This window comes from Sphingobacterium paramultivorum, from assembly GCF_014109745.1.
Classification (GTDB): Bacteria; Bacteroidota; Bacteroidia; order Sphingobacteriales; family Sphingobacteriaceae; genus Sphingobacterium; species Sphingobacterium paramultivorum.
Genome location: NZ_CP058555.1, coordinates 461371 through 692056 on the forward strand (window position 1 = coordinate 461371; position 230686 = coordinate 692056).

General features: G+C 41.0%; 162 protein-coding genes (2 of these 162 running past the window's edge). 129 read left to right on the forward strand and 33 right to left on the reverse strand.

Features of this window, described 5'->3' with window-relative positions; genetic code table 11:
- A protein-coding gene (locus tag HS960_RS01785; RefSeq protein ID WP_153846222.1) for a hypothetical protein crosses the window boundary here: on the reverse strand, window positions 1-584 show its 5' portion. Its footprint begins 121 nt before the window's first position; the window shows 584 of its 705 coding nt (coding positions 1-584); its start codon is at window positions 582-584; the stop codon falls past the left edge of the window.
- A 134-nt stretch (window positions 585-718) separates the two neighbouring features.
- On the opposite strand from HS960_RS01785, the gene HS960_RS01790 reads away from it, so the two are divergent.
- From HS960_RS01790 to HS960_RS01835, 10 genes are all read left to right on the forward strand, one after another.
- Complete coding sequence (locus HS960_RS01790) at window positions 719-1096, forward strand: hypothetical protein (RefSeq protein ID WP_153846221.1); 378 nt, start codon at window positions 719-721, stop codon at window positions 1094-1096.
- 83 nt (window positions 1097-1179) lie between these two features.
- Window positions 1180-2034, forward strand: a complete 855-nt coding sequence (locus HS960_RS01795) for a FixH family protein (RefSeq protein ID WP_182331113.1) — start codon at window positions 1180-1182, stop codon at window positions 2032-2034.
- A gap of 42 nt (window positions 2035-2076) precedes the next feature.
- On the forward strand, window positions 2077-2568 hold the full coding sequence (locus HS960_RS01800; RefSeq protein ID WP_153846219.1) for a c-type cytochrome: 492 nt from the start codon (window positions 2077-2079) through the stop codon (window positions 2566-2568).
- Window positions 2569-2577: 9 nt separating this feature from the next.
- On the forward strand, window positions 2578-2964 hold the full coding sequence (locus tag HS960_RS01805; RefSeq protein WP_153846218.1) for a hypothetical protein: 387 nt from the start codon (window positions 2578-2580) through the stop codon (window positions 2962-2964).
- A gap of 40 nt (window positions 2965-3004) precedes the next feature.
- Window positions 3005-3871, forward strand: a complete 867-nt coding sequence (locus HS960_RS01810) for an AraC family transcriptional regulator (RefSeq protein ID WP_182331114.1) — start codon at window positions 3005-3007, stop codon at window positions 3869-3871.
- 249 nt (window positions 3872-4120) lie between these two features.
- Window positions 4121-4687, forward strand: a complete 567-nt coding sequence (locus tag HS960_RS01815) for an RNA polymerase sigma factor (RefSeq protein ID WP_159727858.1) — start codon at window positions 4121-4123, stop codon at window positions 4685-4687.
- A 143-nt stretch (window positions 4688-4830) separates the two neighbouring features.
- A complete protein-coding gene (locus tag HS960_RS01820; protein WP_159727856.1) occupies window positions 4831-6036 on the forward strand; it encodes a FecR family protein in 1206 nt (401 codons plus the stop codon).
- A 178-nt stretch (window positions 6037-6214) separates the two neighbouring features.
- On the forward strand, window positions 6215-9448 hold the full coding sequence (locus HS960_RS01825; protein WP_182331115.1) for a SusC/RagA family TonB-linked outer membrane protein: 3234 nt from the start codon (window positions 6215-6217) through the stop codon (window positions 9446-9448).
- 2 nt (window positions 9449-9450) lie between these two features.
- A complete protein-coding gene (locus HS960_RS01830) occupies window positions 9451-11202 on the forward strand; it encodes a RagB/SusD family nutrient uptake outer membrane protein (RefSeq protein ID WP_153846214.1) in 1752 nt (583 codons plus the stop codon).
- Window positions 11203-11708: 506 nt separating this feature from the next.
- Window positions 11709-11882 (forward strand): hypothetical protein, encoded by a 174-nt coding sequence (locus HS960_RS01835; RefSeq protein WP_167512259.1) that lies wholly within the window; start codon window positions 11709-11711, stop codon window positions 11880-11882.
- Window positions 11883-11914: 32 nt separating this feature from the next.
- Here the strand turns inward: HS960_RS01835 and HS960_RS01840 are convergent, their stop codons facing one another.
- Window positions 11915-12673 (reverse strand): TIGR03915 family putative DNA repair protein, encoded by a 759-nt coding sequence (locus HS960_RS01840; protein ID WP_153846213.1) that lies wholly within the window; start codon window positions 12671-12673, stop codon window positions 11915-11917.
- The gene (locus HS960_RS01845; RefSeq protein ID WP_153846212.1) at window positions 12673-13926 is read right to left on the reverse strand and encodes a putative DNA modification/repair radical SAM protein; all 1254 of its coding nucleotides are present in this window, start codon (window positions 13924-13926) and stop codon (window positions 12673-12675) included. The genes HS960_RS01840 and HS960_RS01845 overlap by 1 nt, the downstream gene beginning before the upstream one ends.
- Before the next feature lie 182 nt (window positions 13927-14108).
- On the opposite strand from HS960_RS01845, the gene HS960_RS01850 reads away from it, so the two are divergent.
- Entirely contained in the window at window positions 14109-14615 is a 507-nt protein-coding gene (locus tag HS960_RS01850; protein WP_182331116.1) for a pyridoxamine 5'-phosphate oxidase family protein, read from the forward strand.
- Window positions 14616-14707: 92 nt separating this feature from the next.
- On the opposite strand, the gene HS960_RS01855 is transcribed toward HS960_RS01850, so the two are convergent.
- Both HS960_RS01855 and HS960_RS01860 read right to left on the reverse strand, forming a co-directional pair.
- A complete protein-coding gene (locus HS960_RS01855; protein ID WP_112376008.1) occupies window positions 14708-14860 on the reverse strand; it encodes a lmo0937 family membrane protein in 153 nt (50 codons plus the stop codon).
- Window positions 14861-14913: 53 nt separating this feature from the next.
- Window positions 14914-15438 (reverse strand): ClbS/DfsB family four-helix bundle protein, encoded by a 525-nt coding sequence (locus HS960_RS01860; RefSeq protein WP_310440931.1) that lies wholly within the window; start codon window positions 15436-15438, stop codon window positions 14914-14916.
- Window positions 15439-15787: 349 nt separating this feature from the next.
- Here HS960_RS01860 and HS960_RS01865 point away from each other — a divergent pair, with 349 nt between their 5' ends.
- From HS960_RS01865 to HS960_RS01900, 8 genes are all read left to right on the forward strand, one after another.
- On the forward strand, window positions 15788-16237 hold the full coding sequence (locus tag HS960_RS01865) for a protein-disulfide reductase DsbD N-terminal domain-containing protein (RefSeq protein ID WP_075993535.1): 450 nt from the start codon (window positions 15788-15790) through the stop codon (window positions 16235-16237).
- 194 nt (window positions 16238-16431) lie between these two features.
- Window positions 16432-17049, forward strand: coding sequence for a hypothetical protein (locus HS960_RS01870; RefSeq protein WP_159727848.1), 618 nt, complete (start codon window positions 16432-16434; stop codon window positions 17047-17049).
- Between the two features lie 25 nt (window positions 17050-17074).
- Window positions 17075-17671 (forward strand): outer membrane beta-barrel protein, encoded by a 597-nt coding sequence (locus tag HS960_RS01875; RefSeq protein WP_159727845.1) that lies wholly within the window; start codon window positions 17075-17077, stop codon window positions 17669-17671.
- Between the two features lie 217 nt (window positions 17672-17888).
- Window positions 17889-20603, forward strand: a complete 2715-nt coding sequence (locus HS960_RS01880) for a GH116 family glycosyl hydrolase (RefSeq protein ID WP_182331117.1) — start codon at window positions 17889-17891, stop codon at window positions 20601-20603.
- The gene (locus HS960_RS01885; protein WP_159727841.1) at window positions 20600-21178 is read left to right on the forward strand and encodes an RbsD/FucU domain-containing protein; all 579 of its coding nucleotides are present in this window, start codon (window positions 20600-20602) and stop codon (window positions 21176-21178) included. The genes HS960_RS01880 and HS960_RS01885 overlap by 4 nt, the downstream gene beginning before the upstream one ends.
- A gap of 128 nt (window positions 21179-21306) precedes the next feature.
- Window positions 21307-22518: a GTP-binding protein gene (locus tag HS960_RS01890; protein WP_159727839.1), complete on the forward strand. Its 1212-nt coding sequence runs from the start codon at window positions 21307-21309 to the stop codon at window positions 22516-22518.
- A 224-nt stretch (window positions 22519-22742) separates the two neighbouring features.
- Window positions 22743-25481 carry a DNA ligase D gene (ligD, locus tag HS960_RS01895; protein ID WP_182331118.1) on the forward strand — a complete coding sequence of 913 codons (2739 nt, stop codon included), beginning with the start codon at window positions 22743-22745 and terminating at the stop codon, window positions 25479-25481.
- Between the two features lie 207 nt (window positions 25482-25688).
- A complete protein-coding gene (locus HS960_RS01900; RefSeq protein WP_075993530.1) occupies window positions 25689-26375 on the forward strand; it encodes a class I SAM-dependent methyltransferase in 687 nt (228 codons plus the stop codon).
- On the opposite strand, the gene HS960_RS01905 is transcribed toward HS960_RS01900, so the two are convergent.
- Complete coding sequence (locus tag HS960_RS01905) at window positions 26359-27336, reverse strand: hypothetical protein (RefSeq protein WP_153846204.1); 978 nt, start codon at window positions 27334-27336, stop codon at window positions 26359-26361. The two genes, HS960_RS01900 and HS960_RS01905, sit on opposite strands and share 17 nt — an antisense overlap.
- Window positions 27337-27569: 233 nt before the next feature.
- Between HS960_RS01905 and HS960_RS01910 the strand changes: the two genes are divergently transcribed.
- Window positions 27570-28631 (forward strand): sensor histidine kinase, encoded by a 1062-nt coding sequence (locus HS960_RS01910; RefSeq protein WP_070568077.1) that lies wholly within the window; start codon window positions 27570-27572, stop codon window positions 28629-28631.
- Window positions 28628-29341, forward strand: coding sequence for a LytR/AlgR family response regulator transcription factor (locus HS960_RS01915; protein WP_153846203.1), 714 nt, complete (start codon window positions 28628-28630; stop codon window positions 29339-29341). The genes HS960_RS01910 and HS960_RS01915 overlap by 4 nt, the downstream gene beginning before the upstream one ends.
- Window positions 29342-29354: 13 nt before the next feature.
- Here the strand turns inward: HS960_RS01915 and HS960_RS01920 are convergent, their stop codons facing one another.
- Complete coding sequence (locus tag HS960_RS01920; RefSeq protein WP_153846202.1) at window positions 29355-29594, reverse strand: hypothetical protein; 240 nt, start codon at window positions 29592-29594, stop codon at window positions 29355-29357.
- Between the two features lie 540 nt (window positions 29595-30134).
- Between HS960_RS01920 and HS960_RS01925 the strand changes: the two genes are divergently transcribed.
- Complete coding sequence (locus HS960_RS01925; RefSeq protein WP_182331119.1) at window positions 30135-32579, forward strand: PIG-L family deacetylase; 2445 nt, start codon at window positions 30135-30137, stop codon at window positions 32577-32579.
- Between the two features lie 84 nt (window positions 32580-32663).
- Here HS960_RS01925 and HS960_RS01930 read toward each other — a convergent pair whose 3' ends face one another.
- Complete coding sequence (locus HS960_RS01930) at window positions 32664-34955, reverse strand: family 20 glycosylhydrolase (protein WP_159727832.1); 2292 nt, start codon at window positions 34953-34955, stop codon at window positions 32664-32666.
- A gap of 292 nt (window positions 34956-35247) precedes the next feature.
- Here HS960_RS01930 and HS960_RS01935 point away from each other — a divergent pair, with 292 nt between their 5' ends.
- From HS960_RS01935 to HS960_RS02005, 15 genes are all read left to right on the forward strand, one after another.
- Window positions 35248-39324: a hybrid sensor histidine kinase/response regulator transcription factor gene (locus HS960_RS01935; RefSeq protein ID WP_182331120.1), complete on the forward strand. Its 4077-nt coding sequence runs from the start codon at window positions 35248-35250 to the stop codon at window positions 39322-39324.
- Window positions 39325-39686: 362 nt separating this feature from the next.
- A complete protein-coding gene (locus HS960_RS01940; RefSeq protein WP_182331121.1) occupies window positions 39687-42809 on the forward strand; it encodes a SusC/RagA family TonB-linked outer membrane protein in 3123 nt (1040 codons plus the stop codon).
- Window position 42810: 1 nt separating this feature from the next.
- The gene (locus HS960_RS01945) at window positions 42811-44661 is read left to right on the forward strand and encodes a RagB/SusD family nutrient uptake outer membrane protein (protein WP_145327888.1); all 1851 of its coding nucleotides are present in this window, start codon (window positions 42811-42813) and stop codon (window positions 44659-44661) included.
- 12 nt (window positions 44662-44673) lie between these two features.
- The gene (locus tag HS960_RS01950; RefSeq protein ID WP_159727828.1) at window positions 44674-45351 is read left to right on the forward strand and encodes a DUF3823 domain-containing protein; all 678 of its coding nucleotides are present in this window, start codon (window positions 44674-44676) and stop codon (window positions 45349-45351) included.
- A gap of 109 nt (window positions 45352-45460) precedes the next feature.
- Window positions 45461-47374 (forward strand): family 43 glycosylhydrolase, encoded by a 1914-nt coding sequence (locus HS960_RS01955; RefSeq protein WP_182331122.1) that lies wholly within the window; start codon window positions 45461-45463, stop codon window positions 47372-47374.
- A 28-nt stretch (window positions 47375-47402) separates the two neighbouring features.
- Window positions 47403-49901: a sugar-binding domain-containing protein gene (locus tag HS960_RS01960; protein ID WP_202883736.1), complete on the forward strand. Its 2499-nt coding sequence runs from the start codon at window positions 47403-47405 to the stop codon at window positions 49899-49901.
- Between the two features lie 249 nt (window positions 49902-50150).
- A complete protein-coding gene (locus tag HS960_RS01965; RefSeq protein WP_182331123.1) occupies window positions 50151-50942 on the forward strand; it encodes an alpha/beta hydrolase in 792 nt (263 codons plus the stop codon).
- A gap of 127 nt (window positions 50943-51069) precedes the next feature.
- Window positions 51070-52920, forward strand: coding sequence for an FAD-dependent oxidoreductase (locus HS960_RS01970; RefSeq protein WP_182331124.1), 1851 nt, complete (start codon window positions 51070-51072; stop codon window positions 52918-52920).
- A gap of 24 nt (window positions 52921-52944) precedes the next feature.
- Window positions 52945-54372 (forward strand): DUF5009 domain-containing protein, encoded by a 1428-nt coding sequence (locus tag HS960_RS01975; RefSeq protein WP_182331125.1) that lies wholly within the window; start codon window positions 52945-52947, stop codon window positions 54370-54372.
- A 1-nt stretch (window position 54373) separates the two neighbouring features.
- Complete coding sequence (locus HS960_RS01980) at window positions 54374-55690, forward strand: MFS transporter (RefSeq protein ID WP_182331126.1); 1317 nt, start codon at window positions 54374-54376, stop codon at window positions 55688-55690.
- A 5-nt stretch (window positions 55691-55695) separates the two neighbouring features.
- The gene (locus tag HS960_RS01985; RefSeq protein WP_153847158.1) at window positions 55696-56385 is read left to right on the forward strand and encodes a GDSL-type esterase/lipase family protein; all 690 of its coding nucleotides are present in this window, start codon (window positions 55696-55698) and stop codon (window positions 56383-56385) included.
- A complete protein-coding gene (locus tag HS960_RS01990; RefSeq protein ID WP_153847157.1) occupies window positions 56382-57101 on the forward strand; it encodes a GDSL-type esterase/lipase family protein in 720 nt (239 codons plus the stop codon). The genes HS960_RS01985 and HS960_RS01990 overlap by 4 nt, the downstream gene beginning before the upstream one ends.
- On the forward strand, window positions 57098-58036 hold the full coding sequence (locus HS960_RS01995) for a DUF4434 domain-containing protein (RefSeq protein WP_159727818.1): 939 nt from the start codon (window positions 57098-57100) through the stop codon (window positions 58034-58036). Before HS960_RS01990 ends, HS960_RS01995 begins: the two co-directional genes overlap by 4 nt.
- Window positions 58037-58171: 135 nt before the next feature.
- Window positions 58172-59338 carry an AGE family epimerase/isomerase gene (locus tag HS960_RS02000; RefSeq protein WP_153847155.1) on the forward strand — a complete coding sequence of 389 codons (1167 nt, stop codon included), beginning with the start codon at window positions 58172-58174 and terminating at the stop codon, window positions 59336-59338.
- A 10-nt stretch (window positions 59339-59348) separates the two neighbouring features.
- Entirely contained in the window at window positions 59349-61190 is a 1842-nt protein-coding gene (locus HS960_RS02005) for a carbon starvation CstA family protein (protein ID WP_182331127.1), read from the forward strand.
- Window positions 61191-61227: 37 nt separating this feature from the next.
- Here the strand turns inward: HS960_RS02005 and HS960_RS02010 are convergent, their stop codons facing one another.
- Window positions 61228-62457, reverse strand: a complete 1230-nt coding sequence (locus tag HS960_RS02010; protein ID WP_182331128.1) for an ROK family protein — start codon at window positions 62455-62457, stop codon at window positions 61228-61230.
- A 313-nt stretch (window positions 62458-62770) separates the two neighbouring features.
- On the opposite strand from HS960_RS02010, the gene HS960_RS02015 reads away from it, so the two are divergent.
- From HS960_RS02015 to HS960_RS02035, 5 genes are all read left to right on the forward strand, one after another.
- Window positions 62771-65980, forward strand: a complete 3210-nt coding sequence (locus HS960_RS02015) for a SusC/RagA family TonB-linked outer membrane protein (protein WP_159727816.1) — start codon at window positions 62771-62773, stop codon at window positions 65978-65980.
- A gap of 23 nt (window positions 65981-66003) precedes the next feature.
- Window positions 66004-67707, forward strand: a complete 1704-nt coding sequence (locus tag HS960_RS02020; protein ID WP_182331129.1) for a RagB/SusD family nutrient uptake outer membrane protein — start codon at window positions 66004-66006, stop codon at window positions 67705-67707.
- A gap of 18 nt (window positions 67708-67725) precedes the next feature.
- The gene (locus tag HS960_RS02025) at window positions 67726-69393 is read left to right on the forward strand and encodes a DUF5018 domain-containing protein (RefSeq protein ID WP_182331130.1); all 1668 of its coding nucleotides are present in this window, start codon (window positions 67726-67728) and stop codon (window positions 69391-69393) included.
- Window positions 69394-69464: 71 nt separating this feature from the next.
- Window positions 69465-70655, forward strand: a complete 1191-nt coding sequence (locus tag HS960_RS02030; RefSeq protein WP_182331131.1) for a copper amine oxidase — start codon at window positions 69465-69467, stop codon at window positions 70653-70655.
- Complete coding sequence (locus tag HS960_RS02035) at window positions 70655-71530, forward strand: hypothetical protein (protein ID WP_153847150.1); 876 nt, start codon at window positions 70655-70657, stop codon at window positions 71528-71530. The genes HS960_RS02030 and HS960_RS02035 overlap by 1 nt, the downstream gene beginning before the upstream one ends.
- 122 nt (window positions 71531-71652) lie before the next feature.
- Here HS960_RS02035 and HS960_RS02040 read toward each other — a convergent pair whose 3' ends face one another.
- From HS960_RS02040 to mgtA, 3 genes are all read right to left on the reverse strand, one after another.
- Entirely contained in the window at window positions 71653-72351 is a 699-nt protein-coding gene (locus HS960_RS02040; protein ID WP_182331132.1) for a type 1 glutamine amidotransferase domain-containing protein, read from the reverse strand.
- A gap of 132 nt (window positions 72352-72483) precedes the next feature.
- Window positions 72484-73059, reverse strand: a complete 576-nt coding sequence (locus HS960_RS02045) for a Crp/Fnr family transcriptional regulator (protein WP_182331133.1) — start codon at window positions 73057-73059, stop codon at window positions 72484-72486.
- A 365-nt stretch (window positions 73060-73424) separates the two neighbouring features.
- A complete protein-coding gene (gene mgtA, locus HS960_RS02050) occupies window positions 73425-75977 on the reverse strand; it encodes a magnesium-translocating P-type ATPase (RefSeq protein ID WP_182331134.1) in 2553 nt (850 codons plus the stop codon).
- A gap of 692 nt (window positions 75978-76669) precedes the next feature.
- Between mgtA and HS960_RS02055 the strand changes: the two genes are divergently transcribed.
- The 9 genes from HS960_RS02055 to HS960_RS02095 all read left to right on the forward strand — a co-directional run bounded on the left by HS960_RS02055 (window position 76670) and on the right by HS960_RS02095 (window position 96286).
- Window positions 76670-79924 carry a SusC/RagA family TonB-linked outer membrane protein gene (locus HS960_RS02055; RefSeq protein WP_182331135.1) on the forward strand — a complete coding sequence of 1085 codons (3255 nt, stop codon included), beginning with the start codon at window positions 76670-76672 and terminating at the stop codon, window positions 79922-79924.
- A 19-nt stretch (window positions 79925-79943) separates the two neighbouring features.
- A complete protein-coding gene (locus HS960_RS02060) occupies window positions 79944-81752 on the forward strand; it encodes a RagB/SusD family nutrient uptake outer membrane protein (protein WP_182331136.1) in 1809 nt (602 codons plus the stop codon).
- 23 nt (window positions 81753-81775) lie between these two features.
- Window positions 81776-82624 (forward strand): metallophosphoesterase family protein, encoded by an 849-nt coding sequence (locus tag HS960_RS02065; protein WP_182331137.1) that lies wholly within the window; start codon window positions 81776-81778, stop codon window positions 82622-82624.
- A 231-nt stretch (window positions 82625-82855) separates the two neighbouring features.
- Entirely contained in the window at window positions 82856-86017 is a 3162-nt protein-coding gene (locus HS960_RS02070; protein ID WP_182331138.1) for a SusC/RagA family TonB-linked outer membrane protein, read from the forward strand.
- Between the two features lie 24 nt (window positions 86018-86041).
- Window positions 86042-87907, forward strand: a complete 1866-nt coding sequence (locus HS960_RS02075) for a RagB/SusD family nutrient uptake outer membrane protein (protein ID WP_182331139.1) — start codon at window positions 86042-86044, stop codon at window positions 87905-87907.
- Window positions 87908-88476: 569 nt separating this feature from the next.
- Window positions 88477-90522 carry a DUF5054 domain-containing protein gene (locus tag HS960_RS02080; RefSeq protein WP_182331140.1) on the forward strand — a complete coding sequence of 682 codons (2046 nt, stop codon included), beginning with the start codon at window positions 88477-88479 and terminating at the stop codon, window positions 90520-90522.
- A gap of 10 nt (window positions 90523-90532) precedes the next feature.
- Window positions 90533-92980, forward strand: a complete 2448-nt coding sequence (locus tag HS960_RS02085) for a hypothetical protein (RefSeq protein WP_202883737.1) — start codon at window positions 90533-90535, stop codon at window positions 92978-92980.
- A gap of 94 nt (window positions 92981-93074) precedes the next feature.
- Window positions 93075-94688, forward strand: coding sequence for a glycoside hydrolase family 43 protein (locus HS960_RS02090; protein WP_182331141.1), 1614 nt, complete (start codon window positions 93075-93077; stop codon window positions 94686-94688).
- 245 nt (window positions 94689-94933) lie between these two features.
- Window positions 94934-96286: a MutS-related protein gene (locus tag HS960_RS02095; protein ID WP_182331142.1), complete on the forward strand. Its 1353-nt coding sequence runs from the start codon at window positions 94934-94936 to the stop codon at window positions 96284-96286.
- A 196-nt stretch (window positions 96287-96482) separates the two neighbouring features.
- Here HS960_RS02095 and HS960_RS02100 read toward each other — a convergent pair whose 3' ends face one another.
- Window positions 96483-97739: a DUF2264 domain-containing protein gene (locus HS960_RS02100; protein WP_182331143.1), complete on the reverse strand. Its 1257-nt coding sequence runs from the start codon at window positions 97737-97739 to the stop codon at window positions 96483-96485.
- A gap of 318 nt (window positions 97740-98057) precedes the next feature.
- Here HS960_RS02100 and HS960_RS26730 point away from each other — a divergent pair, with 318 nt between their 5' ends.
- The 6 genes from HS960_RS26730 (at window position 98058) to HS960_RS02130 (ending at window position 104955) form a co-directional block, all read left to right on the forward strand.
- Entirely contained in the window at window positions 98058-99953 is a 1896-nt protein-coding gene (locus HS960_RS26730; protein ID WP_189683208.1) for a glycoside hydrolase family 97 protein, read from the forward strand.
- A 213-nt stretch (window positions 99954-100166) separates the two neighbouring features.
- Complete coding sequence (locus tag HS960_RS02110; protein WP_182331144.1) at window positions 100167-100739, forward strand: RNA polymerase sigma-70 factor; 573 nt, start codon at window positions 100167-100169, stop codon at window positions 100737-100739.
- A 34-nt stretch (window positions 100740-100773) separates the two neighbouring features.
- Complete coding sequence (locus tag HS960_RS02115; protein ID WP_182331145.1) at window positions 100774-101670, forward strand: aldo/keto reductase; 897 nt, start codon at window positions 100774-100776, stop codon at window positions 101668-101670.
- Entirely contained in the window at window positions 101667-102839 is a 1173-nt protein-coding gene (locus HS960_RS02120) for an enolase C-terminal domain-like protein (RefSeq protein ID WP_182331146.1), read from the forward strand. The genes HS960_RS02115 and HS960_RS02120 overlap by 4 nt, the downstream gene beginning before the upstream one ends.
- A gap of 23 nt (window positions 102840-102862) precedes the next feature.
- Entirely contained in the window at window positions 102863-104422 is a 1560-nt protein-coding gene (locus HS960_RS02125) for a sodium:solute symporter family transporter (protein WP_182331147.1), read from the forward strand.
- 101 nt (window positions 104423-104523) lie between these two features.
- Window positions 104524-104955 (forward strand): L-rhamnose mutarotase, encoded by a 432-nt coding sequence (locus tag HS960_RS02130; RefSeq protein ID WP_182331148.1) that lies wholly within the window; start codon window positions 104524-104526, stop codon window positions 104953-104955.
- Here HS960_RS02130 and HS960_RS02135 read toward each other — a convergent pair.
- Window positions 104942-105823, reverse strand: a complete 882-nt coding sequence (locus HS960_RS02135) for an AraC family transcriptional regulator (protein WP_153847123.1) — start codon at window positions 105821-105823, stop codon at window positions 104942-104944. The genes HS960_RS02130 and HS960_RS02135 overlap by 14 nt on opposite strands.
- A gap of 349 nt (window positions 105824-106172) precedes the next feature.
- Here HS960_RS02135 and HS960_RS02140 point away from each other — a divergent pair, with 349 nt between their 5' ends.
- The 9 genes from HS960_RS02140 to HS960_RS02180 all read left to right on the forward strand — a co-directional run bounded on the left by HS960_RS02140 (window position 106173) and on the right by HS960_RS02180 (window position 125423).
- Complete coding sequence (locus HS960_RS02140) at window positions 106173-108401, forward strand: hypothetical protein (protein ID WP_182331149.1); 2229 nt, start codon at window positions 106173-106175, stop codon at window positions 108399-108401.
- Between the two features lie 54 nt (window positions 108402-108455).
- A complete protein-coding gene (locus tag HS960_RS02145) occupies window positions 108456-110735 on the forward strand; it encodes a hypothetical protein (protein WP_182331150.1) in 2280 nt (759 codons plus the stop codon).
- Between the two features lie 60 nt (window positions 110736-110795).
- Window positions 110796-112724 (forward strand): right-handed parallel beta-helix repeat-containing protein, encoded by a 1929-nt coding sequence (locus tag HS960_RS02150; protein WP_182331151.1) that lies wholly within the window; start codon window positions 110796-110798, stop codon window positions 112722-112724.
- Window positions 112717-112983 carry a hypothetical protein gene (locus tag HS960_RS02155; protein ID WP_182331152.1) on the forward strand — a complete coding sequence of 89 codons (267 nt, stop codon included), beginning with the start codon at window positions 112717-112719 and terminating at the stop codon, window positions 112981-112983. Before HS960_RS02150 ends, HS960_RS02155 begins: the two co-directional genes overlap by 8 nt.
- Before the next feature lie 56 nt (window positions 112984-113039).
- A complete protein-coding gene (locus HS960_RS02160) occupies window positions 113040-115355 on the forward strand; it encodes a GH92 family glycosyl hydrolase (protein WP_182331153.1) in 2316 nt (771 codons plus the stop codon).
- A gap of 147 nt (window positions 115356-115502) precedes the next feature.
- The gene (locus HS960_RS02165; protein WP_182331154.1) at window positions 115503-117695 is read left to right on the forward strand and encodes a glycosyl hydrolase family 95 catalytic domain-containing protein; all 2193 of its coding nucleotides are present in this window, start codon (window positions 115503-115505) and stop codon (window positions 117693-117695) included.
- A gap of 139 nt (window positions 117696-117834) precedes the next feature.
- Entirely contained in the window at window positions 117835-119994 is a 2160-nt protein-coding gene (locus tag HS960_RS02170; protein WP_153847116.1) for a glycoside hydrolase family 3 C-terminal domain-containing protein, read from the forward strand.
- Between the two features lie 64 nt (window positions 119995-120058).
- Window positions 120059-122575 (forward strand): beta-galactosidase GalB, encoded by a 2517-nt coding sequence (gene galB, locus HS960_RS02175; RefSeq protein ID WP_159727784.1) that lies wholly within the window; start codon window positions 120059-120061, stop codon window positions 122573-122575.
- Window positions 122576-122579: 4 nt separating this feature from the next.
- The gene (locus HS960_RS02180; protein WP_182331155.1) at window positions 122580-125423 is read left to right on the forward strand and encodes a beta/alpha barrel domain-containing protein; all 2844 of its coding nucleotides are present in this window, start codon (window positions 122580-122582) and stop codon (window positions 125421-125423) included.
- 198 nt (window positions 125424-125621) lie between these two features.
- Here HS960_RS02180 and HS960_RS02185 read toward each other — a convergent pair whose 3' ends face one another.
- Window positions 125622-127397: a family 43 glycosylhydrolase gene (locus tag HS960_RS02185; protein ID WP_182331156.1), complete on the reverse strand. Its 1776-nt coding sequence runs from the start codon at window positions 127395-127397 to the stop codon at window positions 125622-125624.
- Between the two features lie 94 nt (window positions 127398-127491).
- Here HS960_RS02185 and HS960_RS02190 point away from each other — a divergent pair, with 94 nt between their 5' ends.
- Entirely contained in the window at window positions 127492-127749 is a 258-nt protein-coding gene (locus tag HS960_RS02190) for a hypothetical protein (RefSeq protein WP_182331157.1), read from the forward strand.
- Between the two features lie 11 nt (window positions 127750-127760).
- Here HS960_RS02190 and HS960_RS02195 read toward each other — a convergent pair whose 3' ends face one another.
- A complete protein-coding gene (locus tag HS960_RS02195) occupies window positions 127761-128807 on the reverse strand; it encodes a hypothetical protein (protein ID WP_228280178.1) in 1047 nt (348 codons plus the stop codon).
- Between the two features lie 594 nt (window positions 128808-129401).
- Here HS960_RS02195 and HS960_RS02200 point away from each other — a divergent pair.
- The 4 genes from HS960_RS02200 (at window position 129402) to HS960_RS02215 (ending at window position 132537) form a co-directional block, all read left to right on the forward strand.
- Window positions 129402-130169, forward strand: a complete 768-nt coding sequence (locus HS960_RS02200; protein ID WP_153847111.1) for a pentapeptide repeat-containing protein — start codon at window positions 129402-129404, stop codon at window positions 130167-130169.
- 344 nt (window positions 130170-130513) lie between these two features.
- Window positions 130514-130852: a PadR family transcriptional regulator gene (locus HS960_RS02205; protein ID WP_153845752.1), complete on the forward strand. Its 339-nt coding sequence runs from the start codon at window positions 130514-130516 to the stop codon at window positions 130850-130852.
- The gene (locus HS960_RS02210) at window positions 130849-131523 is read left to right on the forward strand and encodes a hypothetical protein (RefSeq protein WP_153845753.1); all 675 of its coding nucleotides are present in this window, start codon (window positions 130849-130851) and stop codon (window positions 131521-131523) included. The genes HS960_RS02205 and HS960_RS02210 overlap by 4 nt, the downstream gene beginning before the upstream one ends.
- Window positions 131524-131541: 18 nt before the next feature.
- The gene (locus tag HS960_RS02215; RefSeq protein WP_153845754.1) at window positions 131542-132537 is read left to right on the forward strand and encodes a hypothetical protein; all 996 of its coding nucleotides are present in this window, start codon (window positions 131542-131544) and stop codon (window positions 132535-132537) included.
- A 291-nt stretch (window positions 132538-132828) separates the two neighbouring features.
- On the opposite strand, the gene HS960_RS02220 is transcribed toward HS960_RS02215, so the two are convergent.
- Window positions 132829-133941, reverse strand: coding sequence for an alpha/beta hydrolase family protein (locus tag HS960_RS02220; protein ID WP_202883738.1), 1113 nt, complete (start codon window positions 133939-133941; stop codon window positions 132829-132831).
- 473 nt (window positions 133942-134414) lie between these two features.
- Between HS960_RS02220 and HS960_RS02225 the strand changes: the two genes are divergently transcribed.
- The 9 genes from HS960_RS02225 to HS960_RS02265 all read left to right on the forward strand — a co-directional run bounded on the left by HS960_RS02225 (window position 134415) and on the right by HS960_RS02265 (window position 149123).
- Window positions 134415-135815 (forward strand): inorganic phosphate transporter, encoded by a 1401-nt coding sequence (locus tag HS960_RS02225; RefSeq protein ID WP_182331158.1) that lies wholly within the window; start codon window positions 134415-134417, stop codon window positions 135813-135815.
- Window positions 135816-135896: 81 nt separating this feature from the next.
- Window positions 135897-136730, forward strand: coding sequence for a universal stress protein (locus tag HS960_RS02230; protein WP_153845756.1), 834 nt, complete (start codon window positions 135897-135899; stop codon window positions 136728-136730).
- A 251-nt stretch (window positions 136731-136981) separates the two neighbouring features.
- Complete coding sequence (locus HS960_RS02235) at window positions 136982-137530, forward strand: sigma-70 family RNA polymerase sigma factor (RefSeq protein WP_182331159.1); 549 nt, start codon at window positions 136982-136984, stop codon at window positions 137528-137530.
- Between the two features lie 60 nt (window positions 137531-137590).
- A complete protein-coding gene (locus tag HS960_RS02240) occupies window positions 137591-138643 on the forward strand; it encodes a FecR family protein (protein ID WP_182331160.1) in 1053 nt (350 codons plus the stop codon).
- A gap of 109 nt (window positions 138644-138752) precedes the next feature.
- Window positions 138753-142088 (forward strand): SusC/RagA family TonB-linked outer membrane protein, encoded by a 3336-nt coding sequence (locus HS960_RS02245; protein ID WP_202883739.1) that lies wholly within the window; start codon window positions 138753-138755, stop codon window positions 142086-142088.
- Window positions 142089-142105: 17 nt separating this feature from the next.
- Complete coding sequence (locus HS960_RS02250; protein ID WP_159727766.1) at window positions 142106-143734, forward strand: RagB/SusD family nutrient uptake outer membrane protein; 1629 nt, start codon at window positions 142106-142108, stop codon at window positions 143732-143734.
- A 61-nt stretch (window positions 143735-143795) separates the two neighbouring features.
- Window positions 143796-145319: a hypothetical protein gene (locus HS960_RS02255; RefSeq protein ID WP_182331161.1), complete on the forward strand. Its 1524-nt coding sequence runs from the start codon at window positions 143796-143798 to the stop codon at window positions 145317-145319.
- 6 nt (window positions 145320-145325) lie between these two features.
- Window positions 145326-147317: a hypothetical protein gene (locus HS960_RS02260; RefSeq protein ID WP_182331162.1), complete on the forward strand. Its 1992-nt coding sequence runs from the start codon at window positions 145326-145328 to the stop codon at window positions 147315-147317.
- A 219-nt stretch (window positions 147318-147536) separates the two neighbouring features.
- Window positions 147537-149123 carry a glycoside hydrolase family 16 protein gene (locus tag HS960_RS02265; protein WP_202883740.1) on the forward strand — a complete coding sequence of 529 codons (1587 nt, stop codon included), beginning with the start codon at window positions 147537-147539 and terminating at the stop codon, window positions 149121-149123.
- A gap of 58 nt (window positions 149124-149181) precedes the next feature.
- On the opposite strand, the gene HS960_RS02270 is transcribed toward HS960_RS02265, so the two are convergent.
- Entirely contained in the window at window positions 149182-149937 is a 756-nt protein-coding gene (locus HS960_RS02270) for a helix-turn-helix domain-containing protein (protein WP_182331163.1), read from the reverse strand.
- Window positions 149938-150098: 161 nt separating this feature from the next.
- A complete protein-coding gene (locus HS960_RS02275; RefSeq protein ID WP_182331164.1) occupies window positions 150099-151355 on the reverse strand; it encodes a hypothetical protein in 1257 nt (418 codons plus the stop codon).
- Window positions 151356-151499: 144 nt separating this feature from the next.
- Between HS960_RS02275 and HS960_RS02280 the strand changes: the two genes are divergently transcribed.
- The 3 genes from HS960_RS02280 to HS960_RS02290 all read left to right on the forward strand — a co-directional run bounded on the left by HS960_RS02280 (window position 151500) and on the right by HS960_RS02290 (window position 153378).
- Window positions 151500-152066, forward strand: coding sequence for a Crp/Fnr family transcriptional regulator (locus HS960_RS02280; RefSeq protein ID WP_159727756.1), 567 nt, complete (start codon window positions 151500-151502; stop codon window positions 152064-152066).
- Between the two features lie 52 nt (window positions 152067-152118).
- Entirely contained in the window at window positions 152119-152568 is a 450-nt protein-coding gene (locus tag HS960_RS02285; protein ID WP_159727754.1) for a DoxX family protein, read from the forward strand.
- Window positions 152569-152667: 99 nt separating this feature from the next.
- Window positions 152668-153378, forward strand: coding sequence for an HAD family hydrolase (locus HS960_RS02290; RefSeq protein ID WP_159727752.1), 711 nt, complete (start codon window positions 152668-152670; stop codon window positions 153376-153378).
- Between the two features lie 77 nt (window positions 153379-153455).
- Here HS960_RS02290 and HS960_RS02295 read toward each other — a convergent pair whose 3' ends face one another.
- The 3 genes from HS960_RS02295 to HS960_RS02305 form a co-directional block, all read right to left on the reverse strand.
- Window positions 153456-155987, reverse strand: a complete 2532-nt coding sequence (locus HS960_RS02295; RefSeq protein WP_182331165.1) for an outer membrane beta-barrel family protein — start codon at window positions 155985-155987, stop codon at window positions 153456-153458.
- A 148-nt stretch (window positions 155988-156135) separates the two neighbouring features.
- Window positions 156136-156825 carry a LytR/AlgR family response regulator transcription factor gene (locus HS960_RS02300; protein ID WP_153845767.1) on the reverse strand — a complete coding sequence of 230 codons (690 nt, stop codon included), beginning with the start codon at window positions 156823-156825 and terminating at the stop codon, window positions 156136-156138.
- Window positions 156815-157855, reverse strand: a complete 1041-nt coding sequence (locus HS960_RS02305) for a sensor histidine kinase (RefSeq protein ID WP_182331166.1) — start codon at window positions 157853-157855, stop codon at window positions 156815-156817. The genes HS960_RS02300 and HS960_RS02305 overlap by 11 nt, the downstream gene beginning before the upstream one ends.
- Window positions 157856-158164: 309 nt before the next feature.
- On the opposite strand from HS960_RS02305, the gene HS960_RS02310 reads away from it, so the two are divergent.
- The 3 genes from HS960_RS02310 (at window position 158165) to HS960_RS02320 (ending at window position 160702) form a co-directional block, all read left to right on the forward strand.
- On the forward strand, window positions 158165-159121 hold the full coding sequence (locus HS960_RS02310; RefSeq protein WP_182333074.1) for an aldo/keto reductase: 957 nt from the start codon (window positions 158165-158167) through the stop codon (window positions 159119-159121).
- A gap of 19 nt (window positions 159122-159140) precedes the next feature.
- Entirely contained in the window at window positions 159141-159623 is a 483-nt protein-coding gene (locus tag HS960_RS02315; protein WP_159727748.1) for a YdeI/OmpD-associated family protein, read from the forward strand.
- 92 nt (window positions 159624-159715) lie between these two features.
- Window positions 159716-160702: a Gfo/Idh/MocA family protein gene (locus HS960_RS02320; RefSeq protein WP_182331167.1), complete on the forward strand. Its 987-nt coding sequence runs from the start codon at window positions 159716-159718 to the stop codon at window positions 160700-160702.
- 159 nt (window positions 160703-160861) lie between these two features.
- Here HS960_RS02320 and HS960_RS02325 read toward each other — a convergent pair whose 3' ends face one another.
- The gene (locus HS960_RS02325) at window positions 160862-161845 is read right to left on the reverse strand and encodes an aldo/keto reductase (protein ID WP_182331168.1); all 984 of its coding nucleotides are present in this window, start codon (window positions 161843-161845) and stop codon (window positions 160862-160864) included.
- 331 nt (window positions 161846-162176) lie between these two features.
- On the opposite strand from HS960_RS02325, the gene HS960_RS02330 reads away from it, so the two are divergent.
- Window positions 162177-163859: an FAD-binding dehydrogenase gene (locus tag HS960_RS02330; protein WP_182331169.1), complete on the forward strand. Its 1683-nt coding sequence runs from the start codon at window positions 162177-162179 to the stop codon at window positions 163857-163859.
- 91 nt (window positions 163860-163950) lie between these two features.
- On the opposite strand, the gene HS960_RS02335 is transcribed toward HS960_RS02330, so the two are convergent.
- Window positions 163951-164820 (reverse strand): DMT family transporter, encoded by an 870-nt coding sequence (locus tag HS960_RS02335; protein WP_153845773.1) that lies wholly within the window; start codon window positions 164818-164820, stop codon window positions 163951-163953.
- Window positions 164821-165167: 347 nt separating this feature from the next.
- Here HS960_RS02335 and HS960_RS02340 point away from each other — a divergent pair, with 347 nt between their 5' ends.
- Together HS960_RS02340 and HS960_RS02345 are read left to right on the forward strand one after the other, a co-directional pair.
- On the forward strand, window positions 165168-166451 hold the full coding sequence (locus HS960_RS02340) for a Gfo/Idh/MocA family protein (RefSeq protein WP_153845774.1): 1284 nt from the start codon (window positions 165168-165170) through the stop codon (window positions 166449-166451).
- Window position 166452: 1 nt separating this feature from the next.
- Window positions 166453-168228, forward strand: coding sequence for an alpha-L-fucosidase (locus tag HS960_RS02345; protein ID WP_200845553.1), 1776 nt, complete (start codon window positions 166453-166455; stop codon window positions 168226-168228).
- Between the two features lie 11 nt (window positions 168229-168239).
- Here the strand turns inward: HS960_RS02345 and HS960_RS02350 are convergent, their stop codons facing one another.
- Window positions 168240-168581, reverse strand: a complete 342-nt coding sequence (locus tag HS960_RS02350; protein WP_159727742.1) for a winged helix-turn-helix transcriptional regulator — start codon at window positions 168579-168581, stop codon at window positions 168240-168242.
- Window positions 168582-168658: 77 nt separating this feature from the next.
- Here HS960_RS02350 and HS960_RS02355 point away from each other — a divergent pair, with 77 nt between their 5' ends.
- Entirely contained in the window at window positions 168659-169408 is a 750-nt protein-coding gene (locus HS960_RS02355; RefSeq protein WP_159727740.1) for an SDR family oxidoreductase, read from the forward strand.
- Between the two features lie 161 nt (window positions 169409-169569).
- Here the strand turns inward: HS960_RS02355 and HS960_RS02360 are convergent, their stop codons facing one another.
- The 3 genes from HS960_RS02360 to HS960_RS02370 all read right to left on the reverse strand — a co-directional run bounded on the left by HS960_RS02360 (window position 169570) and on the right by HS960_RS02370 (window position 172353).
- Window positions 169570-170409, reverse strand: coding sequence for a cold-shock protein (locus tag HS960_RS02360; protein ID WP_159727738.1), 840 nt, complete (start codon window positions 170407-170409; stop codon window positions 169570-169572).
- Window positions 170410-170504: 95 nt separating this feature from the next.
- Window positions 170505-171440 carry a helix-turn-helix domain-containing protein gene (locus tag HS960_RS02365; RefSeq protein WP_159727736.1) on the reverse strand — a complete coding sequence of 312 codons (936 nt, stop codon included), beginning with the start codon at window positions 171438-171440 and terminating at the stop codon, window positions 170505-170507.
- Window positions 171441-171510: 70 nt separating this feature from the next.
- The gene (locus HS960_RS02370; RefSeq protein ID WP_153845779.1) at window positions 171511-172353 is read right to left on the reverse strand and encodes an SDR family NAD(P)-dependent oxidoreductase; all 843 of its coding nucleotides are present in this window, start codon (window positions 172351-172353) and stop codon (window positions 171511-171513) included.
- A 214-nt stretch (window positions 172354-172567) separates the two neighbouring features.
- On the opposite strand from HS960_RS02370, the gene HS960_RS02375 reads away from it, so the two are divergent.
- The 4 genes from HS960_RS02375 to HS960_RS02390 all read left to right on the forward strand — a co-directional run bounded on the left by HS960_RS02375 (window position 172568) and on the right by HS960_RS02390 (window position 176190).
- Window positions 172568-172822: a hypothetical protein gene (locus HS960_RS02375; RefSeq protein WP_159727734.1), complete on the forward strand. Its 255-nt coding sequence runs from the start codon at window positions 172568-172570 to the stop codon at window positions 172820-172822.
- Window positions 172823-173280: 458 nt separating this feature from the next.
- Complete coding sequence (locus tag HS960_RS02380; protein WP_182331170.1) at window positions 173281-174522, forward strand: quaternary amine ABC transporter ATP-binding protein; 1242 nt, start codon at window positions 173281-173283, stop codon at window positions 174520-174522.
- Between the two features lie 2 nt (window positions 174523-174524).
- Window positions 174525-175352 (forward strand): ABC transporter permease, encoded by an 828-nt coding sequence (locus tag HS960_RS02385; protein WP_075993479.1) that lies wholly within the window; start codon window positions 174525-174527, stop codon window positions 175350-175352.
- A 1-nt stretch (window position 175353) separates the two neighbouring features.
- Window positions 175354-176190, forward strand: coding sequence for a glycine betaine ABC transporter substrate-binding protein (locus HS960_RS02390; protein WP_159727730.1), 837 nt, complete (start codon window positions 175354-175356; stop codon window positions 176188-176190).
- Between the two features lie 71 nt (window positions 176191-176261).
- Here the strand turns inward: HS960_RS02390 and HS960_RS02395 are convergent, their stop codons facing one another.
- Window positions 176262-176522: a hypothetical protein gene (locus tag HS960_RS02395; protein ID WP_046675378.1), complete on the reverse strand. Its 261-nt coding sequence runs from the start codon at window positions 176520-176522 to the stop codon at window positions 176262-176264.
- 185 nt (window positions 176523-176707) lie between these two features.
- On the opposite strand from HS960_RS02395, the gene HS960_RS02400 reads away from it, so the two are divergent.
- From HS960_RS02400 to HS960_RS02475, 16 genes are all read left to right on the forward strand, one after another.
- Window positions 176708-177694 (forward strand): helix-turn-helix transcriptional regulator, encoded by a 987-nt coding sequence (locus HS960_RS02400; RefSeq protein WP_182331171.1) that lies wholly within the window; start codon window positions 176708-176710, stop codon window positions 177692-177694.
- A gap of 160 nt (window positions 177695-177854) precedes the next feature.
- Complete coding sequence (locus HS960_RS02405; protein WP_182331172.1) at window positions 177855-178679, forward strand: siderophore-interacting protein; 825 nt, start codon at window positions 177855-177857, stop codon at window positions 178677-178679.
- Window positions 178680-178694: 15 nt separating this feature from the next.
- Window positions 178695-180044 (forward strand): MATE family efflux transporter, encoded by a 1350-nt coding sequence (locus tag HS960_RS02410; RefSeq protein WP_182331173.1) that lies wholly within the window; start codon window positions 178695-178697, stop codon window positions 180042-180044.
- Between the two features lie 118 nt (window positions 180045-180162).
- Complete coding sequence (locus HS960_RS02415; protein ID WP_182331174.1) at window positions 180163-183384, forward strand: SusC/RagA family TonB-linked outer membrane protein; 3222 nt, start codon at window positions 180163-180165, stop codon at window positions 183382-183384.
- Between the two features lie 12 nt (window positions 183385-183396).
- On the forward strand, window positions 183397-184890 hold the full coding sequence (locus HS960_RS02420) for a SusD/RagB family nutrient-binding outer membrane lipoprotein (RefSeq protein WP_182331175.1): 1494 nt from the start codon (window positions 183397-183399) through the stop codon (window positions 184888-184890).
- Window positions 184890-187352, forward strand: coding sequence for a phosphocholine-specific phospholipase C (locus HS960_RS02425; RefSeq protein WP_202883741.1), 2463 nt, complete (start codon window positions 184890-184892; stop codon window positions 187350-187352). The genes HS960_RS02420 and HS960_RS02425 overlap by 1 nt, the downstream gene beginning before the upstream one ends.
- Before the next feature lie 195 nt (window positions 187353-187547).
- The gene (locus HS960_RS02430; protein ID WP_075994892.1) at window positions 187548-188264 is read left to right on the forward strand and encodes a response regulator transcription factor; all 717 of its coding nucleotides are present in this window, start codon (window positions 187548-187550) and stop codon (window positions 188262-188264) included.
- A 10-nt stretch (window positions 188265-188274) separates the two neighbouring features.
- Complete coding sequence (locus tag HS960_RS02435; protein WP_182331176.1) at window positions 188275-189633, forward strand: HAMP domain-containing sensor histidine kinase; 1359 nt, start codon at window positions 188275-188277, stop codon at window positions 189631-189633.
- 124 nt (window positions 189634-189757) lie between these two features.
- Window positions 189758-190240 carry a hypothetical protein gene (locus HS960_RS02440; protein WP_153845788.1) on the forward strand — a complete coding sequence of 161 codons (483 nt, stop codon included), beginning with the start codon at window positions 189758-189760 and terminating at the stop codon, window positions 190238-190240.
- Between the two features lie 69 nt (window positions 190241-190309).
- Window positions 190310-191311 carry an ABC transporter transmembrane domain-containing protein gene (locus HS960_RS02445; protein ID WP_153845789.1) on the forward strand — a complete coding sequence of 334 codons (1002 nt, stop codon included), beginning with the start codon at window positions 190310-190312 and terminating at the stop codon, window positions 191309-191311.
- Window positions 191301-192662, forward strand: coding sequence for an HlyD family secretion protein (locus HS960_RS02450; protein WP_182331177.1), 1362 nt, complete (start codon window positions 191301-191303; stop codon window positions 192660-192662). The genes HS960_RS02445 and HS960_RS02450 overlap by 11 nt, the downstream gene beginning before the upstream one ends.
- Before the next feature lie 7 nt (window positions 192663-192669).
- Entirely contained in the window at window positions 192670-194100 is a 1431-nt protein-coding gene (locus HS960_RS02455) for a TolC family protein (RefSeq protein WP_159727710.1), read from the forward strand.
- A gap of 129 nt (window positions 194101-194229) precedes the next feature.
- A complete protein-coding gene (locus HS960_RS02460; RefSeq protein WP_159727709.1) occupies window positions 194230-194748 on the forward strand; it encodes a hypothetical protein in 519 nt (172 codons plus the stop codon).
- Window positions 194735-195235 carry a hypothetical protein gene (locus tag HS960_RS02465; RefSeq protein WP_070567934.1) on the forward strand — a complete coding sequence of 167 codons (501 nt, stop codon included), beginning with the start codon at window positions 194735-194737 and terminating at the stop codon, window positions 195233-195235. Before HS960_RS02460 ends, HS960_RS02465 begins: the two co-directional genes overlap by 14 nt.
- Window positions 195219-195968 carry a YoaK family protein gene (locus tag HS960_RS02470; RefSeq protein WP_075993467.1) on the forward strand — a complete coding sequence of 250 codons (750 nt, stop codon included), beginning with the start codon at window positions 195219-195221 and terminating at the stop codon, window positions 195966-195968. The genes HS960_RS02465 and HS960_RS02470 overlap by 17 nt, the downstream gene beginning before the upstream one ends.
- 162 nt (window positions 195969-196130) lie before the next feature.
- On the forward strand, window positions 196131-197594 hold the full coding sequence (locus HS960_RS02475) for a glycoside hydrolase family 76 protein (RefSeq protein ID WP_182331178.1): 1464 nt from the start codon (window positions 196131-196133) through the stop codon (window positions 197592-197594).
- Between the two features lie 52 nt (window positions 197595-197646).
- Here the strand turns inward: HS960_RS02475 and HS960_RS02480 are convergent, their stop codons facing one another.
- Window positions 197647-198426 carry a response regulator transcription factor gene (locus HS960_RS02480; protein WP_159727703.1) on the reverse strand — a complete coding sequence of 260 codons (780 nt, stop codon included), beginning with the start codon at window positions 198424-198426 and terminating at the stop codon, window positions 197647-197649.
- A 2-nt stretch (window positions 198427-198428) separates the two neighbouring features.
- Window positions 198429-201584, reverse strand: coding sequence for a sensor histidine kinase (locus HS960_RS02485; RefSeq protein WP_182331179.1), 3156 nt, complete (start codon window positions 201582-201584; stop codon window positions 198429-198431).
- Between the two features lie 173 nt (window positions 201585-201757).
- On the opposite strand from HS960_RS02485, the gene HS960_RS02490 reads away from it, so the two are divergent.
- The 9 genes from HS960_RS02490 (at window position 201758) to HS960_RS02530 (ending at window position 217593) form a co-directional block, all read left to right on the forward strand.
- A complete protein-coding gene (locus HS960_RS02490) occupies window positions 201758-202918 on the forward strand; it encodes an aldose epimerase family protein (protein WP_153845795.1) in 1161 nt (386 codons plus the stop codon).
- A gap of 201 nt (window positions 202919-203119) precedes the next feature.
- Window positions 203120-206311, forward strand: coding sequence for a SusC/RagA family TonB-linked outer membrane protein (locus HS960_RS02495; protein ID WP_182331180.1), 3192 nt, complete (start codon window positions 203120-203122; stop codon window positions 206309-206311).
- Between the two features lie 4 nt (window positions 206312-206315).
- Entirely contained in the window at window positions 206316-208139 is a 1824-nt protein-coding gene (locus tag HS960_RS02500) for a RagB/SusD family nutrient uptake outer membrane protein (protein ID WP_182331181.1), read from the forward strand.
- A 10-nt stretch (window positions 208140-208149) separates the two neighbouring features.
- A complete protein-coding gene (locus HS960_RS02505; RefSeq protein ID WP_159727692.1) occupies window positions 208150-208824 on the forward strand; it encodes a DUF3823 domain-containing protein in 675 nt (224 codons plus the stop codon).
- 2 nt (window positions 208825-208826) lie between these two features.
- Window positions 208827-210872, forward strand: coding sequence for a beta-L-arabinofuranosidase domain-containing protein (locus HS960_RS02510; RefSeq protein WP_182331182.1), 2046 nt, complete (start codon window positions 208827-208829; stop codon window positions 210870-210872).
- 40 nt (window positions 210873-210912) lie between these two features.
- The gene (locus HS960_RS02515; RefSeq protein WP_228280180.1) at window positions 210913-212757 is read left to right on the forward strand and encodes a glycoside hydrolase family 2 protein; all 1845 of its coding nucleotides are present in this window, start codon (window positions 210913-210915) and stop codon (window positions 212755-212757) included.
- 90 nt (window positions 212758-212847) lie between these two features.
- Window positions 212848-215322 (forward strand): glutaminase family protein, encoded by a 2475-nt coding sequence (locus HS960_RS02520; RefSeq protein ID WP_182331183.1) that lies wholly within the window; start codon window positions 212848-212850, stop codon window positions 215320-215322.
- Window positions 215323-215363: 41 nt separating this feature from the next.
- Window positions 215364-216464, forward strand: coding sequence for a family 43 glycosylhydrolase (locus HS960_RS02525; protein WP_228280182.1), 1101 nt, complete (start codon window positions 215364-215366; stop codon window positions 216462-216464).
- A gap of 67 nt (window positions 216465-216531) precedes the next feature.
- Complete coding sequence (locus HS960_RS02530) at window positions 216532-217593, forward strand: acyltransferase family protein (RefSeq protein ID WP_182331184.1); 1062 nt, start codon at window positions 216532-216534, stop codon at window positions 217591-217593.
- Here the strand turns inward: HS960_RS02530 and HS960_RS02535 are convergent.
- Window positions 217585-218529, reverse strand: coding sequence for an alpha/beta fold hydrolase (locus HS960_RS02535; RefSeq protein WP_182331185.1), 945 nt, complete (start codon window positions 218527-218529; stop codon window positions 217585-217587). The genes HS960_RS02530 and HS960_RS02535 overlap by 9 nt on opposite strands.
- Before the next feature lie 427 nt (window positions 218530-218956).
- Here HS960_RS02535 and HS960_RS02540 point away from each other — a divergent pair, with 427 nt between their 5' ends.
- From HS960_RS02540 to HS960_RS02570, 7 genes are all read left to right on the forward strand, one after another.
- On the forward strand, window positions 218957-220462 hold the full coding sequence (locus tag HS960_RS02540) for an ankyrin repeat domain-containing protein (protein ID WP_159727682.1): 1506 nt from the start codon (window positions 218957-218959) through the stop codon (window positions 220460-220462).
- Window positions 220463-220480: 18 nt separating this feature from the next.
- Window positions 220481-220966 (forward strand): DUF2271 domain-containing protein, encoded by a 486-nt coding sequence (locus HS960_RS02545; protein ID WP_075993457.1) that lies wholly within the window; start codon window positions 220481-220483, stop codon window positions 220964-220966.
- Window positions 220967-220980: 14 nt separating this feature from the next.
- Window positions 220981-223179, forward strand: coding sequence for a PepSY domain-containing protein (locus HS960_RS02550; protein ID WP_182331186.1), 2199 nt, complete (start codon window positions 220981-220983; stop codon window positions 223177-223179).
- Between the two features lie 87 nt (window positions 223180-223266).
- Window positions 223267-224250 (forward strand): FAD:protein FMN transferase, encoded by a 984-nt coding sequence (locus tag HS960_RS02555; RefSeq protein WP_202883742.1) that lies wholly within the window; start codon window positions 223267-223269, stop codon window positions 224248-224250.
- A 230-nt stretch (window positions 224251-224480) separates the two neighbouring features.
- The gene (locus HS960_RS02560) at window positions 224481-225038 is read left to right on the forward strand and encodes an RNA polymerase sigma factor (RefSeq protein WP_202883743.1); all 558 of its coding nucleotides are present in this window, start codon (window positions 224481-224483) and stop codon (window positions 225036-225038) included.
- A 12-nt stretch (window positions 225039-225050) separates the two neighbouring features.
- The gene (locus HS960_RS02565; RefSeq protein WP_075993453.1) at window positions 225051-225389 is read left to right on the forward strand and encodes a hypothetical protein; all 339 of its coding nucleotides are present in this window, start codon (window positions 225051-225053) and stop codon (window positions 225387-225389) included.
- 607 nt (window positions 225390-225996) lie between these two features.
- Window positions 225997-226452 carry an Hsp20/alpha crystallin family protein gene (locus HS960_RS02570; protein ID WP_153845809.1) on the forward strand — a complete coding sequence of 152 codons (456 nt, stop codon included), beginning with the start codon at window positions 225997-225999 and terminating at the stop codon, window positions 226450-226452.
- Window positions 226453-226654: 202 nt separating this feature from the next.
- Here the strand turns inward: HS960_RS02570 and HS960_RS02575 are convergent, their stop codons facing one another.
- A complete protein-coding gene (locus HS960_RS02575) occupies window positions 226655-227236 on the reverse strand; it encodes a DUF4126 domain-containing protein (RefSeq protein ID WP_182331187.1) in 582 nt (193 codons plus the stop codon).
- A 266-nt stretch (window positions 227237-227502) separates the two neighbouring features.
- On the opposite strand from HS960_RS02575, the gene katG reads away from it, so the two are divergent.
- From katG to HS960_RS02590, 3 genes are all read left to right on the forward strand, one after another.
- Window positions 227503-229782: a catalase/peroxidase HPI gene (katG, locus tag HS960_RS02580; RefSeq protein WP_182331188.1), complete on the forward strand. Its 2280-nt coding sequence runs from the start codon at window positions 227503-227505 to the stop codon at window positions 229780-229782.
- 310 nt (window positions 229783-230092) lie between these two features.
- Entirely contained in the window at window positions 230093-230494 is a 402-nt protein-coding gene (locus HS960_RS02585; RefSeq protein WP_088162261.1) for a hypothetical protein, read from the forward strand.
- Between the two features lie 82 nt (window positions 230495-230576).
- On the forward strand, window positions 230577-230686 hold the start of the coding sequence (locus HS960_RS02590; protein WP_088162260.1) for a hydrogenase maturation nickel metallochaperone HypA/HybF. Its footprint extends 235 nt past the window's final position; only the first 110 of its 345 coding nucleotides appear in the window; it begins with the start codon at window positions 230577-230579; its stop codon lies off the right edge, out of view.

The window sequence follows — 230686 nt, forward strand, 5'->3', positions numbered from 1 at the left end:
CTTAAGGTGGTCTTTGAGCTCAGTAGTGTTCCTTTTCCATGGACTTCGTTTATGTCAACAGGGTTGATGGAGGAAAAATGTTTTTCTAGCATTTTCGGGATTTCGCGAAAATTGATGCAATTTTCGTAAATAACGACCTTTTTACTTGTTTTTATCAAGGGTAAAAGGACTTTCGCTATCCATCCTGGCTTTTCTGACGCGATTTGCAATGCCGGTTGTGTCAGATAAAAGCTGAACTGCGCCTGGTCGTCGCTGTGGTAGTTGCTGTAGATAATGGTCTCGATAATTTCCCAGGAGATAAATTGGGTTGTTTTTAGCAAAGGGATTTGATAGGATAGGCCTTTATGATCGGATGTTACACTTTCCTGTTGGGCGATCTGTTGTGTTATGGTTTTCTCGGATACTCGAAATCCAACGGTCATACCGTACAGGATAATACCTGGGAATAGTATGAAAAGTCCAGAAACGACATAAGCTCCCACAACTTTGCTGTTATGAACCATCATCAATATGGTCAAAGCTATTCCGATGCAGATAAACAGCCCAAGTAATAATTTAATGACTAAAAGAGGATTAAACTTCATTTGCTCAAAGCACGTGATTTTTAGCTAAATGTACTAAAACTTCTTGATGTTTTAGAAAACATTTGGGCGTTTTGAAAAGAGGCAGTTCGTTGCTGGTATGTCAATAATTAGTATATTTGCTGCACTAGCGATACATGAAAGCGAAACAATTGATATGGATTCTACTGCCGCTGATGCTCCTGCAGAGCTTCTCGTCGGTATGGCTATGGACTGTTTTTGAATTTAACAGAGATTATATCGCTAAGAATGAGTGTATCAATCGATTCAACGAAAAGGCACTTTCCTGTAGAGGACAATGTATTTTGATGAAGAAAATGCGTGAACATGAGGAGAAGGAACAAAAGAATCTGGAATCTCGTATAATCGACGTTGTATTTATCAATAATCAGCAATGTTTTAACCTTGATATCGCTTTTTTTGAAGAAGCAGCTGCGGAGACCTTACTTCCAGCATATCAGACAAACTATAGCTATAGACCAATCTTTACTATTTTTCATCCACCTTTGGTTTAAGTCATTTTGCTTTTCGTACGGGCTGTCGGCATGTTGACTGATGGCAGGTACTGTCTATTTTCAAAAGATTTAAATCAATACATATGAATTTATATTCCCGTGTAAGGACTGTCGGGGGCGTGATATTACTGCTACTCGCGTTTTCAGTTGCTTTTTCAACTTCATCCTGTACTGCCGATCATTCAAAAAAGAACGGTAAGAATGCTACGGATTTTATCCTGCCTAAGGAGTCCGATCTGGTCCGTGTAGCGGATACGGTTTGGGATTTTACCAATTATACCATATATGCGGATGCCAAACTCAACAATAAATATCATACCATTTATCTGCGTTTAAGAGATACTTCGGGAAATCCGATCAATGACAAATCCCTTGATTTCTATCCAGAAATGAGTATGGGACGTATGAAGCATGGTGGCCCCTTTGAACATCCCGTCGCGCTCGGCGAAGGCTGGTATAGAGGCCCAATGGTTTTTATTATGGCAGATATCCCGCAGATGGGAAAGGGCTGGCAATTACATACGATACGTAGTCACAATCGCATAAAAGATACAGTTGCCATCAAGATTCCGGTTACTGCAGCAGCAACCATGCGAACAATGAGCTCAGGAACTAGAGATGATAGCCGCATATTTATTTCCTGCCTATTGCCTGATAGCGTAAAGCAGGGAAAGCATCCGATCCGATTTTTAATGAATAAAATGGATGGTCATCATTTTCCGGTATTAGATCATTATGTCATTAAACTAAAGACCAATAGGCCTACTACGGAAACGGGGTCTTCGGAAAATTTTGCTGCTGAAAGTACAGGTAATGGTTACTATGAAGGCACGGTTAATTTTTCTATGCCTGGTCGTTGGGAAGTCATTGTCGAACTATGGAAAGAGGGCAAAAAATCAAATCAGGATGATATAAAATATCTGGTGCAGGTCACTTAACACAAACAGAATTTATTTTACCAATATACTTAAACAATAAAAATGAAAAAGAGAATCAACGTAATCCTGGGCTGTTTCGGTTTTGTAGCTATACTGGCGTGTAGCGGAAATGAGGGGACAAAAGCCAAGAAAGAAGATGGTGCCCAGCAACCTTCCGTAGCTGAGCCCGCGGCCATGCTCGATTATAAAACAGAGGGATCCAAAGGTGTAGGAACCATTACCTCCTTTGAACACAAACCCTTTGATGCGCAGCTTGCAAATAGGGGGGTAGAACTATTTGTGTCGAAATGTGCAATGTGCCATAGTTTTGATCGCACATTGGTAGGCCCATCGCTGGACGCTGTCATCAAACGTCGTACCCCGGAGTGGATTATGAACATGATGCTGGATCCGGCAACCATGCTGGAGAAGGATGCCGACGCGAAAGTACTTAGTAAGGAATATGGTTCGCCAATGATTAGTTTGGGCTTGAAGCAGGAAGAGGCACGTGCCATTTTAGAATATTTGCGCGAACGTAATAGCACAACAAAATAGATCGGATCAATGAAGTCTCAGCGCTGTAGATGGTGGTTTTGTATGACAATGGCTTGGGCAATATGTGTGCAGGCAACCAATCTGTTGTGGGCATTTATTGAATTTGAGTGCAATCGCACCTATATCGAGCAAAATCTCTGTGTCAATCGTTTTGAACCGGCAGTGAGCTGTAAAGGCTTCTGTTTCCTTAGCGAAAAAACGGTTGAACAAAAGGATGTGAACAATGTGCTCGCCAAAATGAAGGGGATGGAAATATTGGTCTTTGTGCAGTATGTGAAGGAAATCTTGCTGTGCTCTCCAATAGTACCTGCTGTGAAGACTGTCTATCCGAAAGACTTTGCCTCCGATACCTTCGGAGGTATACTACCTGAAATTTTTAGACCGCCAATCATTTGATTATTCCACAAATATTTTTTTACAGAATAATCATAAAGAAATGGTAATACGAAAAGAGAAACTAGATTTTCTAAAATTAGAAGATATTGATTCCGCTTCGAAGGGAATCGTTATTATGCCTATAGCAGCTTTTTTACAAGCTAAAGCAAATCAAAATACGCTCCATCTAAGATCTTTTTATACCCTTTTGTTTATCAAGAGTGGTGAACTGTCTATGGTAGCGGATCAGAGCGTACAGATTATAGCTGGCCATGATATAATCAGCATAAATTCAAATTGTGTGTGTAGTTTTCAGGCAGGTTCGTCTGTAGAAGGATACAGTGTCTTATTTACAGAATCTTTTTTCATGGAAAGGCAGAACACTGCCGTAAGAAACTTCTTTCATTTTTTAAGGAGTAGATGTAAGCACGCTTTTGTGCTCTCAAAAGAAGATATGATCAGTTGTCTACATATAGTAAGTTTGATGGAAACAGCTTATAATCCAGTCAAGTTGAGTGCTCACGGTGTATTGAGCCGCTACTTAACCATGCTGCTCCAGATTTTGGGACGGCAAATCGTGGTCGATCATGTGGCTGTAAAGCAGGAGGAAGATGACGATAAAATCCGAAGTTTCGAATCTTTGGTTAATAGTCATTATGCGCAGCAGCGTTATCCGTCATTTTATGCAGCGCAATTGAATATATCGATCAACTATCTTAATCGGATTTGTCGAAAAAAAAGATCGACGAGCTGCGGTACTATTATCCGTGGACGCATACTATTGGAGGCCGAGCGACTGCTTTATCATACTTTTAAAACTGTAAAAGAAATTGCCTTTGAACTTGGTTTTGAAAATGTACCATATTTCAGTACATTTTTTAAAGCAAATAAAGGAATGAGTCCTGAGGAGTTTAGGAAAAATTGTTGATGTAAATATGACTAAAAGCCTTTTTCATGTAGTTGAAAAAGGCTTTATTTTTCCATTGTAGCATCTTCCTGGATCTTCACAAAAAGAATAAAAGTGTATTTTCCATTTCCTTTTTATATTTTAGTAGTAAGATTCAACCAATTATCTTCTATTACCAAAAAGTATTGAGATAAATTTATGTTCGCTTAACAGTAAAGTTAAATGGACATCGTTTATTTATCCATATTTTTTTACGATAAGAAACAACCGATGAGTTTAAAGGAAATGCCTATTGAAATAAATACGTTCACTCTTTTCCAGCAAGGAAATGAGCAGGCTTTTCGACGTGTGTTTGAAAAATATCAGCCACAGATTTTTTCACGCGCATTATATTTCTCAGGTCAGTTGGAAGAGGCAGAAGAAATTACACAGGAAGCCTTTGTGCAGTTACATCGTTATCGTGAAAAAATAAACACTCCGGAATCAATTTATCCCTTTTTATATCGCGTTGCCAAACGTATGGCTATTTCTGGATTTAGGCGAAAGGTATTGCGTGATCAATATGAACTCGATCAACATGCGGATTGGGAAGAAGCTGGACAGGCATTGGCACAACAACTGGACTACCGTGAGCTTCAACAAGAATTGGAAAAAATCATCGGAGAACTTCCTGAACAGCAGCAGCGTATCTATCGTCTTAATAAGCTGGAAGATCATAGTTATCAAGATATTGCCGAACAGGTGGGGCTATCCAAAAATACGGTGCGCAATCATCTGGCCCTGGCAAGTAAATTTGTCCGTCTTCGTCTGGACAAGATTTTTCTGTTTTTTTTGTAGCATAAAGCATCTTTAACGTAAGTAATAGTAACCTGGACAGCCAAGGGTTGATGCCGCTTTTATTATTTTTTAAATACTTTACAATTCCATTGGTACATCTTTCTTTTTCGTTCGATTAGTTAGTATAGAAGAGCAAAGAAAGCATGAATGAAAATAAGGAGTACAACGAACTGATCAAAAAATATAGAAGAGGTTCTTGTAATGCGGCGGAGATCAAACGGATTCGGGAGTTGGTAAATGACCCTAAGTTTATTGCTGCTTTGGAAGAGCAGTGGGAAAAGGGAGAGCATGTTGTCGAGGAGACAGCTATCGACAAAGAGCGACAATTTCAGCACATTTTATCCCGTATAAGGGCGGATAGGAAAATTGGAGCTATTCCCGCCGTGGATAGCGTCGTAGAGCCAAGGCGTTTGTGGCTTAAAGTGGCAGCTTCTGTTATTTTAGGCGCTTTTGTAGCTTCACTATATTTTTATTTGCAGCAACCCTCTATACAGACTGTCGAAAGAAGATTGGCCAGCCAAGATTCGGCCGTGGTACCGGGAAGGCAGACAGCTCAGATCCTATTTGATGATGGAACCGCTGTCGATCTTGAGAAAATCATTGGAGATACTACCATCGTGCGCACATCGTTTACTGTTCGTAAAACCAAAGACGGAAAAATTACCTACCATTTCCCGCAGGGGCAAGCTGAAAATAAATTGGTGTATAATACGATTGTGACACCTAAAGGCGGTGAGTACAAATTGGTGCTTCCCGATGGTACACAGGTGTGGCTCAATGCTATGACGAAAATTCGCTACCCCATCAATTTTCGGGCGCAGATTCGGGAGGTTGATCTGGAAGGTGAAGCTTACTTTGAGGTCACAAAGGTCATGAATGGAGGCAAACGCGTTCCTTTTATAGTGAAAACGGGTGGGCAGTCGTTGGAGGTGCTAGGGACAGCTTTTAATATCTCCAGTTATAATCAGCAGGTAGTCACTACACTTACTGAAGGAAAAGTGAAATTGACCTATGCGGGAGCCCAAGTTGGCGAGAAGTTCCTGATACCCAATGAACAGTCACGATACGATATCAAGAAAGCTGTATTTACCAAAGCTGTGGTTGATCCTTTTTACTTCATGGCATGGAAAAATGGAAATTTTGCCTTTGACAATGCTTCGATCTATGAGGTGATGGAGGCAATTAGCCGCTGGTATGACGTCGAAATCCGCTATCATGGTAATTTGGAAAAAGTTCGTTTTTCGGGTTCTATATCCCGATATGAAAATATCGATAAACTGTTGAAAACAATCGCTCTAGCCGGGGGTGTCCGCTTTGAGCGGAAGGAAAGGAGGGTAGAGGTGATGTAACAGGAAAAAAACAGGAGTGTTGGAAGCACTCCTGTCTAATTGATGGATTTTGGATAAATCCTAGATTGATAGATCAAGTCGCTTATTATTAATTTATCAACCAATGCAAATTTATAAAAAAAATCGGGCTCGCGTTTTCCCGATGAAGGAAAACGTATGCTTTAAAATTCCAATTTCAATGAAATTGTCTATTGCTTTGCCGCTCTTATTTGCCGCAAATATGCATGTCGGAGCGATGACTTACGCGCAAAAGGTAAGTTTATCCATGAAAAATGCCAAACTATCTACCGTTCTCAAAGACCTACAAAAGAAAAGTGGTGTTAATATTTTCTTTAACGAGTCCATCTTTTCGGAAGATAGGCTTGTCAATGTAAATTATAGAAATGTACCATTTAACGATGTATTGGAAGACATCTGTAAGCGATACAAGATCGATTACAAGCGTGTAGATAATAATATTGTATTGAATCGCACCGCGGTTGCCTTGTCGAAAACAGAAGACATTCGGATGAATATTCAGAAACGGCAGATCACAGGGATAGTCAAATCGGTAGACGGTAAGGGTCTTGCTGCTGTAACGGTAACAGAAAAAGGAATGGGCAATAAGACCAGTACCCAAGCGGATGGGAGCTTCCGAATTGAGGTACAAAGCCAAAATCCTGTTCTTCAGTTTACGATCGTAGGTTACCAGGCTAAAGATGTCGCTGTCAATAATAACAATGTATTGACTGTTCAATTGGATACGGTGATCAATGCAATGGATGAGGTTGTCGTTGTGGGATATGGAAAGCAGACGAAGCAGGATCTAACAGGTTCTGTCAATCAGTTGGATGAAAAGAGTTTCAGACAGGGAGCGGTCATCTCGGCCGATAATCTAATTCAAGGTAAAGTTCCCGGCGTGCGTGTAGTAGGGAACAGCGGCGAGCCAGGCGGTGGCGTGGATGTAACGATTAGAGGGGTAGGTTCTATCCGCAGTGGCAGTACACCGCTATTTGTTGTTGATGGAGTACCCTTGAGCAATGAAAATGTGAGTCCTGGTGGTCAGGATATCGGTTTTGGTTCAAGTAGACCTAAAAATCCACTGAATTTTCTGAATACAAGCGATATCGAATCCATTACGGTACTTAAAGATGCTTCAGCAGCGGCAATTTACGGGGCGAGAGGTTCTAACGGCGTGGTGATTATTACGACAAAAAAAGGCAAGAAGGGGGAGGCCAATCTAACGGCTGATTCGTATCTGGGATTTTCTTCGGTGGCTCATAAAGTAGATGTGATGTCTGCCGAACAATACCGCAGTGCAATAAAAGATAAGGCTTTTGATCACGGTAGTAACACCGATTGGCAGGATGTGGTCTATCGTACGGCAAAAACAAGGAACAATTCCCTCTCCTTTTCAAAAGCAAGTAGTACAGGTAATTATTATGTGTCTGCCGCACAAATGGACCAGCAGGGGATTGTACAGAATAGTGATTTTAGACGAACTTCTGCTCGTGTTAATGCTTCCGAATCTTTTTTGGATGATAAAAGGCTTACGGTTGGATTTAACCTTACGGCTAGTGAAACCAAAGATATTGGTGTGCCGACAAGTGACAATACGGGGGCATTTGGCCAATTGATTACACATACCTTGATGGCAAATCCTACCCGTTCGGTATTTGATGACAAAGGGAATTTTACAAATTTTAATATGAATGCGCATTACAACCCGATGTATCTGTTGGATATCTATCGGGATAATACGCGGACACTGCGTGCATTAGGTAATTTGGATATTTCTTTTCGCATTATCGATGGGCTGGTATACAAGTTCAATTTGGGAATTGACCGCGCCATGGGTGAACGGAATACAACTATTTTCCCCAATATTACCGACCTCAATCCCCGAGGAAGATTCATGAAATATAATCAGAATTCGAAAAATACCCTGCTCGAGCATTACCTGAATTATAGTAAACTGATCGATAAACATAAAATTGAAGCTTTAGCGGGATTTTCCTATCAGAAATTTGATAATGGAGGAAATGGTTATACCATTGATGGTATCGCAAATAAGGGGGAAGGTGTACTTCCTGAAAATAATCCGGGCTACGCTGGGCGTCCAACAACAGCGACAGGTTTTTCTCAGGAGAATGAACTGCAGTCCTATTTTACACGTGTAAACTATAGTTATGACAATCGTTACCTGTTGACAGCTTCCTTGCGTGCCGATGGATCGACCCGGTTCGGAAAGAATAACAAATATGGCTATTTTCCTTCATTTGCCTTGGGCTGGAATATCGCGAAGGAAAACTTTCTGAAAGAGACCAATTGGCTGAATGACTTGAAATTCAGGGCCAGTTGGGGGAATACGGGTAATCAAGAAGTGCAGAATAAGATCACCAAAGCGAGTTATTCCTTGGCAGCTGGCAATGGCTATTACATGAATGACGATCTTGCACTGGTCAACGGCGTATCTGTCAATCGTACACCCAATCCAAATTTAAAATGGGAGGTTGTGACACAAACAAACTTCGGTGTTGATTTTGATTTATGGAAAGGTAAATTGTACGGAACATTGGAATACTACAATAAAACCACCACAGATGCAATATTAAATATCCCTTCGCAGGTATTGAGTCCTACGGCCGATATTTGGGTCAATATCGATGGTAAATTGGTAAATAAAGGATTTGAGTTTTTACTCGGATCAAAGTTGATCAATAAGGAAGGATTTAGCTGGACAGTGGATGTCAATGGCGCTACACTGCAAAATAAGATCCAAGATTTGCCAGTATCCGAAATTCTTTCTGGCGCTATTGCAGGACCGGGGCAATCTGGTGTGAACGTCAATATTTATAAGAGCGGATATGCTGCCGGCTCCTTTTATTTATGGGATTATGAAGGAGTAGATGATAAAGGTAATTACCAATATAGTGACCAGCGTCGAATTATCGAAGGGGCTTTACCTAAATTTACCTACGGTCTGAACAGCCAAATGTACTATAAGGCATTTGATTTTTCTTTTTCATTTATTGGACAGTTGGGCGGTTATAATTTTAATAATATGGCGATGAATGCCTTGAATATTAATAATCTGGCATCGGATAGAAACGTGTCCAATAGGTATTATGCGCCCAATATCAGTCCTTCCAATAACCCGCAGATTTCAACGCTTTACCTCGAAAAGTCTGATTTTATTCGTCTTAATTCTGTTCGTTTAGGCTATACGATACCTTTGGTCAGCAAGAGATGGGTTCAATCCGTTGGATTGTACGTAACGGGACAGAACCTATGGACGGTAACAAAATATTCGGGATATGATCCGTTAATCAACAGCCCGCGTGTAAGTAACGGCAACCAGTCACTGGGGGTTGATTATACGGCCTATCCTTCGGCGAAGACATTTTTATTTGGTGCAACGATTAAATTTTAGTGATGAAAAAGATTTTTTTTAATAAATATATCCTCTGCCTATCCTTTATGTTGCTTTTAGGTAGTTGTACAAAGTTGGATGAACAGGTACTCGATGAGGTTCTTGGTGACGATGCTTCAAATCCCGAAGGCGCATTGGCCGCGGCTTATGATCGTCTGGGAAAAGGAACTTTTGTTGATCATGGTGGTGTTTTTGCCCTCCAGCAATATACCACTGATGAAGCTATTTTGGCAACCCGTGGAAGCGATTGGGGGGATGGCGGTAAATGGCGTTCGATGCATGAATTTACCTGGACACCAGATAATGCCATTGTCACGGACAATTGGAATATGTTAACCAATGGAATCACACGAGCAATGACGGCGGTTAAAGCTGTGACTGAGTCAAATATCCCACAAAAAAAGCTCTTTCTTGCAGAATCCAAAGGACTACTGGCATTCTATATGTATACGGTTCTGGATTTGTATGGTCAGGTTCCTTATAGAGACCCTTTGAATGAACGGGCACCTTTGGAAATAAAAAAGGCGGCCTCCACTATTGATGAACTGATTGTAGAAGTCGAGAGCTTACTTCCTGATTTGGCTTCATTGGGCGATCAATCCACCCACAATGGTCGATTTACCAAAGAAGCAGCCTACGGTTTATTAACACAGATGTATCTCAATCGCGCTGTTTTTAAAAACAGGATGGCAAATACCTATGAATTTACCGAGAAAGCTGCTTCTGGTGATGGAACAGATATGGATAGGGTCATCTATTATTCTTCACTGCTGATCAATTCTTCAAAATTCCGTTTGGAAAGCAACTATTTTAATAGCTTTTCCATTAAAAATGAGAAAGGCCCAGAGCTAATCTGGGTAATTACACAGAAAATCGATAAGATCAGAAATGGATCCAATTCTTTTGCTTATGTCTGCGTCGAACGTAACCAGCGACCTACTCCGGTAAATCGTGGTACCAATGCAGCCTGTATCACACCTGAATTTTATGCGACGTGGAATGGAAATCATGATGATCCACGTTTCTCAAGAAAGTATCAATATGGCGACGGTACTTGGTTTTATAATGATCGGGAGCAAAGTGTTCCATCGACAGATATTGTACCGGGGACAAATCTGATGTGGTTTCATTTTAACCGCGGTATTATTGAAGGCCAACAGTATGGACCAAAGCTGACTGCAAATGGGGCTTTTGAAATGACCGCAGACGGACGTATTAAGGTATCGCAATTGTCTATGGAGAAAAGCGCTGGTACAAAGATGGTATTTACTCCAGAACTCAATTTTGACGATCCCAAACAGGCTGTCTTTAAGCAAGATCAAATCAATCGTGGTGTTCGGGTTTTTAAATATGAATACGATCCCGGAGACGGCAATGGCTCAAGTAATGTCGATATTCCATTGGTGCGCCTTGGTGCAATTTACACAATGCGTGCCGAAGCTTATTTCAGAAAAGGAGAAGTGAATTTGGCGCTCAATGATATTAATAAATTACGTTCATCACGCACGAGGGAGTCACTCTATGGAAGTGAACCTGGGAAGACAATTTCCTCTTTAAATGCGGGCGATCTTTACCGTGAAATTGCTTTTGAAACGTACTGGGAGCTGCTTCGCCGCCCACAAATGATACGTTTCGGAAAGTATGATCTGCCTTATAGTGCCAAACCGGCAACACAACCGTTCAGGCGTTTGTTTCCGATTCCACAAAGTGTCATGGATGTGACGAAGGATTTTAAACAGAACGAAGGTTATTAAAAACGGGGTCCTTAATAAAATACTCCCCTATTCCTTAATAGGGGAGTATCAAATACTATTGAGACCGCTGGATTTCCTTTGTGTATCTTGGTGAACCAACCTTATTTTTTCTTTTCCGATTTTTCCTTACCATCAACAGGTAAATCCAATATAGCCATTAATAATAGATAATAACCTTTTTCCAATCCTATTTTTTGTGCTTTTTGGTGTATAGTGTCCATATCTTTAGTTAATTATTGTTTAAATTCTATTTTGCTATTTGGGTAAACAGAATCAAATGCTGTACCCAAAAGCTTCCCTTGGTCCGTTAACCGTATTTTTAGGGTGTAAATAACGTAGCGCATTCACTTTATGACAAAAAAATACGGACTACTCAAGTATTTAATGCAGTGAACGTATCGGACGTATCCGCAGTGAGATGTAAAAAGTACATGAACGTCATTGCTGTAAAACATTTTCAAGGCCAGTATTGTCATACTTCCAATTAATAATTAAAACAGGTATTTATGAAAAAGATAATTCCATTTGCGCTCATGTCGAGTTTATTGGTGCTCGTGTCGAGCTGTGCAGCAATTGAAGGTATATTTAAAGCTGGTGTGTGGTCGGGCATCCTATTGGTTGTTGTCGTCGTCGCTATTGTCATTTGGTTGGTGAGCAAGCTGTTTGGCGGATCAAAATAATGATATGAATAGGATTTTCGCTAATTCGGGACTTATTGTTTTTCGACGAGATATTTCCAGTAACGTTTGGGAACATGTCTTAAGTGAAGCTTCAGGTTTTTGCGTGATTCAATAGAGGTACTCTTAAAATAAGTCTTCCAGAGATGCTGATAATCTTTTTCTTGAGGGTCGAGATCCACTTCTAGCTGATATGGATCTTGAACCTCATGTGTATTGTTGTTGGATACCTCCAAGATATTTTTGCCATCATAATGGAAGCCATAGTTTCGCCGTATATCATAAATTAACCAGCACTGGTCGGCGAATCGATTTTTAAAGAAGTCTACAACCAGAGGAATCACATTGAAATCGGGTTCAACGATGGCTGTGTAGAGATTATCGTTAGACTTGACAAATCGGATAAAAGCTTTCATGCGGTGTCGTTCGCGGCTGATCTTTTTGATCGTCTGATGGATACGGAGTATAGGTGGGTATCCATAATTGCGTATATCCAATTTTCCCCTTCGAAAAAGTTCAACGATCAGTCGAAATCCATTGAGCCATTCCGATTGATTATCGGACAAAAAGTTAAGATAAAAAATTTTTGTTTCTTGTGCTCCGAGTATCTTTTCCATTCCCACTAAAATGCGCATGGCTTTTTTTACATCAGTATGAACCTGTCGCTTCTCCGAAAAAATATTAATTTCCATGGACTTTTCTGTTGTAGGAATGCTATCAAATTCTTTCCGTTCAAAGGCCTCAAATACACAACAGAGGTATCCGGAATAACTTCCGTCAAAAATATAGTCCATTAGAAAAGTGTTAGCTGGGTATTGGAAGCCGTGACCTGTGCACGGGGATTAGTTTCAAGAATAGACTTTCTGATGTTTTCGGGATAGTGGAAGCCTCCAGCGATGAGTGTATCCTGGCAAACCATAAAATATTTGGCACGATTATAGGCAATTCCTATTTTTCGAAGTTGATATTCCTTTAATTTCCCATATTTGCGCGACTGCACAATTTTGTTTGCGGATTGCCTGCCAATACCGGGGATTCGGATAATCCACTCATACGTAGCGCTGTTGATGTCGATGGGAAAGAATTGTGGGTTGCGTAGCGCCCAAGCAAGCTTAGGGTCTATTTCTAGATCGAGATGTTGATGCGTGCTGTTGAGTATTTCATGAAGCGAAAAACCATAAAACCGAAGTAGCCAATCTGTCTGATAAAGTCTGTTTTCACGTACAAGAGGTGGTGATGTCCCAATTTGGGGAAGGTTGGAATCGGTCGCGTTGATGGGAATATAACCCGAATAATAAACCCGTTTGAGATTGTAATCTTTATAGAATGTATTGGCGGTCTGCATAATCTGTAGGTCGCTCTCTGGAGTTGCTCCAATAACCAGCTGTGTACTTTGGCCTGCTGGTACAAACAAGGGTGTTTTCTTGTCTTTTTTTCTATCCTGCCGAAGGTTTAGGATTTCATTTTTAATAATCGCTAGAGGCTCGCGAACGGATTGATGATCCTTTTCGGGAGCAACTAGCTTGAGTCCCTCCTCAGTGGGAATTTCGAGGTTCACACTCATCCGGTCAACATATAGGCCTGCTTCTTTTAATAACGATTCACTCGCACCCGGAATGGCCTTGAGATGGATGTAACCATTAAACCGTTCTTCCGTCCGAAGTTTCTTGACGACCAACATTAAGCGTTCCATGGTGTAGTCGGCAGATTTGAAAATACCCGAACTTAAAAAAAGACCCTCAATATAATTACGACGGTAGAAGTTCATGGTCAATTCGACAACTTCCTTCACCGAAAATGCTGCCCGTTGTACGTCATTGCTTCGTCGGCTCACACAAAATGAACAGTCGTAGATGCAATAATTAGTCATTAAAATTTTTAGCAGGGAGACGCAGCGACCATCTTCGGTGTAGGTATGACAAATGCCACTAGTCGATGAATCACCTATACCACCACTATTTTTTCGTTTACTTCCGCTTGAGCTGCAACTTACGTCATATTTAGCGGCATCAGCTAATATTTGCAATTTATCATCAAAACCAAACATGATTTATTCTCTAATATTCCGATGTAAAATTACTAATATTATTAGTATTAAAAGTGCGTAAAATTACTTGATTTGCCTTTTTTTATTCGTACTTTTCCCCTTTCACTGCTGAAGATAGCCTGAATTTGCTAAAAAAATAAACGATTTTCTACAGGATACTGTTCCTTAATAAACGACATATTATGGCAGAGAATAATTTAAATAACAAAGAAGCTTTAGATAAGCTTAAAGCAATTGTAGACCAAATCGATGTGGGAACAGTGTGTTCATTCCCAGCTGAATCGGAGTATCCACATGGGGTTCCAATGAGTAGACAAGAAGTAGACGAAGATGGAGATATTTGGTTTATTTGTTCTGCTGAGAGCGATACCTTTAAGAATATCGCACAGAACCCAAAAGTTTCCTTATTTTATGCGGACCCAAAACACTACACCTTTCTAAGTATAAATGGTGAAGCGAGTCTTTCGCGAGATCAGGAAAGGACAAATCGTTACTGGAACAAAATGATGGAAGGATGGTTTGAGAAAGGTAAGGAGGATCCCAATATCCGATTGTTGCGTGTTACGCCTAAAGATGCTCATTATTGGGATTCAGACTCCAATATGATTGTCAACCTGTTTAAGATGCTAAAAGTTAGACTAACAGGTGAAACGGAAGATATAGGTAAAGAAGGAGATCTGAATATTTAAGTTCCTTAGTTAAAGAATTTACAGCAAATACAAGCTCCTCAGCATTAAAAATGAGGAGCTTTTTATCGTAATCAATAAACTGCTTACAGTCTTCACGCGTTTCCTTTAATTACACGCAGAAGCACTGCAATGATAGCGATAACCAAAAGAATATGAATTAGCCCTCCGCCAACAAATCCGCCAAAAAAACTGATTGCCCATATCAGGACCAAAATAACAGCGATAGTATATAATAGATTTCCCATAGTAATGATTATATGTGTTTATTGAATAACAATATTTATCCAGCGATGGTTTACTATTTTTTCTCTTTTTTCCACTTGCGGATTCTCCCGACTGCATTTTGATAAGGTGAAGCGGTGTTAAATTGAATCATTCTGCCTAAGGTCCATTTTCCATACCAGGTTACACCATACAGCTGCATGTTTGTTTTTTGCTCAAGGAGTTCCACAATTGTTAAAACAGTTTGATCTAGTTTTGCGCACAAAGTCGTAAAATCGAGGTCGGAATAATCCTGATAAAATTTTTGAGCCAGTTTGCCTAGTTCATTCCATTTAAAACCAGTCTCCGGAAAATCAACCTCTTTGTCATCTTCACTTTTCTTATTCCATTTGAGAACCAGCTCACCCCAGCCAATTAAATAGGAAATTAGATTATTTATACTCATTACTGTTCCTTTAGCATGACCCTGGAGTATAAGAAGATTAGTTTGATCGACTGGAATATCGGAAAGTTCACAGACAAGCTTGCTGTAATTTGTACGTATAGCTTGAAGGAGTTCGTCTTTTGTGGTTGGTATAGCCATGGCATAAATGTGAATCATGCATAAGATACAGATTATTATGTAAAATTGATTAGCTCGGGATGGAGTCGTAGAGCAGAACGCGTTCACAAGCTCGCAACAGACAATGTTTGACAATTCCCTTTGTTTTAGTCTGATAGCCTTTTTTGGATATATTACTGGAATTGAAAAAACTGAGCCTCTAAAAGTGTAAAAAATATGGTTTAATTATTATTTTTTGATAAAATTTATTGTTTTATTGTGATCATGTTGTGTTTTATTCTGTTTATAGCGAATATTGTTGTAAGCATTTAAGTGGTGTTTTTTACAGAAAAAATACTGTATGAAATGTGCTGCCGATGAAATAATAAACTGAAAAATTGATACAAACATGAAAAAGATTTTATTGTTAGTGACCGTGGTTATGTTCGCCGTTTCGGGCGCATTCGCTCAGATCCATAAACCTGTAAAATGGACTGTGGCCAGCAAAAAATTGAACAACAAGGAAGCTATGGTTTACGTGAAGGCTACCATTCAAGATGGTTGGCACATTTACTCTCAAAATGTAAAAGACGGAGGACCAATTCCAACATCTTTCAATTTCAGTAAAGCCGCTGATTATGCGTTGGTAGGTAAGACTGCTGAACCAAAACCAAAGATTAAACACGAAGAGGTTTTCAAAATGGATGTAGGATACTTTACAAATGAAGTGATCTTTCAGCAAAAAGTTTCGCTCAACAAAGGAACTGCAACAGTAAAAGGTACAGTGGAATGGCAAGCTTGTGACGCTTCACAATGTCTTCCTCCCGATGAATATGCTTTTGCTGTAACGATCAAATAATGTCATAAATAACAGCAATTAACCATCTAAAGCGATTTGGTGCTTGGGATAATTGATAGAAAAAGGAAAATTTAAGGATAAAGGCGAGGTATGATTACCTGGCCTTTTTTGTTTAAAGGCCCTTTGGTATAAAAAATAGCCCCTTTGGTATAATATGTTAAATCTATTTTTTACGGAATTTTAGTTTTGTTTAAATGGATTACACAAACTTACTTCAGCAGGCAGATCTTTTTTTAGTGCAGAGTTACCGCGAGAACCACAATCCACAACTGTGTTTTCACACGATTGATAGGGTTCGTGATATTGTAAATGCGGTAGTTATCCTGAGTGAAAAGTATAGCTTGACGGTCGAAGATAAATTCGTCGTAAATTGTGCCGCTTATTTTCAGGATATAGGTTATCTATTTGAAGGGGTAAAAGGAACCCGTCAGAGGAGCGCATCTGCAGCAAGGTGTTTTTTACAGGAACATTTGGTTGCAGAGTCCGTAATCAAAAAAGTTGAAATGTGCATTTTTGCAACAAGGCCCTCGAAAAAGCCAGAAAATCTGCTGGAGGAAATAGTTGTGGATGCGGTCTCATTTCATTTGGGGAGTAAAAGTTTTGTTGACCTTAATCAAAGGATGTATCTGGAGGTAAATTATAGGAAAAATCAGGTGGTCGATGAGCGCATCTGGTATGCTCTTACCCTAGTCTTCTTGCGAAATCATGCTTACTTTACACTGGAAGCCCGAATATTGAAGGAAAGTATAAAGAAAAATAATATAGCCTATTTTGTGAAGTTGCAAATTACAGGAAAACAGTTATTGGTCTAATGTAATGATGTGTTTTATGGTAAAAATGATAAAGATAGATCGATTAAAGTTGAAACATTGTACACTAGTTTGTTTTTTGATCGTGGGATTGTTCGGTTTCAAGACCGCATGTTACGGACAAATAGGGTTTGGACTTCGGGTTGGTGGTAATATTTCGCGTGCAAGTGGGAATGCATTTGGCGCCAATAGAATGGGATATCAATTGGGTGGAGATTTGATATTTGGGCTTAATAGCAAGATGGATATTCAAGTTGAACCTAGTTATAATTTAACCAGAATACGTGTTAATGACAACACAGCTTCCCTTTCCGGAGGTTTGTCCAAAGGGACTCGTTCGCTGAAATATCTCAACACTCCGGTGTACCTTAAAGTTAATTTTACAAGAAAATTTTCCATCCTGGGCGGTCTAGACCTTAATATGTTGCTCAATGACGACGCTTATAAACTCAATGATGGAAAACCAGCGTTCAACAGTCGTACACGGATAGGCTACGCATTAGGGATAGACCTTGGCGCGCTGTATTTTAGATACCGACAGTTCAAAAAGAATAATAAAATCGTAGACAACTGGGATGCACATATTGACCAGTATCAACTGGGATTTAAAGTGCGTTTGTTTTAAGCTAATAGTTCCACTGGTAGGTAACCTTTACAGACTTTCCTGTGCTGTAAGCTGAGCCGCTCTGATTTTGCTACATCAGGCGGCTTTAACTTTTTTAATGATTTACTATTTGTTGTGGGGATGTTTATTGCTGGATATCAAGGATATTTCAATATCTTGTGCAGACAAACCAATAGTTCCTTCCACTCAATTCGGGACGGCAATAAATTATAAACGAATGGACAGAAGAAGTTTTTTTAAGAAAGCCAGTTTAGTTAGCCTGAGCGTATTGGTCAGCAAATTTCCTGTATGGTCAAATACCGTATTTGCCTGGGAAAAACCTGTTCACAACATTCCAGAGGTAAAAGGTCTCAGCAGGCAATGGTTTGATTCGCTGTATGAAAAGGGAGAAAAAATCACCTATCGAAAAAGTAAAAACGAGCTTCGGTACATTGGAATGCCTGTAGGTGGTTTACATTCGGGTACGGTCTATATAGGAGGTGATGGTCGGCTATGGCTGTGGCAGATATTTAATACGGCTTATGATGGTGAGCGCGAGGGGATAGAGCCCAAAAATGTGCAATGGAACAATGGAAAAGAATTGGTCACTGTACGGCCGAGGGATGGATCTGCTTATATTGAGCCTGCTATAGCAGACAACCTGCGGAGTATGGAACAGGGCTTTGCGATTTCGACCTTAGTCGACGGAAAGCAGGTTATCAAGGAGCTTAGGGAAAACCACTGGGATGAGGTTGCATTTGAAGCAACATATCCAACATGTCTAATAACCTATAGCAGTATCGATTTTCCATTGGATGTGGTGTTGGTAGCCTATTCACCATTTATTCCTTTGGATCAGGATAACTCTTCTTTGCCACTTACCACCATACATATCGAATTGCAGAACAAGGGCGACGCGCCGGTCGATGTAACGGTCACGGGCTGGATGGAAAATGGTGTACATAAAGGACGGAAAGATTTTGATACTGTACACAAACGCTCTTTCCTCGCGGAACATGCCGATACTCAAGTGTTGCTTTTTAGTTGCGATCAGGTTCCTACTCAAGCCATGGAAGCTGGCGACCATGGATCAATGGCTTTTACCTGTATTGATATAGAAGCGCAACCCACGACGAGGTTACAGGAATGGCCTGTAAAACCGCAGGAGGTAAAGGCAGATAGGGTGGATTCGACCGTCGATTTTTCGGATTTGCAAGTAGGTGCCTTTACGGTAAAACGGACAATAAAAGCGAAGGCGACAAGCCAAATTTCTTATGCAATATCCTGGTATTTTAACAATCCACACCCTAAACTGAAACTTCACCTCAAGGATGCGCAATCGGGTTATTGGTATGGTGCCAGGTTTAGTAATGCGGCCGAAGTAATCAATTATTATTTGAACAATCGTGAAAAACTCGAGAGGGAAACCATGTCATGGCAGCAGACCTGGAATGATACAACACTGCCGTACTGGTTTATGGATCGCACTTTTGTCAATATAGGCACACTGGCCACAGCAAACACCATGCGTTTTGCTTCGGGAAGATTTTGGGGCTGGGAAGGAGTAGGGGCATGTGCCGGTACCTGTACGCACGTTTGGCAATATGGGCAGTCCATTGGCAGGATATTTCCGGATCTTGAGCGTAATCTACGTGAAGTGACGGATCTAGGTGTTGGCTTTCAGTCTGATACCGGTGCCATCATCTTTCGTGCTGAATATGAAAAAAGACCGGCTATTGATGGGCAGGCTGGTGTTATTCTACGCTTCTATCGCGATCATCAGATGAGCAGCGACAGCACATTTCTTGAGCGAAACTGGCCTAAACTTAAGAAGGCTGTCCAATTTGTTCTTGATCAGGATAAAAACAAGGATGGTATGACCGATACGCCAATGGAAAATACACTTGATGCGGTCTGGGAAGGTGAAATTGCCTGGATTGTCGGATTATGTCTCGCAGCAATACAGGCTGCTGCATTGATGGCGAAGGAAGTAGGTGATAAAACGTTTCAAAAATTGTGTTTGGAATACGTTAGGAAGGGATCTGAAAATATGGATAGCAAACTCTTTAATGGAGAGTATTATATTCATCGTCCCGATATGCTGCAGGGGCGAAAGATGCTAGGCTCTTATAATACCTGTCATATTGACCAGGTGTATGGTCAGGCCTGGTGCAGACAAGTGGACATGCCGGGGGTCAATCGTCAGGAGAACGTGGTGTCTGCATTGAAAGCACTCTGGAAATATAACTTTACCATGGATGTTGGCCCCTATATAAAAACGCATCTTGGCGGAAGGCCTTATGCCTTGGCTGGGGAGGGGGGCATGGTTATGAACACTAATCCAAAAAATGAAGACAAGGCTTATGGCGACAATACTACCTGGCAATTAGGTTATTTCCATGAATGTATGAGTGGCTTTGAACATCAGGTCGCTGCACATATGATGGCTGAAGGCATGGTTGACGAAAGTTTAACATTGACAAGGGTGATCCACGATCGCCATCATGCTGCCAAGAGAAATCCTTTTAATGAGATTGAATGCAGCGATCATTATGCACGTGCCATGGCAAGCTATGGAACCTTTATCAGCGCCTGCGGTTTTAGTTATCATGGGCCGAAAGGGCAGATTGGATTTGCCCCTAAGTTAGGAAAAGCAGATTTCAAGGCGCCTTTCACAACAGCAAAAGGATGGGGGACATATGCCCAGAAGCGAAAAACTAAAGGGGTATGTCAGTGTACACTGACCTTGAAATATGGTCAATTGATGCTTCATGAATTTCATCTAGGTGATGCGGATGACCTATCGCTCAATAAAAAACAACTCATTGTAAAGCAAAATGAAAGGTCGATTGAACTGGTTGCGCTGAAACGCACTGATGGACGTCTGATCCTTAGTTTTAAGGAGCAAGTCATGCTAAAAAATGGAGATACACTAATAATACAATGGCTATGAAAAAATGGATAAATAATTTGCTTCTTTTCATGATGCTTGCTGTGATGGTCGCTTGTGAATCATCGCCACGTCATTTGGGTGATCCGCCGTTAAAACCAGACTGGAAGGATTTATTTTCGCAGCAATTACCTTTGTTAGGTCACCGCAATTGGATATTGATTGTTGATAAGGCCTATCCGGCTCCTGCTACCAAAAATATGCTGATTATTAATACGGGAAGAAAGATGCCTGAGGTATTGGATACCGCATTGCGACTACTCGATAAGCAAACACATATAAGGCCTGTTTTTTACCAAGATAAGGAGCTTGGATACTTAGATGAAACCATCGCGCCAGGCTTAAAAGCATATCAGGAGAGTCTAAAGAAATTACTTCCGAACATAAAATTAACCCCGCTGATGCACGAAGAAGTATTTGCGAAAATGGATAAAGCAGCACAGCTTTTTGGTGTTGTCGTACTGAAGACCGAGTCAACTCTGCCTTACAGTTCCTTGTTTATCGAACTGGACTGCAAGTATTGGGATGCTGATCGTGAACGTATCTTAAGGCAACGTCTTGCTGATCAGGTGAAATGAAACTTATCTTAATCATTGATAAGTTTTTAATGGCATTTGGAAGACTTTTTGTTTAGTGCGTACAATAATAAAGCAACAGTGTTGCATTTAAGTATTATTGTTTTTACATTTGTGAAAACGAAATTACTATGAGCAGCATTTCCCAAAAAACTAAATTGCCTGTCACCGTTTTAAGTGGATTTTTAGGCGCAGGAAAAACAACACTATTGAATCATATTTTACACAATAAGGAGGGTAAGAAGGTGGCCGTCATTGTCAATGATATGAGCGAAGTGAACATCGATGCACAGGCTGTTGAGCGCGAAAATGTACTTTCACGAACGGAAGAAAAATTAGTAGAGATGAGCAATGGATGTATTTGTTGTACATTAAGAGAGGATTTGATGGTGGAGGTGGAGCGACTAGCGAAAGAAAACCGTTTTGATTATCTTCTTATCGAAAGTACTGGTATTTCGGAGCCTATCCCTGTTGCCCAGACATTCAGTTATGTTGGTAATGATAATGCGATTGACCTGTCTACATTCAGCTATATTGACACCATGGTAACAGTTGTGGACTGTTTCAACTTTGCCAAAGATTTTGGAAGCGCCGACACCTTATTAGATCGAAAATTAACGGACGACGACTGTGATAATAGGGCGATCGTAAATCTGTTGACTGATCAGATCGAGTTTGCGAATGTTATCCTCCTGAATAAGGCCGATCTGGTATCTGAGGAAACTTTGGGTACCTTGGAGGCTGCAATTGGGCGGCTCAATCCAGGTGCAAAGCGTATCCGTACACAATTTGGACGCGTTGATCCCCGGGAAATTATGGGTACGGGCTCTTTTAATTTTGATGAAGCTTCATCTTCGGCAGGGTGGATCAGGGAACTTGAAAATGAACATACACCCGAAACAGAAGAGTACGGTATTTCATCTTTTGTTTTTCGATCGCAACGGCCCTTCCATCCACAACGACTGCACCGTTACCTCAACGAGCGCTACCCGCACAATATCATACGGGCCAAAGGTCTCCTGTGGTTGGCCTCCCGCCCGCATTTGGCCATCAGTTTTAGTCAGGCAGGTGGTAGCGTAAGGTTGGAAAGTGCAGGCTCATGGTGGAGTAGCATGCCCGAAGAGCAGCGCTATCAGTATCCCAGTTATGCCGAAATCAGAGCTGAACTTCTTAAACGTTGGCATCCGGAATGGGAAGATCGAAAAAATGAATTGGTATTTATAGGTCAGGATCTGGATAAAGAAAAATATCTGGCGGAGCTGGAAGAATGCCTGTTGACCGAAGAAGAAGGCGATGACTGGCGTTTTACCTGGTGGAAAGACGAATTTCCTAAAAATATTTAAAACTATTTGCGATCTGCATCGGTTAAAAAAGTAAGTAATGTAGGTTAGATATTGTATTTTTCGAAGGCCAGGGGTTGATTTCCTGGCCTTTTTTATGCTGATTTGTCAGATCTTGCCCGAAAACTATGCTGAACCTTTATCAATCCGAACATTTAAAAAAACAAACTTTTTTTGTGTTATGGTTGTGTTAAGATAGAAAGTTAGCTACGATTAAAAACAGGCGTATGGGTTTGTCAAAATATCGCGAAAAGCGTTCCGCAGGAAAAACACCGGAACCCTTTGGAGGTAGATCAAGCGGAAAGGAATTGTGGTTCGTCGTGCAGAAGCATGATGCTTCGCATCTGCATTATGATTTTCGGCTTGAAATGAACGGGGTGCTCAAAAGTTGGGCGATTCCTAAGGGGCCATCTATGGACCCATCTGTCAAACGCTTGGCCATGATGGTTGAAGATCATCCTTACGATTACCGGAATTTTGAAGGTATCATACCAAAAGGACAGTATGGTGGTGGTACAGTTATCGTGTGGGATGAAGGGAGCTATGAAGCTTTAGCTCCTGAAACCAATGATGTTGCAAAAATGGATAAGAATCTTCGACATCAGCTTTATAGCGGAAAGCTCAAATTCAGATTGTATGGAGAAAAATTGAAGGGAGAATTTGCTTTGGTAAAAGCATACGGAAGAGGAGGAAATGAATGGCTACTGATGAAGTTGGAAGATCAATATGCAACAAGCAAGGATGTTATAGCAAAGGATAAATCCGTATTGTCGGGAAAGACGATAGCGGAAATGGAAAAATCGCCCGATAAAGTCTATGGACAGCCTGTTGTTAAAAAGAATAGTATATCAAAAAATAAAAGCAAGAAAAGTTGGAATGCTGCTGAAATAATCAGCGGCCAATTGGAAGAACTGCCTAAAAAGAAAACGGCTGAGACGCTGAAACAAGCGTATAATATCACCGACTTGCTAAAGAAATCACCGAAGCAAGTCTTTTATACTGCGGTGCAGCCCATGCTGGCGACGCTGATCGACAAGCCTTTTGATGATCAAAATTGGGTATACGAGGTGAAATGGGACGGTTATCGTGCTTTGGCCTTTATGAAAAATGGCAAAATAGAACTAAAATCCAGAAATGACAAAAGCTTCAATGAAAAGTTTTATCCAGTATATGATACCCTGAAAAGCATCGTGATCAATGCCATACTCGATGGCGAGATCCTTGTATTGGAAAAAAATGGAACGGCCAACTTTGCTGCCCTACAAAACTGGAGAAGTGAGGCGGATGGCGATTTGGTATATTATGTATTTGATATCCTTTGGTACGATGGAAAAGATCTAAAAGGTCTTTCGCTATTGGAAAGAAAAGCGATTTTAAAGGAAGTAATGCCGCAAAACGATTTGATTTTATTGAGTGAACATTTCGATACATCGGGCGTTGGATTTTTGAATGAAGCCAAAAAACTCGGTATAGAGGGGGTTATGGCCAAACGCAAGGAAAGCGTTTACCATATACATGAGCGTTCATCTGACTGGTTGAAAATCAAGGCTAATAGGCGTCAGGAGGTTGTTATTGGCGGTTTTACAAAGAACGAAGGCTCAAGCAAACTGTTTAGTAGCCTATTGGTAGGCCTATATGAAGGTAAAAAGCTTATTTATACCGGAAAGGTCGGAACAGGATTCAGTGCAAAATTACAACAAGAGCTGATGGTGCAGTTCAAACCCTTGGTCACAAAAAATAGTCCGTTTGATGACGAACCCGATATCAACAAATCCTCACGATTTAGACCCCGCCCTCCTCATACCGCTGTCACCTGGCTACATCCCAACCTGGTTTGCGAAGTGAGCTTTACAGAAATGACCGTTGACGGCGTTATGCGACATCCCTCATTTGACGGCATGCGTAACGATAAAAATGCCAAAAAAGTGATTTTGGAAGAAGAGCAGGCCGTTAATGAGATTATTGGCAAACAATCAAAAGAGGGAGATGGGATGCGAAAGAATAGTAAGGAAGGCAGTTCGGATAAGAAAAACTATAAAACAATGCTAAACCCCAAAGACAAAACCCAGGTTCAGAAGGTAAATGGACATGAGTTAAAATTTACCAACCTCGATAAACTATTTTGGCCTGACGAAAAGATCACCAAGCGCGATTTAATTAATTACTATGAGCAGGCTGCACCTTTTATTTTACCATACCTTAAAGATCGACCACAAAGCATGAATCGATACCCAAATGGTATCAAAGAAGAAGGGTTCTATTTCAAGGATGTTACTGATACAGCACCGGAATGGGCAGAAACTTATCTTTACCAAAGTGAGGCCGATGGCCGTGATCGGCATTATCTGGTCGGAAAAGACGAGGCTACATTGTTATATATGGCTAATCTTGGCTGTATCGAAATGAATCCCTGGAGTAGTACCGTCAGAAAACCGGATAATCCGACCTTTTGTATCATTGATCTGGATCCGGATAAAAATACATTTGATCAGGTTATTGAAACCGCCCAGCTCACCAAACAACTTTTAGATGATATGGGGGTACCTTCGTATTGTAAAACAAGTGGTTCCACGGGACTTCACATATATATACCATTAGGAAATAAATATAATTACGATCAGTCCAAGGAGTTTGCGCATATTATTGTCACCCTGATTCATGCGGAGCTACCCGAATATACCAGTTTAGAGCGAACTGTTCGTGATCGGAAAGGTAAAATGTATCTTGATTTTCTTCAAAATAGACCACATGCTACCATTGCTGCAGCATATTCAGTACGTCCCAAGCCTGGAGCGACAGTGTCCATGCCATTACATTGGGATGAAGTTAAAAAAGGGTTGAAAATTAGTGATTTCACCTTGTTTAATGCGATTGAAAGAATGCATGAGCTGGGGGATATCTTTAAACCTGTATTGGGGAAAGGGATCGATCTGAAAAAAGTAATTGATACACTCTCAAAAAAATAGTTCAAAAAAATAGTATTGATATAACCTGAATATAGAAACTCATTGACCGATCTATTCGGTGAAATATAAGTAACGAGATTGTCAGAATAATCATCAGTTATTTAGAATAGTTTTAAATAGATGACTTTGGATGTATATTTGGAAAGCAGAAAAGGTATAGCTTTTAACTGCATACTGATTTTATATTGAACGATTATTGTTAGCTAGATGAATAAAGTAGAACTGTTTGAAAATGAGCGCGCAAGTGGCTATGACCAATTTGTTGAGAGCTGGATTCCCAATTACCATTATTTTTTAGATCAGCTGCCGAAGCTCCTCCGAGAAACTGAAAATAAGGATTTATTGGTGGTAGGATGTGGCACAGGAAATGAAATAGAACGTTTTGTTGACACAGCAGAATCTTGGACAATAACCGGGGTAGATCCGTCGCCTGAGATGATTAGTCAGGCCCTGGAAAAATTTGAAGCGGACGAAAATGTTCATCTTGTCGAAGGTGTGGTAAGTGATTTGGACGAGGAGAAACAATATGGTGCTGCGACGCTTTTGCTTGTATTACACTTTTTAGAAGACAATGGCGAAAAATTGGTTATGCTCCAAGATATTTCCAAGAGAATGATGTCGCAAGCACCCTTGTTATTATTAGATATTACGGGCAATAAGGAGCAGATTCAACAAAACTTGCAGTTGTTGAGACTTCTTCTGCCCAAGGGGATAGATGAAACACAGGTCGCTCAAAGATTGCGAAGAATCGAGCATGAATTGTTGCATGTCTCGGAAGAACGATTAGCCGAGCTCTGTGAAGAAGCCGGATTTGAACCTCCTGTTCGATTCTTTCAATCATCGATTTATATGGGGTGGATAACCCGAAAAAAAGATATTATTTCCTTTTCTTAGCAAAGGGATTGAAGGAAAGCCCCGCATTAATATAAAACGAAGGATCGGGATTTGCTTCCCATACATAATCGCGCTGGGTTTTGTTTTTTTCAAATACGCGTGCACGAGGTATGGTTTTTAGTCCTGATTTAAGGGTGGCAATAAAAGATCGGCCCAGGTTATGTTCATAAGTCAGACCCGAATTGATCTCCATCTGACTGAAGGTATATACTTTTTCAGCGCCCTGAAAGTTATAGAGGTAAAAGATCGTACTATTTAAATCGGAACCTATTGAAACGCGGCCATTCCGCAAGACCTCTTTTCGAAGGTAGGCTCCTTTAGGTAAGATGACATCAAGTATCATCCCATTGGCAAATTGTTGCTTGTAGGCAAAGGTTGGGAAAACCGGAATAATGGCTGCCGGATCTATAAAGCCGATGAGGCCCACCGCCATTTGAATCTCCCGCGTAGCTTTTAGTACCACAGTAGCAGATAATATCCCATTAATGCGTTCTATTGCTTTTTCACTCCCATTGGCAGCAATCGTTGCGGTATAAAATGCTACTTTGCCCCATAAACGTGAATAACGGGTAAGATTAAGTGATTCGTAATGATAATGATATTGATGGGTTGACTGTATGGTGGATTGTGCGATGGGGTCTAAACGATTGGAGTTTACAGAAGTGAACTGATAGCCAATATTGGTACCCAAGTTCCAGGTTCTGCTCTTTAAAAAATTAATGTTGATACTACCTCCGGCTTGGTACATCGATTCTACTTTTGTTTTAGGTAAATCCTGACCTTGGAGTTTTGATGAATAACTGTATCCTGTATTGGATTCATAGGTCAAATTGAGGACCCGTGTTATGGGGAATTTGTCAGTAACAACAGCCCTCACTTTTTGCTGTACGCTATCTTTAGTCTGTGCGATTGAAGTGGATATACGAAACAATAGTACAAACACTAAAAGTATTTTTTGCATAAATGTATGATTAAAATCATTGTAAGGATAGCCGAAATTTGTAGGTGGTATTTTTTTTTTAGACCAACAGGTCTTGTTTTTATACAAAAGTCCAATTTAGGGGAACAGTGAAAAGGAACGTTAAAAATCATCTCCCAGTTTTGGTATAAAAAAAACAGGTCTTCGTATAAGAGATCGGATTCTTGCCAAGAAAAGCTTTATTTTTGTTATTTAGGTTAAAATCATTCTAATGCATGCAAGACTTCAATAATAGCATTGTTTTAAGGTATTTTACAGAAAATAAATTCAGGCCACTGCGACATGTGTTTTTTCTGATCGGTTTACTGTTGCTCTTTGCAAATGCAAATTCGAGTTCTCATTTTCAGGGTAGTTATCGGTTTTATTTTTCTATTATCCTATGGTTTGTATTCGTCTGCATGTTTTACGCCAATATGTATGTACTGATACCCAAGTTTTTCTTTAAGGCTAAATATGAGTTATATGTCTTAGCATTGATACTGCTGGTAACGGCCAGTTTGCTGGTGGTCATGTACATTGCAAATTACATCTATTCCATTCATATTCCCGCTATAAAAAAACCGGAGTCGGACTCTATGGGGCTAATCGCCGCATTATTTATCTGTATTCCGATTATTCTAACCACCACGACATTTAAGCTTTTTAAACGTTGGTTGGAAGACAATAAGCGTATTTCTGAACTGAAAAATCTGGCTTTGACCACAGAGCTTGTTTCCTTAAAAAATCAGATTCAGCCACATTTTTTATTCAACATGCTGAACAACGTTAAAGCTTTAATTCGAAAAGATCCGAATATGGCTACCGAGGTCATCATGAAGTTATCAGATTTTCTAAGATATCAGCTGTATGAAAATAACGATGATAAGACACTTCTCAAGTCCGAAATCAACTTTATAAGCAATTTCCTGAAATTGGAGGAAATACGTCGCGATAACCTAAAAACGCGTATATCTTGCCCAATAGAATTGGAAAAAAAAGGTGTATTTCTACCGCCGCATCTATTTACGGCCTTTGTTGAAAACGCGATTAAACATAGTCTCAGCGCCGGTGATGCTGATACTTTCATCACAATCCATTTTTCTGAGACGGATCAACAACTTTGTTTTGAATGTGAAAATTCGAAAGATCCCGACAACTCATTTGTCCGAAGCAAATATAGCGGACTGGGATTGGCTAATGCCAAAAGACGACTGGATCTGCTGTATAGAAATGATTATGAACTGTCTGTGTCAACAACTGAGACATTATATAGCGTTAAACTTACTATTCCCTTATGAATTGCATTATTGTAGACGATGAACCCCTGGCTAGGGAAGAAATGAAAAATTTAATCGAAGAAATTTCGTCTATTCAGATAGTAGGTACATTTTCCAATGCGATATCGGCATTGGAATGTATCAAGACAAACCCGGTGGACTTACTTTTTTTGGATATCGAGATGCCGACAGTCAATGGACTCGATTTTGCACAGTCTCTTCCCAATGACAAGCTGGTTATCCTGACGACTGCCTATGCGCAATATGCACTGAAAAGTTACGAATTGGATGCAATAGATTATCTGTTGAAGCCGATCAATAAAGACCGTTTGGCAAAAGCGATCGATAAAGCAATAGCCTATAAAAAATTACTAGCGTTAAAAGAAAACCAAAGTACGGTTGAGAAGGCCAGTGAGGATGCACTTTTTATTAAATCGGATAGGAAATTCTATAAAATTGCATTTACCGATATTCGCTTTATAGAAGCACTCAAAGATTATGTGGTCATCTATACCCGGAACAATAAACTGATTACTGCAATGAATTTGAAGACAATTCACCAGAAACTTCCGGTGAGCCTGTTTGCGCGTACCAGCAAATCCTATCTGATTAATTTATCGTTTATTGATTCTTTTGATAACCATACTGTTTACATCGATAAGTTTGAAATCCCGATTGGTGAGATCTATAGAGAATCTTTCTTTAAACAATATACCGGAGGACTCCTCTGATCTGATGGCTGATTTAAGCCATCACAAAGCGATCCAGAAAATCAACTTGGATACCATAACTACGTAGGAAATTTGTCAGATAGTCGACACAACACTCTTCTGTTTCGAACCGGAAAATAGCATCCTCATCATCAATATCAACCGTAGCATCTTGTACTTGTGGAAGATGGGTCTTGACCAATTGCATCAAAAAATTTTTCTTGTCTTTGGTCTTCACTGAACTTTTAAAAATCATCACTTGCCTAACTTTCATCGCTACTAATTTATTTGCGTTCAAAATCATTTGATTCCCCAATCACCTGAGGTATCCTTACAAATCTATGCTCCTGGTGACACCGGGAAATCGATATTATACGAAAGCATTTAATTTTTATACAAAACAAGATTGAGCAGGCAGTGTACGCATGATGTAGATCAAAAATAAATACCAGCGGCTATCAATTCTAAATTTCTACAGAAAGGGGAGGCATCTTTGTCAGGTGTTACAGTTAAGTAGCTTTTAGTTTTCAGCTCCGGCAAAAATACTTTACCCTCAGCAAAAACCATAGTAGTATCCATATCGAAAAGGTTATGCAGTTTAGAAAAGGAGCCAGCTATGAATTTTACGCCCATAAAGAAGGTGTATTGACACGATTAGATTAGTGTTTTTTTACGAGCAACATCTTTGTTTTTAACGCTAATCCTCCATTATAATTAATACTAATTCTTTATTAAAATATATAATCTACCTATTTAGTAGTTTATTAAAAAATATTCCTATATTTGAGCCGTAGAAATATTTAGTAGGAAGGATATGGCATTGGAATATTTAGCACAACAGACACACGAACAACATTTAGATCAGGCTTTTTCGCGTAAAGAACAAATGATGATGCGTGCGTTATGTAGGCTTAAAATGTCTGATCGTGTTTTATATATCGGTGCTCATCCGGATGACGAGAACAATAAATTGTTGACCTTTTTGGCTCAGCACCAGTTGGTCGATACGGCCTATCTTTCCGTGACGCGTGGTGAGGGAGGACAGAATTTTATTGGCACAGAAAAGGGACTGGATCTGGGTGTACTTCGGGTGCAGGAATCACTTGCCGCTCGTGCAATTGAGGGAACAAAACAGTTCTTTACACGTGCTAAGGATTTTGGATTTGCAAAATCTGTCGATGAAACGCTGGCACGATGGGATGAAAACGGTGTACTTGCCGATATGGTTTGGACCATCCGTTATTTTCGCCCTACTGTAATTGTAACACGTTTTTCACCGGATGTCCCGGACTCACATGGACATCATCAGGCCTCAGCAATTCTAGCGGCAAAGGCTTTTGATCTGGCCGCTGATCCATCAGCTTATATAGAACAGCTATCCGAATTGGAGCCTTGGCAGGCTCGGCAGCTGTTGTGGAATGTATATCAGGACAGTGGTGTTAAGGATATCGGTGGAGAAGTAAGGCCTTTGCCAGCGTATTTTTCGCTGGATATTCCAGCGAGACACGGCTCTTTGGACTTTCATTATGGTGAGATTGCTGCAGAAAGCCGTAATAGACATCGCTCTCAGGCCATGGGAAGTCTGGTTCGGCATCAGCCTAGCACCGAATATTTTGAATTATTAAAAGGTACACCGATCAGTTCGGAGAAACAGCACGCTATTTTTACACAATATACTGCTCAAGATTCTTATTCACTCGTATTTAATCGCTTGGTGGACGACCTCATTGCAAAATGTGAGTCAGATGCAGCAGAACTTGTCTTGGAGCTTGGAACGATTTTATTTTGGATGAGGATTGTTCCCGAGGGGCATGTTATCCATGAAAAACGAGCGGAGGTAGAGCGTCTTCTGCTCGACTTTGCTGGTGTATCTTTGGAAGTACAGGCTATTGAGGAACTTTGGGTACCAGGGACCGAGGTTAATATGGTCCTGAATGCGCATATCCCATCGGAATCCAATCTACAGCTGACCAGGGTGAAAGTTCCATTTATTCGTAACGGAGAGCAAAAAGACTTTACTTTGTCACCTTCGAAGACGATCCATTTAAATGGTCAGCTTCTGGATACGATTTTACCTTCTTTTCCAACTTGGCTTAGTGCTGAGGGCGATGCATATAACTATGCGCCGGCATCGCCTGCTGATGTTGTATTGACACAATTTGGAACTGAATTGTCTGTTCATTTGGAACTGCAGTTTGCCGGCTTGCCGATCGCGGTTAAGTTGCCTGTGAAACATGCTGGTAGTCCTATTGCGGTGGCCCCTCCGGTGACAGCAACTTTTGATTCGGACATCGTGGTGCTCTCCAATGCGACCAGACGTTTAATTGCTTTAGAGCTACAATCTAATGTCTCCGAATCCTTATCTATAAAGGTTAAGCTTACGCTACCGGATGGGCTCGATGTATTTCCGAAAGAAATTGAGCTCAATATAGCGGGTAATGCAACCGAGAAGCTTAAGTTTGAGTTGAGGTCGCATGCGCAGCAGGAATATATTCAAGAGATCGGCTTTGAGATTGAGACGACTACAGGGCGGTATCCGTTCACATCCAGAAGTATTATTTATCCACATGTTAATCAAGTAACTTACTTTCCCAAGGGCATATTGCGGGTGCTAAATTTACCCGTGAATATTACGGCCCAGAAAGTTGCTTATATTTCGGGGGTGAACGATGAACTTGCAGGGAGCTTACGCCAGCTTGTTGGTCATTTGGAGATTATTCCATTTGAGTCAATTGGGGGAATGGATCTCTCAGGCTTTGATGCAGTGGTTTTGGGAATACGAATATACAATAGCCATCCCCTAATTACGGGATTTCATCAGCTTTTTCGTGACTATGTTGAGCAGGGCGGTGTATTGATAGGGCAGTATAATACGCCGTATGATTTGCATTTGACGGAGGTTGGGGCTTATCCTTTAGCGGTTTCCCCGGAAAGAATTACAGATACAGAAAGCCATATATCATTTTTGAACCCTTCCCATCGCATATTGAACTACCCTAATGTAATCGGACAGCATGATTTTCAAAATTGGGTGCAGGACCGGGCACTTTTTTTACCTCAAAAATGGGCTTCGGATTTTGAACCGATACTGCGTGGGCAAAATGGAGATAATCGTACGGAAGATGGGTTATTGCTACTGCACAAAAAAGGAAAAGGTTATTATATCTATAACAGCCTGTCGCTGTTTAGACAACTGCCAGCAGGAGTAGCAGGGGCATATCGTCTTTTTGCGAATATGTTATCCCTAGCTTCGCGTTAGACCAGAATCTTGTGGGGTAAAAAAATCCCCAGTGAGCATTGACTGCACTGGGGATGGTATCACTGCTATTTTATGTCGATTTTTTTAATCCTTTTTATGGAAAAAAGACGCTTTGGGAATATCGATCACTTTTGAATCATTGACATTGTATTGAAGTTTTAAGGTGAAACCTCCTCCAGCTTCAAGGAAATCTACAGCAATTGGGTGGTAGCCTGCTTCTAACGCAATCTGTCCGCTTTTCATAATCGGTGCATGCTGTCCGTCATTATCAACGACAAGCTGATCATGTATCCGCAGGACACCACCATCATCACAAGTGAAGTAGAAATTATAAATTCCTTTTTCTTTGACGTAGAGGTATCCTCTTATTTTTGCACCAAAAGAAGGCATTTTGATGGTATCGCTTAGCGCTACATTGCTTATCACTTCCTGACGCACTTCGGGACCCGAAATGGCGGAAGTATTGGTAAAAGTTCCATTGAAAAATGTCGCTGTAAGGCCCGGGGCCACGGTGCTTTCATCAACTTTTATACCCTTTTTCCAAGTATCATTTTTAAAATCAACCTGATAGAGCTCACTTTTTGCACCCGAAGGCGAGATTGTCGCAAAACGAATAGGACCTTCTTTTTTAACGACAAGAGAGCCGTTAAGCACTGGGCTTTGCTTTGTTGGAAGACTACCATCGGTAGTATAGTGTATTGGATTTTGGGGAAGTTCATTCGAAACTTTTAGTGTAGATTGTCCGTCGACAATTACCTGTGTTTCAGCGAAACCGTTAAGGTCTGGCATACGATACCGTAAACCCATTTTGTTCCAGAGTCCAAAGTGTGCAATTACTCGATTTCTATAGCTATCATAGAGGGATTTGTTGGTCCATACGCGTTCCGATAAAGCACTTAAACGTGGGAGGATCATAAACTCTAACCGCGCAGTGGAGGGGATCATTTCTGTCCAGATATTGGCTTGTGCACCTTGGATCAAATGTGCTTTTTGGCTGGATATATCCGAAGGGACCACGCTCATATTGTACACGGCATCTAGGCTGCTGCTATTTGGAAGGTAATCAAAATAAAGCGGATTTGTAGGTGTCATAACGACCCGGTGACCACGGTTAACGGCTTCCATAGGTGCATTTTTTACCCAACCACGCCAGTACATGACCATCATGCTGGTATCGGAACTGCCGTCCAATATTTCATCCCAGCCGATACTCTGTTTATTTTTTGAACGGATAAAATTGTTCACTCTTTTGACGAAATAACCTTGCAGATCATGTAAGTTAGGTATTTGCTTTTCTTTCATAAAAGCTTGCGCAGCTGCTGATTTTGACCAGGAATCTTTTTCTACCTCGTCGGCACCAATGTGAATATAGTGTGATGGGAATAGCTCAATGATTTCGCTTAGTACATTCTCAACAAAAGTATAACTGCTTTCTTTCCAGGGGCTGATCGGTACAGAAAATTGTTTTCCCCAGCCCGCGGACTGACTGTCCAATAGGAGTTCGGGATAGGCCTTTGTAGCCACCATCATATGCCCAGGCATATCTATTTCCGGAATGATTTCTATGTGTCGGCTGCCCGCATAGGCAACAATGTCTCTGATATCCTGTTGTGTATAAAAACCGCCATATTCTTCCTTTCCGTTTGTTGTGCGGATCAGTTCCTTGGGCAGATTAAAGTCGGGATTTTCCTTGGCTTTCACAAAGCAGGCAGAATCCTGATTGTTATACGTCCGCCAAGCCCCTTGTTCGGTTAGTTTGGGGTATTTTTTGATTTCTATGCGCCAACCTTGATCGTCTGTCAGGTGCAGGTGAAATTTGTTGAACTTGTAGGTTGCAAGTAGATCGATAAATTTATAAATATAATCTTTTGGAAAAAAATGACGGGCTACATCGAGTTCGACACCTCGCCATTGGAAAGCTGGCTCGTCTTTGACCGTTACATAGGGAAGAGCAAGCTTAGCTGTTGTTCCTGAGAGTAAATATAATTGCTGGATTGTCTGTAATCCATAAAATGCACCCTTTTCAGATGCGGCGATGATCTGGATACCTTTTTGATCTATTATCAATTCATACCCCTCATTTGAGAGCCCTTGATTTTTAATCAATTGCAACGTGGCGCTGGCTTGCTTCACGTTTTTTTTGTTCAGTTTCCCGAATAGGGAATGGTCGATCCATCCCGATAATGATTTAGAAGATAGGGATGGATCAATATAGTAACCCAATTCTTGCCCCTTTAGCTGAAAAAGGCCTGGCTTAGCCTCCAACTGCTGCGGAAATGGAATGAGTTGAGGAAGTGCATTTTTTTGTTGCGCAAAATTTAGTGTCGGCAGGTACAGGGCACAGGATAGGAGTAAGGTTGAGAAGATTTTATTCATGAACGTGTTTTTTGTGATTCACAAGTGTTATTAGATTTTGTTGCAATATACCAATATTTCAGGTATTGGCAGGTAATTTTAGTTGATCAATATTCCGTGAGATTATGCGCAATACTCCTCTTGGTATTATTATAAATGTTTGTTTGACATTTATATATTTATTCTTATCTTTAACTTGAAAATAACCTTTATTTGAATGGGCCTATGTTGTGTTTATATCCTGAATATTTTCATTGTATAGTTGTTGCGGTGTTCGACAATTTTGTAAAAAGTTGCAAATGGGTTGGGGCGAATGATAGTCGGCAAAGGATCTCATCCAAGAGAACAGGTTGGTGTTGTTAATTTATTAGGTGGTGGCGGAGCTATGAAAAATTTTCTCATTATCATTGGTTTTTTTTGGCAGTTGGCCCATGTTTATGGACAGCCCAATAGTGCCCATTTTTTTTCCCTTCAAGATGGCTTAAGCAATCAGCAGGTATTGGATATCGTGCATGACGATGAAGGATTTATGTGGGTAGCCACAGAGCTGGGGCTGAACCGTTATGCGGGAAAGTCTTTTAAATCGTATTATGCTGCCGATAAGCAGGACGGTCAATCGGTCAATAGCAATGAAATTAATACGCTACTGTATGCAGGCAGGAAAGTGTATATCGGAACAAGATCCAATGGGCTGAATGTGCTTGACCTAGGCACAAATAGATTCAGTTATTATACACATGATGCAGCTAATCCAAAATCTATAGCCACGAATGATATTACGGATATGATCGAAGGCAAGGATGGGAAATTGTGGTTAGCGACCTACCATCAAGGGGTGCAGCATTTTGATCCGGTAACGGGGGAATTTAGTCATTTCAATAAAAAGAATTTTCCGGGTCTTCCCGAAAATAGCATTTGGTCTCTGGCCGAAGATCAAAAAAGAATGCTTTACATAGGGCATGTTAACGAAGGTTTAACAATAATGGATCCCATTAGCCATTCTTTGAAACGACTAACTAATCACAATACTTCCGGACAATTACCGGATAATGAAATTAAAGTCTTGTTTTGTGATCAAGCCGGCAATATGTGGATAGGGACCCGAAAGGGGCTGGCTGTGTATCATCCAGCTTCCGGTAAACTACAGCAGGTTTCTTTGGCAGGATTGGCAAAAAATGGAAATGAACCTTTTGTATATGCGATTAAGGAAATTGGTCATACGTTGTGGATAGGGGCCGAATCGTCGCAACTCTTTTTACTGCAGCCGAGCTATGGTTATGATAAGCATATTGAGGCCGTACAGCATGTAGAGCGTTTTGATCTGGGGAAAGGCAATAATGCGATGGTCCAGCATATTACTCCCGATCGGTTTGGAAACGTTTGGCTAGCGTTATATGGTGGTGGCTTGGGAGTTGTGAGTCATATTGCCCCCTTCTTTAGTGTCTTTCCATCAGACAATATGCTGCCGGATCGACTGGCAACAGTGAGCAATGTATTGGTGGGTGAAAATCGGACAATACGTTTGGCCACTGAAGGCTCAGGTCTGGTCGAAATGAATGCGGAAGGGCGTTTATTGAAGCAGATTACCAAAAAGAATGGTGGGGCAGACGATTTCCTTCTAACAGCTTTTAAGGACCAGCATCAACATGTTTGGCTTGGATTACGTAAAGGTGGAATTGCCGTTCAATATGCTGGATCGTCCGTTTGGAAAACCATTGATTTAGGTGAGCCTGTGACGGAGGTACGCGCGATTTATGAGGACCATTTGGGACAGATCTGGTTTGCAGCACATCAAGGGGTATTTATATATGATGAAGGAAAGGGGCATGTCCAGAAGCTTTTGATCAACAAACCAATGCTTGGCGATTATGCACCCCGAACGTTGATGGAAGATGGCCAACACAACATGTGGGTCGGTACTTATGGGCAAGGACTCTATGTTTACGATCCCCAGCATAAACTGCTTCGAAAAATGGACAAGGGTAATGGCTTGCAAAATAACACGATTAATCATTTGTTGCGGGACAGAAATAACAATATCTGGGTGGCTACAAATCAAGGACTGGCCGTACAGGAAGCGGGTAAGAAGATTGGTGATCTGTCTCTATTGATGCCTCCGGGAGGGAATGCATGGCTTTTTGTCAATGGACTCGCAGAAGATCATACCGGAAATATTTGGTGTTCGACCAAATCGGGGATGTTACGCTATGTCCCGAAAGAAAGACGTTTTCTACAATATGACCAGTCTTTCGGTTTGCCTTTGGGAGGTTTTATCAATGCAAGTGTAGGAAAAGACAGTGAAGGTCGACTGTATTTTGGGATGCAGGAAGGAATGTGTTATTTCAACCCAGCCACAATCCCGTCCAATTTACCAACCTCACCCCTAAGTATTAGCCGATTTATTGTTTTTCGATCCGGAGAGTCCGGTACACAGGTCGATAAATATCCCTCGCCGACAAAGGCAATTGAACTCAATTATGATGAAAATAGCTTTCGCATCGAACTTGCTGTTATGGACTTTGCTCTAGACGGTTTGGTCGAGTTTGGCTATAAATTGCAAGGGCTTAATAATGACTGGATTTTTCTGGGAAACGAGACCAACCTCGATTTTCGTAATATACCCTATGGTGAACATGAGCTGCTGATTCGCACCCGGATGAAAAATGGGCAATGGTCGCAGGACTACCAGCATCTATTGATCAAAATTGCGCCACCTTTTTATCTCAGTTTATCCGCCAAGATCGTGTATCTGCTCCTTGTGCTGCTAATTGGATATATTATCATTTCTTTCTATTTCAAAAAAATGAAAGCTGAATCCGAACTAAAACTGAAAGAGCGGCAACATGTGCAGGACGAACAGTTACATGCAGAACGCCTGAATTTCTATACGCATATAACGCACGAGCTACGGACACCTTTGACGTTGATTCTAGGCCCCCTTGACGACCTGTCCCAAGAGCAGCAGCTTACTGAAAAACATCGCGAACTGGTTCAGACGGTACAGAAAAGCGCTAATAGACTCTTCACATTGGTCAACCAGTTGTTGGAATTTAGGAAGGTAGAATCGCAGTTTAAACCCTTTGTACCGGAAGCTGGGTCTTTGGGAGAAATGCTCGTAGATCTTGCCCATAAATATAAAACATTGAATCACAAACCTGGTCTTCGGGTGTTGTCTGAACTCCCTGTGAGGGATTCACGTACGCTATTTGATGCCGAAATCGTACAATTGATCGTAGATAATTTATTGTCGAATGCCTATAAATATACCGAGTCAGGTTATATTAAACTAAGCTTGCATTACGAAGAATCGGATTTGGATCATTGGGCGGTGTTGTCTGTAGAAGATACTGGAGTAGGTATTGACAAAGAAGATATCGGTAGGATTTTTGAAAAATATTATCAGGTTGCGAACACAGGTACTCAGGGTACGGGTATTGGTCTGGCCTTGGTGAAAGAACTTGTGGCGATCCATCATGGAAAGATTGATGTGAATAGTACATTTGGCCTTGGTACCACCTTTACGGTAAAATTGAAAACCGATCGATTACCTGTTGAGAATGGCGAGCTGCCTGTTTCTTCGCAACGTCCGCTAGTGCTATTGGTTGAGGATGATCTGGAACTTCGTGAATATCTGGGAAGTACATTGCAAAGACAATATGACGTGGTGCTCGCCGAAAATGGAACTGTAGGCTATCAAATGGCGATGGCTAGGGTGCCCGATTTGGTGATCAGTGATATTATGATGCCCGATATGGATGGTTTTCAGCTTGTACAGCAATTGAAACAGGAACGTAGTACAAGTCATATCCCACTGTTGCTATTGACAGCAAAAAATACCGATGCAGACCGGCAACGAGGTTATGATCTAGGGATAGATTCCTACCTGATCAAGCCAGTTACAGCAGCTTTACTTTTCAAACGTATTGACAATCTATTGAGCCGACAGAAACAGATCAATGAACTGATTTTGGAAAGTTTAAATACAAAACCATCTTTTTCAACTACCAATATAGAACTAGAACAAAAGCCTTCGGAGGAACTCTGGCGTGAAAATGAATTTGTTCAGGATTTTATGCAGATCGTCGAGCAGCATATGCAGGATGAGGTCTTGGATGCTGCTGCCCTCGCTGATCGCATGAATATGAGTCAGTCTACCCTTTATCGGAAATTGAAAGGCATCACAGGAAAAAATATCAATCAGCTCGTACGTAAGATACGTATCCATAAGGCGGCAGATCTACTTCGGACTGGGAAGTATAACGTGACCGAAGTGTCATTTATGGTCGGAATCAATAGTGCGATTTATTTTCGGCAATGCTTTAAAGAGGAGTTTGGCCAACTACCTTCCGAATATCAACGATCCGACAATAAAGCCCGCGTAGTGTATTAAAACAATCCGCATCAGATAAGTATGCCCCTACTATTTCAACATAGATAGGGGCATAGTTTTTTCGTATAAAGCTGCTGTCTAATATACTTCGATCAAAACGAGATCAGTTTGAAAAAAAACATAAAATATGCCTTAAATATGTTTAAAAAGCTGTTTTTGACTAAAAAATATATGTTTTTTGACGGATTTGTGTACGATGGAGTGTTGCAATATCGGCTAAGTTTGAGGTATTAATCCAATTATAAATCTAGGTAGGGGTGGCAACGATGCAAAAGAAATAACCAAAGTAGACCGTAGTTTACCATCATATTGTCTTGTCCAGCTAGATTGTATTATTTACTGTTTAATTCGTATTGAAATTTATGAAAAACTTAAAGATTGCTTCTTTTTACACCATGTTGAGCGTGATGCCAACTTTGCTGTATGCGCAGGAGAAGGTTACGGGACAAGTTTTCAACAAAGCAAACGAGCCTATCGTTGGTGCGAGTGTACTCCTCCTTGAAGGGGGGAAGGGAACCTCAACAGACAAATCGGGGAAATTTGAGCTGAATGCTAACAAAGGAACGCTCGTCGTGTCATTTGTTGGGTATAAGACTCGTCGAGTTCCATTGGATGGAACAACAAATTTAAAAATCCAGCTCGAGGCAGATGAAAATGTATTGGAGGATGTCGTCGTTGTTGGTTATGGTAAACAGTCCAAACGTAATATTACAGGGGCGGTAAGCAATATTAAATCAGAGGATATTGTACGGTCATCATCGACGACGACTGCTGGGGCTTTGGCAGGAAAGGTGCAGGGGATCTCAGTGCGTGCCAAAGACGCACGTCCCGGTCGTGGTGCAGCGATCGAAATCCGGAATATGGGCTCGCCTTTATATGTAATTGATGGTGTTGCTTATGGAGGTCAGGAAGGTACTGATTGGGTTGGTACACAGAATGGCTCCGGCGCAGATATCTTTAATTCGCTGAATCTCGAAGATATTGAGAGTATCTCTATTTTGAAAGATGCCGCAGCAGCAGTATATGGATTCCGTGCTTCCAGAGGTGTTGTATTGATTACCACCAAAAAAGGCGCAAAAGGAGAAAGTGCAAAAATCAATATTAATGGCTACCAAGGCTGGCAAAATTTGACACGTTTTCCGACCATGGCAAACGCTAAACAATACACACGTGGATTAGTTGAGGCCGCACAGAATGAAAACCGCGACCCGAAGACGGTTTATACACCCGAGGAGTTGGCGAAATGGCAGGCAGGGACAGAGCCCGGCTACCAAGGCTATGATTATTATGACATGGTGATCCGTAAGAATATTCCACAGCGATACATCAATGCCAATGTCACCGGTGGAAATGAAAAGTCCAATTACTTCCTGTCATTGGGCCACCTCAATCAGGATGCAATGATCAAGGATTTCAATTATAAGCGAACCAATTTCCAGGCCAATATGGAAGCTGAGGTACTCAAAGGACTTACTGTCGGGACACAGATTTCAGGAAGACATGAAGGAACACAGGATGTTGGCTTACCAGGTGGGGATGGATACTTCTCGTCTATTTTGGCTATTATGAAAAATAGGCCGACTGTAGGTCCCTACGCAAATGACAATCCGGAATATATCAATCATACCAATGATTTTCCCTATAATCCGGCTCTCTTTAGCCGCGATATTGCCGGCTATAAAGACAATAAATACCTTGCAGGAAATGTGAATCTCTTTGCGGCCTATAAGACAAATTTTGGTTTGTCGGCAAAAGGAACTGTTTCTTACAACTATACCAACAATAAATTTGAAGGCTTCCAATATACCTATGATGTATATCGATACGAAAATAATGCTTATAAGCGAACTGGCGGAAGTGATGCTGGCTGGCGTTACGATACCACGAGGGAGATTGTTTCCCGCTTTGCACAGTTCCAGATCGATTATAACAAGCAGATTGGCGATCACACTTTCGCGGGAATGTTAGGCTATGAGCGTTCAGATTGGGACCGGACGTATAAGGCATTGGGCGCAAATCCTTCAAACAATTATATTCCGTTGTTAAGACTGTCGGAGCTCAATAGTTTGGCCGATGAATGGGCTTACGAGGCTCGGGCTGGATATATTGGCCGTATAAATTACAACTACAAGGGCAAGTATCTTCTGGAAGTATTGGGCCGTTATGATGGATCTTTTAAATATTATGAAGGTAAGCGCTGGGGATTGTTTCCGGGAGCATCGGTAGGTTGGCGTATTTCGGATGAAGGATTCTTTAAACCCTTAAAATCCGTGGTTAGTGACCTTAAAATCCGTGCTTCGATCGGACAAACAGGACTTGAAGAGGGCGTGGGAATGCATGATTACCTTGCCGGATATAATTGGGCGGCTGGAAGTGCTGTCTTAGACGGAGCCTATGTACCCGGGGTACAGCCTAGAGGTTTACCAGTTCGCAACCTCTCCTGGGTTAAAAATACCAATTATAACATGGGTATCGATGCGACACTGCTGAACAATAAGCTGACATTGACGGCCGATATCTTTAAAATTATCCGTACTGGATATCCTGGCAAACGATACGATGTCCTATTACCAGCCGAAATCGGTTATGACCTTCCCAATGAAAACCTCGGTAAGAACGGCTATTATGGTGCGGAAGGTATCATTACCTATACCGATAAGGTCGGCGAGTTAAACTATGTTGTCAGTGGAAATATGACTTTTTCACGTTATCGGGAGTTAGAAACCTATAAACCTCGTTTCAGCAACTCCTGGAATGAGTATCGCAATTCCATTGAGGATCGCTGGGGTGGAGTATGGTGGGGATACCAAGTCGTCGGACGATTTCAGTCGGAAGAAGAGATCCGCAACCATCCGATCAATAATGATGGTCAGAACAATAGGTCCCAACTCCCTGGTGATTTAATTTATAAAGATGTAAATGGAGATGGTGTCATTAACGATATGGATCAACGTCCAATAGGTTACCAAACGGGCTGGGCACCGATGATGAGCTTTGGTGGTCGTATTGGTCTCGACTGGAAAGGCATCAACTTGAATATCGATCTTGCTGGTGGTGCAATACAATCCTGGTTTCAGGATTATGAATTACGTAATGCCTTCCACGGTGGGGGTAATTCTCCAGCCTATCTACTTGAAGATAGATGGCATCGCAAAGACCCTTATGATCCAAACAGTGAATGGATTCCGGGACGCTACCCTGCGATTCGTAACGGCAACTCAGGTCCCAATAGTCGAAATAGTGATTTTTGGTTGACCAATGTACGTTATCTGCGTGTCCGCAACCTGGAGGTTGGATACAATCTGCCAAAAGCATGGATTCAAAAGATAAAGGCCGAAAAAATACGGTTCTATATCAATGCTTCAAACTTGATTTCTTTTGACAATGTCAAAGACTACCAGATTGATCCTGAGATCGAAGCGAGAGCAGCAGTAGTATATCCACAGCAAAGGGTATTTATGGTTGGATTTAATATGACTTTTTAACATGAAACTACGATTTAAACTTACATATATAGGAGTTGCTTTATTGACCTTGTCCTCGTTGAGCAGCTGCAATCACGACGATTGGTTTGACCGGGATTCAAAATCATTGATTACCGATGCACAGCTTTGGAATGACCCGAAACTGTTGACTTCACTCGTCGCCAATTATTACGACAGAATGCCAACGCTACATGGTGTTTTCAATACAGGAGGAATGACCGAATTGGATGATGCCATGTGGTCGGGACATCGCGATCAAAACTGGCGTAATGATTATCAGTTTGGTGACGATTACGGTCGCTATTGGGATTATGGACTGATTCGGGATCTGAATCTTTCCCTAGAAAATATCGATCAGTTCAGTACACAATTGTCTGATGCACAACGCAAGCAGTATAAAGCCGAAATACGCTTCATCCGGGCCTTTGTTTACTTCGAACTCGTCAAACGCATGGGCGGCGTACCGATCGTTACAACCCAGCTCATCTATGACTTTAGCGGTGATCCAACACCATTGCAGGTGGCACGTGCCAAGGAGTATGAAGTCTACGATTTTATTTACAAAGAATTGGAAGAGATCAAGGAAGATCTTACCGTCTATAATGCCAGTAAGACTAGAGCCAACAAGTATACAGCATTAGCTTTGGAAAGTCGGGCAATGCTGTATGCGGCGTCCATCGCGAAATATAATAATCTAATGGCCTCACCGATAACGACTGCCGGAGGAGAAGTGGGGATTCCAGCCAATATGGCGACGGGGTATTATACCAAGTCGCTGGCTGCTTCCAAGGAAATTATGAATGGCCCCTATGCGCTTTATAATGAGAATGCCGATAAAGGTGCCAATTTTTATGATATGCTCAATAAGAAAACTGGTGCTGAAGTCATCTTTGCCAAAGATTTTGTCACGAGTTTAAAAGTTCACCGCTTTGCTTATGACAATATCGTCAGAAGTCTGACCGAAGACAATGAGTCATCATCGACGATTTCTCCTTCATTGAGTCTTGTAGAAAGTTTTGATTATCTAGACGGTAGCAAAGGTACACTACATGATAAAAACGGCGCAGGAAATTACGTAGCCTACCAAAATATCAACGATATTTTTGCGAATAAAGATGCTCGTTTGTTTGGGACGGTGATTTATCCGGGAACTTCTTTCCGCGGACGTGCTGTGAGTATTCAAGCTGGAGTGGCAACTTGGGGGACGAATGGAGCTTACCAGTTTACTGCAGCGCCACAACTGGGACAGAATTATGCGAGTGGTGGTTTGTGGACCGGCTTTGATGGACCGCTTTATGACGCACAGGACGTCAGCAACACCGGCTTCTATATCCGTAAATTTGTCAGCGATGCGCCGGCAGCCAGTACACGCGGTACATCGGCTGCTAACTGGTGGCCGTGGTTTCGTCTTGGTGAAATTTATCTCAACGCGTCAGAAGCTGCATTTGAGCTGGGACAGACTGTGGACGCAAGAACTTACGTCAATAAATTGCGCGAAAGAGCAGGATTTCCGGCCAATAGCGTTAGCAACCTAACGATGGATATTATCCGGAACGAACGTCGTGTCGAACTTGCTTTCGAAGATCATCGTTACTATGATCTTAAAAGATGGCGTATTGCACATTTGGTGTGGGACGGATCGGAAAATGATCCCAACGCTGTTGTATATGGACTATATGCTTATCGTGTCGTGCGTCCAGGGCATGCCGATGACGGTAAGTATATCTATGAACGGGTAAGACCTGCGCGTTTCAGAAAGGCACGCTTTTTCCGTATGGCCAATTATTATGCGTCCATTAGTCAGGATGTCATTAATAAAAATCCTAAAATAGTTAGAAATCCATTCCATTAATCTAGTTGTACCATGAAAATAAAATTTTTAAGCTTATTGGTAGCTTTTGCAAGCTTACTCGTTGTAGGTTGTAAATATGATAATTTTGAAGCCCCAAAATCAACGCTTTCGGGACGCGTTGTTTATGAAGGAAAGGCGATTGGCGTTCGGAATAATGGGCCTCAATTGGAATTATGGCAGGATGGGTATCCGCTTCGCTCAGCAATACCCGTATATTTTGATCAGGACGGCTCTTTTTCTGTTAGTCTTTTTGATGGTGAATACAAATTGGTGCGGAAAGGAGATTCACCATGGCTACAACAGGCAACCGATACGGTATTGGTGCAAGTGAAGGGCAATACGACAATTGATGTGCCTGTAACACCCTATTTCACGGTGACAAACGAGTCTTTTCAAAAAAATAATAACAGTATTACTGCTAGCTTTACGGTTAATAGAATAGTAGGTACGGCAAATTTGGAGTTTGTGCGTCTATACCTCGGTAAATCTGTTTTAACAGATCAGGTACAACGCGAGCTGCGTGTGGATGCCAATTTGGCGAATGTTGCTTTTGGTCAACCAACAAGTATCGTCGGTGAATTGCCGGACAACCTGAAAAACCTCGATTATGTGTTTGCCCGAATTGGGGTGAAAGCTACGGTATCCGGAGAGTACTACTATACAGCAGTTCAAAAAATAGCTTTAAAATAGGTGCTGATGGCAAGTAAAATTGCCGGATTACGAAGCCACGGGATTATATCCCGTGGCTTTCATCGATGCAAAAAAATGGTCTAATGCTTATTTATTCTACTAAACCTTCATGAAAAAAAACAAAATTTCAATCTTAGTTACCTTATTTTTAATACATGCTACATGCGGTGTTTTTGCTCAGGCTTATCGCAGCGGACCTACGGACAAAGATTTTGCAGGTTATTTATTTGCCTATTTCAAAGGTAATGCTGTCGCAGATGAAGCGGTTTGTTTTGCGATCAGTACAGATGGCTATACCTACAGAGCCTTGAATGAAAACCAGCCTATCCTGGATTCGAAGGTGATCAGCAAGACTGGCGGTGTACGGGATTCCCATATTCTCCGTGGCGAAGATGGAAAAACATTTTATATGGTGCTCACCGACATGACCTCCTCCAAAGGCTGGGATTCCAATCGGGGTTTGATCCTGCTAAAATCCGAAGACCTTGTGCATTGGTCTCATCAAGCAATTGATATCCAGCAGCGCTTCAAAGGCCAGGAAGCGTTGAAGAGAGTATGGGCACCACAGACTATATATGACCCTTCGGTCGGTAAATACATGGTATACTGGTCCATGCAGCACGGAAATGGTCCGGATATCATCTACTATGCTTATGCTAATAAGGAGTTTACAGATTTTGAAACCGAACCTAAAGTGCTGTTTCTTCCAAAAAATGGTAAATCCTGTATCGATGGCGATATTATTGCAAAGAATGGCTTGTTCTACCTTTTCTACAAAACTGAAGGACATGGCAATGGCATTAAGCTGGCGATAACCGATTTACTGACTTCGGGGAAATGGATTGAACAGCCGGGTTATAAACAGCAGACCAATGATGCTGTGGAAGGATCCAGTGTCTTTAAACTCAATCAGTCGGATCAATATATCCTTATGTATGATGTCTATGGTAAAGGGAAGTACCAATTCTGCACCTCCGAAGACCTTGATCGTTTTAAAGTAATCGACCATCAAATTGACATGGATTTCCATCCACGTCATGGGACCATTATTCCTATTTCAAGACAAGAACTTTTGGACTTGACCTCCAAATGGGGGAAACCCAAAGATATGGAATTCGCATTCAGAAAGAATCCCGTTTTAGATGGCTTTTATGCCGATCCGGATGTACTCTATTCCAATAAAACAAAAAAATACTATATCTATCCAACGAGTGATGGTTTTGATGGCTGGGGGGGCTATTATTTCAAGACCTTCTCGTCTTCCGATCTCAATCAGTGGAAAGATGAAGGGGTGATTTTGGACCTGAAAAAAGATGTTGCCTGGGGACCTCGAAATGCATGGGCACCTACAATCACGGAAAAGAAAGTCAAGAACGATTATAAGTACTATTATTATTTTACAGCAGCGCAAAAGATCGGTGTTGCGGTAGCTGATTTACCTACCGGGCCTTTTAAGGACTCGCGAAAACCGCTGATCGATTTTAAGCCTGAGGGTGTCAATGGCGGGCAGGAGATTGATCCGGCGGTGTTTAACGATCCCAAATCGGGAAAAAGCTATCTGTATTGGGGAAATGGTTACCTAGCTGTTGCTGAACTCAACAAAGATATGGTTTCCATCAAAAAAAATACAGTCAAGGTACTCACTCCGGATAAGACATTCCGCGAAGGTGCCTATGTTGTCTACCGTAAAGGACGCTATTATTTCTTTTGGTCAGAAGACGATACCCGGAGTGAAAATTATCGGGTACGCTATGGAACTGCAACTTCCCCAGATGGAGCGATCACAGTTCCTGCTAATAATTTAGTCTTACAAAAAGATCCTGCGAAAGGGATCTATGGCACTGGGCATAATTCGATTTTGCAGATTCCCGGTAAAGACGAATGGTATATTGTTTACCATCGATTCAATTATCCCAAAGGTATTGATATGGGCGACGCAGCAGGATTTAACCGGGAGGTATGCATGGATCGTTTGTATTTTGATGATCAGGGCCATGTGTTGCCTGTTGTTCCAACGCTTTAATCACTTGAACCTAATGCAAAAAAGTAAAATGAATAATCTCATAAAAAAACTATCAGTCTTAGCTGTTTCTATTGGTATGGGCATCAGTGGCCTATATGCACAGGCTGGATTTGGTGAGGCCGAAGCGATCAATTCAGACTGGCGTTTCCATTTGGGTGATATCGAGGGGCAGGCCAGTGCAGAAACGAAGCGTGGAGCGTGGCAGCAGGTCCGTTTGCCCCATGATTGGGGCGTAAAATACCCGCTCAGTCCAAGTTTAGCCAGCGCGACAGGCTATTTACCGGGCGGTATTGGCTGGTATCAAAAACAGCTCCTGATACCTATGGCAGATCAGGGCAAAAAAATATTTATCTATTTTGAGGGCGTATACAACCGAAGCGAGGTGTTTATCAATGGCAAATCTGTTGGAAAACGCCCCAACGGCTATATATCCTTTTCTTATGATATCACACCATATATTGAGTTTGGAAAAGAAAATACCATCGCTGTTAAGGTCGACCACAGTAAAAGTGCCGATTCAAGATGGTACACGGGATCGGGCATCTATCGTGACGTTTGGCTTATAAAGGCAAATGCGTTGCATATCGATCAATGGGGAGTATATGCCTATCCCGAGCTAAAGCAAGGGAAAGGAATGTTAAATACCGAAGTGACCGTTGTCAATAGCACGTCCAACGGCAGTGCGGTTACCGTTGTGCAGGAGTTGATTGATTCCGCAGGGAAGGTTGTCGCTAATAAATCGGAGAAAGTGAAGATTGATGCTACCGCTAAAGCGACGATACAGCAGCAATTGACGGTTGCCAACCCTAAATTGTGGAGCTTGGATCAACCCAATCAATATACCTTGCGGACAAGCGTATTGCAAAATGGAAAGCAAATTGATCAGTCGGCAATCAAAACGGGCTTCCGAACTTTTACATTTGATCCAAACAAGGGCTTTGCTTTAAACGGCGAATGGATGAAAGTCAAAGGCGTATGCCTACATCACGATGCCGGTGTGCTGGGTGCTGAAATGTATACCGAGGTATGGCGTCGGCGGCTGCAGACATTGAAATCTTTGGGTGTCAATGCCATTCGAACCAGTCATAATCCGCAAGCATCCTCGCTTTACACCTTATGTGACGAGTTGGGGCTGTTGGTTATGGATGAGGCATTTGATGAATGGGAATTTCCAAAACGGAAATGGCTGCAGGGCTGGAATGTCGGGACCCCCGGTTTTGAGGGATCGTATGACTTTTTTGAAAGTTGGGGCGAGCAGGATCTCGCAGATATGGTCAAACGGGATCGCAATCACCTCTCGATTTTCGCCTGGAGTATAGGGAACGAAGTGGATTATCCAAATGACCCTTATTCACATCCTGTCCTTAACGGCGAGAAAAAGGAGGGTGGTTTTACACAGGCTTCGTATGGCGGATACAAAAAGGATGCACCAGATGCGATGCGCCTTGGGGATATTGCCAAAAGACTGGTTGCTACAGTAAAAAGATACGATAAGAGCAGAGCCGTTACTGCAGGCCTCGCAGGTGTGGCTATGTCTAATGAAACAGCCTATCCTGGAGCACTTGATATTGCAGGGTACAATTATACCGAAAGTCGTTATCAACTGGATCATCAGCGTTATCCAGCACGCGTAATTTTTGGAAGTGAAAATCGACATGATCTTCCGGCATGGCTTGCGGTGCGTGACAACAAGCATATATTTGGCCAGTTCTTGTGGACAGGTATTGACTACCTCGGAGAGTCGGGGCGTTGGCCTTCACGTGGATTTTATTCAGGACTGCTGGATTTCGCAGGTTTTATTAAACCGAGGGGTTATTATCGTCAATCGCTGTGGTCCGATAAACCAATGGCTTATTTGGGAACCTATCCATTGAAGGGCGGAGCAACGACTACCGATGTTTGGTCTGCGTTGGAATCCGAGCAAGGACAACGGAAAAATGAAGCGCCCTCCATGGATGCCTGGCCAATTTGGAACTATCAGGAGGGACAGCAAATCAGGGTGGTCTGTTACACCAATAGCCCTCAGGCGCGATTGGAGCTCAATGGTAAAGTTGTTGGCGAAGAGAAAAATTACGATGAGAAGACAGGTATCATCTTTTGGGATATTCCCTATGCCGCTGGTAAACTAGAGGTTGTTGGTCTGGACACGAATAAAAAAGAAGTAGTTCGGCACACTATCGAATCCAGTGAACGTCCGGCGGCGATCCAGGCGACGGTGATAGGAGGGAAAGCGATTGAAGGCGATGGTATTTTGCAGGTTGCCTTGCAAGTGGTTGATAACAAGGGACTTCCTGTGGTCCTTTCGGAAGATGAAATCACCTGTGATATTGCTGGGCATGCACGATTACTGGGTATGGAAGCGGGGAACAATGCAGATATGGGCGACTATACCGATAATAAACAGCGCGTTTATCATGGAAAAATGATCGTGTATGTTCAGGCTTTGGGCAAATCGGGCGATACAATTAATATACGATTTACCTCGCCTTGGTTGACTATGGCAAACGTAACCTATAGCATAAAATAATTAACTCACTTGTCTTTATTGAACTTTTGAACTAAAAAAAGCACCGGAAAACTCCGGTGCTTTTTTTATGCCAAAATCTTATCGGATGTTCATTCCACTATTGGAAAAATTACGGTTTTATATAGTTCTTTATAAAATAATGTAATCCAACCTTATTAAATAAAAAAAATTATTAAATACTTTTTTTATTATAAATTTTATTATTAATTTAGCTTCACTATAAATCTAAAGACTGACTCAATTATATCCATGCGTTTAATCATATGCCTTTTATGTGCCGTTGGTACAATGTTGGCCAAAGGACAAGAGCTTTATACGTTACAGTCTGCTCATCTTTCTGGAGTAGATTCCGGCTACGTCTATATACCAAAGATGAAGCCGGACAACCGTGCCTTACCTGTTGTATATGTGCTGCATAGTCATGGGGCAAATTATAAAAGTCTTTCAAAATTTGTCGATTTTCAGGCATTGAGCGATCAATATGGCTTTGTGGTGGTATGCCCTGACGGTCTTCGGACGAGCTGGTTTTTAGACAGTCCACAAAAAGGCGGAGCACAATTTGGTCGGTTCCTGACAGGGGAATTAATGCCTTACATACAGGGCAAATATCATACGGATCGGGACAACTCATTTATTACGGGTGTGAGTATGGGGGGGCATGGTGCACTTTGGCTCTTTTTTAACTATCCATCATTTTTTAAAAGTGCTGGTAGCAGTTCGGGAGTTGTCAATCTGAGACATTCGGCTTTCAAGAAGACAAGTCTAGCCCAACATTTAGGTCAGTACAGCGATCAAAATCCATTATTCGATCGTTTTAGTGTCATCCATAATGTCCATAAGATCGCTGGGAGTGAAAAGACATTTATTTTTGATTGTGGTACTGAAGATTATCTATATGGGGCCAATAAGTCCCTTCGGGATAGTTGTGATGTACTCAAGATCAAAGCCACTTACATTGCGCAGCCCGGCGCTCATACCTCTGGCTATTGGGCCAAAACCATTCCGGTTCATTTCGCATATTTTAATCGTCTGATCCATTAATCGATAACCTATATGTTTTATTCACCTTATACTGATCCTTTAGTCCGGCAACAAAATAGTGTATCTGTGGTTCTTACGCCGGTATTTGGTGCGTATTTTTTAAATTATTTACTGCAATTAACTTCATATGAATTGGTTTAAATCTTTTTTTTCTATTTTATTGATTTCTGTCACACTCTCCTCGCAGGGGCAGGCTGTTGCTTCATACGATGTCTTGATTGTAGGAGGAGGAGCAAGTGGTGTTTCTGCGGCTTTGCAAGCCGCCCGTTTGGGAAGTAAGGTCCTTGTGGTGGAAGAGACAAGCTGGTTGGGTGGTATGCTCACTGCCGCTGGGGTCTCCGCTATTGATGGTAACCATCGTATGCCTTCGGGAATATGGGGCGAATTTAGGGCAGAACTTTATGCCTATTATGGTGGTCCAAAAGCAGTGGAAACAGGTTGGGTAAGCAATACGCTATTTGAGCCTTCGGTCGGTAACCGCTTGCTAAAAAAGATGGTTGGAGCCGAAAAAAATATTGCCGTTTGGTATAAAAGTACCCTTTTAGACCTGAAAAAACAGCCTAAAGGCTGGACCGTTGCCATTGAACAGGAAGGAAAAAAGAAAACCGTAAACGCTTCTATTTTAGTCGATGCGACGGAATTAGGGGATCTCTTGCCGCGTGCAGGTGTTGCTTACAGCATCGGTATGGATAGCCGCTACGATACGAAAGAAGAATTTGCTCCCGAAAAGGCCAATTCAATAATTCAAGACCTTACTTATGTCGCTATCCTGAAAGACTATGGTGCCGATCCAAAGAGATTGCTAAAGAAACCTCAAGGTTATGATCCTAAAGAGTTTGAACATGCCTGTGATGTTAAAGATCCTGCTTCACACAGCAATACGCCTATCATCAATTGTGATCAAATGATTACCTATGGCAAATTGCCGAATGGAAAATACATGATAAACTGGCCTAAAGATGGAAATGATATCTACCTGAATATTATTGAAATGTCGCCAAAGGCGAGGGCGGTGGAATTGCAAAAGGCGAAAAATCATACCTTACGTTTTGTATATCATCTTCAAAATCAGCTTGGTTTTAAAAACTTGGGGCTTGCCGATGATGAATATGATACGGTCGATAAACTTCCCTTTATTGCTTATCATCGCGAGTCTAGACGTGCCAAAGGCTTGGTGCAGCTTACATTGCCTTATGTGCAGAGCCCTTATCAGCAGGAGCTGCCTTTGTACCGCACAGGTGGGATAGTAGGCGATTATACCATCGATCATCATCACCTGAAGAACCCGGATGCACCCAAAATTGATTTTGTTAAGATTCGGGTACCATCTTACAATGTGCCCCTTGGAAGTTTGATTCCTGAGAAAATAGCGGATTTTATTGTTGCTGAAAAAAGCATCAGTGTGAGCAATATTGTGGCTGGGGCCACCCGCCTTCAGCCAGTTGTATTGGGTATTGGTCAAGCTGCTGGAGTACTGGCAGCGCTGTCTGCAAAACAAGCTGTTACTCCTAAAGATCTTTCATTAAGGGAGGTACAGCAAGTACTTTTGGACAATCATGCCTATCTCATGCCCTTTATCGATGTTGATCCAAAAGATAGTCGTTTTCAGGCAATCCAACGTATTGGAGCAACCGGGATTCTTAAAGGAAAAGGGGTGCCCTACAAATGGGCCAATCAGACTTGGTTCTATCCCGAACACCGCATAAGCGAAGTAGACCTGATCGACGGTATGCGTAGTTATTATCCAGCGGCCGATAAAGTTGCTGGCTCGGGTGCCGATGTCACAGCAGAATTTTTTGCGGCTCTATTGCTCCAAGTCGATCCCACTTTGAATAAAGATAAAATCTGGTCCGCCATTGCAGCAAAAGAAAATCAAGTGTTAACAAGGGCTCAAGTGGCGGTTGTGTTGGATCATATCCTAAAGCCGTTTGAACGGCCGGTGGATTTTACCGGCCAATTTATAGCAACAAAAAATTGATTTCCGAACGCATAGAAAAACGAGATGATACCAATTTTACCAAATTCCAAAGCGACTCCACAGCAGCGAAACGATAGTTTGGATGTTCTGCGGGGAATTGCCATCCTTTTAATGGTGCTTTCATCGAGCATTTCATTTGGAAACCTTCCTGCCTGGATGTACCATGCACAGGTGCCACCGCCCAAACATGTATTTGATCCCAGTATAGCAGGTATAACCTGGGTAGATCTGGTTTTTCCGATTTTCCTTTTTACGATGGGGGCGGCCATCCCATTGGCTATGCGGAAAAAAGTGGCTAACCTAAACGCTTTGCCTATCGTGGGTGCAATTTTTAAGCGTTTTGTTGCCTTATTCTTTTTCGCCTTATTTTCTTTTTATATGCGCGCTTGGGTTATGAGTGGAGAGCCTGCTGCGTCGCAGTATCTCTTGTCAATCGTGGGGTTTGCCCTGCTCTTTGCGCTCTATGCCGATTTAAAGTCCTATTTGTCGATGCGGACCGCGAGACTTGTTCACATAGTGGCCCTGTTGCTATCTGTAGGGATGCTATATCTGTTGTATGCACCAACGGATAGATTTATCCTCCAGAAGACAGATATTATTATTCTGGTACTGGCCAATATGGCTTTGTTTGGAACGCTGTGGTGGTGGCTGACGGCAAAATCCATCTGGTTACGTATGGCGATTTTACCATTTATTATGGGCGTTTTTTTGGGATCCAAAGAAGTCGGTAGTATCAACGAATTTATCTACAAACTCAGCCCTGCGACTTGGCTTTATCAATTTTATTACCTCAAATACCTCTTTATTATCCTTCCGGCTACAGTTGTCGGCGAGTGGATTATTGCTGATACGTCGTTGGCCGACAAACCCAGGATGCAGCGGTCTCAACTGGCATTACAAGGCTTGCTCTGTGCACTTCTAATTGGGCTGAATGTCTTCAATCTATACATGCGCTATCTCGATATCAATATCGGACTTACCCTGATGTTGATCTTTTCGCTATGCTTCTGTTCAGGTGTTTTTCGGAGGGGCGAAGTACTGACACTGCAGGCAAAAATGGCTGTGCTCGGAAGCTATCTGCTTTTTTTAGGACTGATCTTCGAAGCGTATGAGGGAGGAATAAAAAAGGATTATTCCACATACAGCTATTATTTTGTCTGTACGGGCTTAGCCTGTTATGCGCTAACAATGCTGTGTTGTATCGAGAAACTTGCTTTTGGAAAATCGCTGTTTCGAGGTATAGCACTGGTTGGTAAAAATCCGATGGTCGCCTATACCGCAGGAAATCTATTGTTGATCCCACTATTGGCGCTTACGGGACTACAGAGCGCTCTTGATCAGATGGGGGCACAGGGTGTTTTTGGGGGAGTGATGCGCGGTGTATTATTCACTGGAATCGTGGCGCTGTTGACGATCGTGAGCAGCCGGTTAAAACTTTATTGGAAGTCATAAAATGAATGAATTATTAGAACAAACGGTGGAGCTTCGCAAAGGGCGTAAGGCACTTCCGCCTATTTTTTGGATCTCCACAACATGGTTTGCCATGGGGCTACCTTTTGTTGCCCTTTCGGGTGCGAGCTCCATTATGTATAAAAATTTGGGGGTATCGGACGCACAGATTGCTTTTTGGACCTCATTGATTATGCTGCCCTGGACAATAAAACCCTTATGGGGGCCTTTTTTGGAGCTGTATAAGACCAAGAAATTTTTTGTCTATACCACGCAGATACTCACGGGGCTACTCTTTGGTCTGCTTGGTCTTACGCTACAGTTGGATCATTTCTTTAGCTTCTCCATTGCCTTATTGACACTGATCGCATTCAGTGGTTCCACACATGATACCGCAGCCGACGGGGTATATTTGAATGAACTGAATGCAAAACAACAGGCAAAATATGTCGGCTGGCAAGGTGCCTTCTATAATGTGGCCAAAGTGTTTTCTGGCGGCGTACTCGTTTATTTGGCGGGGCAATTGGAGCAGGAAATCGGCATTAAATCCGCGTGGATGGTGGTGATGTTTGCTTATGGATTTATTATGTTGGGGATTGGATTGTACAGCATACGTGCTTTACCTGCTCACGATGAAGCACCCAAATCCACTTCTTTAAAGGAGGGAATGGATACGCTTAAAGACGTTATCATAACTTTTTTTCAGAAAAAGAATATTTGGTTTAGTTTACTTTTTATTGTCTTTTATCGTTTTGCTGAAGGGCAGGCTATTAAGATCACCCCCTTATTTTTTAAAGCGCAACGTACCGAAGGTGGGCTTGGCCTGAGTACTTCGGAAATTGGATTGCTTTATGGTGTATTTGGTGCCATAGCCTTTGTGTTGGGGTCGATTGTCGCAGGGCATTTTGTATCCAAAAAGGGCTTAGACCGGAGGACACTTATGATCCTTTGTGCCTTCTTTAATATTCCATTTGTAGCTTATGCATTTCTCGCGATCACATTGCCGACAAACCTTTATCTCATAGCTGCTGCTGTCGCCATCGAGTACTTTGGATATGGTTTTGGCTTTATCGGAATTATTCTTTTTATCATGCAAAATATTGCCCCAGGCAAATATAAGATGGCACACTACGCTTTCGGAAGTGGACTTGTTAATCTGGGATTTATGATTCCTTCGATGATCAGCGGCTGGCTGAGTGATTATTTGGGCTATAAAGAATTTTTTATCTGGGTGTTGATTTCTACTATTCCAGCCTTTTTGGTTTCCTGGTGGGTGCCATTGCGAAAACCCGAAAAAGAGCATACCGACGAAAATAATTAATGCATATGAACATACTTTCTTATAGGAACTGGAAGGCCATATTGTTGCCTTTTTTTTTACCGGCATTGACTTTAGCACAATCAAAGGGTATTGATTCTACGTTTGATAATCAGCATTATCGCGCAAGGCTTGAGTTTTTTAAAGCGATGCCCAATCAGAAGGACGAAATCGTTTTCCTTGGCAATAGCATTACCGAAGGTGGAAAATGGCAAGAAATCCTCCAGCGGAAGCATGTGATCAATCGTGGGATTAGCGGTGATGTGACTTATGGTATTTTAGCACGACTAGACGAGATACTAGCATCCAGACCACGAAAAATATTTCTGCTCTGTGGGGTGAACGACATGAAAAGAGGAATACCGCTTTCCATTATTTCAACGAATATAGAAAGGATAATAAAGCAGGTTAAAAAGCAGTCGCCAAATACAGCGCTTTTTGTGCAGGGACTTCTACCTGTGAATGAATCTTTACTGCCAAAAATCTATGAAGAGGTTCGGAATGACAAGATCGTGCTACTGAACAAAGCTTTGAAAGAATTGTGTACGGCACATCAAGTTCGTTTTGTAGACTTACAGCCGATATTGGTGGATGGTAAAGGGGAACTAAAAGCTGAGCTAACAATTGATGGCTTACATCTGAAGCAAGCCACCTATTTAATTTGGGCCAATTATTTAAAACAGCAAAAACTATTATGAGATCATTGGAATTTTTTAAGCTGTATCGTGTTTTCCAAGGTTGCTTCCTAATTGGAATATATCTATCGGTATTTTCCCAGTCCCTCTCAGCTCAGGAGACTAAAATAGATAGCAGTTACGCCAACTGGTATTATCAACAACGAATGGCCTATTTCGAACAAAGTCCAACAATTAAAGGAGCAGTCGTGTTTTTGGGAAATAGTATTACTGAACGGGCAGAATGGCAGGAATTGCTTGCAGATTCAAGATATCCTGTACTGAACAGGGGGATAGGCGGAGATAATTCGTTTGGGATTCTTGCGCGTATAGATGAGGTGTTGCGCGGACGTCCGCGGGCAATTTTTCTGATGGATGGCATTAATGACCAATTCCGAAAGCTTCCACAGGAAGTGTCGGTCAATAACTACAAGCGTATCATTAAACGAATAAAAAAGATCTCACCAAAGACCCTTATCTATCTTCAGAGTGCTCTACCGATCAATGAAGGATTAACAAAAGAGCCTTATACAAAAGGTAGAAATGTGTTGGTTCCGATCTTAAATGAAAAACTAAGACAGATTGCAGCAGATGAAAATATTCCATTTGTCGACCTCTGCCCACTTTTTCAGGACAATGAGGGAAAACTTAACGCAATTTACTCAGCTGATGGTGTGCATCTGATACCCAGTGCCTATATAAAATGGGTGCAATTATTAAAAGAAAAGAAATATTTATGAGAATTACAGGAACATTTATTGACGAGATTTCCCACGATATTCCGCACCAGAATTGGGGTCCGGAAGAGTGGGATCGGGATTTTGCATATATGAAGGCAATTGGTATAGACACTGTTATTATGATTCGCAGTGGCTATCGTAAATTTATAACCTATCCATCGGCTTATCTGATGGACAAATATGGCTGTTTTAAACCATCGTTGGATCTTGTAGAGCTTTATCTGCAGCTTGCAGACAAGTATGAGATGAAATTCTATTTTGGACTTTATGACAGCGGTATTTATTGGGAGACAGGAGATCTGAGTCACGAAATCGATGCCAATCAATATGTAATTGAAGAGGTTTGGGCTAAATATGGGCATTATAAAAGCTTCGGTGGATGGTATATCAGTACGGAAATCAGTCGTAAAACCAAAGGGGCTGTTCATGCTTTTCGTACACTTGGGTTACAGTGCAAGGCCGTCAGTGGGGGCTTGCCGACATTTATATCACCCTGGATTGATGGAAAAAAAGCTGTGCTTGCCGCTTCTCCCGAGCTTAGTAAAGCCGATGCAGTTTCGGTATTGGAACACGAACGGGAATGGGGCGAAATTTTTGAAGGTATACAAGGAGCTGTCGACGCAGTGGCCTTTCAGGATGGACACATTGATTACGATGAGCTTCCCGATTTCTTTGAGGTCAATAAGAAATTGGCTGATAAATATGGTATGGCCTGTTGGACGAATGCCGAATCTTTTGACCGGGATATGCCGATCAAATTCTTGCCGATCAAGTTTGATAAACTAAGGCTAAAACTTGAGGCTGCAGCAAAGGCGGGTTATGATAAGGCTATTACTTTTGAATTTTCTCACTTTATGAGTCCACAATCCGCTTATTTACAGGCAGGACACCTTTACAATCGGTACCGGGAACATGCACTGAACCACAATTGGTGATAGGGATCGCGTGTTTACAGCACGCGAAATGAAGACAAAAGCAATCTCGAAAAAGTCAGAGAACAAGAAATAGCATTATTGATAAGAGTAGGCCAGAGATTTTAAATGGCCTTTAAAGAGCAAATTCATTTATATATGAATCATTATAGTACAATTTATAAAGACGAATTATTTAATCATATTCTTCCTTTCTGGACGGAGCATTCGCTCGATAGGGAGTATGGTGGCTATTTTACCTGTCTGGATAGAAGAGGTGGAGTTTTTGATACGGATAAGTTTATGTGGCTGCAGGGGCGGCAAGTTTGGCTCTTTTCGAGTATTTACAACAAAATTGAAACACGGTCATCCTGGTTGGATATTGCAGTTCATGGTGCCAGCTTTATGGAAAAACATGGACGTGACGAAGAGGGGAACTGGTATTTTTCACTTGATCGACAAGGGAAGGCACTTGTGCAGCCCTACAATATTTTTTCCGATTGCTTTGCTGCCATGGGATTTGGTGCCCTGTATACAGCAACTCAGGAGCAGCGTTACGCAGAAATTGCGCAAGATACCTTTCATAATATATTGAAACGTCGAACACATACCAAGGGCATATACGATAAGGCTGTTCCAGGGACACGTCCATCAAAGAATTTTGCGTTGCCTATGATCTTGAGCAATCTCTCCATTGAACTGGAGCATTTATTGGAACCTAAGCTGGTGCAGGAATTGATCGAGGATATCGTGGTCGAGGTAATGGATGTATTTTATAAAGAGGAGCAGGGGCTTGTCTTTGAAAATGTAAGTCCCAATGGTTCATTGCTGGATAGTTTTGAAGGAAGATTGCTCAATCCGGGACATGCGATAGAGGCCATGTGGTTTATGATGGATCTGGGAGAAAGATTGCAGCGACCAGCGTTGATTGAAAAAGCCATGCGTATTGGTCTTCGTATGTTGGAGCATGGATGGGATGAGAAATATGGAGGTATATTCTACTTTATGGATGCGCAGGGTAAACCGACCCAGCAGTTGGAATGGGACCAGAAGTTATGGTGGGTGCACTGTGAAACACTGGTGTGTATGGCGAAAGCTTGGGTACTAACGGGAAATGAAGAGGCTAAACGTTGGTTCGAACGGGTTCATGAATATACCTGGACGCATTTTAGGGACCCCGAACATGGCGAATGGTTTGGCTACCTCAATCGAAGAGGTGAGGTATTGCTCGATCTCAAAGGCGGAAAATGGAAGGGATGCTTTCATGTGCCTCGTGCCTTATGGAAGGTATATGAGGTGTTTGAAAAAGCAAAAATAATCGTGTAACTTAACTGGTATGGATGCTCTCAATGGAATAAATGCGTTGACCTTAGTTTTCGCAGCGATATTGATCTTTGCGATCGCGTATCGTTTTTATGGCTTGTTTCTAGCAAATAGGCTGCTCAGGTTGAATGGAAGTCGCCAGACACCGGCGGTGGAGTTTGCTGATGGACATGATTATGTGAAAACCGATAAAAAAGTGTTGTTTGGCCATCATTTCGCGGCGATAGCTGCTGCAGGACCACTAGTTGGTCCAGTTCTCGCGGCACAGTTTGGTTATCTGCCGGGCGCTCTGTGGATATTAATTGGTTGTGTATTAGGTGGCGGTGTGCACGATATGGTCGTGCTTTTCGCTTCTGTACGACATAAAGGGGAAAGTTTGGCAACCATTGCCTCCAAGGAGGTCAGTAAACCTATTGGCGCTATTGCTGGTATTGCCGTACTTTTCATTTTGATCCTAACGTTGGCCGGATTATCGCTGGCCTGTATTAGTGCAATGCACGAGGCACCATGGTCTTTATTTACGATTGTACTGACAATGCCCATTGCTATTTTAATGGGCTTGATGATGCGCTATCGGGAGGGCTCGGTGACCTTGGCGAGTATCATTGGCGGTATCTTGCTTATTGCAGGTATTATAGCCGGTCATCACCTGATGCAGCTTCCAACTTTTCATGCACTTTTCAACTGGGATGTGAAAACGATCTCTATCGGTATTGCTGTATATGGTTTCTTCGCTTCAGTATTGCCCATCTGGCTATTATTGGTTCCGAGAGATTACCTTTCGACCTATCTCAAAATAGGTACAATTATTATGCTGACGGTAGGGATATTTTTTGTTGCACCAACAATTCAGATGCCCGCCTTGACCTCATTTATCCATGGTGGCGGACCCGTAATTTCAGGACCTGTCTTGCCCTTTATCTTTATTGTGATAGCCTGTGGAGCCATATCGGGATTTCACGCTATTATCGCAACCGGGACAACACCCAAAATGATCGGTAATGAACGCGAGATCTTGTTTGTGGGGTATGGCGCCATGCTTGTTGAAGGCTTTGTTGCCTTGATGGCATTGATTGCAGCTTGTACGTTGATGCCTGGTGATTATTTTGCAATCAATACGCCGGTAGCCGATTATGCACAGTTTCTAGCGCAGCACCCCCATCTTTCGGCTGTGGATTTACCGCATTTTATAGACAGAATAGGTGTAGATCTGCACGGTCGGACGGGCGGAGCAGTGTCGTTGGCTGTAGGGATGGCTCATATCTTCGATAAGGTTCCTTTTATGAACGATATAATGGCCTATTGGTATAATTTCGCGATTATGTTTGAAGCTGTTTTTATTCTTACAGCGATTGATGCAGGTACCAGGGTAGGGCGTTTTTTTCTACAGGAAATGCTTGGAACTGTTTTTCCTAAATTTAGCGATAAAAACTGGAAACCAGGTGTATGGATTTGCAGCGCTCTGTTTACGTTTTCCTGGGGATATTTGGTTTATACCGGCAACGTAAGTAGCATTTGGCCATTATTTGGTATTAGCAATCAGCTCTTGGCCGCCTGTGGTCTGATTGTATGTACAACGATGCTCATCCGGATGAATAGACGAAAATATGTCTTGTTTGCAGCCGTTCCCGGTGTCTTTATGGCCGTGATTACATTTTGGGCCGGCTATCTTCAGGTGGTACAAGGATATGTGCCCAAAGGACAGTACCTACTGGCGGGCTTGGCCGTAGCAGCGATGTCATTGATGGCGATAGTATTTATCGGAACGTTTAAGAAGTGGATATACCTTGCACAAAGGAAAGAGCAGGTGAAAGATCAATATGGAGAGGTTGTGAAGGAGATTGTAGAAAGATAAAGTAGCGTGGATTTCACTGAAATCCACGCCTTATGTCTTAATCGATAATAGAAAGCAGACGGTCCCGAATGAGAAGGCAAGCTCCAAAGGCCGCAAGTTTTTCCCCATTATTTGAATAAGCAAGTTTGGTGTCCTTGTTGACAATGGATAATGAAAACTTATTGACTGCATTCTTCAGCGGTAACATCAGGTATTCCTCACTCTTGGCTAAAATACCACCTACGATGATAATTTCTGGATTGAAAATATTGATCAATGTAGCAAGCCCACGACCTAATTTTTCCCCAAGTTCATTGATCAACTCAATAGCGAGATTGTCATCTTTTTTTGCAGCAGTGATAATATCGCTGAGCCGGATATCTTCCAGGTCATTGAATTTTTTTGTTAGGATGCTCGTTGCGCCATTTTGCAGTGCTGCTATTACACGGTTTCTAAGTGCAAAACCAGATGCTTCCGTTTCGAGGCAACCCTTTTTTCCACAGCGACAGATGATATCGTTGTCAAAAATGGGAATATGTCCAAATTCACCCGAGAAACCCGATTTCCCATAATAGATCTTTCCGTTGATTAAAATACCCAACCCGATACCGTTGTCTACATTGACAAAGAGTGCATCTTTCTCGTCCTTTAAAATTCCGCTGGAAAATTCGCCATAAGCAAGCGCCTTACTATCGTTTTCAAGATAGGTGCGCAATTGCAGCTCCTGTTCGAAATATTTCGATAAAGGATCTTCATAAAAATTAAAATAACTGTAGGAATAACCTGTTCGATAGTTGATGCGACCAGAAAGATTGATACCTACACCCAATATTTTATCCTTTTGAATCTGATGTGTGGCAATAAATTGATTGATCTCCCGGCATATATTCTGGAGTGATTCCTGATTATTCTCCAAACGATGTGGAATTTCCTCCTGGCTGGCAATAATGTCTTTTTTCATATTCATGACCACGATACTGAGATGATCATGGCTTACTTGAACACCGACAAAAAATGCTGCATTTGGAAGTAGACCGTAGGAATTCGGTTTTCTGCCAATTCCCGAAGTCGATTTTCCATTGTCCTGTACCAATGCGTCTTCGATGAGTTCATTGATGCATTCGTTAATCTTGGGAATGCTAATGTTGAATTCCTTACTTAACTCAGGAATTGTCGAGGGACCTTTGGTCGCAAAAAAGGTTAAAATTTCCTTTTTAAGTAAAATGTTTTTATACGCTACACCGCTATAGCTCGCATCATGTAAGTCACTCAAAAATTTTATACCCATAACTTTGTTACGTTAACTTCAGGGTAAATATAGTAAATATCTCATCATCGCAAATTAAGTTTATGTTTTTTCTTCTTTAGTCTGTTTGAATTAATAAAAAAAATTAGAAATAATTTGAATATTTAAAATTTTATTTCTTATTTAGTGTTGTATAAATAATATACCTAATAATTGTAAGCCAAAATACGTTGCCTTGTCCGTGTCAGAACGTTGCGTGTTTTATCCAATGGAAAACGTCTGATCATGGTGTAGGTAACCGAGTGACCATAAATACTATTTTTTTAACATAACACTATTTTTTCATTCCTAAATTATGAAACCAACACATGTAAAACGCAGGTATCTTTTTAAGGCATTGGGATTACTTATTGTTTTTATGCAATCCGCAATAAGCTTTGCTCAATCCATTGTAAATGGTACCATACGAAATCGCGATGAACAGCCTATTGCTGGGGCGACGGTTAAAGTAGTGGGGACTTCTGTAACAACACGTACAGATCAAAAAGGGAGTTTTACCGTGCAGGTAGACCGACTTCCGGCCGAACTTCAGGTTAGTTATATCGGCTATTTGTCGCAGTCGCGGAAGATCACAGTTGCCGGTACACAAAGTTTTGTTTTGCAGTCCGATGAACGTCAGATTGACGAGGTCGTTGTTGTGGCTTATGGTACGCAAAAGAAGAACAACGTCGTTGGATCTGTCGTACAGATCGGAGGTGATCAGCTCAAGAAAGCCCCGTCGATGAATTTGACCAATGCACTTGTAGGACGTGTTCCCGGATTGACGGCATTGCAACAATCAGGACGCCCGGGGGCAGATAATGCGACCTTGTATCTGCGCGGGGTAGGAACTTATGGTGGTAATCGAAGTCCTTTGGTGATTGTCGACGATATCGAAAGACCGCTTTCTACCTTGGCTTATCTTGACCCAAGTGAGATAGAAACGATTTCCTTTTTAAAGGATGCAGTTTCCACGGCCGCTTATGGTGTACAGGCCGCCAATGGTATTATATTGGTTAAAACAAAAAATGGACGAAAGGAGCAGACCAAAGTAACCTATGACTTTGGATACAGCATTGGCCAAAATACCCGCTTTCCAAAATTCCTCAATGGACCGGATTATATGAACTGGTATAACAAAGGAACAGAACTGGACAATGATTTTCTCCGCAATACGAAGCAAACTGAAGCACCTTACATCTACACGCAGGAACTCATCGATGCTGTGGCAAATGGAACCAATACCAATCCGTTATTTGGGAATACAGACTGGATTGGCCTATTGGCAGATAATAATAGCTATTCGCAACATCATGCCGCAACAATTTCTGGTGGAGCGAGCAAAACGCAGTATTTTGCTTCGGTCAGCCATATGAACCAGGACGGGGTGATCGACAATACCAATTTTAAACGCTACAATATCCGTACAAACCTTAAAAGTGAGCTTAACGAATACCTGACGGTTGGTTTGAACATTGGTTTGCGTAATCAGAATACCAATTTGCCCGGTATTTCACCCGATAACTCGGCCTATATGAATCCATTTTACCAAGCTGTTCGAATGCTGCCGAATCTGCCTATGTATGCCCCAAATGGACTTCCGGTAGCATATCAGGCAGGAGCAGGATGGGTCAACCCAATTGCTTCCGTTGCAAATTCGGGATACCAGAAGCTCAAAAGCAATATCTTTCAGGGAACAGCAAACATCGATTTTAGAGTTCCAGGAGTAACAGGTTTACTGGCAAAAGTCCAGGGCGCATACGACTATAATTCGGATGAATCCAAATCTTGGCTGACACCCTATCCGACGATGGGAAGACAGCGGGACCAGGTTGCAGGCGACTTTGTGGCCATGACCACTTTGCCTGGAATCACGAAGACTTCTCTTCGTCAGAGCTTTGCTGCAAACTATCGCAGCACCTGGCAGGCCAGTTTAAATTATAACCGGACTTTTGGTGATCATAGCATCGGTGTGTTAGGTTTATATGAATATGCAAAAACTCATGGTAATCAATTTGGTGCCGGCGCAAGTAATTTTCCGATCAGTATTATTCAGGAAATAAACTATGGTTCGGCTTCCCAGGAAGACATTATCAAGTCTACAGGCTCCAGCGATCCAGAATCTGCACGGGCGGGATTTGTGACGCGGCTGAATTATGCTTTCCGCGATCGTTATTTGGTGGAGTTGGTGTCGCGTTGGGATGCCTCCGCTAACTTTGCCAAGGAAAATCGCTGGAAATCTTTCCCGGCCATTGGATTGGGTTGGGTTGTCTCAAATGAGTCTTTCTTTAAGGAAGCTGTCCCTTTTGCAGATTTCCTTAAATTAAAAGGGTCTATTGGGCGTACAGGAAACGATCGTGCACAACTGGGTAGTTTCCCTTACATTAATACCCTTTCGCAAAATACAACACCAGTCATTGTCATAGACGGCAAGCCGGTCAAAGCCTTATATACCAATGCACCTCAAAACCCACTATTGAAATGGGAAGAATCCACCACATCCAATGTTGGATTTGAATCACGGTTTTTAAATGGAAAATTTGGTTTTGATTTCGAATGGTTCTACCGTTATACTTCCGGTATTCTGGGACAGGTAGGAAACCTTTATCCAGCGTCGATGGGTGGTTATTTTCCGAGTTTGGCCAATATTGGCGAAGTTGATAACCGCGGTTTTGATGCTCAATTGCGTTATAACGACCGTTTTGGTGAATTCAAACTGGGCGTAACCGGCAATATCAACTGGGCGAAAAACAGGTATCTGAAACTGGATGAAGCGAACGGCATCCCTTCTTGGCAGAGTCTCATTGGCAAATCTATCGGAACAAAAATTGGATTTGTCAAAGAGGGGATGGTACAGACCTGGGAGGAAGCACGCAATACACCTTCACCAAGTTCAGGATTTATGGCTCCCGGTTTTTTCAAATTTAAAGATTTGAATGGCGACGGCCGGATTACCCGAACAGATGATATGACCTATATTGGACGCTCCAATGTGCCTGAATTAACATTCGGTTTGAATTTAGATATGGCTTATAAAGGCTTCGACTTCTCAGCATTGTTGCAAGGTGCTGCACGTGTTGATGTTGCCCTAGCAGGAGCCTACGAAGGATCGTCAGGAACTTCAGGGGTAGAGGATAATACACCTTTTACGCGACCTTTTTATAACTATGGAAACTCCCCTTATTTCTTGGTTGAAAACTCATGGCGCGAAGACAATCCGAATGCCGAATTTCCACGTATGAGTGCTTATAAAGCAACAGGTATGTCGACGAACAATGCAAATGCCAATTCAGGATGGATCAGAAAAGGAGATTATCTGCGTCTTAAATCCGTGCAGTTGGGCTACACTTTCCCGAAAGGATTGCTGAATGCAGCGAAGATTGAACATGTACGCGTGTTTGCTTCGGGCTCAAACCTTTTCACATGGGATTACTTGAAATACCTCGATCCCGAAATGCCAAATGTCAATAATGGATTTTATCCGCAGCAACGGATTTTTGAATTTGGTTTAAGCGTTACTTTTTAATCTCCTAAAAATTATTATTACAGATGAAATCAACTCTATATACCAGCTGTCGGCAGCTTTCATTTTTAGGCCTGTTGTTTATGGCGTTGCAAGGTTGTTCTGTCGATCTAATTCCACAGGACCGGATCGCAGAAGAGAAAGTATGGGCTGACCCCAATTCGGCCGAACTATATGTGTCGGGTATCTATGCTGAATTTAAAAAATTCCAGTTTGGTCAATTTCCCAATTTAGGCTATGACAATGCAATGGATGCCTTAGCCGATGGAATGAAATTTACCTCAAATACGGCTGGGAATGGTACCGTCAATATTCTTGTATCCAACTCAAACCAGTTTTCTTCCGCAAGCGTGGGGCTGAATTATTGGGCGAGCGGATATGAACGTATCCGTCGTATCAATGAAATGATCAATGGGATTAACACCAAGTCCAGCCTTTCCGATGCGCAAAAGCAGGTTTATGAGGCTGAGGGCAGGTTCGTGAGAGCATATGCCTATTTCTGGCTGGCAAAGATCCATGGAAGCGTGATTCTATTCAAGAGTATGGATCAGTATACTGAAAAAGATCACGAACGCTCGAGTGAGGAAGCCGTTTATGATTTTATCCTGGAGGATCTCCAATTTGCGGCGGATCATCTTCCGCTCAATAATCTTGCCGGTCGGGCTACCCAGGGCGCGGCCTATACCTTGATGGCACGTGTAGGACTGTATGCAGGCTCTATTGCTAAATATGATCTCAAGCAGTTCAATCAGGATCCTTTGACGGGCATTTCACAGGCGAGGAGCGCGGAGTATTTTAAAAAATCAGCCGATGCAGCGCAGAAAGTCATCGATATGGCTAATGGGGGACTCTATGCCTTGGACGATAATTTTGCAAGCATTTTTACCAATAAAAATACAAAGGAAGCAATCTTCCGGGTAGATTTTGCAGCACCTGATGTCACGCATCAATACGATCTGGGCTATGCCCCACCTCGAGATGCTCAGGGTAATACATTGGTTTATGGTGTACCAACCGCGGAATTGGTCAATGAATTTGAAATGGCCGACGGATCCAAATTCTCCTGGCAGAATGCTGCGCAGGCAGTGGCTCCCTATACAAATCGTGAGCCTCGTTTCTATGCGACGATCTTATACAATGGTGCAACCTGGAAAGGAAGAACACTGAATACGTCGACGACCGATGCGATAGAAGGATTTACAACATTTGGCGCGAGTGGCGACCCCAAACGTACCGTTACGGGATACTATGTACGCAAAATGCTTGATCCTACAAATACCACATTCGTTCAAAATAAGAGTACACAAAGCTGGATCGAAATGCGCTATGCCGAGGTCTTGTTGATTATGGCGGAAGCGAAAGCGCAATTGGGCGATTTTGCGACTGCAACTACCTACATCAATCAGCTTCGCCAGAAGCGTGGACTTAATGCCCTTAGCCTTGCCAACAATAATCAGGCAATGGCTGCAGTGGAGCACGAGCGCAAAGTTGAACTGGCTTTTGAGGGACATCGTTTCTGGGATTTGCGCCGTTGGAGAAAAGCTCACCTCCTGTTGGATAATGTGAAGTTTACAGGGCATAAGATCAGTCCGAACGCAACAGGATTAACGTATGAAGTTGTCTCAGCAGACGCAACCAACAGAAGTTTCAGTACAAAATTATATTATCTGCCCATACCTGAAAATGAAGTGCAGTTGAACGGCGCTTTGACTCAAATTAAAGGTTGGTAAAAACATGAAAGACTAGCAATGGACAAAATAAAATTTTACAGTTTATGGGCCTGTGCGATCCTTTTGGGAGGATGTCAAAAACCTAATTATCTGGAGCGGAATGTGAAAAATCAATTGATGGATTTTTACGCTACGATTGATGGGAAAGGGCAAGATCGCCTCTTCTTGAGTACGATCAGCAATGATACGGTGTATTTGCACGTAGATTATTATTATCCGATCGATTCGGACAATGAAGTAGATCTTTCGCGACTGATGTTGCGTGCTTCCGTTCCGGCTGATGCCCAGGTGACGCCGGGATTAAATGGATTTACAGACTTGACGGCACCCAAGAAAATTACTGTTACCGCGGGAAACGGTGACGCAAAGGATTATGTGGTCATTGCCGAGAAGAAAGGCAATACGGATATTTCGGGAATCAAAATTACATTTAAAGACAGCGAACAAAAGGAAAATGAGGTTGAGGGGATCTTAAACGGGAATACGGTGACGTTTTATGTGGTGCCGGGTATGGATCTTTCACAATCTACGCTGAGTTACGTTATTAATAAACATTCCAGTGGTTCTATAGCAAGCGGAGCTCAGGTCAATTTAGCCAACGGTGCAGAAGTACCCCTGACGATTTCTGGAGCCGGAAATATCAAGCGGCAGCTCAAATTGGTTGTCAAAGAACCTGTCAAACTTGATAAAGGGGTGGGCATTAACCGGCGCTTGTTCCTGAAGAAAGCGGCAGACTTGGGCTTCACGGCTAATAGTGAAACGTCCTGTTTTGTGAGTGGCGATTACTTGGTGATTGTGAGCCGGACTTCACCATCTGTATTTAAGGTGTACAACCGTTTCACAGGAGCTTATTCCCATAACCTAACAAATCCTTTCCCGGCAGGCCGTTTGATCTTCCAAGGCGTGAGCGATGAAAAAGGACGATTTATGTTAGGAACTTATACGCCGAATGGACAGAGCTTTGTGCTATACAAATACAAAGATGTTTTTGATACCAGTCCTGCCAAGCTATTGGATCTACCTTATAGCAAACCTGCTGCGGTAGCTGCCGGCGATGGTAATATCGGTCGTAAACTTAACTGGGTAGGGGATATGGACGGAAACGGTCAGTTACTCGCTTCGGTTGCAACCAGTCGTTACCTCCTGCGTTGGACAGTCGAAAATGGCCAGATAAAATCTACCGCTGCCGATGTCCTGGAATATAAGGATGGTGCGGCATCATTAGGCTTCCTACCGGAATATCTTCCTTTAGGGGTCGGCGCTAACGCCGAACTGATCGCGAGCACTAACGCCGAACTTGCCTATGTTTCGGGAAGTACATGGGGACGGCTAGCAGCATTCCCGGCAATTACAGGTACTGCTATGAATGGTGGTATCGCCTTTCAGCGTTTTAACAATGCAGATATTTTGGCTCAGGTCAAATTGTTTGGAAGCAATGAGATTGGTCAGATGTATGTTTATGATATTAGCGATCGAGCCCGCATTGGTACCACACTGAGTTCACCTACCTATAACCAATTGCGTGTTTATGAGTCGGAACTGTTTACTGGCGGTACCAATGGTAATGCAACCAGCGACATCTGTATGGGAACCTCAGAAAATGGACAAAGGCTTCAGGTGTATATGTTGACGACCTTTGGTTATCTTGTTGCGCAGGAGTTTACAATTTATGCCGATTCAAATTAAAATAATCGTTCCTTCACGCAGCTTGTGTTGCAGTGGAGGAACATTGTATTCATTCGTAAAAAAATAAAATTATGAACAAGCACATCAAAACAAGCTTATTGTTGATGTTAGGTTTAGTTTCGTGTAAAGTTGGATTTGCACAAAAAAATGATTTAAGTAGCGTGTCCAAAAAGATTGTCAGCGCAAATAAAGGCGATATCGTTTTGTTGGAGGATTTTCTAAAAACGGATTTTCCCAAGTTGCCTTACACAAAGACCGTATTACCGGGGCCGCAGTATATCATATCTGATGATCCCGAGTATATCCGTGTTCCGGAAGCCATTGCACTACAGGAGACGGTTGATCCCGGAGCAGTTAGGTTGTATGTCTATAACGTCAATGGTGTCAAAGAACCTCAAAAAATGCCCCGTAAGATTTCGGCGGTGATAAAAAACCTCGGGCATGAAAATATGCATTTTCGCATGTTGAAGTATGCTTCACAAAAACCGAGTTCAAACTACTTTGAAATTGGAAAGAAGGGGCTTGAGGACTACTTTTTATCTGCTGTAAACAATCAGGTGAAAGTGCTTAAACCGGGGGAAGTGATGGCTATCGATGAAAAACTGGAAAAACAGCTGGTACAATACGATGAACTTGTCCATGGATTCTATGAATTTGTGGTGGACCAGCCGGCGCAGATCTCTGTCATACAATTTGCCCCAAATGAGTCTGGACCAAAAGTGTTTCCGCGGATAAAGACGCTGATTCCACATAGTCACGCAAACGCTGGGCGTGGTGTTTTTCCAATTTCCAATTATCAGATTAATCCGAAAGATACGCTTGACACCAAAAAGGGAGCAGTGCAGCTGATTGTTGCCGACGGGCAGGACGATCCATGGATCACGGGAACGATTGGTGCGAAAAAGGAATTTGCCAAGAATGCCGGAAACTACGGAGTGCTGTATAAAACAAAGATCAAATGGAAGAGTACAGACGGAAAAGGATTGGCTTTGGTCAGCTGGAACAGTCGATCTGGTGACAACCAATGGTGTGGTGGTATGGGGCTGACAATGGAACTTGTGGGGCAAGACGGTCAAAAGACAGTGATGCAATATCCCAAAAATGCGCTGATTACAAAAGGTTATCCAGAGGCAATTCTCATCGAAACTTATTGGCCCGACCCGAAGAAGGAAATACAGGAAATTGAATTTACCTATTCTCCTCCGGGAGCTTCCTGCCTACCGACCCCATTAATTTTTGTACCCATTGATCCGAAGAAATAATGAAACACATACTCTTACTTTTTTTACTAGGCTTGACCGCCTGTAGTGCAAAAAATGAATTTGTTAAACCAGAATTTCCGGTTGTTGGTGTTGATGGGAATGAGTATCTCAAAAATGAGGTGCGTCCGGCTTCTTCAAAAGCTTGTTTTCAAGGAGCCTACTATCGAAAAGTCGTTTCCAGTACAGATGTTTGGGTCGGCATTAAGGCCGAAGTTACCTTACCAAAGATGGAATTTGATCCGGCGCGGTTGAACCCGAGCAAACCCAAGCAATACCTGGATAATCCCTCCGTTTATATGGGCGGTAACATGGGGGGACAGGAAACTGATATTGGTCTTACCTGGGAAGTTGTTAAGGATGAAAAAGGAAATGTGACCGAAGACAGACGGGCTTTCAGACCATTTTTACGAAGAGCTGCACATAGCTCTGGCCAGACAAGTCTTTACCAAAATGCACCCGCACAGGACGAATATTATTGGTATCCTGGAGAAAAGGTGCTGATGACATTGGAAATTGTTGGTCCAGGGATGTTAAAATTTGCTATACAGGGTAACGGCAAGAAATATGAAGCTACGTTTGAAAGTGCAGGATATACCTTGGGTGGATTGGGTGAGTTTAAGCGGGTGAACGCTATCGATCAGGTGGCCAATGAAGGCAAACCTGTACAGGCAACAAAAACGAAAGTATTGGAAGCGATTTGGTCCTACACCACTTTACTCCGCTATGATGCAAAGCAAGTGATCGAAGTGCCTATGCATGCGGGACGGATGACGCAGATGGCCTGCCCAGAAGCACAATATTTTAAAATCCAACAGGATGCAGCCAACCTCAAAAAAGGAGGGGAGAATGTACAGATAAATGGAGCTGGTTTTTAAATATTGCTTACAAAAAATATAAACGGCCAAAGCCAGTTTGTACTTTGCTGCTACCTATATAAAAATCAACAAGGTTATTTCCTTTCAAGGAAATAACCTTGTTGATTTTAGCTAATTGTTTATTATATCTTGCTCAATAGAGTAAACAAAGCTTTAGCAGTTTCTTCCGAAGACCCAGGGTTTTGCCCGGTAATGAGATGACCATCTTTGACTACATAACTATGCCAATCTTCCCCTTTGCTGTACTGACCACCCAATTTTACGAGTTCATCTTCCACTAAAAAGGGAACAACATCCGTTAGTTGAACCGCTTCTTCCTCGCTATTTGAAAATCCGGTAACTTTTTTGCCTTTGACCAGGGGCTGACCATTACTATCCTTGACATAGCGAAATACAGCTGGGGCATGGCATACGGCAGCGACAGGTTTGTTGTGGGTCCAAAATGATTCGATCAATGCAATGGATGTCTTATCGTTGGTTAAATCCCACAAAGGGCCATGGCCCCCAGGATAGAAAACAGCATCATAATCCTGCTCATTGACATGATCCAAAGGAATGCTATTTGCCAATTTTGTTTGAAGTTCCTTATCGGCATCAAAACGTTTGGTTGCTTCGGTTTGAAAATCCGGAAGTGCACTTTTAGGGTCTATCGGTGGCTGTCCTCCTTTTGGAGATGCGATTGTGACGTCCACTCCTGCATCTTGTAAAACATAGTAAGGCGCTGCAAATTCTTCTATCCAAAAACCTGTTTTTTCTCCTGTATCTCCCAATTGGTCATGTGATGTCAATACAACCAATACTTTTAATTTGTCTTTTTTCATATTAAATAACCAAGTCTGTTAAAAAATTATATGTTTAAAACGATAGTACAAAGTAGGGGATAAATTGCCAGAGCCCTATGTGATATACATCACAATTTAGCGAATGGTTTTGCTTTTGTGATATAGATCACATTATTTGGCTTGGTATAGCCTGCTCAGTGTTTCGCGGGAAACACCCAGATATGCTGCAATCAAATGTTTGGGAACGAGATTATAGAGTTCGGGATATTGCTGCATGAGTTCCTCGTAGCGGCTTCGAGCATCGTTGTTCAGCAGTGACATTATTCTTTTTTGTAGCCCAATATATCCTTTATTGGAACGCCATCTAAAAAAGGTTTCAACTTCGTGAATTTCCTTACATACTTTTTCACGGTCCTCGTTCGATAAGCAAAGAGTGTCTGCATCGCTGACACAATCTAAATTGACCGTAGCTGGGCCTTGATTATGCAATGCATTATAATCGGAAGCCCACCAGGTTTTTGTGGCGAACTGTAAAATATGCATCTTTTGTTCATTATTGGTGAAATAGGTCTTTAGACAGCCATTGAGCACAAAATACTCTTGTTCCACAAGGTCTCCTTGACGGATAATCATTTGTTTCTTTTTAAAGGAGATCGGTTTAAAAAAAGAAAAGAAGTAGTCGAATTGTTCGTCGTTTAACTGGACGGTCTTGTCGATATGTTGTCTCAGAATTTCACGCTCGGTCATAGCTAATAGTTACTTGATCGATTTAAAATTAAACAAAATCTCACAATGATAGCGAAGGCCTGCATCAAGTTCCCCTCAGATTCAAAATTAAGAAGGGAATAACACTACTTTTACAGGGGTATAACAGGGGGTTAGTAGGGGATATAACCCTGCTAACCCCCTGTTATACCCCTGTTAACCCCCTGTAATCTCCCTGTAATATATTAAGATAATATCAATTAGATTTTAACTTGTGCCCAAACAAAAAGGGAACTTCCTAAAAAAGATGGAACCTCACAATCCTTACTCGTTCGATCCTTTTTGAGATTGAGCCGAAGGGATCGCTAGGAATATTTTAGTCCTACTTTATGGGGGATATCAGGTACCTAATATCCCGACGCCATTTTCTTGTAAAACCAACGCTTTACAAAATCGGCTGTAAATACATAAACAGCAACAATCAACACCATATAAACATAGAATTGAAATGGCAACCTCACAAAACCAAATATATCACCCAATAGGCTGAGAGGTAGAAGTAAAACAAATGAAATCACGATTAAGTTCGAAAATAGAAGAGCTTTACTCGGTTTGCTCTTAAAGAAGGGCAGTCGGGTGCGAACGACAAGGACAATAAGTGCGGCAGATACAACGGATTCTAGAAACCAACCTGTCTGAAATTGTTGTTCATTGGCTTTCAGAACTAAAATCAGTACCGCAAATGTACAATAATCGAATACCGAACTCAGTAAACCAAAGATAAACATAAACTTTTTGATAAAACCAATATCAATGCGATGCGGTTTTTTGATGTACTCTTCATCGACATTGTCTGTTGCTATGGTCGTTTCAGGAACATCTGTAAGTAAGTTGGTTAATAAAATTTGTTTTGGTAAAAGCGGTAGAAAGGGCAGCAATAAGGATGCTCCGGCCATACTAAACATATTCCCAAAATTGGCACTCGTTGCCATAAAGATATATTTCATTGTATTTGCAAAGGTTCTACGTCCTTCCTTTATACCGTTAGCGACTACATCAAGATCCTGATCCATTAATACAAGATCGGCGGCTTCTTTTGCAACATCTACTGCGGTGTCTACTGATATTCCTACATCGGCTGCATGTAATGCCGAGGCATCATTGATGCCATCCCCCATGAAACCAACTACCTGTCCTGTTTTTTTTAGTGCTAGAATAATTTGTTCCTTTTGGCTGGGTTCCACTTCAGCAAATATATCAGCTTGCAATACCTTTGTTACGAGGGCTTCACTGCTGGTTCCTCGCAATGAACTTCCGGTGACAACAATAGGGGTTTCGATTCCCACTTGTTTAGCAAGACTTTCGGCTACCAGCGCATTGTCGCCAGTAATTATTTTTAACTTGACACCCAGGGAATTCAAGTTATTTATTGCGGCAATAGCACTTTCCTTGGGCGGGTCGAAGAAGGTAACAAAGCCAAGAAAAATCATACTGCTTTCCTCTTCTTTTGAAATGGAGTTTGTTGTTGTGGTTTTCCAGCAAATTCCTAATGTACGATAACCCTTTCTACTATACTGTTCGTAGAGTTGCATTAGGGTCTGTTTTAGTTCGCTCGTCAGTGGTTCAATGCTATCGCTGCCAGTTTGCACTTGATTGCATATGGCGAGGATTTCCTGAAAGGCTCCTTTGGTGATCATCTTGAATCCTTGAAGCTCAACCAAAATACTTAACCGTCTACGTATAAAATCGTAAGGAATCTCGTCCAATATAGCTGGGAGTTGTTGCCCTTCACTTTTTAATCCTGTTATAATTGCTGCATCAATAGGATTTTTGAAGCCTGTTTGTAAAGCGGCATTGAAGAGCGCATAGTTGCTTACGCGTTCATTTTCAGTGTCATTAATATCGAACGCTTTGTAAAGCTTTACTTTCCCCTGAGTGATTGTACCTGTTTTATCTGAACATAAGATATTCATACTGCCGAAGTTCTCAATTGCGGAAAGGCGTTTAACAATGACTTTCTGCGCAGCCATTTTTTTTGCTCCAGTAGAAAGATTGACCGTAATAATAACTGGAAGTAATTGTGGTGTAAGTCCAACCGCAAGGGCCAGGGAGAATAGAAAGGAATCGAGAACAGGTTTATGGAGAAATACATTCAATGCAAATATGACCAGGATCAGTATCAAGGTAATTTGCATGAGCAAAAAACCGAACTTTTTGATACCTCTTTCAAATTCAGTTTCGGGCGCGTTGTTTCTTAAGCGTGCGGATATTTTCCCAAATTCGGTATTCAATCCTGTTGCAATGACTAGCGCGGTCGCTTTTCCGCTGATGACACTTGACCCCATAAACAAAGTATTAGAACGTTTGGAAAGAGGCGTATTTGTTTCTAGTTTCCCTTTTTGTTTTTCAACGGGATAACTTTCTCCTGTGAATGCAGCTTCATCAACAAACAACTCTTGGGAGTTCAAAAGGATACAGTCGGCAGGAATAATATCACCGGCAGACAGTACGACGACATCCCCCGGAACGATTGATTCTGTACTTACTGCTATCTCATGGTCGTCTCGAATAACTGTCACTGTCACCTGTACCATTTTTAGTAATCTGGCAACGGCATTGGATGCTCCATATTCTTGCCAAAATCCCAAGCAGCTGCTAATGACTACAATGAGCAGAATAATGATTGCATCGGTGCGATCCTGAAGCAAAGAGGAAAGAACGGCTGCGGCGATTAAGATAAGTGTAATGGGATTTTTAAATTGATTAAAAAATAATAAATATGCACTTGAACTATTTTTTCCTTTCAGTCTGTTGGGACCATATTTGGTGATCCTCAAATTGGCTTCGTTTTCGGATATACCGTTTTCCTTCGCATTGAGTTCATGAAGTAGTTCTTCGGATGACTTGCTCCAGAAGGAATCTAAATGGCTATTACGTGTACCTTGGTTCTTTTCTATCATCTTGGCCTTGTTAGTGATGTAAGAGTATACAGGTTATTTAACCTGAATTTAGGGAATTATATTGAATTATCTTAACGGGTATTTCAGATGGCCAAATCAATGTTTAACCGGTTTAGTGATTTAGAAAAAATGATTTTTTTTTGATTTTATTTTGTTTATACAAAGTTATTTTCTATTTTAGTGTTGCCCATTCAAGGGCACTTTTCATAAAATAGGTTAATAATATGGCTAAAACACCCGGAGTACCCCATGCTTTCGGGTGTTTTTTTGTTTTTTGCCTTCTCCACGATCCTAGAATACCTCCAAGTAATTTTAACAACATAGGTCGAGATATTTATAAATCGGTCTTCAATACATAATCGGGGTGGCTCTGACCGTGCGATTTCTCTTGCTTGTAGATACAAACCCTTTCTTTTCTTTGGGACGAATTCAGTAAAGTTCATCTATTTTTTTGAACAGCGTCGCTGTACTCGTTTTTGTACCACATAAAATATTTTAAAAAAAAAACACAAAACGGATTAGGGATGCCAGTCCTTCAGTCGTCTATTCAATTAAGGAAGGTAGACCCGGGTGTCTATCTACTAAATATAACCTATAGAAAACTAAATTTAAACCAATATATAACCTTTGATTAATATTAATTTAATATTAGTATACTTATTTTGCCTTTCAATTAATAATAATAAATATTTATGAAAAAACAACAATTTCAATCCTTAGGGAGGAATCGCAATTTCAGGTATCGGCTGGGGCTGGTAGTTGGAGCTGTTTGTCTTGCAGGCGTGGTTCATGCACAGGACCTTGAAACGCATGGTAAGGTAACGGATCGAAAAGGAGAGCCCATTCGAGGGGTGACGATTTCCATAAAGAACATTCCGAATTCGGGTATGTCGACGTCAAACAAAGGAACCTACGAATTGAATAAACTCAAAAAAAATCAAGTGTTGCTATTTACTTCGGTCGGCTATAAAAGTATAGAGTTAACCTATCAAGGGCAGAAAGAACTGAATGTACAGTTAGAGGAAGATTTGGCTAATTTGGACGAGGTAGTTGTGGTTGGGTTTGGTACAAAGCAAAAGAAGAACCTTACAGGTGCTGTTGATCAGATTTCGGGCAAAGTATTGGAATCTAGGCCTATTTCCAATGTGATGCAAGGATTACAGGGGGTAAGTCCGGGTTTGAATATTACCTATGGTAATGGTACACCAGGGGGAATTCCAAATATCAATATTCGTGGAACTACTTCCATTAATGGTGGATCACCTTTGTTTGTAATTGATGGCATTCCAGCTACTGATGCTAATGATTTAATTCGCTTAAATCCCACTGATATTGAATCATACACGGTATTACGTGATGCAGCTTCATCAGCAATTTATGGTGCCAGAGCGACCTATGGTGTGATTTTGATTACCACTAAATCCGGAAAACTAGGTAAGCAATCCGTTTCTTTTAATACAAATTCGGCTTGGGGAAAACCAACAGAAATGCCCGATCCAGTCACTGATCCGTATATCTTCTCTAAACTTTTGGAATTATCGACAAATAATACCCCCTGGGACTATGTCAATTATAGTGATGAGCATTATCAGTGGGCAAAGGAACGTTCTGATAACCCTAGTATAGAAGATGTGCGTATAGATCCCAAAGATCCAAAGCGTTGGGCTTATATGGGAAATAACAATTGGAATAAGTATTTTCTAAATAAGTCTGCACATTCTCAGTCCTACAATTTGACTTTTTCAGGTGGAGCGAAGGTGAATGAACTTCCTTTTAAATATTATTTGTCCGGGGACTATACGAAGGAAAACGGTTTGAGTAAGTTGGCCGCCGACTATTGGACACGTAAAGGACTACGTGGAAAGATAAATATTGCACCATTCAAATGGTTGCAATTGGATAACAATGCTAATTTGTACAATACGCACAGGGAGAGCCCAGCTGCGAGTTTGACCGATATCTATTATTTAACACCTATTCAGGTTGCTAAAAATCCGGATGGCAGTTGGGCAAATACGGATGCGGGACGATTGGCTGCTCGTCTATCTGACGGAGGAAAAAGCAATGGTGACATGTTTGGTTTCCAAAATACGTTCAATGCGACAGGTACATTTTTAAATGGCGATCTAAAAATCTCTGGCGATGCAAGTGTTAAAAGGGAATACTACAAAGGCAATGGTTATGCCAAAAAATTCAAGATTGGTTTTGGTCCGAATGACATCCGTGAAGAGGGGGGGACTGGCTATGTGAATGAATCGCGAGCCGATATGAAAAATACGGTATTTAATCTATATGCGAATTACAACAAAACAATTGGCAAACACAATTTTGGTGCAATGGTGGGGTATAACCAAGAAGAATATATTTATTCGTCTACCTATGTCAACCGAAATAATCTAATTTCTTCTACTTTACCTTATTTAGGTTTGACGACGGGAGAAATGACACTCAATGCTGGTTATAGTTCTTATGCGACGCGCAGCTATTTTGGGCGATTGAATTATACGTTTAATGAGCGTTATATCTTGGAAGGTACAGGTCGTTACGATGGGTCTTCCCGTTTTCCTAAGGCAAGTCGCTGGGGATTTTTTCCGTCCGTTTCAGGGGCTTGGATCGTTAGTAATGAATCCTTTTTCGAATCACTAAAACCGAAAGTGTCCAATCTAAAGTTAAGAGCATCATACGGTAGTTTAGGAAATCAAAATGTAGGCGACTTCTCTTATATCCAGACAATGGGAACCAGCCTTTCGGGGTACCTCATTAATGGAAATCAACAATATGTCGTGAATGGGGCGCCGCCGTTGACAATTGATCCAAACTCATATACATGGGAAAATGTGTCTACCTTAAACTTCGGTGCTGATTTGGGGCTATTCAATGATAAGTTTTTTGTTGGCTACGATAATTACATCCGTAATACAACCGGTATGTTGACTGCTGGGCAGGAGCTTCCAGGTGTATTGGGAACAAGCGTGCCAAGGCAGAATGCAGCTGATTTGCGTACAAAGGGTTGGGAGCTTTCAGTGACTTATAAGGATCAATTTGAATTAGCAAATAAGCCATTTTCTTTTGATGCAAAGGTTGTTTTGTCTGATTCACGTGCTAAGATTACAAAATTCAAAAATGATGAACGTCTTCTTTCGACGTATTTTAATGGCTATGAATTCGGTACAATCTATGGCTTACAAGGAGATGGTCTGTTTAAAAGTGCCGATGAAATCAAAGCATTGGATGAATCAGGCATAGTACCTTGGGGAGCTTTAAATATTGTAAATGGTTGGCCAAAATTTAAGGATATCGACGGAAATGGTAAAATTGAAAGAGGGCTGACTGAAACGAATTTGAAAGATCTTCAGGTAATTGGTAATTCTGCAGATCGTTATCGTATAGGTTTTAACCTCAACATGAACTGGGGCGGATTTGATGCCTCAGTATTTCTACAGGGTGTATTAAAACGAGATTTCTATCCGCGGCATTATTTGTTCTGGGGACCTTATCAGCAACCTTACGCAAATATATACCCATGGCATTTGGATTTTTATAGAGAAACCAGTGATACAGCAGAAGAACGTGCAAAACACTCTCAGGCGTACTTGAATGCAGGCTTAGCGGATGCTAATCATGACGCACGTTATCCGGTATTACAATCTTGGTTGGCCGACGTCAATGATGGAAAAGGATTGGCTATTCCCAATACACAGTATACGTTGAACGGTTCTTATCTGCGTTTGAAGAATATCACTTTTGGGTATACCTTGCCACATGAGTTGTTGGAAAAATGGAAAATTCAACGTTTGCGTATTTTCTTTTCGGGAGAAAACCTATTTGAGTTCTCACAGATCAAAAAATATGTTGATCCTGAAGCGATCAACAACGGAACCGATGGTAGCGCCTGGGCCTACCCATTCCAACGTAAGTTTTCAGTTGGTTTAAACTTAGATTTTTAACAATTAGCAGTACACAGAGATGAATGTCAAATCAAAAATAATATTGGGAATTATAAGCGGCGGTTTTATATTAACAATGACAGCTTGCCAAAAGGATTTTCTGGATCGATTTCCCCAAACTTCGATTACACCTGAGGTTTTCTTTAATACCGAAGAGGATCTTTCGCTGTATATCAATGGGATGCTGAGTATGAACGATCGTTGGACTTATGTAGGGGATCAAAGTTCGGACAATGCGGCTACAACGGCTGCCGTAACGCTTAAGACAATGATGACCAGCAAAACAGAGCCAACATCAGAAACAGCTGGAGGGGATTGGTCTTGGGGACGTTTACGCACAATAAATTACTTTTTAGAAAACTATCAGCGTGCGAATGTAGCAGCGGATGTTAAAAACCACTATGTAGGTTTGGCACGTTACTATCGCGCTATTTTTTACCATGGCATGGTAAAGCAGTATTCGGATGTGCCTTGGTATAGCAAAACATTAACCCCAAGTGACGAAGCTTTACGTGACGGGCAATCTCCTCGTACATTGGTTGTCGATAGTATCATGGCAGATTTGGATTTCGCAGCAAAAAATGTTAAAGAACAAGTTGCACTTGGAACGCCAGGTAGAGATGCCGTATTGTTGATGCAGGCTAAGATTGCATTGCATGAAGGGACGTATCGATTGTATCACGGTGAGATAAATTTGGACAAAACGGCGAAGAATTACTTTGACATTGTAGAGAAAGCAACTTCACAAATCATCGCTACCAATAAATATAGCATATATTCTACCGGTAAACCGAATGAGGACTATGCTGCATTATTTGAATCACAAGATCTTTCCCAAAATAAAGAAGTAATCTTGTTGAATGCTTTTGATCAAAACAAAAATAGGGGACAGGCGCTTAACGGTTATGTTTTTGGTGATTATGAACAATCGCCTTCACGTGACTTGATACAGACGTACCTGATGAAAGATGGTTCGCGTTATACAGATATCCCCAATTACGATAAGAAGCTTTATGTCCAGGAATTTGAAAACCGTGATCCACGTCTGATGCAGACTTTGGTCTATCCACAATGGCTGAGACAGCCTGATAAATCAAATTACGTTCAAAAGCTGAACAAAAACTTTTCAGGTTATCATCAGTTGAAAGGCTATGTCAATTCATCCGATCAAATTATTATGAATGGAGTTGATTTTCCAGTGCACCGTTATGCTGAGGTTCTATTGATGTATGCTGAAGCAAAGGCTGAACTTGGAACATTGACACAAGCAGATCTCGACAAGTCTATCAATCTATTGCGAAGAAGGGTAGGAATGCCCGATCTAAAAATGGATGTAGCAAATGCGAACCCCGATCCAAAATTGGCGGCTGACTATCCCAATGTGAAGGGCGCCTTCCGGGGAGTAATTTTTGAAATCAGACGCGAAAGACGTGTTGAGTTTGCCTTTGAGAATTCACGTTTTGATGACCTTATGCGCTGGAATGTCGGTAAGTTGCTTGAACGTATTCCGGAAGGAATGTATTTTCCGGGAGTGGGTAATTACGATATGACGGGCGATGGTGTTGCCGATATCAAATTGATCCCCGATGGACAGACTATTCCTACGGATCGAGAAAAGAATTCACTTGGCGTACCGCTTGTTTACTATACCATTGGAAATTTTGGTGGTAATGCCGGTGTTTATCTAAAAAATGGTGTCAATGGTGGAACAATGGTAACAGATGTCAATGTCCGTAGATTTGTAGAACCGATGTATTATTATCGTCCGGTTCCGGCAAAACAGATCATTCTCAATCCAAATCTTAAACAGGTATTTGGTTGGAAGTAATATATAAATTAGATAAAATATACATGAAATCAATTTTTTTAACGGTAGGTCTGTTCGTTACAACAGTCTTAGTACATGCTCAGCAGAAATTTTCATTTGCGTTTTTTACAGATTTACACCTTAATACCAGTGCAGAAACACATTGTTTTGAAGGTCTGGATAAAGCTATTCAAAATGCCAAAAGCAAAAAAGTAGACTTCGTGCTAAACGGTGGAGACAATGTGGATGTTGACGCTTATAAGGCCGAACAGTTGCCTTTAGCGAAGAGCATGTTTCAAAAGTATAAGGATCAAGTGGATGCATCGAAGCTGAAATGGTATTATGCCATTGGCAATCACGATCGTTTTTGGCATTATGACGGAAAAGATGGGGCGGGCCTTTTCGAATCGGTTTTCGGAAAGAGCTACCACAGCTTTGTGCATAAGGGATGGCGTTTTATTGTGTTAAACTCTACGGAAATATGCAATGGCAAATACTGTGTGAGTGAGGAACAGCAGGCCTGGCTGAAACAGGTACTTGATGAAACTCCAAAAACGCAACCAATTATTGTTGTTGCACACGTGCCGTTTTTGTCTTTGTATTATCCTGTATTGGATGGTCACTATACTGATGCCGATACATTTACCAACCAAAAAGCGATTTTGGATCTATTTGGAGGATACAATCTGAAGCTTGTTTTACAAGGACATCAGCATCTCTATGAAGAAATCAAGGTGAAAGGTGTACAGTTTATTACAGCAGGAGCGATCTGCGCAAGTTGGTGGGGTGGAGCCTTCAATGGTACCCAGGAAGGATACTTAAAGGTTGATATCAACGGCGACCAGTTTAAGTGGGAATACATTGATTACGGCTGGACGGTGAAAGGAAAATAAGAGCATCATCCTATCTGGTAGGTAGTTTAAAATGATCGCCCGCCCACTTCAATGTGTGGCGGGCTTTTTTTGCAATAGCGGCAAAAATCCGACTGTAATGTGCTCTATGCTAAGTAAAAATAACATAGGTCTTTGATAAGATTAGCGTGGTTTAGGAAAGAGATTCGGCCTTTCTTTGTTTTTGATGGACATATTATAAAATATGAGCCTTTAAACCAAAAACTAAAAATTATGAAAGAAATCTTCAAAAAGCATCTGCGGTTGCTCGGAATTGTCTTCATGTTACTGCAGTCCTATACTGTTTTTTCCCAGGTTAAAATATCGGGTACGGTAGTTGATTCCCAATCAAAAGTTCCCCTTGTTGGTGCTACTATTACCAATGTTGGGAAGGGTAATAATTCGGTTAAAACTGATGCTAGCGGTAAATTTACCATTGCTGTAAATGATGGTACAAATCTCAAGACAATCATGCTTGGATATCAAGAGCTGATAGTAACGGCTCGACAGGGTGTCGTTATTGAAATGGTTGCATCTACTATTGAGTTAAATGAGACGGTAGTTGTTGGTTACACAACCCAAAAGAAAGGACTTCTGTCGGGATCGGTGGCTTCCGTTAAATTTAAGGAAACAGATGTGGAGATTCCGACAACATCAGTTGGAAACTTATTAGCAGGACGTATGGCCGGTTTATATGTGTCGACACCGAGTGGTAAACCTGGAGAACAACCAAATATCCGGATTAGAACTGCCAGTTCATGGAACGCTTCACCAACCCTCTATGTGATTGATGGGAAAGTGACCATTGACGCCGCTGAATTTAATAATTTAAGTCCCAATGAAATTGAAGAAATTTCTATTTTAAAAGATGCTGCAACAACAGCAGCATACGGTGCTCGTGCAGGTGCAGGCGTGGTATTAGTGACGACCAAGCGTGGTAAAGCGGGCCGGGTAGCCATTAATTATTCTGTAAATACAGGAAAGGATGTCCGTGGGAAAAATATGGAACTAACCAACATTATGGAATGGGGACAGATCCAAAACAGAATCTGGGGCGAGGCAGGAGGACCAGCAAATACGCCTTGGACTGAAACTGCAAAAGCTTATTTTAAAGACACAGATTTTGGTGGCGGTGTGGGATATGGTTTTGACCACTTAAAAGATGTCTATGTAAATCCTTCTACCACCACGCATAACTTAAGCGCGACAGGAGGTACTGACAAACTTCAATATTTTATCGGAGCTTCTTATGTAAATCAAGAAACTTTTATCAAGAATACGAACGAAAAAAAATACAATGTTAGAAGTAATATCACCGGAAATTTAACCAAAAACCTGTCTGTGTTTGCAGGCTTAAGCTTAAACAATAATAAATTCAACGCCCCTGAGGGAGATTGGTCTGGAGATATGTTTCCCAAATTGTTATTATGGCAACCTTATATGCCATCTTTTACTGCGACAGGTTTGCCAGTAGACTATTTCTGGATTTCCAATAAATCTGGTGAGGCCAAAGGTCTTTCCGGGTATAATAGATCGGAAAGTTTGAAAGCGATAGCAAATTTGAATCTAACCTATAAAATGCCATTTCTCGAAGGCTTAAGCGCTAAAGTAGGATATATCAAAACCTTCAATAATAGCAATCAGAAAATATATTCACACCCTTTTACATATTACCAATTAGCACAGATAGAACCCGTCATATGGGATTTGAATAATATCGTAGGGCAGCGTCTTACTTATCACACACCGAGTATACAAAAGCTAGCTTCCTGGAATCAAGAGGAACAGACAAACTTACAACTGAACTTTGAAAGAGATTTTGGAAAACACCATGTGAATGCGGCATTGGTTTACGAACGTCAGGAAAGAAGTTATGACGGTATAAATGCAACCATCAACGGTTTTCCAATCTATATGACGGATCAATGGTGGGCCTCTACTGGGGGATCGGGAGTTGTAAATGGTACTGCTACCAAGAGTATTAGTAACACGTATGGTTTTCTGCCGACAGTTGGACGTAAATCCTATATCGGACAATTTGCCTACGATTATGCAGATAAGTATGTCGCTAATTTTGCCTATCGTTATGATGGTTCGGCCAATTTTCCAAAAGATAAACGTTGGGGATTTTTCCCTTCTGTTTCTGCAGCTTGGGTGATTTCTAAAGAAAATTTCTTTAGTCATGTAAATGGTGTCGAATCTTTGAAAGTAAGAGCATCGGTCGGATTGACCGGTAATGATTTCGTCGCAATTGATCCAAATGGAGGAAGAGATGATGCAAATGCCAAACGTTGGCAATATGAAGATAAATATGTAAGCGGAAACAGTGCTTTTTTCGGTGAGACACCGACACTTAATCCAGGCATAAGATATGATGTTCTGCCAAATGTAGATATTACCTGGGAGAAATACCTGAACAAAAATTTCGGTGTTGATATTAGTTTCTTGAAACATTTCAATGCCACGGCTGAATATTGGGCTACGCGTACCTATGATATTTTAAGCACAAGAATCCAGTCTACTCCACCAACATTCAGCCGACCGCTACCGTCTGTCAATTATGGGGAAATGAAAGCGAATGGCATAGACCTTAGTTTAAACTATTTTAACCGGACAGGAGATTTGAATTATAATGTTGGTTTAAACTTTACGTATGGTGATTCATGGTATGTAATACGAGATTTAAATATAACCTATGACTATCAGAATTTGATTGGTAACGGGCGGTCGGCAAATATGATTACAGGTTATACCGTAGATCATATGCTTCGGACGCAGGCCGATGTTGATGCGCTGTTGGCTGCTCATCCAGGATATAATTTTAAGGGTAATGCTCCTAAGCCTGGACAATTTGCCTACAAAGATTTTAATGGAGATAATACCATTAATGAGAATGATATCACGGTATTGAATAAAAGCAATAATCCTAAAGTCTTTGGACTAAACCTGGGTGCAGATTGGAAAGGCCTAAGTATTACCGCGAATTTTAACGGTTCATTGGGGTATAAAAAGTCGTTTAACAATTTGAGTGGCGGTGTAGAATGGAACCGGATGTGGCGTCCCTGGGCGAATGAGTCTTGGAGCCCTGAAAATACAGACGCTTGGTTGCCTTATCGCTATAGTGCCAATGACGATGTAAGGACTGTCAACACAAGTGGAAGTAATTTTTGGTTGGCTGATGCCAGCTTTGTCCGTTTGAAATTTTTGAATATTGCCTACAACCTTCCACAACATTGGTATAAAAAGTACGCGGATAAGATCCGATTCTATGTGTCGGGTTCTAACCTATTTGTGATCAGCAAATTCAATAAGAAATTCTATGATCCTGAGATGGACGGGGGGACTTCATTCCCGATTGTTAAATCATTCAATGCTGGGGTCAGTGTAACATTCTAAATCTTAACATTAAAGGAAATTAAAATGAAATATGTAAATAAATTTAAATTGGCTTTTTATGGGGTTCTACTCACTGTATTAGGAGCTTCATCTTGTACAAAAGGACTGGACTATGAGAATACGGGCGCTATAAATCCAAAAAATGTCTGGACAGATTCGGTATTGATCAAGGCATACTTGAACGATATATATGGCGGTCTTATGCCTGACTGGCAGCTAGGAAGTGGTGCGGGTGCGGATGAAGGTATCAATGGATCAGGAGGCAACCTAGGTAGCTTTCAACAGGGAATAGTTGATGTTGCAACCAATTTTACAAGATTGGATTATACCTATATTGACAAAGCAAATTATTTTATGGATCAATTAGCAGATCTACCAGAAACCGTAATCAGTGGGGGTACCAAAAGTAGGCTTATAGGCGAAGCTAAATTTTGGCGAGCCTGGAAATACTGGGATATGGTCAGTTCAATAGGTGGAGTACCTTTGATTCTACATACGCAGGATGGTAGTGATATCAATTCACTGCGCGTCCCACGTAGTAAGACTTCTGAATGTGTTGCGCAGATTATAAAGGATTTGGATGAAGCTGCTGTTGCGCTACCTCCAAATTATAGTGGAGCTGACTATGGTAGAATTAACCGTGCTGCAGCTCTAGGCCTTAAAGCGAGAATCCTTTTATGGTATGCTAGTCCATTATTTAATGCGACAAATGATCAAGTGAGATGGACCAACGCTTATAACGCGGCTAAGATGGCAATACAGGCGGCAGATGCTGGCGGGTTTGGCTTGTTTGAAAATTATAGGCTAATCTGGTATTCACGAAATAAGGAGCAGATTATGACCAAACAGTATTATTATCCGGATAACTACATGAATTTTGCGCCAATTAGGCCTATCTCATTTACGAATGGAAGCACAAATAATGATCAACCTATATTACCTTTGTTGATTGCTTACCCCAAAAGAGATGGTAGCCCAATGCAATTTGATCAAAATCAATTGTCAGATCCGGCCTATAACAAGCAATTTTTAACAGATTTTTATACCAATCGCGACGATCGTTTTTACGCGACGATTTGGTGTGGCGGTACCGTGTATCCTACTCCTGACATTAATGTGCTTGGTATGACAGCACCTCGGTCGCGCACTTATTGGCAAGCTTGGACCTGGAAGCCGACAGCAACACCGAATACTGTGCTCCCAGCTAGAGATGTGAATATGTTTTCAGGAATTTCACCATTGGTTCAAAATGGTGATGAAAATGGTGTAACAGGATTTTTCCAACGCAAAGGCTTAGATACTTTATTGGACAGAAATGCACTTGTTGGAGTAGCTGCTAACGCCAAAAGCTGGTTTTCACCAATGCGATATGCTGAGCTTCTACTCAACCTCGCTGAGACGGCAAACGAGACAGGGCGTAGTAATGAAGCTTTAAACGCATTGTATGCTATTCGTAAACGGGCGGGAATTGCTCCGGGAGCAGCTACAAATTATGGAATCAGTGCAATTGGACAAGGTGACATCCGTAATGCAATTATCAATGAACGTCAAGTTGAACTTGCCTTTGAAGGGTTTAGATACAGTGATTTGAGACGATGGAAACGTTATGATATTTTGAACACTCAGAATACGAGAAAAGGACTATTATTGATGTTAAATAAGGGCGAGGCGCTACCTGGGAACACCGATAACATTATGAACGCTGCTGTGCGATCGAAGTTCTCAGCCGTCCTTATTCAAAACTTGGATAAAACGGGCTCTACGAATCAATCCTATAAGCTTAGCCTCAATCATTGGTTCAATTCGCTAAACCCAGCACAGATTTCGATTGAACCAGATCAGTTGCCACAAAATAAAGAATGGGGTGGAACCTTTGACCCATTACAATAGCAACGATTTATCTTTTGTGAATTTGAATATGTTCGGTATCGGTTCATAGAAATCAAATTTTAAAATAATAAAATGGCTTGTACATATCAGTTGTACAAGCTTTTTTTTTCAATGGTTCCAATTAAAACTTGCCTCTTAGAGTTTGAACGAACTGCTTTTTGCCATAAGGAGCGGAGAGGAACAGTCCTCGCCAGCGTAATCTTTTTTTCTGGCTTTGCCGATGATGTTAACAATGTAACCACGTTCATCGATGGTCAAGGTCATGTATTTTGTGCCGAATTTGAACAGGGGGCGAGATGCTCCATAGGCACTTAAAAGAAAAAAAAAGCCGATAGAAAGAATAAGATTTTAATACGTTTCATATTGATTTATCCAAGGAATGTTTCTTATGTTAAAGCCTAAATATTGAGTCGTTTGAATGCGGCATACCCCTAGTGCGAACATTAAAATTGGAAAATAAAAGGGCACTTTTTTTTATTATTCTTATTTCCTGATTAGGGATAGGCGATGTTCAGTCGTCTTAATAAAAAATAATCGATATTTGATATAAGATAAACCTACTATTATCCATGAAACGCAGAAAATTTTATTGTTCTTGTCTCCTTGTGCTCACGACCTTTTTTGCCGTTGGACAGACACCGAATGATGCTGTAAAAAATGATGCTGTACAAAAGGTACACCTGATCTTCAAAACACATCTCGATATCGGATTTACCGAACTTAGTTCTGTTGTAGAGCAGCGTTATATGAACGAATTTATTCCCAAAGCTATTGCTGTGGCTGAAAAGCTTCGGAATTCCGGAGCCAAAGAGCGGTATGTCTGGACCACAGGCTCTTGGTTGATTGCGACTTACCTGGAACAGGCGAGTTTGGAAAATAAGGCAAAATTAGAGGCTGCAATTCGTCGCGGAGATATTGTGTGGAATGCAATTCCCTATACCGTAGAATCTGAATCCCTCAACAAAGCCTTGTTTGGGACAATGTTGCAATTATCCAGGAAGCTGGATCAAAAATATGGTAAACAAACAAGAGCCGCAAAGATGACCGATGTTCCGGGGCATACCAGAGGAATTGTTCCCTTGCTTCAAAAGAGTGGAATAGATTTTTTGCAGATCGGTGTGAATCCTGCAAGTAAGGTTCCTAATGTACCGCCGTTGTGTCGTTGGAAAAGCCCTGACGGAAGTGAAGTAACCTTGATGTACCAAAAGGATTATGGTAGTGATATGATATTGCCTGATGGAAAGACGGCTATGGTCATTGTTTTCACCGGGGATAACCACGGACCACATACCGTACAACAGGTCAAAGAAATCTATGCGTCTATTCAGAAGCGTTACCCTAATGCTGCATTACAGGCTTCGACACTGAGTGATGTAGCGGCGGTTTTGCGTCCCATGAAGGATAAACTTCCATTGGTGACACAGGAGATTGGCGATACCTGGATACATGGTTTCGGAAGTTCTCCCCTGATGATGGCCCGGTTTAGAGCTTTGTCCAGGTGTTATGAAACTTGGGTGAAAGATGGACGTATCCATCCAAATAGCGATGCTGCTATTCGATTCGCCATCAAATTGGGCTTGGTCGCAGAACATACCTGGGGATTGGACGTGAAAACTCACCTCCAACATTGGGATACTTATCGTTTTACTGATTTTCAAGCCGCCTTGAATTTACCAGCGTTTAAAAAGATGCAAGCATCATGGGCCGAAAAGGAAGCTCATATCAATCAATCGTTGCAATATCTGCCTAAAGACCTGCGTACCGAGGCCGAAAATGTTTTACGGCAATTGGCATTAGTCCCTAAACCTACTTTTGAAGGAGTGGACGCATCGCAGCAATTTTCAAACGATGGATCGTTCCAGCTGAATAAAGGGGGCTTTCGGATGAAAATGGGAGAGCTCAGCTATCAGAGTTTTTCGACAGCTGATTTTGAACGTTTCAGGGATTCCTACATCACCCAAAAAGTAGACTGGGCAATCCGGGATTTTGGAAAACCGGGCCTGACTCCGGACATGGCGGAAAGCCGAACCTTATTGGCTACTCTTCAAAAATCAGTCTATAATAAAGCTAAAAATGAGCTCTACAGCCAATTGAGTTTAACTGGGACTGGGAAAGTTGAACAACAGGTTTTACCCAAACAGATCTATAGCAGTTACCGTTTCGACGATAAAACAAAGCATATCGAACTGAGTTATGCTTTGGTGGATAAACCTGCCAATCGTCTCCCGGAAGCTTATTGGTTAAGCTTCTATCCGGAAGGTGTTGTGGACATGCTCGTGGAGAAAGTAGGTCAGCCTATGCGCGTATTGGATGTTATTGAAGGTGGGAATAGACAGATGCATGGACTAGACCATTATGTAGATATTGTAACGGATGCAGGTAAAATTCGTATCCGAAGCAAAGATGCCTTGCTGGTAGCAATCGGCAAACGGGATTTGTTGAACTATTCCACAGATCAACCTGATTTACATGCAGGCCTGCACTTTTGTCTCTATAACAATGTTTGGGGAACAAACTTTAGCATGTGGTTTGGTGGAACAGTGAATTATAGGTTCGATATTGAACTGATCCCGAATAACAGCAAATCGACTTCTATAGGGTCGTCATCCAATTGAAATAAACACCATGAATGATTATTTATACATGAATAAATTAGATACGCTGAAAAATATTACTTTGATAGCCGGCCTGTTGATTGCTGGATTTGGAAATCCTGTCGTGGCGCAAGAAGTAAAAACGACTCTGACACAGGTACATTTTGACCAGCAGGGTTTCTATACGTCCATTAAGGTAGATGGTAAAGAGCTTTTGGAGGCGGGTAAATATCCGATTGTATCTGTCTATAAAGACAAAAAAATTATACAACCGAAAGCGCTAAAGGTTAATGGCGATCGTTTTTCGCTCACGATGGAAGATGGACAAGCTGTGGAACTGAAGGTGGGCCAACAAAAGGAAGCAATAACATATGAAGTCCTCAAGTTGTCACCTGCCTATAAGTTGTTGGTTTTTGGACCGGTTAAGATCAAGCTTCATGAAGTGGTGGGGGAAGTGGTTGGTGTGGCCCAAGGGGAGGATCTCGCATTCGGTATGCAAGCATTGCATGTTAAAACTGTAGCAGGTATTCCCGAAGATTATGTTGAGGCATACAGTACAAAATTTGGCTACCAAGGACAGAATAGCAATCTTTCGGTGGCCAGTATTTCCTTTGGTCATTTTGCAGCAGTAGATGCCGGGAACGGAGCCGTGTTTCAGCTGTCGGCCAAGAATAGAAGTACCAAAGAAGTGCAAAGTGTCAAGGGGCTAAATCATATGGTGACTTTGCCTGTTGAAGGTGCCGATGGTTTAATTATAGGGGCCAAAGTGGCACTTTTCGGAGATAAAAAAAGTCAGATATTGTCACGGATAGGAAAGGTTGAAGTGGAGCAGGGTTTACCCCATCCAATGATTGCGGGTGAATGGGCTAAGGTATCTCGTAACGCTATGGGCTCCTATTTGATCACCAATTTCTCTGCGGCCAATCTGGATTTTGCACTGGAAAAAACAAAACGTGCGGGATTTAAAAATCTCTACCATCCCGATCCATTCCTGAACTGGGGGCATTTTGAATGGCGGAAGGAATTGAGTACAGAATCCGATGCGGGTATGAAGAAGTTAGTCGATAGGGCTGCGCAACAGGAGATTAATATCGGTATACATACGCTTTCTAATTTTACGACAACAAACGATCCTTATGTGACACCAGTCCCAAGTAAGCATTTGTTAAAACAAGGTGAATTGAAACTTACTACCGCACTGGACGATAGCCAACAGCAGATTATAGTAGAGAATACCGAGTTATTTTCGCTGCCTTTGACACTCAATACACTTCAGATAGAAGACGAGCTGATCACGTATGGTAAGGCCGAGAAGAGCGGCGAACAATGGGTGTTGACAAACTGCGTACGTGGTGCTTTTGGTACGTATAAGGCAAGTCATGGGGTAGAAAAAGTCGTTTACAAATTGTGGGACTATCCCTATAAGACTTTATTTCCAGATTTAACACTTCAGGACGAGTATGCCAAAAGATTAACGGATATTTTTAATAAAACCGGGGTGAAACAGATTTCATTTGATGGTCTTGAGGGTTGTATGTATACGGGGCAGGATTACTATGCAACGGGCAAATTCGTTTCTGATTTCTATCAAGGTCTTACGAATAAAACTGATCTGATCAACGATGCCAGTCGTCTCGATCATTACTTATGGCATATTCACACGCGGATGAACTGGGGTGAACCCTGGGGCGAGGAGATGCGTGCTGGACAGGTTGAAAATCGAATCAAGAATCAGGCTTATTTTCAGCGGAATCTATTTCCGCGAATGCTTGGCTGGTTTTTGGTACGTTTAGCGGATCGTAAATTTGAGGCTACTTCCCTCGAAGATCTCGAATGGGCACTCTCCGAATCTGCAGGTTTTGACTCGGGATATGCCATGAGTATTGATATGAAAACTTTACAGCAGCATGGACAGATCGATCAGCTCTTAGAAAGCATGAAAAATTGGGATCAATTGCGGCTTGCCGATGTTTTCACGGCCGAACAAAAGCTCAGGTTGAAGGATCCAAAGACCGAATGGCATTTGGAGAAGATGGATGAGACCAAATTCATGTTGTATCCTTTATTTGTCTCCAAAAGATACCATTGTGACCTCTCTTCGATGCAGCCGGGACAACCTGGGGGAGCAGACTGGTCATGGGAATCTCCGGAAGAGAGTTCATTCGCCTTACGGATAAAATTAGAAGGTGACGGTATCATCGAAAACCCATCTTTTAAAACGGATAAGGGAATTGTCAAAATTTTTGGGAAATTAGAAAAGGACCAATATATCCTGTTGGATCATAAAGGAAAAGCAACATTGACAGACAAGAATTATGGTTTTATTGCTGATCTGACTGTACAAGGGACTGCCATCCTGCCAAAAGGCGGTTCCGCAGTAGCATTTTCTTGTGATACAAACAGCGAGGAAAAACCTGAGGTCATTGTAAGGTACAATACTCGCATGACTGGAGAACCATTGAATTTAATTAAAAAATAAAAGTACAAAAAACGATCATGAGCATAGCGTGCAATGCTGTATGGAATAGATTACTGAAGTTGCTTTGTTCATGATAAAACCGAATTACGCTAATATGAATACGATCATAACGAAGCGCTATGGTAAGTCATCCACGAAGCTGGGGCTTACTTTGGCTTTGACACTATCACTTTTTGGACAAGTGTCGGCACAGCAGGTATGGAGTCCTGACAATGGTAATGGTACATTCACCAATCCATTGTTATGGGGCGACTGGCCCGATCCTGATGTGATCCGCGTGGGGGACGATTTTTATATGATCTCGACGAGCATGCATTATGTGCCTGGAGCTCCGATTGTGAAATCCAAAGATTTGGTTAACTGGGAAATGGTAGGTTATGCCGTGGATCATTATGATGAAGATCCGCGCTACAATATGGAGGGCGGCACATTGTATCTCAATGGTTCATGGGCAGCAACCTTAAAGCATCACAATGGGAAGTTCTATGCTGGATTCTGTACACCGTATGGTTGGGGACGTGAAAAGGGTAATTTCTCGATCTGCGAAGCGGATAAGCCAGAGGGGCCATGGAAGCGGACAATCTTTCCTGAATACCTGTATGATCCCGGATTGTTCTTTGATGATAACGGTAAAGTTTATGTCGTACATGGTCAAGGTACATTATACCTAACAGAGCTGAATGAAGATGTTAAATCTGTCAAGAGTCATAAAGTTAAAATCTGGCAAGGTAGCTTCAAGAATGCGAACGAACTTGGTGGTCATTTTGGAATGGAAGGAGCGCATATGTACAAGATCAATGGCAAGTACTATATCACCTGTCCGGCGGGTGGAACACAGGGCTGGCAGATCTGCTTGCGCTCAGATAATATCTATGGACCTTATGAGCATAAATTGATTCTCAATGATAACAGTTCCTATCCTGATAACGGCCTACATCAAGGTGGAATGGTGCAATTGAAAAACGGGGACTGGTGGTTTATTATCATGCAAGATCGTGGTGCCATAGGTCGGGTTCCCCATCTTTTACCTGTCAAATGGGAGGATGGATGGCCAATGCTGGGAACCGGTAACAAGGACGTGATTACCTATAAGAAACCAAATGTCGGAAAGACTTATCCAATAAAAACTCCGGCTACGACCGATGAGTTCAATGGTACAAAACTAGGATTGCAATGGCAATGGAATCATAACCCTGACAATAGCAAATGGTCACTTCAAGAACGTAAAGGATATATGCGTTTACATGCCGCCCATGCTGATTCTTTGAAAACCGCCCGCAATACGCTGACACAACGGGTACAGGGACCAAGTTCAGAAGGTACTGTTGAAATCGATCTGAAAGGATTGAAAAATGGTAATGTGGCCGGCTTTGGCATCTTTGAATTCCCATATGCTTTTGTGGCTGTGGAGCAGGTCAATGGCAAACGTAAAATTATTATGAGCAATGATGACAAGATTATCGAAAGCAAAGAAAATTTTGATGGCGATAAACTATGGGTGCGGGCACGCATTACTGATAGGGGGGGCATTGCAAAATTTTATTATAGTACCGATGGTGAAAATTTTTATGTCATTGGAAATGATTTAACGATGCAACTAGGGCTACCTTGGACAGCAAATCGTTTTGCATTGTTCAATTATAGTAAAACAGCAGAAGGGGTAGATGGTTATGCCGACTTTAATTGGTTTAGGTTTACCAATAAGTAAGGCAAAGCCTATTGTGTAATAAATGTATAAGAGAGCCTAGTATCATTTGACGATACTAGGCTTTTTTTTCAGAAAGTGTCTGATGTTATTGGCCCGAGAGAATCTTCAGTTCGCTATCATAGTTGCAGGTGTCTGCGAAATCGTGAAGGTTTTGTTTTTTGCAAACAACATAACTATCCTGATACAGTTTTGGCAATTACAATGACTTTGAGTAAGTTTAAAGAAAGAGCCACAATAAATAAATTATGTCGATCGTTGACAAGCAGACCTTAGCGGATTTAAATGTTACCAACAATAGGTATAAGGATATGGTCGATTTTTTCGATTGTACAGTTACGCTAGGTGGACGGGATATGTTATTTGGTTATTTTCTTGAACCTCTTTCCTCTAAATGGGAAATAGAATGCAGACAGCATTTAATTCTTTTTATGCAAGAAGTTGAGATTTCGGGTCTACTGGATAAGTATATGATGCAGGATCTTGAGCAATATTTGTCTCTGCCGCAAGAACCCTATTCACCTTCGAGGGCTACTTATTATCTCGAAATGGTGTCAACGAATTTTTTGTCTTTGGATTTTAAAAAACGCGAGATACTTGTTAAGCGATCTATTCACGAAATAGCAAAGATCACGCATGGACTTGCTATTTTATTAGAATCTGCAAAATCAGAAGGTCATACTTTAGCTATTCTCAAAGCGTATGGTAAACACATCGATTGTGTTTTGGAAGAAATCGATCGGGATGAGTTTATACAGTTGCTGAATAACAAATTTTCTAAGGAGCTGATGATCAAATACGATTATCTTTTTAGAAATATAAAACGAAATACAATACGTGAGATTTTCGATGTTTTGTATCATTTGGATGCCTTATTCAGTGTAGCAAAAAGTATCAAAGGAAAGAATCTTGTTTTTCCTCAGATTGAGGAAAAGACAGGGGGAGAGGATATGATCACCATACGTGGAGCTTTTAATTTATTTATCGAAGATGCCATTAAAAATGATGTCGAAATAAATAAAGAAAACAACCTTTGGTATTTGACTGGAGCAAATATGACGGGCAAATCTACCTTGTTGAAGACAATTGGAAGCTGCGTTTATCTGGCACATCTTGGTTTTCCGGTTCCAGCGGATGCGATGAAGACAGTACTTTTTGATGGAATATCGACCACCATAAATTTAGGTGATAATATAAATGCAGGTGCAAGTCACTTTTTTAACGAAGTATTACGGGTTAAACATTTGGCGGAGTTATTGGCATCCGGTAAGCAAATGTTTATTCTCATGGATGAGCTATTCAAGGGGACAAACCATAGTGATGCCAGTGAAGCAACCCTGGAGTTAGTCAACTCTTTGAAAGGATACAAGAACAGCGTATTCTTATTGTCCTCACATATTACAGAAATTTGCCCTATACTGTATAAAGATGGTGTTGCGCTGAAATATTTGGGGGTTCAGCTGGATGAAAAGGAGGGAATTATCTTTACATACCGACTTTTGGATGGTGTTGCCGAAGAAAAGTTAGGCATGTGGTTATTGCATAAAGAACGGGTATTTGAGATACTTCGGAAAGTCAATTTGGAGACAGGACAAAATTGAATCCTTTGGATCGTATTCGGATTGTGTTCGTATCAGTTTAGTAAGGAGAGTTATTTGCTTTAGATATTGATCAATCTCAAAATAGAAAAAATCTGTTTTGGGATTGATCAATATTTTTGTCGGAATCAGGATCTATCCCTGATCCGAAGCTGGCTCTAGTTATTCCGAACGGAACACTGCGGTAGTTGCTTTATAATTAGTATTCCACATGGTAGTCTTTTTTGAATGCTTGTCCTGACCAGGCTTTCTTTGCTGTCCAATCCGCTGGAGGATTGGTCCAAAAAGGATCGTCTGCAGGTAAACCCAAAGGGAGAAAACCTAATGTTGCCATATACAAACTTCCAGTAGAAGTATAGCTATCTGCAATGTCCGGTTGTGATCCACAGAAGCCCAGGACAAGCCATCCGTTGCTATCAAAATTATTTTGTTGATCGTACATACGGTGCATTACGGCCGAGACCGCACATCTTATTTGTGCTGGATCTATGTATTCGGGTAACTTGTGCATAAGAGCAACTTGACCTAATGCTTGGAATGCTGCAGTACGATAGGTAATGGATCTTCCGAAGGGCGGGTAGCTGCCGTCAGGCGCGATGAACCGTTCAGAAAATTCTGCGTACCTGACCATGCGTTTTACGGCAAGATTATAATCGTCTTGGGTTACTTTTTTGGACTGTGTTAATATTTGAAAAAAATCAACCAGCATCGGGTGGATAACGTAAGAATTGTAATAATCCATACTAAAACTAGGGCCATCACTATACCAGCCATCACCTTGGTACCATTCCACGATTTTTCTTTTCGCAAACTCCACACGGACAGGATCTGCCTGCTCGCCGATTGTGGAAAGGAATGCTTCGTTGATACCTGCAAATAACAGCCAATTGTTGTATGCTCCAGTGCGTGTACGTAGTGCCTTGAATTCCTCTCGGATACGTTGTTTAGTTACTTCATCTAAAGGTTCCCAAAGTGCTTTTGGTGCGCGCAGGAAAGCTTGGGCCATATATGCTGCATCTACAATGGGTTGGCTTTCCGTTCTAAAATTAAGGTAATCTGGGTTTTGTGGATCTACCGCATTACGAATACCAATCAATAAAGCATCACGCAGTTTTTTACGCAATTTCGACTCGTCGCTATTGTCATCAGGCAGTGCTAACCAGGGTGCAACCCCCGCCATTGTACGGCCAACAGCTTCTAGATAGGTGACTTTCTTATAAAAATCTGGTTTATTGCCAGGCGGCACTTCCACAGGCATGTTCTGTTTAAGTGTTCCGTTGGCTAAATTAAGAATCACCGGTGAAGCGATCTTATAGAGCAGATTGGACCAATACTGACGATCCTGTAAGCCCGAAGGGAGCTGTTCTTTGGTTTTGTTTTTCTTTTGGGCATTGGTATTTGTCATGAGGACAATGGCCAAAAAGCAGAGGCTTAATAATTTTTTAAGGTTTATCATTTTTTTTAAGTTATCGTGCTAAATAATCTTCCTTTCATAGGAGAGTATAATATCAGACTTAATACTTGTTTTATTGGTTTTTAAATTTAGTGAGCATTTCTAACATTTTTACGCTGCCTATAAAAATAAATCACTCCGATGATTTTTCCTGTTATGAACATATTTTATACAGTATCGAGTAGCCAATTTATGTGTTTTACTCGATAGCCATATTGATTAATTTTTCTAATATTTACTAGGGTATACCACGTTTAATTCGACTTATAATGGGAGAGACTTTATTATCAAATCTCTTTTTAATATATTCAATGCTAATTTATGTTTAGATCGATTTTAATAACCTTATTTATATCCTGTGCTATAATTGTGCAAGGTCAAAAATTAAGATTGGAAAGTCCGAATAAGGTTCTGTCGGCCGAGGTCCACCTTGCTTCGGGTAACAATACGATACATTTATCATCAGCCTCCCAAACGTTGACGGACATCAAGATCTTAGATTTTGACTGGACCGAAAATATAGTCCAAGGTGACTGGCAGCTGATAAAGAGCGATAAACGGACAGTAAGCCGTAAATGGAAGCCTCTTTTTGGCGAGCGTAACACTATCAAAGACAACTATAATGAATTTGAGTTACAATTACAGTCCAGCGGAAATCGTAAAAAAATGCGTCTCTATGTGAGGCTTTACGATGAAGGAATCGCATTAAAATATGGATTTGACAAAAATGACTTTTCTGGATTAACCATCAAATCCGAATCTACGGCTTTCCATTTTAGTAGCGATGCTACAACCTGGGTCGCGGGAGCGGCACAAAGTGCTTATACAAAAACGACATTGAGCCAGCTGAAGGGGGAGTTTGAAAGACCTTTGGTGGTTAATCCCGCGCCGCAATTATTTATGGCGATTGGTGAGGCTGCTTTGGTTGATTTTGCACGAATGAAGTTTACTTATAAGGCCGACTCGAAAAGCTATATCGTTCAATCTGCATTGTCTGGCCCCGTAGCCCTTGATCAAGCGGCCTATGAAAGTCCGTGGCGCTACGTGATGGTTGGAAAGACAGCGGGAGAATTGGTCGAGAATAACTATTTCATCCTCAATTTAAATAAGCCCAATGAGATAGCAGATAGCTCCTGGATAAAACCAGGTAAAGTATTACGTGAAGTGACATTAACGACAGCTGGCGGGATTGCTGCAGTCGACTTCGCAGCACGTAACCAGATTGACTATGTCGAGTTCGATGCGGGATGGTATGGTCCAGAAGAGTCTACTGCGTCAGATGCCTCTCGTGTAGATGTCGATCCTGCACGTTCCAAAGGTCCCTTAGATCTACACGATATCATTGATTATGCAAATAAGAAAAATATAGGCATCTTACTTTATGTGAATAAAAAAGCTTTGGAAACACAATTGGATCAGATCCTACCGATTTATCAGCAATGGGGTATTAAAGGGCTTAAATTTGGTTTTGTCAACGTCGGGAGTCAACAGGCTACAGCCTGGTTACACGAGGCGGTCCGTAAGGCTGCCCAATATAAGCTTATGGTAGACGTACACGATGAATACCGACCTACCGGGTATTCGCGGACTTTTCCCAATCTCATTACGCAAGAAGGCATCCGTGGCGATGAAGAATCACCGAGCTCTGAACAAAGCCTGATCACGATGTTTACACGTGCTATTGCGGGTGCTGGTGATTATACCAACTGTTACCATGCTGTTCGCGTAACGACCAAAATGGGGGGAAAGGCTGCTCAAATGGCTAAAGCGGTGATGTTGTACAGTCCATGGCAATTTATCTATTGGTACGATCGGCCGGCAGATGCGCCACATAAGGCGGGTGGAGCCGGAGGAGAACACGAAACGTTGATCGATGAATCCGAAAACGCAGTAGCGTTCTATCGTAGCCTTCCTGTCACATGGGATGAAACTAAAGTATTAAAATCGGCTATTGGTGAATGCGGTATTATTGCACGTCGCGCGGGTAATCGCTGGTATATCGCGATGCTTGGGGCAAAGGTAAAACAGGATATCAAAATTGATCTTTCCTTTCTTGGAACACCTGATCGTTTCAAAGCGCAGTTGTGGAGCCAAGATGAGCAGGGATTGGCTAAAAATACGGTAGATAGAACGGAATTTGCTTTAAAAAATAATATGTTCAATCTGACACTTGAGCCTGATGCGGGAGCAGTATTGATCCTGGATAAAATAAAGTAAAAGCTTACAACCTTAACAATTCAAAACAGCTGTGGACTTCTTTGTTCGCAGCTGTTTTTGTTTAACTACTCCCATTTTTAATGCAAATATCGTAGTTGGAACCATATAACAATTAGAATGACAATAATGAAACGCCTGCAAATAAAACACCGATAATGGTCAAATTTGACCTAGTTGTGTCGCCGGTATATTTGAAACTTTACATAAAAATAAATGGGATTTAATTTTTCCTATGGCCTTAGTTATGTAATGAAGCAGATAGTACAGCATTTTGATCAATTATTTAAAGAGTATCACCAGCGGTCTTTTCTATTCGCAAAGTCTTTTGTTCATATAGATGCGGTAGCGGAAGATATCACCGCCGATGCATTATTGGCAACTTGGGAACGGATGCAAGAGGAGACACTGTTGTCTCCTAAGTGTTTTCTTTTACGAGTTATAAAAAATAAGGCGCTGGATTATTTGAAACACCAGCGGATCCATCGACAATTGATAGAACCCCTGGATAACTGGGATGAGTGGGAATTGCAGCTTCGTATAGACAGCTTAAACGAAATCAATGAAGAGCGGGTTTTCCTCCAGGAAATTAAGACAATAACGCAGCAGACACTAGATGCAATGCCCTTAAAGACGAGGGCCGTGTTCGAACTGAGTCGACAGCAATATATCAGTGGTAAAGATATCGCCCAGCAACTGGGGATTTCGCTTAAAGGTGTGGAGTATCATATCACAAAAGCACTCAAGGTATTGACCATTAATCTTAAAGATTATATGGTTGCTTCTTAGTAATTTAGATGCTATAAATTTTGACTGAAATAACATGCGCGATCCGGGGATAGATAAAATAATAGTGGGCACCGCTGGCTTGGGGGGTGTCTGGGGTGCTGTAGAATCCGAGGAGTCCATTCAAGCTATACATGAGGCTTTATCCTGTGGTATCGGTGCATTAGACACTGCCCCAGCTTATGGTGATGCGGAATACCTTGTGGGACAGGCTTTATCGCAATGGAATGGCACAAAACCTGCTATTAGTACAAAAGTAGGACGATTAAAAAGTTATGTCGCAACCGAAGCTCAGTATGATTATACGACCATTGGCATGCAGCGAAGTGTAGAGGAGAGTTTAAAGACATTGGGGCTGGCGCAAGTAGATGTGCTGTTTCTGCATGAACCTGCAGTTTTAACGGCTGATATTGCGGGTCGAGTAGTCTCGGATATGCGGGGTTTTAAGGAGCAAGGACTGGCCAAAAAGATTGGAGTGGGAGGGAACCCTCCAAGCTGGTTTATGCCATACCTGATCGAAGGACAATTCGATGTGCTCATGGAATACAATCTATTAAACGCATGTAACATAGAAGCACTTCATAGCTCCATACCAGTCTGTGAACAGAATGGTATGGAATACTATGCGGCGAGCCCGTTAAACATGGGACTATTGGGACGGAAATTTCAAGATTTTTCCCTGGTAGTGCCCCAGTGGTTGGATGTGTTGACAGTTGAACAGGCAAGACGAATACAGACTATTGCGGAACGATATAACGTATCGCTGGATGTATTGGCTTTACGATTTTTATTGAATATTGATGCTTCCTTTAAAATGGTCATAGGTGCCGCTAATCAGCGCGAACTGCATAGTTCCCTCTCCGCAATCAACCAAGGTATATTGCCAATAGATATTTATAACGAAATCCTCCAAACGTTTAATGATAATAGATGAATAGTATAGATCTGGAAACCTTTAATATCCAAAAAATTAGCATCCGGGTGTTGGCACCCGTCGCAACAATAACTCCTTTCCAGGACGCTACAATGGGGCCTTTTCCGAGCTTTGGTTTATCGATCATCCGTATCGAAGATGCCGAGGGGTTTGTAGGTGAAGCACCCGTGTATAATAGTTACACCAATATTTTGGAGACCTGCCTATTTCCGATATTATTTCATTGCGAAGGTATGTCTTATCAAGATTTTTTTCCTAAGCTGTATTGGTCCATTCGAAATGAAGGCTTCAAAGGTGCGGCATCAGCGCTACTGGGACAGGTTGATATGGCCTTACACGATCTGGCTGCTAAACGAAGTAGACTGCCTTTGTACCGTTATATTGGTGGAGATCGCAACACCGTGAAGATTTATGGAAGTGGCGGCGGAACCAATTATACCTTGAAAGAATTGGAAAAGGAAGTCACACTCTTTTTGGATGCTGGAGTGGACTGCTACAAGATGAAGATCGGAAAAGATTTTGGGACAAATATAGCTGCCGATATTGCCCGTGTGAAACATGTACGAAAACTGGCGGGAAAACATATGCAGATCGCTGTGGATGTCAACCAGATCTGGTCTTGTGAAGATGTGTTTAGATTTCTGGATGCCATTGGTGAAAATGAATTGGCCTGGCTTGAGGAACCTATACATTCTGCGGCATATGATCAGATTGAAGAGCTTTGTAAGCGTACAGCTGTTCCAATCGCTTATGGTGAATCCGAGCGCACATCGAAGATATTTCCCATGCTGGCCAACTGTGGAGTAAAACACTTACAGCCTGTTCCGACACAGTTCGGCGGAATAAAGGAATGGATGGAAGTCCGGGATTTATGTACCAATCGCAATTTGCAGCTTTCTTCTGGTGGTTATTCTTTATATTCGAGCTTTTTAATGACTACGGCCAGTGAAAGTGGGATGATCGAGTACCTATACGCGTTGATGTATGGTTTAGAAAAATATTTTTTGATTAAACCATCATTGGAAAAAGGACATTTTCATTTGCCCGAATCTGAAGGACTACCTGTTCGGATCAATTGGGAGTATTGTTTGAACGAAAATAAAATAATAAGGGAACAGGTCTGGTTGAAAGCAGATGTTCCTGGATATAATCCGCTGGTTAGCATGTAATGCAGTAAAAAACAAACCTGATCATGAACTTAACATTTAATTATATTGACTATTTGGTTTTAATAGCATACGCGTTGGTTCTTTTGTATGTGGGGTTTCGTTTTTCGAGGAGAGAGCAGAATCAGCAGGATATATTTCTAGGTGGGCGTTCTCTGAAATGGTGGCAGATTGGTTTTTCCATTTTTGGTGCCAATGCTGGCCCCACGATGTTGATCGGATTTGCAAGTATTGGTTTTTCTCATGGGATAGTCGCCAGCAACTTCGAATTATTGGCCTGGATCTTTCTGATGCTGCTCGCGATGGTATTCTTGCCCTATTATTTGAAGGCTAAGATTAGTACAATCCCCCAGTTTCTATTGATTCGTTTTGGTAAAAAATCTTACAACTTTTTAATTGTCTATAGCCTTATTTCTATTTTGGTTGTTTGGCTGGGAAGTGCCTTGTATGCCGGAGGATTGCTTATTTCAGGAATATTTGGTTGCCAGTTGTTTACTGCGATCTTAATAATCGGTGCCATCGCAACCAGTTTTACCGCAATTGGTGGGTTGAAAGCTGTGGTTCGTACTGGGGTTTTTCAGTCTGTAATTATTATTATATCGTCGATTATACTGACTTTCCTGGGCTTTCAAAAGATCGGCCAGCTCGACACATTGATCAGTCAGACACCGGCGTCGTATTGGAAGTTATTTTTGCCGGCTTCCAATCCCGAATATTCATGGGTAGGTATTGTTTTGGGATACCCTGTAGTGGCTATATATTATTGGTGTGCCGATCAGACGATCGTACAGAAGGTGCTGGCTGCGAAAGATCTAAAAGAAGGCCAATATGGTGCGCTATTTATAGGCGCGCTTAAGATTATTATGCCGATTATATTTATTATGCCCGGCATTATGTGTTTTGTATTATTCAAAGACACCGCGCCGGACAATGCCTATATTACCATGATCAAACAATTGATGCCCCACGGACTACTGGGATTAAGTATTGCAGCATTGATCGCATCGCTTGTGGATACGGTGTCATCAAGTTTAAACTCATTCTGTACAGTGTTTACATTGGATGTTGTCCAGCAGTTTAAAGTACTGGATAGTAATCAGCAAAGGCGTATGGGGAAATGGGTGACTGTCCTAGTTGCATTGGCGGGTATTGCGATAGCGATGCTGTTTTCTTATTCCGGAAAAGGATTTTTTGACCTCACACAGGGGTTAGTTTCGATTCTTGCCCCACCATTGGCGGTGGTCTTTCTGTGGGGAGTCATCTGGCGCGGAATAAATAGTACGGCCGCAGAGGTTGTGCTCTATGGTGGTGGTTTCATCTGTTTGGTGTTGGGTATTTGCCATGTGACGAATTATCCTTATCAAGGTTACTGGCCCCATTTTTTAATGCTTTCTTTTTATATTTTTGTCGCATTGAGTGTGGTCATTGTCGCTGTGTCTTTCTTGACCAAATCCAAGGAGCATTCGGAAATACCAACCTTGTTTGATCGAGTGGAAGGTAGCGCGTTTGGTCAGTCCCGATCAGTTTGGCTGACTTGGGCTGCGTTGGCATTCGTTATGATCATGATTTATATCTATTTTAATTGAGGTGATCTATGAATAATTTCACCAGTCGGTCACTAAAAACTTAAATGCGGATGATTTAATAGGGTAGACCTCATCTCGTGGAAAATTAAAAGAAAATAAAGATGAAATTGTTTGTTCGCTTGCTAATATTATGCAGTTCGGTGCTATTTGTGATGTGTAAAGGAGAAAAAGCACCCTCTCTTTTACCAGATTATGAAGAGCATGTTTTTGTGGTTAATATTGTAGACAATCCAGAAAAATTAAAAGAATACTTAGCCTATCACGATCGGGTATGGCCTGAGGTTGAGGCTGGGTTTAAAAAAGCAGGTTATCAGCAGATTGCGTTGTATCGGTTTGATAAATTAATTGTCATGACGGTTAGGGTTCCGGCAGGAGCCGATCTCGATAAAATGGGAAAAGAAGCTGAGGCTTACAGTCCAAAATGTGCAGAATGGAATGCACGTATGAATACCTACCAACAAGGTGTGAGTGGAACGGTAGCAGGACAAAAATGGGCAGAAACGAAGCTTTTTTATGAATTTAAACACAAATAGCTTCAGGTGTCCGATACTGCTTTAGAAAGTCCCGGGGCGAACTGCCTTTTACGTCTTTAAAATGCTTATTGAAATTGGAAATGTTATTGTAACCGCTTTTGAAACAGGTTTCTGTAATATTGTATTTTCCTTCCATCAATAATTTGGCTGCATGCCCAATACGGATTTCCTTGATAAAATCTACCAAGGTTCTATTGGTCTGCATTTTGAAGAACCGGCAGAAGGCAGATGAAGACATGGGAACAATAGAAGCGACATCCTGTAATGTAATATCCTCCCTAAAATGTTTAAATATGTAATCGAAAACTCGGTTGATCCGATTAGCATCTGTGGAATTTTCAATGATATTGAAGGATGGTGAAGATAAAGTCTTATAAGAGCTTGACAAGGCTAATTTATCCAATAGTTGTAGCATCAATACCGCGCGGGACAGTCCTGAGGCGACCAACATATCATCGAGAATATCTTTCGCCTGCCTAACTATAGGCCCAGAAAATAGCACTCCTTTTGCAGCATTAATAAACAATTGATTCAGAAGAATTGCTTCTGGTTTGGTCAGCAGATCCTTCCCTAGAAAATCAGGATAAAAGTGAACTATGGAGGCTTTAGCCGATCTATCCTTATCGATTGTATTGTAATATTGCCAGCAATGCGGAAGATAGCTTCCTAACAATACCAGTTCGTCACCTTCAAAATCCTCAATGTGATCGCCTATAAACCGTTTTCCCATACAGTTTTCCAGTAAGACAATCTCAAAGTTGAGATGCGACTTTAAAGAAGTGTATTTTTTGATCTCCAGTTCTTCACTGCGAACCGTAAAAGATTGATCCGGCGGGAAAGTAAAGTTTTCATAAATATGCTGCATCATAGGACAATATTTGTTAAAAAGTCAATGTATTTTAGCAACCGGTTGCATAAGTTAGTTAAAGATAAGAAAAAAAATATGAAAGTGTAAAATTTGAAAATCTTGCTTGTAAAATATTTAATGCAAAAAAACATTACAATAGAGCAAATTATTGGTGGTTATCCCTATTTATTATATTGAAATTTATTCCTGCTATCAATTATGACGAATAGAGATGCATAATAATCAAGTTCGCCTTAGTGGATGTGGGAACCGACAGAGTGTAATTTAGTGTTAAAGTGGTAAAAGTTGGGCCGTGTATACGGTCCAACTCTTCTGTTAAGATTGAAAGAAAAGTAAAAATAATATACGGATGAAAAAAATAGTAGGAAGTTTTCTACTCTGTGCGTTAGCGCTAAATAGTTTTTCGCAAGACTGGCTCCCTCAAAAGCGGGATAAAAATGTGCTGTTCAGATTGCTGGATTGCCAATATGAAGGAGCAAAATTGGCTAATAGTTCGACAATAGGAGGGCGCTCGGATAATTGGGATGTCAAGCAGGAGATTTTGCAAAAGAAGGGAACGAATGAGGTGACTTACCGATTTACCTTTAAGGCGAAAAGAGCGATGAAGGATGTAGGGGTAGCTGTCGCTTTTGATGCTTATAACTGGTCGAGTGATAATTTTGTGATGATCCCCGCGGTTGTTTATAATGGCAATCGCCAACGGATTGTCAACCGGGAATATGCGACTGGTCTCGACAAAACAGATTATTATAGAAAAGATTTGGCGCTAACCTCCAATCCAATCCCACAGCTTTCACCAGAATATGGTGCAAAATCACAATTGGAAGTGAATATCAGTAATACAAGTACCCCTTTGATGGCCTACTTGGACCGAAAACAGCATAAGGGTGTATTCCTGTTTACCGATCAGGGAATTACCTGGAAAAATGAGGTGAAAGACCACGCATTGATTGTTGAAGAAAGTGAGGATCGAAGTGTCGCTAGTTTTGTTGTCAGTGCGCCAGGTGTACGGTCGCGTAAACCTGAATTTATCGGTTTTAGTGAAAGCCCTGATCGGGGAATATCAGTTGCCCAAGGTGATGAATTGCAGATTCGCGTTACACGATTAGAATTTCAGTCCACAGATGTACCGTATTTGTATACTCGATTTATGCAAGAGCGAAAACTGCATGTCAAGGAAACTGCTCCCCGAAATCTGATGCCAATGAGTGAGGTTTTTACGCGTATGGCAAAAAATATTGATGAACGCTATTATGCAAAAGACGGTGTTGGATTTTACTGCCCTGAGAATGCAGATTGGATGTCCTATGGCTGGGTGGGTGGATTGATCAATACTTATCCTATGCTGGCTTTAGGGGATACAGCACATTTCAATCGTGTAAGCCATACATTTAATTTTGCTTTGCCACAGGGCCGCGGAGCAAGCGGATACTATTATGATGTGCTTGGCGCAGACAGTCAGGTTATCTACCGGGACGGGGCAAAATTAAATCCGGGTATCGGCTTAACACGTAAAAATGCCGATGTGCTTTATTGGATGGTCAAGCAGTTTATGCTCTTGAAAAAGCAGGGGAAATCTTCGCTCATTACCAAAACATGGGAAAATGAAGTCAAACAACTTGCCGATGCTTTCGTGAAAACCTGGCAAGAAGAGGGGACGTGGGGCAATTACTTAGCGATCGAATCGGGTAAAATCGCCGCCTATAATACAACAGGTGGCGCAATGGCCGTTGCTGGGTTAACCTTGGCCGCTTCTTATTTTCATAACGATCAGTACCTCGCCGTAGCAAAAGATGCTGCGAAAAAATATTACGACAATTTTGCGTTGGTTGGTTTCACATCCGGTGCTTGTGGGGATATTCTCCAAAATGCCGATTCGGAAACTGCAATTGCATTGACGACTTCGTTGATGACGCTTTTTGAGCAAACTGGCAAACGCGAATACTTGGATCAGGCCAAAAACCTAGCGAATTATACCGCGTCCTGGACAGTATCTTTTCCTTATCAGCTACCTGAAAATACTGCTTTGGCAAAATTGGGTGCTAATCTTACAGGGGCGGTTTGGGCGAGCACACAAAACAAACATGGTGCCCCAGGGTTTTGTACGCAATCTGGCGACGTACTGTTCAAGCTTTTCCGTGAAACTGGAACGAGCTTATATGCCGGTTTGATACGTGATGTAATCCATGCACATGCCGAAGGCATACAACCCAATGGTAAGATCACCGAACGTTTGACCTATTGTGATGCCGATAGCAGGGGATCACGTGGTGATGGCGGTAAAACAGGCTGGAACGAAACAAATGGTGCTTTAATGGCACTTGAAATACCTGGCCTTTATGTTCGTAAGGATAAGGCAACAGCCTATGCCTTTGACCATATCCTAGTTAAAACTGTCAAGAAAACTAGCCAGGGACTCTCTTTAACACTTCATAATCCAACGGCTTATGATGCAAATGTTAGCATATTGGCTGAGGATGCGGCTGAAGCTGCTCGACCTTTGGGAGAAAATGCCTTTTTGGATTGGAATAAAAAGGTCAATATTAAAGCTGGAGATACAGTTGTAGTTACGCTTTAGTGCATGTGCTAAGGATAAATTGCTAAGGATATATTTTGTTAAAATCTAAAACGAATGAAACTTTTGAAAACGAATTTGCTATTTCTTGGATTGACAGCTTTGTCAACAATGGGCTATAGTCAAACAACATTAAAGACCAATTATTTCAAAATCGTGATTGACCAGAAAGGTTATATCACGAGTATGCAGAATATTACAAAGAAATCGAATAGGGAGTTTAGTCCAGCAGATAAGCCGTCCCCGCTAATGGTCTTATATAATGCGAAGAAACGGGTATATACATATCCAGAGCAGGCAAGTTATTCGGCAAGTGATAAAATCATGACTTTGGCTTATCCGAACGGTTCCACCGCACGCATCAGCATCTTACCTCAGGCTAAGTATTTCAAAATGAAATTACTTTCATTGACCAATTCAACCGATATCGAAGCTATACAATGGGGTTCCTATCATACCAATATTACCAATTTATTGGGCGAGATTATTGGCGTGAGCAGGGATACGAGTAAAGCAGCCAATTACGCGATTGGCATGTTGGCGCTCAATGACAATACATTGGGCGGAACAGCAGATATTCAAGGCGATGCAGCACCGTTTCAGTATATTATCCACTCGCCGGATGCAGCGCGTTTTCCATTGCCAAATCACTTGCATGAAGGACAAATATTTTCTTTAGGAGGTGACGGTATCAGCGATGTCGCCTTTTATGCGCACAAAGAACCTTATTATCGGATCATGTACGGAAATGCGGCTGAGGTGGATAAAAATGGACGAATATCCATTTCCTACCAATCGCGGGATCGCAGGCAAGAACGCGAAGTGTACTACTCCCTCATTCCGAATATGGCGTCCAATAAACCTAATCATCTGCTGGTACAGCCTATTCCGGGGGTGGATTATATCGGTTCTGCTATCGCTTTTTGGGGCAGCCCGGATAGCACAGCCCTAATGGACGTGGTTCAAGATATTGTCCTTAAAGAAGGCTTGCCACATCCGACAGTCAATGGAAAGTGGATCAAGGATCCTGCAGCTTTTGTGCCGGATATATTGACAGAGGGCGGGCAGTATGATAATATGATTGCCTATGCAGACCGACTTGGATTTAAGGCCATTAGTTTATATGATCAGGCCTTCTTACGTCCGGACCGTGGAAATGCAGGTTATATTGACGGCAAGAACTTTGAACGTAAGCCTTTAAAATTTGCAAACGGAGATGCCTATTCCCATAAAGAGTATGCACAGATGGCGGCCAAACATAATATTGTTATTGGTCGGACGCCAATTACAAATGCATTGGCTCCGGGTACCAAAGATGCCAGTCCGGTGCCGAGCGATAGCATCTGGTATCAACAAAAACGTCCTTTAGCTAAGGCAATTAGTGCTACAGATACATTGATCTATGTGGATGACCCGACGCATCTGGAGGAAATTGGCAGTTGGGAAGGGCATGTTAAAAGCCTGAATATGATTAAAATCGGGAAAGAGCTTATCCATTATTTGGGCGTGAGCGATACCAAACCTTATCGTTTACTCAATGTGAAACGGGGCTATTGGGATTCCAAGGCTACAGCGCATGCCGCCTTAGATACACTATATAAGTTGCAGGTAACGATCAACTACGGTTATGATGGATTGATCCCCAATATTCAGTTGCAAGATAAAATAGCCGAATATTATGCAGACGTCAGCGCAATCAATGGCTTAGGCTATTATGATTTTGATGGACAGGAATTCTTATTTAATAATGGTCATGGCTACTATTCGGCGAAACGTTTTTTTCGTAAAATGTTTGAACGTGCGAAACAACGTGGATTGGCAGATATTCGTTTTACAGGGGCTACTTTATCTGAAGGATCATGGCATTATCAAAGTATATGGAACGTAGGTGGCGGTAAAAACTTATATGATGCAGAGACGCGGGAATGGGGAAGTGCGACAAGTCAAGGAAAAGATTTACGTGATGTCTCCTACGCTAATTTTTTCCCTGTCGGAATGGGCGGGAATTTCCCGATTACCGAAAAGTCTACTGTAGAGGAATATGAGCATATCCAGGCCATGTCCGTGGGTACGGGATCAACTTATAGTTTAAAACTGAATCAGAAACAGGTAGAAAGTTGTCCACAGAAAGATGCTATTTTCCAAGCGATCCGCACCTGGGAAAATGCCCGGAGGGCAAATGCTTTCCCGCGCTGGGTGAAAGAGTATCTGGTGGATCCAACGCAGAGTTTTAGATTAGAAGAACTCGATAAAGATCACTGGAATCTTTATCGTATCAATAGGGATGGTTCGGGTAAGAAACTATTAACAAAATTGACAAGAGCAAAAGGATATTAAAAAAAACTATATCCGGCCCATTCAGGCCGGATTAGTTTTTATAGCATTAAACTGATGAAAATGAAAATTACTTTTTTCTTAACCTGTATTTTCTTTTTGGGATTTGGAGCCTCGTCGGCGCAGGTAAAATCGGAACCTCGGGAATACCATGTTGCGATTACTGGAAGTGACGCGCAGGGTGGTACTCCTACAAAACCACTCCGTACTATAATGGCTGCGGCCAGGTTTGCAATGCCGGGTGATATTATTACGGTTCACGAAGGGGTATACCGCGAAAGTATCGTTCCACCACGTGGTGGTCTTTCGGCAAAACAACCGATTACTTACCGTGCTGCAAAAGGTGAAAAAGTGGTTATTAAAGGCTCGGAAGAAGTGAAGGGCTGGAAGCTAATCGGTGACGATATTTGGCAGCTCGAATTGCCAAATTCATTCTTTGGTACATTCAATCCCTATCAGGAAGAAATCCGCGGGGACTGGTTTTGGCCGACACCGAAAGAAAGGAAATATCACCGCGGGGCAGTTTATCTTCATGGTCATTGGCTGATGGAAGCTTCTTCCAAAGAACAGCTCTTGACCAATCATTCGCCAAAAGGGGAATGGTGGGCTTCGGTTGATGGGGGAAAAACGGCTATCTGGGCCCGGTTTCCAAAGGTTGATCCGAATCAGGAACAGGTAGAAATCAATGTTCGACCTCGAGTCTTCTATCCGGATCGCCCTTTTGTCAACTACATCACCGTGGATGGTTTTGTGATGGAACAGGCCGCGACTAACTGGGCACCACCCACTGCCGAACAGGAAGGACTTATCGGTACACATTGGAGTAAGGGCTGGCGTATAGTCAACAATACCATACAATATTCGAAATGTGTTGGAATTGCCCTAGGGAAATATGGTGATGCCTATGATAATAAAGATACGGAGTCCGCTGAAGGGTATGTCGGCACAATAAAAAGAGCGCTGGCTTTTGGCTGGAACAAAGACAGTGTCGGCAGTCATTATGTGGGAAATAACAAGATAGCCTATTGCGAACAGGCCGGTATTGTGGGGAGTATGGGCTGTTCATTCAGCACGGTAGAGCACAATACAATACATGATATCCATATCGAGCGCCTTTTTACCGGCGCTGAAATGGCTGGAATAAAATTTCATGGTGGAGTGGATGTCAGCATTCGAAATAATCTGATTTATCGGACGAATATGGCAATTTGGTTGGACTGGATGGCGCAAGGCGCACAGATTATGAATAACCTGTTTTATCAAAATGATCTCGATATATTTTTGGAGGTAACGCATGGGCCTGCGTTGGTTGCCAATAACATTATGCTTTCCCCGAAAAATCTGTCAATGAATGCGCAAGGAGCGGCTTTCGCTCATAATCTTTTTGCCGGAAAAATCGAAGTTATTGCATACGATAGCCGATTGACTCCTTACCTAAAACCGCACGCTACACAACTTGTGGCACTAAAAGATAATCCGGCAGGTGATGTGCAGTTTGTCAATAATATTTTTACAAAAGGATCTGATATCAGTGATTATTATAAAGCGTATCTTCCAGTGTTGTTGGATGCTAACGTCTATACTAAGGGTAGTATTGGTGTGTCAACTGCCAAAGTAAATGCACGAATGGGGGAAATACATGCCAACGCCGAGCAGCAGATGAAGTCGTATGTGAGCAAACTTGCAGTAGAACATAATGCGTTGATCGATACGAATGAGGCTGTTCTTGTCAATTTAGTGGAAAAACAAGGTAAGGTCTATTTGGACTTTCCGTTTCAAGCAAAATGGTTGCAACAGAAGAGAGATTTGGTGACTTCAATATCATTAAGTCCAACGGTAATATCCGAGTTGCCATTTGAGGATCGAAATGGGCGGCCTTTGCAGATTGACCGGGACTACTTCGGTAAAGCTCGAAAAAAATCCAATCCGTCTCCAGGTCCATTTGAATATACAGGGAAGAAGGAAGAAAAAATAACATTGATTTATGAATAGAAACCGAATAATACAATTAAAATCTTACGGGATGCTGCTGAGCATCCTTTTTTGCGTTTTGTCTGGATATGGGCAAGAACAACTGGACAGTACGACAGTCGCAAAATTGACTCCTGCGTTCTTGCATGTCAATGGCAACAAACCAAAGATTGGCATTCCTGAGATCGAAGGTTATAAAGTTAACTTAATCGGTTCAGATAACAAGGTAATAATCGATTTGAACTGTGACATTTCGTTGTCTTTGGTCGAACATAATTAATTGCCTATATCTTATCGGATTCCGTAGGCTTGAAGAAGTAATCTAAACCATTTTTTATGATAAACCGTATTCAATTTAGTATCATTTTATTTTTTGTAGTTTTCAATTGCTATTCACAGTCCAGGTATGTCAATCCGTTTATCGGTGCGGTTACCAGTGGTGAAAAAGCCGAAACGGGAGGACACGGTTTCGGTAAAACTTTTCCAGGGGCAGCAACTCCATTTGGCTTAACACAGGTTAGCCCCAACACGATTACTGGTGGAGATAATGGTTCTGGATATAACTACGAGCATACCTCCATCGAAGGCTTTGCCTTTACGCAAATGAGTGGTATAGGCTGGTACGGTGATCTAGGTAATTTTTTGGTTATGCCGACCACAGGGGAGCTGAAAACCTCGGCAGGTAGTCCCGAACATCCGGAAAAAGGCTACCGCTCTCGTTTTTCCAAAAAAGATGAGAAAGCAAGTGCAGGTTATTATGAAGTGGTGCTTTCAGATTATAATATAAAAGCTGAAATGACCGCTACACCGCATAGCGGTATGCTTAGGTTTACTTTTCCCAAACATAAAAAGTCGCGGATTCAGATCGACTTAGCGCGGCGAGTAGGTGGTACATCTACGGAACAATATGTGAAAGTGGTGGACAACCATACCATCCAAGGATGGATGAAGTGCACGCCCGAAGGTGGAGGTTGGGGAAATGGTGATGGGAAGGCAAATTATACGGTCTATTTTTATGCCCAATTTAGTAAGCCTTTTACCGATACGGGGGTATGGAGTTGTGCCCTTCCAGAGGGGCAAAAACGGAAATTGGAAGATGTTACAAGTGCCAGTTATCAAGAGATGGTTTCCAAATCTGTCGTCACAAAAAATATCGGCATTAAGGAAGGTAAACATTTGGGGTTTTATACCGAATTCCCTACACAAGCAAATGAGCAGGTATTGATGAAAGCTGGAATTTCATTTGTCAGTATGGAGGGAGCCAAAAATAACCTTGAAACAGAAATCAAAGATTGGAACTTTAACAATGTATTGGAGCAAACGCAGAAACGATGGGATGATGCATTAGGGAAAATCGAGGTTCACGGTGGGACAGAAGACGAGAAAACTGTTTTTTACACGGCTTTGTATCATTCGATGATCGATCCGCGAGATTTCTCGGATGTAGATGGAAAATACGTTGGCGGTGACGGACATATTCACCAAACGAAAGATTTTACCAAGCGAACAGTATTTAGCGGTTGGGATGTTTTTCGAAGTCAGTTTCCTTTGCAAACGATTATTAATCCGACTATCGTAAATGATATGATCAATTCTTTGGTGACATTGGCCGAAGAAAGTAAACAGGATTATTTAGAGCGCTGGGAATTTTTGAACGCGTATAGTGGCTGTATGATCGGAAACCCTGCCGTATCAGTTATTACGGACGCCTATATGAAAGGGATATCCAACTTTGATATAGAAAAGGCTTATAAATATGCGCGACAAACGGTTGAAAAATTTGGAAATGGAGAAAAAGGAACTACAGGAGAAATTTCGACGACATTGGAATATGCTTATACAGAATGGTGCATGTCTCAATTAGCGAAACGATTAAATAAAACGGCTGATGTGGATTTATATGCTCATCGTGCGCAAAGCTATAGAAATCTCTTTGATCCGACAGTTGGTTGGTTTCGACCGAAAGAACAGGATGGTACATGGAGTAAATGGCCAGAAACGGGGCGCTTAACCCAAAATTATGGCTGTGTTGAGAGCAACCCTTATCAGCAAGGATGGTTTGTCCCTCATGATGTGGATGGATTTGCAGGCCTTTTGGGTGGTAAGCAAAAAACCATCGCGGATCTCAATAGTTTTTTTGAACTCGCTCCGGAAGATATGATGTGGAATAATTATTATAACCATGCCAATGAACCAGTACACCATGTGCCATTTCTATTTAATCGTTTAGGAGCGCCATGGCTCACACAAAAATGGACGCGTGAAATTTGTTCACGTGCGTATCATAATTCAGTTTATGGTCTGATAGGTAATGAAGATGTGGGGCAAATGTCAGCATGGTATGTGTTGACGGCATCTGGATTACACCCTATTTGTCCGGGTGACACACGCTATGAGATTACAAGTCCTGTGTTTGATACGATCACCTTTAAACTTGATCCCAAATATTATCCTGGGACACAGTTTGTAATCAAAACAGAAAATAACTCGCCTGAAAATCGCTACATCCAAAAAGCTGAACTTAATGGCGTCCCTTATAATAACTGTTTTATAGATCACAATGAAATTATGCGAGGCGGAACCTTGATATTGTTTATGGGGAACGAACCGAATAAACAGTGGGGGCTCAGTAAAATTGTTGAAAGCAAATAAGTACTAGGGATTCGTTAGCCTAAGTCGTCTTTTAAGTAAAGCATGATCATGAAATCGCCAAATCTTAAGCTCGTTTTTTTTACCTGTTTTCTTGGCTTTTGCTCCTTTGGGCAAAGTCTGGCTCAACGAAGTCCGATACCGTCAGGTATGTTGGATAGGAGCAAAGCTATTGTATCACAATATGTAGCCAAATTCGATCGACTAGCAACACGGATACCATCCCAAGTAGCCGTGGATGCCCCTTTATTGGGTAATGGCAGTACAGGAGTAGCAATTGCGGGTACACCTGATAGGCAGACCTATTACCTGGCGAGAAATGATTTTTGGCGGTTAAAATCTGGATTTAACGAGTCTTATCCTGCCGTATTAGGTAAAGTAGAAGTGGCTATTCCAATGTTAAAGAAGGCTAGTTATCAGGTTGATGTGGATCTTTATACAGCAATTGCAACCTCAACCTTTCAGGCAGGAGATACGCTGCTGGAGATCAGATCATTTGTTTCCGAGAAAGATGACTGCTTGATTTTACAATTTCAAAACAAAGGCAAAAAACAAATCAATGGGCAGATTAATCTGCTACTCCCTGCCGAAGACCAATTTAAAAATAATCCACCAGCGGAATCACTGTTCCCAGCTGTCACGCAGCAGGGGACGAGAGGAAATGGAACAATATTCATCAGTAGAGGCTTTGAGGAGCTGGTAGATATTCCGACAAAGGCTGCTGTTGCTGGAAAAATAATCACACAGCAGCAACCTGATTTCAACTTACATGCAGGCGAGTCACTAACTTATGTATGTGCCTTATCTTCCAATTTTAAAAGTAAGAATTGTGTGGAAAAGGTGCTTAAGACCGTGGATGGTTTAGATCTGAAAAATGTAAAACTGCTCGAACGCGAACATAAAAAGTGGTGGGCAGATTTTTGGTCGGAGTCTTATGTTGAAATTCCTGATAAAGTGATCGAAAAACAATATTACCTTTCTCACTATGTGATGGGATCCTGTAGTCGCGATCCGCAATTTGCCCCACCCATTTTTGGAACATGGATTACGCGGGAGATTCCCAATTGGAATGGTGATTATCATTTGAATTATAACTATATGGCGCCTTACTATGGGCTTTATTCTTCCAATCATCTTGCTGCAGCAGGTTCGTATGAGCAACCTTTGCTCGACTTTATGGAACGGGGTAAGTTCTATTCGAAAGAAATAACAGGGATTTCAGAGGGATTGCTATATCCAGTGGGAATAGGCCCGAAAGGGATGGAAACAACCCGTCAAAATGCAATCATGGAAAGCGTATTTGGTGGATATATCCAAGGTGGACAGGTGGAGCATAAAGGTTTGTTCTTTGGTCAGAAAAGCAATGTGTCCTATGGTGTCACCAATATGGCTACAGCGTTTTATACGACTTATGATCGCAATTATGCACGGAAAATATACCCTTATGTACGTGGTGCAGCTGTGTTTTGGACCAACTATGTCAAGAAAGATGAAAATGGTCGTTATGTGATTTTTAACGATGCAATTCACGAAGGGACGGTCGGGGATAGTAATCCAATTCTAAGTCTTGGACTGGTAAGGCAGACATTGCAGCTGGCTGCCGATTTGAGTGCCTATTTGGATGTGGACCGTCAGTTGGCGGTGAATTGGACACAGGTAAAGGCGAATCTCGCTACTTTTCCGGTTCAGGAAAAAGAGGGGCAACCAGTCTTCCGTTATACCGAAAAGGGACCCGCATGGTGGAATGATAATACACTGGGCATACAGCATATTTTCCCGGCTATGCAGATTGATCTGGAAAGTGATCAGCGTTGGATTACTATTTCACGTAACACGATCGAAAAAATGGGACGTTGGACAGATAACAATGGCACCAATAGTTTTTTTCCTGCAGCGGTTCGTGTAGGCTACAGTGCCGATAGTATACTATATCATTTGCATCGATATAGCCAACATACTTATCCCAATGGATTTCAACGGAACAACCCGCATGGTATAGAAAATTGTAGTACTGTACCGACAACCATTAATCAGATGTTGTGTGGTATCCATCAGCAGGTGCTAAAATTATTTCCTGTATGGCCCAAACAACAGAATGGGCAATTTGGCAACCTACGTGTGGACGGCGCCTTCCTCGTGTCATCAAAACTCGACAATGGGGCTGTTACTTATGTAGAGATCTTAAGTGAGCAAGGACGAAATTTGATGCTTGACAATCCTTGGCCCGGACATAAAATTTCCTGGCGCAAAAATGGAAAAATAATGCAGCCTTTTGAGGGCGATCGCCTGCGTATAGCAACGAAAAAAGGAGATCGTATTTACTTGCAAGTTGCTGTCCAGTAAGCAGTGGTGAACTGTTGCTGTTTGAGAAATTAGAAAGGTATACCTGAGAAAATAAAACTATAAAATGAAATTTAACCGTTGTTTTTTGAGACTGAATGTTCTTTTTTTGTTAATTATTGCCGGGGGAAAGCAAGTGACAATGGCGCAAAGCAAAAGTTACGCTTTTCTTGATGTAAAAAGAAGTCGGGAGGAACGTATTCAGGATCTGATTGCGCGACTGAGCCTATCGGAAAAAGTGCAAATGATGAAGCACGAGTTTAAGGGCATTCCACGATTGGGCATCCCTGCATACGATTGGTGGAATGAGGCGCTGCATGGTGTTGCACGGACAGAAGAAAAAGTAACTGTGTATCCGCAGGCTATAGGCATGGCGGCTACTTTCAATACGGCTGCGGTCAAACAGATGGGGGATTATACGGCAACAGAAGGTCGCGCATTATTCAATGAAGATCTCAAAGCTGGAAAAACAGGTAAACGCTATCGTGGACTGACCTATTGGACTCCAAATATCAATATTTTTCGTGATCCACGCTGGGGAAGAGGGCAGGAGACGTATGGTGAAGACCCTTATTTGACAGGGCAGATCGGAACAGCTATCGTGCGCGGGCTGGAAGGTGATGATCCACAGTATTTGAAGGCAGTTGCGGCAGCTAAGCATTACGCTGTGCACAGTGGACCCGAGCATAATCGACATTCTTTTAATGCAGAAGTCTCAGCTTATGACCTTTGGGATACCTATCTCCCTGCATTTCGGCAATTGGTGACCAAGGCCAAGGTACATGGGATCATGTGTGCCTACAACCGCTTGGATGGAATGCCCTGTTGCGGCAATAATGTGTTGCTCAATACTATTTTACGCCATCAATGGGGCTTTAAAGGCTATGTAACTTCGGATTGTGGGGGTATCAATGATTTTGCCAGCGGACATAACACACATCCGGATAATACAGCGGCCGTCAGTGCTGCAGTTTTGGCCGGAACAGATCTCGAATGTGGTAATCTCTATCAATTGTTGGAACAGGGGGTAAAACAAGGTGCATTATCCGAAAAGGATATTGATGTTTCACTAGCCCGACTTTTGCAGATCTGGTTTCAATTGGGAATGTTCGATCCACAGGAACTGGTACCTTACGCAAAGATTGGTCGTGAAGTTATTGAAAGTAAATCGCATAAGGCACATGCTTATAAAATGGCGCAGGAGTCTATGGTGCTGTTGAAAAATGAGCATAATATGCTACCCCTTGATCCCAATAAAATAAAAAGAATAGCTTTTATCGGCCCCAATGCCGATAATGGACATGCGCAGTTAGCAAATTACTTTGGTACGCCTTCGGAAATTGTAACACCGTTGAGCAGTTTACAAAAGCGTTATGGAAAGCAAATCGCTATAGACTATCTTCCGGGAACAGAAATCATGAAAAAAATCGATGGCGGCCCTTCATTTGAAGAAATTGTTAAAAAGGCTGCGGTAGCAGATGTTATTGTTTTCGTTGGCGGTATAACGGCAGACTACGAAGGTGAAGCTGGTGATGCTGGTGCAGCGGGTTATGGTGCTTTTGTGAATGGAGACCGATCGACTATGGCTTCTCCTGAAGTGCAGACGGCACTTTTAAAAGAACTGAAAAAAACAGGGAAACCACTTGTATTGGTCAATATGTCGGGATCAGTGATGAGCTTCGATTGGGAATCACAGCATGTAGATGCGCTATTGCAGGCATGGTATGGTGGACAGGCGGCTGGCGATGCTATAACGGATGTGCTATTTGGTCGCTATAATCCGGCAGGACGTATGCCTTTGACAACGTATAAAAGTGATGCAGACTTGCCTGATTTTGAGGATTACTCCATGGCAAACCGCACCTATCGTTATTTTAGGGGGGAGGTGCGTTATCCATTTGGTTACGGCCTGAGCTATACGAAGTTTGACTATAAACAATTACAAGTGCCTACTTTCGTTGAAACGGGTACTGATGTTCAGGTAACTGTACAGGTGACAAATAACGGTCAGCGCGACGGTGATGAGGTCGTTCAATTATATGTTGTTCATCCAAAAGAAGGAAACTATAAAGTGCCCAATAATGCTTTAAAAGGTTTTAAGCGCGTATTTTTCAAAAAGGGTCAGTCGCAGAAAATAACCTTCACCTTGACACCAGAAGATCTGGCTTTGGTGAGCGAAAGAGGCGAGTTGATACAAAAAGGTGGCGCTGTCAAAATATATGTTGGTGGTGGTCAGCCGGGGAAATCTGTAGGCGTAGAGGCCGAAATTAAAATGCAAGGAACAGCGTATCGACCATATTAAGGCAAAATAGAAGAAGGTTTGTATGGACCTTACTGTTAAATAATCAATGAATAAATAAGAATAAATGAAAGTAATTTTCGGAATGTTCCTCGCCATGTTATCCTTCTCCTTATTTGGACAACAGCAGGAAATTACACGCATGGGAAATGCGCGTGTAGCGCTCTTTGATCGGGACTGGAAGTTTTCCCGCTTTGGTTTGCAGGCTGATGGCAATCAATTGGCTGAACCTAATGATTTGCATAAGACCGAATGTAATGATGATACTTGGCGTAGCTTGGATCTACCGCATGATTGGGCTATCGAAGGGCCATTCCGTATTGAGTTGGCCAGTGAATCCGGAAAGCTGCCTTATAAAGGAATAGGCTGGTACAGAAAACATTTTAAAGTCGAAAACCTTCAAGTTGGAGAGCGTGTTTATCTGGATTTTGATGGAGCCATGGCGAATGCTAAAATTTGGTTAAATGGCCGTTATGTGGGAACTTGGCCTTATGGGTATAGTTCTTTTCGTATGGACTTGACACCTTACCTAAAAAAAGATGCTGAGAATGTTCTGGCGGTACGTTTGGATACCGAAAATTGGGAATCAAGGTGGTATAGCGGAGCTGGAATCTATCGCCACGTATGGATGGTACGTACTTCGGCCGTGCATGTTGCACATTGGGGAACCGCTATTACAACACCTGTTGTCAACGATCAATATGCAACGGTGATGAATGAAGTGACGTTGGATAACTTTCGTTTTTTTTCAGTACATGCTGAGGTCAAAGCGACTTATTTTGAGTTAGATGCTCAAGATAAACCTGGAAAACAGGTGGCTACCGCCAGTGGATTTGTAGACCTTCATGCCAATGCAAGTGGCAAACTGAATCTTGAAACGCGTATCAATCAACCGAAACGATGGGATATTCTATCGCCAAATCGTTATGTAGAAAAGATCGAAGTCATCGTTGATGGCCAAACAAGCGATACTTATTACAGTCCTTTTGGTGTACGGACTATCGCATTCACAGCAAATGAAGGCTTCAAGTTAAACGGCCGTCGTGTAGATATAAAAGGGGTGTGTAACCATCATGATTTGGGATCATTAGGGGCTGCCTTTAATAAAAGTGCCTTGGAGCGTCAGCTCAAAATGTTACAGGCCATGGGTATGAATTCCCTGCGCACTTCGCACAACCCACCAGCACCAGAATTATTGGAGTTGGCTGATAAAATGGGGATTTTAATTTGGGATGAAGCTTTTGACGCTTGGCGTACAGGTAAGCGCGCAAAAGATTATAATAAATTGTACGATGAGTGGCATGAACGCGATCTACTGGCCATGGTACACCGCGACCGAAATCATCCGTCGGTATTTATATGGTCCATTGGTAATGAGGTGCTTGAACAACAGGATGTCAACATGACTAGGCATCTGGCCGATATTATTCGTCGGGCAGATCCAACACGACCAGTTTCCAATGGTTATAATGACCCGGATGGCGGCCGTGAATCGGGCGCTGCAACCGCTTTGGATATCATGGGCGTGAATTATTTCTTCAGTCAACAGGGGCGTTGGGATAAAGATGCGCGTTATCAGAATATGCCGACTTTGGGCAGTGAAACTTCTTCCTGTGTTTCCTCCCGCGGAGAATATTTTTTTGGAACCGATTACGATGGCTGGCAGGTCACCTCTTACGATCGTGCTGCTCCGGGATGGGGCTGTTCACCGGATGCACAGTTCCGGATATTGGCTCAGTATCCAAACTTGTTGGGAGAATACGTTTGGACAGGTTTTGATTATCTGGGCGAACCGACACCTTATAATTCGGCGGAGACCAATTTGTTGAATTTTAGAACGGATCCTGCGAAACGTGCTGAATTGGAAGCCGCATTGGAAGAATTGAAGAAGAAAAATCCACCTTCAAGGAGCAGCTATTTCGGTATTATAGACCTTGCAGGTTTTCCAAAAGATCGGTTTTACCTCTATCAATCCCATTGGCGACCAGACTTACCAGTGACGCATATCCTGCCACATTGGACATGGACAAGCAGAAAAGGGGAGATTACACCGGTACATGTGTATACCTCCGGTACAGAAGCAGAACTTTTTGTCAATGGAAAAAGTCAAGGACGTAAGAAGAAGGTTGCGGGACAGGATTTTCGGTTGCAATGGGATAGTGTGCGTTTCGAACCGGGAACGGTTAAGGTAATTGCTTACAAAGACGGCAAGGAATGGTCCAAAGCAGAAATCCAAACCGCTGGAAAGGCTGAAAAACTCCAGATGGAAGCAGATCGTGCGACGATCGATGGCGGACGCTCAGAACTTGTTTTTGTGTCGGTAAAAGTGACTGATAAAAAGGGAACCTTGGTGCCTCAATCGGAGGCGTTGATTGATTTTTCGGTCGAAGGTGCAGGTGAAATTGTATCCACAGATAATGGAAATGCAATTGATTTTACCTCGTTCCAAAGTCATTCGCGTAAAGCGTATAATGGAATGGCATTGGTCATCGTAAAAGCAAAAAAAGGAGCGCAGGGTGCAATCCGAATCAACGCATCGAGTAAGGGTTTGAAAGTGGCTACTGTACAGGTATTGGCAAAATAAAAAGATGAATTACTTTAAAAAACAACTCTATATCCTGTGTCTATTGGGCGTATTGGGCCAGGCAAAGCAGAGCTATAGTCAGCAGCTGCCGCTATTTAGCAAAGAAAGCAACAGCCTGTCTGGAGACTGGTTAATAGGGACTCCCCAGGCGAAAGCAGGGCTTTTCAAGACGAAAGAAGGTCATTTGGTCTTTTCCAATGGTTTGGTCAGCCGTACATTTACGACTTTTCCAAATGTGGCCAGTATTGGTTTGGATGAATTGACTGGAAATACAGCATTTCTACGGTCAATTCGACCTGAAGCCAGCGTAACAATCGATGGGTTTACCTTTGATGTCGGCGGATTGGAAGGACAGAAAGTACATAATTATTTACTGAAAGAATGGATCCCGGGTTTAAAGGCAGATCCCATGGCCTTTAAATTCCATGACTATAAAATTGAAGATACAAAACCCCGTTTTGGCTGGAAAAAGAGACCAAACTGGATGCCTAAAGATATGCCTTGGCCTGTGCCGGGCAAAGAGCTGACATTTACCTATACATTGGATCAGCAGGCGATCGATGCGCTTGCCGCAAAGAGCAAAAGTGACCAAAACAGGGCATTGCTGTTGGAAGATAAATTTCAGCAGCTAAATTCCGGATGGAAGTTGATGGTTTCAAAATCACATGAGCGTAATTCCTTTGTCAATGAAGGAAAAGTGGGCGAAATTATGGCACTGGAAAATGCTGCTGTGTTCGCTGAAAGAACAATTCCTCAAGAGGCAAAGGTACTCGTAGCCAAGATGAATAAAGGTACTGATCAATCCAACGATTGGGGATTGGGTTTTGGACTGACCCTAACGAATGGTAGTCCCAGACTTTATTGGCGAGCAAGCGAAGGCAAGGTTGTTTTTTTTGATGGCAAACGCGATAACGGAACTTTCGAAGTTGGTAAAGCAGATCAGCTATGGTTTAGATATGAAATAGCGGATAAGGAATTATTGGCACAAGCCTCTTTGGACGGACAACAATGGCGTACTGTTGGTCATCTTCCACTAAAGTCAGGTGACAAGATACAACTGGTCCGTGTCGGAAAAATGGATCCAAACGGCGGGAATAAGGATGGTAAGGCTTCGACAAAGGAAGGTCGCTCCAAAATAGAAGGTTTTTGGGCATACGGTGATTTTCCATCCCAATTTGCAGGCGATCTGTCCAGTAAACTTGCTTATATGAAAAACGTTACGGTACAGGTTCATTATGATCTTTATGATGACATGCCGATCTTTAGTAAGTGGATTACCGTGCAGAATCAGTCGGACCGGGAAATTGTGGTTAATAGCTTTAAGAGTGAGCAATTGGCTGTATTTGAACCCGAAAGTTCGGTGGATCATAGAAGCCGTTGGTTATACCCTAATATCACCGTGGAAACAGATTATACATTTGGCGGTATGAGCGAGGAAGTCGTTTATTCCTCGAGTCTGGAGTGGAAAAAAGACCCGCTATATACCACACAGGTCCATTACGATCGGGAGACACCATGTCTGTTGGAAGTTGCACCTAAAATGGGACCTGAACAACAGGTTGCTGCCGGTGGGAAATTTGCAAGTTATCGGGTTTGGGAGCTGTTGAACGATAGCTGGGAACGCGAACGTAAGAGCCTTGGATACCGAAAAATGCTGCGCTCTATGGCGCCATGGGCAACTGAAAATCCGATATTGATGCATGTACGGAGTTCGGATAACGAGTCGGTGAAAAAGGCAATTGATCAAGCAGCGGAAGTTGGTTTTGAAATGGTGATTATGACCTTTTGGTCTGGATTCAATGCCGAAGATGATTCTCCGGAGAATATTAAACGCATGAAAGAGCTTGCTGACTATGCACATAGCAAAGGAATTGAACTTGGAGGCTATTCGCTCCTTGCCAGTCGGCATATTGATGCAAAAAATGACATTGTGCTACCTGAAGGCATGCATCCTCGCTTTGGAAGCTCACCCTGTATTGAGAGTGAATGGGGGCAGGCTTACTTCAAAAAGCTGTATAACCTGTATGAAAGTTCGGGATTGGGCGTATTTGAGCACGATGGATCCTATCCCGGAGATTGGTGCTATTCCACCGATCACCCCGGGCATCATAATGAAAAAGACTCGCAATGGAATCAGTTTAAACGGATCACTGATTTTTACAAATGGTGCCGTGAAAAGGGAATCTACCTGAATATTCCAGATATGTATTTCTTGAATGGCGGCAACAAAGTCGGGATGGGCTACCGTGAGGCAAACTGGTCCTTACCGAGGGCACAACAGGAGATTGTGGAAAGACAGAATATTTTTGATGGTACCTGGGCAAAGGCGCCGTCTATGGGCTGGATGTTTGTCCCTTTGGTAGAATATCAAGGTGGAGGCAAAGAGGCGACGATCGAGCCTTTGAAGGATCACCTGCCACATTACGAGCAACGGCTAGCCAACTTGTTTGGTGCAGGTGTACAGGCTTGTTATCGTGGACCACAGCTTTATGACTCCCCAGAGACGAAAAACGTAGTGGCCAAATGGGTGAATTTTTACAAGAAACACCGCGAAGTTTTGGACAGTGATATTATCCATGTGAGACGTCCTGACGGGATGGATTATGATGCTATTTTGCACGTGAATCCGGCGGGGAAAGAAAAAGGATTATTAATGATCTATAACCCATTGGACGAAGCGATAAAACGAAAAATTAAGGTCAACTTGTACTATACCGGACTGACAGGAAATGTACAAGTGGTTGAGCAAGATCAAAACAGTAGGACAATGCCATTAAATGCAGCCTCCGAAGCGATCTTTGAGGTCAATATACCGGCAAAAAGTCAAACTTGGTTTGTCATTAAGTAAGTCGTTCGGTGAACGTTTCGGATCAAGATTTCAATTTTTTAAAGAGTCTTCTCATCACAATGATGAGAAGACTTTTTTTTGACTTGACTTACGTGTTATTTTGTGTGCGACTTTATCTGATTGACAAGAGTTTACCATATGTGTCTTGTCGGATCAGGTTTGTCGTCGTTTACGCAATGGGATAAGCCATGCTATACGTTATTCAATATGGAGCAATTTTTTGCGCTGTTCTGAATGACCATTTTCATTAAAAGCCTCCACCGAAAAATAGTAGTCCTGATCGCTGTTGAAACTACGGCCGTCAAATTTGTTTTCATAGACCACGATTGCATTGTATAATTTATCGGATTTAATGCCCCAACGGAGAATATAGCCTTTGGTGTTCGGCGATGCCAGCCAATGCAGTGTAATCTGGCGACGATCTTTCGTATTGCGTTTCCCTGTCAAGGTGTTGATTCCCTGCGGTTTTTGCGCCAAACCATGACCGAATATTCGAAAATCATAAAGCGAAAATTTACCAGGAATCTCTTTCTTATTGGTCAGGCGGACATAACGAGCGTTGACTTTGCGATCGAGGTTAAATAATTCATGCGGGTGATCTTTTTTGTTTTTGCTTTGGTCTATCAGTGGGAGCCATTTTTTGCCATCGCTGGAGTATTCGATCACATATTGATAGCAATAAGACTGGGGTGCTTTAAGCTGGAAATCTTGATCGGCGAAATTCACCTGTAGGGCACGGATGGACATGTTCTTTTCGAGGTCAATCTGTATATATTCACCGATAGCGCCCGAAGCTGCCGACCACCAGCTTTCTATCCGTTCATCGTTAGCGTAAATTTTAGAGAATTTATCCAGTTCACTGGATACCTGAATGGGCTTGTTTTGAGATAAAAGGTTGTATGGTAGAGAAAGATCCTGCTTCTCGATATCGACTTTGGTATTGGGGATCTGAAAGGGGAGATCGGTATATACCGTTTGCGCGTAAAGCTGACCTTCCTTGTCAAAAAATGCTGGAAAAAGGCCGATACGTCGTTCAAACCAGTCTCGCACCGAAATTTTCATGGTCGCTACATGCCAATAGTTGCCCAGCTTGTCCTGGAAGGTATGTCCATGACCTGCGCCTGCAATAAAACCACCTGGTTTATAAGAAAAAGGACTATTGGCTTCATAGCGAAACGGTCCCAAAGGTGAATTGGCAGTATAAACACCATCGGCATAACTTCTGAATTGCGTGCCCGGAGATGCGTATTGGAGATAGTATACCCCTTTGTGTTTAATCATTGTTGCCCCTTCGTTCCAACCAGGAGTTCCCAGTTCGTTATGCTCGCCTTGTACTTCCCAGCCATATTGTTTTTCACGATGTTGAATCAATACTTGCGGAGTACCAATGGGTTTGAAACCATCGTTAGGATCTACTTCCACCCCCATGATGGGATCAACGTTTGAACATCCCCAATACAGATAGACTTTACCAGTATCGTCCTTGAAGAAGGCTGGATCTGTCATGCCAATGGTAAATTTGGTCGGTATGGGTTCCCACTGATCCTGATCAGGATTGGTTGTTTTATAAATTTGAGGTTTTCCACCCGAAGCCAAAAAGTAAAGTGCACCATTGTAATTTAATACAGTAGGTGCATAAGCTTCAATGCTGCCAATACTTTTGCAAGGGATATACAGCCAGTCTTTTAAATCTGAGGAGCGCCAATATCCACCGGACTTTGACGCAAATAAATAATATTGGTCGTTGAAAAGCTCGATGATGGGATCTGCTGCTTCCCGTCTACTGGGACTTTCGGGCATAAAACGATATTCCAATGCCAAAGGATTAGCGATGATTTTTGTGGTCCGTTGTCCATAAACAAGCCCAGAAAGAGAGCTTGTACCGAAAAGAACCGCTATAAAAGTCTTCCTGAACCTATTTTTGTTCGCTGTTACAGTTTGCTGTTTTATGGGTTTATCTATTGGCTTTTGCATAATTTTCTCTTTCTAATAAAGACGATTGAAACCTTTGCTTCCCTAAATTGGTCAAAAGGCACACTCCGGTAAACTGGTTGCACAGTTTGGCGCCTTGGCACTGATTACGTCGGCAGATGGCCTGCATTGGCCTGCTGCCCATCACCCTTTGGTATCACTACGCGAATTAAAGGTTGACGGACAACACAAAACAGTGCTGGCCCATTTGGAACGTCCGTTTATATTATTCGATAAAAACGGACGACCACAGGTGTTATATGCTGCTGCTTCCATTGGAGAGCCTTTTAAGAATAAGTCAGATAGGATCGCAAAAGAAGAAAACTCGTTTATTGTCAGTTTTGGACTTAATTAAAAAGGTTCTTTTTACTTAACGTCTTTTTTCTCCGGCCATTTTACAAACACGCCCGTTTCTAGTGTAAGTTCACCAGTTGCAGCATTATAACTATCCTTGGATAGAATAGGGATTTCACCGGCTACTTTACTTTGTTCGGGATTATGTGTACGGTTATGGTAAGTCGGCACGTTTTCAAGCTTGACCAATTTACCATTGATGCGTAGATTTTTTTGAACAACGGTTACTTTAGGCAATTTGTCGTATCGGATGACATTCAACCCTTCGAGGTCCCGCGGTCTTTGGGCGAAATCAATAAAATACTTGTATTGTTCCAAGAACGAAGTGATGTGCTTTTTCATCTGGATCTTTTTACCCGGGAAGGCTAGGGACCCTACATTGACCACTTTTTTTGTGCTTAAATCTTCGACATACATAGTGACCCAGGAATGTTCATAATCGCCCCAGCTGAAATAGGTTTCTTTAGGGTTAATATCATCTGGAACGGCTTTGCCAGCGATATAGCCTTCTTTTTTTAGTGTGATGCGATAAGAACCTTTGTGCCAGCCTACGGTATTGCGGACACTGATAAAATCACCCTCCGCATCTGAACTGGCATAATATCCTGTAGTTTTTAAAGCCTTTTTTGTCCGTTCAAACCAACGCGAAAAGATGCCATTAAATTTGATATCTTCTTCTTTACCAGTCTTAACACTGATACCGCCACCGGCAGATTGAATACCACAATATAAAGGCATATTGTTTAGGGATATATTAAAGGGTGAAATGTAAAATGAATAGTGGTCGGGGATGTCATCTTGTACAATAATATCAATGGAAATAGAATGGAAATCATTGACGGCAGAGTCCAATACATAATAGGAATTAGTATAGTGTAAAGGGGGTAAGATGAGACTATCGGGAAAGACATATTCCGTAGCCATCTTCTTCTTGAGTTCTTCATCTATACTGCTGTTTTCATATTTTTTTTTAAGCTCCTCTTTGGTTTGGGAAAAGGCTGTGCCACTGCATAAGGTAAGCGGTACGAGCACCGCCAAAATATTTTTTATCAATTTCATAAACAGTTTTAATTGTGTTCACCAATATACTTTTTTTTCTTTTAGCAGTAAAGGGCTGATTAACCGGCCGATTAAAATAGTACAACAGACGAATCGTAAATCATTTTTGGCGAATTGTAAACGGTGGGTTGAATCTCTGACCGAGCACTTTATATTTGGTTCCAAGAAATGCCAAGAACATAGATTGGAGCTTTTTTGAAGTAGGGAATGAACCGATTTTAATTCGCTAATTCATTGTGCAGTAGATTTATGTGTACCATTTTAATTGTCATAGTAGATAGTGCCTTATACTTAAGGTGAATGTTTTTCATAGGTAGTAAGCCGTAAAGGACTCCCCGTTCTTGCGGCTTTTTTTGTGCCTATTGGCCAGTTATAAGAAATCGCTGGCTAGCGAATTCCCATAGTCAGTTTGCTAGGAGATCTTATAGGTCTTGGCTGTTTTTGGCTAGGATAAAAAAAATAAAAAAAGTCAAAATTTCTTTAGGACGTTTTGTCTTTCCCGTTGTCATCATTGTATAAATGGAGATTTTGGCCGTTAAAGATCCATTTGCAATGCAACTACTATGAAATTTTAGCCTATTAATCATTTTTAGCATGGCACTGACTAATAAAATATTCCAACAAAGTGAGATTGAAAGTTTTGAATTCAATCACAAAGTTTTAAAAAATTGTTCATTTATCGATTGTACGATAAAAGGGAAAAGCTTCATGAACTCCATGTTTCGTGATTGTAAGTTCATTCGCTGTACCTTTGTAGACTGTAACTTTCAATCTGTTGTTTTTCAGGAATCTGGGCTTTGGATGGAAAGTACATTCGAAGCGAATGATTTTTCGAAAGCCATTATTGGAAATTTAAAAATTGAAAAGTCTTCCTTCCTTTACAATACATTTGACAAAACAACTTTCGACGGGACGAATTTGGTTCATGTGGTTTTTAAAGGAAAGATCAGTTCTTCATGGTTTTATGGAATTCCTTTTACAGAAGATTTATACTCCACCAATCTTTTTATTCTTAAAAAAGCCAAACCATTAAAGACTCCCTTAGTAAATTTTGGTCATGCGGAATTGAAGGACGTTATATTTTCTCGAGGGCTAGATCTCTCCAGTACAGTTTTTCCAAATCAAGAACATCTTAAAATTATCAACAATCCAAGACGTTTTTTTAATAGTTTCCTCAAAAGGTCAAGAGAAGTATTCACGGATAATGAATCGTTAGTTTTCTGTCGGGACTTGGTAGATAATGTCTTGTATAAACCCGAAAATAAGGGGATGCCAATCATATTGGTTGATTTAAATCAATTTTATCCCTCATTGAATGAAAATAGAGATCGCCTTATTATTGATCTCCTGAAAGCGGGATAATCATATCATTCTATATATAATTGTTAGTGCAAAGCCGTTTGGAGTTCCCAGCTCTAGCGGCTTTTTCGCTTTATCCCTGTCATTGCCATTGTTCGATCTTGTTCCTAGTAAACACCTACCTGAGACCTAGTGTCTACCTGGTTCACTAGGTAAACACTAGGCGATTCATAGGAATTTGATCGGTTAATTCCAAAAGCAGGGCAGAAGCAGTCCAGTCAAAAGGCAGTTCAAGGGCCATAACTAATGGCGATGGTTAAAATGCAACCTGCTGTATCATAATTTTTTATATTTTTTGTATATATAAGAAAATTAGGTATATTTAATTAATTGTTTAAGATGAACGAATGAAAGATACGAAGTTATTAAAAGGCACTTTACAAACGATTATTCTAAAGCTATTGTCTGGAACGAAAAGAATGTATGGCTATGAAATGACTCAACAGGTAAAACTCTTAACCGAAGGAGAGTTTATCCTGACTGAGGGGGCGCTCTATCCTGCATTACATAAGCTAGAAGCGGAAGGACTCCTGGATACAGCAATAGAAGTAGTCGATGGAAGAGCAAGAAAATATTACGCCCTGACAGTGAAGGGAAAAAAAGCTCAGGTAAGTAAAATGAAAGATGCGTTGACCTTTGTGGAGAAGTTGCAGGTTATCTTGAACACTAAACCAATTGTATCATGACAGAAAAGAAATTGACCAAAGCGGAATTAGGTATTCTGATGGATTTTATTCGTTCTAAAGGATATCGTTATGTTGATGTTCAACTTGAAATTTTGGATCACTTTGCTTGTAAGGTAGAAGAACTCATGTCTTCAGATGCCGGTATATATTTCAATCGAGCTATTGATCTCGCTTATGCCAGTTTTGGAGCGGCAGGTTTTGGAAGCATTGCAGCTAGCTATGAATTAAATCTGCAACGTAAACAGATCAATAAATTTCCTGCTGATTTTTTACAATTCGTCAAGCATTGGCATAGTGCAATTTATATCGTCTATTTCACATTGTTCTATTATTTTGTGCCGCTCGATGCAGATGCTTTTTGGACGGGATTAAAATTAGGGATGATCGGTACACTCGTTTTTTATATTCCAGTATACTTATTGCGGCATCGACCTAGAGGGAGCAAATACTGCGTTTATCGCAATTATCTTGGTTTAACGATACCGATTATGGTTTTGATCATCGGGTTGGTTTCTTCGGAATGGATCGTTAATTATATTCCTTTAGCTTTGTATCGTATTGTAATTCTTATTTTTATGTATGTTGGATTAGGAATTTTGTATATATTTGAGAAGAATCTAAAGGCCATTGTCCGACGGGTAGATGAGATCGAAGTGCTGCACCAGAGCTGACGATTAATTTTTTAAATTATGAAATATCTTTTCCTGTTGTTACTAAGCATTTGTTTTTTGTCCAGCTGTGACAAAGAAGATATTGACTTTGACTCTACGGAGGTCGGTGGTGGAACAATGGCTAAAAGGTATCAATTTGAAGGGCGTTCCGTCGGGTTTTCGGTTAGCCAGATTTACGTGGATGGTACTACAGATAAAAACTTCTATTTGGGGACAGTTTGGGGATTAAAAGATACCACACCGCAACTAAAACTAACTTCCCTTCGTAATTATTATAAACCTTTCAAAAGCACAATTTCTTCTACACAGCCAACTTTATCTCCTATTCATGTCGTTCCTGGATTTGATGCTGTGCGAGCTTTCGCGAAGAAAAGCAAAGGGGAACCTGCTGTTTTGAAGCAATCGTCTGTGGGGGCATTTTTCGATTATAGGGCGATACGCTACCATCTTAATAATAGCCCTGACGTAGATAGTGTACTCAAATTGGTTCGTCACCATGATTCCACCACGATAAAAAGAGCTAATAGCCTGTTGTTGCGTCGAGAACATATTACATTTAGTCTCCATGCGGATCTGAAAGATTATGAACAGGCTTTTAATAAGGATGCACTTGGGAAGTTAAAAAATACAGGATATAATCCCTACTATGTTTCGTCTGTCAACTACGGTACACACTCTATCATGATGGGAGAAAGTGATTTTCCGCGTGGTGATCTTAAAAACGTATTGGAAAAATTGCTGTACAATCAATTTCTGACGAAAACCGACGAAACGGTATTAAAAGGGTCCGACGTATTGGTTTATCTGCGTGGTGGACGTCAAACAAGTTTTATTAGACGCGCAACAGGCCTGGACGAAATTAAAAAACTTGTCATTGATTATAAAAATGAACTTGAACTGCAACAGAATAGCTTTGATTATCCCATTAGCTATAGTCTAGGAAGCCTTAATTCCCATGGGCACCTGAAATTCTGGTACTCTTATGATTTTCTCGTCCGTGAGGAAAAAGAGTGATTTTTATTTAAAAATATAGATAATTAAAGGGTGTTTTTTACATTTAAGCTATTGTCGCAAACGGCACTATAGTGCTTTTTTTTGTCTATCTATTTTAACGTGGCCTAAACATTAGCCTTTTTGCTTCAATACCATTATTAGCTATAAACAATTATTAAAGTGCTTCATGCGGATTTGAATGAACCTAGCGAGTTAAACATTTTCAATTGATTGAAGAAAGGCCTAAGTTTTTTACTTAGGCCTTTTTAATGCTTGATTTTATGCTAATGAGCCGTTGTCAAATGACGTTTTTTATGACTTTTTTTTACGTTGACTTTTAATCCAATTCAATGCAATAGCACTTGGTTCAGGAGATGCCGAAAGGCTTGTATTGTGATCTAATAAGGGAAATAAGCAATATTCGTAGGGCTTTTCTTGTGCTTTCAGCGCATTGATATGTTCAATCGATAAGCCTACAGGTATTTGGATATCTTTGGATCCAAAAAGCCAGAGTCCTGGAGTTGTTATCGTTTTAAGTGATGTCATCGGATCGGTATTTGTAAATTGATAGCGATCTGGATCATTCGCTACATGTTGTCGGGCATCGGCTTCCGTATGTTTATCCCAAAAATCTTTTTTTCCATTTGTAAAGAACTGGAAGCGGAGCTGCTCACGGGCAGGGATAACTGCTCCACTGTACAATACAAAAAAGTCGACCAAAGGATTTTGGTTAGTAGCTAAAGGAATGATCCATCCCGCTTGGCTGAATCCCAATAGCCCCATAGGAATGTTCGTTTTCCCTAACTGCTGATGGAATACTTTTACTGCTGCTTGCGCATCTTTTGCCAGCAGGTGGAGATTGGCGGAATCGATATTATTGGTACCGACCTCAGGGCCAGCATAGGTCCCCTCAGATTTTCCTACTCCGCGCTTGTCATAAGTAAATACGGCAATACCGTTTTTGGCTAAATATGAGGCAAACTCCATCATTCTTTTCTCTTGTCCAGAACCATGTATGAGGACAATGGCAGCATGGGCGCTTCGAGGCTGAAGCATGGTTCCTGCCAAGTTAATACCCTCACTCTTAAATACAATATCTTTTGTAGACCAGTCTAAAGATTGCGCTTTTGTATGCTGTGCAAAAAGAACGCAATAAATGGCGATGAGAAAAGGTAGCGTACTAAATGTAATCCGCTGTAAGGGAGAATAGTTCGTCAAGGAACAGTCTAATGAATAAGTTTTAGGCATAATTAATTCGGTGTTAAATTTACTTTTGTCTAAAGTAATGGGTTTAATTCTAAAAAACTTGTGTTTTTCGGTGGACTGTGGATTTGAATCGGTAAATCGTACTGTTTTCGCTGTAAATGGGGGACTAAAATTCTCTCGAATAGTCTGCTTGGTATTTCGCAGATACGCTATGTCCATTCCTGAAAAAAGTTTACAAAAGGTCTAATATGGCTCTTACTTTACGGTTGGTCTTATACGGGATTTTGGTTTGTCTATATTTTGTGGGTAAAAACTAGCGATCAAATTTACTTTTGATCCGTTTTTCAATCGTTAGTTCTACGGAACTTATTCGTTCTTTATTCGCTTTCATCCGAATGAAGTCCGAATGAGGTCCCTATAAAGTCCGTGTTAGCTCCCCACAAATTAAGAGAATTTGTAGGAAATAAAATAGCGGCGGAATAAGATTCGTTAACAGTGTTTTAAGTTTTTCTTTCGTGTTGTATAACGTAATATATCCTTTATCAAAAGTTAACATCTGGAAATTATTTTTGAGCTGAATGAAGCGATTGTTCCTGCGGTAGTTTTCCTTAAGGAAAACTCAACAAGTAAGAAAAACTCAGCAAGGACAACCATAAATCTTATGAAAGAATAATATGCAAATTTTCTGCAACATGATTCCTCTCTTAGGGGAAACCGATCTTAGTACTGGACTTCTTATTGTTTTTGCCCTTTGTTTATTTGCCGTTGTGGCCTTTGAATTTGTCAATGGATTTCATGATACCGCGAATGCTGTTGCAACGGTAATTTATACCAAAGCACTTAAACCAATTGTAGCCATTCCTTGGTCTGGCTTTTGGAATTTTCTAGGTGTTTTTGCAGGTGGGATCGCCGTGGCTATGGGAATACTTAAATTGGTGCCTCTAGATACTTTAATGGCACTACCGGTTTCGGTAGGCGCTTGCCTGGTCCTTTCTGTATTATTAGCGGCTATTATCTGGAATTTGGGGACTTGGTATTTTGGTATTCCTTGTTCGAGTTCACATACCTTGATTGGTGCCCTTATCGGGGCTGGTATAGGCTTCACCTGGTATTATGGTGGCAGTGGTGTCAATTGGCATAAGGCCGAGGAAATTGGTCTTTCTTTGATTCTCTCACCTTTGATTGGTTTTGGTCTAGCGGTGTTATTGATGCTCTTTTTAAAGCATGTCGTCCGTTATAAAGCACTTTTTCACATCCCACAAGGGGAAGATGACAGACCTCCCTTGTTAGTACGCGGTATTCTTATACTGACCTGTACATTGGTCAGTTTTTTTCACGGTAGCAACGATGGACAAAAAGGAGTAGGACTGTTTATGTTGATCTTAATTGCATTTCTGCCTGCTCGTTTTGCAATAAACCATTCCGTACCAGATGCGGCTGTCATTAAAACGCTCGATCAAACGGAAATCGTGTTACAGACAATTGCTTCCAGTAATGTCGCTCAGGGAACGATGTTTGTGCAAGTCAATCAGGAGATTGAACAAGTCAAGCTGCATTTGATGGATAAAAGTGTAACGGATAAAGCCGGGACTTTTAAATTCAGAAAAGAGGTTGAAGGTTTAGTCAAATCCATTGCTGCATTAGAGAGCAATAAACAGATCGATATCAATACTGAAAATCGACTGGAGCTCAATCGTAAGTTGAGCGAGTTGAAACATCTTACGGACTTTGCACCGATCTGGGTGATCTTAACTATTTCAATCGCCTTAGGTCTTGGGACAATGATCGGTTGGAAACGTATTGTAGTAACGATTGGTGAAAAAATAGGAAATGAACATTTGAGTTATGCTCAAGGGGCCTCAAGCGAGATTGTTGCCGCTTCGACAATTGGTATCAGTACCGTATTGGGTTTGCCTGTTAGTACAACGCATGTGCTTTCAAGTGGTATTGCCGGTTCAATGGTCGCTTCCGGAGGAAAGAGCAATCTGAATAAAGGGACACTCAAAAGCATCGGTCTTGCTTGGGTACTTACTTTACCCGTGTCAATTGGCTTGGCATTATTACTATTTGTATTCTTCCATCTTTTTATTTAGTTGATTGTTATCTAAATGTTTTTGTCATCCATTGCATTTGTACACATGGCTATTGACAGGTTAATATTAAAAACTTAAAAAATGAAACAAATTCTTGTTGCCTCCGATTTTTCAATCAATGCAAGTCATGCTTTGCGTTACGCCTTGTCTTTGGCTTCTCGTTTGAATATGGAAGTTGCTGTTGTACATGCCATACACCCGACAGAAGGGATCAACAACAGTACTTATAACGCGATCTTTATAGAAGATTATTACGCTAGAAAACGTGCTGCTTTGCAAGAATGGACTGATCAGGTGGTCCAGGAAAATAAATACAATGACCTCAAAGTGCGAACCGTTGTTGAAGTAGGTTATCTGCGTAATGTAGTCACAAAGTATGTTGAATATACAGATGTTTCTTTTTTGGTGATGGGAATTACCGGGGCGACAGGCATTAAAGAAATTGTCGGTAGTAATGCGAGTATGGCTGTGACAAAATTGCGTATTCCAACCTTGATTGTACCTCCTGAAAGTAATCTGTCCGCTATTCCGGTCATTACATTGGCAACGGATTATAAAACAACAAAATTGTCTGTTCGTGATGTCAAGGCACTCAATCGTATTTTAAAACTTTCGGACCCCAAGAAGTTGGAAATTCTACACGTCTCAGAAAGGGATTTGGACGAAAAGCTAGTGCGCAATGGGGAGAAAAAAATGCGTCAGTTGCTTCCTAACGTAGATATCAACTTTAATTATGTGGATGAGGATGATACACGCCCATCACATGCGATCGTTGATTTTGTTGAAAACAATCAGACCGATATTCTGTGTTTGGTCAAACGCAACCATAATATGATTTACCGTTTATTTGCAAGTAGTACGGTGAATGAAGTTTTGAACCGATCAGTTAAAGCGATTTTGGTTTTGCATGAATAATCTGAGTGGAAACTTTTTTTACGCTATATATCAAGCCGTTTTGGATTTTCCAAGCGGCTTTTTTCTTGACTTTACCAATGCTACAGAACGCGTTAGCACGGAAAATTCGAGTTGTCTGATCCATTTTTTATACACGATTTGTACATGTAGTTTGTGTACTTGATGAGCAAGCCCGGGCACGGAGCTTTCGATTTTTTTTGCATTCTTGGAATGAATTTGTTTAACTTGTGCTGCGAATTGCAACGTAACCAATGTATTTGAAACCCTTATCTGCGGAAAATAAGAAGAATATTGCCATTGATCGAGATGAAAGCTCGTTTAAGGCTTATTTCGTGGCCAATTATGGGGTTTTGAAGAGTAATGCTATTTCTTTTATCAAGGATAAGCAACTAGCCGAAGATGTGGTTTCCGAAGTCCTCTGGAAAATTTGGTACCTGGGTCCTGATCTAATGAACATCGCAAACGTCGAGGGCTATTTGCTTCGGGCGATAAAAAACAAATGCCTTAACCTTCTGCGCATCCGTCAGGTCATACTCACTGACGGAACGGAATATCAGGATACGTTGATCGATAAAAATACCCCGGAACAGATTTTAATATCTACAGAAAGCATACAGCGTATTCAACGGGCTGTCGAAGGGCTCCCGCCCAAAACTAAGGAGGCTTTTAAACTGGTGAAAGAGGAAAGAAAAACGTATTTGGAAACTGCGGAAATGATGGGGATATCTAAGAAAACGGTAGACAGACACATTCAAATTGCCTTAGAAAAGCTGTGGTCCAGTATTAAAGAAAAAAAATAATTTTTCTATTGGGGGTTTTGGTTTCTTTTGGTGTCTCTACTCCAAATAGACCGAATGCACATGTTTTCATCTGAGGAACAATACTTTTTATTTTTAGCGGCAAAGTTACTAGCGGGAGAACTCACAGCGGAGGAGAGAATCGGGCTGGATGACTTGCTACGTGCCGACAAAAGTAAGAGGGAGTTATTGGCCTATTTAGAGCAGAAGCATGGGGAAGAAGATCTAGAAGCTGAAATAAGCTATGAAAAGTCAAGACCAATAGAACTTACTGCTGTCGAGGATATAACCGCCCGTCCATTTATAGGTCGCCATAAAGTTAAGCTACTATCCATTGCCGCTAGCCTATTTATAGTTTTTGGAGTATTGTCCTTTTGGTTTATCAAAAATGATAAAAGGCTGACTGCAGATGCTGAATGGCAAACCATTGTTACCGGAAAAGGCGAGCGTAAATCGATCAAATTGAACGATGGCTCGGAGGTATGGCTTAACAATGAAAGTGTATTGCGATTGAAGGCTGGATTTGGTAAAACTGATCGCGTATTGGAATTGGTTGGTGAAGGGTATTTTGCTATTGCCAAGAATCCCAATTTACCCTTGAAGATCAAAACTGCCTACGCGGAGGTACAGGTCTTAGGTACAAAATTTAACCTTCGTGCGCTTCCGGATGAGAACATGACGACGACCTCCCTGATCGAAGGGAAAGTACGACTGAAGGTTATGGACAATAAGCAGGAGAAGTTGTATGAACTCTTGCCGGGTAATAAGGTGTCTGTGATCAATCAACCTGTATCAACGAATGATCATCGGAGCAAGCATGTTGTCCTGCAACCAAAAGTGACCTTTGCAAAGCTTGACCTCGTTGATGCCGAAGTTACTGAAACACTTTGGATGAAAAATAGATTGGTTTTCAATGGCGAAGGTTTTGAAGTGGTTGCGAAGAAGATGGAGCGTTGGTTCGGTAAACCCATTGTAGTCGAAAATGAGCAGCTCGCAAAAGAGCCCATCACCGGTATATTTGACGAAACAACCTGTGAAGAAGTCTTGAATGTCATCAAGCGTACAGGTACTAAACTAAATTATTATACCCAAAATGATACGCTTTATGTAAAGTAATATAAAAAAAGGGTATCCCTCATAGTGAGCAATACCCAATGTTTTAACCAATGGCATCGGACCCTAGGAAAGTAGGATGCCAATCGATTATTTCTTAAATACCAAAATTATGAAAAAAAAATCACATGTTCTTTATCATGTGCCTATCTCGTATTATCTAAAATGGTTGTTAATGGCCAAGTTTGTAATCATTTTCTTATTTGCATGTGTTGCCACTGGATTTGCAAAAGAGTCGAAAGCGCAGAAGACAGTTTCTTTACGTTTTGAAGAGATCCGACTCAAAAACCTATTGACTTCAATTGAAGAGCAGACCAAGATCAATTTTATCTACAACGATAATACGATCAATGCGATTAAAATAAAACATGTTGACGTCCGCAATAAAAAATGGATCGATCTTTTGTCGCCTATTTTGGCCAAAGAATCCTTAGAAATGGATATGGTCAGCGAAAACCGTATTATTATTCGTTCCATAGCGAAGGTTCAGGACAGAATCGCCTCCGGTACAATCAAAGACCAGCAAGGAAAGCTTTTGGCAGGAGTATCGGTACGTATAAAAGGTACGGATAAAATGACGCAGTCGAATAGCGACGGCCAATTTTCGCTTGTTGTTGAAAAAGAAAATAGTATTTTACAATTTTCTTATTTGGGATACCTTTCGCAAGAGATTGCCTATCAGCGGCAGGCTATTGATGTCGTTCTCCAGGAAGATCTCGCACAGCTTGAAGAGGTTGTGGTCATTGGGTACGGAACACAGAAGAAAGCAACATTGACCGGCTCGGTGAGCCAGGTTTCAGGAAGCGAGCTGCAGCGATCTCCTGCGCCGAATTTGTCCAATTCCCTAGCAGGAAGAATGCCGGGTGTAGTGGCAAATAATCGCTCAGGTGAACCTGGAAATGATCAATCGCAGATCTATATCCGCGGCAAGGGATCTTTGGGGAACAACAGTCCTTTGTATGTCATTGATGGTGTGGCCAATCGCGGAGGAATAGAACGGCTAAATCCAAGCGATATCGAGACAATTTCAGTCTTAAAAGATGCTTCGGCGGCAATATATGGTGCCCAAGCTGCGAATGGGGTTATTTTGGTAACTACGAAACGCGGTAATGGTGATAAACCTACGATCACCTATGATGGTAGTTACGGTTTCTCCGAACATACACGAACACCAAAGCTGATGGATTCTTATCAATTTATGGTGTATGATGATGAAATCAATGCACATTTTGGGCGTGCTGAAAAGTATAAAGATATCAAGGGGAAATATCTGGATGGAACGATTGATCCCTTATTGTATGCCAACACCGATTGGATGAAGTCCATATTTAAATCTTCTCCACAAACGCAACATTCTTTGTCACTTCGTGGCGGAGACGAAAAAGTGCGTTATTATGTTTCTGGAGGATACCTTTATCAAAAGCCAGGATTTAGAAATACAGATCTAAATTTTAGGACGGTTCAATTTCGTACCAACTTGGATGCTAAGGTAACCAAAGACCTTTCGGTATTAGTTGAGGTAGCCACCAGACAGGAAAATCGGAATAATTCAAACTACGATATGGGAACCTTCTTTTGGGAAGCGTTCCATGCCTATCCTTTTTTGCCTGACTATTATCCGAATGGATTACCTGGTCCAGGTCTTTCGTGGGGTAACAATTTAACGATTTTGGCTTCGGGCAAGACCGGCTATCAGCGTGTAAAGGATAATTTTGTCAATACAAAAGCAGGTTTTGATCTCAAAACACCCTGGTTATTAGATGGATTAAGTTTTTCGGGTTATGCAGCATTCGATTCACAATATAGACATGAAAAGAAGCTGAATGATATGTGGGATGCTTATCGTTATAATCCTGCAACAAAGAATTACGATAATATCCGTGAGACAACGGGCGATGCAAATATCAACCTTACTGAAAGAAACGATGATATACGTACTGAGACCTGGAATTTTAAAATCGGATACGATAAGAAATTCGGCTCACATAGTGTCAATGCTTTCATTGCTTATGAGCAGAGCAAGAACAGAGGTGATTGGTTTTCGGCGTATCGGAGAGACTTCTTAAGCGATGCCGTAGATTACCTATTTGCGGGAAGTGACAATCAAAAAAATAATGACGGAAAAGCAACGATTTCGGCAAGGCAGAATTATTTTGGTCGTGTAAGTTATGGTTTTAAGGATAAGTACCTGGCTGATATTACAGTGCGAAGAGATGGTTCACAAAACTTTATCAGCAATGCACGTTGGGGTTGGTTCCCAGGGGTATCGGCAGGCTGGCGTATTTCTCAGGAGAATTTTTTTAAGGAAAATGTGCCTTTTATCAATGAGTTGAAAATCAAGGCTTCCTGGGGCAAGCTAGGAAACGACCGGGTGGATCCTTTTCAATATATCAGTACCTATGTTCTTGGAGATGGTGCCATGTTTGGTCTTGATCCCAAAAGAACAAAGGGTTTTACCGTCGGAAGATTGGCTAACCCGAACATTACCTGGGAAAAAGTGGATACGAAAAACGTCGGCTTTGAGTCTGTTTTCTTCAAGAATACCTTGAGTTTTGATTTGCAGTATTTTTATTCGATGCGTACGGACATCCTAACACCCAAACAAGCTTCTGTACCACGCTATACAGGATTAACGCTGCCTGACCAAAATATTGGTGAAATATCAAACAGAGGGGTGGAAAGTAGTTTGCTTTATCGCAATAAGATCAATGATTTTAGCTATTCGGTAGGTGGAAATTTCACTTTTGTACGTAATAAGATTCATTTTTTTGACGAAGCACAAAATACGCCGGAATGGCAGCGTCGGACAGACCATAGTATAGACTCATGGCTGGTGTATAAGACAGACGGTATCTATCAAAATCAGGCTGAGATTGATGCCTCACCACATTTGCTGAATACGATGCCAGGGGATATCAAGTATATGGATGTGGATGGCGATGGAAAAATTACCAGCAATGATATGGTCCGTATCTATGAAAGTCCGATTCCTGAAATTACCTATGGTATAACAATGGGTGCCAAATGGAAAAATTTTGATTTAAATATCCTGTGGTCAGGACAGGGACGTGCAAAACAGATCATTAAACCCGGGAGTTACAACAGAGATGTAACTTATTTTGAGAACAGATGGATTTCTGAAACAGAGACACCTAATGCCCTGTATCCAAGAGCCTTCGACCGTGACGATACATTCAATAGCATGAATTCGACATTCTGGTTAAAGAATGCCTCTTTTTTAAGACTGAAAAATGTGGAGTTGGCGTATTCATTGTCGCCTAAAGTGCTGGAAAAAATCAAAATGAAAAACTTACGGGTATTCATTAGTGGATTTAATTTGTTTTCGATCGATCAGATCAAGATACAGGATCCTGAAGGAACAAATGCAGGTGGTATGTACTATCCACAACAACGGATTTATAGTGCAGGGGTGAATTTGAGTTTTTAAAGAAAATTTATTGACAGATGAATACAAAGATAAAATTATATATAACGATCTTTTTTGCAAGCTGTTTGACATCCTGTTCAAATTATTTGGATGTTAAACCGTTGGATTCCTTTACCGGAGATGCTATATTCTCGGATCTGAAACTGACCGAAACGTATGTAAATAAACGTTATACAGAAATACAGGACGGTTTTGGAAATCTTGGTTTAAGGTATATTTCGGACGAGGCTTATCATAATTTCAATTCGGGAAACCCTTATTTATACAACAGGGGAGAAGTGACGGCAGACCAGTTTGGGGACTACTCTACATGGAATGCTTATTATGAAGCGATTAAGAACTGCAATATCTTCTTTGATAATATTGATAAGTTGAAAGCCGACAAAGGGCAAGTCGATCGGTTGAATGGCGAGATGATCTTTCTTCGCGCATTCTTTTATGCGGATCTTGTCTCGCGTTTTGGAGGTGTTCCGTTGATCACAAAAACTTTCGATCTGAACAGCGATATGATGGTGCCGCGTAATTCCTACGATGAATGTATAGACTTTATTGTGAAAGAATTGGATAAAGCTGCTGGGTTGCTCCCCCTCAGTTACGAAGGAAAGGATTTTGGTAGGGCAACTAAAGGTGCAGCATTGGCACTGAAGTCACGGGTAACATTGTATGCTGCAAGTCCATATTGGAATCCATCCAATGATAAGGCGAAATGGCAAAAAGCTGCTGATGCGGCAAAGGCTGTGCTGGACCTCAATCAATACCAGCTTGATGCAAATTACAAACAGCTTTTTACAAGTAATAAGAGTAAAGAGATCATCTTTATGAAGCAGTTCAATACTGAATTTGGACATTCTTTTGACTGGTCCGATTCTCCGAATGGTTTTACAGGTTGGTCAAGAACCTGTGTGCTTCAGGACATGGTCGATGCCTATGAGATGGAAGATGGTTCTATGCCTTCTGCACAGGCCTATGCGGATGGCAAACCTTGGGAAAATCGTGAGCCTAGATTCTATGCCTCTATTGTTTGTGATGGTCAGCAGTTTAGGGGTAGAGAGATTGAGTTTTATGTATCCTCAACAGGAAACCGGGCTAATAGTGGTAAGGATAGCGAATTCGGTATTGATGATTGGAATGCATCGAAGACCCATTATACGATCCGTAAGTTTATGGATGAAAGTTTGCGTAATCCGTGGAATGATAAAAGTGCACAACCTTGGATTTATATGCGTCTGGGTGAGATATATCTAAATTATGCGGAAACCCAGTATCAATTGGGTAATGAAGAGGTAGCTCGCACGTACATCAATAAGATTAGAGAGCGTGCACGTGGTGGGAAGGTAGGCGTACTTCCTGCAATTACGAGCACGGGTGCCGCGCTTTTGGGAAAGATACAGCAGGAACGACGCATAGAACTTGCCTTTGAAGATCATCGTTTTTTTGATGTAAGACGTTGGAAAATTGCTGAACAGACTGAAAACAAACCGGCACGAAAAATAATCATTGTACGGGACGACCAAACGAAGAAGAAAAGTTATAAAATTGAGGTGCTTCAGGAGCGGAAGTTCTTTCCTCAGCATTACTTACTTCCAATTCCACGCAGTGAGATTCAACGAAATGCATTGTTGAAACAGAATCCAAGTTACGACTAATCAACCAACCTCCAAGGGTCTGTCCTATGCAGATCCTTGGTTTATTAAATTGCTACTACTTATGAAAACCTTTTTATTATTTGCAGTACAGACTATGCTTTCTGTCAGTGTTTTTGCGCAGAAGCAAGATATTTCAATCGATACGGACCAAAAGGAACTCCAGGAGGTCTTCGACTGGGCTAAGCAGAAAGCACGATCTTTTGTTGTTACCGGAACGCGGGGACCAGTCAATGTTTACAAGAAAAATCAATCTGCAGACATTGCTTCGTATCAACCGGCTTATTGGGCGGGATATCCTTTACGAACAGCCTTCTATTCGCGTGATTTCTGTCACCAAGCGGTGGGAGCGCATCTGTTGGGTTTGGAAGAAGAGAATTTTACGATGCTTCGGGCTTTCGCGGCAAGTGCTACGAAGGAACGAAAGTGGTTTCCTCTGTGGGCGATCAATTTTGATGGGAGCCCTTATACGTTAGACTACAGAAATGACGATGACTTTGTCCGTGAGATACCGGCAGTGTTTGAGTTGGTTGAAAAGAATGCGCAGCTCTATGACTGGACCAAGGATCAACGGTATCTTAATGATGCGGCTTTGTTGTTATTCAACACAAAAGCGGTAAGTGATTTTGTAGCATTGCATGATATTAAAAAACCAAACGGCGTGGCCGAAAGCGAAGGTTCGGGCAATATTTTCAAAGGTACGGCTACCTACAATGAACACCGTGACCAAACTTTAATTGAGGCCGGTGACGGTATTGGAAGTCAGTATCAGGCTTATTTGGCCTTCGCTAAACTTTTACGATTAACGGGTAAACGCTCCCAAGCTCAGGCCTACAACAAGAAGGCAAAAGTATTGTGGAACTATTTTAATACAGAATGGGGGGTAAAAAACAATAAAGAACTGTATAATCGAGGCTACGATAAAAATAATCTGCCCGTGTCTGGATGGGGGAAAGAAAATTCTTGGTTTCTCCCCTTAAAAGAAATTACGGACCAGCGATCAAATAGACATCTGAATTATTTGGATTATATCGATGCACAACTTGGCTCAAAAGAAGGACTACCCGAAAATATCGAAGCAATCACTTATGTTCCCGAATTGTTTTTCAAATATGGACAGAACGAACGAGGTTGGAAATGGCTGAAATATATTATATCAAAAATTAATACGGTGCATGCCATGGCTACATTGACGGGTACCAATGGTGATTACCCCGAAGTTTCTTTTGTGCTGATAAGCAACGTTGTGCAAGATATGATGGGGATTAATCCTGGGGCAAAAGGTAATTCTTTAGAAACTTGTTCCCACCTTCCTCAGGATATTGAACGGGTTAAAGTGTCGAATGTGAAGATTGGTGGGGCAATGTATACGGTGAATCAACAGGGGATATCGGGAACTACTTTGTCGTACTCAGGAGGAGAGGCGACGCAGTACTGGCAGGCTGGTTTTCCGGGAAGTCACCCTTATCTTTACGTTAATGGTATCAAGAAAAAAAGTCATATTGGTCAGAAAAATGGTTTTACTTACAGCTATATCGAGGTGAAGATTGGCCGCGATAGGCAATATACCGTAGCAACTCAATTATAGATCGTCATGAAAATTAAATTATATTATTTGGGCATCATTGCCATGAGCCTGTTGCAGTGGAATTTGACGGTAGCTCAAAATTCAAAAAAATGGGCACTATTAAATGGGAATAGGATTGAATGGAAGGTTAAGCAGGGTGAGAATCACGAAGATCATATTGAAATGGCCGGGTTACAATCCGCTGCGGTCGTTTACTACGGTGTTCGCGAAGGTCGTCTGTTATTGGACAAAAAGATCGTATTTCCCATGTTGCGGACAGTTCCCAACAATACACATGCAAGTTTAACCGTACCTTTTCAGGATACTAAGTCTTTATTGATAAAAGTAGATGGCGTAGCGGTCGATGAGTATCCGCGACGTTTTGTACTTGACGGAAAATTAGCTGTTTATTCAACGACGAATTCAGCACTGGAAGTACAGCGGACGTTATTCCCATCTGTCGATAAACCTGTTTTGATTGAACGCGTTAAGTTGGTGAATACGGGGAATAAACCCCTGCGAATCGATCTGATTAACAAGTATTCGAAATTCCTGTCCGACCCTGTGAAAAGTGTTTATGGACAATATGTTGTACAGGCGTTGGTAAGAGATAGTCTGGTGCCAAATCTTGAGCCAAAGCAGAGTTATCTGTTTGATATTGTGTATGAAGGGAAGAAAATTTCAACACCTGTTTATCAGTATTCTCCTTCTTATGAATTACAGAAAAGGGAGGATTTTGTGAAAAGTTTAGCCGACGATCTAATGCTGGAAACCCCTAATGATACGATTAATACAGCATTTGCTTTTGCTAAGATTCGTGCAACTGAAAGTATTTATGATACGAAAGGCGGATTGATGCACGGTCCAGGGGGCTTAAGCTACTATGCTGCTATTTGGGCAAATGATCAGGCTGAATATGCCAATCCTTTCTTTCCTTTCTTGGGCAATCGCAACGGCAATGAAAGCGCCATAAACTCTTTTCGCCATTTTGCCCATTTTATGAATTCGGATTATAAACCAATTCCGAGCTCAATTGTAGCGGAGGGCGATAGTTATTGGAATGGTGCTAAAGATAGAGGGGACATGGCTATGATTGCCTATGGAGCATCCCGGTATGCGTTGGCATTGGGAAAGAAAGATATTGCTGTCGAATTATGGCCATTGATCCACTGGTGTTTTGAGTACCTGGAACGGCAAAAGACAAGTGAAGGAGTTTATCGATCGGATAGTGACGAACTGGAGGGGAGAGCACCGGCAGGTAAAATTAATCTGTCGACAAACAGTATCGCCTATGGTGCCTTTCAGAGTGCGGCAGACCTTGCTCATGAATTGGGAAAGGAGGATCTTTCTCTGCAATACAGACGACAGGCTGAAGAACTCCGTCATTCGATTGTGCGTTATTTTGGTGCTGATGTGCAAGGCTACTCCACCTACCGTTATTACGATGGCAATACCATCTTAAGGGCTTGGATATGTTTGCCTATGACCATGGGGATCACCGAGCGGAGTGCTGGAACAGTTGATGCATTATTATCAAAATATCTCTGGACAAACAACGGTATACTCACACAATCCGGAGATAAGGTATTTTGGGATCGGGCAACCTTATATGCTTTTAAGGGATTTTTTATGACGGGAGCAACCGAAAGGGCGCTGCCTTATTTTAAGTATTACTCTTCAATGCGTCTTTTGGGGGATCATGTACCCTATCCGGTTGAGGCCTGGCCTGAAGGTGGACAAAGGCATTTAAGTGCCGAAAGTGCCTTGTATTGCCGGGTCATAACAGAAGGATTATTTCATATTGTACCCACTGGTTTTCGAAAGTTTAGTATAAGTCCCAGTTTGCCAAAGGAATGGAAGTATATGCGGCTTAGACGTATAAAGGCTTTTGACCGGGTGTTTGATATTGAGGTATCCCGGAAAGGCAAACAAGAGTTTCTTATCGTGAAACAGCAAGATGGTCAACTCATTCAAAAACCAATTTTGAGCCAGCAGGCAATCAGTATCACCTTAAATTAACCGAAAAAATCTCCACAAGTCGTCCTGTGGAGATTTTTTTTAGTCAAGCTTCGGTTGAAACCTCAGCGGGTCTATTATTTTTCGGAATAGCTAAATTGAACAAACGGTTGCGTTTTGATCAGAGTTGTCAATGCTGATAATTCTCGTTATTATCGTAAGGTTATAGTCTGTTCGTAAGCAGATTGACTATAGTTTGTTCGTTTATAAAATAAGAAAATTGTGAAAAAATATCTATTTCTTGCAGGTATTCAGGTATTGTCAGTGCTAGGGCTATCGGCTCAAATGACAAGGTCAAATGTACCATTACAGCTATTTGGTACCCGGAGCTGGATCCGTGTAGACATGAAGGATAATCAACCGAGCATGTCCGGATCGAAAGTCTTTTGGGCAAAAACGAATAAGAAACCGCAGACAGCCAATGCGATATTGGCAGAAGGTGTCAAACGTTATTATATTCAGCAGGTAGATCCTGAAACGACCTATTATATCTGGATAGAATCTGCTACAGGAAAATCCTTGGCGAATGGAAAAGTGTATACGAGCAAGAGATGGCAGCTGGATGATACTGAACTCGATGAAGAGCAAAAGAATCCAAGTTCAAGAGCAGTTCCTGTTGGTATGGAAGTCTATTGGCAGGATGAATTTAACGATCAATTACTTAATCGGAATAAATGGACGACCAACTATTTTTCATCCTTGAACTATCTGAATGCAAAATCCAAGGATGAAATGTTGCATGATCGTTTGCCACAACCCGCTTATACTTTAAATGGATCAGCGATCAATTTGTATGTCAATGATACTATTCCCAAACGGATTTTTACAGCGGGTGGCAACCAGAAGATTTCATCCATCCAAACCTACGATTGGAAGTCCAATGAAAATTTACTGGACAACAGCAAAGGTGGGTACTTTGAAGTTAAGGTAAGACGTAACCGACAGGGTAGTCCCAAGGGAACAAATACCGCTTTTTGGTTTGATTCACCTGGACCAGATATTCGTTATTATCTTCAAGAAGGATCCGAAGTCGACGGAATTAAAGGCATTCGCCCCAAGGGACAGCTTTTCGAAATCGACGTTTTCGAATATATTACAGCTCAGTTTGTGATACATGGACATGTTGATCAAAAAGGGGTATTTCAACGTAATCTTGCTACACATATTGCGGAGGGGTATGAACATGTCGGACAATGGGTAACACATGGGGTATTGTGGACACCTACAAGTATTAAACATTATATCAATGGAGACCTGATCAAAGCGTATACGAATAAAAATCAGATTTATTCACCCAACCACTTTTTGAACGTATTTCTTGGAGCCTATGGATCTGAAGGCGGAGTCAATATGGAGGTCGATTATATTCGGGCGTATAACTGGCCTTTAAAAGATGGTAATGAATTGCCTAATCCAGATTTTGAGAGTAAGTCTGGCCTTGCACCTTGGGAAGGAGCAGCGGTCATCGAAGAATGGCGCGGAGAAAAGGGGAGCAAAGCGGTGGTACTTGCACCGGGTCAAAAAATAGAGCAATATGTTTATTTGGAACCCCAACAAGACTTCAAACTTGTCTATTGGAGTAAAGGAGACAAAGTCCAAGTGGAAGTCGATGATGTCGCTGTCGTAACAGGAAAGTTGTCGAATTTAAAGACGTTAATACCTGATTTAGGAAAAAAAGGTGGAAAGCAGGAGCTTGATTTTGTTACTGGCAAGGAGATCAATCCGAATAAAAAAATTGTTCGGATCGGATTTACCAATGTAGGAAAGGGAAGCGCATTTTTGGATAATATCACGTTGAAAAAAAGATAGTTATAATGCATTTTTCTTAATAAATATTGGCTCCATGTATATCACGTAGGAGCCATTTTTATGTTTTTTTATGCGGTAAATGTTTCTTTTGATATGCTGAAGGTGACATATTTGTCTGTTTCTTGAAGAAATGAGAGAAAGTAGCGGAATCCTCAAAACCCAATTCAATCAGGGTAGTCTTGATTGGATTGGCCCCCAAACTCAGCAGGTGCATAGCTTCCTTTAACAAACGATTATGAATCAGTTTGAGGGGGCTAGTCTCCATGTATTGCTGTGTTTGCATCCAAAGACTTTTTGCAGTTATATTCAGTAAATTTGCATAATAAGCGACATGGTGTTCTTGTTTATAATGAAGTTCTACTAATTCAAGAAAGCGATTCAGGATGGCTGGATAAGCGTATGGTGCTAAATTACCGATGTGTTTGATTAAGGAGTGGTTAATCTCTAGTAAGCTAGTTGCCAAACGTGATAAAATGAGTGATAATGTTGGCTGATAGCGATAGAGTTCATTACGGATCTTATCGAATTCATAGCGGAGCGTTTCAAATTTATATGGCGTGACCTGAAGTATCGGATAATCTTTAAGGAGTTTTATGTTGATTGAAAGCGTATGACATAATTTTTCAAAATTTTGCCAGGGAATTCTAAAATGATAAACAGCGGTTTCTTTGAAAAAATAGAAAGAACTTGACTGACCGGGGAACATTAGATGAATTTGATAACCCATTATATTATGTTGCCTCTGATCAATCTCACGCCTACCTCCGCCCGAATGTATTAAGATAAGGGTCACCACCTCTTTGCTTTTGAGCATATGGTAGGTGTGTACCCTGATATTCCGCATTCGATATAAAAAACCGAGATGCTCTACCTCGTCGTCGCATGTTGTTATGTTTGCAGCATTAAACATAGTTGTTTTGGTCTGGGGAGGTGTTAAGTGTACGATTTGTTTTATTGAGGTTTTACGATTCTTATTTAACGATTATAGGGATATTCCTGTATCCAATGAAACTTGCGCTGTATTAATTCGAACGCTTGCACGTCTTGTTTAATAAGTTTAATGTGCGCTGTATGTTCATTAAAGGTTTTTGTCAGAAGAATATTTCCGTCAGGGTTGATCTGATAATCAAATTGATAATTGTTTAGGGTAATTTTCTTCCCGGCTGCATCAATAACAACGCTCTCCCTTTGTGGGGTATAGTCTGTGTTGCGTATTAAGACCTTGTTGTTATCAATTTCGAAAACAATAAGTCGCCAATCTTCGGGGATTGATTTGCCTTGTGTTCCCGCTTGTTCAATACGGTAGATTCCATATAGTGGTGACTTCGTTAGGTACTCAGCTATCATTTTTTTTGTACTTAATATACCCATGCCCTGTTGCACGATAAAGAGAAGTAACACGGCCAATTTGGCGATAAACAAGCTTTTTCTTTTCCAGCTTTTGTTGAATAGGGGTTGTTGGATAGGGAGTAACTGTACAGGTTTTCCTGAAATAAAAATTGCGAACAATGCTTTTAAGTAGGGAAGCAGTAGAAATATGGAAAATAGCAGGAGTGCTGTGGAGACCATTTTAACAGGAACATCATAAAAATAATTAACGGCCATAATATTAATACTTGTTGCAACTGTAATAAGTGCACCAGCAACTACCGTTTTTCTGAAAAGCAATAAGCCCGATAATATTTCTACTGAACCAATAAGTATATTGTAGCCTTGAGAGTAACCGATATAGGTCCATGCCAGCCCCATAGGAGAATACTCGCCCAATGGCTGGAGAAGTTGTGTTAACCTCGGCGGTTGCATTTGCATATAGAAGACTTTGTACAGTCCATAGTTAATAAGCATAAAAGCAACATAATAGCGTATTGCTGTGGTTAACCAATAGAAAAGGCTTGTGTAGCTGGCTCTTCTTCGATCCAATATGGACCATAAAGCTGCCCCAACTAATGCCAATAGGAGTAGGATCAATAGGGATACCCAGGCATAGGAGGTATCTCCACTTCCGTTGATGAAGATGCTGTGGTCGTAAGAATAGCCCAATATATTTTCTGCAAACCAGGGAGTCAACCTTTGCATAAAATGGGTAAGAGGGGTGCTGATATATCCATATAAAGGATAAGTGCCGTTATTAAAAACAAGAATAAACGACAAAATGAAAATAAAGGAAAATCGAAAACCTAATTTTCTAAAGGCAGGCCACCGTTCTGGGCCGTTTTCGTTAAGAATATTCATGATTAAAGTTTATAGTATTTAAGTTAATATTTTTTGATAAAATAGGTCGTATGTTTATTGAAATAAATAATCGATTAAATAGTAAATAATCATTACGATGTATTTGAACAGAAGTTTTTATCTTGCTCTTAAAAAATAGGAATCATGGACAAGATCAAAGAATATTTTGAATCGCTCGTTGTCATGAATGATATGGACTGGGAAGTATTTTCCGCTAAGCTTGTTAAGATGGAGTTTCCAAAAAAGTCATTGATTTTGGAAATCGGAAAAACTGAACAGTATTTATCTTTTATTGAAAAAGGAATTGTACGTTTCAATATCCCAAAACTGGACTATGATTTTACTTTTGGATTTGCTTTCGAAAACTCTTTTGTAAGTGGGTACGATTCCTTCTTGACGCAGCAGCCTTCATCGTATCATCTCGAGGCAATAACAGATTGTATTTTATGGCGGATATCGTTTGAGGATCTCCATACGGTATATCAAACAACAACGGTTGGTAACCTCATTGGTCGGAAAGCGGTTGAGGACATTTTTCTAAAAAAAATGAAACGGGAACTGACACTACTTGAAGATTCGGCAAAAACCAGGTATATCAAATTGATGCGTGAGCAACCCGAACTGATTCGGAACATTCCCTTAAAATATCTGGCTTCTTATATTGGTATTAGACCGCAATCGTTAAGCCGGATCAGGAAAGAAATTTATTAACAAATGTTCATTGATAACAAAAGGAAGGGCACCTATTTTTGTTATAAAAAAGATGAAACCATTTTTTGTTTTAATTGTCGTTTGCATTATATCCAATCTCATCCTATTGCTGTTGAAGGGGGAGATGGATATTCTTTTAGCGGGTAAAGTTGGATTGGCGGTGATGCTGTTGTTCACTGCATTGGGACACCTACTTTATACCAAAGGAATGATGTTGATGCTACCCGACTTTGTTCCATTTAAAAAAGAAATGATCTATGGAACCGGTTTAATGGAATTCATAGCTGCTATTGGGCTATTTGTCCCGCAGGTGAGCCGCACAACGGGAATCCTTTTAATTGTCTTCTTTCTACTGGTATTACCTACAAATATTCGGGCAAACTTAAGGCGTATCAATTACGAGACGGCTACTTTTGATGGCGCGGGTCCAAACTATTTGTGGTTTCGTATTCCGTTTCAAATCTTGCTGATCGCCTGGACCTATTATTTTGTGGTGCGTTAAAGTAGTTTTCTTAACTAAAGCATAGCAATAAATTAACATGGTTTTGTTTAGTTTTATTTAACATTTTTTTATTTTTGCTAAACTTTTAGATTAAATAGAATGAAAGAAGCCATCAATATGGTCGTATTTGATATGGCAGGTACGACAGTAAACGAAAATAATATTGTTTATAAGACACTTAGAAATGCTATAAATACGGTAGGGGGATACGAACTGACATTAACAGAGGTATTGGCCCACGCTGCAGGTAAGGAGAAGTTACAGGCAATCAAGACTGTACTCAAAAATAGTTTGGATGTTGATGATGATGAATTGGCTCAACGGATGTTTACTTTGTTTTTGAAAGACTTGGAACATGCTTATGAAGTCGAGGAAATTTACCCTAATTCGAATGCGGAAGAACTTTTTGCGATCTTGAAAGAGCGGGGTATCTTGCGTGTGCTCAATACGGGCTATGATCGTAAGACAGCCGAGTCACTTTTGGAGAAGCTTAATTGGAAAGTTGGCAAAGATGTAGATGCGTTAATTACTGCTTCTGATGTACCTCGAAACAGACCTTATCCAGATATGATTCATCTGGCCATGCAAAAATTTGAAATTACGGATCCGGGTTTCGTCGTTAAAATTGGTGATTCTATTATTGACATACAGGAGGGGCAACAAGCGGGTTGCGCTTTGAGTATTGGCATAACAACAGGCGCACATGATGCGGCTCAACTCAGATCGGCAAATCCCGATTATGTGATTGATGATCTACTGGAAATTGTTGAAATACTTGAAAAGAAGAATATATCCAATACAGTCGTCTAGTCTTTGACCCTGTTTAATAAAAAAGCGGGTATTTCCTACAAGAAATACCCGCTTTTGATTGTGATATGATCCACATGTTATTGCATTTGTATGCCTTCCATTGAATTCTGGTTTTTGTTTTTCTTAAACATATTCATATCCATTTTTCCAAAACGGTAGGAAAGATTCAATTTGATCAACTGTGGATTCGACAGTCGATAATAGGTTTGAGAGAATCCTTCACCCGATGAAACAATGGTATTGCCACGTGTTCGGAAGATATCATTGATTGCCAATGTTGCTGAGGCAGCCTGATTTTTCAAGAAGCTTTTCTTAATGGCAAAGTCGATACCATAGAATGGTTTGATATAGCCTTGTGAAGAGCTTTGCGCCTGGTTCATTGGTGGACCGAATGTTTGACCCTGCGTAACTGGCATATTTGTTTTGCCTTGATATTCAAACGCTAGCTGTAGATTCCAGTTTTTCTGTAAGTTGAATGTATTGTTCAATTTTCCAAATACTGTCCACATACCTTCCGAAGGCGTTTTCTCATCCACCTCAATTTTGGAATTATAGAAGTTAAGGTCTGCAGTCAGATCCCACCATTTTTTGAGATTATTGGTATAAGTAAATTCTGCCCCATAATTCTTGCTGGAATTTGCATTGATATAGGTATTAATGAAATCCATTTTGTTCGTGACTGGATTGACTTCCTGTGTCAGGTAACGTGTAATTAGATTGTTTGTGCGTTTATAGTATACCGTTGCCAAAAATGTACCTTTTCCATGTGTACGGCTGTAGGAAAGTTCGCCGGATGTTGTGAATTCAGGAACAAGGTCAGGGTTACCGCGTGTAATATTCAAGCTGTCCGTGTAATCAACAAATGGGATGAGCTGAAAGAAGTTCGGGCGGTTGACACGACGGGTTACGCTCATCTGTATTTGGTCTTTTTCGGTTAGCTTTTTGCTCAAGAACAAAGAAGGAAATAAGCTAAGGGCATACTTGTTGTGGAACTTTTCGTTTGTATTCAAAAGTTCACCGTCGTAAGTTGAGCTTTCTGCGCGCAGCCCAACTTTATAGGATACCCAGTCTTTGAGGTTTCCTCCAATTGAGGCATAGGCTGCATAGACGCTGTTCTTATTGTTATAGTTCGCTGAAGCTGCGGTGATATTCTCAAAATCATCTTTGTCCACTGCTTTTAAGGAATTATTATTGAGATTTTTGAGTTTATTGATCTGTGCACGCACACCAGTTTCGAGTTTCATGCCATTTTTGAATGGTTTGACATAATCTGCCTGCACAGTCATGAACTTATTGTCACCGGAACCGATGTTTTTTTGGATTTGAGTTCCGCTGATTTCCCTGCTTGCATTGCGGTAATTGGTGGTGTATAAACCATTGGATGTGTTGTTACCGCCAAAATAATTGAAATCGACAGATAATTCTTCGCCTTCAGTTTTGAATTTTTGAACAAGACCTGCCTGCAACCCGCGTGGCTTAAAGCTTCTTTCAGATTCGGAAATCCGATCGCTGCGTGATTCGATGTTGCTAGAGGTGGTTAAGATCGACGAGTTCTCATTTGGCTTAAATTTACCCTGAACCAATACGCCGGCTACAGATAGCGTTGTTTTGGGACTTAAGTCGTAATCTACGCCGAGTCGGCCAAAGGTAATCATACCTTTTGTTTTGCCTTCAATATCTTGATCTACTGTTGATTCTATGCCATTAATTGTACTGGTACGGTGGCTGTCGCCCTCGGTGTTGGTCCGCATGCGCATATTCATTCCCGTCAGTGAGATGTTGAATTTATTTTGACGCAGATTTAAACTACCCATAAAGTTGGTTCCACCAAAGCGGTCTCCACCTAAGGTGACCATACCATTGTATCCAGCTTTCTTATTTTTCTTCAGAATAATGTTGAGGATACCGGCCATACTTCCCGAAGCATCATATTTGGCGGAAGGATTTGTGATAATTTCGATTTTATCGATCACATCGGCAGGAATCTGGTCGGGGGTGAGTGTTGTAGGTTTTCCATCGACAAAAATTGTAGGGGCTGCATTTCTCAGTTTTACGTTTCCGTCGATATCTACTTGTACAGAAGGCATATTTCGGAGTACATCGATGGCGGTACCTCCAGCTGCAACGATATTTTTCTCTACATTGAAGACTTTTTTGTCGATGTCCATTTCGAGTAGTGCTTTGCGGCCCGTAACAGTGACTTCATCGAGTTTACGCGTGTCATTGTCCAGTTTGATCGCTCCAAGATCTTTAGCTGCTGTTTTGCTATCGCTATAGTCTACAGCAAGATCGATTGACGTATACCCGACAGAGCTAATTTTTAGCTTCCATTTTTCTTTTGGTGAAATACCAGGGAAATTGAATTTTCCATTTTCCGATGAACTGGTACTTTTTACGAGAATTTCCCTTTCTTTACCTGTAGTTTGGTCTTTGACGACCTTCAATAAATTCACGGAAGCTTGCGAAATAGGTTTCCCCTCACCGTCTACAATCTGACCCGATATCTGGCCTTCAGACATGGTGAAAGCAGGACGGCCGCCTGCAGGGGCTTGAGCGTGTACAGAAGCAACCGCAGTTGCCATTAGCGCTATTGCTATAATTCTTTTCATTGTTTCTTTGCTATACTATCGTCTATGCGGATTAGGCTGTATGATAGTACACAAATTTGAAAAGGATTTTTTAGCTATGCAATCATCTGTAGACCGAAGTGGCGAATGTGTAGACGAATGGATAATTATAACGATACGATTCGGTACATTATATAAACTGTTCGATATTTTTGATATATTTTTTACCAATAGGGAGGGCGGCTTCGGGTAAAGTAAGTTTGTTTTGAGACACCTGCCCAATACGATTTTTATTGACAATAAAGGAATTATGTATACGTAAAAAGTCTGCGATCGGTAATATTTTTTCCATTCCACGTAAATTGCTACGTGTAAGAAGCGGTGATTCACGGTCTACCAGGTATATTTTAACATAGTCTTTCAAACCTTCTATGTAACTGATTTCGTGAAGAAAAATTTTCGTCTTTTTGTATTCGACATTGACCATAATATGGTCTTGTTCAGGAGTCTGCTTTGCACGGAGCAGCATGCCCTCTTCCACTTTCCGGACTGCAGCAGCGAGTCGTTCTTTTGAGATCGGCTTAAGCAGATAATCAATGGCATTTAGTTCGAAACCTTCGACAGCATATTGGTGATAGGCCGTGGTGAAGATAACTAGGGGGCGGGGAGCGAGTTCGCGAATAAACTGTGTGCCCAATTGATCGGGCATTTCAATATCCAGAAAAATCAGATCGATAGCGTGATCTCTTAAATACTCTTCCGCTTCGGCCGTCGCATTAAATTTACCTGTTACTTCGATTTGCTCAAAATTTAACAAGTCGTCTTCGAGGATATTGAGCGCGAAGGGTTCATCATCAATAAGTATACATTTAATCTTCATCGGTCATCAGTTTGAGGGTTACTTCGAAATCTCCAACATCGGTTTTTCTGATTTTGAGGTCATGTCGATTGGGATACAATAATTGTAATCGTCTGCGTACATTGGTCAGTCCTATCCCTTCGTTTGGACGTGGTTCTGTATGTTGTAAGATTCTATTGCGGGATATAAAGATAATGCCACCTGGAGTTTCCTGAAATTGAAACTGTATCTGTGGAGCTGTTTTGCTATCCACACCATACTTGAATGCATTTTCCACAAAATGTATGAAGAGTAATGGGGGGATCATTCTGTTTTTGACCGTATTTTCAATATCAAGTGCTACATTTCCTTTAATAGGAAGACGAAGGGTCTGTAAGGCAATAAAATTGCGCATATGGTCGATCTCTTTAAAAAGTTCGACTTTGGGGCCGTCTACTTCGTAAAGTATATAGCGTAGCATTTCGGATAACTTAACAATAGTGTCTTCTGAATCTGGTGATTGTTTACGAATGAGCCAACGGATATTATTAAGTGTATTGAATAGGAAATGCGGGCTGATCTGAAGTTTTAACATCGTTAGTTCTGCCGTTGTTTTTTCAAGCGCGATCTGCTTGTTGAGCTCCTTTTGTCGGGCTTGTTCATCATAGAGAAAGATCATGGATGAAGTAATCATACAAAGGGAATAAATGATACCGGGGCCAATCACCAAGCGCACAAAAAGAATATTCTCTTTGGTCAAATGGGCAAGTTCTCCATCTGGATTGAAATAGACTATGATGTAGTTGAGCACCACGTATGTGGCAAATCCAAGTGCGATTAATAGCACAAAAATCTTTCTGCGACCGAAAAAATAGGTAGGTGCAACAACATAGCAATGCAAGTAAAAATTAGCAGCCAGGAATACGATATTTACTAAATGCGATAATGCTGAATATGCTTTGAAATCCGCGATTTTATCGGGTTGGTAGAGGTAAGTTATAAAGGGTAACAGCAGTAGTATAGTCCAGATGACAATATGTAAATAAAATTTTCTGAAAAACCTGCTGATCATGTTATGTCTAATTAATTGCCTTAATTTTTGGATATCATCAAACTTAGATAAATTGCTTTTTATATGCAATATAAATACGTTTCTATGCAAAAAGAATTATTCATTGAAGCCTGTTTTCCTAAGGTTAACATGATTTGTTGTTAATCGATAGGCTGTTAAAACATGACCTGCTGTTAAATGATATGGTGTTAAAAGGAGGTTTGCGAAAGAAGGCGAAATCGGGAAATACGCTGCACTGTTGGAAATAGTTTTGTATTTTGCAGGTATAAACTTTGTAACGTGACATTCAATCCAAATCGATATCAACATATGCCCTATAGACGCTGCGGGAAGAGCGGTGTTTTCTTACCTGCCATCTCATTGGGGCTTTGGCAAAATTTTGGTGAAACTGATATTCAAGCTGTATTTCGGAACACTTTAATTACGGCTTTCGATCGTGGGATTACCCATTTTGACCTTGCCAATAATTATGGACCGCCCCCAGGAAGTGCAGAAGAAAACTTTGGGAATATATTGCATGCCGATTTTGTGGGCTATCGTGATGAACTACTTATTTCTACCAAAGCAGGATATACCATGTGGCCAGGTCCTTATGGTGATTGGGGAAGTCGTAAATATTTGATGGCCAGCTTACATCAGAGCTTAAAACGGATGAAGCTCGATTATGTGGATATATTTTACCATCATCGACCGGATCCGAATACACCGTTGGAAGAGACAATGGTAGCATTGCGAGATATTGTTCATCAAGGAAAGGCCTGCTATGTAGGTTTGTCCAATTATCCTCCTGATCTTGCTCAGAAAGCTGCAGCGTTATTGCGTGCAATGGGGACACCATGCCTTATTCATCAGCCTAAGTATTCGATGCTGGTGCGGACACCTGAGGAGGGACTTTTGGATGTGCTGCAGGCAGAAGGAATCGGAGCGATCGCTTTCTCTCCTTTGGCACAGGGACTGCTGACCAACAAATACCTCGGGGGTATTCCGGCAGATTCACGCGCTTCGAAAGAGCATTTTTTGAAAAGTGAAATGATCACTGCAGAATTAATGGAGAAGATCGACCGGTTGAATAATCTTGCGATACAAAGAGGTCAAACATTGGCGCAAATGGCAATTGCATGGTTGTTGAAAGATGAACGCGTAAGCTCAGTTTTGGTGGGGGCAAGAAATAGTGAACAGCTGGTTGATTCGCTCAAGGCCCTGGACAGGCTGGACTTTACGGCGGATGAATTGACGCATATAGATACTATTCTGAAGCATAATTAGTCACCTAATTGATCATATCATGTTTGCCTTCGAAGCACAATTGGAAATTATTGGTATCAATCCTTTTGTTTATGTTCCTACGGATATTCTGGAAAACCTATTCAAGGATGCAGGAATAAACAAAGGATATATTCCTGTGAAAGGAAAAGTGAATGAAAAGGATTATGTTCAGACGTTGCTGCGGTTTAAGGGGGAGTGGAGACTGTACATTAATACGGTTATATTGTCGAATTCGCCGAAACGAATCGGGGAGACCTTAGCCGTAACAATCGCTTTTGATCCTGAAGACCGGACTATTTTACCCCACCCCGAACTCGAAGCAGCATTTGCACTAAATAAGGAAGCTCTGCAGGTATTCGATGGATTGTCTCCATCGAAGCAAAAGGAAATTATCCGCTATATTTCTTCCTTAAAAACGGCGGATAGTCGAAGAAAAAATATTGAAAAAGCAATGGGTTTTCTTTTGGGTAAAAACCGATTTGTGGGCCGTGAAAAGCCCTAAGAAATCAGACCAGTACTTCGATGTATATACTGTAATTCTGGCCAGATATCGGGATTATTGGTCAGAATTTTAACGATAATTTGAATATACTTATGGATAATCCTAAAATTGTATGGGGTATCATCGGCTGTGGTGATGTCACGGAAAAAAAAAGCGGACCAGCGTTTAATCGGATAAATAATAGTCAGCTATTGGCTGTAATGCGAAGAGATGCGGTGAAAGCTGCTGATTATGCTACTCGACATCAAGTCCCCTTGTGGTATTCAGAAGCGGACGATTTGCTCGATAATATCGATCTCAATGCAATTTATGTTGCAACGCCACCATCTTCTCATCTCGCATATGCGCTATCTGCCTTGCGTAAAGGGAAGTTTGTTTATGTTGAAAAGCCCGTTACGTTAAATGCGATAGAAGCAGAAACATTATTGCAGGAAGTAAAAGAAAGTGGCGGAAAGTTGGTTGTTGCACATTATAGGCGGCAATTGCCTTTGTTTCTAAAAGTTAAAGAACTTGTTGAAGGTGGTGAAATTGGCGAATTAAGGACAGTCCAATTGCGTTTATGGCAAAGCAGAACCCCCGACTTGGTGACTAAAGGTGCCGGAGATTGGCGTACTGACCCTGCCGTTTCGGGGGGAGGTTATTTCTTTGATTTAGCCCCACATCAATTGGATTTGATGCTCTATTTTTTTGGAATGCCGGTTTCATACGATGGTTTTAGCTTGATTCAGGATAAAGAAAGTGCTGTAGCTGATCAGACCACAGGAACGATTTTGTTTGAAAATCAGCTTGTCTTTAATGGAAGTTGGTGTTTTAATGTTGCCAAAGAAAACCAGGTAGATAAGGTTGAAATTGTAGGAAGCCTTGGGCATATTACTTTTTCTATTTTTGGAAATTCAGTTGTTGTCAAAACAAGAGATGGAGAGAAGGAATTTATATTTGATCATCCTGAAAATATTCAATTGCCAATGATTTCGCGCACAGTAGATTATTTCAGCGGCATCGGGCCTAATCCATCTCCGATTGAGGAGGCTGTTGTATTAATGAAGATTATCGATGACTTTTCGACAATAAGGCAATAATGTTTTCGTCGCTCTTACCATAAGCTAGATCATACCATGTGATGACTGTGGTAACCTATGTGCAGTATTTTATTTGAGGACATACCCTTGTAATGTTCTTAATGCCAGTACTCCCGTAGGAAGTACTGGCAATTGAATAAATATTTTCAGGTCTGAATATTAAATTTTCGCCAATGCAAGATCGATAAATGATAGTTCTTCGACGGTAAGCGTGATATCGATGGCTTGAGCATTTGCTATGGCCTGCTCTGCATTTCGGGCACCTGCCAAAACCACAGTGATCGCAGGCTGTAGACTGGTCCAGCGTAATACCAATTGAGAAAGCGTTACACCTTTGTTAGTGGCAATTGGACTGATGGTATCCAAGAAGGTCTTTACCTTGGCCAGATCAAATTGTTGGAAATAACCATTGCGGTGATCGCTTTCTTTTAATTTACCTGTATTGAAATATTTACCGGTTAATAAACCGCGCTCCATAGGGCTATATACAATGATCCCTAGATCATTTTCCTTTGCGTAAGGAACAAGGTCCTGTTCGATACCTCGGTTCAACATACTGTAACCAACTTGATTACTCGCAATGTTGAGGTTCTTCCGTGCTTCTGAAACTTGATCGACACTATAATTGCTGACGCCGGCGGCACGGATCTTACCTTGTTGCAAAAGAAGATCCAAGGCTTCCATCGTTTCCGAAATCGGGGTCGTGCTATCTGGCCAGTGAATCTGAAGTAGATCGATGTAGTCCGTACGTAAGCGTTTTAGGCTATTCTCTACTTCATGAATTACACTAGTTTTTGACGAATATTTATAAACTGGAATAGTTTTACCAGCTTCTTCTGCATCAAAGAAAAATTCGCCTTTTCCTTGGTTACTACCGTCCCATACCAAACCAAATTTCGTCAATAGCTGTATTTTGGTCCGATCGTAACCCTGAATTGCCGCACCGATCATTTCTTCACTTAAACCAAATCCATAAAAAGGGGCTGTATCCAATGTAGTGACACCATTGTCGATCGATGCTTTTACAGAATCAATGGAATCTCTCTTTTCATTTCCGCCCCACATGTTGCCACCAATGGCGAAAGCTCCATAAGTAATTGCTGATAATTCTAAATCTGTTTTTCCTAATTTTCTGTATTCCATTTTTTTATTTTTCCTATTAAAATTATTTATTACGCTAATGCGCCTTTCTCACCAAATAAATCTGTTCGAAATTGCATTTACTATTATCTGAATGATTGATAGAACAAAGTTATAATACAACTTTTTATTATTAAAATAATTTAAATTAGGTTATTCTATTATTTTTGTGATATATCATTAGGTGTTTTTTTAAGGAAAGCTTGAACAGTTATAGCTAAGTTTTTCTTGCTCATTCCTGTATAAACTAGTAAATTTATGTCATGCAGTAAGTCTTTTCGAAGGCGATCAATACCATTTTTATTGGAATAAGCAGTTGAGCAAAAGGATAACGATGCAAAAAGTAGAACAATTTAAACCTGACGTGATTATCATTGGAGCTGGCTTGGCAGGACTTACGACAGCAATGGAAGTCACCAATGCTGGTAAGAAAGTGCTTCTTGTAGATCAGGAAACGGAAGAAAATCTAGGGGGGCAGGCCTATTGGTCCTTCGGGGGACTTTTTCTTATCAATTCGCCGCAACAACGTCGCATGGGTATCAAGGATTCTTATGAACTAGCCCGACAGGATTGGATGGGGACTGCCGGATTTGACCGCGAGGAGGATTATTGGCCACGACAATGGGCTGAGGCCTACTTGAAATTTGCAACGGAAGAAAAGTCGGCCTACATTGCTAAGCTTGGTATAAAGTTGATGTTTATGGTCGGTTGGGCGGAGCGCGGTGATGGTTCGGCCTCGGGGCATGGTAATTCTGTGCCTAGATTTCATGTCAGTTGGGGAACCGGAACCGGCGTTGTGAAACCTTTTGTGGATAAAGCTTATGCTGCGCAGAAAAAAGGTCTTCTGCAGTTTCAGTTTAGACATCGCGTGACAAAATTGCTAACGCAAGATGGCACGGTCATTGGAATTGCGGGCGATGTTTTGGAAGATGATAACAAAGCAAGGGGTATTGCAACCAACAGAACTATTCTTGCGGCGTTTGAATATTATGCAGATCAAGTCGTTATAGCTTCGGGAGGAATCGGTGCAAATCATCAATTGGTACGGGAAAATTGGCCTGAACGATTAGGGAAAGCGCCGGCACAAATGATTTCAGGTGTTCCCGCCTATGTCGATGGAAAAATGTTCGGAATTGCGGAAGAGGTTGGGGCTCATATGATAAACCGCGATCGCATGTGGCATTATACGGAAGGGATTGAAAATTGGAATCCAATATGGCCTAACCACGGCATCCGTATCTTGCCTGGGCCCTCTTCATTGTGGTTTGATGCCCGCGGCAACAGACTTCCTGCTCCTTATTTGCCTGGATTTGATACCTTGGGTACACTCAAGCACCTGCAAGAGACAGGCTTTTCTTATTCCTGGTTTATTTTGACGCAGAAGATTATCAAAAAAGAGTTTGCTCTTTCGGGTTCAGAACAGAATCCAGATATTACCAACAAGGATTACAGCTTATTTTTGAAGCGCATTTTTGGGAAAAATGCGCCCGGGCCCGTTGAGGCTTTTAAGGAAAAAGGATCTGATTTTATTGTTTCGGACAATCTAAAGGATCTGGTAGCCGGTATGAATCGTTTGACAGGGGAGGATCTATTGGACTATGAAGCAATTAAATCACAAATTGAAGCGCGTGACCGGGAAGTAGATAATAAGTTTTCAAAGGACACGCAAGTAAATTACATCCGGAATACACGGAATTACCGTGGTGATAAATTAGGCCGAGTGGCAGCCCTTCATAAAATCCTGGCGCAGGAAAATGGACCGCTTATTGCGGTACGTCTCCATGTACTGACCCGGAAAACCTTAGGTGGTCTTAAAACGAATCTCCAAGCACAAGTGCTAACAAAGGATGACGAGGTGATAAAGGGCTTGTATGCTGTGGGTGAGGTGGCTGGATTTGGTGGTGGCGGGATGCACGGCTATCGGGCACTGGAAGGTACATTTTTGGGGGGATGTATTTTCTCCGGCATGAAAGCCGGACAACATATTGCGAGTCTGCCAAAGGCACCATCTGCCTAAGAAATGTGATGAAAATTAATTCTTTTCTTAATGTTAAAATAGAGGTTCCATAGGCAATCAATGCGATTTTTGCCTATGGAATAAGGGACTATTAAGTTTTTTTTCTGATAGAGCGCATCGTTTGGAGAAGAACAGAAACGAGTACAAGAGCGAGTCCAACATAGAAGGAAGCATTGACTTGTTTGCCTTCGTTGAAGAATAAAAAAGCAATGATAATCGAATAGATGGGCTCGAGATTGAAACTCAAATTGACCGTAAATGCAGATAGCTTCTTGAGTGATTCAGCAAAAAGAACATAGAGGCCAACCGTACAAAATAAAGCCAGTAAGATTAAATAGACCCCATCAGAAAAGCTCGGTATAAAACGTTCGGTGGGAAATAGATAATAGAAAATGGGCAGTCCGAGTCCCAATACAATGGTGCCACTAAGCATCTGATAAAAATTGAGCAATTTACTATCATATTGTTTGACTAGTCGCTCGTTGTAAATGGTATATAAAGCCGCAAAAATAGTTGAAATTACACCCAAAATAATCCCAAGTTGATAAGAGCTATCAAAATGAAAGATTAAACTGATTCCGATCAATGTCAGCATACTTAACATGAGCTGCGCTGCGCTAAATCTTTTCTTGTTGATGATTGGCTCTAATACAGCGGTAAAAAAACTGGTTAGGCAATAGCAAACCACGCCAATGGAAATGTTGGAAAACTTGATGCTACCATAAAAAAATATCCAGTGGATGGTGATTAATAGGCCGACTTTCGCAATTTTAAACACATCTTTAGTGGATTTTAAACGCTCAATTTTGAATAATTTGAGAACGAGGAATAAGATGATTGTTGAGAGTAAAACCCGAAACCAGACGAGTGGTATTTGATTGAGGGTAATGAGCTTGCCGAAAACACCGGTGAAGCCTGCGAGCAATACTGCGGTATGAAGTACTAAATATGATTTTTTCATAAAAAAATGTCTTTCCCAAAAGGGAAATTTAAAAGCTAAATAAATAGTTAATCCTTATATCATCCGAATTTGCTCCTGATCGGACGCCATTATTCGTTTGACATTGCGCTATATTATTTTGCTGGAGGAGAAAGACAAGTTCTTCGGCCCATGGTTTTATGCTTGTTTTTAACAAATATAGAAATTATCTACAGCATTCAAAGTGTTATATTTCAGCTATTTTGTTTGGATTAATATTCTTCATCCTAAAGACTAAATGTTATATTAGTAATCTCGCTAGGGGGGATCCCAAGATAATCGTCTTCCTAGTAATGAATACACAATATCAATATAAACCAAACTAAACAATGAAGAGAAAAGAATTTATACGAAATACGAGTCTATTGGCTGCATCAGCACTTTTTGCACAGACGAAAGTATTCGGTTTTCAAGCTGATACGGTTCGTGTAGGGCTGATCGGTACAAACGGAATGGGCTGGTCCAATCTGAACGCCATCTTGAAGGTACCAGGAGTGCAGTGTACGGCATTATGTGATGTCGATGAAAATGTTTTGGGGAATCGAGCTGAGGAATTAAAGAAACGCAATATTAATGTGAAGACTTACATCGATTATAAAGACCTCCTAAAAGCAAATGACGTTGATGTTGTTATTGTCGCTACACCTGATCATTGGCATTGTATGCAAATGGTTGATGCTGTTGCGGCCGGAAAAGATGTATATGTCGAAAAACCGATTGGAAACTCCATTCGGGAATGCGAAATTATGGTTGCAGCTGCTAAGAAGCATAAGCGCGTTGTACAGGTTGGGCAGTGGCAACGTAGCCAACAACATTTCAGAGATGCGATGGATTTTGTTCATAGCGGAAAATTGGGGAAAATACGTCTTGTTAAGGCTTGGGCTTATCAAGGTTGGATGAAGAGTATTCCGGTTCAGGCTGACGCTCCTGTTCCTGCGGGAGTACATTATGATAAATGGTTGGGACCAGCACCAAAACGTGCGTTTAATCCCAATCGTTTTCATTTCAATTTTAGATGGTATTGGGATTATGCGGGTGGCTTGATGACCGATTGGGGGGTACATATGTTGGATTATGCGCTAATTGGAATGAAAGTATCAGATCCTGTTTCGGTTATGGCTGCTGGCGGTAAATTTGCTTATCCTGACGATGCCGCTGAAACACCAGATAGTTTAACAACGGTATACGAGTTTGATGGATTTAATGTTCAATGGGAGCAGGCAACAGGGATAGATTTGGGGCCTTACGAAAAGACTCACGGAGTTGCTTTCATTGGCAATAATGGTACCTTGGTCGTCAATCGCGAGGGCTGGGAAGTTATCCCGGAGAAAGGGCGAATGGATGCTGTCTCTTTTCAACGTTCACAGGATAATGGATTGGACAAGCATATGGTTAATTTTGTAGAAGCAGTTAGAAAGAAATCCGTTGAGGGTTTACATGCTCCGATAGAAGCTGGGGCACATATCGCGATATTCTCACAAATGGGAAATATTGCTTATCGGGCCAAAAAGAAATTGTTCTGGGACAAACAAAAGCGCAGTTTCAATGATAAGGATGCAGACCAGTACCTGGCGAAAGTTTATCATAATGGTTATAATCTGCCCAAGGTTTAAGATGTTAAAAATAGCTGTTAAAAAGATATTGTTTTGTCTAGCACTGACGGGGCTGACTGTGAACCAGGTTTCAGCGCAACAGATGGAACAAATGTGGAATGGTGAAGGGGGAAATAAACCGATCGCCCAAAATAGAGGGAAACTGTTCCGTGAAGGCAAATATGCGATGTTTATCCATTGGGGAATCTATTCGCAGCTAGCAAATACCTGGAAGGGAAAAACGTTTTATGGCATAGGGGAGTGGCTCATGAACAAGAGTATGGCCAATATCCCTGTTGCGGACTATATGGCCGCTGCGGGTTCTTTCCGTCCAGATCATTTTGATGCTAAAGCTATTGTGCAGCTTGCAAAAGATGCTGGAATGCGTTACATCGTGATTACAAGTAAACATCACGATGGATTTTCGATGTTTCATTCTAAGGTGAATTCTTTTAATATTGTTGAGGCTACTGATTTTAAGCGTGATCCAATGATTGAGCTCGCAAAAGCCTGTAAAGAGGGGGGAATTGGTTTTGGGTTCTATTATTCGCAAAATCAGGATTGGACCTATCCTGGCGGAAATGGAGGCCCCAAGGTGAATGCAGCTGGTCAGCCGAAAACATTTGATGATTATTTTTGGGAGAAATGTTATCCTGAGGTGAATCAGATTACAACTGAGTATGGACCGATAGAATTGGTCTGGTTCGATACTCCTGGGGGAATGGACAAGAAATATGCACAAAAACTTGTTGAATTGGTTCATAAAAATCAACCCGGAGCATTTGTGTCAGGGCGAGTTGGGCACGGGCTCGGGGATTATTCTACTTTAGGAGATATGGAAGTACCGCGGCAGAATGTTCCAGGTCTTTGGGAAGCAGTGGATGTAACCAACGATTCTTGGGGATATGCTTGGTACGACAATAATTGGAAGAGTGCTCGCGAGATCCTATTGCGTACATTGTCGACGGTTGGTCGAGGTGGGACTTATATGTTAAATGTCGGCCCCAAGCCAGACGGGACTATTCCAGAACCAGCGAGTTTAGCGTTGCGCGGTGCGGGTGCCTGGATCCGGAAATATCCTGAGACCGTTTATGGCGCACAGGCGTCACCTTGGGGGCATGCCTTACCCTGGGGAGATGCTACTGTACAGGGGCGTAAGATTTCGTTGTTGGTCTATCATTGGCCGGCCAATGGAAAGTTGTTTGTTCCGGGCCTAACAAAAGGGATAAAGTCGATTAGCCTTTTAACTTCCAACGGCAAAAAGTCCTTGAATTACACGTTCGATGGAAAATGGTTAAAAATCAATATGCCAGGTGTAGCTCCCGATCCATTGGTTTCTGTCATTGAAGTTGTTATGGAGGAGATACCAGCTATTGATATGATGTTAGGTGTTGATCCGGCGATGGAGACAATTGTGCCTGTTGATTTTGCTGAAGTTGAAGGATGTAATAAAACTGGAAAATCATGGATGGAAAAATTCGGTGAATGGAAGCATGTGGTTCAAGTAGGGCAATGGACTGATCAAAGTAAATTAACGTATGCTATAGACATTGTTAAGCCAGGCTATTATCAAATTGATCTCAATTATACGGGGCAGGGGAGAGTGGTGTGGAAGATCGAAAACTCGGCTGGGGAGATCGTACAGAATCAGCAAGCGGCCTCTTCTGTGTATAACTGGTACCCTTGGGGATGGATGAAATTTAAGGCTCCGGGGCGCTACAAAATTACTGTTTCGTTAGTGGAAGGGGATGGTGATAAAGTCAGTCTTACTGCACTTCGATTTAAATCTGTAGAATAGATCTTAACAGTCTATTCTACAGATTCTTCAATAATCACCTTTCTGTGCTCTCGGCCCCAGTTAATCATTTCTTGGATGATATTACCAAATGTCCGGCAATAGGCAGTCGGTAGGTATTCAATTAGCACAGGACTGTCCGGATAGACTTTTCTGCTAACAAGCTTGTTGAGTTCCATATCTTTCAATTCTTTGGACAGCATACGAGTGGTGATCCCAGGGATACTTCGTTCAATTTCTCGAAACCGTTTATTACCGTTGCATAATGAATTGATAATGGGAATACGCCATTTTCCACCTATAAAATACAGGGTGTCTTGTAATGCCCTTAGTTCTTCTACTTGATTTCTTTCCATGGTAATTTTGGTATACTCTATTATACTGGTATCAAATGTATATCAAATACCCGATATATTTGTCAAAAAATAGAACAATGAAAAATTTAGAAAACAAAGTCGTCTTAGTTACAGGAGGGAATAGTGGAATTGGTTTTGCAACAGCGAAGGAGTTTAGGGAAAATGGGGCACAAGTTATTATTACAGGAAGAAGAAAACAAGCTATTGATCAAGCCGCTGAGCGGATAGGAGCAACAGCCTACGTGGCGGATCAGGCTATACTACAGGATATTGAAAAACTTGCTCAAGAAATAAAAGATCGGTTTGGATATATAGATGTCCTATTTATCAACGCCGGTATTACAGGTGAAGGAGGTTTTATTGATGAAGCATCAGAAGCGAATTTTGATGCAGTAATGGATATCAATTTAAAAGGCTCATATTTTACATTGAGCAGGTTTATTCCACTTCTTCGCGATGGTGCGTCTGTCGTTATTCTTTCTTCTAATGTAGCTACCTTAAATATGCCAGCGAGTTCGATTTATCAAGCGAGTAAAGCGGCCGTTAATTCCTTTGCCAAAACAGCAGCAATGGAGCTTGCAGACCGTAAAATTCGTGTAAACACCGTGAGTCCGGGTCCGACTAGGACGGATGTTCTCAACAAGAATTATGACCAGCAGACTGTCGAAAATATTTGGAATAAGTTGGCAGCAGAATCTCCACTCAAAAAGATAGGTACAGCTGAAGACGTCGCTAAAATGGTTGTTTATCTGAGTGGTGATCATGCATCTTACATCACTGGCGCTGATTTTGTTTTGGACGGTGGAATGGGTATCAATCATTCTTAATTATAGCGCACTAAGAGAATTTTAGGTGAAGAACTTATCCTTCGTAGATATTGAATTATTATCATACGAAGGATAATCAATAGTTTAGATTCTTTGTCTGATCTCGCTTATTTATATTAGGGCGGATTGCATGCTAATTTTACGAGATTAAATAGTTTAAGCTATTCTTGCAGCAACGTCTGTATTTTTTCGATAGACGCCTCATTCTCTAAGAACTCGATATATGGAAGCAGCGGCTCGATATCTTGCTTATCCATTGTTTCTAGATCGTCAAATAGTGCATTTACAAAATCAGTACAAAAGGATTTTCCATAACTGTAGGTGCTAATTCTGGCAAGATCCTCACAATTGATTTCTGTGGCATTCAGATTAAATACAAGCTCAGGAATTTCGTAGTCGCCTTCTGCCGGATAGCCAATATACCTAAACATGCTTTCCTTCCATACGCGAAATAGGATTTGATGCGAGACATGTTTCCCAAAGTAATCGAACACTTTGGAAAGTATCTCGTAAGCGGTTTCTTTCTCAAAAACACCAGTAATGCTTTTGTCGATCAATTCGGCATAGGAAATGAAAATTGAGCTATCAAAATGAACATCAAAATTAGCGGTCAGCATGGCCACAATATGTTCTCTGGGCTGGGTTCTTAAAAGTTGTCTTGCTGTTAATGAGGTTAAGTTATGCTTTTGTTCTCGACCGTGGCTGTCGGGGAGGAGTACGGTGTGTTCTTTGTCGAGGAGCGAGATGACGAATTTCCAATCTTCGGGCCTTTTGAGAATCCTGCAGTTCTGAGCGAGATAACCGCTCCTTTTAGGGTCGGGTTTCTTGTCGCCAACAATAACTTCTCCAGGTTGAATAATATGTTCTGGAGGAACTTTAAACCTGCGTATATGCACAAAGAGTTCTTCTCCGGAAGGTAACGCAAGAGTACCAAATCCTTTGTTATTGTCGAACCATTTGACTGCGCCGATAAACATGGCTGGGGTTGAGTTTTGTTTCAATAGGATAAAGGTAAGGAATAAATGCCTTTATTAGGTATTGAAAATGAAATATTTGCAATTATTTGTGCTATATCACCTATTTTTCTCGTATTTACCTACTTATTTGGTTGGGGAAAAGATTTTCGGAAGGCCAAAGGAGACATATTTGTCTTCGCTTTGAATAACTTGTTAAATGATTGGGGATGGCCAAAGCCCAAGTCGTAAGCAACTTCGCTTACGGATAGGTTTGTGATGGATAATTTCTCTTTTGCTTTGTCAATTATTTTATCATGGATGAAATGTTGCGTATTTTCACCGGTCTGCAAACGGAGCATATCGCTTAAATAACTGGCTGAAATGTGTAGGCGTTCAGCAAGATACTGTACCGTTGGAATGCCTTGTTTAGTAGAAATATTGTTAGAGAAATATGCTTCCAATATTTCCTCAAGTTTGGCTATTAAGTTCGTATTAATCGCTTTTCGGGTGATAAATTGTCTTTTATAAAATCGGTTGGCATAATTTAAAAGTAATTCAATGTGGGAAATAATCACATCTTGACTAAAGTCATCGATTCGGCTAGTTAATTCTTCATCGATGTGTCGGAAGATGGAAATAATTCGGTCTTTTTCTTTTTCGGATAAATGTAAGGCTTCATTTGTGGTATAAGAAAAAAAGCCGTATTGTTTTATTTTTTTTGCTAGGGGATATCCCCAAAAGAAATCAGGATGTATCAAAAGGGTATATTGTGAGCATACTTCGCCTTCATTTGCGCCGTGGTTTCCTATAATTTGATTTGGAGCGGCAAACAGAAGTCCACCTTCGTCAAAGTCATAGTAACCTTGTCCATAGATGAGTTTTCCTTTAACACTCGGTTTGTAGGATATTTTGTAAAAATTCAATACATGCGGTTGAGGAATATTGTTGAGCATAACCTGATGAGTGCTGCCATTCACCATGCTGACCAAGGGGTGGGCCGGTGTTGGAAGGCCAAAAGCACGGTGAATATCCGATAGGGATTCCATCTTTGGGAGAGCTTTTTGTTCTTTTTTCATTTTTGAATTTACATAATTCTCGTTTACAATAGTCGATAATGTAAACGAGAATGAATTATTGACATAGGGATTACTTAGAAACGCCTTGAGCTTGTGCTGAAACAGTATCCCATTCTTTCCATGTGGCAATCCTTTCGGCATATACACTACTTACCCAAGATAGGTTTCCATTTCCTAGATTAAACCGCAAGGGAGGATTTTCTGTGTCAACAATACTGAAGATTGCAGCTGGAGTCGCATTCGGATCACCTTTCTCCATTTTTCCTAAATCAGTAAAAAATTGGGCTTTAAAATCTTGGTAAGGATCTAATGTTTCAGCAAATTGTAGTGATTCCTGACTTCCAAATTCGGTGGCATAGGCTCCGGGTTCTATGATGGTTACTCTGATGCCAAACGCTTTGACCTCAAGCGCTAAACTTTCGTGTATTGCTTCAAATGCCCATTTTGAGGAACAATAGTATCCGATTACAGGCAGTGTAACGTGGCCTAGGCTACTTGATGTCCCTAAGATGTGGCCATGTCCTTGCTGACGTAATAATGGTAAAACAGCTTGAATGACAGCTACCGGTCCAAGGATATTTGTTTCGTATTGTTTTCGAATATCGTCCATGCTAGCTTCCTCAATAGTTCCAACCAGAGAGTAACCTGCATTGTTAAGGACAATGTCTAACTGGCCAAAGTGATCATATGCCTGTTGTACAACAGTTTTTACTTTTTCGGTGTCGGTAACGTCCAATTCCAGTGTCAATACGTTGTCTCCATATTTCTCATTGAGATAGGCGATGGAAGAGAGTCGTCGTGCGGTAGCAATTACTTTGTCTCCCCGCTGTAATGCTGCCTCTGTCCAGATTTTCCCGAATCCGCGCGAACTGCCCGTGATAAACCAGATTTTACTTTGCGTATTTTGTGTCATATTTCTTTGTATTTGTAATACAAACTTCCATAAAGCGCGTCTAATAAAAATCGCCAAATTGAGGGAATATGTAGCCGAAAGGAGTTTTGTGAAATTTATTTAAACGAATAATTTTATGGAGTTATTTTTTGTCTCTTAGTCGTAATTTTGAACTAACTTAGGATGTTAAAATCTGTTTTTATAAGATAGATTTTCATTAAACGTAAAGTTCCGTATGCAGCGTGTAATTGCTAAATCCATTCTTAACAAAACAAAACGGAGAGATACCTTGGCATTATATGGTTCTGACCCTGGTGATAATCGGACTTTGGTTATGCGTGCGGTTGAAAAACACTATCCACAGCTCGTGGAAAAATACCAACGATTGTTTGGTCCGGACGGTAAACTTTCCAGCTATTATCGACAGGCATTTGCGGAAAAGGTAAAGGGATTATGTGTACAATATGGGCTGCGAGACCGGCTGGTTTAGCTACTAAGTTTACTGATTTTATCTTCAAAAAATCAGATCTCATTTTTATTTTTATAAGTTGTTGTAAAATAGGTTTATATGGTCCGAAAAAGACGTTAAATTTATTTTTCGTACCTTTGTACTGTCAAAAGACAGAATGGCGTGAGTTTATTCCGCTATGGCTTTGTGCCGTTGGCACAGCCTAGGTTGTTCGTTATACTTGTTGAAGTATATTTTGGAGATGCTTTTTGAATGGAGCATTTCGTCTTTAAAAGATTAGTTTCTTTTTCATCATTGCTCTTACCGAACCGAGAGTAAAGTATGTTAGTTAATAAGTTGATTGAACTGTACGAGTAAGATTTCGATCAAACGAACTCAACTGTAGGGATATTTTTATTTGTAAGAAAATAGCGTAGGCGTATGGCCTTAGTGGGTTACTCATGCCCTTATGGTTTATTTATGTTTAAAAAAATTAAAGAATGGATAAAACTAGCAAGGTAAAAGTAAAAGTTGAAGACTTGGTACTTGTTTTCGGAAAACAGAAGAAGCAAGCTTTGAAATTACTAAATGAGGGTTTCTCCAAAAAGGAGATCTTGGCAAAGACAGATTGCACGATCGGAATCAACAAAGCTAATTTTGAAATCTTCGAGGGTGAATTCTTTGTTATAATGGGACTATCAGGCAGTGGGAAATCTACCCTGCTCCGTTGTCTTAATCGATTGAACGAACCCACATCAGGAAAGGTATTTATCAATGGAGAGGATATTACAGGGAAAAATAATAAAGATCTTCTTGAAGTCCGTAGGACAGAAATGAGTATGGTCTTTCAGAAGTTTGGTCTGTTGCCACATCACACCGTATTGAGCAATGCCGCTTTTGGTTTAGAACTAAGAGGGGAAGAACGAGACAAACGGGAATCTAAGGCTCAGAAAGCACTTGATGTAGTGGGGCTGAGCGGATTTGAACAACAGTTACCGTCTCAGTTATCTGGTGGTATGCAACAGCGGGTTGGACTGGCTCGGGCACTTGCAAATGATCCCGAAGTATTACTGATGGATGAGGCATTTTCAGCACTAGATCCCCTGATTAAAACAGAAATGCAAGATCAGTTATTGGAGTTGCAGGATAATTTACAAAAAACGATCGTTTTTATTACCCATGATCTCGATGAAGCAATCAAATTGGGCGATCGTATTGCTATTATGAAAGATGGTGTCATCGAACAGATCGGTACTGCGGAAGATATCTTGACAAATCCAGCGAGTGAGTATGTTAAAGCCTTTGTTGAAAAAGTGGATCGCAAGTCCATCATTTCGGCAGGTTCACTGATGTTTGAGAAACCTACTGTTGTACGTTTCAAAAAAGATGGCCCTGAGGGGGCTCTACGTAAAATGCGGTCGACAGGAATTGAGATTCTCCCTGTAGTTGATGCTCATGAGACTTTTCTTGGTTTTGTTCATATGAGTGAAGTCATTCAATCTGCAAAGCGTAGGGAACCTACCGTAGAATCCATTATACATACGACCGTTCCAACTGTATCAAAAGAGGTGACCGTTGAAGAAATGTTGCCCTTGATATCGGAGATCCGGTCGCCAATCGCTGTGGTGAATGAACATAATCGTTTGTTGGGGATCGTAACACAGACATCATTGATTATCGAAGCGACAAAGTATAATGAAGAAGAAATTATTGAATTAAAAGAGAAAGCAAATAATCAGTAGAAATGAATAAAGTAATCGATATAGGACAATACATTGCTGTAGCCGTCAATTGGCTGACAGATCATTTAGAACCATTTTTTAACTTGATAAAAAATACGGGGAATGCATCCATTATTGGACTGGAATGGGTGCTAACAACAATACCTTTTTTTATTATCATCGCATTATTTACAGGTTTAGCCTGGTGGAAATCTGGGAAAGGGGTTGCATTGACAACATTGGTGGGATTAACATTGATCTATCTGATGGGATTTTGGATTGCAACGATGGAGACTTTGGCCCTGGTATTGGTAGCTACACTGACAGCATTGGTTATATCAGTTCCTTTGGGCGTGTGGGCCGCGAAGAATAAACTAGCAGCGAAAATCATTCGGCCCTTACTTGATTTAATGCAGACGATGCCTGCCTTTGTTTACTTGATTCCAGCGGTGTTATTTTTTAGTATCGGTAAAGTCCCGGGAGCTTTTGCTACCATTATTTTCGCTATGCCACCTGCTGTCCGTTTGACGACTCTAGGGATTGATGCGGTTCCAAAAGATATTGTGGAAGCTGCGCGTTCATTTGGAGCTACCAATAGTCAGATCTTATTTAAAGTAGAGCTGCCCTTGGCTACAAAAACAATCTTAGCGGGGATCAATCAGACCATATTACTGTCTCTATCGATGGTTGTTATTGCCGGAATGATTGCTGCTGGTGGCTTGGGAGAAAAAGTGCTTGAGGGTATCAACAACTTGGATATTGGTCTTGGTTTTGAAAGCGGTTTGTCCGTTGTGATTCTCGCTATTATTTTGGATCGGATCACGCAGGGCTTTGTAAAAAAGAAAGCATAGTATGAGGAAAATAAAAAGTATGGTGTTGTGTCTGATGGTGTTATTGCTTGCTTCATGCACCACAGGCCGGAATAAAAATATTATTCATATCGGTATGGTCGATGGCTGGGCCGAAGGAGTCGCAATGACAGAGGTCGCAAAAGTTATTATGGAAGAAAAGGGGTATCATGTTGTTATCCAGCGGGCTACGCCAGATATGATCTTAGCCTCCATGAACAATGGCGATACAGATCTATATATGGATGTCTGGCTGCCATTGACCCATGGAAGTAAAGTGGCTAAATTCCCAAATATTGAAGAGCTTGGAACGAGTTATAACCATGCGCGAAATGGACTTGTTGTACCGGATTACGTAACAATTGATGGAATTGAAGAGTTGAAAAAACATGAAAAAGAGTTTGATAGAAGGATCATTGGTATAGAAAAGGGGGCTGGAATAACACGTGCGGTGGATCAGGTGATCAAAGATTATAGCCTCGATTATAAGCATGTGAACTCATCTACCGTCGCTATGATCACGGAATTGCAAAACGCGATCAAAGCAAAACGTTGGATTGTGGTAGCTGGCTGGCAACCGCATTGGATGTTTGCTAAAATGAAATTGAAGTTTTTGGATGACCCCAAAAAGACATTGGGTGATGCCGAGCAAATTAAAATTTTTGCACGGGGAGACTTTAACATTGAGCAGCCGGAGCTAGCCCGATTTTTCTCGAAAGTCCACTTTGATGAATCAACAATGGCTGATTTGTTGTCACAAATGCAGGGAAGCCAGAACAAAGCAATTACGGCAAAAGAATGGGTCAGGAAACATAACGATCTCGTAAAGGGCTGGTTATAGTTAACTGAGGTGATTAAATAGTTATGCCACCGCAGCACGCTGCACGGCATAGCATAAGGAGGGCATTGTCATCACGACAATGCCCTTAAAAATTTACGGGCCAGTTGGATTTGTTGTTGTTGTATGCTGGATAAAGGATATCTGCTATCATCAATCCATGTGTCGAGCCCCTTTGGAAATTCCCAGGCGAAATCTAAGACTTTCGCTTTTTCTGCGGCTAAAATAATATCATGTTTCGTTGCATTTGGATTGGCAATCTTGATGTTATTATAAATGCTATCCTGGATGAGTGGAAAGTTGTCTGCCATATCCTGATTTCTATTTGTATCCATAGTGAATTATTTTTAAAATAATTAAGAATGATTCTAAATGATTTCATACTTTAGTCAAAGATAGCAGGCATTCTATTGTTATGGGGTCTGCATAAAGGAGTAAAATGTCCGTCGAAGGGAATATTTCTGCTAAGATATATTGCCTAATGTGCGTAAGACTATTTGAATCCTAAAAGGAATTAAAAATGGCACTAAGATTATATGATATTGATTCACCCAATTTATTATTGGAGCGGACTTACCCAAGTACCTGCTTTTCTGTCGATACGGGAATTTATGAATCTGTAACACATTTAGATACTACTTTTGGGAAAGGTTTTTACAAGGAGGTTTTCTTCGATGGTATTCATATTGGTTACGGTCATGCACAATTATTTAAACGGATGCGGTTTCGTTTTGAAAGTGATTTTGAAACAGTTGAAATGCACTTTGCTTTAAAGGGTAATAGTCAGGCGAGTGGCGAAATGATGCCCTCAGGTGTAAATTTCGAGACCTACCAGCATAATATTATTTACGGAAATTCAATGTGTGGTCAAATGGATTGGGGGAATCAGGAGTTTCAGTTATGTGAAATAAACTTATCGCCCGAATTTTTTAAAAGATTCTTACCCGACGATTCTAAATTCTTTGCAGATTTTCGTAATGCCATTGACCGTGGTAAATCGGGATTGCTGACCAATATGCATAGACGGATTACCCATGATATGTATCAAATTATCAACGAGATAATTAATTGTCAACGAAAGGGAATTTTTAAGAAAATTTTCCTGGAAGCAAAGATTATGGAGCTCTTGCTTCTTCAATTGGAACAGTTTCAGGAAGAAGATTTTGTAGCAGTTTCGTTAAAACAAGCCGATATCGATAAGATATATGCCGTTCGTGAGTTTCTTTTAAAAAATATGGATACCAATAGTACACTGGTCAATCTCGCGCATCTGGTGGGTACCAATGAATTCACATTGAAAAAAGGTTTTAAGGAGCTCTTTGGTACGACTGTTTTTGGTTTTTGGCATGACGCAAAAATGGAACATGCCAAGAAACTGATCCTAGATGAAGATCGAACAATCGGTGAAGTTTCTGATTTGGTTGGTTACAAAAATCAACGCCATTTTTCGGAGGCCTTTAAACGTAAATTTGGAATCCCACCGAGTAAGCTAAAAAATACCTTGTAATGTGGAATAGCTTTTTTCACACTTTACGGACCTTTTATTCCTTCTTACGGAAGTTTTAATAGCGCATGAATCGGGTTTGATAAAAGTCGAATAATTACCTTTGTTTAGAAAGATTCTTAATAGAAATCTTTTGATCAAATATGTACGTAATTAGAAAATCATGGGAAAAACTGAAATGAAAGTAATACAGCTCGCCCTGACTGTAAGTAGAAAAGAATACCTGACGCCACATTATATTCGTGTTTATTTGACTGGTGATGGTGTGGATCAAATCGCTAATACGACCGTCGGAGTCAATAACAAGATCTTGATTCCGCCAAAGCATGTAGATCGCATTTATTTTCCAGAATTTGATTATGAACGAGGGCAGTGGAAGCCGATGGATGAAGCGATTAGGCCAACAGTTCGAACTTATACACATCGCGGTATCAACCTTGATAGAAATGAGGTATGGATTGATTTTGTTGCCCATGGTGATGAGGGGCCAGCTTCAGCTTGGGCTATGGCTGCAAAACCTGGCGATGTGCTTGGGATTCTAATGAAAGCAGGTAAGACCTCTCTATATAAAGTTGCAGCTAACTATCTCCTTGTTGGGGATGCAACTGCAATTCCTGTTCTGGGGGCAATCTTAGAAGATTTGCCACCTTCGGCAAAGGGAATCTGTATGATTGAAGTACATGGTAGCGAAGATATACAGCAATTGAAGACTAAGGCTGCTATTGATTTTATCTGGTTACATAATGATACGCCACAGGAAGGTAGCCTTTTGGCGGATTTGGTGAAGATCAGATCCTTGCCCGTAGAGGATAAATTTGCTTATATAGCTGCTGAATTTTCGACAGTTAAGGAGATTCGCAATTATTTGCGTAAGGATCTCGGTTGGGGAAGACAGGAACTTTATGCTTATTCGTATTGGAAAGCCGGAGTTGCTGAAGATAAATCTGCTACAGATCGCCGTAGTGAGAGTGAAGAAATCCGGGCTTAACGTTTACGATAGGTTATGGAGAAACAGAAACAACTGATCTTAAACGGCAAGTTAAGCAGGGTGATGTGGCAGATGTCGTGGCCTGCCGTGATTGCAATGGTCCTGTATGGTCTGAACAATTTTCTGGATGGTATTTTTGTTGGTCATCTGATTAACAATACAGCGTTGGCAGCTGTCGGTGTAACCTATCCTTTAGCCCAATTTGCACAAGGTTTTGGTACTCTGATCGGAACAGGTATGGGGGCGGCAATTAGCATTTGGATAGGTGGGGATCAACAGGAGAAATTACATAGGTCATTTGGTACGGTGCATTTTTTGACGATTATTTTCTCTCTTATAATTACGCTCCCTTGCTATGTATTTGCCGACAAATTGGTCTACATGATGGGCGGAAGAGGTGAGATATTGGCTCTTGGGGTGGATTACTTTCGAGCAACCATATTGGGTAGTTTTTTCTGGATTTATGGTTTGGCCCTCAACATGATTATTCGTGCAGAGGGTCGTATGAAAACTGCGGCCTGGATGATTGCAATAGGGTTGCTTGTTGATGTATTACTTAAACCGGTTTTTATAGAACACTTTGGTTGGGGTGTATCAGGGGCAGCTTGGGCAACCAATATATCGATGATCATCTACACATTTTTAGGTGTATGGTATTACGCCGGGGGAAAGGCTTCGTTCAAAACAAAGTTTTGGTCTTTATCTTGGGATTTATCGATTTTAAAAGAAACTTTTTCGTTAGGAATGCCCGGGTTTGTCATGATGGTCATGATTGTAATCCAGAATATTGTTGTCTTCAACGCATTGGCCAATTACGGAAATGATATGGATATTACGTTTTTTACGGCGGTCAATCGGCTTTATATTTTATTAAATACCCCACTATGGGGGCTTATGCGGGCTTTGCAACCTGTAACGGGGATGAACTATGGTGCTGGGCAGTATACGAGAAGTATCAATTCGTACCGTTTATTTGCCATTACTGGGCTGCTGATTCTGCTTCCGTTCTGGTTGCTGGTGATGCTGCATCCCGTTGCCGTGATATCTATCATGATACCAGGAGCGATTTTTTCAATACAGCAGCTAATGGATTTCAGAATTTACATGAGTGTTTTATTGGTTCTTCCATTTATTTTTATGGCGATGGTGTGGTTTCCCTCCATTGATCATGCCAAGCCTGCGACTTTTATCAGTGTATTGCGGCAGGTTGTATTTTATATTCCTATCTTAATTATTGCGCCAAAATATTTTGGTGTACACAGCATTTATGTAGCGAGCGCGGCGATAGATTGGATTATTTTCATTATAGTCATCTATGCGGTTCGACGAAGCACGCGGAAGCTCAATATGCAGGTTGATGTATAGGAGATTGCAGCGCGAACGATATTAATGTTAAGTTAAGCAATCTTTAAGATTGCATTGTTAATATACTACTCATCTTCTAGTAATATAGGTTTCATTTTTTTGGGCAAAATTCAAAATAATGAAACCTATTAAACTACCTCAATTTAGGAAAACAGCTCAGGTGACCTTAGCTATTGCATTGCTGAATGCGGCACATGTCGATAGCGTATGGGCAAACTTTGCGAATGAAACTACCAAGCTCGAAATTGCCGATCAAGCTATTATTAAAGGGATTGTTAAGGATCAGGACGGCAAACCTATTGACGGCGGCACGATCATCAATGAAACCAGCAAACAGAGTACGCGTACAGAGTTTAATGGTAAATTCAATGTGAAAGGTCAGGTTGGCGACCAAATCCGTGTTTCTTCTTTAGGATATAAAACAGCTACAATAACTGCTACAGATGGGGATCTTGTGGTGGTTTTGGAAAAAGATGATTCAAAGTTGGATGAGGTTGTTGTCACGGCAATTGGTATCAAGCAACAAAAGAAGCAAATTGGTTACGCTACCCAAGAAGTTAAATTAGACGTACTTAAAGAGTCTAAAACAATGAATATTGGTACAGCGCTAACGGGACAAGTATCTGGTCTGATCGTTAATAATCCAACGGGGATTTTTCAGGCACCATCTTTTCAATTGCGTGGTAAGACCCCACTTATTGTCGTAGATGGTATTCCTGTAGAATCTGATTTTTACGACATGTCCAGTCAAAACATAGAGAATATCAATGTGCTGAAAGGAACAGCCGCTTCATCTTTATATGGATCACGCGGTAAAAATGGAGCGATCTTAATTACAACCAAAAGTGCAAAAAGCGATAGGCTGGAGTTTTCGGTTGGAACCAGTAATATGTTTTCTGCAGGATTTACGGTTTTTCCTGAATCGCAGAAGGAGTTCGGAAGTGGATCCAACGGTAAATATGAGTTTTGGGATGGTGCTGATGGGGGGATTTCAGATGGAGATATGACATGGGGTCCCAAATTGAACTCCGGAATAAAGGTTGCACAATGGAACAGTCCGATTCGTGATAAGCAAACTGGTGAAGTGATTCCTTGGTGGGGTGATGTGAGTGGAACCAAGTATAACGATAAGTCACGTTACGAAAGAGTGCCGATTGATTGGGTCGCACATAACAATTTAGAGGATTTCCTTGGAACTGGACTGATTACCGAAAATAATGCGACATTATCGTATCGTTCAGAAAAGGTAAGCATATTTGGAACAGGAAAATATGCCTATCAAAAAGGTCAGGTGCCCAATACAAAGCTTTCTACAGGTGGATTAAATTTGAATACCTCTTACCGTTTTACTCCTGAGGTACAATTAGATCTTAACTTATCCTATAATAAAGTGAAATCTCCAAATTATCCAAGGTATGGATATGGGCCTAAAAATCATATGTATACGATTTTGTTGTGGATGGGAAATGATGTAAATGGACAGGAATTAAAGGATCACCTCTATATTCCGGGACAGGAAGGCTATCGTCAAGCAAACTATAACTATGCTTGGTACAACAACCCTTATTTTGCAGCTAATGAGTTGAACCAAGTATACGATCAAGATATTTTGGCCGGGCAGACTGCTTTAACTTGGCGTATTTCACCTGAATTTACCATCAAAGGTCGTGCTGCAGCAAGACAAAAAAATCTATTCCAGGACATGCAGAGTCCTAAGTCTTACATGAATTATGGCGATTCACGGAATGGGGATTATAAAAACTGGGATAGCAAACAGCTCAATTTTGATGCGGACGTCTTAGCAACTTATATTAAGCAGTTGTCTGATAATTTCGGTGTAACCGTTAATGCGGGATCTTCCACTTTCAAAAGAGATTATCGTGAGCTTTATCAAACTACAGATGGTTTAGTTGTACCATTTGTCTATAACTTAGGCAATACCCAAGGCCCAGTTAAGGCAACAAATACAACAACTGAAAAAATAATCCGAAGTGCTTATGCGTCGGTAAATTTAAATGTGTTTAAGTCGACCTATCTGAATTTTTCAGGAAGAAATGACTGGTCATCCACATTATCAAAGGCAAATCAGTCATTCTTTTATCCATCGGTTTCACTAAGTAGTGTTATCTCCGATTATTTTAAACTGCCAGCGCAAATTGACTTTGTTAAATTGTACAGTTCCTGGGCATCGGTATCTTCTGATCTGGATCCTTATAGCATTGCCGCGACTTATAAAAAAGATGTTACCTATGGTTCGACGCCATCAGTAACATATCCTGCAGGTATTATTAATCCTGATATCCTTCCGCAGCAGTCCATTTCCTTAGAAATTGGTGCTTCTATGGCTTTCTTTAAAAATAGGCTTTCGGCTGATGTGACGTACTATAATGTCGTTGATAAAAATCAGATTATCGATTTGAGTATTTCTCAAGCATCCGCTTTTACGTCGCGTAAAGTAAATGGAAATAAATACCGTACAAAAGGATTGGAGATTTCTTTGACAGGAAATATAATTAAAAATGAACAATTTTCGTGGACGTCTACTGTAAACTGGTCTCGTGCAATTCAGCGTTTGGAAGAAATTTATAATAACCAAGCGAAATACGGTAATCTTAAAAAAGGCGATCGTGCAGACAGCTATTATGGTACTGTTTGGGAAAAATCGGCTGATGGTAAGGTTATCTTGAATCCGAATACGGGTATGCCGACCAAAAATCCATTTCCACAGTATTTAGGTTACTTTCAACCGGACTGGCAATTTGGTTTTGCAAACCAGTTCAAATTTAAGGGATTTCAGGTAAATCTTGATTTCGACGGATCTATTGGCGGCGTGATGAATTCGACAACCATAGAAAAAATGTGGTGGGGTGGAAAGCATCCTTCTTCGGTCTTATATCGTCAGGAACAATATGATGCAGGTAAACCAGTTTTTGTGCCAGATGGGGTGATCGTAACAGGAGGTGAGCTTACCCGCGACGTGAACGGTAATATTACTTCAGATACCCGAACGTATACAAGTAATACAAAAGCTGTTGATTGGCAGGCTTGGAGTCAAAATTATCCTTATCAGGCCAGAGTTACAGAGTCTGAAAGTAAACTGTTTGCCAATGTATTTGATCGATCATTTGTAAAACTACGTAGACTGTCGGTAGGTTATGATGTCAATAAGGTGTTTAAATTAAAACAGCTTACGGCCTTAAATGCATCACTATTTGGCTATAATTTGGCTATGTGGAAGAAAGTACCTTATATCGATCCTGATTTTGGTGTTGGAAACGATGGAAACTTACAAGATCCTTCCACGCGATATATTGGTTTTTCTCTAGATTTTAAGTTTTAATAACGTAGTACGATGAAATTATTTAATAAACATATATTTCTTGGATTATTTTCTCTTTCAATCATGACTTCTTGTCAGAAATTGACTGAAGTAAATGTTAATCCAAATGAAGCGACAACAACCCACCCGCAAGCTTTATTGACGAAGGTAGAATGGGATGCTTTTCGGACCTGGCACGGTACCTCACCACTATATACCTTGAAAATGATTGTGCAAACGGATGGTGAAAATGCGAATCAAATTTATAATTGGCAAAGGGGAAGCTTTGAGCAATATGGTAATCTTCGCAATATTACCAAGATGACCGAAGAAGCTGAACGTATTGGCGCTGAAAGTTATTTGGCATTAGCAAAATTTTTCCGTGCGTATTATTTTTATAATCTTACCTTAACGTTTGGTGATGTCCCTTATTCAGAAGCAGCAAAGGGTGAAAATTCGGCAATTTTTGCGCCGAAATACGATACACAGAAAGACGTTTTGGTGGGTGTATTGAAGGAGCTCGAGGAAGCAAGTATTATTCTGAAGAAGAACAATAACACCATAAATGGGGATATTATTTATGGTGGAAATAATGGCAATTGGAATAAGTTAGTCAATTCATTTCGCCTAAAAGTATTATTGACGCTTTCGAAGAAAACGACTGATCTCCCATTTAATGCAGCAACAGAATTTTCAAAAATATTTACCAATGAGTCTAGAATCACTGATGTTAGTGGTGCTGAAGATGGGCAACTCGTCTTTTTGAATCAAGAGGGTAATCGTTATCCGGAGTTTAACTCTAGCGGTTATGGATCGGGAATGTATATGGATTCAACATTTATCCAACGATTGCAGGACCTGAAAGATCCGCGGTTATTTGCCGTCGCTACACAAACAAGACTGGGTAAAGAAGCGGGTAAAGCGATTAATGACTTTACGGCTTATGAAGGCGGTGATCCGATTGTTCCTTATGCACAGGTGAATGCAAAAGCTGTATTAGGTAAATTATCGAAAGTCCACGAACGATTTTATCAAGATCCCACAGCTGAGCCATTGGTCTTATTGGGCTGTTCGGAGATGCAGTTTATTTTGGCTGAAGCCATTTTGAAAGGTTGGATAACGGGCGATCTCAATGCAACGTATACCAAAGGAGTACAGGCGTCGTTCAAATTTTATGAAAAGTATGCGAAAAATTTAGGAACTTATACAAATGAAGCACAAGCGGCCAAATATCTTGAACAAAATTCGGTAAGTCTTGACGGAGCTAGCTCCAATGAGCAAAAGCTAGAACGTATCTTGATGCAGAAATACCTACGCTCATTTCATCAGGGGGGATACTCGGCTTATTTTGATCATTTGCGCACGGGATATCCGAGTTTCCGTAAATCTGCGAATGTGAAAACAGCCTATCGCTGGATGTATCCTCAAGATGAGTACAATAATAATACTGCGAATGTATCTGATGCGATCAAATCACAATTTGGCGGAAATGACAATATTAATTTACAGACTTGGTGGTTAAAATAATGGATTCAAGGAGGGTATTTTTAAAAAAAGCAGCCATGCTGGCTGGGAGTACAGTCGCTATAAACTGGCTGCCTGAATCAATACAAAAAGCCTTGGCGATTGAAGCTCCAAAAGGATCAACTTTTTTGGATGCCGAACATGTTGTCTTTTTGATGCAGGAAAACAGATCGTTTGACCATTGTTTTGGAACTTTGAAGGGTGTACGTGGCTTTAACGATCCCCGCGCGATGAAATTACCGAATGGTCTACCTGTATGGATACAAGGAAATAAGGAAGGTGCATATTTTGCACCTTTCCATTTAGATATCGTCAATAGTAAATCGACTTGGATGGGGTCGCTTCCGCATGGTTGGCGTGATATGGTTGCTGCTCGTCATGACGGGAAAATGGATAATTGGTTGGAAGCAAAGAGCTCTGGTAATTCAGAATATAAGGCCATGCCTTTAACAATGGGTTATTATAACCGTGCAGATATTCCTTTTTATTATGCTTTTGCAGATGCATTTACGGTTTGTGACCATCATTTTTGTTCTTCACTGACGGGAACGAGCGCTAATCGATCGTATTTTTGGACTGGTACAGTGCGCGAAGAACCCCGAAATCCCGAATCTGTTGCGCATGTAGACAATGGTCAAATCAACTACAAGGATGTCAAATGGAAAACCTATCCTGAACGACTACAAAAAGCAGGGGTCTCGTGGAAAGTTTATCAAAATGAACTAAGTTTACCAGTAGGCTTTAAAGGAGAAGAGGAAGATTGGTTGGCCAATTTTACAGATAACAACCTGGAGTTTCACCAACAATATGGTGTAAGATATCATTTGGCACATTATCAGTGGATGAAAGAACGGGTAAAAGAGCTGCATAAATTTTTGGAAACAAATCCAAAAGAAGAATTGCTGCACAAAGCCAAAGCGGAATTGGAGGATTTGAAAAGAGATGTCATTCATTATACCCCCGAAAATTTTGAAAAGCTATCCCAATTTGAAAAAGATATTCATCGTAATGCTTTTGTGACTAATCTAGCTGATCCCAACTTTCACAAACTTGATAAATTAAGTTATAAAGAAGGTGGAAAGCGGCAGGAAGTTGAGGTGCCAGCCGGAGATGTTTTTTATCAGTTTAGAAAAGATGTTGAAGATCGCCAATTAGCTACAGTGTCTTGGTTAGTGGCACCTTGTCGTTTCTCGGATCATCCGGGCTCACCTTGGTATGGGGCATGGTACGTATCCGAAGTCCTCGATATATTGACCAAAGACCCTGAGGTTTGGAAAAAGACGATTTTCATCTTAACTTATGACGAAAATGATGGATATTTTGACCATATCGCTCCTTTTGTTCCGCCATTGAGCACGAACAAAGATCAGGGTGCCGTGTCAGAAATCGACACTTCGGATGAATATGTTACGCTAGAACAGGAGCGAAAAAGGAGAAATAGTAATAATGTAAGTTTTGAAAGTCCTATTGGTTTGGGCTATCGAGTACCAATGGTGATAGCTTCACCCTGGTCTAAGGGTGGTTGGGTCAATTCCGAAGTTTTCGACCACACCTCCTGTCTTCAATTTTTAGAACATTTTTTGGAGAAGAAAACGGGTAAGGTGGTACGAGAAGAAAACATCAGTCAATGGCGAAGAATGGTCTGTGGCGACTTAACGACTTCTTTTCGTCCTGTAGATAAAATTTCCAAAACAAGGCTTAATCCGGTGGATAGAGATGAGTATGTTGAACGTATATTCTCCGCCAGGAATAAAAAGCTCCCAACAGGTTTTGTGAAAATCGACAGCCAAAAACTGGAGGAAATCAAATCGACAGGTCAGTATCATGCAGCTATGCAGATGCAAGAGCAGGGATGGAAGGATGCCTGTGCTTTACCTTATGAATTGCAGCTAAAAGTACAGCATACACCAACGATGCTTTCCATCAGCTCAACCTTGGAAAGAAGGCTCAATACAGCTAAAGCGGGAGCGGGTCTGCCTTATTATGTTATTTCCTATGTGGCGTATGATGGCCATGCGGCGGGTAAAGTTTGGAATTTTACGGTACGAGAAGGGGATCAATTAGCGTATGAATGGGAACTCGATAAAATTGTAGGAGAGTACATATCATTTGCATTGCATGGCCCTAATGGTTTTTATCGCACGATTGAAGGCGCAAAGTCACATATTCCAGCTATTGATGTATATACGAAAGTAGTCGCTGGAAAGCCTATTCTTTGTGTACAATCAGAGTCGCTAAATTGGGATTTACTTCTTAAAGACTGTTCCTATGATCTTTTCCATGCTAAGACAATGCGCAAGGATGATCCTGCTTTGGTTGAAATCGATTGCAGCAAGAGTGAAGGTTGGTATGATATCGAAATAACGAGTTCAGAAGATCATGCGGTCAAATTCCGCTATGCTGGGCATATAGAGACTGGTAAATCAAGTAAGACGGATCCGTTAATGGGTAAAGTAAAATTATAGCTGAACCAATTAAATACTAGGGACGAAAGCGCTGTTTCACGATCGATGAACACAGCGCTTTTGCTTTTGCAAAATAGAGCAAGATTCTTTTTGTGTGGATTCGGGCAAAAATGGAATTTGTGTCTCTTGAGTCAAAACGTTATTTTTATAGCTTGGATCGTAGTTCATTACAGAGAACTACACATCATGACGAATATGGAGGAGCAAAAAATTATTTTGGTTGAAGATGAACAGGATGTTGCTGATTTGATCGTACAAGGCTTAGGCGAGGATGGCTATAGGGTCATTCATTTGGGGCGTTCGGAAGGTCTGGAACAGCTTTTGGCGAAGCAAGATGTCTCTCTTGTGTTATTGGACATTCTTTTGCCGGGAACTAACGGCCTGGATATTTGTAAGCAGATCAGACAGTGGGGGTATACCGATTTACCTGTTATGATGCTGACTGCACTTGGTACTCCAGAGAATGTGGTGCTCGGACTAGATAATGGTGCCGATGACTATCTTTCCAAGCCCTTTAAGCTGATTGAATTGAAGGCTCGGATACGTTCGTTAATCCGCAGGCAACAGTCTATCGTACAGGCAACACAACGTGAGTTACAGCCCTCGAAAGACACATTTAGTTATGGTTTTCTGAGTATTGATGATTATAAAAAAATAGCCTACTGTGAGGGGCAGGAACTCAATCTGACAAGTACAGAGTATCGTTTACTCTTGTTGTTTATTCAGAGCCCCAAAAAGGTATTTGAGAGAACGGAGCTTTTGGATAAAATATGGGGAATAAATTTCGATATTGGATCAAATGTTGTCGATGTTTATGTGAATTATTTGAGAAAAAAGATTGAAAAAATAACGAGCAAAAAAGCGATCCATACGGTTATTGGTATGGGATATGTTCTAAAAATAGAAGACTGAATATTTAAAAATGCACAATTATAATCGAAAGCTTATTTATCTCATTGCAATTCTGGTCATTTATGTGAGTTGTTTTGTTGGCTTTATTTTTTATTCCGTTACAAATTTCGCTTTTACAGATTTTTATAAACGGCTGGATCTGCGGCGAAATATTGCTGCTGAAAAATTTCTGAATAGTAAATCCGCCTCCCAGGCTGATCAGTGGAGCCTTGATTTTATAGAAAATCTCAATAATCAGCATGAATTTTTGGTAGAATTTGATAGCAATGGTGCTATTTTAAGAAGCCAAGGATTTCATCAAGAACTTTGGGATAAAATCAATAAAAAAGGAAGCTCAAATTTCAAGTCGGGTAATCAATTCTATTCAACTAAATATTTTTCGCAAAATGGTCGAAAGTATATTGTGGGCGCTTCCGCTGAAAATTACTTTTATACACACCATTTGGCCTACCTTCGTAATCTGCTTATTATAAGTCTGATTTTGGGGATTCTCTTTATATTCGTTGTTTCGGTTTTTATGAAACGTTCGTTCTTAAAGCCAATACTAACCATGATGAAAGAGGTGCAAGAGATTGGTTCGGAAAATCTTTATAAACGATTGGATGAGGATAAATACAAAGGTGAGCTTCATGGTCTGGCACTCACATTTAATCGGATGTTGACGCGCTTGGAAACTTCTTTCGAAACACAAAAGAACTTTATCAGCAATGCATCACATGAGCTAAATACACCATTGACATCCATCATAGGACAGGCAGATCTTGCTTTATCCAAAGAGCGAACAACAGCGGAGTACCAACGAACATTATTTAAGATCATTGAGTCGGCAGAACATTTGGAAAAGAAAACAAAAGCACTTTTATTGTTGGCGCGTACAGGTTTTGTTAATAATGCGACAGCTTTTAGCCCCGTTCGTATTGATCAGATCGTGATGGACTCCGAGCTGACTGTTAAGGCCATCAATGATAAATTTAAGATTATCACAGATTTCAGTCTATTACCAGATGATAGTATGCGACTTAAGGTGAATGGAAATGCAATTTTGCTACAGCTTGCGCTATCCAATATTATCAGCAACGCGTGTAAGTATTCATCCGATAGAACCGCTTATATTGCTTTAGGGGCATTGGACGATAAAGTGTTTATTCTAATAAAAGACAAAGGTATAGGAATACCCTCCCGCGAATTGGATCATATCTACGATCCTTATTTTAGAGCGTCCAATACGAGTGGCATTGACGGTTATGGTATTGGACTTCCTTTGGCCAGAAATATTATTAAGTTGCATAGTGGGACATTGAAGGTCAATTCTGTTGTGAGTGAAGGCACCACTGTAGAAATTGAACTACCCACTTACCTTCGATTTTAATGTGGTTTTAATTTCAACTGCATTTCTAATCTCATTTTAATACTGTTGCTCGCTTTCTAATGGAAAGCTAATTTTAGATTCATTCCGTTGCCATATGTGCGTTTTAACTTTGCTAAAAAAAAGCATGGCTAAAACAACGCGTATATTAATACCTAGTGATTTTACAGTTGATTCACTCCATTTTGTGCGTCAAAGTATTGAAGAGTCAATGGCTGATTCTATCGATATTATCCTTGTGTATGGCAATAAAAGCAGCACTTCTGCGAGTGAATTACTCGGAATTGGATTGGAAGATCAACTGGAAACACTTCAATCTGAATCTTTTTTAAAAGCCTGTAGCGGAATCTATCAGCGCTATAAAAACCGTAAGCTCAGTATTTTTGCAGATATTTTGGGTACCGATAACAGTCATTATTTGCAGCATTACCTCAAAGGACAGTCTGTAAATGAGGTCATAATACCACGTGATTATACCTATAAAAAGAAAACACGCAATTTTTTTAATGTCGCTAGTGCACTCCGTAAAGTCGAGAGTCAAATTCCTTCTACAATTTCATTTAAGGAACAACCAAGTATTAGAAACAGAGAAATCGGACTAATAGAATGATCGATCGGAGTTTTTACTGTTGTTTTTAGCTGAGATTCATCATTTCTAACTTATCTTCTATCTATTTTTATGGGGCATATACAAGGCGGACCATCACCTTTGCAACGGTTGGCCAGCTTATTACATACTGAACGAAAAACGATCAATTATATATTTATTTATGCCATCGTCATCGGTATCTTTAGTTTGACTATTCCGATAGGGATAACAGCTATCTTTAATTTTTTAAGCAATGGAGCGATGTATAGCTCTACCTATATCTTAATTGCTTTTGTATTATTTGGCGTGATTGTGGGCGGGGTATTATTGATCGGACAATTGACCTTAGTCGAGTATTTAGAGCAGAAAATCTTTCTAAAATCGGCGGTTGAATTTTCTTATCGCCTGCCGAGAATTAAACCTAAAGAGTTACTTGGAAAAAATCTTGTGGAGTTGGTTAACCGATTTTTTGATGTTATCATTATTCAAAAGGGAATTATCAAACTTTTGATCGATATCATCGCCGCAGTGGTGACAATTTTCTTTAGCGTGGTCTTATTGTCATTTTATCATCCTGTATTTCTGGCCTTTGGCCTTATTGTCATTTTTTCTGTTATTACGATACTTGTTTTATACTATAAAAGAGGGTTGAAAACAAGTATTGAAGAGTCTGAATACAAATATGAGACGGTAGCCTATTTGGAAGCTGTTGCCGGACAAATTGACCATTATCGTGCTGATGAGATGAAAATGAACGAAGTGACAAAGACAACAGATTATATTGTCAGTAAGTATTTAGGGGCGAGAAACGATCATTTTAAGGTTTTAAAGCGCTTTTTTATTGGTTCTGTCCTACTTCGCACCCTGTTGTTTGGAGCGATGCTCTTGCTTGGATCTTATTTTGTTGTTGAGCGGCAAATGACTTTTGGTCAATTTGTTGCTGCTGAAGTTGTCATCGTTCAAATTGGTTATGCCATTGAAAAACTGATGACAAATTTGAATACGATTTTTGATATGCTTACTGGAGTTGTCAAATTGGCGGCTGTAACGGATCTTGCGTTGGAGGAGGACGCTGCGGTTTATGTTGATTAATAAGGATCGTTCGAGTCAGAAAACGCTCTCATGGAGAGATCTTTCCGATGATGCAGTTGGCAAGTTATTGAAAGAGCGGGGATCCCTCGTCTTGGGGCGAATTCTTGTGTTTTCTGGGATTGCTTTTGTACTAGCACTTTTTCTCCCATGGAGGCAGACAATTCCTGGAGTAGGAGCGGTTACCGCTTTACGTCCACAGGACAGACCGCAGACCATCCAAAATCAGATTGGTGGTCGCATTGAGTATTGGGCGGTTACCGAAGGGCAGGAAGTGAAGAAAGGTGATACGATTTTAGTGCTTTCGGAGACTTCTCAATCTTATTTTGATCCCATGTTACCATTGCGATTAGAAGAGCAATTGAATGCCAAACAAAGCGGAGAAGATGCTGCTAATCAAAAAATGAAAGCCACTGAAGCACAGATTGAAGCATTGAAAAATGGGCTTGATTTCCAGCTTGCGTCAGCTAAAAATAAGGTGATTCAAGCTCAAAATCTGGTAAAAATAGATAGCGCAGAATTGGTCGCTGTCATGAGCTTTTTTGAGACCAGCGAAAAGCGGCTTAAACGGTACGAAGAGGGCTATCGTGACGGTTTATTTTCCTTAACAGATATTGAAACAAGGCGCTTAAATCTGCAAAATGATCGAGCTAAAGTTGTAAGTGCAGATAACAAGTTGTCGAATTCAAGACAATCATTAACGAATGCCAGTATCGAATTAAACAATATCCGTGCAAAGTACAATGAATCATTGGCGAAAGCGCAGTCCGATTTAAGTTCCGCCTTTTCCTCCAAAGCCTCAGTACAAGGGGATATCGCCAAACTGAGAAATGAGATATCCAATATTGATGTACGACGTGGGTTATATGTCGTGAGGGCGCCACAAGATGGTTTTATTGTAAAAACCTTTAAGGCAGGAATTGGTGAAAATATGAAGGAAGGAGAGTCCGTTGCGACATTACAGCCTAAGAAACCACTGCTTGCCGTAGAGCTTTATGTAAACGCAATGGATGTTCCACTGATTGAGCCGGAAAGTGATGTAAGGCTACAATTTGATGGCTGGCCATCGATCCAATTTTCCGGATGGCCGTCTGTCGCGGTCGGTACCTTTGCTGGAAAAGTTTCAGTCATCGATAAAGTGAGTAGTACGAATGGCCGATTTAGGATTTTGATACGCGCAACAGATCCTGTTCCGGAAGGAGATGAGCCCTGGCCTGTTCAGTTAAATCAAGGCTCAGGTGCTTATGGAAGGGTTATTTTAAATAAAGTCCCATTATGGTATGAGATATGGCGACAGTTGAATGGCTTTCCGCCGAGTTTGGAAAGAGAACCAAAAGAAAGGGAGAAAAAGTAATTGTTATATGAATAAATTGAATTTTATTTTTATCGTGTTTTGCTTTTTTTTCTCTCCTTATCTTTCGGCTCAGGAAAAGGAGTATGGAGCAACGAATACTTTTACCGTGGATGACATGGAAGAGCTTTTAATGGCCAATCATCCCATCGTTAAACAAGTGAATCTGCTGAGTGAAACTGCAAAAGCCCAGGTAACACAGGCGTTAGGAAAGTTTGATCCGACGCTAAATTCCAGTTTTAAAAATAAGCATTTTGGCAAGACGGATTATTACAATCAGTGGAATAGTGAGTTGAAAATTCCACTTTGGTTAGCTGGCGCAGATCTGAAAATTGCTTATGATCGAAATGTTGGTGATTATACAAACCCGCAATCCCGAACAAATAATGCAGGGCTTTCCGCAATCGGTTTAAGTATTCCATTGGGGCAAGGTTTAATTGTCGATAGCAGAAGAAATACGTTGCAGCAGGCAAAGGCTATGATCAGCTACCTAGAAGGCGAAAAGATAAAACAAATAAATGCCATTTGGTTTCAGGCACTTTCAGATTACTGGAATTGGTATTTTGCCTATCAACAGTATCAGCTTTTATTGGAGGGTGTAAAATTGGCTGATCAACGGTTTAAAGCAATCAGTGAGCAGACGACGCTGGGAGATAAACCTGTAATTGATTCCATCGAAGCTTCGGTCGTTGTAAAAGAACGGCGGATAGAACTTTCAAAGTATGAGGTTGAACTTAAAAACGCGAAAATTGTATTGTCCAATCATCTGTGGAATGATCAACAATTTCCAGTAGAACTTCCCGATCATGCCATACCGCATAAGCTCGAAGATCCTGTTATTTTGCCAGATAATAGTGTGATCGAGGCGCTACTTGATTCGGCAAAAATTGCTCATCCCGAAATGATAAAGTTGGCGAGTAAAAATCAACAACTTCTATTTGAAGAACGTTATCGAAAAGAAATGCTTAAACCTAAATTTAATGTGTCGGGCGCGCTCATTTCTAGCCGTTACGGTTTTAATGACTTTGTACCACCGCAGTATGATTTTAATTGGCATAATTATAAAGTAGGTTTTGAATTTGCATTTCCACTTTTTATTCGCGCCGAACGTGGGAAGCTTAAAGAGGTCCGGATTAAGCAAGATCAGCTACGATTTGAACAGCTTGCGACCGAGAGAAATATTTACAATGAAGTCGTTAAAAAATATAATGATTTAAATGCTTACAGTAAACAGATTGAACTTCAATCGATCAATATAAGTAATCAGGAACTGCTTCTTCGGGGGGAATTAAATAAGTTTGAACTGGGTGAATCAACCTTGTTTGTTGTTAATAGTAGGGAAAACAAGCTGATCGAAATGCGTATCAAGCAAGAGAAGCTTGTTACGGACTACAGAAAGGCACTAGCGGAATTATATTACAAAGCTGGAACTAAATTTTAATCCCATTTTAATCTGCATCTTTTTTTTAATCTCATTTTAATATAAGTCTTAAAATTCTAATAGAAAGTTAATTCCAGATTCATTCGGTTGCCATGACGACCTGTTAATTTTGTATAAAAATAATTGGATATGGCAAAGGCAATACGTGTATTGATTCCAAGTGATTTTACGATTGATTCGCTTTTTTTTGTGATTCATAGTATAGAGCGATCGACAGCCGAAGAACTTGATATCATTCTTGTCTATGGTAATAAGAGCAGTACATCGATCAGCGAACTATTGGGAATCACATTGGATGACCAACTCAGTAATCTTCAATCGGAGGACTTTTTGAAGGCCTGCCAGATGATCTGTCATCGTTATGAAAATCGTAAGCTAAATATCTATACAGATATCATCGGCTCTGACAATCTCAATTATTTACAACATTATTTGCGCGGAGCTCGGATTGATGAAGTCAAAGTTCCCACAGATTATGAATTTGAAAAAAGAACACGGCATTTTTTCGACGTCGGACAGGCTTTGCTTGACTTGAGTAAAAGTAAACAGAAGAATGTCTCGATTGTAGCAAGACCTGGGACAAACAAAACAGGAGGAAATGTCTTGGCGGATTTATTTTTTAACAAGAAATGGGATGTTAATTATTAAGAGAAAAATATTGGCGAGGTTCAACTTCGTCTTGTTGTCATTTTTGCTTTTAGGAGCTAGTTCAATGGTTATGTTTTATGAAAACCCCGAGCGGCTTTTAGAAGGGGAGTGGGAAGAGCAAGGTTGGTACTTTGAGAAAGTGGAGAAGTCTCCAACGTTCAAAAAACAGGCGGTTATCCATGAGGGAATAAAAGATGCTGCAATCGCTCACCTTCCACCCTTGCAGGATGGATTATGGCATTTTGAAAAAATGGGTGACAAAAATTTTATTGCCCATCACGAGGACAAACAATACAATTGGTTTTTGAAGGGACGAGGCCATATCCTTGAGCTTCGGAAAAATGATGAGCTTATAGAGAGCTTTGTCATACAAAAATTAAATAAAAACCAATTGATACTGCATCTTAACTTGGATATGCAGACGAAAGGAATTGCACGAATTGTGCTGAAAAAAGGAGGAAAGGAAAAGTATGCTGAGAAAATATAGCAATCATAGAACGATTCAAGATAATATCAAATTAGGGGGAATAACTGCATTCTCTGCGGGAATGGTCAATGTCGCATCTGTCATTGTCTTTTTCTCGTTTACATCCAATGTAACAGGTTATTATGCTGTTTTTGCGCAAGAGATTGCGAAAGGAAATTGGTATCAAGGTGCAGTAGTGCTATTTTGGATTTTACTTTTTCTAGTAGGGAGTATGCTTTCGAATCTTATCATCATTCATGGTAAAGGACGTTTTAGCTCCTATCTGACACATTCCATTCCCTTGGCATTGGAAATACTGAGTATATTATTTGTCGGAATATATCTTGATGTATTTTATGAAGATTCTTTGAAAGAAACAGAGATACTTGTCGGTGCATTGCTGTTTGCAATGGGATTACAAAATGGTTTAACAGCGAGCATATCCAATTCTGTTGTGAAAACGACACATTTGACAGGACTAACGACAGATTTGGCAATATTGATTTCGATGTTCACGAAGGAGTCCAACCGAAGCAATAAGGCGTTGGTCGACAAATTCCATTTACTGCTGAGTATCGTGGGAGCCTATGTCATGGGAGGGCTTGTGAGCGGTATTTCATTCACCTATTTATCGAATAAGACATTTTACGTGGTTTGTTTTGTTCTTTTAATCATTGGTTTGTACGACCACTACAAATTGTATCTGTTGAAAAAGCAATTTGTGAATCGTCATCGTCAGCCAGTGGCAGCTTAGTTGACCGAGAAAGTTCTTGGTTAACTAAGCAAAAGGGCAAAGAGTTTAATCGCATTTCAAAAAATGCGATTTTTTTTGTCCAAAAAATGCTTATCTTCAACCTCGGTTATCACGCTCTACCAAAGCGCATGAAAGACTACTTAATCAATTTAAAACCGTATCATGATCAAATTCTTTTCCATCCGGCCTTTTTGGGCACTCTCTCTAATTTCTCTGTCAGTATCACCCCTCTGTGTAAAACAGGTGTGTGCGCAAGAATTGCATAGCCAAAGATCAGTACATGATCAAAATAAAAGCCAACAGAATCTTTTACGGGCGATCCAATTGATTGATCGGTCAATGGAAGTCTATTTTTCTGGTGAAGATTTCAAAATGCATCGTTTTTATAATCCATTTACGCAGGTTCGATCCGAAGAAAAAGCGAGTGTATGGATGTACTCTGCTTCCATAGAAGCTGTAAATGCTGTGTTGAGCGGCTTGAAAAAGCAACAAAAGGCAGGTAATACCGAGCTTTACGGAAAGTATTATTCCCGCTATGTGGATTTATTGGCTAAGCTTCATGCAAATGCAGCTTATTATTTAGGGACATTTACGCTAACATCTTTTACACAACATAAAGAATGGACGGTGTATGCTGTCGATCGCGTCCGAGAAAAAGGAAAAGCAAATGTAACGGGAGTTTTGAATGTCTATGATGATCAGATGTGGTTGGTACGGGAATTATTGGAAGCCTATCACTTGACTGGGCAAGAACGTTATTTGCAAGAAGCTGAATACCTTACTGCTTATGTTCTTGATGGTTGGGATTGTACTTTGGATGAGAAAGGGAAAGAGCATGGCGGAATTCCTTGGGGTCCAGGATATGTAACTAAGCATGCCTGTAGCAATGCACCGATTATTAGTCCGCTTGTTGCATTGTATGAAATCTATAAAAAGAAAGGAGACCAAATCGTTGCGCATTCCATTGATCAGAAAGATAAATTAACCCGTATTTCTAAAAAAGAGAAGAAGAGCGATTTTTATCTCCGTTATGCTAAAAGGATTTATGACTGGCAAAAGGTGTATCTTCTTAATGAAAAAGGTGTTTATGCGGATATGATGGGTGATTGCTTTCCAGATTGTTCGATAGCTTATGAAACGGTCAATGGTGTACAATATCGAAAAAATACTGAGCTCAGAAAAGCGGTTGGAACAGCATTTTCCTATAATAGTGGCACGATGATTTCCGGAGCAGCAGACTTATATCGTGTTACGAAAGCAAAAAGCTATTTAGAAGATGGCAAGAAACTGGCCGATGCGACTTTTACTTATTTTGGAAAGTTAGGGCAGCAGATTCCTGAGCACTATACCTATGCGACAGATGGTTTTAATAATTGGTTTAACGGCGTGTTGTTAAGAGGGTATACCACTATATCTCCGAATTACAGCAAGGCTGGAATGTATGCAAAATCTTTTCAGGATAACTTGGATTATGGCTATACCCACTTCTTGAAAGATGGATTTCTGCCGAATGACTTGCTTGGAGGCTGGGCAAATGACAAAGGTAAGAATGATTTGGAAGGAATGTTCATGTTCACTTATGCAGCACAGTATGCAACACTTGCGCAAGTTGAACCAACAAAATAGGTGCACGCGTGGACGGACACCTATTTTTATTCAGATATGATTATTTGCTTGTTCAAGATTTAGATAAAGCAGTTTGAGCGTCCTGAAATTCGGTAGGACTTTGGCCAAACTGCTTTTGAAAATTACGTGAGAAATGAGTTGCCGAACTATAGCCCAATAAATTAGAAATTTCGTAAACTTTATATTGTTTTTGAATAAGCAGTTCTGCTGCTTTTCTGAGCCGAGTTAAATTAATCAGTTCATTGGGTGATAGGCTGGATACCACATTGATTTTGCGATAGAGTGTAGGTCTGCTCATACAGAGAATATCGGCCATTCTATCGACATTAAACTGGGGATCATCGAGATGTTGCATAATGATTTCTTCAATCCTCAGCAAGAACTCTTGTTCACTTTGATTTTGCCCGATCTGTTGGATTTGCGACATCGGATTTTTAATGAAAAATTCCTTGACCTTAACTCTATTCTTTAATAAACTCGCTATTTGTGCTCTTAAAAAAGCGGGCGAAAAAGGTTTTTCAATGTAAGCGTCGGCACCAAATTCTAAACCCTGAATTTTTGATTCAATACTATTTTTTGCCGTCAAAAGTATAACTGGAATATGTGCATAAGCGATATCTTCCTTAATTTTTTGACAGAGCTCAAAACCATCCATTTCTGGCATCATTACATCACTTACGATCAGATCGAAATATTCAGAGGCTAATAAATCTAGGGCTTCTCTTCCATTAGAACTCGTTGTTATCTGATAATCTTCATTGAGATCATCCGCAATAAATTCAAGCAGTTCGGTATGATCATCTACTAATAATAAATTGGATTTGGCATTCATAATTATGGGTTTGTATTGTGGTTCAAAGGTAACGTCAAGCTAAATACGTTCAATTGGAGGTCGTTTGTACTATATAACAAGGTACCTTGGTGTTTTAAGGTTAGGGATCTTGTCAATGCCAAGCCTAGACCACTTCCAGGAACATTCTTATTTTGCTTTAAACGATTGAATGGTTCAAAAATTCTTTCCCTTTCTTCTGAAGGAATTAAAGCTCCGTCGTTTTTCACGGTCAATATAAAGATATTTTTCTGTTTATCCATATTCAAATTCACTTCAATATAGGATGAGGAATATTTAAGCGCATTATTCAATAAGTTGTAACAAATCTTGTCGAAAGCGTCGATATCGACCTGACCTATAATATCTGGCATAATGTGCGACACAATCTGCTTTCCCTGCGCCTGGAGTGTGACCGTAAAATTGTTGATGATTTCCTGAACCGTTTGGCTTATGTTTTCTGACTCAAAGTGTAATTTGAATCCTTCCGTTTCGACCTGCCTAAAATCCAGTAATTGGTTACTAAGCGCAATCAACTTCTCCGTATTGTTCTGCATGGTCAATAACAGCTTGTCTGTTACAGGATTGTGATCTACCTTATCCATAAGCTTCTCTAAGGGGGCTTTGATCAATGTCAACGGTGTGCGTATTTCATGGGCAACATCGGTGTAAAAATTGATTTTTGAGCGGTAGAGTTCTTGCTCACGTAGATTTTGTACGGTTAGAAGGTGTTGTCGATTGCGTTGTTTGATCTTTTCATTGAAATGATGAATAACAAATACAATGAGCCCCACAAGGATTAGTGCGTAGCAAACAAAAGCCGGTATACTTGCCCATATAGGAGGAAGAATCGTGATTTTAAGACTAGCAAAGGTGGGTATTGTGTTACCATTTGGATCCTCCGCTTTTACGGTAAAAACATAGTTCCCAGGCGCAAGTTTGGTGAAGTAAGCACGTTGGTTGCTTGTAATGTCTATCCAACTGTCGTCAAGGCCGTCCATTTTATAACTATAATGAATTGAATGGGGGGCTTGATAGTGTAATGCCGCGAAATCGAGACTGAAGGATGATTCGTCGTGTTTCAGTTTGATTTTATCCGTGAACAGAATTGATTTGGACAGAATATTTGCATCGGTATATTGATTGATCGCTCTATTGTTGATGTAAAAATTAGTAATGTAAATTGGAATTTGATTTTTATAGTTGATCTGGTTCAGCTTTTCGGGGTTGAAACGTATAAGTCCATTGATGGTACCGAAATAGAAGTTCCCATTGTCGTCATCAAAAGATGAATTGTAATTGAACTGAATCGTCGGTAGGCCTGACTCCAAGTTGAAGATCCGTTTTCTGCCATTGGGCAGATGATAGCGCACCAGCCCTTTAGAGGTACTTACCCAGAGATTCTGTTGTTTGTCTTCTAAAAATGCGAGCGTTACGTTACTGGGCATTCCTTCTTCTAGGCCAATGTTTTCAAAACTGTCCTGATTTGATTTCTTCTTAGCCATTCCACCTTCAGTGGCGATCCAAATTTGATTTTTTGAATCCTCAAATAGACTATTGACCCTATTGTTAGGCAAGGAATTGGGATCGTTCTGGCTATGGGTAAAATGCTTGAAATACTTTGTTGTAGGATTATAGCAAAATAACCCATCGCGCCATGTACCTACCCAGATATTCCCCTCTTTATCTTCCAAAATAGTCGTGTAAAACATGTATTCAGGGACATTATTAATGAGGTGAAAAGACTTTTTTTCAAAGTTAAACCGGTACAAGCCACGAGTTGAAGCAGCTATAATGTCTCCTTTTCGAGTTTTATAGAGATAAAATAGAAAATTGCTTTGTAGATCAGAAGGGTTTGTATTGTTATTGCGATCGATGTGATAAATGACTTTTTGAAGCTTTGGCGAAAATATGTCCAGACCATTGACGAAGGTACCGATCAGCAGTTTATCTCCAATGGGAAGAACGCCATGGATATTATTGTTTGCTAGATTCCCCCGCTTATCGGAAAAGTTCTGGATATTACCAGAATTAGGGTCCAGTTTAGATAGGCCTCCGTTTTCGGTGCCTATCCATATATTCTGGTCGATATCTTTTTTTATAATGCGTACAACAGAGCCTTTTAGGCTCCCGGGGCGATCTTGTGGGAGGAATTTTTCGATTATACTATTGTTCTTATGATAATAGTTGATCCCACCAAAATAGGTTCCCAGCCAAATACCCTCATCCTTGTCCTGTAGGATGTTATAAATGGCATTGTCAGATATACCCCAAGGGTTTTCTTGTTCTTTCTGAATGTTGATGTAACGTCGGCTAGCAATTTGATAAATGAAGAGGCCAGACTCCGTTGCAAACCAATATTCATGATCATTTGGCTGTATAATATCTCTGACATAGAGAAATTGATGTAGTTGATCTGGACCAAGTATGGACTTGAGGGATTTATCTTGAAAGTGATAGCTATAAACACCAGTTTTTGAAGTACCAATCAATAAATCTCCGTCGCGGTTTTCCATTATTTTCTCAATACTAAACCAATCCTTAGCACCATATTTTGCTTGAAAGTCAAGCATAAGTACGGGTTTTCCGGAAGCACCTATTTGGAAGATTTTGCCTTCAGGAGTTCCAAAAAATACAGCTCCATTTTTTGTGCAGCTGATGGACGTAATATAGAGATCTGATTTTGTAAATTGTTGAATTGCATGACTAACTAAATCATGGCAATAGAGCATTCCATTTGATATAAACCAGATCCTTTTGCGTTGATCGGTAATAATAACGGGGACGTCCGCATTTTCAAATTGTTTGCTCAGCAGTCTAAATTGTTCATCGACGGGGTTGTAACAATAGATTCCCTGATCTGTACCAATCCAAATTCTCTTTCGAAAATCTTCTTTCAATGAGATGATATTATTGCCCCCCAGGCTATTTTTTCCAGATTTTGACGCATCAAAATGTTTGAAATTATTACCATCAAAACGATTTAATCCATCTTTTGTACCGAACCAAAGAAAACCCTGACTATCTTGCATGCTACAAATGACAGCATTGTTAGACAATCCTTCATTGATTTGATAATGATTGAAATAATAGGGCTGCGCATAGAGCAACGAGGGAAGCAACAGAAAAAATAGAAGACGTAAAGGCTTTAGGTTGATCATGATCATTTGGTTATTGATACAAAATAGTGCTAAAATGAAACAATTTAATCTTAAAATTTCTGAAAAAATTAAGACTTTAGCTTATATATTGTAAGCGTTAAAATTATAAAAAATCTAGAAAAGGACGTAAGTTCTATCTAAACAAAGATTATAAACCATTTAAAATATTACGAATGAGAGGAAAATTGACCTTGCTTGGTCTTTCTGCAATGCTGGCATTTTGTGTGTCTTGTCAGCAATCGACGGGTTCTAAAACTTCAAAAGCAGATTCTTTATCGGCCTTCATGGATACCGTACAGTTCAGCGGAACTATTGATCAAAAACAGGCTTATCTATATGAACTGAGCAATAAAAATGGCGTACAAGCTTATTTTACCAATTTTGGTGCACGTTTAGTGGGATTATGGGTACCTGACAATAAGGGGGAGTTATGCGATGTTGTTTTGGGCTTTTCTAAAGCGGCTGATTATAATAATCCCAAAGAACCATTTTTTGGTACTATTGTAGGGCCTTTTGGTAATCGGATCGCTAAGGGAAAATTTAAGTTGGATGATAAAACCTATACATTGGCGGTAAATAACGGTCCTAATACATTACATGGAGGTTTTAAAGGTGTGCATTTTGCCAATTGGACATTAAAATCGTCAGATAAATCGTCTCTTACTTTTGCTTACACTTTACCTGATGGATACGAGGGTTTTCCAGGCAACATCCAAATGGAAGTGACCTATACGCTTAACGATAATAATGAATTGATGATTGCCTATCGTGCTACTTCCGATAAAAAGACGGTGATCAATTTGACCAACCATGCTTACTTTAATTTAAATGGTGAGGGAAGCGGTACAATTCTGGATCATCAGCTTCAATTGTTTGCTAATGAATACACACCAGTTGATAGTACACTCATACCAACAGGGCAATTAGCACCGGTAAAGGGAACAGCTTTTGATTTTACTAGCTTGAAACCAATAGGAAAAGATATTAATGTCAATGATCAGCAACTGAGCTTTGGAAAGGGCTATGATCACAACTTTGTTTTAAGCAAGGAGAAAGATAGCGAGTGGTACAAAGCAGCCCACGTGATTGGAGATAAATCGGGTATTGTTATGGATATTCTGACCGCAGAACCTGGAATACAATTTTACAGTGGTAATTTCATGAACGAGCAGGTGCAATTGAAGAACGGGAAAAAAGACTCCTTTCGCACAGCTTTTTGTCTTGAACCGCAGCATTTTCCGGATGCACCAAATCAGCCCAATTTTCCAACAACCGTACTAAGCCCCGGGCAAGTTTATCAAACGAAATCCCTGTATCGTTTTTCGGTAAAATAATACATATTTAATAATGATTGGTTTGAAAGTACACCACTGAAAAGAGGTGTGCTTTCTCTTTTTAATAGACTTTAAAACGTTTTAGGTCTATTTTATTTATTTGATACAAATAGGCAGTTTTTTGAGAAAAAACGAAAGTCTGTACGATTGAATATACCTTAATTTTGGACAAATCAATTATACAAACTAATCAATCTAGGTATGTTTAAGGGTCTTAAATGTCTGCCAATATCTGCTACATTGCTCTGCTGTGCGAGCAGTTTTATCCCCTTAGCAAAGGGAGCTAATTTAATTCCAGTTTCTTCAGAGGGGATCGAGTTGCAAAAAGCAATAAAAGGGGTTGTTAAGGATAAGGATGGCAATCCTATTGTAGGAGCGACGGTCGCATTGAAATCCAAACCCAATATTGCAGTCTCAACAGATGCGAAAGGTAATTTTAACCTGACAGGTGTCAATGCCGGTGAACTTTTGACCGTAAGATCTGTAGGCTACCTTTCCAAAGAAGTGACGGCAATTGCTGACTTGGCAATCACTTTGGAAGATGAAAATTCGCGCATTGATGAAGTGGTCGTTGTAGGTTACGGTACGCAGAGGAAAGAATCCGTTACCGGTGCAATCACCGCAATTTCTTCCCAGGATATCTCCAGATCTGTTGCTACAACAACGTCTGGTGCCTTAGTAGGGAAGATCGCCGGTGTTAACAGCCGGATGTCGGATGGGCGTCCGGGAGCTCCAACAGGAATTAGTATCCGCAATATGGGGACTCCCTTATATGTGATCGACGGTGTTCAAAAGGATGAAGGGCAGTTCAATAATTTAGATTTCAATGATATTGAATCGGTTTCGGTATTAAAGGATGCCTCGGCTGCTATTTATGGTGTGCGTGCTGCCAACGGTGTTGTTGTGGTGACGACAAAGAAGGGGAAGCGTGGCGATAATAATACCTTTAATATCAATTCATATTATGGCTGGCAGAGTATGTTTCGTTTTCCCAAGCCAGCCGATGCCAGTACTTATATCAAAAGCTATATTCAGTCTGATGCTATTCTCGGAACTGAACATCCACAATATACGTTGGCAGATCTCGAAAAATGGCAACAAGGTACCGAGAAGGGATATCGTCCTTTTGATTGGTATGATTATATTCTCAAAACTAGCCCACAAACTTATATCTCGGGTAATGTCAGTGGTGGGTCCGAAAAAATTAATTATTACCTGAGTGTAGGGCATCTGGACCAGCAGTCCATCATCCGTAATTACGGCGGCTTCAATCGTACCAATGTGCAGATGAATATTGACGCGAATGTATCAAAACGATTAAAGATTGGTGCCAATTTGAATGGGCGGATCGAACAGCGCAAACAACCGGGCGTACCTGGTGCTGACGATACTTGGCAGGCTTTATTTGCGATATATCGCAACCTGCCCACTGCACGGCCTTTTGCCAACGACAATCCTTTATATCCAACGCAGACATCGCCCAATGCGGAAACTAACTTTGCGATGCTGAATTATGATCTGTCCGGTACTTATCAGGAAAAATGGCGGGTGATGCAGTTAAATTTTAATGCGGAATATAAGATCACAAATGATTTGATCGCTAAGGGAACAGTAGGCTATTATCTGGCCAATAAATGGATGGATAATCAGGAGTTTACCTATAAACTATATGGCTACGATGAGAAGACAGATACGTACCCGGTAACTTTTAGCATGGACAACCCTTGGCGGGAGAGATCTATTTCGCAGGTTGAAGAAATCTCAACCCAATTTACCTTAAATTATAACAAGCGATTCGGTAAACATGGAATCAATGCTGTGCTTGCTGCTGAGTCCATAAAAAGGGATAATCCAGATGTTTATGTACACGATCGTCCAGCCTCTAATGCCTTGAGTTTGATCTATTTTCAGACGATAGATACCTACAATGATACCGGGGTAAATACCCAGGCGAGAGCCGGTTTTGCAGGCAGGGTCAATTATGATTATGACCAGAAGTATCTTTTGGAGCTTTCTTCACGCTATGACGGTTCATGGAAATTCGCGCCAGGAAGCCGATGGGGATTTTTTCCTTCGGTATCTGCAGGCTGGCGTGTTTCATCTGAAAAGTTCTGGTCTGAAGGTATGAGAAAGGTATTTGACGATGTGAAGTTAAGGGGATCTTACGGTGTATTGGGCGATGATAATTTGGATGCCTGGGAATATTTTGCTTTTGGTTATCTAAGTGGATATAATTATTTCCGAAAACCAGTCCGTGATGGCTATCAAAATATCGTCGGCTCAACAATTGACGGGAAGTATGTTATCGGTTCTCAAGCACGTGGCCTTCCCGTTAAAACGCTTTCTTGGATTCAGGCCCATATGCTAAATGTTGGTTTGGACTTTAGCACACTAAAAGGTAAATTAACAGGTTCGGTAGATGTCTTCCGTCGAAAAAGAACAGGGCTGCCTGCCAAGCGAGAAGATGTATTGATACCGAATGAAGTAGGCTTTAGTTTACCTTATGAAAATCTGAATTCGGATATTCATCAAGGTATCGATGGATCATTAATGTGGCGGAGTAGCGTCAATGGATTTAACTATTTCGTAGGCGGTAATTTCACTTTCGCACGGCAAACTGACGGCGAACAATATAAACCACGTTTTGGAAACTCTTTGGATCAATATCGAAAATCGATCTATGATCGTTATGCCTTTCTCAATTGGGGATTACATTCCATTGGACAATTCCAGTCGTGGGAAGAAATTGCTAATTATGATATAGACAATGACCGTAAAGGTAACTCATCATTACGGCCGGGTGATATTAAGTATGAAGATATTAATGGCGATAAAGTGATCAATGAGCTGGATGAACGGCCAATCGGATATCGACAAGGCGGTCTTCCTTATTTCAATTACGGAATTAACCTTGGCGGCCAATTTAAGGGATTTGATTTGGCAATGGATTTCACCGGAGCAGCTTTTGCTTCTTTTAATCCCAGTTATGAAGCTGTTTTCCCTTTCCATGATGGTGGCAACAATCCGCAATACTATATGGAAAACCAGTGGATGCTGAGCGATATTACGGATCCAAATAGTGCATTGATCCCAGGAAAGTACCCTACATTAATTAAAGGAAATAGAGATCATAGTAATTATTGGCATAGCGACTTCTGGCTTACCAATGTCAACTATTTGAAATTAAGAAACCTGCAGATCGGATATACTTTACCGGAGAAATGGATGAAACCTCGAGGAATTCAGAAATTGAGGATATATACCATGATGCAGAATCTGTTTAGCATAGATAATTTGGGTGATATGAAGATCGATCCAGAAATCACAAGTGATTCGGGCGTTCAGTACCCAACAAACCGAGTTATAAATGTGGGTGTTACCTTAACTTTTTAATAAGATGATAAATAAGAAAGTTATTTTATTGGGTGTATGTCTCGTATGTATATTTTCAAGCTGCAATAAATTTTTGGAACGGGAATCACAGGCTATTTTTACTGACGATCAGATATTTTCGGATCAGAATATGATAAAATCTGTTCTAGCGAATTATTATGGGCGGATTAGCTGGGGACAGCAATTTGGAGACAATGGATCTTTTGCGATGTTAGATGAGGCCGGATTTTCAAGCGGTGGCCCCAATACGATGCAGGAATTTCCGAATGACTTTTGGCGTATGTACGATTATGAACTGATTCGCAATCTGAATCAATTTATCGTAGGTGTTCGTCAATCATCATTGGACGAAAATAATAAAAAGAGCATCGAAGGCGAGGCCAGATTTATTCGTGCTTGGACCTACTTTAATATGATCAAGCGTTTGGGCGGAGTTCCTTTGGTGGGTGATAAGATCTATGATTATACTGGCGGCATGGATCCAGCAGAGTTGCAGACACCGCGATCAACAGAAGCAGAGAGTTATAATTACGTGATTAACGAATGTACCGAAGCCGCTAAAATGCTCGGTACAGAGAAAACCATAAATTCAGCTAGAGCTAATAAATGGACAGCTTTGGCACTTAAGGCGCGGGCAAGTCTGTACGCCGCCTCAATAGCGAAGTATAACTATAAAACGCCAGACGTCAAAACAGCAGGTAACGAGGTGGGAATCCCTGCGGCGGACGCCAATAAATATTACGAGATTGCTTACGAATCAGCATTGGATATTATCAACAATAGCCCTTATGCCCTCTATAATGGAAATGCCGATAAAGGAAAGAACTTCTATCTTGCTGTAAGTTCAAAATCAAGTAGCAATGAAGTTATTTGGGCTAAGGATTATGCGTATCCAGGTGAAACACATTTTTTCACCAACAATAACATTGCCTCATCCGTCCGTGGAGATATTGATGCCAATTTTGTTACGCCTGTTTTAAATTTGGTGGAAGCATTTGAATATACAGATGATCGAAATGGAGCATTGAAAACGAAGACTGCTACGGGAGATTACATCTACTATAACAATCCCGAAGAGATATTCGCCCATAAAGACGCGCGTTTGTATGGTACTGTAATTTACTCTGGTGCTGATTTTGCTGGTACCAAAATCACTTACCAAGCAGGCGTTAGATATAAAGAAGGAGGTGTTTGGAAGACGATGACCGCAATACCCGGTACTTCAGATTCCAAATTCGGAGGAATTATTACAAGCAAAGATGGACCTACGACTTCCAACGATATGTATGTCAACAAAACTGGATTTAATATCAGGAAATTTATCGACGAAAATAAAGATGCCTCTACTCGTGGGCGTGGGTCGGATATTTGGTTTGTGCGCTTCCGTTATGCTGAATTTTTGTTGATCGCTGCAGAGGCAGGCCTAGAGCTTGGTAAACCACAAGCCGAGTTGACGGGATATGTCAATAAGATTAGGGAGCGTGCGGGGATACAGGCATTGACGACCATTTCCTTGAATGATATTATTCAGGAGCGCCGGGTTGAATTTGCCTTCGAAGATCATCGTTATTGGGATCTGAAGCGTTTGCGAATTGCTCATGAAATTTGGAATGGAAGCGCTGATAATTACAACGCGGTACACTATGCCCTATTTCCATACAAAATATATGCTCCGGGGGATCCTAATGATGGTAAATGGGTTTTTGAGAAACAGAAATCGAGTCATACGCTCTATCCACGAAATTTTAAATATCAGAACTATTATAATTTCATCGATCAAGATTGGATTAATAACAATCCGAAGTTAGTCCGAAATCCTTATCAATAGCATTATCCTTATGAAAACTTTTTTTTGTAAATTAATAGTCAGTTTGTGTTTGATCGTAGGTGTTTTCGCTTGTAGCAAAGATAATTATGATGCCCCTAAAAGTACACTGAACGGTCGTGTAACCTACAATTCAGAACCTCTAGGAGTAAGAGGATCAAATCAGTCCGTTTCACTTCAACTATGGCAAGATGGTTTTCCGCTTCGATCTGCTATTAATGTGTATGTGACGCAGGACGGTTCATTTGCTGCAAAGCTGTTTGATGGGAAGTACAAATTGGTAGCAACCAGCGGAAATGGCCCCTGGTTGAATAGTGCGGATACAGTGCTGGTTGATGTGCGGGGGAATACAAGTATCGAGTACCCAGTTAAACCTTATTATACCATGAGTAATATTACTTATGATGTCCAAGGGAATATGCTAAAAGCTTCTTTTGACGTCAAGACGATAGATGCTTCAAGAACGATTGATTTTGCGACTTTATTGGTCAATGATACAAAATTCGTGGATTTGGGCCAATATACCTATAAGATGGAAAAAACTGGAATTAGTTCGGGCCATGTCGACTTGGAACTTGATATCAAAGATATTTTGACCAAGAGCGCTGCAGTGTATGCGCGTGTGGGCTTGAAGATAAGCGGTATCACCGAGGCGCTATACGATAGTTCACCTAAGAAATTGAAATAACAATGATTAAAAGAATTAGCTTTTTAAGCCTATTAATGGGGGTTGGTTTAGCTGCGTCGGCGCAATCCGGAATAGCGACTTCCGTAAACCAATTGCCCTTAACAGGTAAGAACTCACAATATATAAACAATAGGGCTCCGTTAAAACAAAATGTCTTGCTGAAATTGCCGGTGGGTAGTATCGTGCCTGAAGGCTGGTTAGGGAAGTATCTCGAGTTGCAAAAAGATGGTCTTACAGGTCATTTGGGAGAAATTAGTGCCTGGTTGTCCAAAAAAAATAATGCTTGGTTAAGTACAGATGGGAAAGGAGATTATGGCTGGGAAGAAGTTCCTTATTGGTTAAAAGGCTACGCTAATTTGGGCTACATCTTGAAAGATCCTAAGATAATAGCAGAGTCAAAAATCTGGTTAGAGGCTGCGCTAAGAAGCCAGCGTCCTGATGGATACTTTGGACCATTGATCCTGCGTAATAACAAACCTGATCTTTGGGGGAATATGTTGATGCTATGGTGTTTGCAATCCTATTATGAATATAGCGGTGACCAACGTGTTTTAACGTTGATGACCAATTATTTTAAATGGCAGGCCAATTTGCCGGATAGTTTTTTTCTCAAGGATTATTGGGAAAACAGTCGTGGTGGTGACAATTTGCTATCCGTATATTGGCTCTATAACAGAACACAAGGTAATGAATGGTTGATGGATTTAGCGGATAAAATCCATCGGAATACAGCCAATTGGTGGCAGAAAGATGATTTGCCCAATTGGCATAATGTCAACGTAGCGCAGTGTTTTAGAGAGCCAGCAACCTATTATCTGAAAAGCCAGTCGACTGCAGATCTTAATGCAACCTACGATAATTTTCATTTTGTCAGACAAGTATTTGGTCAGGTTCCGGGCGGCATGTTCGGTGCCGATGAAAATGCACGTCCGGGATATACCGATCCCCGTCAGGGAGTGGAAACCTGTGGAATGGTGGAGCAGATGGCTTCCAATGAAATCCTTCTCGGGATAACAGGCGATCCTTTTTGGGCGGATCATGCGGAAGAAGTTGCTTTTAATACCTACCCAGCCGCTGTGACAGCCGATTTTAAAGCATTACGCTATATCACGAGCCCTAATATGACTATCAGCGATAGCCATAATCATGCTCCTGGGATTGATAATAATGGGCCATTTTTAATGATGAACCCCTTCAGTTCACGTTGTTGTCAACATAATCACAGTCAGGGCTGGCCATATTATGCGGAGCATCTGTATATGGCAACGAATGATAATGGTGTTGCGGCAGTACTTTATGCCGCATCAAAAGCTGAAATCAAAGTCGGAAACAATCAATCCATTCAGATCAGACAAGAATCCAATTATCCGTTTGAAGAATCGCTGCGATTTGAAATAGGAACACAGGGTAAAACAGTTGATTTTCCCTTTTATCTCCGTATCCCTGTCTGGGCGAAACAAGCCAAAGTAACCGTTAATGGTAAAAGTCAGGCTATAGAAGCTGGAGCAAAATATATTCGGATTGAACGGAAATGGAAAGACGGCGACAAGGTCGAACTCTCCTTACCGATGACCATAGATCTGAAAACATGGGCTGCCAATAAAAATTCAGTTAGTATCCAGCGTGGACCATTGACCTATGCACTCAAAATCAAAGAGAATTATGTGAAAAAGGATAGTAAGGCTTCGGCAATTGGGGATTCTAAATGGCAGGAGACTGCAGATCCATCAAAATGGCCATCCTATGAAATCCTTCCTGCAAGTGACTGGAATTACGGACTTTTACAAAATCAGCTACAAGCTGTTGACCAACTAAAAGTGGTCAAACGGCCATGGCCTAAAGATGCATTTCCTTTCGACGCAGAAGCAGTACCTATTTCGATTCTTGTGAAAGCGAAACGTATTGATGGATGGAAAATTGATGAAAATGGACTAACGGGCGTATTGCCCCTGAGTCCGGTGGAAAGCAAGGGTGAGGTGCAGGAAGTTGAACTGATTCCCATGGGAGCAGCACGTTTGCGCATTGCTGCTTTTCCAACTGTGAAATAATGTAAATACGATATATAAATAAATGACTTAACGATTTTTTATGATGAAGAAAACCTTACTTTTTGCCAGTTTGATGATGGCAGCACAATTGAACTTTGCTCAGGATTGGAAACCCGCAGGGTCACATATATTAACCCCTTGGGGCGAGAAAGTAACGGCACAAAAGCCACATCCTGAATATCCTAGACCACAATTAACCAGAGCCAATAACTGGCAGAATTTAAATGGACTATGGAAATATGCTGTCACTCCAGTAGGTACTAAAGAGATTCCTCGTCAATGGGACGGAAATATCCTTGTTCCTTTTGCTATTGAATCGGCATTGTCCGGTGTTGGTAAAGAGGTCGGGAAAGATAAAGCGTTATGGTATAATAATACTATAACATTGGACAAGTCTGTCAATAAAAATAAGGTCCTGTTGCATTTCGGTGCCGTAGATTGGCAATGTGATGTGTATGTAAATAACCAATTGGTCGGAAGACATGAAGGTGGTTTTGATCCATTTTCGATGGATGTGACAAGCTTCCTAAAGAAAGGAGCAAAACAGGAAATAGCTATTCGGGTATGGGATCCGACTGATGATGGTCCACAACCACGGGGTAAACAGGTGAACAAGCCGAATGGTATATGGTATACACCAGTAACGGGAATTTGGCAGACCGTTTGGTTAGAAAGTGTCCCCCAAACTTACATCGCGAGTACCAAACAGACTCCGCGTTTGGACGATGGAGTCTTGGCCTTTCAGGCTTCCGTAGAAGGAAGTCAAGCCGGTGACGAAATAAAGGTGCGTGCATTAGATGGCGGAAAGGTTATTAAAGAACAAACAGGACAACCGAATACATCTTTCGATCTTTCGGTACCTAATCTGGAGCCATGGTCCCCAAGTAACCCTAAGCTCTATGATCTAGAAATTCAGCTGATTCGAAAAGGAAAAGTCGTAGATCAGGCGAAAAGCTATTTTGCCATGCGGAAAATAGCCATGCAGAAAGACGAAAATGGCGTTCAACGTTTAATGCTAAACAATAAGTTTACCTTCCAATATGGTCCATTGGATCAAGGCTGGTGGCCAGATGGTCTACATACAGCACCAACGGATGAAGCGCTGAAGTTTGATGTTGTCAAAACAAAGGAAATGGGATTCAATATGATCCGTAAACATATCAAAGTAGAACCGGCGCGCTGGTACCGTTACTGCGATAGTATAGGTATGCTTGTCTGGCAAGATATGCCTAGCGGCGATCTTGGCGGAAACCATTGGGATATGCAACCGGGAAAGATTTCAGGAGGAAATAGGGATAAAGTACGTTCGCAGGAATCTGAGGGGTACTACAGAAAAGAGTGGAAAACCATTATGGAAGTGTTGCATAATTACCCAAGTATTGTCATCTGGGTTCCGTTTAATGAGGCTTGGGGGCAATTCAAAACGAAGGAAATAACGGAATGGACAATGGCCAATGACCCTTCAAGACTCGTAAATAGTGCCAGCGGTGGTAACTTTATGGAAACTGGACATATCTTGGATATCCACAATTATCCCGATGCAGCCATGCCTGATCCAAATTTATTTGGCGCCAAACAAGTGCTTGCATTGGGTGAGTTTGGTGGTCTGGGATTACCGATCGACGGGCACTCCTGGCAACAAAAAGACAACTGGGGATACCAAAGTTTTAAAAATAAAACGGAATTATTGGAGCGCTATAAACGCCTGATCCATGACTTGACACGTCTAATTCCTATGGGATTGTCTGCCGCTGTTTATACACAGACGACAGATGTGGAAGTAGAAACAAATGGTTTGATGACCTATGATCGTAAAGTTGTCAAAATGCCTGAAGCAGAATTGAAAGCTGCACATCAGGCGCTTTATAATGCACCTACCAAATAATTGATAGCGATATGGCCGCAACTCGGGTTGCGGCCTAAATTTATCGCTGAAAGTATACCCGTCAACCTAAACCTATTTTATACGAAATCAATGAAATTAAAATTACTAATTGCAACGGCTATTGTATGTCAATCGGTATCGTCGTTTGCACAAAAACAAATCCTCAAGAATGATCTTCGCGCGCCTGCCTATCCTTTAGTAACAATTGACCCCAATACAAGTGCCTGGTCCTATAGCAACGAATTGAATGCGGATGTTGTACGCCATTGGACCGGAAAATCCTTCCCCTTATTGGGCGTCCTTAAAGTGGATGGGAAATCCTATCGCTTCTTAGGTAAAGAAGAAGCTGAACTCTTGCCGTTGGCACGGATGGGTGAACATGCGGCTTGGACCGGAAGTTATGTTGTCAATGAACCCGCCTCGGACTGGATGAAACCTTCATTTGATGCACGGCAATGGAAGACGGGGGCAGCGCCATTCGGTACCAAGGATAAAGAACCCAATGTGGAGACTGATTGGCAGGAGCCTAAAATTTGGGTTAGAAGGGAAGTTGAACTGAGTGAGGATCTTACGGGCAAATCCGTATATATCGAATTTACACATGACGATGACGCTATTTTGTACGTCAACGGTATTGAGGTTACTAATACAGGCAATTTGACAGGTAAAAATAGTCGGGTCAAGCTGCCCGATCATGTCGTAAAAACATTGAAGAAAGGAAAAAATATACTCGCGGGTTATTGCTATAATAGGGTAGCAAATGGATATTTTGATTTTGGACTCTTTACAGAAAAAGAAGGTAGTATTCAATTCGACAATGAAGCGAAGCAGATCACTTCCAATGTGCAGGCAACACAAACACATTATTCGTTTAACTGCGGGCCGGTCGATTTAAATATTACATTTACTGCGCCCATGTTTCTGGATAAATTGGACTTAATGGCTAGACCCGTAAATTATCTTTCCTATACGGTCCATGTGAAGGATGGCAAGAAACACCAGGTACAACTTTATTTGGAGGCAGCACCAAATTGGGCACTGAATTCTCCACTTCAAGATGCTGCAAGCAGTTCCTTTGTCTCAGGAAATCTCCAGTTTGTAAAGACAGGAAGCAAAAACCAGCAGGTTCTAGGAAGGAAAGGTGACGACCTACGGATAGATTGGGGGTATTTCTATATGGCTGGTGCAAAATCAAAGACAAAGTCCGCGGTCGGAAGTAGCCATCAATTACGGTCTAATTTTCTGAAGAGTGAAAATAGCTCTTCTTCAAATGGAGGACAACAATTGGCGCTGATGCAAACTTTTGATGTCTCATCAAGCTACCAGGATAAGATCTTGTTGGGGTATGATGACCTGTACTCCATCCAATATTTTGGACAAAATTTACGACCTTATTGGAATACCAATGGAAATAGTTCCATTGAGAAACAATTTGAACTGGCCGACAAAGAGTATACTGCTCTCAAAAAGGCTGCTGATAAATTTGATGCCGAATTATGGGGTACAGCTTTGCGCAACGGAGGTGAGGACTATGCTGCATTGTGTGCCTTGGCCTATAGGCAGGCAATCGCCGCTCATAAACTTGTAAAAGCACCCAATGGCGATCTACTTTTACTGTCTAAAGAAAATGATAGCAATGGGTCGATAGGAACTGTTGATGTAACCTATCCTTCGGCTCCGATTTTCCTTTACTATAATCCGGAACTGGCAAAAGCACTAATGAACGCCATTTTTTATTATAGTGAAAGCAATAAGTGGACAAAACCTTTTGCTGCGCATGATGTTGGGACCTATCCTTTGGCGAATGGCCAAACTTACGGTGGAGATATGCCTGTCGAAGAATCGGGAAATATGTTGATATTAACTTATGCTTTAGCGAAGGTCGAAGGAAATGCAGCTTATGCCAAAAAACATTGGAAAGTGTTGTCTACCTGGGTAGATTATTTAGTAGATAAAGGTCTTGACCCTGAAAATCAGTTGTGCACAGATGATTTCGCGGGCCATTTTGCACATAATGCCAATTTATCAATTAAAGCTATTTTAGGTATTGCATCTTACGGTTATCTAGCCCAAATGCTTGGTGAAGAGGCTACGGCGAAAAAGTATCTGACCGAAGCAAAAGCAATGGCTATGAAATGGAAAGAGATGGCTGAAGATGGGGATCACTATAAGTTGACTTTTGATAAAACCGGAACCTGGAGCCAAAAGTATAATATGGTCTGGGATAAATTGCTTAAGATGGATATTTTTGACCCCTCTATTCGTGAAACTGAAATTAAATACTATCTCGGCAAACAAAATAAATACGGACTTCCCCTGGACAATCGTCAGCCTTATACCAAAACCGATTGGATTATTTGGACGGCGACCATGGCAAATGACAAGCCTACCTTTGAGGCATTTTTAAAGCCAGTCTACCATTTTATGAACGAAACAATAGACCGTGTTCCCATGTCGGATTGGACGTATACAGACCGTCCTAAGAGAGCTGGATTTAAAGCAAGATCCGTTGTTGGGGGTTATTTTATCAAAATGTTGGAAGAGAAATTGGGAAAAGCAAAATAGCTTTTCCTGTGATGAAGAAAATAGTATAAAAAAATAATAAGATGTTGAATGCAATGTTGTTCAGATATTGGATCGGCGCAGTTGCAATACTGAACTTGTTGAGCTCCTGCGGAAGCTCTCCAGGTTCAGTTAAGCAGTCGGGTCAAATAACAAATGCTACGGCTCAGCATAAGACCTACAGCAATCCGGTTTTTGAGCCTATACTTGCTGATCCTACAGTCGTTAGAGATCCTCAGAGCAAAATGTTCTACGCATACGGGACAGCCGACAATTGGGGCGACGGAAAGGGACAGCGTTTGGTGTCTATTCTACAATCGGCTGATCTTGCTCATTGGACCTGGATTGGCACGGCCTTCAGCTCAAAACCGAGCTGGAAAGCCGAGGGGGGAATCTGGGCACCAGATGTGGTGCGGTTAAATGGTAAGTATATCTTATATTATGCTTATTCAACATGGGGAGACCCCAACCCCGGTATTGGTGTAGCCCTAGCAGATAGACCGGAAGGCCCCTTTATCGATCAAGGTAAACTTTTTGATAGCAAGGAGATCGATGTACCTAATTCAATAGACCCTTATTTTTTTACAGAAAATGAGCAGAATTATCTGTTCTGGGGTAGTTTTAGTGATGCGAATACGCAGGGAACATATGGTGTTGAACTCGATGAAAATGGGACCGCGGTACCCGATTTAAATAAAAAATTTAAAGTTGCTGCTGGGGATTTTGAAGCTGTCGTGATCCATAAACGGAAAGGATATTACTACTTTATCGGATCCAAGGGCTCCTGTTGTGAAGGAGAAAAAAGCAGTTATCATGTTCTTGTGGGTCGCTCTCGCAAGCTGAAGGGACCTTATATCGATCAAGAGGGGCGTAATCTTACACAGCGGGGGAGTGGAACGTTGTTGTTAAAGGGAAATGATCAATTTGTGGGGACTGGTCATACTTCGCGCATTATTACAGACGATAAGGGAAAAGATTGGATACTCTATCATGGTATGGACCCAAAGCGGCCTCGTGTTGCGACGGGGGGAAATCGTCGGATGCTATTTTTGGATCAGATTGTCTGGGATAAGGACTGGCCCAAAATTGAAGGGGCAACCAGTAGTGTTGCAGTGCAACGGGCCCCAACGTTTAATTTTAAATAGAATTTTCAATAGCTAGCAGCGGATGGTCTACTTTTGTGGATCTGGATTTTCGCTGTCCATAAAAAATATGATACATCAAACGAAGAAACATTTTGAACTTCTTGACGCCATGCGTGGGGTGGCCGCAATTGCAGTCGTACTGTTTCACTTTATGGAAATTGCACAACCGGATTATCGCAATAGTTTTATTCCACATAGCTATTTAGCCGTTGATTTCTTCTTTTGTTTATCGGGTTTTGTAATTGCCTATGCTTATGATCAGAAGCTGGTCACAATTGGTCTAAAACGATTCTTCCTCTTGCGTTTGTTAAGATTGCATCCATTGGTTATAATCGGTACATTAATTGGTTTATTGGCATTTATGTACGACCCATTCAGTAATTTGGCCAGCTCATTTTCCGTCTTACAGAAGATAGGGATGTTTATTAGTGGGATAACCTTGATCCCATACCCAGCTGTACCAGAGCGATATTTTAATCTTTTTCATTTAAACCCACCTACATGGTCGCTATTTTGGGAGTATATCGCCAATATAGCCTATGCTTTGATACTGGTACGCATTCCAAAAAAGGTTCTTTGGGGAATAGTGCTCCTCGGTGCGGCAGCGCTATGTGTCGAATCATTTCGTTCCGGCTATTTAGCTGTAGGTTTTGGGGCAGATAACTTTTGGGCTGGGGGAATCCGTTTATGGTTTTCATTTTCAATGGGACTACTTATTTTTAGGTCGAACTGGACTATTTCGAACAAGCTTTCTTTTTTCAGTGTTCTTGGTCTGCTTGCTGTCGTATTTTTCATTCCGTTTTCTGATGTTTATGGTAAGTACATCGATCCTATTGTCGTTATCTTTTATTTTCCTTTATTGCTCATGCTGGGGATAGGAGGACTACCTGTTTTTGGAGGGGTCAAGAAGTTATGCAAGTTCTTAGGTGATATTTCCTATCCGCTCTATATCATTCATTATCCATTTATCTGGATTTTTATGAGCTATGTGGAGCTCCATCACCCATCGAATAAGCAAATGGCTGTGATTATTATAATTGGAATGCTGTCGTTGATTTTTGTAGCTTTATTGGTCTTTAAATATTTAGATGAGCCTATTCGGAAATATTACAGCCGGAAACTAAACTAAATGGCGATGAAGCCAGGTACTGATGAACTGGAATACCTCCATTTCGCAGTCTTCATTTAAAATTTCATGCCGCATGCCTGGATATAATTTAATGGTTATATCGGTCTGCCCCTGTGCACTTAACTGCGCTACGCTCTTTTCAACGCCCATTCCAAAATCTCCAATTGGATCATCCTGTCCGCTGATAAATACAATTGGAAGATTTTTTGGGATATTCTTGGTAGCTTCGATATCTGTCGCTTGCAAGGAAAGGTCTAACACGGTATGAAATCCATTGTTGGTAAACAACCCCCCACAAAGGGGATCTTCCAAAAATGAAATACGGTTTGTCTTGCTTACGCTTAACCAATTGCTGTTATTTTGGTTGGGCTCGTTCTTAAATCGAGCATTGTTGCGCCTGTCAAAAATACGGTTGATCAATTTACTTCTTCTTTTTGGGGCAATACTATTGAGAAAAGTGAGTAAAAGGCGAAAAGCTGTGGAACCTTTTTGACGTTGGCCTGTCCCCACGATGATGGCTCCCTTAAATTGTATTCCTTTTTTCTGTAACACGCAGCGTGTTACAAAGGATCCCATGGAATGCCCTAAAATAAATTGAGGCAGTTGGGGATATGTTTTTCTCAAGAAATTACTCATTGTAATGGCATCATCAATGAGTTGTTCTTTAGCCCCATGCTGTTTAAAATACCCCAATTGATCGGCATCTAGAGCTGTCTTTCCATGGCCCAATTGATCGTAGGTTAAAACCGCAAAATTCTGTGTTGTCAGATAATTGGCCAATTCTTCATACCGACCACTATGCTCCTGCATGCCATGTACCAGGAGTATTGTCGCCACTATCTGATTGTCGTCGGGTACATACAAACGATAGAAAATTTTATGTTCATTTTCAGTCGTCGCGCTGATTGTATAAAAATTGGATGCTACCTTGCTCATTATACCTCTTTATTTTAAGTAAACTAAGATAATTTTAGTGCATTTGCAAGTTTAACAATCTTCTTTCCGATTTTGTTCGGATGAGACCGAAAGGCTTTAAGGGTAGTTGACCAATGAAAATTAGCACGATTAATTTTTGTGGTTTGGGAATATTTTTTAGATTTGCATTAATTTAGAATTAATTTAAATAAAGTAGTTATTCTATTTTAAACATGGACTTGTCTGTATGCAGAAATTGTTGTACAAAATCGAATTCGGAAAGCTCCCTTGTTCTTAAAATATACGCATTTACACTTATATTCTGATGAAACCAGCACGATGTATTTCGACCCAAGTTATCGTATGACTGTAGCTCAATTTGCCGAATAATTGAGTAGGGAATGAATAGGCCATGTTACTTCATCAACTTCAAAAGACAAATAAAAGGATGAAAAAGACACTTTTAGCAGCTTTATTATTCGCTGCAACTTATGCACAGGCGCAAACAAACTCGTTAATGAACGGCGAGTTTTGGAAAGGTAAACCTACCTTGACAATTGTTAAAGAAGAAATCAGTAAAGGAAATAGCCCTTCTCAGCCTAATGCGGCATCCTTTGATCCAGTCACAATGGCGATATTAAATGGCGCTCCGACGGATGTTGTCAAGTTTATGATCGAACAAGAAGGGAATAGTGTAACGAAGAAGACGCATCATAGCCGTAGTTATTTACACTGGGCAGCGTCAAGTGGAAATGCGGAGCTTGTCGAGTTTTTAATTGCAAAAGGATCGGATGTCAATTACCAAGATAGCCATGGTTACCCAATTATTGCTTATGCAGCTTCGACAGGAAATACAAATACTGCCGTATATGATGCTTTGTTTAAAGCGGGTGTGAATCCCAAGCAAAAATATGAAGGTGGTGCTACATTAATGATGCTTGCAGCGTCTGCAGACAAGGACCTTGCATTGACAGATTATTTCATTAAAAAAGGATTATCTATTCAAGATAAAGACGAGTCGGGCCGCACAGTGACGGATTATGCGGCTAAACTTGGAAATATCGAGCTCATGGAGAAATTCATCGCCCGTGGCGTAAAACCAACCAATAATGCGTTGTTTTTTGCGACTCAGGGTTCCAGACAAGCATCGAATGGTTTGTCGGTTTATACCTATTTGGTTGAAAAGTTCAAATTGGATCCCAAGGCTGTAAATAAAGAAGGAGCGACAGTGCTGCATGCTTTAGTTCGCAGACCAGATATGGCCGTGATCAATTATTTTTTGGATAAAGGTGTAGATGTTGCAAAAGCGGACAACGATGGAAATACAGCGCTTATGGTGGCTGCCAGCGGTAAGGATGCTAAATTGGTCGAGCTGCTACTTGCTAAAGCGAAGAACGTAAATGCAGTAAATGAAAAAGGCGAATCTGCATTGACCAAGGCTGTAGCGAATGGGGCTCCCGAAATAGTGGCATTGTTGATTAAAGATGGAGCCGATATCAAGCTATTGGATAAGGAAGGTAATAACTTGGCCTTTTACTGGTTTAATTCTTACAAGGAATTGCCTCAGGGCGGCAGACCCGGTGGGCAGGGAAATACTTCACAAGGGGATGAGTTTAAAGAAAAATTAGCGATACTTAAGACGAATGGATTGGACGTTGTTGCTCCACAAAAAAATGGTAGCACATTGTATCATTTGGCAGTAGCGAAAGAGAATGTGAAGCTTATTCAGAAAGCCAGCGAACTTGGAGCAGATATTAACGCACAGGATAAAGAGGGAACGACGGCACTACATAAGGCAGCTCTCATAGCAAAAGACGATTCCTTGCTAAAAACATTGGTTTCCCTTGGTGCAAAAAAGGAATTGAAAACAGAATTCGATGAAACGGCTTATGATTTGGCGAAAGAAAACGATTTCTTGTCTAAATCCAATGTGCAGCTTGACTTTTTGAAATAAAATTAGATTCAATTGAAGATGAATAACATAGTTAAAACAACGATAGCCACTCTTTTATTTTCGATGGCAGCCCTAAGCTCTTTCGCACAGGCAGCTAAATATAAGTGTATGATCCAAATGAATGCCTATGAAGGTGAGAAAGCCTACGTGGTGATTTCACTGATTAATCCTAGTGGAGCTTACGAAAAAACACTCGCCGTATTGGGATCTGATAAACAATGGTATAATACGATCAAGGAATGGTACAAGTTCCAAAATAAAACCAAAGAAAAGCTAAATGCGGTGACGGGTGCGTCAGTTGGTGGCGGTGACCGTGCCATGCGGACATTGGATATTGATGAAACGAAGTTTAACAAAGGGTATAAACTCCGTTTTGAATCTGCTGTAGAGGAACAAAAATACCATACTGCTGATGTTGAAATTCCTTTGACAAAGGAAGCTATCACTGAAAAAGCTAATGGCAAGGGATATATCAAACTTGTTAAGTTAAATAAAGTACAATAAGAAAAGGGGTAAAAATGCTGGTATCTATTTGGAGGTATGCACATTTAGCCTTAGCTATTGTTTCTTCTATCTTTTTACTTTTATTATCGATAACTGGCGTAATATTGGCCATTGACGCCGTCAACGAAAAAATTCCGCCTTATCGGGTTGAACATATTGAAACGTTAAACCTTGCGCAGTCAGTAACAGCTTTGCGCAAGGTTTATCCTGAAATCATAGCGATCTCGGTAGATCACAATCAATTCGTGAGCATTGATGCCATAGACGCAGATGGCAACACTGTGAAAGGTTATATCGATCCGAATACGGGGCGTCTGCTTGGTCCCCAATTGAATAAGTCCCAATTTGTTCAATGGGTTACAGCTTTACACCGCTCACTCTTTCTTAAAGTGACCGGTCGGGTGATTATTGGTGTGGTTTCATTTCTGTTGTTTCTTATTACTATTTCAGGAATTATTCTGATTGTCAAGCGTCAACAGGGCGTTCGACATTTCTTTGCCAAAATCAACCGGGACTTTTTTGCCCAGTATTTTCATGTTGTTTCAGGACGTTTATTTTTGATACCAATTTTGATATTGGCCCTAACAGGTACCTATTTATTCCTGGTGCGTATTGAAATCTTAAAAAAGCCGAACCAAACAATTGAATATCCCAATAAGATGAAGGAAGATATCCAATTGGAGGTGGCAAAATTTTCGATATTCCAAAATACAAAACTTGTCGATTTGAAGACATTGGAGTTTCCGTTTATGGAAGACGATCCTGATGAGTTTTTTATATTGAAGCTTCGCGATCGGGAATTGACCATAAATCAGTTGAATGGAAGCTTGCATAAAGAAGTAAAGTATCCCTATACTGCATTGGCCGAACAGTTTTCTTTGGACCTCCATACGGGAAAGACCAATATCATATGGGCCATTATATTGGGGCTCGCATCTTTGAATATTGTGTTCTTTATTTACACGGGCTTTGCAATTACATTCAAGCGCACGCGTACTAAAATCAAGAATAAATATAAACCTGAAGAAGCAGAGATTGTTATTCTTTTCGGAACGGAAAATGGAAGCACGCTGTTTTTCGCCAATCAGATCCATAAACAGCTCTTAGCGGATGGGCAAAAATCGTTGCTGCTCGGAATGAATCAATATCAATGCTTTCCAAAGGCAAAACACTTGCTTGTGTTTACCTCAACATACGGGCTAGGAACTGCACCATCCAATGCACTTCAATTTGAACATAAGCTCAACAGCCATCCACAAGAACAAGACGTACAATTTTCGGTTCTGGGATTTGGTTCAAAAGCCTATCCCGACTTTTGTGCCTATGCGTGCGAAATTGATCATTTATTAGAAACACAAGCCTGGGCTTCTCGACTAACAGATTTACACACAGTTAATGATAAGAATGTTGATGAGCTTATTTCATGGATACATCAGTGGTCTGCTCAGACCAATATTGCATTAGCTTCTGCACCGGCTATTTATAGTGCTAAAGTCGTCGGATTGACGAAATTTAAGGTGATAGCGAAATCTACTGTTTCAGCTAGTAACACGACCTTTACTTTAGTACTGAAACCTTCAGGTAAAATTAAAATGCAATCGGGCGATTTATTGGCAATCTATCCCGCGCAAGATCAACGTGAACGTTTTTATTCGATAGGTTACAAAGACGGTATGGTTCAGCTTGTGGTGAAATTGTTCCCTAATGGATTCGGTTCAAGCTTCCTGTATCGATTGGAACCGAATCAAACCCTACAGGCACGAGTCATGGTTAATCCAAGTTTTCATTTTCCGAAAGCCGCAAATGCAGTTGCTTTAATTGCGAATGGTACAGGGGTAGCACCTTTTCTAGGCATGATTTCAGAGAATGAAAGTATGACTCCTTTGCGTCTGTATGCTGGTTTTCGCCATCGAAATGAAATGACAGCACACTATATAGATTTTGCTGATGAGCAGATAAAGCTGGGACATCTAAAACAGCTTGAACTGGCTTTTTCACGCGAGGAAAATGCACAATATGTCATGGATTTGATTCGTCGGGATGCGCTATATTTTGTCGAATTGCTTGATAAAGGAGGTTATATATTGCTTTGTGGAGCATTGCGTATGCAGCATGACGTTGAACATACTTTAAATGAGCTACTTTTGGAACATGTCGGCAAAACTATTGCAGTCTACAAAGAAAATGGACAGATCTTAACCGATTGTTATTAGTAAATTGGTGGTACAATAGCATATCCCATCGATAGAGACTGCTTTTGGTACGCATCGACTTTTTAATCCCTTTTTCAGATCAATCTCATGAAGAACAATAAACAATGTGGCCTGCTTTTAATACTCTGCTTTGTATCCATTACTTCGGGGATTGCGCAGGTCTTGGTAAAGCGGCAGGTTACCCTTATGGGCTCTGTTTTCGAAATTAGCCTGGTAGATCGGGATAGCTCGATTACAAATCAGCATATCGATGAAGTCATCTCCGAAATAGATCGAATAGAAAACCTGATTTCAGAATGGCGTCCGCAAACCCAAATAGCAACGGTGAACCGCAATGCAGGGATTAAGCCAGTTAAGGTGGATAGAGAAGTGTTTGAACTAACACAACGTGCAATCCAATATGCTCAAAATTCAGGTGGTGCTTTTGATATCAGTATTGTTGCCTTAGATAAAGTTTGGCTATTTGATGGCAGCATGACCACGATGCCCTCGGAAGAAGTGATTAAGAGGTCTGTCGAGAAAGTTGGTTATCAACACATTAGCCTCGATAGTGCGGCTTCGACAATTTTTCTGGAGTTACCGGGTATGAAGATCGGTTTCGGTTCTATTGGGAAGGGGTATGCAGCAGATAGGGGCAGGGAAATAATGAAAGCAAAAGGGATTGAAGCAGGTATAGTGAATGCTTCTGGTGATCTGTCGGCTTGGGGAAGTCCACCCCAGAACGATGCATGGAAAGTGGGCGTAAACAATCCGTTCAAACCCCATCGAATGGTCAAAGTTCTTCGTTTGAATGAAATGGCCGTAGCAACTTCGGGCAGCTATGAGAAATATGCGGAGATCAATGGAAAACGTTATTCACATATTATAAATCCGGTGACAGGTTATCCAGCTACAGGGTTAACTTCAGTGACGATTTATGGACCCTCAGCGGAAATCGCAAATGCACTCAGTACCTCAATCATGGTACTGGGCGAGAAAGAAGGGGAAAAATTGATTCAGCGTTTTCCAGCATACCATTATATTTTTATTACCGATAAAGGTAAGGTCATTCAGCAGCGCCGGAAGTCTTAAACCATGGAACTGCTTTTTTATGTTGCATAAAGTGTATAGAAAGCATAGCCTATTAGCTGATTATCTAGTATATTTATGCGAACAAAGCGTATACGAAAGAAGACGAAAAGGAATGTGTCATGTTGTTCATGCGGTGGAAGTCAGTAAGAAAGTAGACCCATGAAAATAATTTAAAGTAAAAGTTTGACTAGTTCGTCTATGCTGCTATGGACATTGCATACCAAAATCATATGGCAGAAAAAAATTCCAGATCATTTACGGATATCGTTAAGACTTATGGAAGTCAACTGCTACGTTTTGTTAAGGGAAAAGTAAAGAAAACGGAGGATGCAGAAGATATCTTACAGGAGGTCTGGTATCAATTTAGCCGTTTGACCAATATGGACGAACTGGAGAATGCGGGAGCATGGCTCTATGCTGTCACACGGAATAAGATTACCGATAGTTATCGGAAAAAGAAAAATGAATCGCTTGACGATATGATAGCAGGTGATGATGATAGTAAAAGTACTTTTCCTATTCGTCAGTTCCTTTTGGCCGACGACTCCAATAATCCCGAGCTAAAATTATTTAAGGATATTTTTTGGGATGAGCTGATGAAAGCATTGGAGGAATTGCCGGAGAAGCAACGTCGGGTTTTTGTGCTGAATGAGCTGGAAGAGAAAACACTTCAAGAAATTGCCATTATGGAAAATGAGAACCTAAAGACGATTATCAGTCGAAAAGGGTATGCCGTGAAGCACCTGCGGGTACGGTTGCGAAGTTTGTATGAAGAATTAAAATTTTAAAAGGATTAAGCTATGAATGGAAGAATGAATAGACAGCGGAAGGGTAAATTCGCTTTTATGTTTGTCGCTATTATCATTGGTGTTTTTTTGTTGGTAGCCTTACTACAATATTTATGGAATACATTAATGGTTGATATTTTCAATTTAAAAACAATTACCTATTGGCAGGCATTGGGACTCTTTGTTTTGTCAAGAATTCTATTCGGTAGGGGTTTTGGTAAACCTGGGGGGGGGAGATTTCGAAAAGGTTTTCCGCGTCAGATGGAAAAAGGAGAAGATCTTTCCGATGAGGAAAGGGAGCGTTTGCGGGAAGAATGGAAGCGTCGTTTTGGAGGACGATGTGGATTCTAAAAAAAGAATAAAAATTTTAAAGTAAAAACTGTTGTTGGGCGTCTTCTTCTATAAAGGCGCCTTTTTTTATGCCGGTATCCTGATGCTAAGGAAATAGCAGAACGCGATGTTCTGTCAGAATGGATGTTGGGCAGCATAATAATTAATTACAAAATACGAATGGTCAAGGAGAATGTCGTTTTCAATCAGATGAAAAAGGAGGAAGCCAGCAACCATTTTACAAAAAAGATGTATTCAAATGAAAAATAAACTTCGATTTATATTGCCACGTCTGATTGTGCTTACGGCAATAGCGGGATTAGCAACCTTGATTATTGGGACGATCTTTAAACTCTTATTGTTTGGGACAGTTCTCTTCGGAATAGGAAGCTTCGCAGCAGCAAGAATGCGTAGGAGAGATAGACAAGCATTCAAAATGGATAGAACTCTGGTATATCCGAACGTTCACCGTCAATACAACACAGTGGTCGCTATCGTACCATTACAAGGACAAAAACGTGCTAGGAAAGCAACGATAGTTCCCGTTTATTAAGCTTAAAAAATTGCAAAGACGAAGCTTTCGTCATGTATCAGTTCAATGTATTATTCAATATTAAAAATTAAAGACATGTTTAAAAGAGATCATTATACCAGAGGATATTCAAATCATAACAAATTTTGCGGACAACATTTTAAAGACCGTTTTGAAAAATTTCAACAACATTTTTTTGAAGGTGAAGCTGCACACAGTGGTGGCGGACAGCAATCTGTTCCTGTAAATATTGTAGAGAATCAAGAATTCTATGAAGTACAGCTTTTTGCTGCTGGCCGTAAGAAGGAACAATTCCAAGTCAGTATAAATGACGGAATACTAAAAATTTCATGTACAGAGAATGCACAGGACAATGCCATAGATTATATTTATAAAGAGTACGATGGAATGGCATTTGAACGTGAATTCCAATTAAATGAACAAGTGCTTACGGATAATGTGCATGCGAGCTTCGAGGATGGCGTATTGACCGTCATTCTTCCAAAAGATCTTGAAAAGGTAATACGGCCACAAGAAGTTATCATTGATTAACAAGGGAAGTAAACGTAAGTCAGGATAAGATCTGAAAACAAAGAGGGCAGCATGGAAATTTGCTGTCCTTTTCTGTTTTATACTAAAAGATCAAATGAAACAGGCGCATATGTTATAAGCATAATCTCTTTATTGCGATAAAGTTTTAATTTTTTTTAAGATAGGAGGAGCTGTTTCATTAGATTCAATGGTTTCTCAATTATTAAGTTCTTTTAAGTTTTTTATTTAGTTGTTCTCTGCCAAATCGCCAGAAGAAATAAAACAAGCCTATAACAACGATTATAGCCATAAAAGGCACAAATATGGCGAGTATGGTTAAAATCGTAGAACCGATGGTTTCCATTGTCGAAATCATAAAATTACCAAAACCGGCCGTTCCGATCGAAGAGGCGGCTCGGGTGCCTGCCAGGGCCGTGCTAATGGTTGCTGCGGTACCACCACCGGCGATTATGGCCATAGCCCAGCGGAAAAAAGGAGAAATATCTGTAAACTGTATAGCGAAAAGTAAAGTACCGGCTATGGTCGCTAAGGGGATGGATAGGCTGTCCAATATATTGTCTATAAAAGGGATGTAATACCCCGCTATTTCCAAAATCATGGCTATACTTGTTGCTACTAAAACAAGCGGTGAACCCGCCCAAGCTAATTCATTTCCAACTTGGAACAATTCCAGCCGACAGCCAAGACTCAATAAAAATAAGGGCATGAAAATCCGGAAGCCAGTGGCTGCCGCCAAACTCACTCCTATAAAAGCACTCACCAAAAATGTAGAAAGTTCACTCATGGCCAATATTTTTTGATACAACCTAATTGTAGAATAATAAAAGAATGGCTTTTGTTTTAGCAATGCTAAAAATCCGCGTTTTCTGGAGTCTCGCTAAAAGATGATTTTCAAGTTTTTATATACTTGATGATGGTGTGTATAGATTTTGATTATAGTGTATCGAATCATTCGATGTACAAGTGGGAGTGCATTTGTGTAATTTTATGAAAGTGGAAGTCAAACAATTTGATCACTTAAGGTATTATATAAATAAACTTTCTTTTCATATGGACAACAACGAAAAAGACATTAGCAAATGCCCATTTCACAATGGTACTATGCGCAACGCCGTTACGGGAGGGGGAACTCAGAATCAGGATTGGTGGCCAAATAGACTTCGTGTAGATCTGTTGAGACAACATGCGAGCAAGTCAAATCCGATGGACGAAGGCTTTGATTATGCAGAAGCATTTAAGCAGTTGGATTTAGAAGCTGTAAAAAAAGATTTGCATGCATTGATGACCGATTCACAGGATTGGTGGCCGGCAGATTTTGGTCATTATGGCCCATTATTCATCCGGATGGCTTGGCATAGTGCGGGTACCTATCGGGTAAGTGATGGTCGAGGCGGAGCTGGGTCTGGTCAGCAACGTTTTGCACCCTTGAATAGCTGGCCTGATAATGTGAGTTTAGATAAAGCTCGTCGCCTGTTGTGGCCTATCAAACAAAAATATGGTAAAAATATCTCCTGGGCAGATTTATTGATCTTAACCGGTAACGTCGCTTTGGAGTCTATGGGCTTCAAAACTTTTGGTTATTCCGGTGGTCGTGTGGATGCTTTTGAACCAGAATTGGACGTATATTGGGGCTCTGAAACAACATGGTTAGGCGGTGACATTCGTTATGCACATGGTTCAGAAGGTGTAGTTGAAGCACATGGTGTTTTGTCTGCCGATGATAATGCAGATGGTAAGCAACACTCCCGTGATCTTGAAAAACCGTTGGCAGCGGTACAGATGGGATTAATTTATGTTAATCCAGAAGGACCGGATGGAAATCCTGATCCTATCGCCGCTGCAAAAGATATACGAGATACTTTTGGTCGGATGGCTATGGATGATGAGGAAACTGTCGCTTTGATTGCAGGTGGGCATACTTTTGGAAAAACTCACGGTGCTGGACCTGCCGACAATGTCGGAAAAGAGCCTGAAGCTGCCGGTATAGAACAACAAGGATTAGGTTGGAAAAGTACTTACGGCAGTGGAGTAGGTGCTGATGCGATTACGAGCGGATTGGAGGTTATCTGGACTCAAAAACCGACAGAATGGACCAACCTCTTTTTTAAGAATCTTTTTGAGCATGAATGGGAATTGACAAAAAGCCCTGCAGGAGCACACCAATGGGTCGCCAAAGGAGCCGATTCGAATGTTCCAGATCCCTTTGATCCAAATAAAAAGCGCAGGCCAACGATGCTGACGACCGATTTATCGTTGCGTTTTGATCCAATCTATGAAAAGATCTCGCGTAAATTTTACGAAGATCAAGATGCGTTTGCTGATGCATTTTCTCGCGCCTGGTTTAAATTAACACACCGTGATTTGGGACCAAGAGAGCGTTATTTGGGGGGCGAAGTTCCTGCTGAGGAATTATTGTGGCAAGATCCTATTCCGGCTGTCGATCATGTTTTGGTCGATACGGATGACATTAGTATATTGAAATCCGCCCTATTGAACGCGGGACTTAGCACTGCCGAGCTCGTAACGACAGCCTGGGCTTCAGCGTCTACATTCCGTGGGTCGGATATGAGAGGTGGTGCAAATGGCGCTAGAATACGTTTGGCTCCGCAGCGGTATTGGCAAGTCAATAATCCGGCGCAATTACAAAAAGTTCTTACCGCGCTTGAGCAGATTCAGCAGGATTTTAATGGAAAACAACAGGGCGGTAAAAAGATCTCTTTGGCAGACTTAATTGTCTTGGGCGGTGTTGCTGCGATAGAGCAGGCAGCTCGTGCTGCTAGGCATGATATCAAAGTACCGTTCCACCCTGGGCGTATGGATGCTACACAGGAGCAAACGGATGTGGAATCCATGGGCTATCTTGAGCCAATTTCGGATGGATTTAGAAACTATCGCAAAGGCGCTTATACCGTGTCTACGGAATCGTTATTGATTGATAGGGCACAGTTGCTGACCTTATCGGTTCCTGAATTGACTGTTCTTATTGGCGGGATGCGTGCCCTTCAAGCCAATTTTGATGGTTCCCAACTAGGCGTAATGACTGACCGACCTGGGCAACTGACCAATGACTTTTTTGTTAATCTATTGGATATGGGAACGGCTTGGAAAGCAATCTCTCCGGATCGGGAAGTTTTTGAAGGATCAGATCGTAAAACTGGTGTTAAAAAATGGGAAGCAGGACGCGCAGACCTTGTTTTTGGTTCTAATGCTGAATTAAGAGCCGTTGCCGAAATATATGGCAGTTCCGATGCAAACGAAAAATTTGTACAAGATTTTGTGAAGGCATGGAATAAAGTGATGGAGTTGGATCGCTTCGATTTGCATCGCTAATGAATAAATATTAAGTCTTTCAAGAAGCCAGTCTCCTATCGAGGCTGGCTTCTTATGATTTTGCTATATGAGAAAATATCTTCTATCATGTTTAGCTGCGACAAAAAATACCCAATTTTTGCCTCTAATATCATTTTAATCTCACTTTAACCAAATTTTAATTTAATATATATAGAATTATGGAATTTTCTTTGGGTGTTTCCTATTTTGTGAAATAAAATTCAAGATTTGTGCTACTTTTTCTTCTTTGATCGGTAGTAACTTTGTATTGGTTTCAAAGGAATCTTTGATACTTTGTTACGTTAAAGCTATGTGGAAGCACTTTATTTTTCTGTTTGCAGCACTGTTATTATCATTTAAAATTTTAAATGCAAACAGTCTTGTACTGAAAAGTGATAGTTTTAAATCCTCGTATTTATCTTCAAAAAGTCCTTCAGAACACGCGGGAGATTCACGCATAACCCATTTTCCAAAAGATCATAGCCACTTTTGTTCACTCTACCCATCGCTTCAATCCATTGTTGCGGAAATGGACGTAGAAGTAGCACAAGATTGGTTAATGGATCGTTGGTTGGTTACTGTTGATTTGCTTTGGCATGAACTACTGCCATCCCCATTGCAGAAAGACTATCGGTATGAACATACCTTAGATCTTGAGCCTATACCCATAGCTCGATTTTTGCTGTTTGAGCAAATCAAAATTCCATGCTAAGGCGTAAGCTTTTCTTCACATCAGACAGGCAAAGAAATCTGCCATTTCTTTTCTAAATTTATTTATTTCTTAAAATATACCAATGCACGAGCTAAGTATAGTAAAGGATATTTTTGATACGTTGACCTCGCATTATGAGGCTAGGGTAGATGATATTCAAAAAATTCAAGTTACAGCAGGATTGTTATCCAA

Bases quoted from the DNA above. Each gene is read 5' to 3' on its own strand.
- HS960_RS02155 (WP_182331152.1), top strand. From the start codon at position 112,717: ATGAATAGAAACCGAATAATACAATTAAAATCTTACGGGATGCTGCTG.
- HS960_RS02410 (WP_182331173.1), top strand. From the start codon at position 178,695: ATGGAGAAACAGAAACAACTGATCTTAAACGGCAAGTTAAGCAGGGTG.
- HS960_RS01855 (WP_112376008.1), bottom strand. From the start codon at position 14,860: ATGGGAAATCTATTATATACTATCGCTGTTATTTTGGTCCTGATATGG.
- HS960_RS02120 (WP_182331146.1), top strand. From the start codon at position 101,667: ATGAATAGTATAGATCTGGAAACCTTTAATATCCAAAAAATTAGCATC.
- HS960_RS02260 (WP_182331162.1), top strand. From the start codon at position 145,326: ATGAAAATTAAATTATATTATTTGGGCATCATTGCCATGAGCCTGTTG.
- HS960_RS02550 (WP_182331186.1), top strand. From the start codon at position 220,981: ATGCTGGTATCTATTTGGAGGTATGCACATTTAGCCTTAGCTATTGTT.
- HS960_RS02530 (WP_182331184.1), top strand. From the start codon at position 216,532: ATGATACATCAAACGAAGAAACATTTTGAACTTCTTGACGCCATGCGT.
- HS960_RS02255 (WP_182331161.1), top strand. From the start codon at position 143,796: ATGAAAACCTTTTTATTATTTGCAGTACAGACTATGCTTTCTGTCAGT.
- HS960_RS02245 (WP_202883739.1), top strand. From the start codon at position 138,753: ATGAAAAAAAAATCACATGTTCTTTATCATGTGCCTATCTCGTATTAT.
- HS960_RS02465 (WP_070567934.1), top strand. From the start codon at position 194,735: ATGTTAATTATTAAGAGAAAAATATTGGCGAGGTTCAACTTCGTCTTG.
- HS960_RS02095 (WP_182331142.1), top strand. From the start codon at position 94,934: ATGTCGATCGTTGACAAGCAGACCTTAGCGGATTTAAATGTTACCAAC.
- HS960_RS01860 (WP_310440931.1), bottom strand. From the start codon at position 15,438: ATGATTCACATTTATGCCATGGCTATACCAACCACAAAAGACGAACTC.
- HS960_RS02490 (WP_153845795.1), top strand. From the start codon at position 201,758: ATGAGAGGAAAATTGACCTTGCTTGGTCTTTCTGCAATGCTGGCATTT.
- HS960_RS02080 (WP_182331140.1), top strand. From the start codon at position 88,477: ATGAAACGCAGAAAATTTTATTGTTCTTGTCTCCTTGTGCTCACGACC.
- HS960_RS02335 (WP_153845773.1), bottom strand. From the start codon at position 164,820: ATGAAAAAATCATATTTAGTACTTCATACCGCAGTATTGCTCGCAGGC.
- HS960_RS02575 (WP_182331187.1), bottom strand. From the start codon at position 227,236: ATGAGTGAACTTTCTACATTTTTGGTGAGTGCTTTTATAGGAGTGAGT.
- HS960_RS02570 (WP_153845809.1), top strand. From the start codon at position 225,997: ATGTTTAAAAGAGATCATTATACCAGAGGATATTCAAATCATAACAAA.
- HS960_RS02180 (WP_182331155.1), top strand. From the start codon at position 122,580: ATGAATTACTTTAAAAAACAACTCTATATCCTGTGTCTATTGGGCGTA.
- HS960_RS02110 (WP_182331144.1), top strand. From the start codon at position 100,167: ATGGGATTTAATTTTTCCTATGGCCTTAGTTATGTAATGAAGCAGATA.
- HS960_RS02510 (WP_182331182.1), top strand. From the start codon at position 208,827: ATGATTAAAAGAATTAGCTTTTTAAGCCTATTAATGGGGGTTGGTTTA.
- HS960_RS01940 (WP_182331121.1), top strand. From the start codon at position 39,687: ATGAAAAACTTAAAGATTGCTTCTTTTTACACCATGTTGAGCGTGATG.
- HS960_RS02090 (WP_182331141.1), top strand. From the start codon at position 93,075: ATGAATACGATCATAACGAAGCGCTATGGTAAGTCATCCACGAAGCTG.
- HS960_RS01805 (WP_153846218.1), top strand. From the start codon at position 2,578: ATGAAGTCTCAGCGCTGTAGATGGTGGTTTTGTATGACAATGGCTTGG.
- HS960_RS02290 (WP_159727752.1), top strand. From the start codon at position 152,668: ATGAAAGAAGCCATCAATATGGTCGTATTTGATATGGCAGGTACGACA.
- HS960_RS01875 (WP_159727845.1), top strand. From the start codon at position 17,075: ATGATAAAGATAGATCGATTAAAGTTGAAACATTGTACACTAGTTTGT.
- HS960_RS01835 (WP_167512259.1), top strand. From the start codon at position 11,709: ATGAAAAAGATAATTCCATTTGCGCTCATGTCGAGTTTATTGGTGCTC.
- HS960_RS02460 (WP_159727709.1), top strand. From the start codon at position 194,230: ATGGCAAAGGCAATACGTGTATTGATTCCAAGTGATTTTACGATTGAT.
- HS960_RS01955 (WP_182331122.1), top strand. From the start codon at position 45,461: ATGAAAAAAAACAAAATTTCAATCTTAGTTACCTTATTTTTAATACAT.
- HS960_RS01930 (WP_159727832.1), bottom strand. From the start codon at position 34,955: ATGAATAAAATCTTCTCAACCTTACTCCTATCCTGTGCCCTGTACCTG.
- HS960_RS02045 (WP_182331133.1), bottom strand. From the start codon at position 73,059: ATGACCGAGCGTGAAATTCTGAGACAACATATCGACAAGACCGTCCAG.
- HS960_RS02025 (WP_182331130.1), top strand. From the start codon at position 67,726: ATGGACAAAATAAAATTTTACAGTTTATGGGCCTGTGCGATCCTTTTG.
- HS960_RS02300 (WP_153845767.1), bottom strand. From the start codon at position 156,825: ATGAAGATTAAATGTATACTTATTGATGATGAACCCTTCGCGCTCAAT.
- HS960_RS01880 (WP_182331117.1), top strand. From the start codon at position 17,889: ATGGACAGAAGAAGTTTTTTTAAGAAAGCCAGTTTAGTTAGCCTGAGC.
- HS960_RS02400 (WP_182331171.1), top strand. From the start codon at position 176,708: ATGGCACTAAGATTATATGATATTGATTCACCCAATTTATTATTGGAG.
- HS960_RS01960 (WP_202883736.1), top strand. From the start codon at position 47,403: ATGAATAATCTCATAAAAAAACTATCAGTCTTAGCTGTTTCTATTGGT.
- ligD (WP_182331118.1), top strand. From the start codon at position 22,743: ATGGGTTTGTCAAAATATCGCGAAAAGCGTTCCGCAGGAAAAACACCG.
- HS960_RS02065 (WP_182331137.1), top strand. From the start codon at position 81,776: ATGAAATCAATTTTTTTAACGGTAGGTCTGTTCGTTACAACAGTCTTA.
- HS960_RS02150 (WP_182331151.1), top strand. From the start codon at position 110,796: ATGAAAATTACTTTTTTCTTAACCTGTATTTTCTTTTTGGGATTTGGA.
- HS960_RS02520 (WP_182331183.1), top strand. From the start codon at position 212,848: ATGAAATTAAAATTACTAATTGCAACGGCTATTGTATGTCAATCGGTA.
- HS960_RS02425 (WP_202883741.1), top strand. From the start codon at position 184,890: ATGGATTCAAGGAGGGTATTTTTAAAAAAAGCAGCCATGCTGGCTGGG.
- HS960_RS02060 (WP_182331136.1), top strand. From the start codon at position 79,944: ATGAATGTCAAATCAAAAATAATATTGGGAATTATAAGCGGCGGTTTT.
- HS960_RS02055 (WP_182331135.1), top strand. From the start codon at position 76,670: ATGAAAAAACAACAATTTCAATCCTTAGGGAGGAATCGCAATTTCAGG.
- HS960_RS02220 (WP_202883738.1), bottom strand. From the start codon at position 133,941: ATGGACATAGCGTATCTGCGAAATACCAAGCAGACTATTCGAGAGAAT.
- katG (WP_182331188.1), top strand. From the start codon at position 227,503: ATGGACAACAACGAAAAAGACATTAGCAAATGCCCATTTCACAATGGT.
- HS960_RS26730 (WP_189683208.1), top strand. From the start codon at position 98,058: ATGTTTAGATCGATTTTAATAACCTTATTTATATCCTGTGCTATAATT.
- HS960_RS01900 (WP_075993530.1), top strand. From the start codon at position 25,689: ATGAATAAAGTAGAACTGTTTGAAAATGAGCGCGCAAGTGGCTATGAC.
- HS960_RS01885 (WP_159727841.1), top strand. From the start codon at position 20,600: ATGAAAAAATGGATAAATAATTTGCTTCTTTTCATGATGCTTGCTGTG.
- HS960_RS02345 (WP_200845553.1), top strand. From the start codon at position 166,453: ATGTTAAAAATAGCTGTTAAAAAGATATTGTTTTGTCTAGCACTGACG.
- HS960_RS02370 (WP_153845779.1), bottom strand. From the start codon at position 172,353: ATGACACAAAATACGCAAAGTAAAATCTGGTTTATCACGGGCAGTTCG.
- HS960_RS01975 (WP_182331125.1), top strand. From the start codon at position 52,945: ATGATACCAATTTTACCAAATTCCAAAGCGACTCCACAGCAGCGAAAC.
- HS960_RS02495 (WP_182331180.1), top strand. From the start codon at position 203,120: ATGTTTAAGGGTCTTAAATGTCTGCCAATATCTGCTACATTGCTCTGC.
- HS960_RS02355 (WP_159727740.1), top strand. From the start codon at position 168,659: ATGAAAAATTTAGAAAACAAAGTCGTCTTAGTTACAGGAGGGAATAGT.
- HS960_RS02390 (WP_159727730.1), top strand. From the start codon at position 175,354: ATGAGGAAAATAAAAAGTATGGTGTTGTGTCTGATGGTGTTATTGCTT.
- HS960_RS02130 (WP_182331148.1), top strand. From the start codon at position 104,524: ATGAAATTGTTTGTTCGCTTGCTAATATTATGCAGTTCGGTGCTATTT.
- HS960_RS02395 (WP_046675378.1), bottom strand. From the start codon at position 176,522: ATGGATACAAATAGAAATCAGGATATGGCAGACAACTTTCCACTCATC.
- HS960_RS01825 (WP_182331115.1), top strand. From the start codon at position 6,215: ATGAAATTGTCTATTGCTTTGCCGCTCTTATTTGCCGCAAATATGCAT.
- HS960_RS01970 (WP_182331124.1), top strand. From the start codon at position 51,070: ATGAATTGGTTTAAATCTTTTTTTTCTATTTTATTGATTTCTGTCACA.
- HS960_RS02195 (WP_228280178.1), bottom strand. From the start codon at position 128,807: ATGAAATTGATAAAAAATATTTTGGCGGTGCTCGTACCGCTTACCTTA.
- HS960_RS01985 (WP_153847158.1), top strand. From the start codon at position 55,696: ATGAACATACTTTCTTATAGGAACTGGAAGGCCATATTGTTGCCTTTT.
- HS960_RS02375 (WP_159727734.1), top strand. From the start codon at position 172,568: ATGCAGCGTGTAATTGCTAAATCCATTCTTAACAAAACAAAACGGAGA.
- HS960_RS01790 (WP_153846221.1), top strand. From the start codon at position 719: ATGAAAGCGAAACAATTGATATGGATTCTACTGCCGCTGATGCTCCTG.
- HS960_RS02340 (WP_153845774.1), top strand. From the start codon at position 165,168: ATGAAGAGAAAAGAATTTATACGAAATACGAGTCTATTGGCTGCATCA.
- HS960_RS02450 (WP_182331177.1), top strand. From the start codon at position 191,301: ATGTTGATTAATAAGGATCGTTCGAGTCAGAAAACGCTCTCATGGAGA.
- HS960_RS02145 (WP_182331150.1), top strand. From the start codon at position 108,456: ATGAAACTTTTGAAAACGAATTTGCTATTTCTTGGATTGACAGCTTTG.
- HS960_RS02005 (WP_182331127.1), top strand. From the start codon at position 59,349: ATGGATGCTCTCAATGGAATAAATGCGTTGACCTTAGTTTTCGCAGCG.
- HS960_RS01995 (WP_159727818.1), top strand. From the start codon at position 57,098: ATGAGAATTACAGGAACATTTATTGACGAGATTTCCCACGATATTCCG.
- HS960_RS02275 (WP_182331164.1), bottom strand. From the start codon at position 151,355: ATGAATATTCTTAACGAAAACGGCCCAGAACGGTGGCCTGCCTTTAGA.
- HS960_RS02215 (WP_153845754.1), top strand. From the start codon at position 131,542: ATGAAATATCTTTTCCTGTTGTTACTAAGCATTTGTTTTTTGTCCAGC.
- HS960_RS02075 (WP_182331139.1), top strand. From the start codon at position 86,042: ATGAAATATGTAAATAAATTTAAATTGGCTTTTTATGGGGTTCTACTC.
- HS960_RS01830 (WP_153846214.1), top strand. From the start codon at position 9,451: ATGAAAAAGATTTTTTTTAATAAATATATCCTCTGCCTATCCTTTATG.
- HS960_RS02480 (WP_159727703.1), bottom strand. From the start codon at position 198,426: ATGAATGCCAAATCCAATTTATTATTAGTAGATGATCATACCGAACTG.
- HS960_RS02555 (WP_202883742.1), top strand. From the start codon at position 223,267: ATGAAGAACAATAAACAATGTGGCCTGCTTTTAATACTCTGCTTTGTA.
- HS960_RS02140 (WP_182331149.1), top strand. From the start codon at position 106,173: ATGAAAAAAATAGTAGGAAGTTTTCTACTCTGTGCGTTAGCGCTAAAT.
- HS960_RS02010 (WP_182331128.1), bottom strand. From the start codon at position 62,457: ATGGGTATAAAATTTTTGAGTGACTTACATGATGCGAGCTATAGCGGT.
- HS960_RS02565 (WP_075993453.1), top strand. From the start codon at position 225,051: ATGAATGGAAGAATGAATAGACAGCGGAAGGGTAAATTCGCTTTTATG.
- HS960_RS02385 (WP_075993479.1), top strand. From the start codon at position 174,525: ATGAATAAAGTAATCGATATAGGACAATACATTGCTGTAGCCGTCAAT.
- HS960_RS02165 (WP_182331154.1), top strand. From the start codon at position 115,503: ATGTTGGATAGGAGCAAAGCTATTGTATCACAATATGTAGCCAAATTC.
- HS960_RS02540 (WP_159727682.1), top strand. From the start codon at position 218,957: ATGAAAAAGACACTTTTAGCAGCTTTATTATTCGCTGCAACTTATGCA.
- HS960_RS01950 (WP_159727828.1), top strand. From the start codon at position 44,674: ATGAAAATAAAATTTTTAAGCTTATTGGTAGCTTTTGCAAGCTTACTC.
- HS960_RS02230 (WP_153845756.1), top strand. From the start codon at position 135,897: ATGAAACAAATTCTTGTTGCCTCCGATTTTTCAATCAATGCAAGTCAT.
- HS960_RS02455 (WP_159727710.1), top strand. From the start codon at position 192,670: ATGAATAAATTGAATTTTATTTTTATCGTGTTTTGCTTTTTTTTCTCT.
- HS960_RS02285 (WP_159727754.1), top strand. From the start codon at position 152,119: ATGAAACCATTTTTTGTTTTAATTGTCGTTTGCATTATATCCAATCTC.
- HS960_RS01815 (WP_159727858.1), top strand. From the start codon at position 4,121: ATGAGTTTAAAGGAAATGCCTATTGAAATAAATACGTTCACTCTTTTC.
- HS960_RS02270 (WP_182331163.1), bottom strand. From the start codon at position 149,937: ATGCTCAAAAGCAAAGAGGTGGTGACCCTTATCTTAATACATTCGGGC.
- HS960_RS01935 (WP_182331120.1), top strand. From the start codon at position 35,248: ATGATAGTCGGCAAAGGATCTCATCCAAGAGAACAGGTTGGTGTTGTT.
- HS960_RS02295 (WP_182331165.1), bottom strand. From the start codon at position 155,987: ATGAAAAGAATTATAGCAATAGCGCTAATGGCAACTGCGGTTGCTTCT.
- HS960_RS02365 (WP_159727736.1), bottom strand. From the start codon at position 171,440: ATGAAAAAAGAACAAAAAGCTCTCCCAAAGATGGAATCCCTATCGGAT.
- HS960_RS02415 (WP_182331174.1), top strand. From the start codon at position 180,163: ATGAAACCTATTAAACTACCTCAATTTAGGAAAACAGCTCAGGTGACC.
- HS960_RS02205 (WP_153845752.1), top strand. From the start codon at position 130,514: ATGAAAGATACGAAGTTATTAAAAGGCACTTTACAAACGATTATTCTA.
- HS960_RS02310 (WP_182333074.1), top strand. From the start codon at position 158,165: ATGCCCTATAGACGCTGCGGGAAGAGCGGTGTTTTCTTACCTGCCATC.
- HS960_RS02160 (WP_182331153.1), top strand. From the start codon at position 113,040: ATGATAAACCGTATTCAATTTAGTATCATTTTATTTTTTGTAGTTTTC.
- HS960_RS02475 (WP_182331178.1), top strand. From the start codon at position 196,131: ATGATCAAATTCTTTTCCATCCGGCCTTTTTGGGCACTCTCTCTAATT.
- HS960_RS02430 (WP_075994892.1), top strand. From the start codon at position 187,548: ATGGAGGAGCAAAAAATTATTTTGGTTGAAGATGAACAGGATGTTGCT.
- HS960_RS02000 (WP_153847155.1), top strand. From the start codon at position 58,172: ATGAATCATTATAGTACAATTTATAAAGACGAATTATTTAATCATATT.
- HS960_RS01965 (WP_182331123.1), top strand. From the start codon at position 50,151: ATGCGTTTAATCATATGCCTTTTATGTGCCGTTGGTACAATGTTGGCC.
- HS960_RS02405 (WP_182331172.1), top strand. From the start codon at position 177,855: ATGGGAAAAACTGAAATGAAAGTAATACAGCTCGCCCTGACTGTAAGT.
- HS960_RS02545 (WP_075993457.1), top strand. From the start codon at position 220,481: ATGAATAACATAGTTAAAACAACGATAGCCACTCTTTTATTTTCGATG.
- HS960_RS02125 (WP_182331147.1), top strand. From the start codon at position 102,863: ATGAACTTAACATTTAATTATATTGACTATTTGGTTTTAATAGCATAC.
- HS960_RS02240 (WP_182331160.1), top strand. From the start codon at position 137,591: ATGTTTTCATCTGAGGAACAATACTTTTTATTTTTAGCGGCAAAGTTA.
- HS960_RS02380 (WP_182331170.1), top strand. From the start codon at position 173,281: ATGGATAAAACTAGCAAGGTAAAAGTAAAAGTTGAAGACTTGGTACTT.
- HS960_RS02170 (WP_153847116.1), top strand. From the start codon at position 117,835: ATGGCGCAAAGCAAAAGTTACGCTTTTCTTGATGTAAAAAGAAGTCGG.
- HS960_RS01905 (WP_153846204.1), bottom strand. From the start codon at position 27,336: ATGCAAAAAATACTTTTAGTGTTTGTACTATTGTTTCGTATATCCACT.
- HS960_RS01840 (WP_153846213.1), bottom strand. From the start codon at position 12,673: ATGGACTATATTTTTGACGGAAGTTATTCCGGATACCTCTGTTGTGTA.
- HS960_RS02330 (WP_182331169.1), top strand. From the start codon at position 162,177: ATGCAAAAAGTAGAACAATTTAAACCTGACGTGATTATCATTGGAGCT.
- HS960_RS01945 (WP_145327888.1), top strand. From the start codon at position 42,811: ATGAAACTACGATTTAAACTTACATATATAGGAGTTGCTTTATTGACC.
- HS960_RS02115 (WP_182331145.1), top strand. From the start codon at position 100,774: ATGCGCGATCCGGGGATAGATAAAATAATAGTGGGCACCGCTGGCTTG.
- HS960_RS02040 (WP_182331132.1), bottom strand. From the start codon at position 72,351: ATGAAAAAAGACAAATTAAAAGTATTGGTTGTATTGACATCACATGAC.
- HS960_RS01890 (WP_159727839.1), top strand. From the start codon at position 21,307: ATGAGCAGCATTTCCCAAAAAACTAAATTGCCTGTCACCGTTTTAAGT.
- HS960_RS02020 (WP_182331129.1), top strand. From the start codon at position 66,004: ATGAAATCAACTCTATATACCAGCTGTCGGCAGCTTTCATTTTTAGGC.
- HS960_RS02210 (WP_153845753.1), top strand. From the start codon at position 130,849: ATGACAGAAAAGAAATTGACCAAAGCGGAATTAGGTATTCTGATGGAT.
- HS960_RS02470 (WP_075993467.1), top strand. From the start codon at position 195,219: ATGCTGAGAAAATATAGCAATCATAGAACGATTCAAGATAATATCAAA.
- HS960_RS01870 (WP_159727848.1), top strand. From the start codon at position 16,432: ATGGATTACACAAACTTACTTCAGCAGGCAGATCTTTTTTTAGTGCAG.
- HS960_RS02200 (WP_153847111.1), top strand. From the start codon at position 129,402: ATGGCACTGACTAATAAAATATTCCAACAAAGTGAGATTGAAAGTTTT.
- HS960_RS02485 (WP_182331179.1), bottom strand. From the start codon at position 201,584: ATGATCAACCTAAAGCCTTTACGTCTTCTATTTTTTCTGTTGCTTCCC.
- HS960_RS02280 (WP_159727756.1), top strand. From the start codon at position 151,500: ATGGACAAGATCAAAGAATATTTTGAATCGCTCGTTGTCATGAATGAT.
- HS960_RS01915 (WP_153846203.1), top strand. From the start codon at position 28,628: ATGAATTGCATTATTGTAGACGATGAACCCCTGGCTAGGGAAGAAATG.
- HS960_RS02250 (WP_159727766.1), top strand. From the start codon at position 142,106: ATGAATACAAAGATAAAATTATATATAACGATCTTTTTTGCAAGCTGT.
- HS960_RS01910 (WP_070568077.1), top strand. From the start codon at position 27,570: ATGCAAGACTTCAATAATAGCATTGTTTTAAGGTATTTTACAGAAAAT.
- HS960_RS02560 (WP_202883743.1), top strand. From the start codon at position 224,481: ATGGCAGAAAAAAATTCCAGATCATTTACGGATATCGTTAAGACTTAT.
- HS960_RS02420 (WP_182331175.1), top strand. From the start codon at position 183,397: ATGAAATTATTTAATAAACATATATTTCTTGGATTATTTTCTCTTTCA.
- HS960_RS01980 (WP_182331126.1), top strand. From the start codon at position 54,374: ATGAATGAATTATTAGAACAAACGGTGGAGCTTCGCAAAGGGCGTAAG.
- HS960_RS02440 (WP_153845788.1), top strand. From the start codon at position 189,758: ATGGCTAAAACAACGCGTATATTAATACCTAGTGATTTTACAGTTGAT.
- HS960_RS01850 (WP_182331116.1), top strand. From the start codon at position 14,109: ATGGCAGAGAATAATTTAAATAACAAAGAAGCTTTAGATAAGCTTAAA.
- HS960_RS02035 (WP_153847150.1), top strand. From the start codon at position 70,655: ATGAAACACATACTCTTACTTTTTTTACTAGGCTTGACCGCCTGTAGT.
- HS960_RS01865 (WP_075993535.1), top strand. From the start codon at position 15,788: ATGAAAAAGATTTTATTGTTAGTGACCGTGGTTATGTTCGCCGTTTCG.
- HS960_RS02585 (WP_088162261.1), top strand. From the start codon at position 230,093: ATGTGGAAGCACTTTATTTTTCTGTTTGCAGCACTGTTATTATCATTT.
- HS960_RS01925 (WP_182331119.1), top strand. From the start codon at position 30,135: ATGGCATTGGAATATTTAGCACAACAGACACACGAACAACATTTAGAT.
- HS960_RS02525 (WP_228280182.1), top strand. From the start codon at position 215,364: ATGTTGAATGCAATGTTGTTCAGATATTGGATCGGCGCAGTTGCAATA.
- HS960_RS01800 (WP_153846219.1), top strand. From the start codon at position 2,077: ATGAAAAAGAGAATCAACGTAATCCTGGGCTGTTTCGGTTTTGTAGCT.
- HS960_RS01795 (WP_182331113.1), top strand. From the start codon at position 1,180: ATGAATTTATATTCCCGTGTAAGGACTGTCGGGGGCGTGATATTACTG.
- HS960_RS02435 (WP_182331176.1), top strand. From the start codon at position 188,275: ATGCACAATTATAATCGAAAGCTTATTTATCTCATTGCAATTCTGGTC.
- HS960_RS02015 (WP_159727816.1), top strand. From the start codon at position 62,771: ATGAAACCAACACATGTAAAACGCAGGTATCTTTTTAAGGCATTGGGA.
- HS960_RS02325 (WP_182331168.1), bottom strand. From the start codon at position 161,845: ATGGAATACAGAAAATTAGGAAAAACAGATTTAGAATTATCAGCAATT.
- HS960_RS02225 (WP_182331158.1), top strand. From the start codon at position 134,415: ATGATTCCTCTCTTAGGGGAAACCGATCTTAGTACTGGACTTCTTATT.
- HS960_RS02350 (WP_159727742.1), bottom strand. From the start codon at position 168,581: ATGGAAAGAAATCAAGTAGAAGAACTAAGGGCATTACAAGACACCCTG.
- HS960_RS02305 (WP_182331166.1), bottom strand. From the start codon at position 157,855: ATGATCAGCAGGTTTTTCAGAAAATTTTATTTACATATTGTCATCTGG.
- HS960_RS02515 (WP_228280180.1), top strand. From the start codon at position 210,913: ATGATGAAGAAAACCTTACTTTTTGCCAGTTTGATGATGGCAGCACAA.
- HS960_RS02185 (WP_182331156.1), bottom strand. From the start codon at position 127,397: ATGCAAAAGCCAATAGATAAACCCATAAAACAGCAAACTGTAACAGCG.
- HS960_RS02315 (WP_159727748.1), top strand. From the start codon at position 159,141: ATGTTTGCCTTCGAAGCACAATTGGAAATTATTGGTATCAATCCTTTT.
- HS960_RS02030 (WP_182331131.1), top strand. From the start codon at position 69,465: ATGAACAAGCACATCAAAACAAGCTTATTGTTGATGTTAGGTTTAGTT.
- HS960_RS01810 (WP_182331114.1), top strand. From the start codon at position 3,005: ATGGTAATACGAAAAGAGAAACTAGATTTTCTAAAATTAGAAGATATT.
- HS960_RS02500 (WP_182331181.1), top strand. From the start codon at position 206,316: ATGATAAATAAGAAAGTTATTTTATTGGGTGTATGTCTCGTATGTATA.
- galB (WP_159727784.1), top strand. From the start codon at position 120,059: ATGAAAGTAATTTTCGGAATGTTCCTCGCCATGTTATCCTTCTCCTTA.
- HS960_RS02445 (WP_153845789.1), top strand. From the start codon at position 190,310: ATGGGGCATATACAAGGCGGACCATCACCTTTGCAACGGTTGGCCAGC.
- HS960_RS02070 (WP_182331138.1), top strand. From the start codon at position 82,856: ATGAAAGAAATCTTCAAAAAGCATCTGCGGTTGCTCGGAATTGTCTTC.
- HS960_RS01820 (WP_159727856.1), top strand. From the start codon at position 4,831: ATGAATGAAAATAAGGAGTACAACGAACTGATCAAAAAATATAGAAGA.
- HS960_RS02505 (WP_159727692.1), top strand. From the start codon at position 208,150: ATGAAAACTTTTTTTTGTAAATTAATAGTCAGTTTGTGTTTGATCGTA.
- HS960_RS02235 (WP_182331159.1), top strand. From the start codon at position 136,982: ATGTATTTGAAACCCTTATCTGCGGAAAATAAGAAGAATATTGCCATT.
- HS960_RS01920 (WP_153846202.1), bottom strand. From the start codon at position 29,594: ATGAAAGTTAGGCAAGTGATGATTTTTAAAAGTTCAGTGAAGACCAAA.
- HS960_RS02085 (WP_202883737.1), top strand. From the start codon at position 90,533: ATGAATGATTATTTATACATGAATAAATTAGATACGCTGAAAAATATT.
- HS960_RS01990 (WP_153847157.1), top strand. From the start codon at position 56,382: ATGAGATCATTGGAATTTTTTAAGCTGTATCGTGTTTTCCAAGGTTGC.
- HS960_RS02100 (WP_182331143.1), bottom strand. From the start codon at position 97,739: ATGATAAACCTTAAAAAATTATTAAGCCTCTGCTTTTTGGCCATTGTC.
- HS960_RS01845 (WP_153846212.1), bottom strand. From the start codon at position 13,926: ATGTTTGGTTTTGATGATAAATTGCAAATATTAGCTGATGCCGCTAAA.
- HS960_RS02320 (WP_182331167.1), top strand. From the start codon at position 159,716: ATGGATAATCCTAAAATTGTATGGGGTATCATCGGCTGTGGTGATGTC.
- HS960_RS02535 (WP_182331185.1), bottom strand. From the start codon at position 218,529: ATGAGCAAGGTAGCATCCAATTTTTATACAATCAGCGCGACGACTGAA.
- mgtA (WP_182331134.1), bottom strand. From the start codon at position 75,977: ATGATAGAAAAGAACCAAGGTACACGTAATAGCCATTTAGATTCCTTC.
- HS960_RS02135 (WP_153847123.1), bottom strand. From the start codon at position 105,823: ATGATGCAGCATATTTATGAAAACTTTACTTTCCCGCCGGATCAATCT.